At 35.6% G+C, this 230,686-nt stretch carries 196 protein-coding genes, 1 tRNA gene, 1 other RNA gene and 8 pseudogenes (2 of these 206 running past the window's edge); 114 read left to right on the top strand and 92 right to left on the bottom strand.

Translation table 11 applies throughout. From position 1 onward, the window contains the following. The 3 genes from xseA to IPK91_01970 form a co-directional block, all read left to right on the top strand. Positions 1-970: the 3' portion of an exodeoxyribonuclease VII large subunit gene (gene xseA, locus IPK91_01980; GenBank protein MBK8296061.1), read on the top strand. The gene continues 278 nt to the left of window position 1, outside the view; the window shows 970 of its 1,248 coding nt (coding positions 279-1,248); its start codon lies off the left edge, out of view; the stop codon is at positions 968-970. Then, positions 952-1,137, top strand: a complete 186-nt coding sequence (gene xseB, locus IPK91_01975; GenBank protein ID MBK8296060.1) for an exodeoxyribonuclease VII small subunit — start codon at positions 952-954, stop codon at positions 1,135-1,137. Before xseA ends, xseB begins: the two co-directional genes overlap by 19 nt. A gap of 80 nt (positions 1,138-1,217) precedes the next feature. Continuing rightward, positions 1,218-1,823 (top strand): hypothetical protein, encoded by a 606-nt coding sequence (locus tag IPK91_01970; GenBank protein MBK8296059.1) that lies wholly within the window; start codon positions 1,218-1,220, stop codon positions 1,821-1,823. 50 nt (positions 1,824-1,873) lie between these two features. On the opposite strand, the gene IPK91_01965 is transcribed toward IPK91_01970, so the two are convergent. Then, positions 1,874-3,349, bottom strand: coding sequence for an LptF/LptG family permease (locus IPK91_01965; GenBank protein ID MBK8296058.1), 1,476 nt, complete (start codon positions 3,347-3,349; stop codon positions 1,874-1,876). A gap of 23 nt (positions 3,350-3,372) precedes the next feature. Next, a complete protein-coding gene (locus IPK91_01960; protein MBK8296057.1) occupies positions 3,373-3,738 on the bottom strand; it encodes a hypothetical protein in 366 nt (121 codons plus the stop codon). A gap of 60 nt (positions 3,739-3,798) precedes the next feature. Between IPK91_01960 and IPK91_01955 the strand changes: the two genes are divergently transcribed. Further along, positions 3,799-4,719 (top strand): methionyl-tRNA formyltransferase, encoded by a 921-nt coding sequence (locus tag IPK91_01955; protein MBK8296056.1) that lies wholly within the window; start codon positions 3,799-3,801, stop codon positions 4,717-4,719. Here IPK91_01955 and IPK91_01950 read toward each other — a convergent pair. Then, on the bottom strand, positions 4,703-6,412 hold the full coding sequence (locus IPK91_01950) for an ABC transporter ATP-binding protein (GenBank protein ID MBK8296055.1): 1,710 nt from the start codon (positions 6,410-6,412) through the stop codon (positions 4,703-4,705). The genes IPK91_01955 and IPK91_01950 overlap by 17 nt on opposite strands. Before the next feature lie 93 nt (positions 6,413-6,505). On the opposite strand from IPK91_01950, the gene IPK91_01945 reads away from it, so the two are divergent. Continuing rightward, entirely contained in the window at positions 6,506-8,773 is a 2,268-nt protein-coding gene (locus tag IPK91_01945; protein ID MBK8296054.1) for a hypothetical protein, read from the top strand. Beyond that, complete coding sequence (locus IPK91_01940; protein ID MBK8296053.1) at positions 8,758-9,591, top strand: hypothetical protein; 834 nt, start codon at positions 8,758-8,760, stop codon at positions 9,589-9,591. The genes IPK91_01945 and IPK91_01940 overlap by 16 nt, the downstream gene beginning before the upstream one ends. Positions 9,592-9,712: 121 nt before the next feature. Here the strand turns inward: IPK91_01940 and IPK91_01935 are convergent, their stop codons facing one another. From IPK91_01935 to IPK91_01895, 9 genes are all read right to left on the bottom strand, one after another. Further along, positions 9,713-11,062: a hypothetical protein gene (locus tag IPK91_01935; protein MBK8296052.1), complete on the bottom strand. Its 1,350-nt coding sequence runs from the start codon at positions 11,060-11,062 to the stop codon at positions 9,713-9,715. Positions 11,063-11,185: 123 nt separating this feature from the next. Then, positions 11,186-12,607: a DUF5106 domain-containing protein gene (locus tag IPK91_01930; protein ID MBK8296051.1), complete on the bottom strand. Its 1,422-nt coding sequence runs from the start codon at positions 12,605-12,607 to the stop codon at positions 11,186-11,188. A 60-nt stretch (positions 12,608-12,667) separates the two neighbouring features. After that, complete coding sequence (locus IPK91_01925) at positions 12,668-13,843, bottom strand: glycosyltransferase (GenBank protein MBK8296050.1); 1,176 nt, start codon at positions 13,841-13,843, stop codon at positions 12,668-12,670. 13 nt (positions 13,844-13,856) lie between these two features. Continuing rightward, positions 13,857-14,795: an aspartate carbamoyltransferase catalytic subunit gene (locus tag IPK91_01920; GenBank protein ID MBK8296049.1), complete on the bottom strand. Its 939-nt coding sequence runs from the start codon at positions 14,793-14,795 to the stop codon at positions 13,857-13,859. Positions 14,796-14,805: 10 nt separating this feature from the next. Continuing rightward, the gene (gene pyrR, locus IPK91_01915) at positions 14,806-15,360 is read right to left on the bottom strand and encodes a bifunctional pyr operon transcriptional regulator/uracil phosphoribosyltransferase PyrR (protein MBK8296048.1); all 555 of its coding nucleotides are present in this window, start codon (positions 15,358-15,360) and stop codon (positions 14,806-14,808) included. 8 nt (positions 15,361-15,368) lie between these two features. Next, positions 15,369-17,039: a glutamine--tRNA ligase/YqeY domain fusion protein gene (locus tag IPK91_01910; protein ID MBK8296047.1), complete on the bottom strand. Its 1,671-nt coding sequence runs from the start codon at positions 17,037-17,039 to the stop codon at positions 15,369-15,371. Between the two features lie 9 nt (positions 17,040-17,048). Further along, positions 17,049-18,881, bottom strand: a complete 1,833-nt coding sequence (locus IPK91_01905) for an arginine--tRNA ligase (GenBank protein MBK8296046.1) — start codon at positions 18,879-18,881, stop codon at positions 17,049-17,051. A gap of 20 nt (positions 18,882-18,901) precedes the next feature. Beyond that, positions 18,902-19,441, bottom strand: coding sequence for an RsmD family RNA methyltransferase (locus tag IPK91_01900; protein MBK8296045.1), 540 nt, complete (start codon positions 19,439-19,441; stop codon positions 18,902-18,904). 5 nt (positions 19,442-19,446) lie between these two features. Continuing rightward, on the bottom strand, positions 19,447-19,983 hold the full coding sequence (locus IPK91_01895; GenBank protein MBK8296044.1) for a DUF3822 family protein: 537 nt from the start codon (positions 19,981-19,983) through the stop codon (positions 19,447-19,449). 93 nt (positions 19,984-20,076) lie between these two features. Between IPK91_01895 and tsaD the strand changes: the two genes are divergently transcribed. Beyond that, positions 20,077-21,081 (top strand): tRNA (adenosine(37)-N6)-threonylcarbamoyltransferase complex transferase subunit TsaD, encoded by a 1,005-nt coding sequence (gene tsaD, locus IPK91_01890; protein ID MBK8296043.1) that lies wholly within the window; start codon positions 20,077-20,079, stop codon positions 21,079-21,081. On the opposite strand, the gene IPK91_01885 is transcribed toward tsaD, so the two are convergent. The 6 genes from IPK91_01885 to folP all read right to left on the bottom strand — a co-directional run bounded on the left by IPK91_01885 (position 21,074) and on the right by folP (position 29,121). Beyond that, the gene (locus IPK91_01885) at positions 21,074-23,476 is read right to left on the bottom strand and encodes a Smr/MutS family protein (GenBank protein MBK8296042.1); all 2,403 of its coding nucleotides are present in this window, start codon (positions 23,474-23,476) and stop codon (positions 21,074-21,076) included. The genes tsaD and IPK91_01885 overlap by 8 nt on opposite strands. After that, positions 23,469-24,701 carry a translocation/assembly module TamB domain-containing protein gene (locus IPK91_01880; protein ID MBK8296041.1) on the bottom strand — a complete coding sequence of 411 codons (1,233 nt, stop codon included), beginning with the start codon at positions 24,699-24,701 and terminating at the stop codon, positions 23,469-23,471. The genes IPK91_01885 and IPK91_01880 overlap by 8 nt, the downstream gene beginning before the upstream one ends. A gap of 95 nt (positions 24,702-24,796) precedes the next feature. After that, positions 24,797-25,477: a hypothetical protein gene (locus tag IPK91_01875; GenBank protein MBK8296040.1), complete on the bottom strand. Its 681-nt coding sequence runs from the start codon at positions 25,475-25,477 to the stop codon at positions 24,797-24,799. 113 nt (positions 25,478-25,590) lie between these two features. Continuing rightward, complete coding sequence (locus IPK91_01870) at positions 25,591-27,171, bottom strand: hypothetical protein (GenBank protein ID MBK8296039.1); 1,581 nt, start codon at positions 27,169-27,171, stop codon at positions 25,591-25,593. After that, positions 27,146-28,243, bottom strand: coding sequence for a hypothetical protein (locus tag IPK91_01865; protein ID MBK8296038.1), 1,098 nt, complete (start codon positions 28,241-28,243; stop codon positions 27,146-27,148). Before IPK91_01865 ends, IPK91_01870 begins: the two co-directional genes overlap by 26 nt. A 14-nt stretch (positions 28,244-28,257) precedes the next feature. Further along, the gene (gene folP / locus IPK91_01860; GenBank protein ID MBK8296037.1) at positions 28,258-29,121 is read right to left on the bottom strand and encodes a dihydropteroate synthase; all 864 of its coding nucleotides are present in this window, start codon (positions 29,119-29,121) and stop codon (positions 28,258-28,260) included. A gap of 154 nt (positions 29,122-29,275) precedes the next feature. On the opposite strand from folP, the gene IPK91_01855 reads away from it, so the two are divergent. Together IPK91_01855 and IPK91_01850 are read left to right on the top strand one after the other, a co-directional pair. Continuing rightward, positions 29,276-30,250 (top strand): hypothetical protein, encoded by a 975-nt coding sequence (locus IPK91_01855; GenBank protein MBK8296036.1) that lies wholly within the window; start codon positions 29,276-29,278, stop codon positions 30,248-30,250. Continuing rightward, positions 30,184-30,570, top strand: a complete 387-nt coding sequence (locus IPK91_01850; GenBank protein ID MBK8296035.1) for a M23 family metallopeptidase — start codon at positions 30,184-30,186, stop codon at positions 30,568-30,570. Before IPK91_01855 ends, IPK91_01850 begins: the two co-directional genes overlap by 67 nt. Positions 30,571-30,577: 7 nt before the next feature. Here IPK91_01850 and IPK91_01845 read toward each other — a convergent pair whose 3' ends face one another. From IPK91_01845 to IPK91_01830, 4 genes and pseudogenes are all read right to left on the bottom strand, one after another. Further along, positions 30,578-31,420, bottom strand: coding sequence for a sensor histidine kinase (locus tag IPK91_01845; protein ID MBK8296034.1), 843 nt, complete (start codon positions 31,418-31,420; stop codon positions 30,578-30,580). Positions 31,421-31,631: 211 nt separating this feature from the next. Continuing rightward, positions 31,632-32,316: pseudogene (locus IPK91_01840) on the bottom strand (response regulator transcription factor). A gap of 54 nt (positions 32,317-32,370) precedes the next feature. Further along, positions 32,371-32,703 carry a hypothetical protein gene (locus IPK91_01835; protein ID MBK8296033.1) on the bottom strand — a complete coding sequence of 111 codons (333 nt, stop codon included), beginning with the start codon at positions 32,701-32,703 and terminating at the stop codon, positions 32,371-32,373. After that, complete coding sequence (locus IPK91_01830; protein MBK8296032.1) at positions 32,700-33,200, bottom strand: histidine phosphatase family protein; 501 nt, start codon at positions 33,198-33,200, stop codon at positions 32,700-32,702. The genes IPK91_01835 and IPK91_01830 overlap by 4 nt, the downstream gene beginning before the upstream one ends. A gap of 62 nt (positions 33,201-33,262) precedes the next feature. On the opposite strand from IPK91_01830, the gene IPK91_01825 reads away from it, so the two are divergent. The 4 genes from IPK91_01825 to IPK91_01810 are packed head-to-tail and all read left to right on the top strand — an operon-like array spanning position 33,263 to position 37,272. Further along, positions 33,263-34,921 (top strand): hypothetical protein, encoded by a 1,659-nt coding sequence (locus tag IPK91_01825; GenBank protein ID MBK8296031.1) that lies wholly within the window; start codon positions 33,263-33,265, stop codon positions 34,919-34,921. Between the two features lies 1 nt (position 34,922). Beyond that, the gene (locus IPK91_01820) at positions 34,923-36,212 is read left to right on the top strand and encodes a hypothetical protein (GenBank protein MBK8296030.1); all 1,290 of its coding nucleotides are present in this window, start codon (positions 34,923-34,925) and stop codon (positions 36,210-36,212) included. Next, positions 36,213-36,683: a 23S rRNA (pseudouridine(1915)-N(3))-methyltransferase RlmH gene (locus tag IPK91_01815; protein ID MBK8296029.1), complete on the top strand. Its 471-nt coding sequence runs from the start codon at positions 36,213-36,215 to the stop codon at positions 36,681-36,683. Further along, on the top strand, positions 36,676-37,272 hold the full coding sequence (locus tag IPK91_01810; GenBank protein MBK8296028.1) for a rhomboid family intramembrane serine protease: 597 nt from the start codon (positions 36,676-36,678) through the stop codon (positions 37,270-37,272). The genes IPK91_01815 and IPK91_01810 overlap by 8 nt, the downstream gene beginning before the upstream one ends. A gap of 25 nt (positions 37,273-37,297) precedes the next feature. On the opposite strand, the gene pruA is transcribed toward IPK91_01810, so the two are convergent. Next, positions 37,298-38,929, bottom strand: coding sequence for an L-glutamate gamma-semialdehyde dehydrogenase (gene pruA / locus IPK91_01805; protein ID MBK8296027.1), 1,632 nt, complete (start codon positions 38,927-38,929; stop codon positions 37,298-37,300). Continuing rightward, positions 38,930-39,406 (bottom strand): pantetheine-phosphate adenylyltransferase, encoded by a 477-nt coding sequence (coaD, locus tag IPK91_01800; GenBank protein MBK8296026.1) that lies wholly within the window; start codon positions 39,404-39,406, stop codon positions 38,930-38,932. A gap of 177 nt (positions 39,407-39,583) precedes the next feature. On the opposite strand from coaD, the gene lpdA reads away from it, so the two are divergent. After that, positions 39,584-40,981, top strand: coding sequence for a dihydrolipoyl dehydrogenase (gene lpdA / locus IPK91_01795; protein ID MBK8296025.1), 1,398 nt, complete (start codon positions 39,584-39,586; stop codon positions 40,979-40,981). Positions 40,982-41,046: 65 nt separating this feature from the next. Here the strand turns inward: lpdA and IPK91_01790 are convergent, their stop codons facing one another. Genes IPK91_01790 through IPK91_01780 form a run of 3 tightly spaced genes read right to left on the bottom strand, consistent with a single transcriptional unit; the run spans position 41,047 to position 42,860 of the window. Beyond that, positions 41,047-41,523, bottom strand: a complete 477-nt coding sequence (locus tag IPK91_01790) for a DUF962 domain-containing protein (GenBank protein ID MBK8296024.1) — start codon at positions 41,521-41,523, stop codon at positions 41,047-41,049. A 25-nt stretch (positions 41,524-41,548) separates the two neighbouring features. After that, on the bottom strand, positions 41,549-41,983 hold the full coding sequence (locus IPK91_01785; GenBank protein MBK8296023.1) for a GNAT family N-acetyltransferase: 435 nt from the start codon (positions 41,981-41,983) through the stop codon (positions 41,549-41,551). Positions 41,984-41,993: 10 nt separating this feature from the next. Then, entirely contained in the window at positions 41,994-42,860 is an 867-nt protein-coding gene (locus IPK91_01780; protein ID MBK8296022.1) for a hydroxymethylglutaryl-CoA lyase, read from the bottom strand. 340 nt (positions 42,861-43,200) lie between these two features. Between IPK91_01780 and IPK91_01775 the strand changes: the two genes are divergently transcribed. Next, a complete protein-coding gene (locus IPK91_01775) occupies positions 43,201-44,175 on the top strand; it encodes a hypothetical protein (protein MBK8296021.1) in 975 nt (324 codons plus the stop codon). Here IPK91_01775 and IPK91_01770 read toward each other — a convergent pair. Beyond that, positions 44,172-45,359: a DUF1343 domain-containing protein gene (locus IPK91_01770; GenBank protein ID MBK8296020.1), complete on the bottom strand. Its 1,188-nt coding sequence runs from the start codon at positions 45,357-45,359 to the stop codon at positions 44,172-44,174. The two genes, IPK91_01775 and IPK91_01770, sit on opposite strands and share 4 nt — an antisense overlap. A gap of 10 nt (positions 45,360-45,369) precedes the next feature. Between IPK91_01770 and IPK91_01765 the strand changes: the two genes are divergently transcribed. Beyond that, complete coding sequence (locus tag IPK91_01765) at positions 45,370-46,785, top strand: GIY-YIG nuclease family protein (GenBank protein ID MBK8296019.1); 1,416 nt, start codon at positions 45,370-45,372, stop codon at positions 46,783-46,785. On the opposite strand, the gene pyrF is transcribed toward IPK91_01765, so the two are convergent. Both pyrF and IPK91_01755 read right to left on the bottom strand, forming a co-directional pair. Beyond that, positions 46,767-47,585: an orotidine-5'-phosphate decarboxylase gene (gene pyrF / locus IPK91_01760; GenBank protein ID MBK8296018.1), complete on the bottom strand. Its 819-nt coding sequence runs from the start codon at positions 47,583-47,585 to the stop codon at positions 46,767-46,769. The genes IPK91_01765 and pyrF overlap by 19 nt on opposite strands. An 8-nt stretch (positions 47,586-47,593) precedes the next feature. After that, complete coding sequence (locus tag IPK91_01755) at positions 47,594-48,679, bottom strand: Mrp/NBP35 family ATP-binding protein (GenBank protein MBK8296017.1); 1,086 nt, start codon at positions 48,677-48,679, stop codon at positions 47,594-47,596. Between the two features lie 73 nt (positions 48,680-48,752). Between IPK91_01755 and IPK91_01750 the strand changes: the two genes are divergently transcribed. The 5 genes from IPK91_01750 (at position 48,753) to IPK91_01730 (ending at position 53,937) form a co-directional block, all read left to right on the top strand. After that, a complete protein-coding gene (locus IPK91_01750; GenBank protein ID MBK8296016.1) occupies positions 48,753-49,262 on the top strand; it encodes a hypothetical protein in 510 nt (169 codons plus the stop codon). A gap of 36 nt (positions 49,263-49,298) precedes the next feature. Further along, the gene (locus tag IPK91_01745; protein MBK8296015.1) at positions 49,299-50,762 is read left to right on the top strand and encodes a glycosyltransferase; all 1,464 of its coding nucleotides are present in this window, start codon (positions 49,299-49,301) and stop codon (positions 50,760-50,762) included. Continuing rightward, on the top strand, positions 50,762-51,493 hold the full coding sequence (locus tag IPK91_01740) for an RluA family pseudouridine synthase (GenBank protein MBK8296014.1): 732 nt from the start codon (positions 50,762-50,764) through the stop codon (positions 51,491-51,493). Before IPK91_01745 ends, IPK91_01740 begins: the two co-directional genes overlap by 1 nt. Positions 51,494-51,557: 64 nt before the next feature. Next, positions 51,558-52,208, top strand: a complete 651-nt coding sequence (locus tag IPK91_01735) for a response regulator transcription factor (protein MBK8296013.1) — start codon at positions 51,558-51,560, stop codon at positions 52,206-52,208. Positions 52,209-52,215: 7 nt separating this feature from the next. Continuing rightward, entirely contained in the window at positions 52,216-53,937 is a 1,722-nt protein-coding gene (locus IPK91_01730) for a sensor histidine kinase (GenBank protein MBK8296012.1), read from the top strand. Positions 53,938-54,385: 448 nt separating this feature from the next. Here IPK91_01730 and IPK91_01725 read toward each other — a convergent pair whose 3' ends face one another. From IPK91_01725 to folE, 4 genes are read right to left on the bottom strand one after another with little or no spacing between them, the layout of a single operon-like run. Further along, positions 54,386-56,275, bottom strand: coding sequence for an ABC-F family ATP-binding cassette domain-containing protein (locus IPK91_01725; GenBank protein ID MBK8296011.1), 1,890 nt, complete (start codon positions 56,273-56,275; stop codon positions 54,386-54,388). 9 nt (positions 56,276-56,284) lie between these two features. Next, positions 56,285-56,857: a YqgE/AlgH family protein gene (locus tag IPK91_01720; protein MBK8296010.1), complete on the bottom strand. Its 573-nt coding sequence runs from the start codon at positions 56,855-56,857 to the stop codon at positions 56,285-56,287. Then, positions 56,857-57,753, bottom strand: a complete 897-nt coding sequence (gene fabD / locus IPK91_01715) for an ACP S-malonyltransferase (GenBank protein MBK8296009.1) — start codon at positions 57,751-57,753, stop codon at positions 56,857-56,859. Before fabD ends, IPK91_01720 begins: the two co-directional genes overlap by 1 nt. Further along, positions 57,750-58,325, bottom strand: a complete 576-nt coding sequence (gene folE, locus IPK91_01710; GenBank protein MBK8296008.1) for a GTP cyclohydrolase I FolE — start codon at positions 58,323-58,325, stop codon at positions 57,750-57,752. Before folE ends, fabD begins: the two co-directional genes overlap by 4 nt. Positions 58,326-58,470: 145 nt before the next feature. On the opposite strand from folE, the gene IPK91_01705 reads away from it, so the two are divergent. Both IPK91_01705 and IPK91_01700 read left to right on the top strand, forming a co-directional pair. After that, on the top strand, positions 58,471-59,547 hold the full coding sequence (locus IPK91_01705; protein ID MBK8296007.1) for a histidine kinase: 1,077 nt from the start codon (positions 58,471-58,473) through the stop codon (positions 59,545-59,547). Beyond that, positions 59,522-60,241, top strand: a complete 720-nt coding sequence (locus IPK91_01700; GenBank protein MBK8296006.1) for a response regulator transcription factor — start codon at positions 59,522-59,524, stop codon at positions 60,239-60,241. The genes IPK91_01705 and IPK91_01700 overlap by 26 nt, the downstream gene beginning before the upstream one ends. A gap of 101 nt (positions 60,242-60,342) precedes the next feature. Here IPK91_01700 and IPK91_01695 read toward each other — a convergent pair whose 3' ends face one another. Next, positions 60,343-62,856 (bottom strand): T9SS type A sorting domain-containing protein, encoded by a 2,514-nt coding sequence (locus IPK91_01695; protein MBK8296005.1) that lies wholly within the window; start codon positions 62,854-62,856, stop codon positions 60,343-60,345. 307 nt (positions 62,857-63,163) lie between these two features. Between IPK91_01695 and IPK91_01690 the strand changes: the two genes are divergently transcribed. Both IPK91_01690 and IPK91_01685 read left to right on the top strand, forming a co-directional pair. Further along, a complete protein-coding gene (locus IPK91_01690) occupies positions 63,164-63,649 on the top strand; it encodes a hypothetical protein (protein ID MBK8296004.1) in 486 nt (161 codons plus the stop codon). A gap of 110 nt (positions 63,650-63,759) precedes the next feature. Next, positions 63,760-64,593 carry a hypothetical protein gene (locus tag IPK91_01685; protein ID MBK8296003.1) on the top strand — a complete coding sequence of 278 codons (834 nt, stop codon included), beginning with the start codon at positions 63,760-63,762 and terminating at the stop codon, positions 64,591-64,593. A gap of 52 nt (positions 64,594-64,645) precedes the next feature. Here IPK91_01685 and IPK91_01680 read toward each other — a convergent pair whose 3' ends face one another. Beyond that, positions 64,646-64,942 carry a hypothetical protein gene (locus IPK91_01680; GenBank protein ID MBK8296002.1) on the bottom strand — a complete coding sequence of 99 codons (297 nt, stop codon included), beginning with the start codon at positions 64,940-64,942 and terminating at the stop codon, positions 64,646-64,648. A 157-nt stretch (positions 64,943-65,099) separates the two neighbouring features. Next, entirely contained in the window at positions 65,100-66,407 is a 1,308-nt protein-coding gene (locus IPK91_01675; GenBank protein MBK8296001.1) for a deoxyribodipyrimidine photo-lyase, read from the bottom strand. Positions 66,408-66,513: 106 nt separating this feature from the next. Here IPK91_01675 and IPK91_01670 point away from each other — a divergent pair, with 106 nt between their 5' ends. Further along, a complete protein-coding gene (locus tag IPK91_01670) occupies positions 66,514-66,984 on the top strand; it encodes a hypothetical protein (protein MBK8296000.1) in 471 nt (156 codons plus the stop codon). Positions 66,985-66,989: 5 nt separating this feature from the next. Continuing rightward, complete coding sequence (locus tag IPK91_01665) at positions 66,990-67,412, top strand: hypothetical protein (GenBank protein ID MBK8295999.1); 423 nt, start codon at positions 66,990-66,992, stop codon at positions 67,410-67,412. 24 nt (positions 67,413-67,436) lie between these two features. On the opposite strand, the gene IPK91_01660 is transcribed toward IPK91_01665, so the two are convergent. The 3 genes from IPK91_01660 to IPK91_01650 are packed head-to-tail and all read right to left on the bottom strand — an operon-like array spanning position 67,437 to position 70,032. Next, on the bottom strand, positions 67,437-67,940 hold the full coding sequence (locus IPK91_01660) for a hypothetical protein (GenBank protein ID MBK8295998.1): 504 nt from the start codon (positions 67,938-67,940) through the stop codon (positions 67,437-67,439). Beyond that, positions 67,937-68,713, bottom strand: coding sequence for a (Fe-S)-binding protein (locus tag IPK91_01655; protein MBK8295997.1), 777 nt, complete (start codon positions 68,711-68,713; stop codon positions 67,937-67,939). Before IPK91_01655 ends, IPK91_01660 begins: the two co-directional genes overlap by 4 nt. Before the next feature lie 5 nt (positions 68,714-68,718). After that, on the bottom strand, positions 68,719-70,032 hold the full coding sequence (locus tag IPK91_01650; protein ID MBK8295996.1) for a (Fe-S)-binding protein: 1,314 nt from the start codon (positions 70,030-70,032) through the stop codon (positions 68,719-68,721). A 59-nt stretch (positions 70,033-70,091) separates the two neighbouring features. Here IPK91_01650 and IPK91_01645 point away from each other — a divergent pair, with 59 nt between their 5' ends. Continuing rightward, entirely contained in the window at positions 70,092-70,586 is a 495-nt protein-coding gene (locus tag IPK91_01645) for a phosphoribosyltransferase (protein MBK8295995.1), read from the top strand. Here IPK91_01645 and IPK91_01640 read toward each other — a convergent pair. The 5 genes and pseudogenes from IPK91_01640 to IPK91_01620 all read right to left on the bottom strand — a co-directional run bounded on the left by IPK91_01640 (position 70,583) and on the right by IPK91_01620 (position 78,264). Then, complete coding sequence (locus IPK91_01640) at positions 70,583-71,344, bottom strand: patatin-like phospholipase family protein (protein MBK8295994.1); 762 nt, start codon at positions 71,342-71,344, stop codon at positions 70,583-70,585. The two genes, IPK91_01645 and IPK91_01640, sit on opposite strands and share 4 nt — an antisense overlap. 3 nt (positions 71,345-71,347) lie before the next feature. Then, positions 71,348-73,027 carry a lamin tail domain-containing protein gene (locus IPK91_01635; GenBank protein MBK8295993.1) on the bottom strand — a complete coding sequence of 560 codons (1,680 nt, stop codon included), beginning with the start codon at positions 73,025-73,027 and terminating at the stop codon, positions 71,348-71,350. A 118-nt stretch (positions 73,028-73,145) separates the two neighbouring features. Beyond that, positions 73,146-76,397: a TonB-dependent receptor gene (locus tag IPK91_01630; GenBank protein ID MBK8295992.1), complete on the bottom strand. Its 3,252-nt coding sequence runs from the start codon at positions 76,395-76,397 to the stop codon at positions 73,146-73,148. A gap of 125 nt (positions 76,398-76,522) precedes the next feature. Beyond that, positions 76,523-77,449: an amidinotransferase gene (locus IPK91_01625; protein ID MBK8295991.1), complete on the bottom strand. Its 927-nt coding sequence runs from the start codon at positions 77,447-77,449 to the stop codon at positions 76,523-76,525. Between the two features lie 8 nt (positions 77,450-77,457). Further along, a pseudogene (locus tag IPK91_01620) lies at positions 77,458-78,264 on the bottom strand (queuosine precursor transporter). Between the two features lie 55 nt (positions 78,265-78,319). On the opposite strand from IPK91_01620, the gene hscA reads away from it, so the two are divergent. The 3 genes from hscA to IPK91_01605 are packed head-to-tail and all read left to right on the top strand — an operon-like array spanning position 78,320 to position 82,647. Further along, the gene (hscA, locus tag IPK91_01615; protein MBK8295990.1) at positions 78,320-80,170 is read left to right on the top strand and encodes a Fe-S protein assembly chaperone HscA; all 1,851 of its coding nucleotides are present in this window, start codon (positions 78,320-78,322) and stop codon (positions 80,168-80,170) included. 3 nt (positions 80,171-80,173) lie between these two features. After that, positions 80,174-80,527 (top strand): translation initiation factor, encoded by a 354-nt coding sequence (locus IPK91_01610; protein MBK8295989.1) that lies wholly within the window; start codon positions 80,174-80,176, stop codon positions 80,525-80,527. An 8-nt stretch (positions 80,528-80,535) separates the two neighbouring features. After that, the gene (locus IPK91_01605) at positions 80,536-82,647 is read left to right on the top strand and encodes a hypothetical protein (protein MBK8295988.1); all 2,112 of its coding nucleotides are present in this window, start codon (positions 80,536-80,538) and stop codon (positions 82,645-82,647) included. 414 nt (positions 82,648-83,061) lie between these two features. Here IPK91_01605 and prmC read toward each other — a convergent pair whose 3' ends face one another. Next, complete coding sequence (gene prmC, locus IPK91_01600) at positions 83,062-83,901, bottom strand: peptide chain release factor N(5)-glutamine methyltransferase (GenBank protein MBK8295987.1); 840 nt, start codon at positions 83,899-83,901, stop codon at positions 83,062-83,064. 24 nt (positions 83,902-83,925) lie between these two features. On the opposite strand from prmC, the gene IPK91_01595 reads away from it, so the two are divergent. Continuing rightward, complete coding sequence (locus IPK91_01595; GenBank protein ID MBK8295986.1) at positions 83,926-86,478, top strand: hypothetical protein; 2,553 nt, start codon at positions 83,926-83,928, stop codon at positions 86,476-86,478. A 54-nt stretch (positions 86,479-86,532) separates the two neighbouring features. Then, positions 86,533-86,976, top strand: a complete 444-nt coding sequence (locus tag IPK91_01590) for a cytidine deaminase (GenBank protein MBK8295985.1) — start codon at positions 86,533-86,535, stop codon at positions 86,974-86,976. On the opposite strand, the gene kdsB is transcribed toward IPK91_01590, so the two are convergent. Beyond that, positions 86,973-87,722, bottom strand: a complete 750-nt coding sequence (gene kdsB, locus IPK91_01585; protein ID MBK8295984.1) for a 3-deoxy-manno-octulosonate cytidylyltransferase — start codon at positions 87,720-87,722, stop codon at positions 86,973-86,975. The two genes, IPK91_01590 and kdsB, sit on opposite strands and share 4 nt — an antisense overlap. A 67-nt stretch (positions 87,723-87,789) precedes the next feature. Between kdsB and IPK91_01580 the strand changes: the two genes are divergently transcribed. Together IPK91_01580 and IPK91_01575 are read left to right on the top strand one after the other, a co-directional pair. Continuing rightward, entirely contained in the window at positions 87,790-88,590 is an 801-nt protein-coding gene (locus IPK91_01580) for a LysM peptidoglycan-binding domain-containing protein (protein ID MBK8295983.1), read from the top strand. 32 nt (positions 88,591-88,622) lie between these two features. Next, the gene (locus IPK91_01575; protein ID MBK8295982.1) at positions 88,623-89,981 is read left to right on the top strand and encodes a pyridoxal-phosphate dependent enzyme; all 1,359 of its coding nucleotides are present in this window, start codon (positions 88,623-88,625) and stop codon (positions 89,979-89,981) included. Here the strand turns inward: IPK91_01575 and IPK91_01570 are convergent. Then, positions 89,965-90,693, bottom strand: a complete 729-nt coding sequence (locus IPK91_01570) for a C40 family peptidase (GenBank protein ID MBK8295981.1) — start codon at positions 90,691-90,693, stop codon at positions 89,965-89,967. The two genes, IPK91_01575 and IPK91_01570, sit on opposite strands and share 17 nt — an antisense overlap. A 61-nt stretch (positions 90,694-90,754) precedes the next feature. On the opposite strand from IPK91_01570, the gene IPK91_01565 reads away from it, so the two are divergent. Beyond that, positions 90,755-91,807, top strand: coding sequence for a PorP/SprF family type IX secretion system membrane protein (locus tag IPK91_01565; GenBank protein MBK8295980.1), 1,053 nt, complete (start codon positions 90,755-90,757; stop codon positions 91,805-91,807). Positions 91,808-91,900: 93 nt separating this feature from the next. On the opposite strand, the gene ribB is transcribed toward IPK91_01565, so the two are convergent. Genes ribB through IPK91_01545 form a run of 4 tightly spaced genes read right to left on the bottom strand, consistent with a single transcriptional unit; the run spans position 91,901 to position 95,442 of the window. Continuing rightward, on the bottom strand, positions 91,901-93,001 hold the full coding sequence (ribB, locus tag IPK91_01560) for a 3,4-dihydroxy-2-butanone-4-phosphate synthase (protein ID MBK8295979.1): 1,101 nt from the start codon (positions 92,999-93,001) through the stop codon (positions 91,901-91,903). Beyond that, positions 92,998-94,209, bottom strand: coding sequence for a glycosyltransferase (locus tag IPK91_01555; protein MBK8295978.1), 1,212 nt, complete (start codon positions 94,207-94,209; stop codon positions 92,998-93,000). Before IPK91_01555 ends, ribB begins: the two co-directional genes overlap by 4 nt. A gap of 14 nt (positions 94,210-94,223) precedes the next feature. Further along, positions 94,224-94,604, bottom strand: coding sequence for a glycosyltransferase (locus tag IPK91_01550; protein ID MBK8295977.1), 381 nt, complete (start codon positions 94,602-94,604; stop codon positions 94,224-94,226). After that, complete coding sequence (locus tag IPK91_01545) at positions 94,570-95,442, bottom strand: glycosyl transferase family 1 (protein ID MBK8295976.1); 873 nt, start codon at positions 95,440-95,442, stop codon at positions 94,570-94,572. Before IPK91_01545 ends, IPK91_01550 begins: the two co-directional genes overlap by 35 nt. A gap of 180 nt (positions 95,443-95,622) precedes the next feature. On the opposite strand from IPK91_01545, the gene IPK91_01540 reads away from it, so the two are divergent. The 3 genes from IPK91_01540 (at position 95,623) to IPK91_01530 (ending at position 97,376) form a co-directional block, all read left to right on the top strand. Continuing rightward, positions 95,623-96,276, top strand: a complete 654-nt coding sequence (locus IPK91_01540) for an ABC transporter ATP-binding protein (GenBank protein MBK8295975.1) — start codon at positions 95,623-95,625, stop codon at positions 96,274-96,276. Between the two features lie 61 nt (positions 96,277-96,337). Continuing rightward, positions 96,338-96,973 (top strand): SCO family protein, encoded by a 636-nt coding sequence (locus tag IPK91_01535; GenBank protein MBK8295974.1) that lies wholly within the window; start codon positions 96,338-96,340, stop codon positions 96,971-96,973. Beyond that, positions 96,960-97,376, top strand: coding sequence for a cytochrome c (locus IPK91_01530; GenBank protein ID MBK8295973.1), 417 nt, complete (start codon positions 96,960-96,962; stop codon positions 97,374-97,376). Before IPK91_01535 ends, IPK91_01530 begins: the two co-directional genes overlap by 14 nt. A 16-nt stretch (positions 97,377-97,392) precedes the next feature. On the opposite strand, the gene IPK91_01525 is transcribed toward IPK91_01530, so the two are convergent. Then, on the bottom strand, positions 97,393-99,627 hold the full coding sequence (locus IPK91_01525; protein ID MBK8295972.1) for a carboxypeptidase-like regulatory domain-containing protein: 2,235 nt from the start codon (positions 99,625-99,627) through the stop codon (positions 97,393-97,395). 126 nt (positions 99,628-99,753) lie between these two features. Between IPK91_01525 and IPK91_01520 the strand changes: the two are divergent. From IPK91_01520 to IPK91_01455, 14 genes and pseudogenes are all read left to right on the top strand, one after another. Beyond that, a pseudogene (locus IPK91_01520) lies at positions 99,754-100,861 on the top strand (hypothetical protein). Continuing rightward, positions 100,845-102,314: an AAA family ATPase gene (locus IPK91_01515; protein ID MBK8295971.1), complete on the top strand. Its 1,470-nt coding sequence runs from the start codon at positions 100,845-100,847 to the stop codon at positions 102,312-102,314. The pseudogene IPK91_01520 and the gene IPK91_01515 overlap by 17 nt, the downstream one beginning before the upstream one ends. A 131-nt stretch (positions 102,315-102,445) precedes the next feature. Next, positions 102,446-104,011, top strand: a complete 1,566-nt coding sequence (locus IPK91_01510) for a S26 family signal peptidase (GenBank protein ID MBK8295970.1) — start codon at positions 102,446-102,448, stop codon at positions 104,009-104,011. Further along, positions 104,012-104,899: a hypothetical protein gene (locus tag IPK91_01505; GenBank protein MBK8295969.1), complete on the top strand. Its 888-nt coding sequence runs from the start codon at positions 104,012-104,014 to the stop codon at positions 104,897-104,899. It abuts the gene before it with no gap. Further along, positions 104,896-105,681, top strand: coding sequence for an ABC transporter substrate-binding protein (locus tag IPK91_01500; protein MBK8295968.1), 786 nt, complete (start codon positions 104,896-104,898; stop codon positions 105,679-105,681). The genes IPK91_01505 and IPK91_01500 overlap by 4 nt, the downstream gene beginning before the upstream one ends. Further along, positions 105,681-106,241, top strand: coding sequence for a hypothetical protein (locus IPK91_01495; protein ID MBK8295967.1), 561 nt, complete (start codon positions 105,681-105,683; stop codon positions 106,239-106,241). Before IPK91_01500 ends, IPK91_01495 begins: the two co-directional genes overlap by 1 nt. Positions 106,242-106,409: 168 nt before the next feature. After that, entirely contained in the window at positions 106,410-107,270 is an 861-nt protein-coding gene (locus IPK91_01490) for a S8 family peptidase (protein MBK8295966.1), read from the top strand. A 51-nt stretch (positions 107,271-107,321) separates the two neighbouring features. Further along, positions 107,322-107,395: transfer RNA gene (locus tag IPK91_01485), tRNA-Arg, on the top strand. Between the two features lie 29 nt (positions 107,396-107,424). Beyond that, complete coding sequence (gene rpmB / locus IPK91_01480) at positions 107,425-107,661, top strand: 50S ribosomal protein L28 (GenBank protein MBK8295965.1); 237 nt, start codon at positions 107,425-107,427, stop codon at positions 107,659-107,661. Positions 107,662-107,663: 2 nt separating this feature from the next. Next, complete coding sequence (gene rpmG / locus IPK91_01475) at positions 107,664-107,852, top strand: 50S ribosomal protein L33 (protein ID MBK8295964.1); 189 nt, start codon at positions 107,664-107,666, stop codon at positions 107,850-107,852. A 2-nt stretch (positions 107,853-107,854) separates the two neighbouring features. After that, positions 107,855-108,031, top strand: coding sequence for a DUF4295 domain-containing protein (locus tag IPK91_01470; protein MBK8295963.1), 177 nt, complete (start codon positions 107,855-107,857; stop codon positions 108,029-108,031). Positions 108,032-108,100: 69 nt separating this feature from the next. Then, a pseudogene (gene ftsY, locus IPK91_01465) lies at positions 108,101-109,055 on the top strand (signal recognition particle-docking protein FtsY). A 76-nt stretch (positions 109,056-109,131) separates the two neighbouring features. Next, positions 109,132-109,743 carry a hypothetical protein gene (locus tag IPK91_01460; GenBank protein MBK8295962.1) on the top strand — a complete coding sequence of 204 codons (612 nt, stop codon included), beginning with the start codon at positions 109,132-109,134 and terminating at the stop codon, positions 109,741-109,743. Positions 109,744-109,851: 108 nt separating this feature from the next. Continuing rightward, positions 109,852-111,555: a T9SS type A sorting domain-containing protein gene (locus IPK91_01455; protein MBK8295961.1), complete on the top strand. Its 1,704-nt coding sequence runs from the start codon at positions 109,852-109,854 to the stop codon at positions 111,553-111,555. A 120-nt stretch (positions 111,556-111,675) separates the two neighbouring features. Here IPK91_01455 and lepA read toward each other — a convergent pair whose 3' ends face one another. Beyond that, positions 111,676-113,469, bottom strand: coding sequence for an elongation factor 4 (gene lepA, locus IPK91_01450; protein MBK8295960.1), 1,794 nt, complete (start codon positions 113,467-113,469; stop codon positions 111,676-111,678). A gap of 213 nt (positions 113,470-113,682) precedes the next feature. On the opposite strand from lepA, the gene IPK91_01445 reads away from it, so the two are divergent. Further along, complete coding sequence (locus tag IPK91_01445; GenBank protein ID MBK8295959.1) at positions 113,683-114,465, top strand: hypothetical protein; 783 nt, start codon at positions 113,683-113,685, stop codon at positions 114,463-114,465. A gap of 33 nt (positions 114,466-114,498) precedes the next feature. Next, positions 114,499-115,533, top strand: a complete 1,035-nt coding sequence (locus tag IPK91_01440; GenBank protein ID MBK8295958.1) for a threonine aldolase — start codon at positions 114,499-114,501, stop codon at positions 115,531-115,533. Positions 115,534-115,660: 127 nt separating this feature from the next. On the opposite strand, the gene IPK91_01435 is transcribed toward IPK91_01440, so the two are convergent. Genes IPK91_01435 through IPK91_01425 form a run of 3 tightly spaced genes read right to left on the bottom strand, consistent with a single transcriptional unit; the run spans position 115,661 to position 117,959 of the window. Beyond that, positions 115,661-116,251: a bifunctional nuclease family protein gene (locus IPK91_01435; protein ID MBK8295957.1), complete on the bottom strand. Its 591-nt coding sequence runs from the start codon at positions 116,249-116,251 to the stop codon at positions 115,661-115,663. A 3-nt stretch (positions 116,252-116,254) separates the two neighbouring features. Then, complete coding sequence (locus IPK91_01430; protein MBK8295956.1) at positions 116,255-117,205, bottom strand: electron transfer flavoprotein subunit alpha/FixB family protein; 951 nt, start codon at positions 117,203-117,205, stop codon at positions 116,255-116,257. A gap of 13 nt (positions 117,206-117,218) precedes the next feature. Further along, positions 117,219-117,959 (bottom strand): electron transfer flavoprotein subunit beta/FixA family protein, encoded by a 741-nt coding sequence (locus IPK91_01425; protein MBK8295955.1) that lies wholly within the window; start codon positions 117,957-117,959, stop codon positions 117,219-117,221. A gap of 59 nt (positions 117,960-118,018) precedes the next feature. Between IPK91_01425 and IPK91_01420 the strand changes: the two genes are divergently transcribed. After that, positions 118,019-118,351 carry a tetratricopeptide repeat protein gene (locus IPK91_01420; protein ID MBK8295954.1) on the top strand — a complete coding sequence of 111 codons (333 nt, stop codon included), beginning with the start codon at positions 118,019-118,021 and terminating at the stop codon, positions 118,349-118,351. Here IPK91_01420 and dapF read toward each other — a convergent pair. Continuing rightward, complete coding sequence (gene dapF, locus IPK91_01415) at positions 118,343-119,125, bottom strand: diaminopimelate epimerase (GenBank protein ID MBK8295953.1); 783 nt, start codon at positions 119,123-119,125, stop codon at positions 118,343-118,345. The two genes, IPK91_01420 and dapF, sit on opposite strands and share 9 nt — an antisense overlap. 80 nt (positions 119,126-119,205) lie before the next feature. On the opposite strand from dapF, the gene IPK91_01410 reads away from it, so the two are divergent. The 3 genes and pseudogenes from IPK91_01410 (at position 119,206) to IPK91_01400 (ending at position 122,769) form a co-directional block, all read left to right on the top strand. Beyond that, on the top strand, positions 119,206-120,657 hold the full coding sequence (locus IPK91_01410) for a Do family serine endopeptidase (GenBank protein MBK8295952.1): 1,452 nt from the start codon (positions 119,206-119,208) through the stop codon (positions 120,655-120,657). A 60-nt stretch (positions 120,658-120,717) separates the two neighbouring features. Continuing rightward, a pseudogene (locus IPK91_01405) lies at positions 120,718-122,341 on the top strand (acyl-CoA carboxylase subunit beta). Continuing rightward, on the top strand, positions 122,341-122,769 hold the full coding sequence (locus IPK91_01400) for a hypothetical protein (protein ID MBK8295951.1): 429 nt from the start codon (positions 122,341-122,343) through the stop codon (positions 122,767-122,769). The pseudogene IPK91_01405 and the gene IPK91_01400 overlap by 1 nt, the downstream one beginning before the upstream one ends. Here the strand turns inward: IPK91_01400 and bshB1 are convergent. The 3 genes from bshB1 to IPK91_01385 all read right to left on the bottom strand — a co-directional run bounded on the left by bshB1 (position 122,766) and on the right by IPK91_01385 (position 125,965). Continuing rightward, a complete protein-coding gene (bshB1, locus tag IPK91_01395; GenBank protein ID MBK8295950.1) occupies positions 122,766-123,500 on the bottom strand; it encodes a bacillithiol biosynthesis deacetylase BshB1 in 735 nt (244 codons plus the stop codon). The genes IPK91_01400 and bshB1 overlap by 4 nt on opposite strands. A 36-nt stretch (positions 123,501-123,536) precedes the next feature. Beyond that, complete coding sequence (locus IPK91_01390) at positions 123,537-124,583, bottom strand: ketoacyl-ACP synthase III (GenBank protein MBK8295949.1); 1,047 nt, start codon at positions 124,581-124,583, stop codon at positions 123,537-123,539. A 101-nt stretch (positions 124,584-124,684) separates the two neighbouring features. Then, positions 124,685-125,965, bottom strand: coding sequence for an asparagine synthetase B (locus IPK91_01385; GenBank protein MBK8295948.1), 1,281 nt, complete (start codon positions 125,963-125,965; stop codon positions 124,685-124,687). Between the two features lie 361 nt (positions 125,966-126,326). On the opposite strand from IPK91_01385, the gene IPK91_01380 reads away from it, so the two are divergent. The 4 genes from IPK91_01380 to IPK91_01365 all read left to right on the top strand — a co-directional run bounded on the left by IPK91_01380 (position 126,327) and on the right by IPK91_01365 (position 131,088). Then, positions 126,327-127,691 carry a hypothetical protein gene (locus IPK91_01380; GenBank protein MBK8295947.1) on the top strand — a complete coding sequence of 455 codons (1,365 nt, stop codon included), beginning with the start codon at positions 126,327-126,329 and terminating at the stop codon, positions 127,689-127,691. Positions 127,692-127,851: 160 nt separating this feature from the next. Next, on the top strand, positions 127,852-128,196 hold the full coding sequence (locus tag IPK91_01375) for a hypothetical protein (protein ID MBK8295946.1): 345 nt from the start codon (positions 127,852-127,854) through the stop codon (positions 128,194-128,196). A 46-nt stretch (positions 128,197-128,242) separates the two neighbouring features. Beyond that, complete coding sequence (locus IPK91_01370) at positions 128,243-130,195, top strand: ComEC/Rec2 family competence protein (GenBank protein MBK8295945.1); 1,953 nt, start codon at positions 128,243-128,245, stop codon at positions 130,193-130,195. Next, positions 130,192-131,088 carry a helix-hairpin-helix domain-containing protein gene (locus IPK91_01365; GenBank protein MBK8295944.1) on the top strand — a complete coding sequence of 299 codons (897 nt, stop codon included), beginning with the start codon at positions 130,192-130,194 and terminating at the stop codon, positions 131,086-131,088. The genes IPK91_01370 and IPK91_01365 overlap by 4 nt, the downstream gene beginning before the upstream one ends. Positions 131,089-131,257: 169 nt before the next feature. Here the strand turns inward: IPK91_01365 and fbp are convergent, their stop codons facing one another. Then, the gene (gene fbp / locus IPK91_01360) at positions 131,258-132,238 is read right to left on the bottom strand and encodes a class 1 fructose-bisphosphatase (protein MBK8295943.1); all 981 of its coding nucleotides are present in this window, start codon (positions 132,236-132,238) and stop codon (positions 131,258-131,260) included. 84 nt (positions 132,239-132,322) lie between these two features. Between fbp and IPK91_01355 the strand changes: the two genes are divergently transcribed. Beyond that, positions 132,323-134,098 (top strand): ABC transporter ATP-binding protein, encoded by a 1,776-nt coding sequence (locus IPK91_01355; protein MBK8295942.1) that lies wholly within the window; start codon positions 132,323-132,325, stop codon positions 134,096-134,098. 33 nt (positions 134,099-134,131) lie between these two features. Further along, the gene (locus tag IPK91_01350; protein MBK8295941.1) at positions 134,132-134,479 is read left to right on the top strand and encodes a DUF3276 family protein; all 348 of its coding nucleotides are present in this window, start codon (positions 134,132-134,134) and stop codon (positions 134,477-134,479) included. Here IPK91_01350 and IPK91_01345 read toward each other — a convergent pair whose 3' ends face one another. From IPK91_01345 to IPK91_01330, 4 genes and pseudogenes are all read right to left on the bottom strand, one after another. Further along, positions 134,480-134,701 (bottom strand): DUF2905 domain-containing protein, encoded by a 222-nt coding sequence (locus IPK91_01345; GenBank protein MBK8295940.1) that lies wholly within the window; start codon positions 134,699-134,701, stop codon positions 134,480-134,482. A gap of 6 nt (positions 134,702-134,707) precedes the next feature. Continuing rightward, a pseudogene (locus tag IPK91_01340) lies at positions 134,708-135,602 on the bottom strand (nucleotidyltransferase). A 121-nt stretch (positions 135,603-135,723) separates the two neighbouring features. Continuing rightward, positions 135,724-137,277 (bottom strand): DUF1501 domain-containing protein, encoded by a 1,554-nt coding sequence (locus IPK91_01335; protein MBK8295939.1) that lies wholly within the window; start codon positions 137,275-137,277, stop codon positions 135,724-135,726. A gap of 15 nt (positions 137,278-137,292) precedes the next feature. Continuing rightward, on the bottom strand, positions 137,293-138,981 hold the full coding sequence (locus tag IPK91_01330) for a DUF1800 domain-containing protein (protein ID MBK8295938.1): 1,689 nt from the start codon (positions 138,979-138,981) through the stop codon (positions 137,293-137,295). Positions 138,982-139,155: 174 nt separating this feature from the next. Between IPK91_01330 and IPK91_01325 the strand changes: the two genes are divergently transcribed. The 3 genes from IPK91_01325 to IPK91_01315 are packed head-to-tail and all read left to right on the top strand — an operon-like array spanning position 139,156 to position 141,399. Further along, complete coding sequence (locus IPK91_01325; protein MBK8295937.1) at positions 139,156-140,160, top strand: NAD(P)/FAD-dependent oxidoreductase; 1,005 nt, start codon at positions 139,156-139,158, stop codon at positions 140,158-140,160. Positions 140,161-140,193: 33 nt separating this feature from the next. Continuing rightward, positions 140,194-140,511, top strand: coding sequence for a 2Fe-2S iron-sulfur cluster binding domain-containing protein (locus IPK91_01320; GenBank protein MBK8295936.1), 318 nt, complete (start codon positions 140,194-140,196; stop codon positions 140,509-140,511). Continuing rightward, positions 140,512-141,399, top strand: a complete 888-nt coding sequence (locus IPK91_01315; GenBank protein MBK8295935.1) for an EamA family transporter — start codon at positions 140,512-140,514, stop codon at positions 141,397-141,399. An 11-nt stretch (positions 141,400-141,410) separates the two neighbouring features. Here IPK91_01315 and IPK91_01310 read toward each other — a convergent pair whose 3' ends face one another. Further along, entirely contained in the window at positions 141,411-142,244 is an 834-nt protein-coding gene (locus IPK91_01310) for a mechanosensitive ion channel family protein (GenBank protein MBK8295934.1), read from the bottom strand. Positions 142,245-142,405: 161 nt separating this feature from the next. On the opposite strand from IPK91_01310, the gene IPK91_01305 reads away from it, so the two are divergent. Then, on the top strand, positions 142,406-143,785 hold the full coding sequence (locus IPK91_01305; protein MBK8295933.1) for an inorganic phosphate transporter: 1,380 nt from the start codon (positions 142,406-142,408) through the stop codon (positions 143,783-143,785). Here IPK91_01305 and IPK91_01300 read toward each other — a convergent pair. From IPK91_01300 to IPK91_01290, 3 genes are all read right to left on the bottom strand, one after another. Continuing rightward, on the bottom strand, positions 143,778-145,718 hold the full coding sequence (locus IPK91_01300; GenBank protein ID MBK8295932.1) for an OmpA family protein: 1,941 nt from the start codon (positions 145,716-145,718) through the stop codon (positions 143,778-143,780). The two genes, IPK91_01305 and IPK91_01300, sit on opposite strands and share 8 nt — an antisense overlap. A gap of 365 nt (positions 145,719-146,083) precedes the next feature. Beyond that, the gene (gene secDF, locus IPK91_01295) at positions 146,084-149,170 is read right to left on the bottom strand and encodes a protein translocase subunit SecDF (protein ID MBK8295931.1); all 3,087 of its coding nucleotides are present in this window, start codon (positions 149,168-149,170) and stop codon (positions 146,084-146,086) included. A gap of 143 nt (positions 149,171-149,313) precedes the next feature. Further along, a complete protein-coding gene (locus IPK91_01290) occupies positions 149,314-151,611 on the bottom strand; it encodes a TonB-dependent receptor (GenBank protein MBK8295930.1) in 2,298 nt (765 codons plus the stop codon). A 40-nt stretch (positions 151,612-151,651) separates the two neighbouring features. Here IPK91_01290 and IPK91_01285 point away from each other — a divergent pair, with 40 nt between their 5' ends. Beyond that, entirely contained in the window at positions 151,652-152,425 is a 774-nt protein-coding gene (locus tag IPK91_01285; protein MBK8295929.1) for a T9SS type A sorting domain-containing protein, read from the top strand. A gap of 153 nt (positions 152,426-152,578) precedes the next feature. Here IPK91_01285 and IPK91_01280 read toward each other — a convergent pair whose 3' ends face one another. Further along, the gene (locus IPK91_01280; GenBank protein ID MBK8295928.1) at positions 152,579-153,064 is read right to left on the bottom strand and encodes a hypothetical protein; all 486 of its coding nucleotides are present in this window, start codon (positions 153,062-153,064) and stop codon (positions 152,579-152,581) included. 172 nt (positions 153,065-153,236) lie between these two features. On the opposite strand from IPK91_01280, the gene mutS reads away from it, so the two are divergent. Next, on the top strand, positions 153,237-155,813 hold the full coding sequence (gene mutS / locus IPK91_01275; GenBank protein MBK8295927.1) for a DNA mismatch repair protein MutS: 2,577 nt from the start codon (positions 153,237-153,239) through the stop codon (positions 155,811-155,813). Positions 155,814-155,846: 33 nt separating this feature from the next. On the opposite strand, the gene IPK91_01270 is transcribed toward mutS, so the two are convergent. The 3 genes from IPK91_01270 to IPK91_01260 form a co-directional block, all read right to left on the bottom strand. Continuing rightward, positions 155,847-158,747: a T9SS type A sorting domain-containing protein gene (locus tag IPK91_01270; protein MBK8295926.1), complete on the bottom strand. Its 2,901-nt coding sequence runs from the start codon at positions 158,745-158,747 to the stop codon at positions 155,847-155,849. Between the two features lie 320 nt (positions 158,748-159,067). Then, a complete protein-coding gene (gene ffh / locus IPK91_01265) occupies positions 159,068-160,405 on the bottom strand; it encodes a signal recognition particle protein (protein ID MBK8295925.1) in 1,338 nt (445 codons plus the stop codon). A 125-nt stretch (positions 160,406-160,530) separates the two neighbouring features. Further along, on the bottom strand, positions 160,531-161,274 hold the full coding sequence (locus IPK91_01260) for an ATP-binding cassette domain-containing protein (GenBank protein ID MBK8295924.1): 744 nt from the start codon (positions 161,272-161,274) through the stop codon (positions 160,531-160,533). A 55-nt stretch (positions 161,275-161,329) separates the two neighbouring features. On the opposite strand from IPK91_01260, the gene IPK91_01255 reads away from it, so the two are divergent. Genes IPK91_01255 through IPK91_01230 form a run of 6 tightly spaced genes read left to right on the top strand, consistent with a single transcriptional unit; the run spans position 161,330 to position 166,130 of the window. Further along, a complete protein-coding gene (locus tag IPK91_01255) occupies positions 161,330-161,728 on the top strand; it encodes a cytochrome c maturation protein CcmE (GenBank protein MBK8295923.1) in 399 nt (132 codons plus the stop codon). Further along, on the top strand, positions 161,725-162,288 hold the full coding sequence (locus tag IPK91_01250) for a hypothetical protein (GenBank protein ID MBK8295922.1): 564 nt from the start codon (positions 161,725-161,727) through the stop codon (positions 162,286-162,288). The genes IPK91_01255 and IPK91_01250 overlap by 4 nt, the downstream gene beginning before the upstream one ends. A gap of 23 nt (positions 162,289-162,311) precedes the next feature. Continuing rightward, entirely contained in the window at positions 162,312-164,549 is a 2,238-nt protein-coding gene (gene ccsA, locus IPK91_01245; protein ID MBK8295921.1) for a cytochrome c biogenesis protein CcsA, read from the top strand. Then, a complete protein-coding gene (locus IPK91_01240) occupies positions 164,539-165,348 on the top strand; it encodes a DUF2520 domain-containing protein (GenBank protein MBK8295920.1) in 810 nt (269 codons plus the stop codon). The genes ccsA and IPK91_01240 overlap by 11 nt, the downstream gene beginning before the upstream one ends. Further along, positions 165,317-165,562 (top strand): hypothetical protein, encoded by a 246-nt coding sequence (locus IPK91_01235; GenBank protein MBK8295919.1) that lies wholly within the window; start codon positions 165,317-165,319, stop codon positions 165,560-165,562. The genes IPK91_01240 and IPK91_01235 overlap by 32 nt, the downstream gene beginning before the upstream one ends. Continuing rightward, positions 165,549-166,130 carry a hypothetical protein gene (locus tag IPK91_01230; protein ID MBK8295918.1) on the top strand — a complete coding sequence of 194 codons (582 nt, stop codon included), beginning with the start codon at positions 165,549-165,551 and terminating at the stop codon, positions 166,128-166,130. The genes IPK91_01235 and IPK91_01230 overlap by 14 nt, the downstream gene beginning before the upstream one ends. A 94-nt stretch (positions 166,131-166,224) precedes the next feature. Here IPK91_01230 and IPK91_01225 read toward each other — a convergent pair whose 3' ends face one another. From IPK91_01225 to IPK91_01210, 4 genes and pseudogenes are all read right to left on the bottom strand, one after another. Then, positions 166,225-169,086 carry a T9SS type A sorting domain-containing protein gene (locus IPK91_01225; protein MBK8295917.1) on the bottom strand — a complete coding sequence of 954 codons (2,862 nt, stop codon included), beginning with the start codon at positions 169,084-169,086 and terminating at the stop codon, positions 166,225-166,227. Positions 169,087-169,103: 17 nt separating this feature from the next. After that, positions 169,104-169,634 (bottom strand): hypothetical protein, encoded by a 531-nt coding sequence (locus IPK91_01220; protein ID MBK8295916.1) that lies wholly within the window; start codon positions 169,632-169,634, stop codon positions 169,104-169,106. A 273-nt stretch (positions 169,635-169,907) separates the two neighbouring features. Then, positions 169,908-170,628 (bottom strand): annotated as a pseudogene (locus tag IPK91_01215) (DUF3307 domain-containing protein). Further along, entirely contained in the window at positions 170,625-171,224 is a 600-nt protein-coding gene (locus IPK91_01210; GenBank protein ID MBK8295915.1) for a transcriptional regulator, read from the bottom strand. The pseudogene IPK91_01215 and the gene IPK91_01210 overlap by 4 nt, the downstream one beginning before the upstream one ends. Before the next feature lie 262 nt (positions 171,225-171,486). Between IPK91_01210 and IPK91_01205 the strand changes: the two genes are divergently transcribed. Next, on the top strand, positions 171,487-171,867 hold the full coding sequence (locus IPK91_01205) for a hypothetical protein (GenBank protein MBK8295914.1): 381 nt from the start codon (positions 171,487-171,489) through the stop codon (positions 171,865-171,867). A gap of 149 nt (positions 171,868-172,016) precedes the next feature. After that, on the top strand, positions 172,017-173,585 hold the full coding sequence (locus IPK91_01200; protein MBK8295913.1) for a T9SS type A sorting domain-containing protein: 1,569 nt from the start codon (positions 172,017-172,019) through the stop codon (positions 173,583-173,585). Between the two features lie 192 nt (positions 173,586-173,777). On the opposite strand, the gene ssrA is transcribed toward IPK91_01200, so the two are convergent. The 6 genes from ssrA to rpsO form a co-directional block, all read right to left on the bottom strand. Then, positions 173,778-174,146: a transfer-messenger RNA gene (ssrA, locus tag IPK91_01195) on the bottom strand. Between the two features lie 94 nt (positions 174,147-174,240). Next, positions 174,241-175,188: a phosphoribosylaminoimidazolesuccinocarboxamide synthase gene (locus tag IPK91_01190; protein MBK8295912.1), complete on the bottom strand. Its 948-nt coding sequence runs from the start codon at positions 175,186-175,188 to the stop codon at positions 174,241-174,243. Between the two features lie 30 nt (positions 175,189-175,218). Further along, positions 175,219-175,641: a hypothetical protein gene (locus tag IPK91_01185; GenBank protein ID MBK8295911.1), complete on the bottom strand. Its 423-nt coding sequence runs from the start codon at positions 175,639-175,641 to the stop codon at positions 175,219-175,221. A gap of 71 nt (positions 175,642-175,712) precedes the next feature. After that, positions 175,713-176,579: an RNA polymerase sigma factor RpoD/SigA gene (locus IPK91_01180; GenBank protein MBK8295910.1), complete on the bottom strand. Its 867-nt coding sequence runs from the start codon at positions 176,577-176,579 to the stop codon at positions 175,713-175,715. Positions 176,580-177,055: 476 nt separating this feature from the next. Then, positions 177,056-179,197 (bottom strand): polyribonucleotide nucleotidyltransferase, encoded by a 2,142-nt coding sequence (gene pnp / locus IPK91_01175; GenBank protein ID MBK8295909.1) that lies wholly within the window; start codon positions 179,195-179,197, stop codon positions 177,056-177,058. Between the two features lie 103 nt (positions 179,198-179,300). Then, positions 179,301-179,576 carry a 30S ribosomal protein S15 gene (gene rpsO, locus IPK91_01170; GenBank protein ID MBK8295908.1) on the bottom strand — a complete coding sequence of 92 codons (276 nt, stop codon included), beginning with the start codon at positions 179,574-179,576 and terminating at the stop codon, positions 179,301-179,303. A gap of 1,015 nt (positions 179,577-180,591) precedes the next feature. On the opposite strand from rpsO, the gene IPK91_01165 reads away from it, so the two are divergent. The 6 genes and pseudogenes from IPK91_01165 to IPK91_01140 all read left to right on the top strand — a co-directional run bounded on the left by IPK91_01165 (position 180,592) and on the right by IPK91_01140 (position 187,722). Then, positions 180,592-180,990 (top strand): hypothetical protein, encoded by a 399-nt coding sequence (locus tag IPK91_01165; GenBank protein MBK8295907.1) that lies wholly within the window; start codon positions 180,592-180,594, stop codon positions 180,988-180,990. 72 nt (positions 180,991-181,062) lie between these two features. Next, a complete protein-coding gene (locus IPK91_01160) occupies positions 181,063-181,473 on the top strand; it encodes a hypothetical protein (GenBank protein MBK8295906.1) in 411 nt (136 codons plus the stop codon). 86 nt (positions 181,474-181,559) lie between these two features. After that, a pseudogene (locus tag IPK91_01155) lies at positions 181,560-182,665 on the top strand (DUF2911 domain-containing protein). 479 nt (positions 182,666-183,144) lie between these two features. Then, positions 183,145-184,083 carry a hypothetical protein gene (locus IPK91_01150; protein ID MBK8295905.1) on the top strand — a complete coding sequence of 313 codons (939 nt, stop codon included), beginning with the start codon at positions 183,145-183,147 and terminating at the stop codon, positions 184,081-184,083. Positions 184,084-184,192: 109 nt separating this feature from the next. Then, the gene (locus IPK91_01145) at positions 184,193-185,077 is read left to right on the top strand and encodes a hypothetical protein (protein MBK8295904.1); all 885 of its coding nucleotides are present in this window, start codon (positions 184,193-184,195) and stop codon (positions 185,075-185,077) included. A 200-nt stretch (positions 185,078-185,277) separates the two neighbouring features. Next, positions 185,278-187,722 (top strand): TonB-dependent receptor, encoded by a 2,445-nt coding sequence (locus IPK91_01140; protein ID MBK8295903.1) that lies wholly within the window; start codon positions 185,278-185,280, stop codon positions 187,720-187,722. Positions 187,723-187,937: 215 nt separating this feature from the next. Here IPK91_01140 and IPK91_01135 read toward each other — a convergent pair whose 3' ends face one another. The 4 genes from IPK91_01135 to smc all read right to left on the bottom strand — a co-directional run bounded on the left by IPK91_01135 (position 187,938) and on the right by smc (position 195,917). Further along, complete coding sequence (locus IPK91_01135; protein ID MBK8295902.1) at positions 187,938-189,614, bottom strand: T9SS type A sorting domain-containing protein; 1,677 nt, start codon at positions 189,612-189,614, stop codon at positions 187,938-187,940. A 195-nt stretch (positions 189,615-189,809) separates the two neighbouring features. After that, complete coding sequence (gene mazG / locus IPK91_01130) at positions 189,810-190,574, bottom strand: nucleoside triphosphate pyrophosphohydrolase (GenBank protein ID MBK8295901.1); 765 nt, start codon at positions 190,572-190,574, stop codon at positions 189,810-189,812. Positions 190,575-191,408: 834 nt separating this feature from the next. Beyond that, on the bottom strand, positions 191,409-192,002 hold the full coding sequence (ribA, locus tag IPK91_01125) for a GTP cyclohydrolase II (protein MBK8295900.1): 594 nt from the start codon (positions 192,000-192,002) through the stop codon (positions 191,409-191,411). A gap of 360 nt (positions 192,003-192,362) precedes the next feature. Beyond that, complete coding sequence (gene smc, locus IPK91_01120; protein ID MBK8295899.1) at positions 192,363-195,917, bottom strand: chromosome segregation protein SMC; 3,555 nt, start codon at positions 195,915-195,917, stop codon at positions 192,363-192,365. Between the two features lie 532 nt (positions 195,918-196,449). On the opposite strand from smc, the gene IPK91_01115 reads away from it, so the two are divergent. Next, a complete protein-coding gene (locus tag IPK91_01115) occupies positions 196,450-196,803 on the top strand; it encodes a four helix bundle protein (GenBank protein ID MBK8295898.1) in 354 nt (117 codons plus the stop codon). Between the two features lie 114 nt (positions 196,804-196,917). On the opposite strand, the gene IPK91_01110 is transcribed toward IPK91_01115, so the two are convergent. After that, positions 196,918-198,258: an MATE family efflux transporter gene (locus IPK91_01110; protein ID MBK8295897.1), complete on the bottom strand. Its 1,341-nt coding sequence runs from the start codon at positions 198,256-198,258 to the stop codon at positions 196,918-196,920. Between the two features lie 11 nt (positions 198,259-198,269). Between IPK91_01110 and IPK91_01105 the strand changes: the two genes are divergently transcribed. From IPK91_01105 to IPK91_01070, 8 genes are all read left to right on the top strand, one after another. Continuing rightward, on the top strand, positions 198,270-198,653 hold the full coding sequence (locus IPK91_01105) for a hypothetical protein (protein ID MBK8295896.1): 384 nt from the start codon (positions 198,270-198,272) through the stop codon (positions 198,651-198,653). Positions 198,654-199,846: 1,193 nt separating this feature from the next. Then, positions 199,847-200,338, top strand: a complete 492-nt coding sequence (locus tag IPK91_01100) for a UpxY family transcription antiterminator (protein MBK8295895.1) — start codon at positions 199,847-199,849, stop codon at positions 200,336-200,338. A 147-nt stretch (positions 200,339-200,485) separates the two neighbouring features. Beyond that, positions 200,486-200,764 carry a C10 family peptidase gene (locus IPK91_01095; GenBank protein MBK8295894.1) on the top strand — a complete coding sequence of 93 codons (279 nt, stop codon included), beginning with the start codon at positions 200,486-200,488 and terminating at the stop codon, positions 200,762-200,764. A gap of 2 nt (positions 200,765-200,766) precedes the next feature. Beyond that, complete coding sequence (locus IPK91_01090) at positions 200,767-201,261, top strand: hypothetical protein (GenBank protein ID MBK8295893.1); 495 nt, start codon at positions 200,767-200,769, stop codon at positions 201,259-201,261. 133 nt (positions 201,262-201,394) lie between these two features. After that, entirely contained in the window at positions 201,395-202,276 is an 882-nt protein-coding gene (locus IPK91_01085) for a nucleotidyltransferase (GenBank protein ID MBK8295892.1), read from the top strand. Then, on the top strand, positions 202,254-202,823 hold the full coding sequence (locus IPK91_01080; protein ID MBK8295891.1) for an SLATT domain-containing protein: 570 nt from the start codon (positions 202,254-202,256) through the stop codon (positions 202,821-202,823). Before IPK91_01085 ends, IPK91_01080 begins: the two co-directional genes overlap by 23 nt. A 163-nt stretch (positions 202,824-202,986) precedes the next feature. Continuing rightward, the gene (locus tag IPK91_01075; protein MBK8295890.1) at positions 202,987-203,721 is read left to right on the top strand and encodes a hypothetical protein; all 735 of its coding nucleotides are present in this window, start codon (positions 202,987-202,989) and stop codon (positions 203,719-203,721) included. Between the two features lie 33 nt (positions 203,722-203,754). Continuing rightward, a complete protein-coding gene (locus IPK91_01070) occupies positions 203,755-204,837 on the top strand; it encodes a hypothetical protein (GenBank protein ID MBK8295889.1) in 1,083 nt (360 codons plus the stop codon). Between the two features lie 120 nt (positions 204,838-204,957). On the opposite strand, the gene ltrA is transcribed toward IPK91_01070, so the two are convergent. Then, on the bottom strand, positions 204,958-206,229 hold the full coding sequence (gene ltrA / locus IPK91_01065) for a group II intron reverse transcriptase/maturase (protein ID MBK8295888.1): 1,272 nt from the start codon (positions 206,227-206,229) through the stop codon (positions 204,958-204,960). A 633-nt stretch (positions 206,230-206,862) separates the two neighbouring features. Between ltrA and IPK91_01060 the strand changes: the two genes are divergently transcribed. The 5 genes from IPK91_01060 to IPK91_01040 all read left to right on the top strand — a co-directional run bounded on the left by IPK91_01060 (position 206,863) and on the right by IPK91_01040 (position 214,124). Further along, a complete protein-coding gene (locus IPK91_01060) occupies positions 206,863-207,465 on the top strand; it encodes a hypothetical protein (GenBank protein ID MBK8295887.1) in 603 nt (200 codons plus the stop codon). A gap of 386 nt (positions 207,466-207,851) precedes the next feature. Beyond that, complete coding sequence (locus IPK91_01055) at positions 207,852-211,202, top strand: T9SS type A sorting domain-containing protein (GenBank protein ID MBK8295886.1); 3,351 nt, start codon at positions 207,852-207,854, stop codon at positions 211,200-211,202. Positions 211,203-211,389: 187 nt separating this feature from the next. Continuing rightward, positions 211,390-211,620 carry a hypothetical protein gene (locus IPK91_01050; protein MBK8295885.1) on the top strand — a complete coding sequence of 77 codons (231 nt, stop codon included), beginning with the start codon at positions 211,390-211,392 and terminating at the stop codon, positions 211,618-211,620. After that, the gene (locus IPK91_01045; GenBank protein MBK8295884.1) at positions 211,605-211,913 is read left to right on the top strand and encodes a type II toxin-antitoxin system RelE/ParE family toxin; all 309 of its coding nucleotides are present in this window, start codon (positions 211,605-211,607) and stop codon (positions 211,911-211,913) included. Before IPK91_01050 ends, IPK91_01045 begins: the two co-directional genes overlap by 16 nt. 1,218 nt (positions 211,914-213,131) lie before the next feature. Further along, a complete protein-coding gene (locus IPK91_01040) occupies positions 213,132-214,124 on the top strand; it encodes a fibrobacter succinogenes major paralogous domain-containing protein (GenBank protein MBK8295883.1) in 993 nt (330 codons plus the stop codon). A gap of 166 nt (positions 214,125-214,290) precedes the next feature. Here the strand turns inward: IPK91_01040 and IPK91_01035 are convergent, their stop codons facing one another. Continuing rightward, complete coding sequence (locus IPK91_01035; protein ID MBK8295882.1) at positions 214,291-214,716, bottom strand: helix-turn-helix transcriptional regulator; 426 nt, start codon at positions 214,714-214,716, stop codon at positions 214,291-214,293. Positions 214,717-214,799: 83 nt separating this feature from the next. Between IPK91_01035 and IPK91_01030 the strand changes: the two genes are divergently transcribed. The 8 genes from IPK91_01030 (at position 214,800) to IPK91_00995 (ending at position 219,526) form a co-directional block, all read left to right on the top strand. After that, positions 214,800-215,246, top strand: a complete 447-nt coding sequence (locus IPK91_01030; protein ID MBK8295881.1) for an SRPBCC family protein — start codon at positions 214,800-214,802, stop codon at positions 215,244-215,246. Positions 215,247-215,269: 23 nt separating this feature from the next. After that, positions 215,270-215,638, top strand: coding sequence for a VOC family protein (locus tag IPK91_01025; GenBank protein MBK8295880.1), 369 nt, complete (start codon positions 215,270-215,272; stop codon positions 215,636-215,638). 160 nt (positions 215,639-215,798) lie between these two features. After that, on the top strand, positions 215,799-216,071 hold the full coding sequence (locus IPK91_01020) for a hypothetical protein (protein ID MBK8295879.1): 273 nt from the start codon (positions 215,799-215,801) through the stop codon (positions 216,069-216,071). A 161-nt stretch (positions 216,072-216,232) separates the two neighbouring features. Continuing rightward, positions 216,233-217,039, top strand: a complete 807-nt coding sequence (locus IPK91_01015) for an alpha/beta hydrolase (GenBank protein ID MBK8295878.1) — start codon at positions 216,233-216,235, stop codon at positions 217,037-217,039. A 4-nt stretch (positions 217,040-217,043) separates the two neighbouring features. Next, positions 217,044-217,607 carry a dihydrofolate reductase family protein gene (locus IPK91_01010; GenBank protein MBK8295877.1) on the top strand — a complete coding sequence of 188 codons (564 nt, stop codon included), beginning with the start codon at positions 217,044-217,046 and terminating at the stop codon, positions 217,605-217,607. A 196-nt stretch (positions 217,608-217,803) separates the two neighbouring features. After that, positions 217,804-218,466, top strand: a complete 663-nt coding sequence (locus IPK91_01005) for a peroxiredoxin (protein ID MBK8295876.1) — start codon at positions 217,804-217,806, stop codon at positions 218,464-218,466. Between the two features lie 136 nt (positions 218,467-218,602). Then, positions 218,603-219,082: a tail fiber protein gene (locus IPK91_01000; protein ID MBK8295875.1), complete on the top strand. Its 480-nt coding sequence runs from the start codon at positions 218,603-218,605 to the stop codon at positions 219,080-219,082. Between the two features lie 204 nt (positions 219,083-219,286). Continuing rightward, a complete protein-coding gene (locus IPK91_00995) occupies positions 219,287-219,526 on the top strand; it encodes an AbrB/MazE/SpoVT family DNA-binding domain-containing protein (GenBank protein MBK8295874.1) in 240 nt (79 codons plus the stop codon). A gap of 164 nt (positions 219,527-219,690) precedes the next feature. Here IPK91_00995 and katG read toward each other — a convergent pair whose 3' ends face one another. Continuing rightward, positions 219,691-221,889, bottom strand: a complete 2,199-nt coding sequence (gene katG, locus IPK91_00990) for a catalase/peroxidase HPI (GenBank protein ID MBK8295873.1) — start codon at positions 221,887-221,889, stop codon at positions 219,691-219,693. Positions 221,890-222,404: 515 nt separating this feature from the next. Between katG and IPK91_00985 the strand changes: the two genes are divergently transcribed. The 7 genes from IPK91_00985 to IPK91_00955 form a co-directional block, all read left to right on the top strand. After that, positions 222,405-223,424, top strand: coding sequence for a DUF3667 domain-containing protein (locus IPK91_00985; GenBank protein MBK8295872.1), 1,020 nt, complete (start codon positions 222,405-222,407; stop codon positions 223,422-223,424). Between the two features lie 182 nt (positions 223,425-223,606). Next, a complete protein-coding gene (locus IPK91_00980; GenBank protein MBK8295871.1) occupies positions 223,607-223,825 on the top strand; it encodes a hypothetical protein in 219 nt (72 codons plus the stop codon). A gap of 320 nt (positions 223,826-224,145) precedes the next feature. After that, entirely contained in the window at positions 224,146-224,640 is a 495-nt protein-coding gene (locus IPK91_00975) for a winged helix DNA-binding protein (protein ID MBK8295870.1), read from the top strand. A 121-nt stretch (positions 224,641-224,761) separates the two neighbouring features. Continuing rightward, positions 224,762-225,832 (top strand): efflux RND transporter periplasmic adaptor subunit, encoded by a 1,071-nt coding sequence (locus IPK91_00970; GenBank protein ID MBK8295869.1) that lies wholly within the window; start codon positions 224,762-224,764, stop codon positions 225,830-225,832. Between the two features lie 6 nt (positions 225,833-225,838). Next, a complete protein-coding gene (locus tag IPK91_00965) occupies positions 225,839-228,922 on the top strand; it encodes an efflux RND transporter permease subunit (protein MBK8295868.1) in 3,084 nt (1,027 codons plus the stop codon). A 41-nt stretch (positions 228,923-228,963) separates the two neighbouring features. Then, on the top strand, positions 228,964-230,271 hold the full coding sequence (locus IPK91_00960; GenBank protein MBK8295867.1) for a TolC family protein: 1,308 nt from the start codon (positions 228,964-228,966) through the stop codon (positions 230,269-230,271). Between the two features lie 222 nt (positions 230,272-230,493). Then, on the top strand, positions 230,494-230,686 hold the 5' portion of the coding sequence (locus IPK91_00955; protein MBK8295866.1) for a hypothetical protein. Its footprint extends 170 nt past the window's final position; the window shows 193 of its 363 coding nt (coding positions 1-193); it begins with the start codon at positions 230,494-230,496; its stop codon lies off the right edge, out of view.

Raw genomic sequence — 230,686 nt, 5'->3', positions numbered from 1 at the left:
CATCGATTATAACGCACGTTATGGATTAAAACTGGTTGTTCAGGATCTGGATGGAACTTACACATTAGGCAAAATAATACAAGGCAAAATTAAAATAATCGAACGGTTAAAATCAGAACTTCTTTGGCAAAAAAACAAAAACAGCTTATTGCCTTGTGCAATTAAATATATTTCTATTATTACAAGCTCAGACAGTGCGGGATGTAAAGACTTTTTAAATCATTTAATTCAAAATCACTTTGGCTTTACTTTTAAAATAAAGAAATACGAAGCAGCCATGCAGGGGGCCCATACAGTCAATCAAATTTGCAATGCATTTGAGTTAATCAAGAAGGATAATAAATTTAAAACGGATCTCGTAGTAATAATTCGTGGAGGTGGCTCAAAGCACGACTTATTGGAATTTGATGATTATTTTATCTCAAAAGCTATTTCTGATTGTCCCTACCCTGTTTTTACGGGTATTGGTCATTTTATTGATGAATCATTAGCAGATCTTTCAGCTTATTCTGCCTTAAAAACTCCAACAGCCGTTGCTGATGAAATTATTCACATCAATCAACAGTTTGAAATGGGTCTTATTTCAACGTACCAGGAAATTTGCAATTTTGCTCTTGCAAAAAAGAATAGTTATAAAGCATCATTAGTATCCATTGAGGCCAATTTAATTAGCATGACTCGCAGAATTTTATTTGACCATCAAAGCAGGGGGAATGAACTTCGTCACAACATTGAATTGAGTAAAAACAAACTACTCAATAAATATCACATGCTGCTTGTTGAAATTCAGGGATGTTTGGATTCAAATGATCCTGATAAAATATTAAGCAAAGGATATAGTTTAGTTTATAAAAATGGAAAGTTAGTCCAAACTATAGAAAACTTATACGCCGAAGATTTGGTTGAAACTAAATTAATTAATGGTACTTTTAAAAGTAGAATCACAGATATATGGCCACAAAAAAGTTAAATTATAACGATGCCATGGAGCAATTACAGGCTCTCTATACCCAACTTAAGGAAGATAAAATTCCTCTTGAAAACTTACCTGAGGAAATACGCAGGGCAAGAGGACTTCTGCAATACTGTCAAGAATTGCTAAGGTCTATAGAGCAGGAAATCGAGCCTAAAGAATAATTTTTTTATTGCACTGATAACCTTTTCTGAAATGTGCAATCCTTTCATATAATTTATTATTCACCCTAAAATTAATTAACATGAAAACGATTTCATTTATTGGCTTATTGCTATTGGCAGTTTCTTGTCAAAAAGAGGCACTTCAAATTCCGGATACTGTAAGAGTAGTAACCGCAGCGATCCCTGAAAATTTGAAACAAGCAGTTGTTCCTTGTAATTCCAAAATTGAATGCAAGGAGGTAATAGCAGCTAAATTAAGCGAACTTCAAAAGGAAGCTGACAGAATTTGTAGCGCTGTTACTGGAGAAGTGTATTGCTGCTCCAAAGGGATTAAAATTGGATATTCCCTATTTGTAAACCCAAAATCCAGCGCTTGTTTTGAAGAAAACTTGCTTGAAGCAGATGCCCCAAGAACTGTAGACAAACGTTTGAACTTTAATATTAAAATTCAAAAGTATGGTTGTTTCGCTGGTGGAATTACATTGATCCCGATCGTATTGGATGAAGATTTGAAGGGCAAAAAATCCGGCTATGTATTTAGATGGAATTTAGATGACCAACCATTAATTGATGGTCAGAGAGTCGAATGTTCTTATAATATGAGGTATACCTTATATGTTACCAGAATCTCTGATTTAAAAACCCTCGCATTTCAAGGATTTGTAATTGATCCGATAGATAAATAAAACAAATTACCTGTCTTTTACAAGGCCATTGGTTGATCCGATGGCCTTTTTTATTTTGTTTTGGAGCTCCAGATAAGCTTGGTTAAGCGACGACTTAAAAGTTTAATATCTTCCCATGCATTGCGATCACGCATTGCAGACCAGGTAATAAAAATTCCTGGAATTGTGAGAATAATACAAGGCAACCATGCGGCCCATACTGTTGGGATTTTTAAACCTTCGGTCAATCGCTTACAAAATGTATTAAGCAGAATGTAAGCGGCAAAAACCAGTATACAAATTATAAACGGATAGCCATAGCCCCCTTTTCTAACAATGGCACCTAAAGGTGCTCCAACAAATATGAATAAAAGGCACACTACTGCCAGTGAGTACTTAATAAAAAGTTCATATTCAAATTTTGCTTTTTGTACTTTAATTTGACGAGTCTCCTTAACAAAAGTATTTCTCCTTTCAAGATTGATTTCAACATTTTGAATAATTTTTGTTGACAAAGGTTTAAAAAGATCTGTTCCTTTGGTTTCATAATCCCAGATCAAACTGTCAAGTAAGGCAAGATTTTGCTTGGAGTAAAAATGTGTGAACGGACTAGTTTTAGTAATGGTATCCCCTTTGTTATTTAAGATTCGATCCAATGACAAGGTGGTAAGTAAATCATGACTTTTTCGATTGAGTGTGCGACCAATACTGTCAATTTCTTGCCTTAATTGCTGACTATTCTTCATTCGTTTATCGTTCTTAAACAAATCTTCATCTGTTCGATCCAATTGGAATTCACTCAAATCAAAAACCTTGACCAATTCATTAAATGAAGTTCGAATGTAGGGAAGTTCCGATCCAGAAGAATTGCGTCTGCCAGGATCTTGGTAAACAGTCCCATTCTGCAAAGCCATTACCATAAATTTATCCTCATCCGTTACATACATCTTGCCAGTTGCAGCAGAAATTGTTGTTTTTTCCCCGGAATTTTCAAATTTACTGTGATCGTAAATCAAAATATCGGAAATATCATTTCCATTTGAACTTTTGTGCCCGATTCGAATGGTATAACCATAAAAGTCTTCATTAAACACAGCCTCATCCAATCCCAAGGTTGGTTTTTGGCGCTTAAGATCATGCAAACGGCTTAGGTATTTAAGATTCGATCTTGGGATAATATAATCAGAACAAATCCATGAAAAGAGTGCTACAAATAATGCCATGAGCATTACAGGCAGCATAATGCGAAACAATGAAATTCCAGCTGACTTCATACTGGAGAGTTCATATTGCTCACCTAAATTTCCAAATAAAAAAACACCTGCCATCAAGACACCAATAGGTAAAGCCAATGGGGTTAATGAAAAACTTAAATAAAATAGAAATTCCAAAATAACTAAAATACCAGCTCCTTTACCCAGGATATCATCAATATAAAGCCAAAAAACTTGCATGACCAAAACGAATAAGGCCATAAAGAACGATATGAAAAAAGGCGGTATAAAGCCTTTTATCAACATAAGATCTATTTTCTTAATGGCTATCATAGTAAATCAAGAAGCATAAATTGCTATAAACACTTAATAAAGTAAGGCTGCTTTAAACGTAAAAGTTCGTCAGTCAGTACAATTTGGCTTGTATCACCGGCATTAAACGTATCAACTACCACAGAATAATATTCTGATTGAGGAAAATTATACTTGAATGCTTTATTAAATCCTTTATTTTTTATCATTTTAAGCTGATTATCAGCATTTTGTGGTATCAGAAAACTACCCGCTATGATAAAACAACGATTTGAATCTTTACAAAACGAAGCATTCGTCAATTTGGGGTTAAAATCTAATAGTGTCTTGTTATAAGTATGCCAAAATCGACTAAAATTGAATTGCAATAGCAACACAGTTCCAAATCCAAAACAAAGGAGTCGATTCATGAATGCAAATCTATTTCAATATGGGGATTTCGGGTTTATTTTGCAGTGAAAAGGATCAACATGCGCGTACTATTTATGGGAACTCCGGAGTTTGCAATTCCATCATTAGATGCGATACATCGCGAACACACTCTAGTTGCCGTCATTACTTCCCCTGATAAACCTGCTGGCAGAGGCCATCAGTTGCAGGTTTCCGCAGTTAAAACCTATTGCCAAGATCATAAAATACCTCTTTTACAACCAAAAAACCTCAAATCTGAAAAATTTCTAAATCGGGTCAAAGCTCTTGATCCTGATATTAATGTGATTGTTGCGTTTCGGATGTTGCCAATTGCACTCATTAACTTACCAAAATTTGGATCTTTGAATTTACATGCTTCCCTACTACCGAAATACAGAGGTGCAGCACCAATTCAACGCGCGATCATGGCTGGAGAAACAAAAACGGGTTTAACCGTTTTTAGGTTAGCGCATGAAATTGATACCGGGGATCTCGTCAATTCCTTGGAAGTAGCAATCGGTTCAGATGAGACAGGAGGCGAATTGCATGATAGATTGGCTCAAGCAGGTGCACCTCTTTTGATTAAAAGTTTACAAGAAATAGAATCTAATACAGCTAATTATAAAACTCAGAATGATGAACTAGTCAGCGCTGCTCCAAAAATATTCAAAGATGATTGCAGAATTGACTGGACAAAATCAACCGTGGTTGTTTACAATTTAATTCGTGCACTTATACCCTATCCTTGTGCATGGTTTGTGGACAAGGGAAAGACGTATAAAATTCACAAAGCATCAAAAATAAATCAAACTCATACCTTGATTCCTGGAGAATGGCTTATAGATACGGATTCCTTAAAAATTGCATGTTCTGATGGCTATATAGAAATATTTGAAATTCAGGCTGAAGGCAAGCGTAAAGTCACAGCCAGAGAATTTATAAACGGATTACAAAACCGTGACATTAGAAAACTGGAATAGCATCAATTAATTCCTGGGTATATTCATGTTTTGGGTGATTAATAACCTGTTCGCAATTCCCATATTCAACAATTTTACCGGAATTCATAACTGCGATACGATCGGCAATAAATCTAACAACTGCCATATCATGTGTAATAAACAACATCGTCAATTTAAATTCATCCCGCAAATCTTTTAATAGATTTAGAATTTGAGCCTGAACTGAAACATCTAAAGCCGATACGGGCTCATCGCAAACCAGGAATTTAGGTTCGAGTGCCAATGCCCTTGCAATACAGATCCGTTGTCTTTGACCTCCGGAAAATTGATGCGGATACCGGTTGTATTGATCTTCCTGCAGGCCTACTTTTACTAAAAGCTCATGTACACGTTCGATTGCAATGCGTCTGTTTGGGAAAAGATTGTGAACTAAAATTGGCTCAAGTATAGCATCGCCTATTGATTGTTTTGGGTCTAAAGCAGAATAAGGATCCTGAAAGATTAATTGCATATCCTTTCGTAGCAATTTCCATTGTTGCTTGTTTAAATTATTAATTTGTCTACTTCTATATTTAATTATTCCCTCTGAAACAGGCGCTAAATTTAAAATTGCTTTCCCAACAGATGATTTTCCACTTCCGGATTCCCCGACTAAACCCAATACTTCACCTTCATAAATTGTAAAATTCACATCATTAACAGCATGAAATTCATGTTTATTATATCCTAAAAAGCCAGATTTTAATGGGTACTTAACATGTACATGCTCCAATTGAATCAACTTATCTTGGTGAAATAGTTTTGTCAAATCGTCTTCAATTTGTTCTTTAGAAATTGGTAAAAAAAGTGAATCTTGATTATCTGGTAATTTGTATTCTCTAATAGACTCTTTGGTCAACAATCTATTTAGTCTTTTATTTAATGGTGGCCGGGCTTTAATTAAGGCTCTTGTATAGTCTTGTTGAGGATCGCTAAAAACAGAATCAACGGGACCCCGTTCAATAATTTGGCCCTTATACATAACCAAAACATCATTACACAATTTCTTTATTACATTTAAATCATGACTAATAAATAAAATGGATATTTTTAATTCACTGTTCAGTTGTTTTAACAGTTCGATAATATGCTTTTGCAAGCTTACATCCAGCGCGGTGGTTGGCTCGTCTGCAATGATTAATTTTGGACTGCAACTAATAGCAAGTGCTATTAAAACTCTTTGGAGCTGTCCTCCTGATAATTGAAATGGATAGGATTTATAGATTCGATCTAAGTCTTTCAAACCGACCAAATCAAAACAATGCATCACCCGATCTCTAATTTCAGCTGCATTTCCCATTTTGTGAGCCCTAAGACCTTCGGAAACTTGAAACCCACAACTTAACAAGGGATTGAGAGACGACATGGGCTCTTGGAAGACCATGCCAATTTTACGTCCTCTGAAAGATCGAATATCCCTTTCATTTAACTTGGCTAAATCGGTGATTTGTCCATTTTCTTGAAATAAAATCTCACCGGAACTAAATTGAGCTGAAGGATCAAGTAATTTTAAAATGGAAAGTGCTGTCAATGTCTTGCCGGAACCAGATTCCCCTACAATACCTAATATGGAGTTTTCTGGAATTTCAAAGTTAACAGAATCAAGGGTTTTGGAATAACCGCTTGCACTATTAAATCCCAGAGTTACATTTTTTACTTCTAATAAATTCACTTCACAAATAAAGCAATAAAGTCGAACTATTTGTTTACATTGTAGATACTAATTTTGCATAAATTAGGTTGATACATAAAACATACACATTCTATGAGAAAATTATTAAAAGTAGGCCTTTTTGTCATTTTAGGTCTTTTGGTGTTAGCATTTACAATACCTATATTTTATAAATCCACAATCATGGAGGCTATTAAAACGCAAGCAAGTAGCTCCATAAACGGCAAATTTGAATTCAAGGATGCCAGCATTTCCTTGTTCCGTGACTTCCCTAATTTAGCCATATCCATTGAAAAACCTCAATGTTTGGCATACGTAAACCAGGATACCTCCCTGCTATTCAATGGAACTGAAATTATAATTAGCCTAAGCCTTTGGAAATTACTTAGGGATCGTCAAAATACCGTAATCAAATCATTCGGCTTAATAAAGCCCATCATTAATTTCATACAATTTGACAGTTTACACAATAATGCCCAGATATTAAAAACAGACTCAAATGCAGAAACAGTCAACTCGAATACATCTCTTGAAATTAGTTATTATTACATAAAGGAAGGAGAACTAAATTATACTGATAAATTTAGCAATACATCCAGCAAGATCAATAATTTAAATCATTCTGGAAACATTGTTCAAACGAATGATATTCTGAATCTTATTTCTAACACACAAATTCAATCAATAAGCTACTATTCAAATGGAATTCCGGTAATTGAAAATTTATCACTAGACTCTAAATTAAATTTAAATTATTCTGAACAAAATTCAAAATACGTAATTAAGGAATCTGTTTTCAATTTAAATAATTTAAAACTTCTTTGCAATGGAGATATTCAATTGTTAAAAGATTCAACCATCATGAATCTTGCGATTGAATCACCAGGAAATGAGTTTAAAGATTTGTTTTCAATTTTACCAAATGCATTTACAAAAGATTACAAATCGGTTGAATCAAGTGGAACTTTTATGTTTAAAGTTGAATTAAATGGAATTTATTCTGCTTTAAATAAATTTTATCCTAATTGGGATTTACAATGTTCAATTGAAAAAGGAGCACTTAAGTACCCACAAAAGCAATTAAAAATTCAAGATGTAGCTCTGGAAATCAAATCAGGTAATTCAGATATTTCTGGTAAAGATGCTTACCTGAACATCAATTCTTTTAAAATGAATCTTAATAATCAATTATTAAATGGTTCATTACAGCTTACAGATATTTTTCAAAATTCCACAGTGGCTGGTACACTTAAAGGCATACTCAATCTTGCCGATTTAAGCGCGTTTTATCCAATGGCAGCTGGTACTGAATTATCAGGAGTAATTAAACCTGATCTGGAATTTAATTTTAATCAAAAAACTATTGAAAACAGTCAATATTCCGATGTAAAATTACAGGGAAGTGTTTTATGTGACTTGATAAAATACAAAACAAAAGATTTACCTGAAATAAAAGTCGATCAGGCAGCTATCAAAATTTCTCCTGAACTTATCGTGATAAATGAGCTAAATAGTTCATTTGGAAAAAGCGATTTAAAAGCCAATATCATATGGCAGGAGCCTTTGAAATATTTTACACCTGAATCAAGCATCAAACTTAAAATTGTCAGCAAAAGCAATCTGGTAGATTTAACAGAGTGGATTTCAGAAGCCACTCCGCAACAAAATAAACCCAATGACGCTGCTTTAACTGCAAATGATCTGGAAGGTGTACAGGTATCCTTTGAATCAACTATTGCAAAATTAGTTTATCCTGAATATAAAATTACTGCGGTAAAAGGTTCAGGTGAATTAATTGGCGATCAATTGATACTTCACAATTTTTCAGCTGAAATTAATTATAACCAAATTCAAGGCAAAGGGTCTTTTACTAATTTGGCTGCATACATGTTTCAAGACAAGGTATTGAATGGAAAAATGCAGCTAAATGCAAATGTCTTTGATGCAGATCTATTTCTTAAAATAGACACAAGCATCCAAGCAACTTCACCTGCATCTACAGAGGCCTTTCAAATCCCACCAGAATTTAATTTTGATATTGGATTTAATGCGAACCAATTTATATACAGACCTCTTAAAATGAATGCTTTACAAGGACAAATGCAAGTAGTGAATTCTGAAATACTATTCCAAAATTTAAATTCTAATGCCATGGGAGGGAAAATGTTTTTAAACGGATTGTATAGTACAAAAGAACCCAATAACCCTACTTTTAATTTCAAATACGACTTATCGAAAGTTCAGTTTTCCAATACTTTTAATTCGATATTAAGCATAAGAAAGATAGCTCCTATAATGCAATACATTCAAGGATTTTTTAATAGCAACATCATTTTCCAGGAAGTTTGGATAAATCACTAAATCCAATTTATGAAAGTATCAATATAGAAGGATTTGTTGAAACGCTGGAAGGCTCAATAAAAGGATTTAAGCCATTAGATCAACTGGCTTCCAAATTAAATATTTCATCATTGAAGAATCTTGATTTAAAAAACACAAAGAATTGGCTGACCGTTAAAAACGGATTCGTAACAATAAAGGATTTTAATAAAAAAATTGATGATATTGGCATTACAATAGGCGGCAATCATAAAATCAGTGGAGAAATGGATTACAATTTTCTATTTAACATTCCAAAGAATAAAATCGATGGCATAACAAAAGCAATTAAACTTGATAAAAGTTTGGACAAACTGTCTGGAACTCTTTCAAAATATGGAATAAATGGTTTAAATAGTAAATCCTTAAACATAGCAGTGGCTATGAAAGGAAGCTTAACAAATCCCCAATTTAACTTAAAGTGGGTCAATGAAAAGGGGGAAGAGCAAAATGAATCTACAATTGGCAATGACTTGAAAAATGCAATTAAAGACAGTTTAACAAATCGGGCTGAACAAGAAATTGACAAATTAAAGGACAAGGCAGCTTCTGAACTTAATAAGTATGAGGACAGTCTCCGAAAAAAAGCCAATGAAAAAGCAGATTCATACAAAGATGAAATCTTGGAAAAGGCAGGCAAACAAGCTACAAAATCTATTGATTCCAATATCCTAAATAAAGCTAAAGATATATTGAAAAATCCTTTGGATAGTATTAAAAAACCAGGTGATAAAGTAGACGTAGATGATATTAAAAATAAAATGAAAGAATGGAATCCATTTAAAAAAGAAAAGAAGTAACTCATTGCTAAGTTACTTCTTTTCTTTTATCTAAGGTTTTAAATTTATTTACCAGCTTGTAGTTTAATCCTTTAGTAATTTACAAAATTAACTGATAATTCAAATCATTAAAAATAGTTCTTTAATATTGTAATTTAAGACTGAGTACATTTTGAGAAAGATCAAAACCCATTTGGAAACCGATGTCAATACTTGTTCGAAAATAGGCCGCAGAGAATAAATCAACATAAGCTGCTTCTTTTGCCATAATATTAAATGACTCAAAATAACGTTTACTCTCACGTAAATTTGCCCTTGATGATTGTGTGTAATCCATGAAAGAAGTTCTGTAGCCAAAGTAATTTCCAAATAACTCTGAACAAGCACTGTAAACAAGTGCATTCTCAGAAACAAAATCAGGAACAGGGTTACATGAATAATCTGGTATAAAATATCTGTTTATATTTTGTTTAATATAACTAGAAGGTCTTAATAAATTATAGGTGTACTTTGTTTTCCAACTCAATATATATCCATCATAAATCGTTATTGCCATTCTTACATAAAGTTCCAACGTTTGGTCTAAGCGCAAGCCTTTATCTTCACATAACTGTAACATCAATAACAAATTATGATTTAAAGCAGTAGCTTCATGATCTTTAGCCTGATTCCAATACTCATAATGCTCTCTTTGTGAAGCTGACAAATTATTGGTCATGTTATATACCTCCACCGCTTCTGAATACATGATCGAAGATTGAGACGTATTGTATAATAATAAGCGAGATGGCAAAATACCTACTACGTTCTCCACTAAAGCAGGAGTTGTTTCACCCCAATAGGGCAACAATAATTTAGCTGAATAATCTGGAGGAGTAGGAATCCAACAACCTTCCTTGGAAGGCAATGAAAACACTGGATAATTATTTAAGTGAGCATCCGAACGACCATCCAAAAGTGAATAATCCCGAATTTTCCAACCAATTTCATTGCCTAGTTCTTTAGAGTTGCGAATAATTTCTTCGTTTAACTCATTGGATGCAATTTTAACATATTTATCTCTTAACTGTGTAATTCGTTCTAAATTCTGAGTACCGGAGGCCTTAAATAGCTCGGTTGCTACAATAGCAAGTGCATGATTCGAAACAATCATCCAATTATAGTTCTTTGATTGATCTGCAACTGGTAATGTGGTTTGAAAATTTGCCAATCGAACTTGTAACGTTTGATAATTTCTTAAACCGGGCAATAAAGCTTCATACATAGTCAAAGCCATATAATAATGAGCTCTGCTTGAAATCAAGTCATTAAATCCATTACAAGCATTGCTTAGATCAATTGACAAACTCGTCCAATCCTGGACTAAAGTCGGATCCGCATTGTTAATAAAAGGATTATTAGTAATCTGGGTGGATTCTTTTTGACATGAAGTCATTAAGAAAAAGGCAATTAAACAAATCATGCCTTTCAGCGAGGTTCTTATAAAGGTCATACTCAATGGTTTTACAAAATACATGATAACAACGTTATCAGTCACAAATATATTATAATTATTTATAATATATAAAAGACAGTAATAAATTTTAAACCATTTGTACCAATCTAATCGTTTGTTTTATTCGTTCTCTTTGATAGTCAACAACTTATCCATTATATCACTAAGTTGTTCAGCCCCTATTTTTTTTGTCAAAATTTTCTTGTTTTTATCAAGAATGTAAATTTGGGGGGTGGTTTTTAGGTCGTAAATAACTTTAAATCTTGACAAATGTAAGGGATCTGTAGCATTTATCCAACTTCCCATATTCATACTTTCAACACTTTCCCAACAAGTTTTCTCATCCTGGCCTGTCTTAGTACAAACTGCTAAAATTTCTACTCCCTTGGTTTTGAACTTGTTATAAAAATCAACAATGTAATGCATTGATTTTTTACAATGTCCGCAATCTGGTGCCCAGAATAATAACACAAGATATGGCGATTTTATTTCATGCATCCGAATTGGACTTGAATCTTTCGTAAATACTCTAATATCCGGAGCAATTCGGTCTATTAGTAATGGTTTTAAAGATTTGGCATCATTAACCATTTTAGCCAGATTTTCTTTATCCATCCAACTGGCCTTTCCATTTGCATAAAAATTCTCTACTAAGTAAACATAAACACCATCCATGCCCACATACTTAGAATTTGCATATGAATTTAAGTAATGGGATAACAAAAATTTCAAATTTTCTGAATTTGCAACGCAACTATTTAATATATAGTCAAGTGCTGCACTGATTGAATCAGGGTGTTGAACAGTTAATTTCTCAATATAACGATCAATTTTTTGGAAATATAAAGGAATCCGTACCCCTCGATCATCTTTAAAATCAAAATGATCAAAATAGTGGGATTTGTAATAATTAAATATAGCTATATCCCTTTTTTCCGCTGGCAACTTACTAAAATCTGGTATTTCAACATCTAAACTCGAACGAATAATTAAACTTAATAAACTTGTTGGTTGCTTTGAGAGTATATCTTGCTGATACACTTTGACTTCTAAATCAAATTGATTTAACTTGGTTTCAAATTGTTTTATTTTAAAAGAATCTTTTTCAAGCTTAAGCTGCTTTGAAAAAGAATCCGCAAGAATTCGTCTGCTAGAAATAAAATCAACATATTTTTCAAATTCTTCATTTAATTTAGAAGATTTAAATTCTAAATGCTCCGTAAGGTTATTCAATTGAGTATGAATACTAAACGATTGTTTGCCGCCATCAATTAAAAACTGAAAGAAATCATGGGTTGGCAAGACTACAATCAAATACATTCCCGCCTCAAGAACAGAATCTCCTTTAAATACAAATCCTTCTTTTGTCCGAAAAGCAGTGTCTCTGATATACTGTTTGTCGCCAAAATGATAACCAAGTAAAAGTGTATCATTTGTATAACCTGAAATATCTACTCTGATTTTATAACCTTCAGCAAAGGATCCAGTCATTGAAACGACCCAAACGATCCAAGCAATTATGCAACGAAAATTAACCATCATAATCGAATTTTAAACAAAATTAATGCAGGTTAAAGTACTTCAAACTATAATAACATTACTTTAACCACAATGACTCAAGGATTCATAGCAATTCATAATCTTTTCTCCAATTGCTCGGTCACTAAACTTGGAAATAGCATCAACAGAAATATTCTTAGTCGAATACCTGTGCCTGCTTACGTAAAACTCCTCAAGTGTCTTTTTTAATTTAACCTTGTCATTAACAGGGATTAAAATACCATTTTCAGGAGAAATGACTTCTGCAATCCCCCCTACTTCCGTACTGATTACCGGAGTCCCACAGCATAATGACTCAGCTATGACACAAGGCATATTTTCTTTATTGCTAAATAAAACAAAAACATCCGCTGCCTGATAACAACGAGCCAAATCAACTGGATCCAATTTTCCCAATAAACGGACATAAGGCTCCAATTTGTTTTGAGTTATAAAATCCTGAATCAATTGCTTGTCTTGTCCATAACCAACCAAATCAAGTACAATTGGAAAAACTTGCTGTTTAAACGTCAACATCACCTCTAGAATTCCTGTAATATTTTTATGTTCATTTTTAAACTCTGAAACATGAAGGCATTTCAATTCTAAAGTGGGCTTTTTGGGTTTATCAAAATAAATGAACGTATCCACATTATTGTAAACAACTAAATAATTTGAATTAATCAAGCCATACCGCATCATTCCATTTTTTAAATTATCTGAAACTGCAATTATAGCATCTGCCTTCCTAACAATATACCTCCTGATTAGATTCTTAAAATCATTTTTTAACCTCGTGTGAGTATCTGTAAACTGGGTGCTGTGCTCTGTTATAACATATGGAATCGAATAAACAAACTTATAATAGAGTGCTACTAAAGCGGGTCTAAGCAAAACATGAACATGGATTGCATAGGGTTTTCCAAATTCATGAAATAGTTGCCTGCAATATTTAAGCATTAAATAATAGTAAACAAATAATTTAATAATTTTATCTATACTATTAATTCCTAAGTACCTTTTTTTATAATAGATTAAATGGATTTCATTTGAATCTTGCGTCTTAACATTAGAATAATAACATGAACCAGGAATGACTCTGGATGTGCTCCTAAGATAAATGATCTTAGCGCTATGTTTATATGAAGAACATTGAATATGGCGAAGAACAAAGACACCTTCCAGATTATCATCCTCATTTGGAAACCATTTTGGTAAATGCAAGATATAGGAAGCCATTACAAGAATCGTATCAACTAGATATTCTATGTCCGGCCAAATGATAAAGCACAGCCATTCGGATTGCTACTCCATTTTCAACTTGATCTAATATTATTGAATATTCTGAATCTGCAGCATCTGAATTTAACTCGACACCTCGATTAATTGGTCCCGGATGCATTAATACAATTTTTTTTGATAATAAATCCAACTCCTTCTTTGACACCCCAAAAAATTGGCTGTATTCTCTTGCAGAAGGAAAATATTGTAATTCCATTCGTTCTGTTTGAATCCTTAAAACATTTGCAACATCACACCAATTTAAAATCTTCTGAAGATTAAATTCAACTTCTACACCTAATGCTTCTATGTATTTTGGAATTAAAGTTGGCGGGCCACAAACTTTAACTTTTGCTCCCAATTTTTTTAAGCAAAGAATATTAGACAAGGCTACTCTACTGTGAAGAATATCGCCAATTAATGCAACTTTTACATTATTAATGGTGCCTAAAGCTTCTTGAATTGAAAATGCATCCAGCAACGCTTGAGTTGGGTGCTCGTGTGTTCCATCTCCAGCATTTACTATAGTAGCGGGAACTTTTTCTGATAAAAATTTGGCAGCGCCAACTGCTGCATGTCGTAACACAATAATATCAACTTTCATTGCAAGGATATTCTGAACCGTATCCAATAAACTCTCCCCTTTTGAAACCGAAGAGCCGCTTGCAGAAAAATTAATAACATCCGCTGAAAGTCTTTTTTCAGCTAACTCAAAAGACATTCTGGTTCTTGTTGAATTCTCAAAAAATAAATTAGCGATCGTAATGTCCCTTAAGGAAGGCACCTTTTTAATCGGTCTTTGTAAAACTTCTTTAAACTGCTTGCCAGTTTCCAATAACAATTTGATATCAGAAACTGAAAGATCTCTGATTCCAATTAGATGCCTTGTGCTTATTTTTTGATCAGTCATTTATAAAATATTATTCACGTTCTTCTTCATAAAACAAAACGCGATCCGTGCCTTTTTCTTCAGCCCAATCAACTTTTACATATGAATTATCCAATGCATCTACCCGGATTCCATAATAATCTGCCTGGATAGGAACTTGCCTGTTAAAATGTCTGTCGATCAATACAAGTAATTCTGTCTTAATGGGCCTTCCATAATTTTGAATTTCTTGCAATGCTGCCTGAATGGTTCTACCTGTATATAAAACATCATCCACTAATATTACACGTTTTGATTCGACCAAAAAATTAATTTCAGTGGGATAAGATGGTTGCAACTTGAAATTTGTTTTAAAATCATCCCTTGAAAATGTAATATCAATTTTACCAAATTCCAATGAATTTAATGGATTGAGTGCTTTTAATTTATTATAAAGTCGCGCAGCCAACAAAGCTCCTTTATGTTGAATGCCAATTAAACAGCTGTTTGAAAAGCCATCATGTTGTTCGATCAATTGATAACAAAGCCTGTCAAGAGCAATATTCATTGCTTCTTCAGAAAGTATAACTTTGGCTCTTTTGCTCATATAAAAATCTATTTATCCTGAGATTTCTGCCAGGAATCCTTTAAATTGACAGTACGATTAAATACTAAATGTTCAGAATTTGAAGTGATATCTGTTGTAAAATAAGCCTTTCGAATAAATTGAAAATAATCGCCCACCTTGGATGTTTTCAAAAATGGCTCTACCTTAACATCTGTCAGCTTAATTAAAGAAACTTGATTAATGAATGTTTTAAAATCTTCTTCATGATCATCCGGATCCGCCACTGTAAACAAACGATCGTACAATCGCAATTCAGCACCGATCGCATGGGTATCCTCTACCCAATGAATCGTTGATTTTGGCTTTAAACCTGATTGATCCTGACCACTTTTACTATTATGAAAATACGTACAATGCAATTCAATGATGTTTCCATTGGCATCCTTTAAAATATCTTCACATTTGATAATATAAGCTCCTTTTAACCGAACCATACCGTTCTTCGTTAGGCGAAAAAACTTGTCAACAGGATTTTCCATAAAATCCTCTTGCTCAATATATAGTACTTTTCCAAATGGAACCAGCCTTTTACCTGAGCTTGGATCTTCAGGATTATTCTCTATTTCTAAAAATTCAATCTGCTCTTCATAATTTGTCAGAACTACACGCAATGGTTCAAAGATAGCCATAACACGGGTAGCTCTCTTATTTAAATCTTCTCGAACAGCAAATTCCAATAATGCCAAATCTATTACATTATCCCTCCTAGCGATTCCAACTAAATTTGTGAAATGACGAATCGATTCGGGGGTGTAGCCCCGTCTTCTCATTCCACTAAGTGTAGGCATCCTAGGATCATCCCAACCATCAACATAATTTTCTCGTACTAATTGAAGTAATTTGCGTTTACTCATTACCGTATAACTCAAATTCAATCTTGCAAACTCAATTTGCTGAGAAGGAAATATTCCTAAATTTTCAATAAACCAATTATACAATGGTCTATGATTTTCAAACTCAAGTGTACAAATGGAATGCGTGATCCCTTCAATTGAATCTGACTGGCCATGCGCAAAATCATACATTGGATATATGCACCATTCTGAACCTGTTCGGTGGTGTGGCTTGTAAAGAATTCGATATAAAATTGGATCCCGCATATGCATATTTGAAGAACTCATATCAATTTTCGCTCTGAGTACCTTCTCCCCTTCCAGAAATTTACCATCTCGCATTTGGGTAAATAATTCGAGATTATCTTCAATCGTACGATTTCTATATGGACTATCTACTCCAACTTCAGATGAGCCTTTTTTATGTTTTGCAATATCATCAGCACTTAAATCGTCTACATAGGCTTTTCCCTTCTTAATTAATTGAATTGCAAATTGATACAATTGCTCAAAATAATCACTGGCATAAAATTCCCGATCTTCCCAACTAAATCCAAGCCATTGAATGTCTTGTTTAATAGAATCAACATATTCCGTGTCTTCAGTAACAGGATTCGTATCGTCGAATCTTAAATTAGTTTTTCCTTTGTATTTCAGTGCCAAACCAAAATTAAGACAAATGGATTTGGCATGACCAATATGCAGATAGCCATTTGGCTCCGGAGGAAATCTAGTATGAACTCTTCCTCCATGTTTGCCATTTCGGATATCTTCCTCTATTAATTCCTCGATAAAATTCAATGATTTATTTACGCCTTCATCCATAATTTCAATTTACATTCTTTCTGGCAGATTGATTCCAAGACAACTCATCCCGTGCAAAATAAACTTTGCCACATTCTCACTAATCATCAATCTAAAATTTTTTAATTCTGTAGTTTCTGCATTTAAAATCCTATAATCATGATAATATTTATGAAAATCTTTAGCCAATTGGTATAAATAATTTGAAAGTTGGGCTGGATCAAATGATTCAGCTGATTCAAATAATGTTTTATTATAACTATTCATTGAACGGATTAAGTTTTTTTCCGCACGTTCAATTTTAATTGGCTTTGGTGTATCATCATCGCATGTTGACTTTCGTAATATAGATTTTATTCTAACATAGGCATTCACAATATATGGACCCGTATGACCTTGCATGTCTACAGATTCTTTAGGGTCGAAAATCATACGTTTCTTATATGAAACTTTTAAAATAAAATATTTCAAGGCCGCTAATGCAATATCGGTACAAATTTTACTTCGTTGCTCCGGCAACAGGGATGCAATTTCACCTCGCTCTTCTGCCATGGTTGTGGCCTCAATAATAACTTCCTCAATTAAGTCATCAGCATCAACCACAGTTCCTTCTCTGGACTTCATTTTACCAGTGGGTAAGTCGACCATACCATATGAACAATGGTACAAACTACCTGCATAGGGTTCTTTTAACTTCTTTACAGTTTCAAAAAGAACTTTAAAATGATAGTCTTGCTCATCAGCCACAATATAAATATACTTATCTGAATGATGCCTTTCATAACGTTGCCGAATGGTTCCAAGATCCTGTGTAATATATACGGAAGTTCCATCACTTCTAAGAACAAGTTTGTTATCCAACCCAACATCTTCCAAATTCACCCAAACAGATTGATCCGGTAATTGATAAAAAACACCTTGACTCAACCCATACTCAACGATATCTTTTCCTAGCAAATAGGTGTTTGATTCATAATATATAAAATCAAAAGAAACATTTAATTTATTGAACGTTTCATTAAATCCTTTATAAACCCAATCATTCATTTTTTTCCAAAGCGAACGTGTTTCCTCATCATGATGTTCCCATTTCAAAAGCATATCCCGAACTTCTTTACCCAACTCACTGTAATTGTTAAAGTAGTCATTTTTATACCTTTTAAAAAAATCGACTAGAGATTCTTCTTTTTTTAAATTTGATGAAATAACTGCTTGGGCTTCAATAGATGCTTGCCATTTCAGATATTCATCATTTAACTTTCTGTCAAACAAAACATAGTAATCTCCAACAAAATGATCTGATTTAATTCCTGTAGAATCCGGGGTATCATTGTTTGAATATTTTTTCCAAGCAAGCATACTTTTGCATATTGCAACACCACGATCATTCACAACCTGTGTAGTTTCAACCTGATGTCCAATGGCTTTTAAAATGTTTGTCAAGGACCATCCAAGTAAAATGTTTCTAATGTGACCTAAGTGAAGAGGTTTGTTTGTATTTGGAGAACAATATTCTACTAAATATTTTTGAGGCACCGGTGTTTTATTTACCAATTCCTCTTGACGCAATCGATAAATTCGAGAATTTTCAGCAATCCAGAATGAATCGTCTAATGAAAAATTGAAAAAGCCCTTTATAATTGAAAAAGACGAAATAGAATGATTTTCCAATAAATAATTACCAATTTTAAAGCCAATTTCATCAGGCTTCATGCCAAGTTTCTTTGCCCATGGAAATAATACAAAGGTAAAATCCGCATCAAACTCTGAAGAACAATTTAAAATAGCGAATTCCGACTTGTCTCCACTATAATTAAGAACAGTAGTAAATGCATGTTGAAAAAGGGCCGAAAGCATATCCATTCAAACCCCAAATTTACAAATTAAAAGCGAAAAAAGCTGAAAAATGTTTGCCCATAATTTCGAACTTGCCAAAAATGGGAATGTTTCGTAAAATCATGTTGTGGATTATGCTCTAATACGAAAAAACCATCCGGCATAACAATATTGACGTCCACAATTAAATCCGGTATCTTTGACAGCGTTGGCAATGGGTATGGCGGTCCAGCAAATACATAATTAAATTGCTTATTACATGATTTAACAAAATGCAAATAATCAGCATTTACAAATTCAATAAATTGAATAATTTGGAATGATGCGGCTGTCTTTTTGACAAACTCCATACAAGGCTTGTGTAAATCAACATAACATGCATTCGTACACCCTCTTGAAATCATTTCATACGTATGCGCACCAGTTCCTCCAAATAAGTCTAACATCCTGGTATTTTCAAAATCTAGTAGATTCGTTAATATATTAAACAAAGCTTCTCGGGAAATATCGGTAGTTGGCCTGGTAGGCCAGTTTTTTGCAGGAGGATTAAACACTCTGCCTTTGAGAAAACCACCAGAAATCCGCATAGGAATTACGAATTAAAAAAACTAAATCCTTGAATCGTTTTTACATTGCTAAAATAAATACGCAATAATCTACTAATTTGAGATTCACCTGTCACTTTACCATATAACTGGATGTTTTGATTTTCATTTTCAAGCCCAATTGATTGAATTATTTGCAATATGTGATATAATAAATCTTCAGGGGTATCAAACTTTATTATATTTACAAATACAGGGTCTGCAATTTGCATGATATAAATAAATGAAACATTATTCCAAATATAAATATTAATACCATTGTGACTGTTAAATTGATTGGAGAATTCTGAAATATGATTTAGTTTCAAGTTCTGATTGCTAATAACTGCTACAATTTTTTCAGGAATACAAAACTGATACTTTAAATAATTTGCAGTATCCGCATGACTTAATACCGTTTCATTTGGATATACTGGAAACAGGGATTCGATTTTTAAATTTAAATGTTCAGATGCAATATGAAATTTAGAAGTCATTGAAATGGCTCGACCTGAGTCTATAAAATAAGGATAATTTGAGTTCATATTAAAGAATTCTTTCAAGAATAAACCAATGAATTAAAATTTCTAATGCAAGGATATTAATTTTACCTGACTTTTTAATGTTATTAACAAACAATGTCAAAAATCATTATTCTAGCAATAGAATCCTCCTGTGATGATACTTCGGTATCCGTTATCATTGATGGAGAAATTAAATCAAACTTAATTAGTTCTCAATGGATCCATATGCAATATGGCGGTGTCGTTCCAGAAGCCGCTTCGCGTCAACATGTTGAAACCATCGTTTCCTTGTGTGACCAGGCTTTGAAAGGAGCTGCTATATCCTTGCAAAGTCTCAGTGCAATCGCTATTACCAGGGGTCCGGGTTTGATGGGATCGCTTTTAGTCGGAATTAGTTTTGCCAAATCTTTAAGTCTTTGCCTTAATATTCCTTTAATTGAAGTAAATCATTTACATGCCCACGTTTTGTCATTATTTATTGATCAAAAGCCAATACTCCCACTCGTATGCTTGACCGTTTCAGGCGGACATACCCAATTGCTTTTAGTTTCTGAAAATTTTAAAATTGAGTTACTTGGTCAAACTTTGGATGATGCTGCTGGTGAAGCAATTGATAAAACTGGAAAATTATTAGGCTTGGGATATCCTGCTGGCCCAGAAATGGATAAATTGGCTTTAACGGGTCTACCAAAATTTAAATTCCCAATTGCAAAAGTAAATGACTTTAATTTCAGTTTTAGCGGATTAAAAACGAGTGTTTTATATTTTCTAAGAGATAAACTAGACTCAAACAAAGAATTTATAAATGAAAATCTACCTGATTTATGTGCTTCAATTCAAGATAATATCGTAAAAAGTCTTTTAAATAAATTAGAAACAGCAGCAATTGCGCAAAATGCGATCTCAATAGGAATTGCAGGCGGCGTTTCAGCCAATTCTCAATTGAGAAAGGAAATTTCACAATTATGCGAGAAATACAATTGGAATTGTTGCATTCCGAAAATGAGCTATTGCACGGACAATGCTGCGATGATAGCAATCGCAGGCTACCATAAATATTTAAATGCAGAATTTAGCGATGATCATTTTTTACCTTTAGCTCGATATCCTATTATTTAAACACAACGATAGTAACTCCTGCACCTCCACTATCCTCCTCCGGCTGGTAAAATGAGTTGATAAATTTCAATTTTTTTAGTTGCTTATGTATTGCGGATTTTAAAACCCCAGATCCCTTTCCATGAAGAATTTTAGCATCTTTTAAACTTGATAATAATGCTTGATCCAAATAGTTCTCCAATGCTTGAATGGCATGCTCTACCTTCTGACCTCTTAAATCAATGGTACCAGGCAAACTTGCATTCTTGTCAATCAACTGATAATTTACTTTGGGCTTATTGTCAACAAGGAGGCTCTGTTTTTCTAAAATCAACTCCTCTTTATTCAGTTCAATTGTAAAGAACTCTGTATAAACTTTTGCTTTTTTTTCAGAAATTTCCTGAACGACTCCAGAAAGTCCTTGCTTTAATAAAATAACCTTGTCTCCTGGTTTAATTAATGCAGACCCATAGTCTGACTTAACCATATGATAATAATCGTGCTCAGCTTGATTCCATTCACCAGCCAATTTTTTTTCTTTACTTTTAGTTCGTTCCAATTGATTTTTCGCTTCAACATAATCCATCTTTTCCTTTATCTCATTTAATATGGTATGATTCTCTTTCCTTAATTCTAGATTTTTTTGATATTCAATCTGTTTACTGTCCATCTTTAATTTCAAGCGTTTTAACTCATGTTGCTTCTGCATGGCTTCATAGGCTTTAATTAATTTATTCAAAGTGTCTATTTTCGCTTTATAATCTGCCACTGTTTTTTCAAGTTGAATCTTTTCCATTTCCATTTTAGCTAAAAGATCCTCCATTTTCACTAAATCAGAACCTACAATCTCTTTTGCATAATTTATAATCTTCTTAGGAAATTGCATTTTTCTGGCAATGTCTAAAGCATACGAACTTCCCGGCTTTCCAATTTGCAATTTATATAAAGGAATCATTTTGACTTCATCATAAAGCATTGAACCGTTCTGAATGCCCTTATTTGTATGCGCAAATGATTTTAAATTTGAATAATGGGTTGTGATTACTCCAAATACTTTTAAATTTATCAGCTCCTTTAAGACAGACTCAGCAATTGCGCCACCAATTTTAGGCTCAGTTCCGCTTCCCAATTCATCCATTAATACTAAAGACGAATCATCTGCTTCTAAAACCAATTTTTTCATGTAACGTAATTTAGCAGAATAGGTACTTAAACCTTCATCCAATGATTGCCAATCACCAATATCAACCCATATTTTATCAAATAGACAAAAACTAGATTTTTTTGAAACCGGAATTAAAAATCCTTTTTGCAACATGAGTTGTAATAATCCAATTGTTTTTAAAACGATTGTCTTGCCTCCAGCATTCGGACCTGAGATTAAAAGGATTTTGTGTTGCTCATCTAACAAAATATCCATTGGAATTGGCTTGGAATCTTGTTGCTGAAACTTGTGAAGCAATAAGGGATGAAAGCCAGAAATAAGATGAAGTAATTTATTGCTATTTAGAGATGGCTTAATGCCATTGATGCTGTTTGCATAATGGGCTTTAGCCAGGAGGATATCCATTGCTAAAACCTTATCATAAGCAATTTCAAAAAATTCAAGATAAGGCCTAATAGCAGCACAAAGAATGGACAGAATTTTATTAATTTCGCGCTGTTCTTTAAATGAAAGATCAATTAGTTTATTGTTTAACTCAAAACAAACTTGGGGTTCAATAAAAACGGTCTTTCCACTATCAGATTCCCCCAGTACCAATCCGCTTATTTTCCGTTTATGCTCAGCAAGTACTCTTAATACAAATCTCCCATCACGGATGGATTCTTCTCCTTCCGCTAAATACAACTTTGCTCTATATATTTCAAGTTCTTTTTTAAATGCTGAATAAATTGATCGATTTAACTTTAGACGTTCATTTCGTATAGATTGCAATTCTTCAGATGCATCGTCACGTAACTGATAATTTTCATCAAAAATTCGTTTAATTGAAATAAGAGGTTTCGTTAAGTCAGGAAATCCCTCAATAAAGGCAACTAGGTTTTTAAATACAAGAAAGGTCGGAACTGAAGCTTTCTGCTTCACCTCTTGATTATTAATAATTACCTTAACCAATCGAAGTATTGAATCAACCGAAATCTCAATACCCGGAATTTTCAATCTAGTTAAATCATCTTGTATGGATTGAAAATTTACCAAATTCAAAGCATGCATTTTAATTGCTTGCGCTAATTCATCTAAGACATCCAACTCCAGATGAATGCTATCTGAAAACGGCTCGTAAATTAAATCTTGCAATGCGGTCTTAGCTTGATCAGAAACAGCATAATCTGCTGTCAATTGGATAACTTTGTCAAACTCAAGTAAAAATTGAGATTTAACAAAAACTGAACTGGCCAAGTATCTTTTATTCAATGCTATTCTTATTTCTGGTTTTTGCCTTCGAATTTAATTCTTTTTTAAAATCAAAAAATGAATCGAATTCCTTTCTATAGCTTATTCCTGTTCCTATTTTATGTTTCAATCCTTCAATTGATTCATCTCCCCGATAATAAATACGCAGCTTTAATCCAGGAACCGGGGTGTTCCACTCAATAATGCTCTCTGGATTAAAATAAGAATTTCCATATATGGAAGAACTGGAGGATTTGTAATTTCCTCCTAGGGTCACAATCCATTGGTCATTCCAGAGTCTGTGTTTTAAACTAAATACGACTTCACCTTCATTAAATTTGGAGCTTCCTGGTATGGTGTTATCAAAGTCATATCCAATATTAAAATCAACACCAGAAATAAAATTAACATCATCAAATGCATTGCTTAATAAGCTCGTGACAAAAAGTGAAAATTGATTAGACAACATTTCACTCATTGTATTAATTGTAGTAGTGCTTAAATTTGAACCAATTTCAGTTGGATCAAATGAATTTAAAAACGTACGAAGGACCAATAAGCCAAAAACCTGTTGATTAAGTTGATCCTGATTTGTACGTAAATAACGAATTTTATTATCAGCAAAATTCTTCAATTGCCCGGTCAAGTCAGGCATATCAATATCAAACCGAATGTCAGGTAGCAACAGAGAACCTGTTAGCAACATTTTCAATTTAACCTCTGTTCTGCGTTTTGCCTCTTCAATCAACCGTTGATCAGCAGCCAAATACTCTTGAATAAGAATATACGGCGATGTTGAAAGGCCTTCATATACCGCTTCAAGCTGAATGGTTGCATTTAATGGATCTCCTGTCCAATTTATAGTTCCGCCTCTTGCAATTGCAAAAGGCTTATTCACAAAATTATAAAGGGTAAACAAATACTCACCCTGTTCCACCTCATACAAACCACTAACCGTAAACAATCCTGTTCTAAGGCTTTTAATGGATAAATTTCCTCGTCCGGTACCTCTTAATATATCACCGGCCAATTCATCAAAAATTATTGAAATGTCTGCATCCTCCGTAATGGTTAATTGCATATTCATATTTAACCCAATGATTGATGGCACAATCGGCTTAATTACTGAATCAACTTGGACAGTTCTTGAAGAAAATTTTACAAACTTAGATTCTGTTGCTACTTGTTCGTACGTAACTGGAATATTAAACTTAGTGCCCTTAAGACTGGTGACTTTTACATCCATATCCATTGCGCTAAAAGGTCCGAAAAAATTGACATCAATCTTTCCAATTCCATAGCCATAATAAAAGAGATTCTCACCTTTTTTAGTACCAAATATTAAGGCTTAGCCGAGACCAATTTAACATTTGCTGCGAAAGTTTTAAAATGATTATGAGTAAGTTTTCCGTCAAGCTTGATTGGATTTCTAAACTTATCCATAATCTCTAGGTTTTCAAATAAAATTTCATTTTCCTTAAATACAATAGGTTGATTTTCAAACAGCACTGGTACACCTAAATAATTTATAAAAGTGCTCCCTTGAACTGCTTTCAAGTTACCAATTAAAGATAAATTTCCATTGACTCCATAAAATTTAAGTCTTCCATTGGCTACACCCGTAGTTTTTGAAATCGAACTTATGAAATTTTCCAGAAACTTAAAAGGAAATGCTTTGACATCCAAATCGATACTAAAGTCATATGGCTTATATTGATAATTAGTTTTGACAATGGGTATATTTATGGATCCTTTTCCACTAATTACATGCTCCTGGAAAACATTTTCAACTTGAATGTCCCATGGCTTCATGATATCATATGCATTGAAACTCAAATTAAATGGACCAAAATTATCTTTATTGAAATGAAGTTGAAAAAAATTAAATCTACCAGTAATCTCTTTAATATTCCTAATATCAGGAATTTCAATATTAGCGGAAAACAACCCAGAAAAAGAAATCGTCTTGTTTCTAATAAATTGGTTTACAAATGCAATATCAAATCCATCTGACTTTAACATAAGTCCTTTTAAATCTATATCCCGGATACTTAAATAATGCAAAGAATCGCTTAACTCAAAATTACTAACTTGAAGACCTTTCCTGGATTTTTGAATTATATTTGTTTCATCAATTATCCAACGAGAATTATTAAAAAAAGATCCTTATTTAATACCTGTAAAGCAAATCGATCCTGACTATAATTAATGTTTGAATTAATATTTGCTAAAACTTTAGTATTCAGTGTATCAAAAAGTAAAAATGAAATTTTACCCGTAGAATCAAATAAATTGCCGACACATTTAAAATTGCCAGTCCGTCTTATTCCATTAAAATTAATATAATCAGAGGTAATCACGGTGCTCAAATTCTTTTGTGAGCCAATTACCAAACTAAACTTATCAAATTTAAGCGATTTGTATTTAAGATCAAAGCGGTTTGAATGCAGTTCAAAATCCCTGGTATTGCTGTTTACAGAAAAATCAAAGTCAGAAAAATCCATTTCAAAAGGCAATTTTATAATTTTAGACAAACTTCTGGAGTCCTTGATGTATAGACTCCCTGACCCAACCAACGAAGGGTATTGTGATTTCCCCTTCATGTGAAGCAAACTATCTAAAATTGGATATTTTGATACTATTAAACTTTTTAAATCCCCTATGACCTTTGCCAGTTGAAATTTACCTTCAAATTGAAAATCGGCAAAATCTGAAAATAGCTCAATTCTATTTTTACCAGCTTGATCCGTTGAATTAAATGTAAAATTCCTTAAATACAACTTGTCGCCATTGATACTAATATTAGAATTTGTTATATTTAGATTACCCGATAAATTTTTATTCTTCGCAAGTCTAACATTCATTTTTACTTTACCTGAATAGGATGTCTCATCATCAAGTAAATTCAGTGCATGAAGGTTCAGTTTTTTGATATCACCTTCTATGCTAATGTCATCAATATCTTCAAATCTAGTAAAACTACCTGTCATATCAACATCGGCATTTTCATCTTTCATTTTTATTGATCCTTGCAACATCGATTTTTTAAAAAATCCAGTTACTGCAATCCCTGTATAGTGATAATCGCGATACACAAATTCATTTAGTTTGCCATCAATGTTGGCAGACAAATTATTTGCTGACAATCCTTTGCCATCAATAATTTTTATATCCGAATTTAAAATGCCAAACTCTTTCTTTTGCAACAAAACGCCTAAATCCAAATTTGAAGTACTAATGCCTCCGCTATATATCGCTTCATGATTTTGGCTTGATGAAAAATTTACTTTAATGTCAGATCGAATGACACCAAGATCCGTGTTAAATGAACCGTATGCCACAAAATCATTTAAATACCCGTCAAATTGACCATTCATTTTAATGCGTCCAAATCGATCATAAGATGCAGGTATGTTATAGCGCTCAAACAATTGCCTCAAAAAGGGTGCTGTTGTTAGTAGTTGATCTATTTTTAAATTTAGAACTAATTTGTCCCTTATAAATAAATTACGAGACCCTACGTTCCCAGTAAAATTAAACTGGTTTGAATAATTAAAGTTAATATTTGATCCTTTCAGGTTATTGAGTTTGCCAAATAGCTTTCCTGTCAAACTAAATGAAGTTCCATTTTTTAAATTAAATTTTTGCAACAAATGATATTTAGGAAACAATTTATCAAAATCCAATAGATCAAATTGGCCTTCTACTAAATTCATTTGAATTAATGTGTTTTTTAAAATCAAGTTTATGCCCTGAATTTGAATAATCTAAAGAACTATTCATTTGAAACCTTAAGGAACTCAATAAAGTTTCAAACAAAAAATCATCAATAAGTAATTGATCATCTTTTAAATTGAAATTCCGAATTGCAGCATTTTTAATGGCAAAATCATCTGAACTTTTTAAATTCAGATTCAAGAACTCAATATGATCCAATTGCTCACCATGAAATATATTTTTAGAAGTGAGATTTAAATTTGAAAACTTTAAGCCTTTTTCACTTGTATATAAAGAATCTTTTAAATTTAAAACACCATTATTTATGTTTAAAAATCTCAAATAAACACTTGGGTTAATTTTACAACTATCAAATGCAGATATATGATTCTCTATTTGTTTATCTTGTACAGGATGAAATTTATCATAAGTGACAATAGGATTATCCAGCAATAATTTCCTAATACTAAAATACTGAATATTATAATTAAGCGAATCTACAAGCAAGTCCAATTTGGTAAAGGACATATAAAGTGATTGCTTCGAATCCAGATAGCTGGCTTTGGTGTTTTTTAGTATTAAATGGTTTATATTAAATTGAAATGGGTCTTTAGCCTTTGAATCTGAATTCCTAAACTTAGAAATAAAAAGATTTAAATTTGAATTCGACTCTCCTTCATATACCTTTAATTTCAGCACAACTGAATCGCACTCGATATCATCTACAAACAACTTTCTTGAAAATACAGACCGCAAACTCTTTAACAAACCAATATGAACATCTCTAGCATAAAACAGGGTGTCTTTATGGTGATCTCTAATAAGAAAAGCACCTTTAAATCCATTAAAAGGGTCTAAATAGAATGAATTAATTTCAAGATCCTGGTTATACGATTTTTTTAGAAAATCAACCAACCAATTGCGCGACCAATCTTGAACGAATTCTGCTCTAAGTAAGAGAATGAACATAAAAATAAACATCAAAACAATTCCTAAAAATTTCAATAGGTATTCCAGTGCCTTTACAGATATGTTTTGCAATGCTTTACTATGTGCGACTGGCGTACTCATTAATAGTTCAGAACTTAGGATTGTTGATTATCAAAATAATTGGGATCCTGTATTGCATAAAATACATTGAGCATTTGGGTAGTCTCCTTGACGTCATGGACCCTAAGTATAGTACAAGAATTTAAAAGAGCATAAAAAGCTGCAACGATGCTCCCGATTAATGCATCTGATGCAGAAGAATTGGTTATTTTCCAAATCATACTTTTCCGCGAAACGCCAATTAACAAAGGTTTTTCTAATATTTTAAACAAATAAATAGTTCGTAAGAGTTCATAATTATCCTGAAGTTTTTTTGAAAATCCGAAACCTGGATCTATGATTAGTTTATGAAGTCCCATCGTTTTAAAGAAACAAATTTTTTGTTGGAAGTATTTCAGTACATCATCAACGACATTTAGGTAAGTCGTGTTATCTACATGCTGCATATTTTCAGGAATGCCTTTCATATGCATCGCAATATAGATTGCATGAGATTTGGACATCACCAAGGGTAAGTCTGGGTCAAATGCACCTCCACTTATATCATTGATGAGGTCAGCCCCAATATCTAAACATCTTTGAGCGACTGAAGCCCTCATGGTATCAATCGAGATCGGCAAATCAGGAAAAGCAGCCCTGATTTTTTGTAAAACAGGTATAATTAATTGAATTTCAGCTTCTTCCAAGGGTATTTTTGCCCCGGGCCTACTTGAAAAAGCTCCTATATCTAAAATGTCCATCCCATCCTCAATTTTAGATTCTACCATTTTTAAAGCCTGCATATCTGAATGAGCTATGCTGTCGGGATAAAAGCTTCCAGGATCCAAATTAAGAATCCCCATTACCAGTGGCTTTGCATTTGCTGTGAAAATCTGATCTAAATCCTTCCTATGAGTCATACGGGTCTAAATCCTATGAAAATGAATGAAGAAATAAAGGTAAAGTGAAAATAATTATTTGTATGAAATTGTTTATCAATCGTTTATAAAATTTTAAAGTTTCATTAAAATGTTTAATTTTGCAGTCTATTTCAATATTTAGTTAAGCTTGCACATGAAAATCCAGAAGGCATTCTTTGCCCTTGCTCAAATAATTACCCTTGTATTGCTGTTAGTTGCAAATAGCTTTATTTTGGATTTTATAATGAATATTGAAAATGGGTATGAAAAATCTGCAAATCATTTTGATCTAAAAGAATGCCAAACTAGCCCATCCGGTTTAGTTTTTGGATTTGATCCCAAACATTTTTCAATAGAAACACGAAAAATGCCTTCTGGCAAATCCTTATCTGAGTTATTTAGGAATAATGACATCAATGGGCCTAAATCCGAAAAACTCATTAAAAACATTTCAGAGCTTATCGATTTAAGAAATCTTAGATCCGGAAATACCTATGGGTTCATAGCCTCAAATCCATGCATCGAACCGGATTATTTCATTTATGAAATTGATGCTTCGAAGTATTTAACATGTGAATTAAAAGGAGATCATTGCGTTAACCTCCAATACCGTAACTCCGAATTAAAACGAGAACATGCTTCCGGGATCATTGAATCTTCCCTCTGGAATGCCTTAGAAGGTCAAAATCTATCATTAGATTTAATTGATCAAATGGAAGACGCCTTGTCGTCCTCCGTTGACTTTCACCATGTACAAAGAGGAAATACCTTCAAATTAATATACAATCGCCTATATATCGAAGGAAAACCAACACAATCCGGCGATTTATTAGCAGCATATTTCGAAACAGATTATGGAGAGCATTTTTCTATTTCGTTCAAACCAAACAACAAAAAAGGTTTTTACAATCTAAAAGGGAGCCCAATGGTAAGTCGATTTTTACAAGCACCCGTTCGGTTCTCCAGAATAAGTTCAGGCTTTAATATGCGCCGCTTTCATCCTGTGTTAAAATATTCAAGACCACATTTAGGTACTGATTATGCAGCTCCTATGGGACTCCAATTTTATCTGTTGGGGCCGGAGTCGTTGAAGCAGCATCTTATACTTCAGGTAATGGAAATTTTGTAAAAATAAGACACGATAACACGTATCAAACTCAATACTTGCATATGTCAAAATTTGCAAAAGGCATTCGCAAAGGAACTCCCGTTGGTCAAGGTCAGGTCATTGGATATGTTGGATCTACTGGATTGGCAAGTGGCCCCCATGTGTGTTTTAGATTTTGGAAAAATGGAGTTCAAGTCAATCACAGAAACTTACATTTTCCATCGCCAGATCCTCTACCAAAAAATCAGCTCGAGGAATACTTCAAACATCGTGACAACATAGTCCAGGAATTAAACTCAATACAATTTAGTACTGCTATAAATACGAATAAAAATTCTTAGAAAGAAGTTATTTGATTCTTTTTAAGGTAAATCCAAATGTAGTTCCGAATCCTTCCTTACTTCTCACATGTAGTTTTTGTCCATGTGCTTCTACAATATGCTTTACAATAGACAATCCTAATCCACTGCCACCTGCTTCTCTGGATCTACTCTTATCAACTCTATAAAAACGGTCAAAAACATGTTTAATATGTTCTTCTGGAATGCCAATTCCATTGTCACTTACTTCGATTAAAATTTCCTGATCAAGATCATACAAACTCAACTTAGTAAATCCACCTTCTTTCCCATATTTAATGGAGTTATTGATTAAATTTGTCAAAACGATATGCAGGTATTCTTTGGCAGCTTCTACATGATAATCCAGTTCTGTCCCTTTTTTAAATTTTAGCTTAATGTTTTTGGCTGCTGCCAATGAGGCATTCTCTTCAAATACTTCATCGATTAATTCTCTAATGTTTACTGCATCTAATTCAAGGGTCTCCTGCCCAGATTCTAATTTATAAACAATATTCAAATCATCTATGATTGATTGAAGTCGCTGGGAATTTTTATATGCTTTTTCAAGAAAATTTCTATTCACATTTGGATCTTCCAAGCCCCCATCCAACAAGGTCTGGAGATAGCCTTGAATATTAAATACAGGTGTTTTAAGTTCATGGGAAACATTTCCTATATACTCTTTTCTGTATTTTTCTAAGTGCGTCTGCTGATCCAACTCCATATTCTTTTTAATTATCCAAGATTCGACGTCTTGTTCAATTTGAGTAAACATAGAGGAATCAGATCCATTTGGCATTTGCTTGAATTCACCACCCAACTTGGAATCACTTATTAATTTATAAAGCAACTTAAGTCTTTTCGAAACGAGTGCCGTGATAAATAATTTTAGTGTAATATATGAGATCCCAAATAAGATCCAGAGATAAATAAATATATAAACTGCCTGGCTTGAAATAATGTTTAAGCCGATTAAAAGCAAATAAAACAGTACAAAAACTATAGAAATAATTAAACTAACTATTGCCGAAAATTTCCGAACAGATATGTTTTTTAAAAAGTCATATTTCAAATTTATACCCAACACCCTTAATAGTTTTGATAAAGGAATCATCTAACTTCTCCCTTAATTTGCGAACATGTACATCAATGGTTCGATCGCCAACAATTACTTCTTTACCCCAAATACGATCTAATATCTCATCTCTTTTAAATACTTTCCCAGGATAAGAAGCCAACAAATATAGAAGTAAAAATTCTTTTTTTGCAAACTCCAACCTAATTCCATTAAATAGTACTTCCATTTTTAATGGATTTATACTCAAATTGTCGAAACTGATTATTTGGTCTTCTTCAATGGCCAGGGGATTTAATTTTCTTCTTATGATTGCCTTAATTCGACTAAATAACACTTTTGTTTTAACCGGTTTCTGTATAAAATCATCTCCACCCTGATCCAAAGCTTCAATTTGGGTTTCATCGTCCGTTCGTGCAGTTAAAAAAATAATAGATATGGTAGCCCAATCTGGATGCTTTCTGATTTCCTCGCATGTACGTATTCCATCCATTACGGGCATCATAATATCTAATAATATTAAATCCGGAACTTGTTTTTTTATAGATTCTAAAGCCAACGCCCCATTGGCAGCTGTTTGAACATCGTACCCTTCCTTAATCAAATTATATGAAAGAAAACTCAAGGATGTCCGGCTCGTCATCAACTAATAAAATTTTATACTTAATCATGTTGTTAAAACACTCAAAATGTAAGGATGGATTTAAGTCAATATTAAGAAATTATTAATTATTTTTCGCAGAATCCTTTACAAGCTGGATAATTTGCTTTTCAAGTAGTTCCTGCTCACTAATATTCTTCTTATAGAATTGTTGAATTTGATTAAAATTATCTATACTTAAATTCCTTGTACGTAAGATGTCAATAACTTTTAGAGCCATTATACTGTCCTTTATTGGCCCAGGAAGTTCACTAAACTGAGCATCAACCAGATAAATTTCAGCCATTAAACTTGCAAATTCATTTTTATTGAATTTTAACTCAGATTCTGGAGATTTTTCAGAACACGAAATCATAACACAAACTAAAAATACACTAAACCTTTTAAGAAGCATCATGAATTCAAAATTAACTTTGGAATATAAATGTCTTTAATTTCAAAATCCTTGAAAGATATGGCATGACTAAGCGGTTGATTTACTTCTGTACAAACCACACAACAAGTAGGCACCAACCCTGTATATGGGTTTTTAAACTGGCTTGCCAATTCCTCCAACGTAGGGTTATGACCAAATAGTAAGATTGAGTTCAAGTTGGCCGGAATTTTATTCAAACAATGTATGTAGTCTATTGCAGAACCAAAATACAGCTTTTCATTTTGCACAATTTCCGAATCTTCAAGCCCGATCGTTTTAGCAAAATAGGAGGCTGTTGCCAGTGCCCTTTCAGCTGGACTAGAAATCAAGATTACCTTACCTAAATTTCCAGCATTTGCAAGATAAGCTGCCATTTTTGGAGCTGTTTCTAAACCACGGGCATTCAAAGGCCTTTCTATGTCTGAAAGATTGGCATTATTCCAAGAAGATTTAGCGTGTCGAATAAAATAAACATTCATACTAAAGTATCTCTAATATTGGCCCAAATCTACTAACTTTGCTGGTTAAGTACTAATTCATCGTGCATTCAAGCCGTCATCCATTAAATTTTGAACACATTGACTACGAAATTCGAGAGAAGGACTTAGTTTATTTTAAAAACAGCATCGATCAAGGATGTATTAGAAAAGCAAATCAAACCGGTAAATCTCGCTGGAATTATTTAATTAAATTTGAATCCAATCTGGTAGAATTAGAAATCTACTACAATTCTAAAAATATTCGCTCTTTCCAATGTGGATGTGGCGCTAAGTCCCCCGGAAAATATTGCAAACATGCATTAATTGCTTCAATTTGGCATTTTCAGAATATTCATTTAAATGTTACACCCACCTCTGTTAATTTTAAAAATAAATCGCAATCTTTTAGTTCATTCAGCAAAGAAGATCTCAGTTATGTATTAACTGCTCTTTGTCAAAATAATAACAATAACAAACAATGGGTTCACTTCATTCTAACAGGCCGCACCATTACGGAAAAGCCCTATTTAAAATACACCCAACTGCTATTGGAAATCAATCACTTTCTAGAAGCTTCCAGCAAAAATCCTGCAACCAGGATGAAAAACAAATTAGAAGTTCTTGAAGAACTATATCAAATTTCATTTTATCATTACAATCATTCAAATATTGAAGAAGCTACAGAATCACTCTTAGCAGGTATCCATTTTATACATAGTACGGCAGATTATACTATTTTTAAAAATTTCACGAAACTCATCCAGATGAATGATAAGTTTCATACTGCCTTTATACAATTTTGTCAATTAATTGTTGCACCCATTGCTTTAAGTAAAATACATAAACTGACCTATGAATGCGCAACTTCGAAAGATTATCTGGTTTTAACTAGAAATTCAAATCTCTTTGAGCGTTTGTTATTAAAGAAATCTTTTCAACAGCAATTTAACAAAGAGGGATTTGAGCATTTATTGCAAAAAATATATTTTAATATTCCCGATGATTTCAAATACAATATCTTAGATTACTTATATCAAGTTAATTCAGAACAACTAATTCAATTTTTACTGAAGCATGAAATTCAATCAAATTTTTATACCAGTCTTAATTGGCTAAATTCTAGGAAAGTTAGTTTGCCATCAATTTATTTAATTAATTACTATAAAAATATTTATGCGATTGCTGCCCCTGATTTAAAAAAATACATCGGACATCTTTATTTAAATTTATTAAACACGAATGATCAAAATGCACTTGATGTTTTTCTGTTATTATTTTATCAAGATAGCAAAGATCCTACCTTTCTTAAATTATACTTCAATGGAAATCACTCTTTAGAAACTTATATTGAAGCAAAAGAGTTTTTACAAAAATCACAAAGTACTAATTTGTTGCCTGAAAAAACATTATTGGATTTAAGTTATTTTAGTCAGCAATACACAATATTCTTTCATGAACTTCGCACAACAACTGATTTACATTTATTAGAAAAATATGATTTGGATTTACCAGATGAATTAGCTGTAGAATACATCAAAATATACATCTCTTTTTATGAGAAATATTTAAATGAGCATGCTGGATATCAAGCAAATCAAAAACTTGAATTCAGCCTAAGAAGGATAAGAAATAATTTTAGCAAATCACACTATCTTGAATTTTTAAACACAATTAAAAAATTATTTCCTGATAGAAAATTAATAAAGCAACTTTTAAATTAATATGAAATACCTTACTTTATTGCTGGGATTTCTTTATTTATCCTGCGAACATTCAAAGCCGATTCCAACGATTCCAGAATGGACTAAGAACAGTACCATTTATGAAATTATGCCACGGCAATATTCAGAAACCAAAAACCTCAAAGGGATCACGATGGAATTAGACAGAATTAAAAGTTTTTTCTTTAACACACTTGTTATATTACCCCTGTTTGAACGCGACGAAGCTGGAAATGCATACAATCCAGTGAGTCCATTTGCATTAAAGTCATTTAATCAAATTGATCCAAATTTTGGACAAGAAAAGGAATTGGAAGAACTTATAGATTCCGTTCATTCAAAAGGATTGAAAATTCTTATGGAATGGAATCTTTCTGTAACGGGTCCAAATCACCCTTGGAGATTAGAAAATCCGGAATACTACAAATCCGATACAAAAATTATTGACAAAAGATACAATCAAGATTATATTAAATTAAATTTAGAAAACAAATCGCTTCAATCAAAATTATACAAATCTTATAAGGATTTTTTTAAGAAATTTGAATTTGATGGCGTTGTCTTATACGATTGCAATTTATATCCTTCAGATTTTTTAAATAAAATTCAAACTGCGGTGAATCGAAAGGATGGGTTTGCCCTTATGGAACATAGCTCCACCATTACCAATGGATTTCATTTTCACAGCAATTCAGGTTTATACCAAAGATTTCAAAAAATTGACTCCGAGGGTTCAAATATCGATGACTTAAACATTGTTGTTGACAGTTGCAGTAACATTCCCTTACTAAATTATGTGCAAGACAACTTAATAAACGAGCGACATGGTTCAGATGTAAATGCCTTTTACAATACCTACAAGTATTTCCATACACTTACATTTTTTCTTCCCGGCATCCAATGGATATTAAATGGGCAAGAAGGCCCGCAATTTGAACGGATTAGTATTTTTTCAAGTCATCCATTTTCCAGGCAGTATAAATTCAATAATGATTTCTTTAGAAGCATGGCCATGCAAAAATTTAAAAATCCAGCACTTTGGAATCTTGATACAACAAATTTGCCAGTTCGGATTTCCAATTCAAAGGAGGTATTAGCCCTTGAAAGAAAATCCGGAAATTATGGCATTGTGATGCTCTTTAATTTAACAAATAAAGTTGTTCAATTTCAAATCGATAGAGATTATTCAAATTATTACGAAATCTTTAATAAAGTTCCTTTAAATTTTATTAAAAACACAGATTTACAATTAGGACCGTATCAATCCCTATTGTTTTCAAACGTTTTATAAATGGAATTAGAAGTTTGGTGGATTGGAAAAACAACTGACAGTTATCTACATCAAGGGCTCTCCATTTATTTAAAAAAGATTGGTCACTATGCCAATGTAAATACAAGAGAGTTCAAGGAAGCAAAAGGCTTAAAAAACATCCAATCAATAAAACAATTTGAAACACCGGCATTAATTAAAGCGATTCAAACACCTGGAATTTTACCAATATTGTTGGATGAAGGCGGAACGCAATATTCATCTTTAGAATTTGCTAACTGGTTATCAAAAAATGCACATACATCAAACAGAAAATTGTGTTTCATTATTGGAGGCGCCTATGGTTTTTCAGAAGAGATTAAGAACCATGTTCCGACTAAAATTGCGCTTTCCGAAATGACATTCACGCATCAAATGATTCGATTAATATTTTTAGAGCAATTATATAGAGCGTTCACAATAATAAATAAAATCCCATATCATAATGAATAGTCTCCCACCTTTAATGACCTATGGATTAATATTATCTATACTTGTGATATCAAGTATAGGATTTTCTAAATCAAATATCATTCAGGACTATAGCCATTTTCCATATTTGGAAAAAAGGAATCGGCAGTTTTACCGTTGGTTGAGTTGTGGTTTTCTTCATGCAAATTGGTTGCATCTTGGCTTAAATTTATTTGTACTTTATCAATTTGGCAGTACAATTGAACATGTCTATAAAGCACAATTTGGATTTTATGTCGGTGGATTCCTGTTTATTTTAATTTATTTTATAATTTTGATAGCAGGATGCATTCCAACCTATTTTCATCATTTAAACAATACGCGTTATTCAAGCATTGGGGCTTCTGGAGCCATATCAGGAATTCTATTTATCTATGTGCTTTATTATCCGTTTCAATTATTGTATCTTTTTGGAATGGTGCCTATCCCAGCAATTTTATTTGCCTCATTGTACCTAATTTATTCATGGTGGGCATCTAAAAACCCCAACGATCACATAGACCATTATGCACATTTTTATGGCTCAATAATAGGCTTATTCTTAGGACTCCTGGTAAAATATATTTTGTAGAATAATTTGTATCCTACAGTATTTATTAAGCTTCATCCATAAATGGATATTCAAATTGTACAGGAGGAATAAAATTTTCCTTTATCGTGCGAGGTGAAACCCAACGTAATAAATTTAAATGAGAACCAGCCTTATCGTTTGTTCCCGAACCTCTGGCCCCACCAAAAGGTTGCTGACCCACAACAGCCCCAGTTGGTTTATCATTAATATAAAAATTGCCGGCGGAATTTCTTAAAGCATGGGCAGCATGGATCGTAGCATATCGATCCTTACAAAACAAAGCCCCAGTCAATGCATAGGGTGATGTGCTATCAACTGTTTTTAATATTTCATTGAATTTTAAATCTTCGTATACATAAACAGTTAAAACGGGTCCAAATAGTTCGTCACACATGGTACTGTAATGTGGATTGGTCGTTTTAATAATCGTGGGTTGAATAAAATATCCCTTGGATTTGTCAGAATGCCCTCCAAAAATAATCTCAGCTTCAGGATCCTTTTTTGCTGCTACTAGATACGATGTAATTTTGTCAAATGCTTTCTCATCAATAACTGCATTGATAAAATTAGTAAAATCATACGGATCCCCCATTTTTATTGATTTCAACATGCTTAGACAATGATTACTAACCTCCTGCCATAAGCTATTCGGAATATAAGCACGAGAGGCTGCACTGCATTTTTGACCTTGAAACTCAAATGCTCCCCGAATCATTGCCACTGCTAGTTGCAGAGGATCGGCTGAAGGATGTGCCAGGATAAAATCTTTACCCCCTGTCTCCCCTACTAAACGAGGAAAAGAATGATACGTATCTAAATTCTGTGCAACTTTATTCCAAATTGATTTAAAAACTTGTGTTGACCCTGTAAAATGAATTCCTGCAAATTCCCGATGATTAAAAATCACTTCCCCTGCAACGGATCCTTCCACAAATACTAAATTGATAACACCCGCAGGCAATCCAGCTTCAATCAATATATCCATTATCAGTGAAGCAGAATAAATTTGGGTTTCCGCAGGTTTCCAAACGACTACATTGCCCATAAGTGCTGGTGCACATGGCAAATTCCCTGCAATCGATGTAAAATTAAATGGCGTTAATGCAAATACGAATCCTTCCAATGGACGGTATTGCATTTGATTCCAAATGCCTGGAGCAGATTCAGGTTGCTGAGAATAAATCTCCGTCATAAAACGCACGTTAAAACGTAAAAAGTCGCAAAACTCACAAACCGCATCAATTTCAGCTTGAAATATATTTTTGGATTGACCCAACATCGTCATGGCATTCATTCGAGCCCTGTACTTTCCTGAAATTAAATCGGCCGCTTTTAAAAAAATGGATGCCCGATCAGCCCAAGGCATGGCTTCCCAATTTTCTTTAGCATCAAGAGCAGCTATTATTGCTTGTTGCACATGACTGGTATTGCCTTTATGATAATGAGCAATTTTATGACCTATATTATGAGGCTGAAAAATATCTTTTTGAACATCACTGGTTACTTTTTTACCATTTATGGTCATCCCTATATCCAATACATTGGATTGCAATTCGTCGAGGGCACTTTTTACTTCCAATTTTTCTTTAGAACCTGACCGATAATTTAAAACAGGTTCATTTGAAACCATTGGAATATTTACTATTAAATTTGACATTTACTGGGTTTTAAAAGTTAATACATTTATTATATCAGGAACAAAAGCTTTTACATCCGCTTTTCCTAAAATTAATTCTCTTACAATGGTACTGCTCACATGTGATAATTCTGGTTTTGCAATAAAAAAAACAGTCTCAATTTTATTTACTAATGTGTGATTAATTTGAGAAATGGTTTTTTCGTAATCAAAATCCGATGCATTTCGTATCCCTCTAACCAAATAGTTTGCATTGATCGCTTCACAAAATAAAGCGGTAAGTCCATTATAACTTGTAACGGTTACTTTTGATTCATTTTCAAATAATAATTCAATCCACTGCAACCGTTGCTCTAATGAAAACAAGGTTTTCTTTTGGGAGTTTTCACCGATAGCAATTACAATTTTATCAAACAAAGGCAAGGCCCGAAGAACGACATCCTGATGTCCTTTTGTAATTGGATCAAAAGATCCCGGGAAAACAGCTATTTTGTTCATCCTATCTTGATTTTGTGCAAAGATAGGACGCCTTCATCCAGATATTGAAGCTTCGGAATCGAATTCCATTCAAGATTCAAGCTTTTAATCAATATTTCTCAAATAAGCTATTAAAACCTGCTACATACCAATTAATTACAATAATAATCAATAATTTCGCCCTAAATTAATAGATGTATGAAGTTTGACATTATCGTAATTGGTTCCGGTCCGGGAGGCTATGTTGCAGCCATCAGAGCAGCTCAACTTGGCAAACAGGTAGCAATTGTTGAACGTGAATCCTTAGGAGGAATTTGCTTAAATTGGGGCTGCATTCCTACAAAAGCCTTATTAAAAAGCGCCCAAGTTTTTGAATATATAAAACATGCATCAGATTATGGCATTCAGGTAAATGAAGCCAAAGCTGATTTTAGTAATATTGTTAAAAGAAGCAGAAATGTAGCCGATGGCATGAGTAAAGGCATCCAATTTTTAATGAAAAAAAATAAAATTCAAGTATTAATGGGTACTGCCAAACTTCTTAAAGATAAAAAAATAGAAGTTACAGATGGCTCCGGAAAGAAAGATTTATTTACAGCAGATCACATCATCATTGCAACGGGTGGTCGCGCAAAGGCATTGCCTAATTTACCCATAGATGGCAAACACATAATTGATTATAGAAAAGCAATGTCATTAGATGCTCTTCCTAAGAAAATGGTTGTTGTTGGTGCCGGTGCAATCGGTGTTGAATTTGCCTATTTTTATAATGCATTAGGTACTCAGGTAACTATTGTAGAATTTATGGAACAAGGTTTGGTTCCAAGGGAAGATGCCGATATTTCAAAAGAATTAACCAAGATTTTCAAAAAAGCGGGCATTCAAACTTTAGCGAATACCAGTGTAGAAAAAGTTGAAAAAACAAAGGAGGGCTTAATCGTTATTACAAAAGACCGAAAGGATTCAAAGGAAACCAAAATTGAATGCGATATCGTTTTATCAGCTGCTGGTGTAACTGCAAATATTGAAAATCTAGGTTTGGAAGATCTGGGTGTCCTCATTGAAAAAGGCCTTATTAAGGTGGATGCTCATTACAAAACAAATATTCCAGGAATTTATGCCATAGGTGATGTAACTCCGGGTCAAGCATTGGCTCATGTTGCCAGTGCAGAAGGGATCATCTGTGTCGAGGCAATAGCTGGTCACAATCCGGAAGCCATTGACTATAACAATATCCCAGGTTGTACCTATTGCAGTCCGGAAATTGCTTCCGTTGGATATACCGAACAATCCGCAAAAGATGCAGGATTTGAAATTCTGGTTGGAAAATTTCCGTTTTCTGCATCTGGAAAAGCCAGTGCTGCAGGAGCAAAAGAGGGTTTTGTAAAAGTCATTTTTGATAAAAAATATGGCGAATTTTTAGGAGCACACATGATTGGCATGAATGTTACTGAAATGATTGCTGAGATTGTAGTTGCCAGAAAATTAGAAACTACCGGTCATGAAATTATTAAATCGATACATCCTCACCCTACAATGTCAGAAGCCATTATGGAAGCTGCAGCAGCAGCCTATGGTGAAGTAATCCATTTATAATGCACGGAATGCCTGAAAAGAAATACATTCGATCCTACATAAAATCGAACCTTTACGTCGAATAATTAATACGGGATTCCCAGTTTTCTATAAATAAAATGCAATAACCAGGCAGGACCAATTAGTAAAAATTGCACATCCTTTAAAAATGAAGGCTTCTTGCCCTCTATTTTATGTCCAATAAATTGACCAATCCAGGCTAAAGTAAATAGTATCACTAAGGTCCATAAAGAACTGCATGCATTAAGCTGACAATAGGCCATGAGCTCCCAATTTGCATAAAGCAATAGATAACTAAGTACCAGAAAGCCTGCAAACATTCCAATCGACAATCTGATATAATAAATTAAGCTCAGAAACAAAACAAGCCCAGCCCAATTTAAATAAAAATTTGCAGGAATAAACTGTGGAATTGGAATATGCATCAATAAGCCTACTAAACTAAAAAGTATTGCCGGAATACAAATCCAATGAATTCGTTTATTAAGCTTATTTTGATGACTTTCACCGTAAGTATTTAACAGTTGATCAAATGTTTGCATGGTTTAAAAATTAAACTTTGATAATTTAATTAATATTTTTTTGCATATGTCGATGTAAAATATTGACTTCAATAAATGCTTCTCCAACCGTTTCGTAATGTTGTTTTAAATAAAAAGGAACCGCAACATCTCTAGCATGCAAAATGATTTTGGTAAATCCTTTTGACTTTGCCCAATTTTCAGCTTCTTTAACTACAAATTGACCAATTCCACTATTTTGGAGCGCTGTTTCTACTGCCACTTGTCGCATCTGCAGACAATTTACGGAATCTAATTTGAAAGATAAACAAGCCAGTAAATTCCCATCCTCAGAAAAGGCTCCAAAATGAAATTCTTCTGATTCTGATTCCAGTTGCTCCTCAGTAAATTCAAGGTTTAATGGAATCCTTAAAACTGCAGTCCGTAGTGCAATTGCAGCATCGTATTCTGGACTCATATACAATATTGGCAAAAAATGCATGTGTGTTAAATTAATGATACGTATCGAATATTTTCTTTGCGGTGATCATAGAATCTGAAAAATTATCTAAATTTATATGATTGATAAGTCCACGGCTTTTAAAATATGAAATTAAATGCTCCGTTGGCATGTTTCCTGTTAAATCATCTTTAGCCATTGGACAGCCACCGTATCCATAAATGGCGCCATCAAATCGATAACATCCAGATTCGAACGCTGCTATTAACTTTTCTTCCCACAATTCAGGTACTGTATGAAAATGCGCACCAAATTCTATTTGCGGATAAACTGGTATTAAATGGCTAAACAAATAGCGGATCGATTCCGGTTCGGCTACACCTATTGTGTCTGACAATGCTACAGTATTAATTCCTAATTTATATAAAGCATCAACCCAATGCAAAACAATTTCAGCATTCCAGGGATCTCCATACGGATTTCCGAAAGCCATTGATATATATATAAGCATTTGTTTTCCACTTTTTGAACACAATTCCTGAATTTGCTTAATTCGTTCAACAGAATCCGGTATACTCGAATTTGTATTGCGAATTTGGAATGTTTCTGAAACAGAAAATGGATAACCAACAAATCGTATTTGAGGGTATAAAATGGCTTCTTCAGCTCCTCGTTTGTTGGCAACTATTGCTATGAGTTTTGTATTAGAGTCTTCTAAATTTAAATGCTCAACAACTTGATGTGTATCCTGCATCTGAGGAATTGCCTTAACCGAAACAAAACTTCCAAAATCCAATGCATCAAACCCGGTATCGATTAATTGTTGGAGGTATTTAATTTTAAGATCTGTTGGCACAAAGTCATGTAACCCTTGCATTGCATCACGTGGACATTCAATTAATTTTATAGAGTGACTCATTTGCCTGTATCTTTACAGTTCAACTCGAATGCTGTATTCAACAGCCCAAAAATACTATGGAAATCAGAAAAAGAAGCGTACTCCTTGTTTTAGGATTCTTGATGTTTGTTATCGGGATGCTATCCTTAATCCTGAGTATGGTCGGAGTTAGCCTTAGTTTTATGCTTCCTATTGATAATTTAGGCATCCTTTGGGCAACCAGCTTTAAATTATGTATGGTTGTATTTGGCTTAGTACTTTTCTACATTTTAATAACAAATAGGTAAAATTGTAATATTTTAACCTAACATTAGTACTAAATTAGTTGAATTTTACGTCCTTTACATACTAATTTGTCAAGATGAGCCAAATTTATTATTACGACGCCCATAAAATAGAATCTGGTCACAGAAGAACCGGAATACTAATATCCGCCATAATTCACGCCCTGTTATTATTAATTTTCTTTTTAAGGATTTTAGATTTTTCAAAAGAGCCAGAGCAAGAAATTGGAGTTGAAATCCTTTTACCCAGCCAAATTGTAATGGAAGAACCTCCGATAGCCACTGGAGGTGGATCTAGTCCCGGGCCAGAATCGGAGGAAGCCCAACAAGGCGGATCAAAAGGAAGTGAAGCAAAACCTGCCTTAGAAGAAATGGAAAAGCAAATCGACCGAGCTGAACCACAAAAAACAATCCCAGTTCCTACGACACCAGCTCCTAAACCCGTATTGGTTGAAGCAGAGCCTCAAGTCGTAAAGGTGGATCCTCCAAAAGTTGAAACACATACCCCTACAACACGTCCAAGTCCTGAAGTTATAAAACCTCCAGTCGAAACCAAACCAGCACCTTCAACCGGTGGGGCTCATGGAACATCCGGTAATGCCTCAACAGGTGACGATGATAATCCGGGAAGTGGTGGTACTGGCACAGGAACTGGAACAGGAACAGGTGCTGGACCTGCAAATTCAGGCTCAGGAGCAGGCGGAGGTGGTGGCACAGGTTCTGGAACAGGTACCGGCTCCGGAGATGGTGTAGGTGTTGACTTTGATGAAACGGGTCCGCTTAAGCGAAAACCAATTTGGAGACCCGATTTAAAAGATCTTGCTAGAGTCAATGCACAAATTGTTGTGTTTAATATGTGTATAAATCGGGAAGGTTTAGTTACTTATATAAAATACAATCCAAAGTTGTCAAAAACAAAAGATATGAAGTTTATTTTGGAAGCACAACGAAAAATGCAACAATATAAATTTCAGGTAGATCAAAAAGCACCGAAAAAAGAATGCGGAACCTATACCTTTAATGCTGCCGGCATGATACAAAGATTAAATTAAAAGTCTTCGTACAATAGGTATTTCTTTCTTTTTACCATAAACTTTTTAATACCAGCTTGCCAGGTTTTTCTAATTTCTGCTTCGGTATAACCGGCTATTAAATTTATCCGAAGATTAGCAGTTCCTGCAAGTTTATCAAAAAATAAATTCTTTAAAAAGAAGCTGTCTTTATTGGGTATTTTTTGGAATGCATCTATAAGATACTTTAACTGAATTTTCTTTGATTTTCTTAAATCCATTAAATTAAGCGTGCGTAAATCAAGTCCAAAGCACATTTGATTTTTCCATGGCGGATTCATGGCTTCCGTGCGGGAGATTGGAGTAAAACTAAATGGATATTTATTAAAAAAAAGTGGATGACCATAAATAAGAAACGGCCAATCAGTCCCTCTACCTACACTTAAGCTCGTTCCCTCAAAAAAACAAAGAGAAGGATACAACAATACAGCTAATTGATTCTTTAAATTAGGTGAAGGATTGATAGGTAATTCATAAAATGACTTGTGAGTATAATTTATACAAGGAATAACTTTTAATTGAAGCTTGTTTCCAGATTTTATCCAACCTTCTCCTTTAATCATCTTTGCAAGTTCACCTATAGTCATTCCATAAACAATTGGAATGGGGTCAACACCGATAAAACTTTTACAACAACTATCTAATACAGGGCCGTCAACAAAATAACCATTCGGATTGGGTCTATCCAAAACTATAAGAGGAATTCCGTTTTCAGCACACGCTTCCATAACATAATGCAAGGTGCTTATATACGTAAAAAAACGGACCCCAACATCTTGAATATCAAATAGTATGCAATCCACATCCTTAAGATCTTCGGTACTGGGTTTAGATTTTTTTCCATAAATAGAAACTATAGGCAATCCCGTTTTGAAGTCTATTTGATTTTCAATTGTTCCCCCAGCCTCTATTTCTCCTCGAAATCCATGCTCTGGGGCAAATATTTTAACAATTTGAATCTCTTTATCTAACAAGGTATCCACTAAATGGATTTGGTCCAACTTCGAACTATGGTTTACTACTAACCCAACTCGCTTCCCATTCAATAAATTCAAATAGGAATCCATACGAAAGGCTCCGGGTAAAATTATTTTTGGCTTTGAATACACCAGTTCTGCAAAAGCATTTAATTTTGATTGCGTTAAATAACTTAATACTAAAAACAAGAGAACAAATTTGACACGTCCTCGTTTTGCAATAATCGATATAGAAACTACTGGTGGCATAGCTAAGCGTGACAAAATTACAGAAATTGCTATAATCGTATACCAGGATGATAAAATAATTGATCGATATGAAAGTCTCATCAATCCTGAACGATCCATTCCATTTGAAATTACCCGTATTACCGGAATCACAAATGAAATGGTCGAAAACGCTCCAAAATTTTACGAAATCGCTAAAGAAATATTAATTAAAACGGAAGATTGCATTTTTGTTGCCCATAATGTATTTTTTGATTACAGTTTTATCAAAGAAGAATTTCATCAGTTAGGCTATACATTTTCAAGAAAAAAATTGTGCACTGTCCAACTCAGTAGAAGGTATTTTAAAGGCTTGCGATCTTATAGTCTTGGATCATTAATTACTCACTTTAAAATTGAAGTCAAAAACAGACACCGTGCAATGGATGATACATTAGCTACGCTGGATGTGTTTTGCAGGATTATGAAATGTAGCAATAATCTTGATTCCACCTACAATCCAATTGCTACTTTATTAAGTGAAACAAAAATACCCTCTACCCTAAATAAAAATGATATTGAAAATCTTCCAGAATTTCCTGGAGTGTATCGCATGAAAAACATACAATTTGAGGCGATCTATATTGGGAAAAGCAAAAATATTAAGGAACGTGTTTATCAGCATTTTAATGATACAAGTACCAAAACATTAAAAATGTTAACCGGGGTTCATGCAATTGATTTTACTTTAACCGGGAGTGAACTGTTAGCCTCTTTACTTGAAATTAAAGAAATTAAAGAATTTCAACCTGAAATCAATAGAGCGCTTAGGAAAAAATCTCATGCATATCTCATGACCGTAAGAAGAACTCCTGACAAATTTCCAGTTTTTTCAATTAAAGAACCGGAATGGCTCGATCAGCTAGATGAAGTAATTTACCATTATCCCAGCAAATTATCAGCCAAACAACATCTCGATTTAATTCTGTTTAACCATCAACTTTGCACAAAGATAAATTCACAGAACGCTGAAGGAAAACCATGTAACGGATTTCAAATTGGACAATGCCACGGAGCTTGTGTCGGAAAGGAAAATCTACAAGAATATATTGACCGTTTTAATAAAGCATGCGACGAAGTAAATAAAATTTTTAAGCATGATTTTATTTTACTCACGGAGGGTCCACACTATGATGAATTTGGGGTAGTGCTTGTTGAAGATGGCTTCTGCAGTTTTACAGGTTACCTAAACAAAAATGAAGGGTATAGCGATATTAATTTATTAAAAGAATCTCTTCGGCCTTATCCTGGAAATATTGAATCCAACCGAATTATTGAATTTTATCTTTCCAAAGATAAGCGTATAAAAAAAATTCTACTTTCAAAAAATCAGGATTCAATAAAATAATTGTAAGATTCCCTTTGAAAATTAATAGCAGCAGCTAATACTTCTGTTTTAAAATCCAAATTTTCACTTGGATAGCAAATTTTTCGAGAAATTGTAATTAACAATCCACCCGTAGCATTTCGACCTGTTTTTATTGTATCCTTCAAAACGCCTCCTTGCTCTCCCACTCCAGGTACCAGCAAGAAATGGTCTGGACAAATCTTGCGAATCCTGGTAAATTCCTTAGGATGGGTTGCACCACAGACAAACATTATATTTTTTGAGGCCTCGAGTTGCACAAATTTTTCAATAACTCTTTCAAATAATAAAATACCTTTTGAATCTTCCATAAATTCAAAATCAGCACTTCCTGGATTTGAAGTCAACGCAAGAATAATGCTGTATTTATCTTTGAAATCAAGAAAAGGTTGTAATGAATCCACACCCATATATGGGTGCAAAGTCAAAGCATCTACATTAACTTTATTGAAATAATAATTCGCATACTGCTTTGAAGTATTTCCAATATCAGCCCGTTTAGAATCCGCTATTATGAAACAATCTGGAGGGATCATTTTAATTAGCTTCTCAAACTGTATCCAGCCGTCAACTCCCAAAGCTTCAAAAAAAGCTATATTTATTTTAAAGGCGATTGCTTTTGTATGAGTTAACTCCACAATGTCCTTACAAAAATTATAATAAGGCTCATCTAGATTTTTATAAACAGCTGGCAATTTTGATATATCCGGATCCAAACCTACACATAAAAGACTCCTTTTGAGTTGGATTTGATCAAATAGAAATTCAGAAGATTTAAACATGGTACGTATTAATTTGCCTGGACTACCTGACTCGGAGCATAAATTAAATTCCGAATATCTATTTTTTCCTTCAATTTCAAAATGATCGTTTTAAACAATTCTGAATAATAAGAATCCAATTGAAATGCTTGTCCAATGTCAAAAGATTGACGCATTCCTTGTTTTATTGGAATTTGCCCTAAAAGACTGGAATGTGTTTTTTCTGCAAGCCTTTGGCCGGCTCCTTCTCCAAATATAAAATACTTTTTACCTGGCATGTCATCGGGTTCAAACCAAGACATATTTTCAATAACACCTAAAATTGGAACTTTTATTTGATCCAAAGTAAACATATTAGCCGCTTTAACGGCATCGATATAGGCTATTTCCTGTGGAGTCGTTACCATTACGACACCCGTAAGCGGAATTGTTTGTACAAGTGTAAGCTGTACATCCCCTGTCCCCGGTGGTAAATCAATAATTAAATAATCCAATTCTGGCCAAAGGGTATCAAAGAAAAATTGTTTGATAATAGCCGCTAAACGCGGTCCTCTTAATACAACAGCCTGTTCAGGATCAATAATATTGCCTAAAGAAATAATAGAAATTCCATTTACATCTATAGGTTGCATCTTATGCTTTCCGTCAGATTCAAGCACTTTTGGCTTAAGATCACGGATTCCAAACATGGTTGGAATTGAGGGTCCATATAAATCGGCATCCAACAAACCGACTTTATAGCCTGCAGTTTTAAGAGCAATTGCCAAAAATGCGGAAATACTGGATTTTCCTACCCCTCCTTTTCCAGATCCAACAGCAATAAAATTGGAAATATTTGGAAAATTGGTATTAGGAGCATCCGTCATAGGCAACTGATTCACAAAATGAGCATGCAGTTCAAGATCAGGAAAGAACTTGCCTAAAACCTCATGAATTTCGGCATATAAGCTGTCTTTATGTTTATAACTGGCTGAAGGAAGATAAATCTTAAAATGAAATTGGCCATTTTCCAATCGAATGTCTCTAATCATCCGAAGCTGAACAATACTTCTGCCAGAATCTGGCTCGATAACAACTTGTAATTTTTCAACAATTTCCTGAACTAACTGATTCATATTTAGCACAAAAATAATTCGAATTATACCGGAATGGTCTATTAAAATTAATAAATTTGCAAATCTGTTTTTTATGCGCATCATTTATTATGGGCAAGACCCTTTACCTGCTTTCAAAAATCCTGTATTAACAGTTGGTACCTTTGACGGACTCCATTTAGCGCATAAAAAAATAATAACACAACTTTGTCAATCTGCATCCTTATTAAATGGGGAAAGCATTCTGATTTCATTTTACCCGCACCCGAGAACCGTATTAGATCCAGGTGATCTGCCCGTCGCCTTATTAAACACATTGGAAGAGAAAATTCAACTTCTAAATGGAACGGCTTTGGATTATTTGGTTCTAGTAGATTTTGATTATTCGTTTGCACAAATGTTGCCCGAAGATTATATTGAAAACTTTCTTTTAAAAAATTTTACACCTAAAAAGATTATTGCAGGTTACGATCATCGTTTTGGAAAAGACGGTAAAGGAGATTGTCAACTATTACGTAGCTATGCAGCTAATCATTATTTTGAATTTGATGAAATAAAAGCGCAATACGTTCAGGAATCGAAAGTAAGTTCCACAAAAAATTAGGAATTTAATTCAAGACAAAAAATTCATCAGGCCAATTTGTACTTAGGCTACCCATATCAATTAGAAGGCAAAGTGATATCCGGTGATAAATTAGGACGAAAACTTGGCTACCCAACAGCTAATTTAGAGTTTACAGATTCGTCTAAATTAATTCCACCAAATGGAATTTACGCAGCAAAAGTGCAAGTTGATGGGATACTTTATGATGGGATGCTCTACATTGGCACTAGCGAAACACTTAAAGAATCTGCAAATTCAACGGTTGAAGTTCATTTATTTGAATTTAATAAAGAAATTTATGGCAATTCGATCTGTGTTAAACTGATTGATTTTATTAGAAATGATCAAAAATTTGAAAATTTTGATCAATTAAAACTTCAAATTCAGTCAGATGAACTCGCCACAAAAAAAGCGCTGCTTAGAAATGAATTACATACGGTTCCTTACAGAAATCCAATATTTGCAATTGTAATTCTGAATTTTAATGGTTACCATTTTTTAAAAGAATATTTACCATCCATAGTAAAACACAATACCAGGAACATCCCTTTATATATTATCGATAATAATTCAACAGACGCAAGTTGTGTTTTTTTAGAACACCATTTTCCTGAAATAAAAATCATTAAACTTAAAAAGAACTATGGCTTTGCATCTGGATACAATAAAGGACTTGCTCAAATTGATGCAGATTACTTTATTCTCCTAAACTCGGATGTTATAGTTAAAGATGATTGGATCAGTCCATTAATTTCTGAAATGGAAAGGGATTCAAGCATTCTGATTGCACAGCCAAAAATTTTATCATTGACTGAACCAGAAAAATTTGAATATGCTGGAGCTGCAGGAGGCTATATTGATTTTTTAGGGTATCCATTTTGCAAAGGAAGAATTATTGATTATCTTGAAACTGATACCAATCAATACCAGGAGCTTTCTGAAATATTTTGGGCAAGTGGGGCTGCAATGGTCATTAAATCGGTTGTATTTAAAGCCATGGGAGGCTTTGATGGAGATTATTTTGCCCATCAGGAAGAAATTGACTTGTGCTGGCGGGTAAAACGTTTAGGCGGAAAAATAATTTATGTGCCAAATTCTGTAGTTTATCATTTAGGCGGAGGAACGTTGGATTACGACAATCCAAGAAAAACCTATTTGAATTTCAGAAATAACTTATTTACTATTTTCAAAAACTCGGATTACCTTCAATTACTTTATATTCTACCAATTCGATTTGTATTGGATATGCTAATTGCGATCAGTTATTTACTAAAAGGTAAGTTTAAAATATTTTACAAAATCATACAGGCATATATTGTTGTTATTATTAATACCTTGTATTTAATTCAAAAGAAACAATTTTTGGACAAGCAAATAAGAAATCTAGCGTATGATAAATTTAATCAAAAAGGTATTTTGAAAGCAAGCGTTTTTGTCCAATTCTATTTTTCTGGGAATAAAGAATTTTCAATTATCCCAAAACATTACTTTAAAAATTGATGGCAGCTGCAAATTGTGACATTCTATTTGAAAATGAACATTTGTTAGTTGTCAATAAGCCTTCTGGTTTATTAACAATTCCCGACCGGTATGATCCCAATAAGCCCAATTTATTGAACCTATTGAATGCAAGTCACGACGAAATTTTTATTGTACATCGAATTGATAAAGAAACGAGTGGATTGGTTTTGTTTGCAAAAAACGCGGAAAGTCATCGCTTATTATCATTGCTTTTTGAAAATCATGAAATCCAAAAACGCTATATAAGTTTTACCGAAAACTGCCCTAATCCTGAATCTGGTATCATAAATTTACCCATTGCTCATTCTGTATTTGAAACCGGTAAAATGACGATTCATAAAAATGGAAAACCTTCAATTACATATTATAAAATCCTTGAGTCCTTTAGAAATTTTTGCATGCTTGAGCTGGAGCCTAAAACAGGCAGAACACATCAAATAAGGGTTCATCTAGCTGCCATTTCCTGCCCAATTCTTTGTGATCCACTTTATAGCCAAAGAAGTGAACTATTTATAAAAGACATAAAAAGTCGAGCTAAAATAGCTGATTTTGAACAAGAAAGGCCTCTATTAAGTAGGACTGCACTTCATGCTAATTCACTGGAATTCAGTCTATACGGTCAATTATATCATTTTGAATGCCCTTTGCCAAAAGACTTAAAAGCCTTATTAAATCAATTAAGAAAATGGCAATCTACTCGGAAATTGTAAAAATCTTAAGTAGCTTTGTTTTCCATTTTCAATCATTCCCTCTATTTTTAATCAAAATATTACAATGCACAAAGTTGCCATTGCAGATGACCATGCCATGTTTGTGGATGGCATTGAATCTATATTGAGAGACGAAGAGACCATTAAAGTTGTTGACAGATGCTTTGATGGCAAATCCGTATTTCCAATGTTATCGAAGCAACAAATTGATGTCCTTTTACTTGATATTAACCTTCCAGATATGAGTGGCATTGAAGTTGCAAAGAAAATTAACGCTGATTTTCCCGATGTTAAAATTATCGCTGTTTCGATGTACAATGAAGAGAGTATTGTGTCTGAGATGTTAAACAACGGTGCTCAGGGCTATATTCTTAAAAATACGGGTCGGGCTGAACTGGTCCAGGCTATAGAAACTGTTGCTGCCGGACAAACCTATTTTAGTAAAGATGTAACGGAAACCATTATGGGCGCATTATTAAAAAAACCGACCCATAAGAAAACCAGTACATTTTTAATACCTGAAATTTCAAAACGCGAACTAGAGGTTTTAGCCTTAATCGTGAAGGAATATACCACTCCTGAAATCGCAGAAAAATTATTTATAAGCTTGAAAACTGTTGAATCTCATAGAAGTAGCCTGGTTTCTAAATTAAATGTTAGAAACTCAGCTGGATTGGTACGGGCTGCTCTTGAGTTAAAGTTGGTTGAAAAATAAAATACAATTGAAAAGCATTCTACTGATCCTTTATTTGATGGCTTTGAGTTCAAAAGAAATCACAGCCCAGGACAGCTTAGCCATTCAACAAGATTCTTTTCAAATTTCATTACTTGAACCGGACAATCTCGAAACTGAGATTGAATCAGATATATCTGGACACCGTTACCAGGAAGCGGTTAGCAGTATTTTAAATGCAATTGAGTATTATAAGCAGGAAAACAATCTTGAGAAAGTTTACTATTATCGCTTCCTGCTAGCACGTATTTACCAAATCCTGGGATTCTTTCAAAAAGCGATTAATAGCCTTGAATATTGCCATGTCTATTTTAAACAAGAAGGTCGTGACCTTGACTTGGTGCGAAGTCAACATGCACTTGCTTACGCCTATAAAAAAATGGGCAATACAGATATGGCTTTTTATTTTTTAGGACAATGCGAAAACAAAAAGGCGGATAGCTACAATGAGTTTTGTAAAAATGAACATGGATTAGTAGATGCATATCTATTTTTAAACCGATTGGGATCCCCTGCTTCTCTTAATAATGTATTTAAATATGCTAAATCGATAGGTAACATAGACTTACAAATTAAGGCTTTGGAGGTTTTAGGTGAATATTTTTATATCAATGCCAATTTTAAAAAATCTGAAATTATTTTTAAAAAAGCCTTAGCACTTGTCAAACCCATCAAATATTTTGATTATTGTAAAGAATTTTCCTTTCGTCTTTATGAGTGCAATCACAATGCAGGAGACTTTAAACAATCCTCTGAATACTTGTTAAGCTTTGTAAAATATAACGATACACTTAATGAAATTAAAAATTCGGAATCGCTTTCAAAACTGATTGGGAAGTACGAACAAAAGGAGTTTCAAACAGAAAAAATAGATCTTGAAAAAAGCAAACGACTATTTGAATTAAAAAGTCGTCGTTCGAATTTTACTTTATATAGTTTATTATTTAGCATTGCAGCAATTTTATTAGCCGGTTTTTTTGTGATTTTATTTTATCAACAAAAACTAGAAACCAGCAATATCATTCATGATCAAAGTGCTCAAATTAACAATCAAAAAATTAAGGAGCTGGAAAATAACATGCAGCTCCAGTCGATGCAGTCCATGATTGATGGTCAGGAGTCGGAACGTGAACGCATCGCACAGGATTTACATGACAGCTTAGGCGGTTTGCTCTCAACCATAAAACTTCGTTTTGATAAATTGGTCCATGAGCAAAAAATTACTGGCCAGGAATCCTATACAAAACTGTACGATTTAATTGATACTGCTTGTGATGAAGTACGAAATATCAGCAACGACCTTAAACCAGGCTCCCTTGAAAAACTTGGTTTAATTGAAGCCATCCGAGATTTATTAAATCGATATATACACGAACACGGTCCCAATATTATCTTCCAATATTTCGGTTTTGAAAAGCCGGGAACAATCGATTCCAATATCGCATTAAATATTTACCGGGTTATACAAGAATTGGTCAATAATTCGATCAAACATGCCGATTGTAAAGAGATCTTTGTCCAGTTATCTAAATCCTCCTATGAAATGACGATTTCCGTTGAAGACGACGGAAAAGGGTTTGACGCAGAAACCGTAAAACGGGGAATGGGCCTGGAAAACATCCGAAGTCGCATAAATTACTTAAAAGGCGAGTTTAACATAGAATCGTCTGATAATCAAGGAACTCTGTTTTTAGTTCAAATTCCTATTTAAAAATCAAGCTTAGCGGAATCAGGGTTTACCCTGACTCCAATCAGGGTAAACCCTGATTTTTAAAAATCAGGGTTTACCCTGATGTGCAGCTTATATAATTACTAGACCTTTGTATCATCCAGTTCATTAAAACGTTAATGAATACGGAAGCTTGATTTGAATATTGAAAAATGGAATCCAGTTGAGCAGGACTACCGATCTTACAAATCTTAGGTTTGGTTATATTTGTAAACATGGGACTTTCAGGGATGGTTTAACAAAATCCTTTCTTCGCGCTTCGAACTAATTTCTAAATAATACTTTGAAATTAAAAATATGTAGCGGTGGTCCTCCTCTGGATTATTTAGAGTGTCTCTTTTAATTGTTAAGTAATATAGTTTTGATTTAGAAGTATCTGACTAGTACACCAAAGGCTTTAAGGCATAGGCTTTAAGGCCTTTTTTTATTTCTATCCCAATAAACTAGATACGTTTTCCCAGGAGTCCATACACTCCTTTAATTTTAATTTTTCTCTATCATACTCCTCCATAAGCTTGGCAGCTCCAGCAGATAGATAAAATTCAGGATCTTCCATTTTCTTTTGCATTTCCAATAAACTGGCTTCAAATTTTTCGATATCGCGCTCTAAATTTTGGATTTTTCGTTGTGCTTTCTTTCGTTCATTGTAATCCAGCTCCACTACAGCATTCGATTTATTTTCTCCTTGTTTTACCGGCAAATCATAAACTGTATTCTCTTCAGTTTTCTCTAAATAATAATCAATATCCCCTTCAAATACTGTAATTCCTTTATTTTCAAAAAGAATCGTTTTATCTGCTAACTCTTTTAAAAAATCACGGTCGTGGGAAACGATCAATACTGTACCATCATAATTTTTTAAAGCATCCTTCAACTTTTCTTTGGACGCTAAATCTAAATGGTGTGTAGGTTCATCAAGAATTAATAAATTGTGTTCATTCACAATGAGCTTAGCCAATCGAATTCTTGCTTTCTCCCCTCCCGATAAAACAGCAATTTTTTTCTCAGCTTCCTCTCCTGCAAACCCTAAACCTCCTAGAATTTTTCGAACCTGGGTCCGCATTTCAGGAATTGAATAGTTTTCAACTGTTTCAAGTGCGGTCTCCATTCTGTTTAGGGTGTCTTCTGATTCTTGCGCGTAATAACCAATCTTCACGTTGTGACCAAACTCAATGGTACCCCCCGAAGATTCAAGATCACCAACAATCATTTTAACTAAAGTAGTTTTACCATTTCCATTTGCTCCAATTAAACTGATTTTATGTCCTCGTTCAAGAAAATAATTAATCTGCTTTAAAACTTCTTTGTCTCCAAAGGATTTACTAAGATCTTTAACTTCTAAAACCTTATTGCCACTTTTCTGTGAGCTCTTAAAACGCAATTTGATACTTCCTATTTCTTCTTCAGGCAGTTCCTTTTTATCCATTCTGTTTAATTCAGTAATCAGCGACTGTGCAAATGAGGCTTTGCTCGCTTTGTATCTGAATTTTTCGATCAACATTTCTTTTTGCTGAATTATTTTCTGCTGCGCCTTGTATTCATTTAACTCAATTTGTTTACGTTCGGCACGATATAATTTATAGCTTGAATAATTGCCTTTATAATCATAAATTTTACCTCGATCGATTTCAATGATCCGATTGGCGAGACGATCCATAAAACTCAAATCATGCGAAATGATAATTACTGTACCTTCATATTCTTTTAAGTATTTTTCCAGCCATCTGATAGAAACAATATCCAGGTGATTGTTAGGCTCATCCAGCAATAATAAATCTGGCTTTGACAGAAGCAATTTTGCCAATTCGATACGCATTCGCCACCCACCACTAAACATACTGATTTTACGTTCAAAATCAGCAGCTGTAAAACCAAGTCCTATTAATACTTTTTCAATTTTGCCATCCAGTTTATCAACGTCTAAATGTTCTAAACGTACCCGAATTTCTTCCATCCGATGAATCATGTCCATTAAATCATCGGTATCAGTTTGAGCGTGACTAATTTTGTATTCAAGCTGATCGTATTCCTCTTTTAGGGTAGATATATCTGCAAATGAACTTTTTACTTCATCAAACAATGCTAAGCCCCGATCGGGTGGGAGTTCCTGCTTAAGAATGCCTATACTAACATTTCCAATATATTCTATACTGCCGCCATCAGGCATCAATTCCTTCAACATTAATTTAAACAACGTTGATTTACCGGTACCATTCCGTCCACAAACGGCAAGCTTTTCACCAGCTGAAAGGGTAAAAGAAATTTGATCAAATAAAACTCTTTCCCCAAAAAATAAACTTACATTTTGAAATCGGACCACTTGTTACATTTAATTCATTAATTCATCACCTTCCAATCGACCAATGGCGCTAAAATGATAGCCCATTTGATCCAATATTTCTTTCCAGAGTTGTTCTGGATTTGATTTATACAAATAATTTGGGTCCATATCAGACACGATCCATGCTGGATCTTTCATTTCTTCTTCCAATTGCCCGGCTGACCACCCACTATATCCAATATAAAATCGAATGCTTACTGTTGTAATTAATTTACATTCAATTAAAATTTTTAACTTATCATAATCTCCACTCCAATAAATACCGGGACATATTTCTAGTGAATTGTCAAGAATGTTTCCTGCGGTATGTATAAAATACATACTGTTATTGTCAACAGGTCCACCGTAAAAAACGTCTGCTTCAAATTCTCCAAAATCTTCAGTTAGTTCATTTAATTTTAAACCTGTTTTTCGATTGAGAATAAAACCAACAGTTCCCTCATCTTTATCATGGTCAGCTAGCAAAACTACGGATCGCTTGAAATGGGGATCCAACATAAAGGGTTCTGCAATTAACAGTTTACCAGTTTCAACAGACCGGGATTCAATTCGATGATTCATTACAAACTGCTGATAGGTAATTCCCGATTGATTCGTTTTAAAAATCCACTCAACACCGTGCCATTGCCACCAACCTCATAAAAATTTTGGATCCCATCTGCTATCATGTGATTCATGGTTTGAGTCCAACGAACCGGTGAGGTTAATTGAAGAATTAGATTTTTCTTGATTTTATCTGATTCCAGATACGGAAGTGCATCAACATTCTGATAAATCGGTACGTGCGCATCATTAAAATGCAATTTTTCAATGGCTTCTGCTAATTCAACACGAGCCGGTTCCATTAACGGACTGTGAAAAGCTCCACCAACTGCTAATAGAATAAACCGCTTCGCACCCGCTTCAATCATATTTTTTTCAATAGCCGAAATGCCTGCAATACTTCCAGAAATGACCAATTGGCCCGGACAATTATAATTTGCAGCAACGACAATGTGTTCAGACATTGCTTTGCAAATTTCTTCTATTTTTGAATCCTCTACTCCGACAATAGCAGCCATGGTACCCGGATTGGTTTCACAGGCTTTCTGCATGGCAAATGCACGCAATTGTACCAACTCCAAAGCTGTTTTAAAATCAATCACCTTTGCGGCTACCAGGGCAGAAAATTCTCCTAAAGAATGGCCCGCAACTGCTTTGAATGGTATATGCTCTCCCAGAACAATGGCCTTAATTACTGAATGTAAAAAAACAGACGGCTGTGTAATTTTTGTCTCCTTAAGTTCTTCTTCCGTTCCTTCAAACATTACATCGGTAATTTTATATCCCAGAATGCTGTTTGCTTCATCAAATAATTTCCGCGCAGCTTTATGTGTCTCATAAAGATCTTTTCCCATGCCTTGAAACTGACTGGCTTGTCCCGGAAAAATAAATGCAGTTTTTGTTTCTAAACTCATATAGATTTTGAATGAATCAAGTTTAAAAATTCACTTCGCGTTTCAACATTTCTAAAGATCCCTGTAAACGCAGAAGTGGTTGTAATGGAATTCTGTTTTTGAACTCCACGCATCATCATACACATGTGACGAGCTTCAATTACGATAGCCGCACCAATAGGTTTCATTGTTTTTTGAATACAGTCTAAAATCTCATGTGTAAGGCGTTCCTGCACCTGCAATCTTCGGGAAAAAATATCTACCACTCTGGGCAATTTACTCAATCCTACGATGCAATCCCCTGGAATGTAGGCAATGTGTGCTTTACCAAAAAAAGGCAACAAATGGTGTTCACACAAACTATACAGTTCAATGTCTTTAACAAGGACCATTTCACTGTAGTTTTCTTTAAATAAGGCTGATTTTAAAGCCGCTTCAGCATCCTGGCTATACCCTTGGGTAAAGAATTCCATGGCTTTGGCAGCACGCTCAGGAGTTTTAGCAAGCCCTTCCCTGTTAGCGTCTTCGCCAATTGCTTCCAAAATTGCTTTGTAATGCTCTTTTAAACTATGATTTTTTAAGTCTGTCACGATTCAATAAATAATAATTCCTAAACGGTTATAAATCCTATAAGTTTTGATAAATCCGATTTAAACACCGTTTTATCCTTTATTCTCTGGTTAAAATCGAAAATTATCAATTCAATTTCTAAATACAGCTACTTTTAGCTTGATTTTTATGAATTTTTACTCAAAAATCTATCAGGAGTCCGGTTTTTCAAAATACTGGACCCAAACCATCTTTTGGTTGGTGTTTTACGCCTTAAATTTTTATTTCAGCCCGGATGAAATACCGCTTACCAAGGCCTTACTTTGGTCTGCAGGGAATACATTAATCTTTTTGATTGCCGTAACCATAAATCTTAAAATTTTGCTTCCAAAGTTTATGTTGAGACAATCAATTTTTAGCTATTTGGCATTATTAATTGGTATTTCTCTACTATTAACTCCTTTTATCACACTTTTTAATGTCTGGATCCGGAATGATTATGCCACCCATAATCACAACCCCTTAGTTCAAGCACATTTTCATTTTATAAATCTTGTGATTGTAACCGCATTATCTTCATTGGTACGAATTCCATTGGAATGGCTTAAAATTCAAAGTGAAAAAAATGAGCTCGTCGCTAAAAATATGGAAACGGAATTGCAATCACTTAAAAATCAAATCAATCCGCATTTCTTATTTAATACCTTAAACAATTTATACGCACTGACACTTAAAAAATCTGATTTAGCACCTCAGATCGTTTTGAAACTTTCAGACATGATGCGATATATGTTGTATGAATGCAATGAATCTGAAGTTTACCTGGAAAAAGAATTTCAATACATTGAAAATTACATTGAAATTGAAAAAATAAGACACATTTCAGATAATCAGATTTCATTACATTTTGATCAAGAACTCTATACGAAAAAACTTGCTCCCCTTCTATTAATTCCTTTTGTCGAAAACAGCTTTAAACATGGACTACAAGCCAGCTTGGAAAAGTCATACATAGACATTCAGGCAAAATTAATAAATGGCTCTATCGTATTTAAAGTCACAAATTCCAAACCGCTGCCAACACCGGGACTCAGCTTGTCCGGTAAAACGGGTGGTGTTGGTTTGGCCAATGTAAAAAAACGTCTGGAATTGATTTATCCAGATCGATTTAACTTACAGATTGATGATCAAGCCGATTATTTTTCTGTAACACTTAAAGTAAAATTAAATGAAATACCATATGATAAAGACCTTGATCGTAGATGACGAACCCCTTGCAGTAGAAATACTTGAAACGTATGTCAATCAGATCCCACAATTGGAATTAATTGGCAAATGCTACAATGCTTTAGACGCGAACCGAATATTAAACCAACAAACTATAGACCTGTTACTGGTTGATGTACAAATGCCTCAAATGAATGGCATCGAGCTTATTAAAAGTTTGTTACATCCTCCTAAATTTATTTTTACAACCGCCTATCCTGAATTTGCAGTCGAAGGATTCGAACTCAATGCAGTTGATTATTTACTAAAACCGATTGATTTTAATCGCTTTCTAAAGGCCATCAATAAAATTCCTCAACTCAATAATCCTGAAGAAAAACCAGATTCAAAACCGTACGATAAACAAGATTTCATCTTTGTAAAATCTGATAAAAAACTCATAAAATTAAATTATGATGACATCCTGTATTTTGAAGGATTAAAAGACTATGTGATCATTTATACGGATCAAACGAGAATCATCACCTTGCAAACCATGAAATCACTGGAAGAAAAATTACCCGACCACAGCTTCATCCGGGTTCACCGGTCTTATATTGTCAATATCCATAAAATAGATGCAATTCATTCAAACGATGTGGACATTTATGTAAAAGGACAAGTAAAAGAAATACCAATAGGCAGCAATTATTCTGACAATGTAAATCGCATGATAAATCTTAAGAAGATTTAATTCCTGATGTTAAATGCTTACCACCTAAAATAAACAAGCCCCTTACGGGGCTTATTTATTCTAACAATTTTAGATTAAAACTGGTTATATAAAAACAGGGATTATCTGATAATTTCGATCTTTTTAGTGATCGGTCCTAAATTGGTTTCAACCTTCAGCAAATATAAGCCATTTTGCAATTCCTGTAAATCTAAAAGCTGATGTTTTTTATCAACAAGCTGAATATTTTTTAACATAGTTCCGTCCAGTGAAAAAACAGTTACAGATTTTAATTCATTGCTGCCATTTAAATGCATATTTAAATAATCAGTTGCCGGATTTGGATAGACTACCAAATCATTTGGATTAAGAACATGCTGGTTTGTATTTTTTGTGATATCCAGATATGCAATATGATCATCTAATTTCACATAATTACCATCTGAATTGAGCACTAATATATTGGAAATGTAAAATGGGATGTGGTAAATGTCATGATCTTTACGGAAGCCATTCAAATCATCTTCAACTATAAATGAAAGTACCTCAACACCTCCGCGACCGCTTACTTTTTTACCGTTTGAGCGAACAAAACCACTTTCGAGGCGTCCGTTCCAGGGTTTTTTGTACATGTGCATCAAGGCACTGTTTAAAGTGGCCCATCCCTGTTCGTAAAAATCAACCCGTAAACTGGCTTCATCGACCACGTCTACATTATAGTCTAAATCATACGAGTAGCCTCCTAAATTGATTACCGGATTGGATGCATCGCCTAACTGGACTTCAAAAAATGCCCGTTGACCGATTTGCACACCCGGATTGAGTAACTTAAGTTTAAATGGAAAATCACCTCGATCGTAAATGGGTTTTGCTACCAGAGAATGTTGCTTTTTATAAAAACCGGAAATGCTAACGGTATCTGAACAGTTTACCAGTCCATTGCCATCGGTATCTGCGTGCTTGTAATTAACGTCAGAAGATGGCATCAAACCATTCCAATCTGAGGACTGAATGGCTCTAAATTCTGTTGGAGCACCAGTAGGTCTGGTACTACCGTTCATACCCAGGTGATAGCCAACTTGAAGAAAATCCTTCATGCTGACTTCCCCATCCAAATTCACATCGCCGGGCCAAACGCAATCTCCAGCACATTGGTACTCGCATTTATTTCGCTCCCCCTGATATATGTCTTTTATTTCTATAGCACACTGAACTTCAACGCATTGATTTGTATTTGGAATGCAATAGCTGAGTTGGATGTTGTCGTTGCCTGCGTAATTGCGAGGAGGAAAATAGATCAATAAATTATAACCCGAAACCGTATCTCTACAAGTAGTTGTCGGACTGATGGTATATTCCAAAGCTACCGTATCATAGCCGGGATAATATTTTACAAAAGTTGAATCTTGTGGACTGATTTTAAAGTTATAGGCATCAATAGGGATGGAATAACTAAAAACCAAGGGCACATTCTTGAAGGTATTAAAATGGTAATCCGTACGAGTATCCGGTTGCCAGTTACCAACAAATAACTTGACTTCGCCGTACTCACACAAACCCTGTGGACACACTTTGTAAATAAATGTTTGTACGCCCTCATAGCCTGGTTCGGGAGTGTATTTAAAATCGCCTTTTGTATTTAATGAATCTAAAGTACCTCTGGAAGGCCGCTGAGAGATTAAAAATGGATAATCATCTGTAATATCATTAAGAGCTACATTGAATGTAACAGCGGTATCTTTTGGAGTAAAAACAACGTCATCAACGGTAATCTTGCTGGGCGTTTTGAGGTTATAGACCTCCATAATCACGGTGCGGTGCAAATTAGCCTTTGTTAAAACGAAGGTATCGTTGCCCACAAAACTTGAATAGGGTTTATATGAAACTACTTGAGCATTAACGATATCTAGTGTGCCTTTTTTAGGCTGAGTAGTTATAGAAAAACCAGGTAGCGGAAAAGAAACTAATTTAAGTGTTGCTTTTGGAGTACCCAACAACAAGGTGTCACTGTTTAAATTATTAGTATCAACAACGGTAACTACAATGCTGCTTTCATTGCAGGTATTAAAGGTATCACAGACTGTATAACTGATATAGCCAACTCCAACGGAATCTGTTATGGGTTTAAAACGAATGGTAAATGGGTCCGGTCTGGAAGCAATCAATCGGCTGGATGCTGTGATTGCAGTTATTCTCAAATAATCAGTTGCTGGTGAACCAATCGAACTGATGTCATTCGCCAATGGATACACATCCTGATTGCCATCATTTTTATAAGCAACATACGCATCAGATACTAAGTCTATGGTTGAATTGCTTACGATAAACACAAAACTCAAATACTTAATCCGGCCATAGTAATCCTTATATTTGGTAACTGCTGTATCCCGACCTATAAAGCCTGTATAGGCTTCATACTTAACTTCCGGGTCACTTTTGGTGCCCAATAAAGAAATTAAACCATGTTTGGTGGAATCCTGAACAACCCGGTCTTTTTGGTAGGTATTGGGAAGGTAACTTACAGAGCTGTTTCTTAGTAGTTTAAACACTAAATAAGGCCCATCAACCTCTTGCGCTTTTATTGCAAAAGACAATAAAAACAAAATCAGAATTGTGTAAGTCCTGTTTTTTGTCATAATAACCAGTATCACAAAAGTAAACCATTATCCGATATTTCAAAGCATTATATACAAATTATTTTTATTCGTATATGATTTAATTTCAATATGATCTATATGCTATTATATATCAAATGATTATAAATTCTATTTATATATTATATATTGTATGGAATTAATAAAATTTAATCCTAGTAATTGCGCTCAAAATTTATATATTAAAACAAGGCATAAAGCAAGTGCGTTGCCTATAAATTCATCATAAATTGCTTAATTATTAGTCAAGAATTTGTATTATTTTAGTCCTTCATTTTTAATCAACACTATGAATGATTCTAAATTTTATAGATTTCTTAAAACACTCAATAACAAAGAGTTACGCAAATTTAGAAAATACCTTGAATCCCCATATTTTAACACCAACCAAACGTTACTGGCACTCTATTCAGTTTTTGAAACTCATTTATTGGATGAAAAAAGTAGTCCCTTGCAAAAAGAAATCGTTTGGGACTTAATCTTCCCAAATGAATCGTTTGATTATGATCGACTACGTAAACTCTTACACCTACTGATGGTACTCGGAGAAGATTTCCTTGCCCAATTGGCCTACGATGACAATTCAGCGCATCGGGTCCATTATCTCTTGCAAATGCTGCATCGCAAAGAAATGGATGAATTCATACACAGCACCATTCAATCCGGTTTAACTATTTTAAAAAAGAAAACAACCGAAATGGCACGTACTACTACGATCTCTATTCCATTGAAAAATACAAGTATATTTTGGAAAACATTGAATCGGCTCGGGTAAAAAAACTAAATATTCAAAAATTAAATATATCAGAAATAGATGGCCATCTAAATCATTTTTACTTTTCAGAAAAGTTAAAATATTATTGTTTGTTATTGAGTTGGAGCAAAATGACTAAAATCGATTTAAATGTAATTTTAATTCCAGAAATTGTTAGAGAAATTAAAAATAGTAATTTTATAAATATTCCTGCAATAGCAATTTATTATCAAATATTTCTAACATATATCGAACCTGCTGACGAAACCCATTTTTTTAATCTTAGAGATCTAATTAAAAATCATCTACATTTATTTCCACCTGAAGAAGCAAGAGATATTATGAATTCTGCAATAAATTACACAATTCAAAAACAAAATCAGGGTCAATTAAAATACAGCAAAGAAAATTTTGAATTATGGAAACAAGGGTTAGAAAATCAATCAGTTTTAATAAATGGAGAACTATCGCCTTGGGCCTTTAAAAATATCATCACTCTTGCCTTAAGATTAAATGAATTTAATTGGACTGAAGACTTTATCAATTCATTTAAAACAAAGATCAATAAAGAATATCGCGAAAATGCAATTAACTACAATCTCGCCTCTTTATATTTTTATAAAAATGAATACAATAAGGCTATTCCATTGCTCCAACAAGTTCAATTTGATGAGGTGACTTATGGTTTAGGAGCAAAATCCTTACTTTTAGCATGTTACTATGAATTAGATGAATATGATGCCTTACAATCATTTTATGATAGCTTTAAGTTATTTGTTAATAGAAACAAAAGCATTACCGAAGAAAGAAAAATCAGCTACTTACAATTAATTAAATTAACAAAAAAACTAACAGAAAACAATGATAATAAACTTAAATTAACTCAACTTAAAAAAGAAATTCTTGAGTCGCAAGCAACCAGCAAATCCTGGCTACTTGAAAAAGTTGATGAACTTTTAAATTAATATCCATATAAAAAGAGTCTCCGGAAAAAATCCAGAGACTCCTTCCGGTTGCTTAAAATCCACTTATATCGTCCTCTACAATAAATTGCAGTGTACGATCTGGAAATGAAATGGTGAGCTCCGTGCAAAGATCACCACACCCGTTAAAAACTGCAGTTCCAGAAATGTTGTTCATGCCTTGTTGAACCTGGACAACATTTGGAGATTGCAAGCTTACCGCAGATAAGCTTACTCCATAGGAACTTGCTACATAAGCAATCACCTGGTTTGTACCAGACAACCATGTAGCAGCTGTCAACACCAAACTAACCAGTAAGATGCTGACGAAAGTCAAACTAAACTTTCTCATAAAACAAAAATTAAAAAAATAAAAAATAGGGTTTACCTAAATAAAGGAGTTTTTCTTGCACGCAAAAAACTCATAGCAGCTTGACTTGAAAAGAATATATAATAACAACGGTAATTAATATTTAAAAGTTTCAGAAATTAATAAAAATATTAAAATTTTATTTTTCTGAAACTACACTAAATTTAGAAAGACACTTTGTTCTGGCATCCTGATGATTTACTATTGGAGGAAGGTATTTTTGCTTTGTAAATTCCGGAACCCATTTTTTAATAAATTTAAAATCCGGATCAAATCGCTGTTGTTGTAGTTCGGGATTAAAGATTCGAAAATAAGGCGCAGCATCGGTGCCACAACCTGCAGCCCATTGCCAGCCTCCGTTGTTACTGGCCAGATCAAAGTCCAGTAATTTTTCTGCAAAGTAGGTCTCTCCCCAACGCCAGTCGATCAGCAAATGTTTTACTAAAAAACTCGCTGTAATCATTCTCAAACGATTGTGCATAAATCCGGTTTGATTGAGTTGTCGCATTCCGGCATCTACCATAGGATATCCGGTTTTGCCTTCACACCAGGCTTTAAATAACTGCTCATTGTTTTCCCATTCAATGCGGTTGTATGCCGGTTTAAAACAAGAAAATTCTACATAGGGAAATGCCTGTAAGATCATAGAATAAAAATCTCTCCAGAGTAATTCACTGAAATAGATCGGACTTAATGCATACGCTGCTTTTGCTTTTTGCCTAATACTGATTGTACCAAATCTAAAATGAATGCCAAGTTGGGATGTAGCATTTTCATATGGAAAATCGCGTTTCTCGGCATAGTTATTAATTAAGGATTGCTTCGTCTGCTGATCCGGAAATTGGATTGTTGTTGGTGTAAAACCGATTTCTCCAAATGAAAGCATTGGATTTGGTGCACAGGTCCAAAAACCAGAAGGATCGTTGCAATCATGCGGTGTAAATAGCTTGTCAGGACCCACTAACTCAATCTGCTTGAGTATTTTATTTTTATATGCAGTAAAAACGGTATAGGGGCTCCCATCTTCTTTAAGGCATTCGTCTTTTTCAAATAGCACCTGGTCTTTGTAACTAAAACATTGCACATTTTTACTTTGTGCTAATTCATGTATGCGTGCATCGCGTTGCAATGCATAAGATTCATAGTCTCTGTTATAGAATAATTGTTTGATGGGATAGGCTTCAAACAGGATATTCCATATATGATCCGGCGTTCCATAAAATACCAAAAGATCGGAACCCAATGCCTGTAATTCCTGCTTTAAAGACTTGATTTGCTTGTATATAAACGATACACGGGCATCTGATGTATTACTCAATTTTGATAAAATAGTCTCATCAAATATGAAAATGGGAATTACAGGAAAACCACTGTTTAGAGCTTTAGAAAGGCCATGATTGTCCTGTAACCGCAAATCCCTGCGAAACCAAAATGCCGCATAATTCATTTATGTTCAACACGTTCCGGCAAATTTCGTTCAAAATAAATGTTAATCATTCTGACGACCTACAAGCAATGATAGCAACTGATTACCTTTGTATTAAAGCGCAGATATGAAGTTTCTTTATTATATGATTCCGGTAGTCCTTTTAGGGTTTTTTGCCTGCAAGTCAAATCAGAAATTTGATGCAGAGAAAATCGGCAAGCTAGAAGCTGATTTTAATTCAAGCCCTACGGATACCACCTATGATAAATTGATTACTGCCTATCTTGAAATCATGCAGGAGCATAAAGACGAACCCGCATTGATTGAAGATTTACTTTCTAAATGTTCGGCAGCCAGCATCAAAATGAACAATTGCCGTCAGACCGTAATCTTTCTAAACAATCTGATTAAAAATCATTATGCACGCAAAGACACTCCAGACAATATTGTAAAAATGATTGAGTGCCTTAGAAACATAGGCAAGAATGAAGCAGCCGATATTCTGACGCTCTGTTTTGGACAAGCTTTTCCGGGAGATAACCGAAAAGTAGAGCTTGAAGCCAAACTGCAAAACAACAAACTCCTGAAGAATATTTAGTCGATTTGGCTAAATCCATTTTCCCTGATACGCTTAATACCTATGACAAAGAAAAAGCATTTAATTACGTAGATGCTTGCGAAGCCTATGCCCTAGTTTTGCCAAACAGCGACAAGTCACCTGAGTTTTTATTTAGTGCTGCTCAAACTTCTAAATTATTGACCACGTATGACAAATGCTTAAGTTTATTTGACTGGATTGTTGAGAAATACCCGAAACATGCCAAAGCTGAAAACGCTTGTTTTATGAAGGGTTTTCTATTCGACAATGATTTAAAAGACACCGCCACTGCACGTAAATTTTACCTTGAATTCATCACAAAATATCCAAAAAGTGAATTTGTGGATGATGCCCAAATGTTGATTCAAAATCTTGGTAAATCTGAAGAACAGATTTTAGATGAACTTCAAAAAAAGAATGCGAAATAATTCAAAACGACCAATTTGTTTTGTCTATTCCGTAAGAATTAATTTTGGTTGAATAAATTTTGCCTGCCAGGAATCTTTTAAGGGTTTTAGCCAGCTTTTTTGAAAACTTAATTTATCACTTACCAGATTATCAAAAAACAAGGTATCCTGATTTATTTCTAATGGAATTTCCTGGTTTTGCAATGCCATACGACTGATCGTTTTGACTTCGCTGTCTTTTAAATAATAAAATAGGTTTCTATTAAAAAAATCGAGTTGATATTCTGCTCCCAGGTTTTGTATAAATCGGACGGAAGAATCGATGCTGCAACCTCCGGGTTGATTTACTTGCTGATCAACAATCAATACGAGAAAATAAGCGTGCAACAAGCCCCCTGTAGCGCGTAAAGCTTTTTGATGGCTAATCCAATCTTGGGAAAACAGATATATTTTATTGTTTAATTCCCAAATTAAAGATTCCGGGATTTTTCGATCCGATCCATAGACCCAAACACGTGAATAGTCAGGAAATGAGATTAAGTCCATCATTGTTGCTTTTGATTTTGGAGTATAAGTTCTGCAAGATCGTAAACCATTACTTGATCCTGTGCATTTTTTTCTTTAATACCATCCTGAAGCATGGTGATGCAAAACGGACAATTGGCTACGACAACGTGCGAATTGGTATTGATAACTTCTTCAGCCCGTTCGGTATTTATCCGTTTAACTCCATGTTCTTCTTCTTTAAACATTTGAGCACCTCCTGCCCCGCAGCAAAGACCATTTTGCTTTGCCCGTTTCATTTCTACCAACTCGTGTTTCAACGAATTGATTATAGATCTTGGAGCCTGATAGACACCATTAATCCTTCCTAAATAACAAGAATCGTGGTAGGTAATTTTTTGACCTTCCTGTTCTTGTATCACAATTCTATTTTCTTTAATTAACAAATCTAAAAACTCTGAATAATGGATCACATCAAATTTGCCTCCCAAAGCGGGGTATTCATTTTTTAAAGTATTAAAACAATGTGGGCACGTGCACACAATCTTTTGAATACCATAATTTGTTAGCGTCTCAATATTTTGTTGCGCGAGCATTTGGAACAACAATTCATTTCCTGCTCTTCGGGCTGGGTCCCCTGTACATTTTTCTTCTTCTCCCAAAATGGCATAGGACTGACCGATATTATTTAGGATTTCACAAAATGCCCGTGTAATTTTTTGAGCCCTGGCATCATAATTTCCCGCACAACCAACCCAAAATAGAATTTCCGGTTTTTTACCTTCTGCATGCAATTCGCTAAGTATTGGTATTTTCATTTCACTCAATTTGTTATCCAGTTTGTACGGTTTTCAGATAGTGCCCAAACTGCTTGATTGTTTTCTAAACTATTAAACATAGGAAGCCACTCAGAAGGTCCCCCACTGTTCATTAATATATCATAACGGCGCAATTCCAATATGGGTTTCAAAGGATTTATAAGAACAGGACAAGCCTCCACACAGGCATTGCAAGTCGTGCATGCATACAATTCTTCCTTTGATATTTTATCGTAAAGAGAAAGGCCATCTGTAATCTCAATTGTTGTCCCATCCTCCATTCTTTTAAATGCTTTGGTCTGAACAAGTTCCTCAGCCCGATCTCGAATATCCATCACAATTTTTCGTGGACTCAATTTTTTACCGGTCATGTTTGCCGGACAAACGGCTGTACAACGCCCACATTCTGTGCATGAAAAAGCTTGCAATAAAATTTGTTGAGATAATTCATTGACATCTTGCGCCCCAAAATGATTCGGTGCTTCCATGGATGGATCATTTTCCAATCCGAGCATCCCCTTGACTTCATTTTGGATATATGGGATGTTTTGAATTTCACCTCTGGGATTTAAATCAGCATAATAGCTTGATGGGAATGCAAGAAAAATGTGTAAATGTTTGGAATAGGGCAAATAGGCAATAAAACCAAGAACAACCAGATAATGCGTCCACCAAAAGAAACGCTCCGTAAAGATGATCCAGTCCGCTGATAAACCACTAAAAAGAGGCATGGTAGTGGAAGCAGAAAGAAAAAATGTTCCGGTGGAATGGTAAGATTCTGGTTTTAGTTGTTGCAAATATTGATCAGCGCCATTCATCATAAAAATACTTAGAACGAGTATAATTTCACCTAGTAAAATAATGTTGGCATCAGCAAAAGGCCAGCCTTTCAGCTCAGGTTTATGAAAACGGCTAATTTTCAGGATATTTCTTCGTATCAAAAATACCGCTGTTGCAATTAAGGCTAAGAGCGATAAGATTTCGATGGTATTTATGGCTACCGGGTATAAAAATCCAATTTTATTGGCAAACAAGCGATGTTTTCCAAACAAGCCATCCGTAAAAATTTCAAGAAATTCAACTTGGGTTAATAAAAACGCCGTATAAATAAAAAAATGAAAGATACCTGATACAGGTTTTGTAAACATTTTACGCTGTCCCAAAGCAAATAAGAGCATATTTTTAAATCTAACCAGCGCAGATCCTTCAGGCCAATTGGGTTTCCCTAGCAGAATGGCCTGATATACCTGGGCATATCGTTTCCACGAAAACCGCAGAATTGCAGTTGTAATAAGAATAAAGACAATGCTGTGAATCATTTCAAAATAATAGATCTTTGAACAAAAATTAGGGATTTTTACCTTTTAATCAAATCAGTATGATAATTCTAAATCAGGAACAAATTAAACAAAAAATCAAACGAATGGCCATAGAAATTTATGAACGGCATTCTGATGAAAAGAAATTATTCCTGGCTGGTATCAATACCAAAGGGTATGAAATAGCCAAACTCTTGAGCTTGCAAATCAGTGAGTTATCTCCAATTCAATGCGAATTACTTCATATACACCTTAACCCGGCCCAGCCTACCGAGCACCCGATCAGCCTAAACGTTGATTCCTCGTTGCTTCGAAACAAATCTGTTATAATTACGGACGATGTTGCAAACACAGGGAGGACCCTGTTTTATTCTTTTAAAACGATCATGGATATCGTCCCAAAGAAATTGGAAGTAGCGGTATTGATCGAACGTACTCATAAAGGGTTTCCGATCCATGTAGATTTTGTAGGAATGAAATTGGCTACTACCTTGAAAGATAATATTGAAGTGGCACTGGATTCTGCCAATGATTGGAAGGTTAGCCTAAATTAAAGGGAATTAAATTTTGCTTCAAGTGCTTCTCTCGCTGCTTGGTATCCTAATTTATACAAATCTTCGGCTGTGTTTAAGTCAAATTTAGAATATTGACTTATTTTGGGAGACTCAATCAAAATATCGCAATACCCCATTTGTAATTTTGAATTATTTTGAACTGATAATTCAAGCACTCTGGTCAATAGTTTAAAGCTGTTATTAATTTCATCTGCTTTGACGATTTGGACAGGCATTAAACTCACTCCAATTAATATATCACAGTGATCACGAATTACTGATGCTGGAAAATTCATCAATATGCCACCATCAAGGTACAGTTCATTTTCTATTTCAACGGGTTTAAATAGAAGCGGTACGCTACAAGATGCGAGAACTGGTTTTATCACAGAACCTTCTTCGAAAATTTTAAGCTTACCAGCAATTAAATTTGTGGCGATAACTTTTACAGGAATTGACAGACTTTCAAATGTATCGTTGTATAGGTTTTGTGTTAAAATTTGCTCTAAATAATTTAAATCCATTAACCCTTTATTTGGCAATGCCGGACGCAGAAAATTAAACCATTTTGTTTTAATCGATAAATTAAGTAAGGTCTCAGGGGAAACGCCACCAGAGAATAGGACGCCAACCAAAGCGCCCGCACTGCATCCCGATATAATAGCTAATTCAATGCCGGCTTCTTTAATAAATTGGAGGGCACCAATATGATAAATCCCCCTCGCTCCACCGCCGGAGAGGCAAAGGCCAATCCGCATGTATTATAATTTTATAAAACGAATACGCGAAGTTTTTTCACCAGCTATACTCATAAAATAAACTCCCGGAGAAAGATCTAGTTTTAATGGATTCTGAATTTTTAAATTTTGTATCAATTTACCCTGAGCATTGTAAATAGAAGCTTCATTTCCTAAAAGAGCATTCTTATTAAAATAAATTAAATTCTCCACTGGATTAGGATAAATCTTTACGGATTCGTTGTCTAGATTATTTGCGTCAACAATTAATTTAATATCAGCTAAATATCTGGGTTGAATTTGATAGCCTTCAAGAAAAGGATTGATTGCGTCAAATTGGGAACCCAATCCGGTTAAATCAAATTTGCCGACCGGAGCTGAAGTCCCATGGATGTTAACATCATTGTCTATGCGCATATCAAAGGTATTTGTACCATCGGTAACTTTTACTGTAAAACCTAGCGGATTATTTGACCAGGTACCTGGATCAACTAATTCCATTTTTTTCATTTGGATTAACTGCGATTCAGTTGATTCATTTAAATAATTTACAACTGTGGGTTGAAAAAGTGAATTTCCAACTGATAGTTTTGTGATGCTATCCGGTATCATTTGAATAAGACCATTAAATTGGCTTATAAGACCCTTAATACGAATCAAATCCCCTTCTGTAACGGTGTAAGCTAAATTTCCAGAACTTAAAAAAACCGCAATCCCATCATTGAATTGGTCAATCAAAGTAAATTGCAAACCAATTGGACGCAAGTTAACTCCATAAACAACCCCTTCCAAACTGTATCTTCTATTTAGACTATCTGCTAAGCCATTAAAATCAGTAGAACTTATTATTCCAATTGGCAATGAGGGATAAAGGTCATCCTTAATTTTAACTTTAACGGTACCTTTCATTCCATTTGATGCATGTACATCACATTGATAATTATAAATGCCTGGTTGATTAAACTTATAAATGTATGACCATAAAGCAGTAGAAGGCAATCCGTTTCCAAAAGATTCAGGGTTTGCAGTAAATACCGATTTACTTCCATTTATATTATGGTGTCCACCTTTATTGAGCCATTCCACTTTTTCACCAACAAATATTTCTATAGTATCCGGATCAAATTTAAAATCAGATGCATTGATTGTGTAATCTGCACAAGAAACACTATTTACAGCATTAGGACTTGCAAACAGAAATTTGCCATTAATCTCAACTCCAACAGCATTTTTTGAAGCACCCCAATAGTTTTCTAGATTATTATCTATGTTGGCACGGCACAATTCCAAGCTGGCTCCATTGCCATTTGCATTTGTATTCCATGAACCAAAATAATGAACACTATCTACAGGATTTTGATTTGCATCCAGTAAAGTAATTACTTCATCCGTATTCCTTAGGCCCCCACTGGTCCATTCAAGGGCAGGGAATCCAAAAACAGAATCAAATTTTAAGGAATTTACACAAATAATAAAATATGCATTTGGAGCCATTGTGGTGTCAGGAAAAGTTATGACAACTGCATCTTTGATAGAATAATCCTTTAGATTTACAGCCTGGTTTCCAGCATTATAAAATTCTATATATTCTAAATTATCCGTCCCGCTTTCAGGGGGGTTAAACATGATTTCGTTAATTACGATCTGACTATTTGCCAGCGTTAACATACTTATTAAGGACAGTACCAGCATGATCCGTTTCATACTTCTATTTTTTACAAATATAAATGAATTTAAGCTTAATAAAAAGACAAAAGGCAGGTTTTAACTAAAACCTGCCTTTTGTCTTTTACAATGAACTCTATAAGGAGCTCTGATTGTGTTAATTGAATATATACCGAATTCCTAGTTGGATTTGATATACATCGGCCAAACTTGCTCTTTTAACAATTAATTTTTCCGGATACTTTCCATTTACTTTAGTGAATGTGTAATATGGAATATTGGCTGCATCCCTACTTTCAAACTTCAAAGGGGAAGACGAAATCAGTTGATCCCCAACTCCTAATGAAGGATCAATTAAATTCAAGAAATTTTGGATGTCTGCCCGAATCTGGATTCTATTCTTGTTTTGTCCAACAGTCAACCCAAATTCCTGAATGAATGATAAATCCACAGTGGTTAGAAAAGGTAAAATACCTCCATTGCGCTCATAATATTTTCCTTTGTACTTAGACAATTCTTCATTATTGTTAACAAATTTCATAAATGCATCCCGTTGCTCTTGTTCTGTCGCAGCGTCTTTAAAGTGAATTTCACTTCCTTCATTTGGAACATACATCAAGTCATTAGCTGATTGTCCATCGTTATTTAAATCACCCGCAGTCACTAAATTAAAGCGAGATTGGTTGCTCGATTGCATAAATATTGAAATCTGAGAAGAAATAGACTTCAAGTATGATTTTTTATAAGACAATGCAGCAATAAAACGGTGTCTTTGATCAAAATCGGAATAGGCTAAATTAGGCAAATTATTGCCATTTACGGTAACTTGATCACGCCAGGAACTAAATGCAATAGAGCCTGCAGTCATAATGTCTTTTGCCTCTGAAAAATTATAGGCTGCCATTGCATAAAGCCCATTTTTAAATTGTCTTTCTAATTTAGGGCATAAGCTATAAGCAAACCCTTCAGAAGTATTTTTCAGCAATATGGCATCAGATACATTTGCATACAATCTGTTTGAATTTCCACCTGGAAATAGAGGTCTGCTGTCAGCACCACTTAAATTCACTTTTGGCTCTACCTGATTTGCATTTACATAAGTCACATTGTTAATCGTTTTACTGTAAATTGCTTCCACGCTGGCAACAAAATCCCAAGGCAATGAATAATCAACAGCCAGGTTGAACCGAGCTAATTGTGGCAATTTGAAATTCTTATCTGTAACCGCTAAATTAAAATTAGGTGCAGCTGATGGGTTGTCAGGAACGTATTTATCCACTTCATCTGAAAAAGGATATTTATTTGTATTGTTAGAATTAATTGAGTTTTTAGTCACTCCATTATTTCCTATTTGATTTGAAATCCACACAAAAGGAACACGTCCTGTAAACACGCCAATACCTCCCCTAAATTGCAACTTCCTATTCCCCATTACATCGTAATTAAAGCCCATTCTTGGAGAGAATAACGTTCTTGATTTAGGCAAAACATTCGTTTCAAATTGAATTATTTCTCCATCAGCGTCTTTAAAATTATAAGTAGCTGCTAATTGATTTCGGTATGCTGATCCAGAATAATAATGAGGTCTGTCTAAACGAAATCCAAAAGTTACGTTCAACCGGTCATTTAAAGATGAAACATTATCCTGGAAATAAATACCTGGCTGTTTAATGGTAATTTTATCAATTGGTAGTTGCCCCCCTGGCAAAATTGAAAAGCCCAACTCATAATTTGGCAAAGTCACTGTTTCGCCATTTGCTGATTTGTAAAAATCATTCAAACTTGCAAACGTATATTTTCCATACCAGGTGGGAGTAAATGTATTCTCAAAATCAAATGATTCAAAATTAAATCCTGCTGTAACCGTGTGGCCATTCAAATACCAGGTAATATTGTCTTGAATTTGTATGGTATTTGCATCTAACCTGTTATTGGGTGTAAATGGTTCATACCCAAACGAAGTATAGGTGATATTTCCTTCACGGATATCTACCAATGGAAATACAGAGCCCGGACTCTCTCTAAAATCCCGATTTGCAGTAAATCCAATTTGAACCTGATTGGATGCTTTTGAACCAAACAAGGTATTTAATTCTATAATACCTGAATGAATATCATTATTAATAATATAATTGGTATTTTTAAAATTCAAATTGTTTAAATTTCCATTTCTGAATCCCGCTGCACCAGAACCACTTGCCAATACATCACGATACGATCTTAAATAATTGTATCTAAAACTTAACTTATTGGATTTATTGATATTATAATCTATTTTTCCCAATAACTTGTTGCTATATGTTTGCAATGCATACCCATCATAAACTCCTGGATCGTAGTTGTACTTATCGATCAGGAATTGACGCAGACTATCCATCGTTGTTGATTTTACTCTTGTAATAGAGCCTCCAACGGATTCACCCGGCCTTTGTGCGCGGTACTGCAATGGATCTTCTCTACGTTCTCCTTCGGCATTAACAAAAAAGAACAATTTGTTTTTAACGATTGCACCACCTAAACTGGCACCAAACTGTTTGACATCAAAATCTAATACCGTTACATTAAATGTGTCTGCTTTATTTCCTACAAAATTTTGATTTCTTAAATTGTAATAGGCTGTTCCAGAAAATTTATTGGAACCAGATTTTGTAACAGCATTTACGCCTGCTCCAGTAAAACCAGACAGACGCACATCATAAGCTCCTAAATTCACTTGTACTTCTTCGATGGCGTCCAAACCGACTGGAGTTGCATTGGATTGCCCTCCCGGAGTTGATGCTAAACCAAAACTATTGTTAAAAATCGAACCATCCAGACTTAAATTATTGAAACGGCTGTCATTCCCTAAAAATGAGGTACCAGGTGCAGTAGTTGTTGAAACGGAAGAAACCCGACTTTGAGGAGTTAATCGAATGAAATCATTTAAATTTCTTCCTAAAGATGGCAATGCCTCCAAGGCTTCTCTTTTAATATTAGTAGCAGCTCCTGTTCGCTCTGAATTTAAAATGTCGTTGGTTTTAGCAGTGACCAAAACTTCACCTAAAACAACGGCTTCTTCTATCAATTGAGCATTGTATCTAAGATTCTGGCCTAATGAAAGAAAAACACCTTCTTCTTCCAGGTTTTTATATCCGACATAGGTGATCGTTATTTTATAAGGACCTCCAACTCTTAAACTCGGAATGTTATAACGCCCATCTTCTCGCGTATAAACGCCATAAATTGAACCAGAGGGAAGATGTGTAACTTGAACACTTGCCGCTATTAAAGGCTCGCCTTTAGCATCTGTGACCGTTCCTAAAATCTGAGCATTTGTTGTGCCCTGTGCAAACATAGAATTTGTACAGAGAAGCTTCACTGTTAAAATGCACAAAACAATGAATACAGACTTTGTTGTACTTCGTTTCATAATTAGTGGTTTAGAATAAAGGATTAAATTCAAGCAAAGTTAAAATTCTAATCCTACACCTATATTATTTTATTATAAAATAATAATTTATATGTTACCGCCCTGTTAATCAACTAAATATGGCCTTATATGTGTACTGGAAGGAAATTTTCAGCTATCATACAGCGTGCACTCCCTCCTCCTACTGTTTCTATAATATCCAATGGAATTACTACTAATTCTGCAGATTTTTCAAAACGAACACGTTGGTTTCGAGTTAATGAATTATAGGCGCTTTCAGAACAAACTAAAAGTGGAGAACCCTTATGGTTTTTTAATAGCAACATGTTTCCAGCAAATTGATTCATCTGACTAAAGCTAATTTCAACCAATTCCTTATCAGTTTGAGAAAATGATTCCAGTAACTTTTGTTGCTGCGACTCGGGGATAGATTCCATGCAACAGATAACAAAGTCTGAACCCATAGCCATCATTACATTGGTGTGGTAAATTTCATTCTTTTGGGCATCTACTGCATTAAATAAAACAGTTTGATATCCACTTAATAAGGCAAATTTATGAAGGACCCTCGGATCGGTTCTTGGACTCAAACACGCATAGGCTATTTTATGAATTCTATCCAATATCAAACTACCGGTACCTTCCAAATACTGTTCCTGTTCTTCAAATAATTCCAGACTGTAGCGTTTTGTTACAAGATACTTCTCAGTTAATTTTTCAACAATATCTTCCCTGCGCTCCTGTCTACGAATTAAAGCTTGCATTGGATACGTATAAATAGTCCCATTTTCTTCAGTTGATATCCAATTATTAGGAAAAACGGAATCAGGCAATATGGTATCCGGTAGATCTTCAAATACATCGACATCCACCCCTTTTGTTGTCAAGGTGTTTACCATGTTATCAAATTCAAGAAGCGCTTTATCACGGATTTCTTCAGCGTTTAATATCGAAATATTTTTTTGAAATTTATTACTGGCTTCAGTTTCAAGATTAAATCCAAAATGCTTCGGACGAACCATGAAAATGCGATTTGTTAGTTGTTGTTTCATAGATAAATTTATAATTTCATAGCATCTTCCTTCAATTCATTGCTTAAGTCATCTCCAAGATAGCGATGTATTATTGAATGAATCAAATAAATTACAGGAGTTAAGCCAATGGCCATACAAACTTTATAAATATAATTGACGGTACCAATTGCTAAAACCAGTGATATTGGCCAATTGGCTCCAAAATAAAACGCAATAAACAGAACAATATAACTGTCAAAAAATTAAGAAATTAAAGTAGATCCAGTTGCGCGTAACCAAATACTTTTGTTTCCAGTTAGTAATTTAATTTTATGGAATATCAATGCATCCAAAATCTGACCGATGATACATGCTACAATTGAAGCTACAATAATTTTTAACCCTTGCCCAAAAACGAGCGAAAATGCAGTGTTGTAATTGGAAACCTCACTCGAAAGCTGTTCTTTCTTTTGAGGATCGGTAATAAAATCTAAATGTGAACTTGGCCAAAAATCAGCCGGCACTAAGTTTATAGCTAAATAAACAAATAGAAACGCATACCCAATCATAAAAATAGCTAACCAACTCAGCCTAATTACCCCACGTCTCCCAAAATACTCATTTATTATGTCAGTCATAATAAATACTACTGGCCAAATTAATACGCCTGCAGTCAACTGAAATGATAAATCTTTGTGCCCAAAGAAGTTAAAAGAACTTAATGGAAGATTTAGAGACTTTTCCAGTGAAAATATCTTAACACCAATAAATTCAGCTATTAGGGCATTTGTAATAAATATTGCCGAAAGAATAATAAAAAGTCTGGTAGCCTTATTTTTATGCTGGTTTTTCATGCAAGCCTAAACAATCCTGTAATTAATAGGTTTAATTGCCAGAATCGCCTTATAAATGTCTAAAATTTCTATTGATTTTAAAACCGGAAAATTAAAAAGCAATACAGATCTTGTAGTTGGCATAGATTTAGGCACAACGAACAGCTTGATTGCTTGCACTTTGGAGGGTCGGCCGACCATTATTCCAATTGGTGATAAAGCTAAAAAAAGCATGCCTTCCGCAGTTTGGTTTAATAAGGAGGGCACCGCCTTTATAGGTGATGAAGCCTTAACCAGGATGCATGAAGCACCTATGAACATGATTTACTCATTTAAACGATTTATGGGCAAATCATACCAGGATTTAATAAACACGCATTCCAAACTTTCCTATTCTGTACAACAAGAACCCGATACCAATGAGATTGTTATACCAGTAGCTTCACAGGCAATAACCGCAATTGCCTTGTCTTCATTCATTTTAAAAGAATTAAAATTAAACGCAGAAAACTATTTAAAATGCACCATTTCTAAAGTAGTTATTACCGTTCCTGCTTATTTTAATGACCATCAAAGACAAGCTACCCGGGAAGCCGGTAAATTAGCTGGACTGGATGTTTTGAGAATCATAAACGAACCGACTGCTGCTGCCATGGCGTATGGCTTGGGAATAGACCCAAACCAAACAAAACATATCATGGTATACGATTTAGGAGGCGGCACCTTTGATGTTTCAATTTTAAGAATAGAAAATGGCGTGTTTGATATCTTATCAACCCATGGTGACAATATGTTAGGAGGTGATGACATTGATCAGGAAATTGTACGCTATTGGGAAACACTGTATAAAATTGATTCCAGTCCGGAAAACAAGGCCGCTCTACGAACCGTTGCTGAACAAGCAAAAATATTTTTACTAGATCATAATTTATTTAAACAAACCTGGCTTGGGATTGAACTAAGCTTAACCACAGAAAATTTAGAACAATTGTCTTCGAATTGGATAAATAAAACCATAAAATCTTGCCAATTGGCATTAAAAGACAGTGGTCTAAGTTCACAGGAAATTGATGAAATTATTTTAGTTGGCGGTTCGTCAAGATTGTCTTTGGTAAAACGAAAATTATTTGAACATTTTAACAGACCTATCAATGATTTTTTAAATCCGGAAGAAGTGGTAGCATTAGGTGCTGCCATTCAAGCTGAAATTTTACAAGGCAACCGAAACGACTGGTTGCTTTTAGATGTGAATCCTTTGTCTCTTGGGATTGAAACATTGGGTGGTCTTATGGACACAATCATTCCAAGAAATTCGAAAATCCCAGTTCAACTTGCTCGAAATTATACGACTTCTGTGGATGGTCAAAAAAACCTCAAAATCACAATTTATCAGGGTGAGCGAGATTTAGTCCAGGACAACATTAAATTGGGAACGTTTATTTTAAATAATATCCCACCAATGCCGGCAGGTCTTCCGAAAATTGAAATTAAATTTAATTTAAATGCTGATGGAATATTAAGTGTAAGCGCAAAAGAAATCAGAAGTGGTATTGAACAACAAATTGAAATTCGCTCCTCTTTGAAACTTTCCGATGACGAAATTCAACAACGACTTAAAGATTCCATAACCAATGCTGAATCAGATGCAAATAACAAAGCAAAATTAGACAGTATAAATGAATTGAATTATCTCATATTGAACACGAAACGGTTCATTAATCAAAACAAAACGATTTTAGATTCTGATGAATTGGAATTAATGAATTTTCAACTAAATAACTTAATTCAAGTGTTGGCAACTGATTCTAAAAAAGAAATTGATCAATGCATTAACACTTTTAACACGATTACAGCTCCAATTGCTCATAAAATCATGGACATTCAAATTAAAAATTCTTTAAGTGGGAGTTCTGTAAACAAGATCTAGTATATGCAGAAAAAAACATTGAACTCATTACAGGATTTAAGCTTGGCGTATTCAACCAATAAAGAAGGGCCTCCTATACAAGAAGATGAAACTCCGGATCTTGTAAATAAAAATTTGCAAAAAGTTCGCGTTGAACGCTATTCAAAACTTAAAGCCGGAAAATCAGTCTGTAGAATATTTGGCTTGGAAGAAACCGATGAAACACTCGAAAAACTTTGCAAACAAATTAAGCAAAAATGCGGTGTTGGAGGAAGTGTCAAAGAACATGAAATCATCATACAAGGGGATCAGGTTGAGAAAGTTATAAATATATTAATAGCGTTGGGCTATAAAAACACAAAACGAAGTGGAGGATAAAATTATTTATGGCTAAACTACACACTACAATTATTTTAATTGGAATTGTTTTATCATTTTCATGTGCTCACCATTCTTCGAAAGATCAGAACCATGAAATTGAAGTTAATGAAGAAGCTTTTGAATATTTTCAATTCAGAAGTTTGGTAGAAGATTTTCCTTACAGTCACACAAATGATGGCACTTTTTACAGAACCTATCAATTATCTAAAAAATCAAATTCACACAATACATTTCGAAACTTATCGCAATGGAACTCTATTGGGCCATCAAATATTGCAGGTAGAAGTTTGTGCATTGCAATAAATCCATTGGATACAAATGAATTGTGGATGGGAAGTGCAGGCTCGGGATTGTGGAGATCCAGCACGGGTGGGATCGGCAATACTGCCTGGACCTACGTTCCAACAAATTTTCCAGTGAGTTCAGTGTCGAGTATCGCGATCCAATCAAATCAACCCAGTACAATTTATATTGGCACTGGCGAAGTGTACAATTACAATGGAACTGATGGCGGTCTGCAAACACGCACGTTAAGAGGCTCAAAGGGTATTGGCATTTTAAAGAGTCAAGACCATGGATTGACCTGGAACTTGGTACTCGATTGGAGTTCAAATAACAATACCGCCGTATGGAAAATATTAATTAATCCAACAAATCCAAATGTTGTATTTGCTGCAACAACCCAAGGTGTTTACAGATCAGTTGATGGCGGTCTTAACTGGAAAATAAACTTGGATATTCCTATGGCTTTAGATTTATTAATGGATGGAGAAGATCCTAAAATAATATATGCAGCTATTGGAGGAATAAATAGTCCAGAATATGGTATTTATAAAACAAGCAATAGCGGATTAAACTGGAAGAAAATCCAATCACCCAATGACAGCTTTTATGAAGGTCGTATTATGCTTGCATCTTACAAAAAGAATCCTAAAAAAGTATATGCAGCTTTTTCTGATGCCTTTAAAAGTGTTGGAATGCTCCGCACTACCGATCGATTTGATTCAATAAAATATTACACACCAATTAAAGATGTCACTTCGTATCAAGGTTGGTATGCCAAATGTTTGCACATCAAAGATGACGATTCATCCCAACTCATTATGGGAGGTGTTGATTTATATATTGACACTACTGGAACTGGGAATCAATTGTTTAATCTCATTTTAAGGAGAATAAAAATTCATGCCGACATGCATGATATAATCAGCAATCCATTTGACGCAAATAAAATTTATATAGCAACGGATGGTGGCTTATACCGTTCAAATAATTTTGCAAACAGTTTCTTTCCATGCAACGGGGGGTATCTAAGTTCCCAGTTTTATACCGGAAGTTTAGCAAAAAATGGAATTCATTTGTTAGCAGGTTTACAGGACAACAGGTCAGCCATCTATTCAGGAGTTAATCAATGGAGGGTAACGAATTTAGGTGACGGCACATACAATGCATTTGATCCGGTTCAGGATTCTCTGATATACTGTTCATCCCAGTATCAAAACTTATACAAAAGCACGGACTTTGGAAACCAATGGGAAGAACTGATCCCTCCAAATCAAGAGGCAGGTTTTGTTTCTCCTTTTATTCTTTGCAAATCCGATCCAAATCGAATTTATTCAGGTGGCAATGTGCTACTTATGTCTGCCAATCGTGGGACATCCTGGGATACTACGTTTTTTTCCAATAAAAATGAAAAGATTACAGCTATTGCTGATAACCCAAATCGATCTAAAGAGGTGTTTATTGCAACCGTCATTGAACCTTCTAAAATAACTAAACTATATTATAGCCAGGATGCAGGCAAACATCTGCTTTTAATTGATAATTCGATCCCTGAACGAATGATCCGTGATATAATTATTGACCCAAATGAAGAAAATAGACTCTACATCTGTTTAGGCTCATACGGCCGGCCCGGTATCATGGTCAGCACCAATTATGGATTGGATTGGAATTTCCTTGACAACAATTATTTGCCAGATGTTCCTATCCATTGTTTAATCATAGATCCCAATGATTCAAATATCCTTTACGCTGGAACGGATTTGGGTTTGTTTTTAGCACAGATCAAGGAAGCAATTGGAAATCCTATAATACGCATCCATTTGATCTTGTAGCCGTTTATGATTTGCTTTTCAACAATTTAAAAAGAGAACTTGTAATTTTTACCCACAGTCATGGCGCATTCACTGTTGATGCGATTGACAAAAATACAGTCAAGGTTTCACATCAAAAAAAGAAGACCATCCAATGCCTAGTCATAAATAGAAAATTGTACTTACTTGGAGTTGAATCCATTCCCACAAACTTAATGATCCTATCTAGTTCTGGTCAGAATTTCTTCCTAAACAATTCAAACAATGCTTTCGATGTCGAATTGCTTCCCCCTGGAATTTATTATTTGATTTCACATGATTTTGGTGTTTTGAAATTTATTCTAATTTAGAAAGAATAAAATCTTTTTTATATTCGTATTTTTCATTTCAAATTATTAATTTCAAATAATTTGTTTATTAAATTATTGGTAATAATTACAACTTTCGTATTCGCATCATCCTGTTTAACGATTCTAAATCCTTTTTAATTTCAATATCCTTAAATGATGCGTTTAAAAATATTTGCTCTATGGCTTCCCATTGCAATGCATTCAATTCTAAATAGATCCAGGTTGGTTCAGCTGCATTCTTTTGCACAAATTCAGCAATCCACTTATAAAATATAAGTGGATCGTCCCCTTTAGGGAAAAGGGCGACATTGGGTTCATACAATAAAACATGCGCATCCATCTGGTCCATTTCAAGTTTTGAAATGTAGGGTGGATTCGAAACAATAAGATTACAAAAAACAGGCACCTTGTCTTCATCTTCAAACAAATCAGCCTGAATGAATGAAATCTTTAAATTTAACTTGTCAGCATTAGTGCTTGCAATTTCCAGTGCCTTTTCTGATACATCCAAGGCAAATAAATTCCAATTAGGTCTAAACTTTTTTAAAGCCAATGCAATGCATCCTGATCCAGTTCCAATATCGAGTACATTAAAAAGTGCTGCATTAGGATGATCATCAAGTATCCATTGAACTAGACCTTCTGTTTCGGGTCTTGGGATAAGTACATCCGGAGTAACCAGTAAATCCAATCCCATAAAGTCAGCACTAGTTAAAACATACTGAATAGGAACCTTCTCAAGCAAATTGGCTATCAAATTTTTGTATGCCGGAGCTTCTAAAAAATGTTCTAAGCTCGAGTACTTACCTCTGGATTTATTCTGTATATCATACCATACATAGTTAGTTATATTATTGATTTCATGCGCATTATATATATTATTTAATGCTACATATAGCACTTGGCATAATTTTTGTTTATCCAATTATATATTATTAAAATATTTAATATGAACTCGAAAGCTCTTATTCAACTTCTCACAAGGAATCTATTCACGCAACGCGGTGCTAGTATACATTTCTTGATTATTCCTGTAATATTAATAAGTTTTAGCATAGCTCCCCTATCAATTCATTCACAAAATAATAAGGATCCCTTTAATATTGAGCAAATAGCAGCATTTCAAAAACCCCAACAAGTAATGCTAATTTCTGAAAAGGAATTGCCAATTGGACAATTACAAAAAGGCCAACATGCATTCAATTTAAAAACTAATTCTATTAGTAAGTTAAGAAACAATTACCATGAGTTAATTTCATCAGAAATTCCTGATGGAAACGGTAAAGCACACAAATTTATATATACAGAATATAACTTTTTTTCTCCAGAATTTGAAATAAATCTTCTAAAAGAGAATCAAATTATAAAGTTAAACAATGTAGACCGGGGATTGCATCTTAAAGGCATCCAAAAAAACAATTCAAATTCAATTTCTAGCTTAAGTATATTTGAAAACGAACTTTATGGGAGTGCTTATAATTCAGATGGATTAAAAATAAACATTACCCCTACGCGATCTTCTGAATATCAATCGGCACTATGTTTAATTACAGATGAAAACTTAGTGGATTTTAGCAATTTAAAATTTGAATGCAATACAGACGATTTCAGACATTATATAGGCAGTGAGCTATCTGTTAGTAGTCGATTGAATGATAATTGCAAATCCGTACTAATTTCAATCGATGTAGATTATGCACTCTATTTAAAATTTAAAGGGAATGTCCAAAACATTTCAAATTATGTAACGGGTCTATTTAATAATGTGCATACGCTTTATAAAAAAGAAGCCATTTCTATTGCCCTTAGCCAAATAAATATTCATGCTAACGAAGATCGATTCACTCACAGAACTGCCAGCGAAGATTTAGAAAGTTTTAGAACGAGATATCCTAATACAAAAAAGATCATTAAACTATTGCTTTCTGGATATGAAAAAGATAAAATTGCAAGTCTGGGAGGTATTTCTTATATTAATACGCTTTGCACACCTTCCTATTCATACGCATTTGTAAATGTAAATGGTACATTTGAAAATTACAGCATATACAGTTGGGATATTTTTGCCACTACGCACGAACTTGGACACATAATGGGTTCAAGGCACACGCATGCTTGTGTTTGGGGGCCAAAAAATAACGCCGCATTAGACAATTGCGCTAAAGTTGAAGGAAGTTGCGGCAATCCTGGGATACCAAAAAAAGGAACGATTATGAGTTATTGCTTCCAAACCGGTATGCCCGGAATTGATTTTTTATTAGGTTTTGGGACAGAACCGGGTAATTTAATAAGATCTAAAATAGCCAGTTCCAAATGCTTAAGTTCATATACTCCTGGCACAAAAACAATAACAAAACCCAACAGTAAAATAGAAGCCAATGTTGAATGTTTTGATGGAATTTATACGCATTACTATTTTGACAACAACACCATTGATCCAACGGATGATGTGTTAATTCTATCAATAAATAAAAAATCAAACGACATTGGCAATCTAACAGATGGCAGTCTTAAAATTGCATTAAACACAACCAAAGACTATTCTGAGTACAAATTAACACCTATAACTGCCTTGTATGTCAATCCTTTGACTAGTTGGAATGTTTTAAATAAATATTGGACCATTGAATCAAATAAAATTCCTAAAAATTCTCTTTCCCTTGTTTACTATTTTGGAGTAAATGATATCAATGCATTTTCTACCAGTAAACTTGCAACTGGAATAAATGATTTAAACGTGTATATGCTTTCAAATAGCACCAACCCATCTCCTTCTAGTAATCATGCAGGTGCGACAAAGGATGCCGCTGTATTGATTGGATCAGCTACTAAGATGCCGGGAGGCTTTACTTATTCAAAAATTGATTCGACGCTGTATTCAATTGAAATCAATAGCAGTTTCCTTGGAAGCAGTGGAATTGGTGTAAACGTTAAATTAATAGATGCCGTAAATTTTACCCAATTAAACGCTGCTTATAGTGGTGGCTATAATACGACTTCTTTTACGGCCTCTGGCGAAAATAATATTGTCCGTTATGTAATCGAAAGAAGTTCAGATCAAATTCATTTTGATTCAATTGGCATGCTTACTTATAAAACACCATCAAGTACAAATAATGCCTATAAGCATTCCAGACTTGGATCCGAAGAAAAGGAGTTTATCTACCGAATTCGTGCAGTTACAAAAACAAATCAATGGACGTATTCAGCACAATTTTCACAAAATAATCCATACGATGGAACCAGCGGTTTGTCAGCCTACCCAAATCCAGTCAAAACCGGAACACTATATATTGATTATACAAACAAGGCGGCAGCGCAGTCTGTAACCATAACAATCAATGATATCTATGGCCGCGTTCTTAAAAATTACAAAACAGAAATATTAAGTGGAAAAAATACCCTAAATATTTCAACTACAGAACTGCCGGAAGGCTTAAATTATCTTAACTTAAGCACCAAAACAGAAAATTTAAAAGTCAGTTTTAGTGTTCGAAAATAACTAATGGAGATCCGCAGTATTGAATTTAACTATGCTTTTGTTTCAAGGGGGTCAATGCTTGATTCACCTCAGAAAGAACTATTAGATGCTGCTTTGAATGCTTCGGTTAATGCCTACGCACCATACAGCCAATTTTATGTTGGAGCAGCCATCCTTTTAGAAAATCATAAAATCATTTCAGGTACAAATCAAGAAAACGCATCCTATCCTTGTGGGATTTGCGCCGAAAGAGCTTTATTATATCATTATGGGAATTTGCAACCAAAATTAAAAATTATTAAAATGGCTGTTACTGTTGCAAACAAAAACTTAAAAAATCTATCCCCAATTGCTCCTTGTGGACTTTGCAGACAAGTAATGTGCGAATTCGAACAAAACAACGGATCCCCAATCGAATTAATACTTGGACATCCCGAACATGAAAGCATCATCATTCCTGAAATTAACAAGCTACTTCCGTTTGTTTTCAATTCAGACTATTTATTCAAGCCTGTTTAAAGTCTATTTTCCTTGGCATAATTTATAGCATCCAAATAATCTCGTTCAGTATCAATACCAATACCATGGGCATCTACCAGTCCAACTTGAATATGGTATCCATGTTGCAACCATCTTAATTGTTCTAATTTCTCAAACCCTTCGAGAGCTGTTGGTTTAGATTTGGCTAATTTTAACAAAACTTCATGCTTGAAGGCATAAATCCCTATGTGTTTCAACCATTCAAAATTTGGTGATTCAGTATTCTTTTCTCTTAAATAAGGAATGCTGGCTCTGCTAAAGTAAAGAGCCTGATTCGTCAAACTGGTTACTATTTTAACTACATTGGGATTATCAATTCCTTCAGAATTCTGTATTCGAACTGCTAAGGTGGCAATATCTGTCTGATTAAAACGGATGGAATCACACAAAATCTCAATGTGCTTTGGATTTATAAAGGGCTCATCCCCTTGTAAGTTTATAATAAATTTTGTATCCGAAAGGGTCTCTGCAAGTTCAGCAATACGATCTGTCCCACTTTCATGCTTGAGTTTGCTCAAAAAACATTCCGCTCCAAATTCAGTGGCATGATCAAATATCAATTCGCTATCCGTAGCAATGAATACCTTATCTAAAACTGAGCATTGCAAAGCACTTTCATAAACCCTTTGTAAAATCGATTTGCCTTCTAATTTTAACAATAATTTCCCTGGCAGACGGGATGAATCAAATCGCGCTGGTATTATTGCTACCATTTCAAGACCCATAAAATAAAATTAAAATAAACATATTAAATAATTTAATAATATATTTGTAGTTAGTACTTAAAACATTATGTTAAATAAAACCCTTATATTCAATCTGTTATGTCTTCTGACGCTTAATCTTTATGGGCAAATTACTCATGAACTAGAAGATTTTAGTCAAATCCAAATAGAAGAAAACCAAGATCAAATTCTATATTTTAATCACAAGGTTACTAAAAAGGAATCTCTTTACAGAATTTCACGAATCTATAATATTTCTACCAATGCACTTTATAGCTTTAACCAGTTTCAACCGGATGATCTATTGAAAGAAAACAGTCTATTAAAAATTCCATTTGATCCGACTAAACTAATAGTTGACAAAAAAGCGAATTCGTTTCCAATTTATTACAAAGTCCAGGCTAAAGAAAATTTATATGGCTTAAGTAAGCGGAAATTAAAAATTGATAAAAAGATTCTTAAGAAATTAAATCCTCAAATAGAAACTTCATTTCAAGAAGGCATGCAAATTTTAGTAGGATATTTTCCTCTTGAAACCGTTCACGAAAACGAATCTGAAACAGCTGAAATAAATGCGATTATAGCTAAACCAAGTGAACAAGTTTTTACAAAGGAATCACGAGGCGTAGCAATTAGCGAATCGGTTGTCCTTGGAGATGGGCGCTTATTTGCTTTACACAATGAAGCAAAGATTGAATCGATGATAGAAATTATTAATCCAATCCAAAACAGAAAAGTTCTTGCTAAAGTGATTGGTAGAATTCCACCCATTTACGAAAAAGATGTTAAAGTTTTGGTATCAGCTGAAGTAAGCAGACAATTAGCTGTGATTGGAAAAAGATTTTTTGTCAACATTCGATACCGCTGAGAGAATCCTTTAGCTTTGCAGAAATTTTAGTTATGCACTATTTTAACAATATTCTTGAAACCATCGGAAAAACCCCATTAATAAAACTTAACAAAGTCGTTGATGATATCCAGGCCCTTGTATTAGCGAAAGTCGAAACTTTTAATCCAGGCCATTCTATTAAAGACCGCATGGCTGTTAAAATGGTTGAAGACGCTGTAAAATCTGGTAAAATTAAACCAGGTGGCACGATCATTGAATGTACCAGCGGCAACACGGGTATGGGACTTGCTTTAACAGCTTGTGTTAAAGGCTACAAATGCATTTTCACCACCTCTGACAAGCAATCTAAAGAAAAAATTGATTTATTGAAAGCACTAGGTGCAGAAGTCATCGTTTGCCCTACCAATGTGGAACCTTCAGATCCAAGGTCCTATTATTCAGTAGCCGAAAAGCTAAGCAAAGAAATTCCCAATTCGTTTTGGTGCAATCAATACGATAATTTATCTAACACTACGGCACATTATGAAAGTACGGGTCCTGAAATATGGGAACAAACCGATGGCAAAATCACTCATTTGGTTGTTGGAGTTGGAACAGGTGGAACCATTTCAGGTACTGCAAAATATTTGAAAGAGAAGAATCCGGCTATAAAAGTTTGGGGTATCGATACGTATGGGTCTGTATTTAAAAAATATAAGGAAACTGGAATCTTTGATGAAAAAGAAATTTATCCATATATAACGGAAGGGATCGGCGAAGACATTCTTCCTAAAAATGTAGATTTTGATTTAATTGATTTGTTCGAAAAAGTTAGTGATAAAGACGGGGCCATTTTAGCAAGAAGGTTGGCCAGAGAAGAAGGCATATTGCTGGGATATTCATCAGGTTCAGCAATGGCGGGACTTTTGCAACTTAAAGACAAACTCAAGAAAGATGATGTAGTTGTTATTATTTTTCATGATCATGGAAGTCGTTACATTGGTAAAATTTACAATGATGAGTGGATGCGCCAAAGAGGATTTCTTCAAACAGAATTGTTGGTTTCAGATTTGATTAAACAAAAAACTGATAAAAGCTTTTACAGTGTTTCTGCAAATGAAAGTATTCGGAATGTGCTTACAATGATGAAAACACATGATATTTCTCAACTTCCTCTAATGGAAAACGACCAGATCATTGGTACAATTTCCGAAAGTACGGTATTGAATTTTATTATAGAAAACCCTTTAAATAATCCGGAAAAACAAGCCCGGTCCATCATGTCAGACCCCATGCCGAAGGTCTCCTTACAGACTCCTTTAAGCACTTTAAACAAATATTTTTCAGAAAAAATTCCCGGAGTAATTACTCAAGATCAGCTTGGTAATTTTCATGTATTGACAAAATATGATATCATCCGGGCCCTATAATTTTTTTAGCGAAGGCGAATTTATGTGTATATCGCTTTAGCGTTTCGTTATAAATACCTCTTTCGTCATATCGATCCTGCCTAACAAAACCAGAGGCGTGAATTGCTGTCTCTTTATCCATTGCAATCGCAACATGTATAATTCGACCTTGGCTGTTTTCGTAAAATAAAAGATCTCCCTGTTCTTGCTGACCAAAAAACAGATCCAAGCCTTGTTGACATTGCAAATCCGCGTCTCGGGGTAAATTAATCCCAATGAATCGATAAACTAATTGACTTAATCCAGAACAATCTATGCCAAAACCGGTTCTCCCTCCCCACAAATAAGGGGCCCCTTCCAATTGCTCAGTAACGCAATTTATAGCTTCTGCTATTTCTAAAACTTCAGAAGATTGACCAGAAGAAATCCTAATATTATCATCGACAAGCGAACCAATTGGGATTTTAAACTGATGATTTTGTGTCCTATGTACGGTAGCTAAAAAACTAGTAATAATTTTAGGTTTAATCAAAGCCTCGGAATCTATAAAAGTATCCATGCGATTTTCCATCCAACCTTCATACCCATCTGAATTCGACTTAATAAAAAACCAATCTTCCTGTTGCTGGACTACCGAAAAACATTCCCCAAATAACAACTGACTAATTAATTCAGACTTATGAGAAGGTTCTTTTCGAATATTGACCAACGGAATGGCAATTTTTCTTAACATTTTGGATCTGTAATGGTACTAAAATTAATACTATCTTGCAACTTGATTTAATTTTAAGCAAATGCTAAAATATTCATTTTTTCTGTTTTTCTCTCTATGTGCAGAGTTAATAAATTGTCAGGAAGTAAATTTTTCTCAATTCAATACCATTGCGCCCTATTACAATCCGGCTTTTACCTCTGCGTTTACTGGAAATTACCGGGTTAGTGTACTTCACAGAAATCAATGGATTGGCTTTAGTGACCAGCCCATTTCCAGCTTTTGCATTTTAGGTGATATTAAATTTGATTTTGGCATTCAAAATTTTAAATCAGATTATTTTGGAGCTTCGGTCTATTTTATAACAGACCGCGCACAACAATTTGATTGGAACAACAATGAAGTTTCAATATTACTTGCATACCATAAACTACTTGATAAGTCAAATTCACAATATATTTCGTTAGGCATCGGGGTAGGAATTACACAACGCTCCATAAACTATGACAATTTATATTTTGAAGATCAATTTGATGGTTTAAATAAATACAATGGCAGCACTTCTGAACTTTTACCACCAAATATTTTTTCCAAACCAAGTATAAAAATTGGTTTGCAGCATCAAGTTCGTTTAAAATCAAAATTTAAACTTCAATCTGGACTTGCTATTCATCATATTTTCCGACCAGATGTTTCCTTTTATAAAGATTTTGATAATATCGATTATACAGGAAGCAATTCCTTGAAATCAGACATTAAAATTACAGGAATTGTAAATGCAAATTATAAAATAAATAATTTCACAGATTTAATTCCAAAACTATTGATCAGCAATCAAGGTCCTCATTTTTTAACAAATTTAGGCATGAGTATTCGCAGATCGTTTTACAATTTAAATCAAACGGCCATACATGCCGGTATGAATACAAGACTTATAAAAAATCTTGGTGGCATTATCCCAGCTGACTTAGGGTTTTTATTAGGTTTTGAAATTAAAAGCTTTATCATTGGCATGCATTATGATTTTGGAATCCGTGATGTAGCAAAATATGCTTCGCCTACACACAGCATTGAAGTAAGCTTAAGCCTAATAGGGAATTATGACAACGAGGGATTTATTTGTCCAACATTTTAAAGTTCATTCGCTGTAGATTAATTTTTCACTAAGAATCAGTCTTAACACTATTGAAAATACGATCCTTATTGACGAACTTTCATTTAAATAATCCTAAAACGATTTATAACCTGTAATTTCAAGACCATAAGCTTGAAGAGCAACCGTTTTTCGAGGTGTATTAGAGATGATTTGCATTTTCCGAACTCCTAAATCATTAAGAATTTGGGCTCCAATTCCAATTTCACGTTGTTGTTGTTCATTTCTGTGTAGATCTTGTATGTTGGCAGGATCCAATTTAATAAATGGTTGCCAGGATTGGTCTTTGCTGGTTAGAAGCAGGATTACGCCAAATTCTGCCTGAGAAATTGCTTTGAAACTTCTTGATAAACTAGCGTTTTCAGTATCCACAAACAAATCCATGAGTTCTGAAAAAACATCGGCATGTTGCACCCTCACCAAAGCTATTTTTTCTGGATCACCCTGACCTTTAACTAAAGCCACATGAACGTCTCCGGAATTTGTTTGTCTGTATTGTATAAGCTTCATCGTTTGCCCATGAATGATTCGATCCATAACTTTTTCAACAGTTACCAATCGTTCGCTTCGCAATCGATATTCTACCAAATCATTGATGGAAATAATTTTAAGTTGTAATTTTTCAGCCTTCACAATCAAATCTGGCAAACGAGCCATTGATCCATCTTCATTTAAAATCTCAACCAAAGCACCTGCAGGCGTCATTCCAGCTAATTTGGCTAAATCAACAACTGCCTCCGTATGCCCTGTTCTCTGCAATACACCACCAGATTTTGCCCTTAAAGGAAAAATATGGCCGGGTCTTGCAAAATCTGAATCAACAAATTTTACATCTGCCAAGGCTTTTATTGTCAATGCCCTGTCAAATGCAGAAATACCTGTTGAACATCCATAGCCTATCAAATCCACTGAAACGGTGAAAGCTGTTTCATGAAGTGAGGTGTTATTTCGCACCATTAAGGGTAAATTCAAAGAATCTGCTCGCTTTTCATCTAATGGGGCACAAATCAATCCACGTCCTTCCGTTGCCATGAAATTTACAATTTCTGGACTTATGGTTTCTGCGGCACAAATAAAGTCTCCCTCATTTTCTCGGTCCTCATTATCAACCACAATGATAATTTTTCCATTTTTAAAGTCTTGGATTGCTTCTTCAATTGTATTAAACCGAATCATGATATATTACTTCTTTTTGGTGGTTGCCAGGTTACTAATTGTTTGCCTGAAACATAGATAATAAACCCATTTAAAAGTGCAAGGTTCATATAAAAAAAATATCTGATAGCCCGAAACGGTCTTAAATGGATCCCTAAATATTGCAATACAAAGTCCAAAACTGGAATTCCAAAAATGAGCGCAACTAATGAGAGGTTGATATACCCGAATTGATTGGAGCCTAATAACCATAATCCTAAAGATGAGAATAACATTCCAAGAAAAAGAAAAGGGCCAATCCACCTTAGGAATTTATGTGAAAAAAATGCGTAAGCTAGACGCAATGGTTTCTTATAAAGTCTGTCCCAAAAAATGGCTAGATTTTGAAAATTGCCAATTGAAATTCTCGATTTTCGTTTAAATTCCTCATGCATTTGGTTTGGAATTCCTTCTATACAGCTAGCATTCGGATTAAGTAGACTAATTCCATTTTTAATCATTGCCATCATTGTAATATAAAAATCATCCACAATTAAATGATTAGGAATTTTTTGGAGGTAACTTGAGCGTATTGTAAAACACCCTCCAAATGCACCCATCATGCAACCAAGTACTCTTCCTTCCAGGAATTTTAATTTAGTTTCTAAAGACATGTATTGGCCTTCTGCAAGAGAAATGCCATCACTTCTTAGATTTTTTTGGATTATACGTGAATCAACAACAGCAACCGCAGGGTTAATAAATTCAGAAACCAAAATAGCAATGGTTTCTGAATTCAGAATAACATTCGCATCTGTAAACAAAATAATATGATTATCAGATTGCGGGGTAACCTTATAAGCCTCTTCTATTAAGTCATTAATCACATTCGTTTTACCGCGCCTCGAGTTAAATGAGAAAAAATAAATATTATGGTATTTAATTTTTAGGGCCTTAATGAGCTCATTTGATCCATCATCTGATGCATCAGAACCTATAAAAAGTTTTATTTTATCAATTGGATATTCTGAATTTAACACCGAATGTACTTTCCTTTCTATTATATCCGCTTCATTATAAACAGAAGTAATGCAGGAAACAACAGGAAGATCTTTAGCTTCTGTTGCCAAAGCAGATTTTTGAGGGCGAATAAATATATTAGCGACAACTAAACTAATTGGGTAAATAATATAACTATGCAGTATTAAAATACAGGATAGTGCAAATAAAAGTTCAAGAAAAAAAGACATTTTATAGATAATTCCTACAGTAGGCTGTGCGAATGTAATGCCTTTTTGTATGCATGGATCAATTTTCCTGCTAATTTAGAATTTTCAAAATTTTCCATAACAAAATTCCGGGCATTTTCACCTATTAGTCTCAGGCTATCGTAACGATTCTTACATTGACTTATACTTTCAACAAAATCATCCACACTATTCGCAATAAAAACTTGGTCTTTATGCTTGGCGCTAATGCCTTCCAAACCTATAGAGCTTGAGATCACTATGCGTCCTAAAGTCATTGCTTCCAGAATTTTTACCCGAATACCTGAACCTGCAAAAACGGGTACAACCAATATTGGGTATCGGTTTAGAAATTCGGTTGAATCACGAACTTCCCCATGAAAAAATGTTTTTTTGATTTATATCTGAAATATCTTTTGGAGCATTCCGACCCGCAATATGAAATTGCAAATCCGGAAATTTATTCATTAGTACTGGCCAAACTTCTTGAACAAACCAACGCACCGCTTCAATATTGGGCATCCAATCAAGAGATCCGATAAAGGAAAGCATCATGGGTCTATTAAAAGCACTGTAATCAATTTGATTTTCTAAAACTTCAAAACCAACCGGTGAGGCCAAACATCCATTTTTATAACCCAAAGATTTAAACTGTACTAAATCCCTATCTGTAATTGCCACCAAAAAATCATAATCATTTAAAGATTTGATTTCAAAATTTCTCAATTTCTTACTTAAATAGTTAAGATAAAGCTTTTTAGGAAGTGAAGGCACTTGCATGGCAATACGCTGCCAGATCTCATGCTCAATATTATGGGCACGTAAGACTACCATTGCTTTTGAATACTTCTTAATAATACTAAGAAATGGAGCTAAATACAAAGTCTCCAACTGAATGATATCATACGTCTCCTCTTGAAGTAATTGCTCTAATTTTATCGAAAATTCAGCAGAAATAAATCGGGTGATATGATAGGATTCCTCAGAAAAAATATTTTTAAATGCTTCAGTCCATCTAATTTTATTATCTACGTTTACTGTTTCAATCCGAGCATAATAAGCCAATTCCTTTGGCAATCCTTTTGTGAGATCTACCCGATGCTTAGATGTATTCATGGCCAACAGACTCATTTCACAACCACTGTTGTGCAAGGCTTTACTCATTTGCAAAATAGCAATGGACTCACCATCTTTGGGTGGAAAAGGAAATTTCTTGCTTAATTGTAGAATTCTCATCCCGAATTAGAAATGATTACTTAACCTGTGAAATTAGTACCTGCAAAATTAAATTCTTTATTGAACATTAATTCAAATTCCAATATTAAACTGATTAGTAATACTTTTTATTTCGTAAAACCATGAATTACATTTGCATATACAAATTTATTTTTAAATACAATTCAACTATATTCATAAATGATTGAATGCAAGGGCATTAAGAAATTTTATCAACAACTGGAAGTCTTAAAAGGGATTGATCTATCAGTAAAAACGGGTGAATTTATCAGTATTATTGGTGCATCAGGTGCAGGAAAAAGTACTTTACTTCATATTATCGGCAGTCTAGATCAAGCAGATGAAGGCACAATACAAATTGACGGTACTGCTCTTAATTCTTTAAAATTAAAGGCACTTGCACAATTCAGGAACAAACACATTGGCTTTATTTTTCAGTTTCATCATCTCTTGCCAGAATTCTCAGCACTTGAAAATGTATGCTTGCCTGGATTAATTGCCGGACGAAAAGAAAATGAACTTAAGATTCAAGCAACTGACCTACTTCATAAATTGGCAATGGAAAATCGTATGGACCATAAACCAGGTCAGTTATCTGGAGGTGAACAACAACGAGTTGCCTTGGCACGTGCATTGATCAATAATCCAAAAATACTCTTGGCAGATGAACCTACAGGCAACTTGGATGAACAAAATGCAAAACAAGTTCTTAATATGATTATGAATTTAAAATCAGAAAATAACATGACTGTTATACTTGTAACCCATGATACCCAAATTGCTTTAAATGCTGATCGCACCTTAACGATGCGGGATGGAAGGGTTGTAAATTAAAAATTACGAATTACGAATTACGAATTAGTAAATAATACTATTTAATAAAAACACGATCTGTATGTACACTCAATTTCATAAACTTTTGAATCAATCCACGTGGATAGTTACGTTGACTCTTTCTTTTTTACTAAGCTCATGCAAAAACGATAAGCTTCCTATATTGGGCTTACGAACTTTCGAGAACAATGATACAATCTATGCAAAAACACCTGATTTTGCACTTGAGAACCAATTTGGCCAACTTATAACTAAAGATTCCTTAAAAGAGAAATTACATATTGCTAATTTCTTTTTCACTTCATGCCCAACAATTTGCCCTAAAACGATTCGAAGCATGATGCGAATCGCTGATCACTTTAAAGGAAATAAGCAGCTTGTTTTTATTAATTTCAGTATCGATTTTAGAAAAGATTCTGTACCAAAACTTAACAGTTATTACGATAAATTAAATCATCCTTTAGATCAATTTCATTTATTACACATCCCCACCAAAGAAAAAATCAAGGAAATTTCAGAAAAATATATGAGTATTGCCGCAGAAGATCCTGACGCTCCAGGTGGTTTTGATCACAGTGGCTGGATCCTCCTCGCTGATTCAAAATTTCACTTAAGGTCCTATTGTTTAGGCACTGATGACAAAGACGTAGATCGTTTTATAAAAGATATACAAACTCTTTTGGATGAATCTAAATAAACTTTTTTTTGGTGCTATACTGCTCTTGGTTTTTGGATGCAATTATTCTACTGAAACTTATAAAGAAGGAAAAATACTTTTTACAACACAATGCGCCGGTTGTCATGGGGATCAATTTGAGGGGCTTGGCAATTTATATCCTTCACTTAAAGATGCTGCCTATATCAAAACTCAACGAACTCATTTAGCTTGCTGGATTCATCAAGGAATAGGAACACCTGCCGGACAGTTTAACTTAAGGCATTCAGATTTACCTATGCCACCAATTCCAAAGTTAAGTGCGGTTGAACTAACAAATATTTTAAATTACCTGAATTCTCAAATCTGGAAAATGAACGCATTTACAATTCAGGAAATCGAAACTCAACTTAAGACTTGCCCTGAAATAAGAAAAATTCAATAGATTTTTAAACAATCATTTAAAAATGAAATGCGGCTACCAATGATGGCAACACCGGCAATTGATTGACGCGCCTGTTTTCAATAACGTTAAAATAAAAAATATTTTTTCTATCATAAGCATTGGTAACCGCGGCTGTGATTTCCCAATAAATATTTTTACTGATTATTATTTTCCGCTTTAAAGAAAAATCCAATCTATGATAATACGGAAGTCTGCCTGAATTGATTTTATCTGAATAAATCACACCTATTGGGGCATTCTCAATACCAAAAACCGTTTCAAGTCCTTTTGGAATTTTATTATCTTCAATAAATCCCTGGATCTTGGTAAATGCAAAGCCTGAACCTAAATTCCATCTTAACCCTGCCTGCCATACATTTTTATGTCCAAATTGATAATCTAAAACCAAATTTGCATTGTGCCTTCTATCAAATAATGCTGGAAATTCTTGCTTACCATCATTTCTATTGACATAGCCTAACGAGTAACCCAACCAAACACTCCAATTTACCCAATTTGATTTTACAAGTATGTCTAAACCATATGCATCACCAGTTTCAATAGCATAACTGGATTCTTCAACAGTCCTTTTATTTCGATTTAACTGGTAAAGTTTATCAAAATTTTTATAATAAGTTTCTACATTGACATCTGTATTCTCATTCAAATCCAATTCAAATCCAAAAACTGCATGGCTTGCTTTGATAAGATCAGGACTTGTGATAAATCCAACAAATAAATTCACAATATCTCGTTCACTTACCGAACTCATTAAGTTTTGAGTGTAAATGCCTCCTGCAGCCTTTATTCTAAAATCATTTCCAACATTGTATTTTAATCCAAGTCGTGGTTCGACGGAAGTCTTTTTTAAAGATGCATAATATTGAAATCTCAAACTTGGATCAATAACCCATTTTCTAAATGCCTTTCTATATTTAAAATAACCTGCCAATTCCGTATTATAGTCTTTTTGACTTACCGGGATTTTCAGAAAATTAGTAAAATTAAAATCTGTACTAAATGCATCAAATTCAATTCCATATTTAAATTCTGAATTCCTAGCAAAATATGTGAAGTCAATATTAGATTGAACACCTTTGATTTCACTTGATCTTGGCTCAGAATTTATTTCGTTTAATTTAATAAAATATTTTGAATATGCTACGTTTCCACCTACAATCACACTGGAGTTGGCTGGAATCAATTTAAAATTGGTTCCTCCTCCTGATGCATTCCAATCCAAATCAGCCAATCCAGCATATTCAACCTGATCGTTAAAATTAAATCCAAAAAAATTTAGAAAATTTCCATTGCTTCCAATAGTAGATATCTTTCCATAAAAATCTGTAAACTTAAATGGCAGACTGTTGGTCGAAGTATCAAATGCATATTTGTAGAGTGTTTTAGAGGTTTGGTCAATAAAAGAGGATTTAGCAGTTAACAAAAAGGACGTACTACCACTTTTTCCCTCTTTAAATTTTGAAATAGGTCCCTCAATTAATGCTTTTGCAAGAAATGGACTGGCAGAAGCAATGCCTGAAAGTCGGGTCTTGTTGCCTTCTCTGGTCTTCATATCTACAATAGCCGAAACCCTCCCTCCATATTCTGCTGGAAATCCACCGGTCAAAACATCAACAGAACGTATCACTTCCGTTTCAAAAACAGAAAAAATGCCAATGGAATGAAACGGGTTATAAACCGTCATCCCATCTATTAATATTCTGTTCTGAACCGGGGATCCTCCTCGTATATAAATTTGCCCTCCCTGATCTCCTGTACTGATTACACCCGGAATAATTTGTAAATATTGGGCTATATCTGCTTCACCACCTGTTGAAGGCAATGCTTTAATTTCTTTAGGCGTTACTGTTAACGTTGAAATTTTTACTTCAGTGCGCGCTTGTTGCTTTTTGCCAGATACACTGACCTCTCCTAATAAAGTACTAGATTCACTCATTACCAATTGTTTATTGATAATTTGGTTTCCTCTAACCGATATCACAACTTTTACGGTGTCAAAGCCAATATAACTCGCTACCAAGGTGTAATCTCCCTTTGCCACCGAAGAAATATTAAAAAACCCAAGATTATCCGTAATCGCACCGTAGGAAGTCCCTTCTAAATACACAGAGGTGAAAGCCAATGGCTCTCCGGTTATTTTGTTGTACACATTTCCCCGAATATCAGACTTTTGAGAAAAGGAAATTGAACTACAAAATAGAATACATAGTAATAGCAAACAAAACCTCATTAAATCTAAATTTAGTCTGCAAAAGTACAATTTCAATTTCTTTAATTAATGAATTTAACGAAAGCGGGTAAACGATCTTCTGTTTCTGCTTGTTAGACTTCCATGACATTTGATAAAATACCCAAAATTCAAGGTATTCAGTTTTTTTATGACCCTGGCTATTTGTCAAATAAAAGCTTGTATGATAGGCTTTTAGAGATTTTTAGAGCACTTTTTATTGCAAGTTCAGGACAGGTGGATGCGCTTTTTGAGTGGATGAATGAGCTTGATAAACGTTTCAATATTTTTGAACCAAACTACGGTTTGCCTGATTTTATTGAAGAATTAAAGCGAAATGGGTATTTGAAAGAAGGAATCGACCCAGAAATTCAATACAGTCCTACCAAGAAACTGGAGCTAGATTTAAGAAAAAATGCTTTTGAATCTATTTTTGGCAAACTCCGTAAAGGGCTTACGGGAAAACACAAATTAAAAAAATCGGGCACAGGAGAAGAAGCATCCGATTCTTTAAAACCATTTGAGTATGGAGATCTGTTCCAAAACCTACAAGCTTTTGAATCTGTTAAAAATGCCTTCATAAATCATGGTTCAAAATCATTTAGAATTGAAGAATCGGATTTGATCTCTAAAGAATCCATCCATGAGTCTCAATGCAGCACCGTCTTAATGATCGATATTTCGCATTCAATGATTTTATATGGAGAAGATCGAATCAGTCCAGCTAAAAAAGTAGCGCTTGCTTTGGCCGAAATGATTCACCGATATTATCCAAAAGACAAATTAGATTTTGTAGTTTTTGGTGATGAAGCTTGGCAAATCGAATTGAAAGATATTCCTTATCTTGAAGTGGGTCCCTATCACACAAACACAGTAGCCGGATTAAATCTGGCATTGGAGCTGCTTAACAAGAGAAAATCATCCAACAAACATATCATGATGATAACTGATGGAAAGCCGAGTTGCATTAAACGCGGAAAAGAGCTTTACAAAAACTCTTTTTGGATTGGATCGATTTATAGTTTCCAGAACCTTAGCGGTTGCCCGTAAATGCAGAAAACAAAAAATAGATTTAACAACCTTCATGGTTGCTTCGGATCCTTATCTGGTTGAGTTTGTCGAGCAATTTTCTAAAGAAGCCAATGGCAAGGCAATGTATACAAACCTCGATGGATTAGGAGAACATATTTTAATAAATTATGAAAACAACAAACGAAAAAATGGCAGTAAAAGATAAAGCGAGCACTCTAAAAGAATTAAAAGCAAGTAAATATACCTATCGAAGCATTCGAGAAGAACTTCGTCAAAATTTAATATCAAAAATTCGCACTAAAACGAGTCTGTTTAACGGCATTTACGGGTATGACCAGACTGTTATCCCGGATGTTGAACGCGCTGTTTTAAGTGGACACAATATTCTGTTTCTGGGATTACGGGGCCAAGCTAAAACCAAGATGGCACGTCAACTAATTCAATTGCTTGATGAATATATACCAATTATTAAAGGAAGCGAAATCAATGACAATCCGATTAATCCTATTAGCAAATACGGAAAGGAAATGATTGCAATTCATGGAGATGATTGTCCAATAGATTGGATTCACAGAAGCCAACGATATGTTGAAAAATTGGCAACCCCGGATGTTAGCATTTCTGATCTGATTGGTGACATAGATCCAATAAAAGCTGCTCAGAAAAACATTGCTTATGATGATGAATATGCAATTCACTTTGGCTTAATTCCCCGTTCGCACCAATCAATCTTTGTGATTAACGAATTGCCAGATTTACAAGCAAGAATTCAAGTTGCCCTGTTCAATATTTTAGAGGAACGTGACTTGCAAATTCGAGGATTTAAATTTAAACTTCCACTGGATGTGTTTTTTATATTTACTGCAAATCCCGAAGATTACACCCAACGCGGAACAATAATTACCCCATTGAAAGACCGGATAGAAAGCCAAATCCTTACGCACTATCCAGAAGATATTGAAACAGCATTGCAGATAAGCCAGCAAGAAGCTCACATTCCAGAAAATATAAGAAAGAGTATTTATATCCCTAAATTAATGTTGCAGATTTTGGAACAAATTGCATTCACAGCTAGAGATAGTGAAATGGTTGATGAAAAAAGCGGCGTTTCTGCTCGTCTAAGTATTTCTGCTTTGGAATTGCTATACAGTACCATTGAAAGAAGGATGTTGATGAATAATGAACTCAAGGGATCTGCCCGCATCGCAGATTTACTTGCGATTGTTCCAGCCATAACAGGCAAAATGGAATTAGTCTATGAGGGCGAACAAATTGGAGCATATGAAGTGGCCCTTGCCATGATCAATGATTCAATTCTTGAACAATGCCAGCCATTATTTCCTAAAATCATTAACACAGGAAAACAGAAGACCATTAATCCCTATCAAACGATTTGTGATTGGTTTACCAAGGGCAATACTGTGAGTTTAGGCACAAACGATTCTGAATTAAAATTCAAAGAAAGCCTATCTCAAATACCTGAACTACAGGATTTTTTTAAAGTCAAGGATAAAAATGACATTTTATTTCTAAAAGAATGTATGCTTCACATTATTGCAGCATCCAATATTATCCAGAAAGAGTGGCAAGATCAACGGATTGTTTACAAGGATCAATTGGCTAGTATGCTGAATGATCTGGATTTAAGTACCAACTAAGCTGGACGATTAAATTTGCCTTTATTTCTATAGCTTGGGATGTCTGGTCGTTTAATGCTTTCAATCCCTGTTATTTCATTTATCTTTGTGATCGAATTAAAACTATTTAGAAATCCATTTAATATTTTCGAGTGAGTATACTTATTTTCTTATTGATAAGCTATGTTTTATTGTGCTTCAGCCTGAGTATTCTGTTTAAAAAAGTATCCATTGATGCATCAAAAGCCTGGATACCGGGTATCAATTTTGCAGAATGGTGTAAACTCATTGGTCGATCTCCACGCCATGCCTGGTGGCTACTTTTCCCGATTGTCAATTTTTTCATTTTTGCGGCCATGTGTGTAGACATGGTAAAATCTTTTGGAAAAATGAGTTTCTGGGATTCAGCTTTAGCGGTTGTTTATGCACTATTGGCTTTTTGGTTAATTGGCACAAATAAGTCAATAAAATTTATCGAACCAGCTTTTGCAAAAGAAAAAGAATTTTTAGATGAGATGCACGAAGCCCAAAAAAGGAAAGATTGGGCACGTGTACAGAGAATAAGAAATACTAATAAATATGCTCGAGGAGCAATTCGGGAATGGGTTGAATCAATAATTTTTGCAGTATTTGCCGCAGCATTTATTCGGATGTTTTTCATAGAGGCCTATGTGATTCCAACTCCTTCTATGGAAGGCACACTTAAAGTTGGTGACTTTCTATTTGTAAGCAAGGTACATTATGGCATACGGACACCAATGACCGTTGCGATGATTCCCTTGTTGCACAATCGAATTCCTAAATTAGATGTGGAGTCTTATTTTACCAAACCATCCCTTCCCTATTTTAGATTGCCTGCATTGACATCTGTAAAAAGAAATGACCCCTTCGTTTTTAACTGGCCGGTTGGCGACAGCGTTTATGTTACACCGAACAGAAGCTGGACGGATTTTCAAGTTAAAACACAAGCAGATGCTGCAAGAGAATGCAAAGGCTTGCCTTTAATTGTAAGACCACTCGATAAAAAAGACCACTACATTAAACGATGCGTTGCAATTCCAGGTGATAGCTTACAAATTATCGACCGGCAATTATACATAAATGGTAAAATGGCAGAAAATCCTGAGCATATGCAATATATGTATGAAGTCAGTTCGACTACCAGTAATCTAAGCATTAAAAAGCTAGAAAGCTGGGGTGTAAATACCAAGGATCCTTATTTTAAATATGGCATTATGTTTTTAGATGAAGCTCAATTAGCTAAAATCAAAGCAATGGGGCCCGATGTAACGGCAACACCCTATGAGAATCCTGACAAACGTTGCTTTCCATATGATGTAACCAATTTTCCAAATTGGAGTTTTAATGATTATGGCCCTATTTGGATTCCAAAAAAAGATGTAAAGATTCCAATAAGCCTTGAAAACCTTGCACTATATCATCGAATTATAAATGTCTATGAAAACAACAAGTTAGAGGTTCGGGATCAAAAAATTTATATCAATGGACAACAAACCGATACATACACATTTAAACAAGATTATTATTGGGCTATGGGAGATAACCGACATAATTCAGAAGATTCCAGAGCATGGGGATTTGTTCCGTTTGACCACGTCGTAGGAAAACCTTTATTTATATGGTTTAGTTTGAAAAATGGCAACTTCTCAGATGGAATAAACTGGAACCGAATCTTCACTTCTACAAATAAGATGTAAATGTATTTTAAGCACAATTTGATCCTGGGTATTTTGACTTTTGGAAATTCCCTTTTTTCTCAATTGCCTGGTTCATCTTTGTATTTATTGGATATTAAAAATCCATTGGATTCCAATTGGATTATAACTAAAATAAATTATTTGAGTGCTTTGAATCCTACCGGATACAATAATCAACCTTATTTTATTGACAACAATCATTTACTTGCCTGTATTCGAAAGCCAGAAAATAACAATACCGAAATTTATAAATTTGATTTATTAAATAAAACAGCTACTAACATTACCAATTCGGCTTCTAGTGAATATTCGCCAAGAGTCTATCCTGAAAATTCAGAAGAAATTAGCTGTGTTAAGGTTCCTGAAAATGATTCTACAATTCAAAATCTTGTAATATTAAACGCAAGCAATGGAAAGCAAGTTAAATTTATAACTAAAGATCATTCAAAAATTGGGTACTACAGGTATTTAAAAAACAAAACCTGGGTTTGTTATTTAGTACAAGAACCTCATGTCCTGAGTATTTACTCCGAACTAGATCGAACCCGGAAAATATTTGCATCATCCATAGGACGGTGTTTTGAAGTCGTAAATTTAAATGAAATATACTTTGTTCACAAAATAACTGAAGACCATTGGGTTTTAAAATCTTATAACATAGACACTGAAAAATCTAAAACAATTGCAAAGATGCCTCCAGGGGTTGAAGATTTTGTAATTAATAGTAATCAACAACTAATTTGTGCAAATAAAAGCAGTATCCTTCGCTTAAATGAATCAGGAACCTGGAGCATTCTAACAGATTTAAAGACTCTTAATATAACAAACATTGGGAGGATTGCCTTATTTGGAAACAGACTTGTGTTGGTTAACAGGAATGCTTCATGATATTTTATCAAGGAACAATCAATTTAAATTTATTTTCAAAACCTAAAAACAACATTGTAAGTTTAGTGCCATCTATTAGCTGGTATCTCTATGAACTCATTGATTCAAATTCAGTTGTTGGGATCAGTAAATTTTGTGAAATCCCAGATACCGTAAAATCAATTCCAAATCGAGTTGGAGGTACAAAAAACCCATGGCTTCAACGCATTAGACAAATTAAACCAGATTTAATCGTTGCAAATCGTGAAGAAAACACCAAAGAAGCCATAGAGGATTTAGCTAAAGAGTTTGATATATACCTAACCGATGTAAATGACCTCTCTTCTATGTATCAAATGATGCAGGAACTAGGAATTCTTTGCAACCAAGTTGCTATCGCGGATAATTGGATTTTTAAAATATCTGAGGCATATAAAAAATATATCATTGACGCACAAAATGAAAAACCCTTAAGAATCGTTTATTTGATTTGGAAAGATCCCTACATGGCTGCTGGCAAGAATACGTTTATAAATTCCTTTCTTAATGACACTGGATTTATAAATTGTTTCGGCCACTTGGATCGATATCCAATTGTTAGTATTGAAATGATTCAGCAAGTAAATCCAGATCTCATTTTCCTTTCATCAGAACCTTACCCTTTTAGTAACAAGCATTTTGATGAGTTTAGAAAGGCATCCTGTGTTTTGGTTGATGGAAAAATGTTTTCCTGGTATGGCTCATTTCTATATAAAAGTTTTGCCTATCTTAAAGCCTTGAAAGGCACATTAAATAGCATCTAATGAAAACAATGGTAATTACCCTACTATCTATTTATTGGTTAAATGGTCAAAACTTAATGGTTCCTCACCAGTATACTGTTAGTTTTAAATCGGATCACTCCAATCAAGGTTTTGGACAAAATTTAACCAGTCATTCCCCATTAAAATCTGTTATATATCTTAATGAATTTTATACAGTCGCAAGCCTTGAATTTAATGAAACGATGACCCGGACTGAAGAATTAAATTGGCTAAACAAACAAGAAAATATTCAACAATTTCAAGCTGTTTATAAAATGAATTCCAGAGGTTGCAATCCAAATGATTCCGCATATCTCGCCCAATACAATATGGAGAAAATGAAATTTGATGAAATCTGGTGTTATAAATCAAATGGCATTTCTGCTACTGGTGATACCTTGGTTGTTGCAGCAATTGATAATGGATTTAGTTATTGGTTAAATGATATTTTACCCAATGTATTTATCAATCGGTTAGAAATACCAGACAATGGCTTGGACGATGATTTTAATGGTTATCGGGACGACTATTATGGGCTCAATGCCCAAAGATCATCTTAAGGAGACAACCACAGTCCGGATAATCATGGAACTGAAGTTATATCTGTAATTGGGGCCAAAGGCAATAATACATTAGGAATCACGGGGACCAATCAAAATATTAAGATCTTGCTTTGTTCTGCTGACAATTCAAATGAATTGGTTAAATGTTACCATTATTTTGTTAAAATGAAACGGGACTATTTGAATTCAGGTGGCAAAAAAGGTGCTTTTATCGTCAGCAGCAATTTGTCAGCTGGTTTCAACGGGACATTTCCAATGGATCTACCCATTGTATGTCAAGCATACGACAGCCTTGGGAGTGTTGGTATTTTAAATTCAGTGGCAACAGTCAATAGTAACGACGATATTGGAATAACCGGCGACATCCCCGGCTTATGCCCTAGTGAATATATGATTTGTGTGACGAATACCGACCGGTATGACAGAAAAGTCACGGAATCTGGTTACAATCAAACCCATGTGGACCTTGGGGCCTGCGGCGAAAGCATCCCGATGGTTGGAATATCAGGTTTAATTACCGAAGAATCGGGAACCTCTTTTGCAAGCCCACATGTGGCTGGACTCATTTCCTTGCTTTATCAGTTTTGCTCGAAAATAAATATCCTAAACAAAACAGACCCTGCTTTGGCAGCCAAAGCGATGAAAGAAATTGTGTTATCCTGTGGAGATGAGCTTAGTACATTAAAAAACATCACGGCAACTGGTAAACGAATTAATGCCTTGACCGCATTGCAATACCTCAACAACTATTGCAGTGATTCAACCATAAAATTAGATATCTTATTGATTTTAAACAACTTAACAACTGGAAACATTCTGATTAAATTTAATCCGAGTCAATTTGGAACCTATCACTTACAACTTTATGATAATTTAGGCCGCATACTGGATGATTGGGATATTAATTTTGTACCTGATAATTATAACACATTTCAGACAGATATAAGCGCTTATGCTCCTGGCGTTTATCATCTTAGAGTGGATGGAAAGGGCCAAAAATGGGTAAAAAGCCTAATAAAAATTTAATAACTTTTATTTTCGTAAAAAATGCCTAATTTTGCCCTCTGTTTTTTGAAAGGCTCCGTAGCTCAATTGAATAGAGCACCTGACTACGGATCAGGAGGTTTAAGGTTTGAATCCTTACGGAGTCACAATTAGCAATTAAAAGAATAAAGGAAATATGTCTAAGGTATGTGATTTAACAGGTACAAAACCCATGTATGGGAATAATGTATCCCACTCCAACCGGAAGTCCCGCAGACGGTTTAACCCAAATCTTCAGCGCAAATCATTTTTTGTGCCTGAAACCAATGAATGGGTTCAATTAAAAGTTACTGCAAAGGCATTGCGGACCATCGATAAATTAGGTTTGTATGCTTACATGAAAAAACTGGCTAAAAAAGTTCAAAATAATTAATCATGGCAAAGAGAGCAAAAGGCAATAGACAGCAGATTATATTGGAATGCACCGAGCATAAAACAAGTGGATTGCCGGGTACTTCCAGATATATTACTCAAAAAAACCGCAAGAACACACCGGATAGACTTGAATTAAAAAAGTTTAATCCTATTTTAAAAAAATATACTGTTCATAAAGAAATTAAATAAGCATGGCTAAAGTATCTAAAAACGCGCGGGTTGCCCAGCGGGCAGCAAATGCAGGTTCCGGAAGAGATCATGTGAAAGTGATTAAATCCATTAAAGATCCAGTTACAGGTAAATACACCTATAAAGAATTAATCGTTCATAAAGATAAAGTGAAGGATTTTTTCGAACAATCGAAATAATTAGTGTCTAATCTAAATTTATATAAAGAAGCTCTACACCAGGGCTTCTTTTTTATTTAATATTACTACATGGGGTTTTTTGATAAATTTTTTAGCAAAGAAGTTGAACAGGATCTTACGAAAGGCATCCATAAAACCCGTGAAGGTTTTTTTTGGTAAAATAACTAAAGCCATTGCAGGCAAGAGTCATATTGATGATGACTTTCTCGATGAACTCGAACAAATACTTATAAGTTCAGATGTGGGATTAGATACCACCATTAAAATAATTGAAAGAATTCAAAAGCGAGTTAAAACCGACAAATATGTTGGGGTTGCTCAGTTAAATGAATTATTAAAAGATGAAATCGGAATTCTCTTAACAGAAAATAAAACAAGCGATCTCGATGATTTTCAAAGTGGACCTGAGCATCCATATATTATATTAGTAGTGGGTGTAAATGGTGTTGGAAAAACCACTACGATCGGAAAATTAGCTTATCAATTTAAAAAGCAAGGTAAATCTGTGATGATTGCAGCTGGAGATACTTTTCGGGCAGCTGCAGAAAACCAATTGAACATTTGGGCTGACCGGGTCGGTTGTTCTTTCTTTTCAAAAGGCATGGGAGCCGATCCCTCAGCCGTTGCATATGAAGCCACTCAGAAAGCGCTAATTGATAAAACAGATGTAGTAATTATTGATACCGCAGGACGATTGCATACAAAAATTAATTTAATGCATGAACTGTCTAAAATAACCCGATCCATTAGCAAGTCATTGCCAGGCGCTCCACATGAAGTGCTCCTGGTTTTGGATGCAACGACGGGACAAAATGCAATCGAGCAATGTCGTCATTTCACAAATACTGCCCAGGTAAGTGGATTGGTTTTGACAAAACTTGATGGTACGGCTAAGGGTGGCGTTGCTCTTGGAATTACAGATCAATTTAAAATTCCTATCAAATACATTGGCGTTGGAGAGCAAATCGATCAATTGCAGGTTTTTAATATTAAAGCTTTTGTAAATCTTCTCTTTTCACATTGAATTCGATATTAGTTAAAATTTTTAAATACTGCATTTCGCATTGTATTATTGTTCTGATTTTTTAACAATTACGTTTATGAAATTTCGAAATCGCTTATTCTATATCCCATTTATATTTGGCTGCCTGATATTGTTTCTTTCTAATTCTAGCAACCCACCTGATAGAAATACAGGAGCTCCTTTTGATGGATTATGCAGCAATTGCCATGGTGGTGGTTCATTTGATGGAGATATTGTCATCACAGGCTTTCCAAGTACTATATTACCAAATACTACCTATGGGATTACCTATACAGTAAATGCCACAATGGGCTCCCCTGCAATTGGTGGCTTTCAAATTGTAGCCGTAAATGAATCCAATGTTAATTCAGGTGATCTTGCACAGGTTAATTCCGAAACCGGCACCTCAACATCAAATGGAAGAGAGTATCTTGATCATAGAGGCGCTAAAGCATTTTCTGGAAATTCTGTATCGTGGAATTTTAATTGGACCTCCCCAAATGGTCCAAATGGAACGGTTATAACCTTATATTATGCCGCAAATTTAGCAAACGGAACAGGTGGAACTGGCGGTGACAATATCATTTTTGCTTCAAAATCCGGTACCATGATGGGTGGTGGAAATCCACTTTCGGTTAGTATTACCGGTAAGAAAAATATATCCTGCTTTGGTGGCATGGATGGTTAAGCAACTGCAACTGCAGCCGGTGATTCAACTCCATATAGTTATGCATGGTCAAATGGCGAAACCACAAACCAATTATCAAATGTTGGTTTTGGGAGCTATAGAATCACTGTGACGGACAATGTTGGGGCAACGGCATCTACTTCAGTAGCATTAACACAACCAAGTCAACTCAATCACGTCGTGCAAATAACCCGAAACGTAAGTTGTCCTGGTGGCCGCGACGGTGCGGTAACAACCAGTGTAAGTGGTGGCGTGCAACCTTATACCATTGTTTATTCCTCTGGCAGTCCGAATGGATTAAGAGCCGGTCAATATACGGTTACTGTAATGGACAATAACACATGCAGCTCCAGCAGTACGTTTACCATTACTGAACCAGATACATTTACGGTAGCCACACCTGTATTCATAAATCCAACGTGCCCATTAGATTCCAATGGGGCAATTAAAATACTAGTAAGCGGAGGAAATCCTCCCTATAAATATAAATGGAATACAAATGATACCGGAACCAATTTAACCAAATTAAAAACGGGCATTTATAAACTTACCATTACGGATACTAAAAATTGCAATACTTTAAAAAGTTATGAATTAAAATCAATTGATAGCATCGCACCTCAACTAATAACTAAAGATGGGACGATCTATCTTAACCAAGAGCAAGGCATTGCAATCCCAAATAGCAGCAATTTTATTGAAACCCTTACAGATAACTGTGATGCCAATCCAATTGCCATTCTTTTTATTGACACATTGCGTTGCAATCAGTTAGGTAAAAGCGCATACATTATGCAGGCCATGGATCAAAGTGGCAATATAATAAAAGACACTTTTTTTATCACAGTATCAGATACCTTTAAACCGATCATCAATAAATGGCCTGATACTTTATTTTACAGTTGCAATATAACCGTGCCAACAATTAGTGCATCAGATAATTGTTCGATACTTGAATTTAAAAAACTGAGTGGCCCCGAACCAGGTACTTTATTTCCAATTGGAGAAACCATTTTGAAATATCAGGCTATTGACAATTCAGGCAATAAAACAATTGACAGCTTTATAGTTCGCGTACAAAATCCAATTGAAATCCGTTTAGACACCAGTTACTTTAGTCTATGCAGTGGAGATACCCTGTATCAATACATTCATATCAGCAATAAAAACGGAGGTCCTTATTCATTAATTTACAAGTCGGATACCTTAAACTTATTTCGAGATACCAGTTTAATATATACCATAACAAATGACCCTGAATTCAGAATCAATGCTTTTGAAATCAGCTCCTGTACTCAAACTTATAAAGACACTATAATTTATCCGGGACGGCTCGTTCAGTTGGATTCAATTCAAATTTTTGATGAATCAGCATTAAACGCCCGCGATGGAAAATTGAAACCATTTTTTAATGCAATCGATTCATTTATTGTTTATGACGCAAATACACTTGAGCGAATTAATAATACAGGTACAGACTTAGCGGCGGGATTCTATTTAATTAAAGCATTCCGAAATAATTGCGTCTTTGAATATGGGCCTTATTCCATTAAATTAATTACAAAAACAAACCATGCTACTCCATTAAATGTAGCAGTCTACCCTATTCCATTTTCAAACTTATTGCATATTTCATGCAATGTAAACGAGCAATCAAATTATCAAATATTAAACTTAAGTGGAAGGATTATCGCTCAAGGACTGCTTGATCAAGAACTTTCAATAGAAACCAGCGAATTACAATCTGGAATTTATCTATTGAAGATTGGAAATGCATACGATCAAAAAGTAATTAAAATTATTAAACATTAAGAGATTTAAATACTATTAAGGTAAAACCTCAATTTTTATAATCCATGTTTAATACCCCGCGAGAGGCCTATTAAATAGGTATAAAAACAGATTATAAAGGATCTTTGAAGGATCTTGAATTTATTCATCAAGCTTTAGTACATCTAAAAATGCTTTTTGAGGCACATCAATGCTTCCGATTTGTCGCATCTTTTTCTTGCCTTCCTTTTGTTTTTCAAGCAATTTTCGTTTACGGCTGATGTCCCCACCATAACACTTGGCGGTTACATCTTTTCGCATGGCTGAAATTGTTTCACGAGCAATAATTTTTCCACCAATAGCAGCTTGTATTGCAATTACGAATTGGTGTTTAGGTAAAATTTCTTTTAATTTCGAACACATTCTTCGGCCTACTGATTCTGCTTTGGATCGGTGTACCAGTGCTGTCAAAGCATCTACATTGTCCCCATTCAATTTGATGTCCAATTTAACCAAATCCGATTTGCGATAATCGATCGGATGGTAATCAAATGAAGCATAGCCTTTGGTCATAGATTTAAGGCGATCATAAAAGTCAAATACAATTTCAGCAAGTGGCATTTCAAACATAAGCTCTACCCGATAGGTAGTCAGGTAATGTTGCTTTGTAAGGATGCCTCGCTTGTCCATACACAATTTGATAATTGGCCCGATATAATCAGGCATTGTAATTATTTGTGCCTGGATATAGGGTTCCTCCACATATTCCAGATAATTGGGTTCTGGAAGATCATTTGGTGTGTTGATGATCAACAATTCCTGTTTGGTCGTAAGGGCTTTATAAGATACGTTTGGAACCGTTGTGATTACTTCTTGATTAAACTCGCGAGACAGCCTTTCTTGAATAATTTCAAGATGCAACATGCCTAAAAAACCGCATCTGAATCCAAAGCCTAAGGCAATTGAAGTTTCTGGCTCATACACCAATGAAGAGTCATTGAGTCTTAATTTTTCTAAACTATCTCTTAAATCTTCAAAATATTCATTTTCAACTGGGTAAATACCAGCAAATACCATTGGCTTTACCTCTTCAAAACCTTTTATACTTTCAGTGCATGGGTTTGATGCTTTCGTTAAGGTATCTCCTACTTTTACCTCTTTAACATCTTTAATACCTGTAATAATATATCCAACATCCCCACATCCAATTTCTTTTTTTGCAAAGAGCGTCATGCGTAGAATCCCAACTTCTTCTGCCTCATACTCGCCTCCTGTATTAAAAAATTTCACCCGGTCTCCTTTTTTCAAAGTGCCATTTATAATACGATAATAGATTATAATTCCCCGAAAAGAATTAAAAACAGAATCAAAAATTAAAGCTTGGAGTGGACCCTCTGGATTTCCTTTGGGTGCTGGAATTCGATTGACGATCGCGTGCATAATATCTGGAACACCTTGCCCCGTTTTGCCACTTGCCAAAACAATATCCTCTTTTGAACAACCAATTAAATCAATTACCTGATCACTCACCTGATCCACCATGGCACTTTCCATATCAATTTTATTCAAAATGGGAATAATTTCCAGGTTATGCTCTATGGCCAGATATAAATTTGAGATGGTCTGTGCCTGAATTCCTTGAGTAGCATCGATTAATAACAAAGCACCTTCACAAGCTGCAATCGACCTGGAAACCTCATATGAAAAATCTACGTGCCCGGGGGTATCAATCAAATTAAATACATAGCGTTTGCCATCGGTATGCTCATAGTCTAGTTGAATCGCGTGTGCCTTGATGGTTATCCCGCGCTCACGCTCCAAATCCATGTCATCCAAGGCTTGATTTTGCATATCCCGCGCTGAGATCGTTTTGGTAAATTCCAACAATCGATCCGATAAAGTACTCTTGCCATGATCAATATGGGCAATGACACAAAAATTTCTTATTAGCTCCATAATTCAAAAATCAGCGCGAAATTAGCGCTATCAGGCCTCCTTTTCAGATTTTAGTTTAAGATTATCAAAGGATTAATATTTAAGAGTCTTTTAAGCTAGAATTCTCAAAAAACACTGGAAATTTAATAATAAATCCTGATTTTTAGGCCTTTAAGCAGCATTTATGCAAACAAGACGTTATCAATGTATAACCTGCATATCATTAAACTAATTATGAGGGTACTCGTTTCTTTACTGATTTTAAGCTTTTTGATCTCCTGTTCGAAACCGGAAGAGAATTTTATTAAAATTCCGTCTGAGTTTAGCGTTTCTATTGTTGAGCAAATTCAAGCTAACGAAAACCGGCATTTATATTTAGAAATAGCCTCTCTTACAAGTACTTATTGCCAAGATGATACCCTAGTTTATAATGAGACACTGGATAGCTTTAGCTTGAATATAGAAATTCTGGATACCTACAAAGCAAACAGCTGTTATGAGAGAAAGTACTTACTCAGTTCATTAATTCCACTTCCCATCTTTTCAGATAGTCTGGATGTTACTGTTTCTTTAGGTTCTGCATCTGTAATTAAGTGCAGAGTTTATATTTTGGATAAACACTATCAAATAGTAATTTTAGGAGGGACCGGTTTAAACAATACCTATCAACAAACATTTAAAATTCCAACTAATTTAATTTGGGGATACGCATACCCTAAATCCAAAGAGCCCACTTCTGAAAGCTTAATGAATAGTTTTAAAAAAGAAGTTGAATTCGATTGCTTAACGCATAGACTTGACCCTGGTTTTTATTCTTATTTTACTATTACTGATAATAACTTGATACTCTTTAAAACCGATCCAGGAATTGTTGGCAATTATTTAAAATTCTATTATTTTCATTCTAAAACCAATGACGAATTGGATTTACTTTTCAGTGATCTTGCAGAAAAATATAATAATTTGGTAGGTTACAAAATTAATCTCGGAAGCGGAAAAGAATACCACGCATACTAAAACACATTAGCTTAGGATTGTTACTTTTACCGGATGGAATCAATCCGAAGAATCAATTTAATAAGTGATACCGTTACCTTACCCTCTAAAGGTATGTTGGAATCAATGATGAATGCAAAATTAGGGGATGATGTTTTTCAAGAGGATCCAACGGTCATACAATTGGAAAAAAAACTTGCATCCATGTTTGCACAAGAAGCAGGTTTGTTTTGTCCATCAGGAACTATGGCCAATCAAATAGCCATTAAATCTCATACCCAACCACTCGATGAGATGATTTGTGAAATCAATAGCCATGTATTCCAATACGAAGTTTCCGGATATGCTTTTCACAGTGGGATTGCTGTAAATCCAATAGTAACTGAATCCGGTAATCTAACTCCTGAATTGATTTCACAGGCAATAAAACCCTCAAAAGACTGGCTGCCTAATACCTCATTGGTTGTTTTAGAAAATACTGGCAATCGGACTGGAGGAACCTTGTATTCGCTCTCGGAAATGATTAAATTATCCGATTGTTGTAAATTAAACAATCTAAAACTGCATTTAGATGGTGCACGTATCTTTAATGCAATCATTGAAGGTGGCTATTCAAGTGAAGAAATCGGCCCTTTATTTGATTCTGTTTCCATTTGCCTTTCTAAAGGACTTGGTGCTCCAGTAGGCACAGTACTTTTAGGTAATCAATCGTGGATTCAAAAATGCAGAAAAGTACGTAAAGTTATGGGTGGAGGCATGCGACAATCTGGAATTTTGGCTGCAGCGGGTTTGTACGCATTGGAACACAATGTAAGTCGATTAAAAACAGATCATATTCATGCCAAACAAATCGAATCTTGTTTATTAAACCTGACTTACGTTACTAAAGTTAAACCTGTTTACACCAACATCATCATATTTGATTTGATACCAACGATGACTCCCGATGATTTTATAAATCAACTTAATCAATACGGAATCAATGCAAGTGCATTTGGAAAACACTCCATTCGATTTGTTACTCATTTGGATATTAATGAATCCATGATACGTGAAGTTATCGATGTATTGAATACTAAAATTAAATAATGGAATGATTTGATATTACTTACAGTACCGAATGATCTATTATAAAGCCAAATTCAATTCGCAGCGAATCAAAATGCTTGATAGGATTTTAGGGACAAAAGCAAAGGTTCAAATAATTGAGATAAACTTACTTGCGCTTATTTAATTCATCCCTGATGTGGGCTGCTTTTTCATAATTCTCTTCTTCCAATACCTTGCTAAGCATTTTATTTAATTCCTCGGTACTGTAACTGCTAAACAATTTTTGAGGTTTATCTTTTTTTGACACAGGCTTTTGAGCTTCTTCTTCTGATTCTTCTAAAACCACCCCTGCAGAATCCATGATAAATTCATAGGTATAAATTGGACAACTAAAACGAACGGCAAGCGCCAATGCATCAGATGTTCTTGAATCAATTTTAATGATTTCACCTTCTTTTTCACAAATCAATTGGGAGAAAAAGATTCCATCTAATAAATTATTAATTAAAATTTCTTTGACTTCAATCCCAAATGAAGAAAGTGCATTTTTAAATAGATCGTGCGTCAAGGGCCTGTTTGGAGTCATTCGCTCTAATACTACTGCAATAGCTTGAGCTTCATAGCCTCCAATCACAATTGGCAATCGCCTGTTTCCCTCCGTTTCACCTAAAACCACCGCATAATTTTGCGACTGCGTAACACTATGGGAAAGAGCTATAATTTCTAATTCAATCAGTTTATGATCCTGGCTAGACATTTTTTAGTTCATTTTGCTTTTGCGCAAAGCTTCATTTAATTTTGGTAATATTTCAAACAAATCACCACAAACTCCATAATCAGCCGCTTTAAAAAAAGGGGCTTCCGGATCTTTGTTGATGACGAATATTTTCTTTGAATTATTTACACCTGCCAAATGCTGTATCGCTCCTGATATCCCAAGAGCAATATAAACATTAGGCCGAATAGCAACACCAGTTTGCCCAACATGTTCATGATGCGGTCTCCATCCAGCATCTGCAACAGGTCGTGAGCACGCTGTAGTAGCATGTAATAAATCAGCCAGCTCCTCAACCATTGTCCAATTTGCAGGATCTTTCATACCCCGTCCTGCAGACACAACAATTTCTGCCTCTGTAAGGGGTGTTTTTCCTTGAATTAATTTACGATCCAGCAATTTTGTTTTAGGCTCAGGGATTTGCAGATTTATTGCAACAAATTCTATCTGTTTGTCTTCTGATTTATGGATTCCAAATCCATTTGGCATCAACGCAATGATTCCTTGTTCCTTGTTGAATTTATACCAAGCTGATGCCTTCCCTGAAAAAACACTTTTTTGAAACAGCAAGCTCCCATCCTGTGATTTAAAATTAACTGCATTGCTCACTAATCCCGTTTTTAGCTTTACAGATAAGCCGCCTGAAATCGATTTGCCAAGACTGTTATTGCTAATTACAAGATATTTTCCTTCTATCTGGTTATAGACTTGATCGATTACTGAAATCCATTGACTTCCATCCATATAATCTGCTTGCTCAAAACGAACAAGTTTGTCTAAACCTAAATAGGCAAGTTCGTTTACATTAATGGTCCTGCCCAATAATCCACAAACTTTTAATCCGGTGACCTGGGCGATTTTTGAAGCAAATCCTGCTGCTTCAATTGCAGATTTTTTCAACCTGCCATTTTGTTCTTCTAATAGTACTAAAATCATATCAATTTTATTGTCAAATGATTTTCAATTCATTTTTAAATACGGCGACCATTTCATCAATGTGCGTTGGATCGATCATTCTTACCCCTGACTTTGTTGGAGGTAATTCGAAACTAACTAATTCGGTTAGTTGTTCACTTTGAATTGGTGAAATTACTTCCAGTGGTTTTTTCTTTGCATCAATAATCCCTTTCATATTTGGAATGCGTTGTTCAGCCAAGCCTTTTGCAGCAGATAACACAAAAGGGGTTTTTACATTCAATACCACAATACCCCCTTCAACTTCGCAGGATGCATTCACAGAATCCTGCTCAAATTCCAGATGATTACAATAAGATAAATAAGGTAGCTCTAAATATTGAGCAATGCGACTTCCAACTTCTGAACTGTTATGATCAATGGTTTCTTTGCCACAAAAAATTAGGTCATAAGTATTTTTCTTAGCAAATTCTGAAATTTGAATTGCAATTTCATCTGAATTAGATGGTTCCATATCCACGCGGAATGCAGCATCTGCACCAATTGCCAATGCCTTACGAATCAGAATATCTGAAGCCGCATTGCCAACATGAATCACATCAACCTGTCCAGAAAACTTTTCTTTCAACTCAAGTGCACGTACCAATGCATACCATTCATCATAGGGATTTAGTATATATTGAATACCTTCATCCAAATATCGTTTGCCATCCTGGCTAAAACTTATTTTTGATGTTGTATCTGGAGTTTTACTGATACAAACCAATAGTTTCATATTTGTCTTAATTTTAATGCAAAGATATATATTTTGGCTTCAACCTGTAAAGCTTGATTATGAGTATGTTAAATCGAAAAGTACGCATTTTAACCATGTTGGAATCAGATCCTGAGAATGATTTCTTGCTTTTTGCATTGGCTAAAGAACTGGAAAATGAAAAATTAACTGAAGAAGCAATTAATACCTATCGACAACTCATAAGAATTCATCCAAAATATATAGGAACTTATTATCATTTGGCTAAAATCCTTCAATTTAATTTAAATACGGAAGAAGCGATTTTGGTATTAAAGAATGGCATTGATCAGGCAAAAGCCCTAAAAGATCTTCATGCATTGGCTGAAATGCAAAATCTGTTAAATGATATAGAAATGGAAGACTTAATGTAATCTGTAGAAACCACTGAATACCTTATTGGCTGGACCAGATAACCAAATATTTGTTGCGTTGAGCCCTACGATATCCATTTGTACTTCCAATGGACCTCCTTTTGACTCAATACCAAGCTTAAAAGGGCCGTTTGAATTTGCTTTTAGTGCAACATAATAAGCAGAAGCAGTAACTCCTGTACCACAAGCTAAAGTTTCTGATTCAACACCTCGTTCGTAGGTAGCAATACGTAAAACCTCCCCTACAATCTCAATAAAATTAACATTAACTCCTTCTGGATCAAACTTTTTGCGAAGGGCCCTGCCCTGTTCATTTACATCAAAATCCCATGGATTAATTACTTCCCGTATTAGATGTGGCGAACCACTTTGGATCAACTTTCCTTCTGGAGTGGTTTCAAATTCATTGATATCCTTCATTTTAACTGAAACCAATTGATCTTTAACATAACTTTCATGCATGCCATCAAAAGCTGCAAAACTAAAATTATTCTTTCCTTGTTTAGATTGCATATAGCGAACAGAAGCTCTACTTCCGTTGCCGCAAAAGCTGGAAGGGTTCCCATCGCTGTTAAAATAGTTCATTTTAAAATCCATGCCAGGCTCCGAACACAATGCAATTAATCCATCTGCACCGATACCAAAATGTCGGTCACACATCTTTTTAATCAGATTGGTATCGTTTAAATCGATCCATTCAAATTCAAAAAAATCAAGGATAATAAAATCATTGCCGGTAGCTTCGTATTTTTCAAAAGGAATCGTACGTTTCATGAGACAAGATTAATGATAATTTATATTAAGGCATACTTTTTGTAACTAATTATATATTAAATATTTAAATAATATAATAAATGAATTCCATCAGAACACAAAGCTCAATAATTTTTATATGCTTGGCAGTCAGCATTTTAAGTAGTTATCTGACCTTTAAATTTCTTATTCCACGTATCGAAAACTCAAATGAAGTTAAATTGATACATGAGGTCAATGACGATCCAAACGATCATTCGGCACTGATTAAATCAAGTCCAATCCGGTTTTTAAATACCCCTGGAACCAATTTTGTATTTGCTGCATCAAAAAGTACCCCGTCCGTTGTATTTATAGAATCCATGATTGATAGCAAAGAAGGTATTTTTTCTATGCCTAATAAAGAATTGTCAACGGGTTCTGGTGTTATCATATCTCCTGATGGATACATCATCACAAATAACCATGTGGTTGAAAATGCTGAAAAGATTCAAGTACTTTTAAATGACAACAGGGAATATGAAGCTAAATTAATTGGAACGGATCCAACGACAGACATCGCCTTAATAAAAATTGAAGATTCCAGTTTACCCTATATTGAATTTGGTAATTCTGATTCAAGTGAAATTGGCGAATGGGTTTTAGCGGTTGGCAACCCATTTAGACTTCAATCCACTGTAACGGCTGGAATAATTTCTGCTAAAGCACGGAATATCAATATATTAAACAATCAACAATACCGAATTGAGTCTTTTATTCAAACCGATGCGGCTGTGAATCCAGGCAATAGTGGCGGTGCTTTAGTAAATACAAATGGAGATTTGATTGGAATTAATACGGCTATCATGAGTCAAACGGGTCGTTACGAAGGATATTCATTTTCAATCCCGTCTAATCTCGTTAAAAAGGTGTTTTCAGATCTTAAGGAATTTGGGACCGTCCAAAGAGGTTTACTCGGTGTAGTTATTGAAGAAGTTAATAATGAACGTGCAAAATTATATGGATTGACCCATGTTGGGGGCGTATTTATAAGCAATACCACTCGTGATGGTGCAGCAGATATTGCTGGATTAAAACCTGAGGATATTATACTTGAATTAAATAACCGTACCATTAAGTCTGTACCTGAATTGCAAGAAATTATCGGTCGGTTGAGACCTGGTTCGAAAATTCAAATAAAGTATTGGCGCAATAATCAAACAAATACAGTCGAAGCAATTCTTAAAAATCAGGTTAATACAACTGAAATGTTGAGCACCAGAAGAGATCCTCTTCTACTAGATTTAGGCTTTGAAGTTCGGGATCTGAGTGCCGAAGAGAAAACAAATTTAAAGCAATCAGGAGTTAAAGTGTTGAGCATTTATCAGGGCAGCATTATTGAAAATACCAACATGGCTCCAGGATATATCATTACCACGGTAAATGGTAAAAAAGTTCGCTCTGTAGATGAATTGATACAAACCATTCAATCAGCAGATATAAATATTCTTCTGGAAGGATTTTACGAAAAATACAGAGGTAAATTTCCATACCGCTTTAATAAAAAACAATAGCGCTTATCTTGCGGAATATTCTATAATTCAATTTTCAATTTAGGGATGAATCAAAATCAGATAGATCTGAACTTTAATCAGAATGAAGATCAAGCTAAGCTCGAACTTTCAAAAATCCAAAAGCTTTTGGAGAAAATTGAAGATGGCGGTGGAAAGAAAAAACTAGAAGCTCAAAGAGCTGATGGAAAATTAACTGCCAGAGAACGAATAGCCTATTTACTGGATCCAAAAAGTCCTTGTTTTGAAATTGGTGCATTTGCAGGTTTTGAAATGTATGAAGAGTATGGAGGTTGCCCGGCTGGTGGAGTTATTGTAATGATCGGGTATATAAAAGGCAAGCTTTGCATCATTGTTGCAAATGATGCGACTGTTAAAGCTGGGGCGTGGTTTCCAATTACTGGAAAAAAGAATTTAAGAGCTCAGGAAATTGCATTAGAAAATCATATTCCCATTATTTACTTGGTTGATAGCGCAGGGGTATTTTTACCAATGCAGGATGAAATATTTCCAGACAAAGAACATTTTGGTAGAATATTTAGAAATAATGCAATCTTATCCGCTAAAGGAATTCCTCAAATTGCAGCGGTTATGGGGAGCTGTGTTGCAGGTGGTGCTTATTTGCCTATCATGTCTGATGAAGCATTAATAGTTGAAAAAAGCGGCAGTATCTTTCTAGCAGGACCCTATTTGGTAAAAGCAGCCATTGGCGAAGAGGTTGATCAGGAAACATTGGGTGGCGCATCGACCCATTGTGAAGTTTCCGGAGTCACTGATTACAAAGTAAAAGACGACAAAACCTGTTTAGACACCATACGAAATCTCGTTGATAAGATTAATCTAAAACAAAATGAAACGTATGATTTTATCGAACCCGTTGCTCCTAAGTATAACCCAAACGACTTATTAGGCATTTATCCTTCAGCCAATCAAAAGCCTTATTCAATGTCCCGCATTCTGGAATGTATTGTGGATGAATCAACTTTGTTATATTACAAGGAGGAATATGGCAAAACGATCCTTTGTGCTTATGCGCGAATTGGAGGTTATGCTGTTGGAATTGTTGCAAATGATCGAAGAATAGTTAAATCTGCAAAAGGTGAAATGCAAATGGGTGGAGTAATCTACTCAGATTCCGCAGATAAAGCCAGCAGATTCATTTTAAATTGCAATCAAAAAGAATTCCATTACTATTTTTCATGATGTAACTGGATTTATGGTTGGCACCCGATCAGAACATGGAGGAATTATAAAAGATGGTGCTAAAATGGTCAATGCAGTTGCTAATTCTACTGTACCTAAACTAAGCATTGTAATAGGAAATTCATATGGCGCAGGAAATTATGCAATGTGTGGAAAAGCCTATGATCCCAGATTTATTTTAGCTTGGCCTTCAGCCAAAATCGCAGTTATGGGAGGTGCTCAAGCAGCTAAGGTGCTGACCCAAATTCAACTGAGTGCATTAAAGGCGAAGGGACAAATCCCAGACGCTGCAGAGGAAAAGCGATTATTTGATCAAACAAACGAGAAATACCAAAAACAAACCATGGCGACCTATGCCGCAGCACGACTTTGGGTTGATGCGATTATAGATCCTGTAAAAACCAGAGATTGGATCATTATGGGAATTGAAGCATCCAAATTTAGTAGTATTGAACCATTTAAAACCGGAGTAATTCAAACCTAATGAACGAGAAATATAAAAATCTTTTTAAAAAACTTGGGCTTGCTGGCTTTCTGTTTTTCTTAATAAAAGGAATTCTATGGCTTGTTTTTGGCACAGCTTTGTTTAAATGGTTAAAGGGCTGTGTTATTACTGGTGCTTTATTAAGTTCCCCTTTATGTATTTACAGTCAACAAGCTAAACTTGACAGTTTGTTTTGTGTATTCAAGAATCCATCAACTCAAAAGGAGAAGACCTTATTTAATTATAAAAATCAAAACTGCAAACGGGCTTTTTTTTGCAAATTGGAAGATCACTATTTACTGAATCACAAATTACCAATGTCCTTTCGTTTAGGCTCCGCACAATATACGAATGCAATGGAGTATCCAAATCAGTGGCGATTAGTAGATCCTGCAATTAAATCTGCAAGGAATACTCTAAATGATTAATTTAGTAAATCTTTTACTTGAAACGGCCCAGTGGTGTTAAAGCCCTCAGCATATTCCACATGGATGCTTCTTCCATAAATTTTTGCTTTTGCCTTTAACAGTTCGAAAAAATCTTGTCCTGAAATTGGCGAATCTAATTCTTTTGAATTGGGATCATAAAATTGAGATCCAAAGCATTTTATCAACGCTATTTTTTGATCCAAAAATTCAGTGATATCAAATGCGATGTCGGCATTTAATTGATGATCCTGAATGTAATGATATAAATTATTCGGACGCCATCGATTTTGTGCGGCCCCATTTATATCAAATGTTTCAATTTTTTGTAAACCAGAATAAAATAATGCATCCGCGATTAATTTGGCGGCTCGGCCATGATCTGGATGTCGATCTGAAAGTGCATTGGCAAATACAATTTTAGGCTTTGCAGCTCGAACTACCCGTATGATTTTTTCAATTTCCTGATAATTCCACATAAAAAATCCATCCGGTAAATCCAATTGGATTCTAAATTTAGCCCCCAACAATGTAGCGGCTTTCATCGCTTCTTCTGTTCGTAATGTCGGGTTCCCTCTGGTTCCCAATTCGCCTAATGTCAAATCAAGCAAGCCTACAGTATACCCTTTTGAAATATGCCCCAACAAGGTACCACTGCAACTGAGCTCTACATCATCTGGATGTACACCAATTGCAAGAATATCAACAACTTGAATCGTATTTAAAGATAACATGTTAATAGATAATGGTTAATGTTTATTTAGGAATGATTACCATCTTAAAAGTACACTTCCCCAGGTAAATCCGCTTCCAAATGCAGCCATACAAATTAAATCACCTTCTTTGATTTTACCCGCCTCCCAAGCTTCTCCTAATGCTATAGGAATGGTTGCTGCAGTGGTATTTCCATATTTCTGAATGTTATTCCACACTTGATCATTTCTTAAATTTAATTTCTGCTGAATAAACTGACTAATTCGTAAATTAGCCTGGTGGGGAATTAATAAATCAATATCCTCAGCTTGAAGCCCTGCTTTATTAAGTGCTTCAAGAATTACTTCCTGAAATTTAACTACTGCGGTTTTAAATACTAAAGGTCCATTCATTGTCGGAAAGATCATTTGCTCATTCCACATTTTTTCAGTTAAAAAAATACCTCCGTAATTTTGATCTGTGTATCCAAATGCTTCTTTTCCAAGATGATATCCCCCATGGCAACCGGGATTAATAAAAGCTAATTCTTCTGCGTAGGTCCCATCAGAATGTAAGACGGTATTTAATATTCCTTCCGATTCAGTTGGCTGAACTACTACTGCGCCTGCACCATCCCCAAAAATAACTGTAACATTTCTACCGCGTGAACTAAAATCCAATCCCATAGAATGCATTTCTGCTCCAACCAGTAAAATATTTTTGTATTGGCCTGATTTAATAAATTGATCTGCAATTGAAAGTCCGTAAATAAATCCACTGCATTGATTTCGAATATCCAAAGCAGGTGCTTCTAAAGAAGTTATTTTTAATTCACGTTGTAATAGGACGCCGCAACCTGGAAAAAAATAGTCCGGACTTAATGTGGCAAATATTATAAAGTCAACTTCTTCTTTAGTTATACCTGCCCGCTGGATTGCTATTTCCGCAGCTCGGGCTCCCATGGTGGTTGTGGTCTCCGCGTGTGCTTTTCCATATCGGCGTTCCTGAATTCCAGTGCGTTCTTGAATCCAAGCATCAGAAGTATCCATTAATAGTTCTAAATCAGCGTTCTTTACTACTGTTTCAGGTACATAATATCCTACCCCTGCAATTTTTGATCTCATTTGTTCCAATTATAACGTATTAAAATAAAAAATTAAGCTAAAGGTATTAAGAAACAATTTGGACTTGAACTTTTTCAGGCTATTAATATTATAATCGGAACTTATGTTTTGCGCTCTTTCTTTTTAGCTGCAGGAAACAATACATTATTAAGAATCAGGCGATATCCTGGTGAGTTGGGGTGTAAATTTAAATCCGTAGGCGGATCTCCAACCTGATGTTGGTAATCTTCCGGATCATGGCCTGCATAAAATGTCCAGGTTCCGTATCCATACGTCCCATGTATATACCGCACTTCATCTACGGATTTTGTCTCCCCAAGCACCAATACATCTGATTTTATTAAACCCCGTTTAAAACTGGTCGTTTGACCCATAAAACCTTTGACCGTCCTGGTATGATTTTGAGTTAACATGGTAGGTACCGGGTCCCATTTTGCTGAAAAATCAAATAATTCAAAATAATCGTTTTCTGGATTTAACTTGCGGTCATACGTGTTATCAATTGTAGAAAATTCGTATTCCAATGGGTTATCTTTCAAACTATAGTTTTTGAAAGCCAATGTTTTTGTATAATCAAGTAAAGCATTTGCATTGCCATTTATAGGATCGCCGTCATAATAAACTGCACAGATGTCAATACCCTCTGCTGAAAGTGCAATATCATACGAATCTGTTGCTGAGCACATTGCAAAAGTAAAGCCTCCACCGCCAATGTATTCCTTAATTTTTTTTGCAACTTCCAATTTACATTGAGAGACTTTTGAAAATCCAAGTGATTTACTGAGCTCCTCAGCTTTTTTCTGATTTTCAATATACCAAGGTTGGGTATGGTACCCTGAATAAAAACGTCCATATTGACCTGTAAAATCCTCGTGATGTAAATGCAACCAATCATATTTAGGCAACATTCCAGATAAAATTTCACGGTCGTAAATTTTTTCAAAAGGGATTTCAGCATAGGTTAGTGCCAGTGTGACCGCATCATCCCAGGGTTGAATTCGCTCTCCTTTATTGTTGAATTCCGGGGTATAAACAGCAATTTTAGGAGCCTTTTCAAGTTTCATAAGCTCTTGATTTACTTCAGGATTTCCAATTTCTGATTTAATTCTGTCAAATTCATTGTCAGAAATAATTTCAAAGCTCACTCCACGGGTTTTACACTCCTTTTCTAAAGTTTTCAAATTAAGGAATGCAAAACTTCCACCTCGGTAATTAAGCAACCAATATGCTTCAACATTTTGATCAATTACCCAATAAGTAATCCCGTAAGCCTTCAAATGATTGGCTTGCTTTAGGTCCATAGGAACTAAAATATAAGAAGAAATCGCAGTAAAATTGAATAGCAGGATACCGACTGCCGTATATAATAATTTGTTCATCATACTTTTAGTAAACAACAAATATATTTAATTGAATGATTTTTAAACGCTTAACGAATCAACATATTGGTTAATAAATGGTTATTTTATGCGATTAGAAATCAATTTATTGATATTTGCATTAATATACATCCGTAATGGGTCAATTTAGTTTTCAATATCCTGTGTGGTCAATCGGTTTGTGCCTTTTACTTGCTTTTTTAGCAGGCTTGCTAATGTATTATAAAAGCCCACAATTAGCTGACAGAAGTTATAGTCAAAATTGGCCTTGAGCATCTTGCGGATGTCTGCAGTGTTCTTAATCTTAATATTATTGCTAAATCCCTTATATAAATACTATAAAAAAGTATACAAAAAGCCTATTTTGATCATTGCTCAGGATGTAAGTGAATCCATCGTTTCAAAAGGGAGTAATTCCATTCAAGAGTTTCAAATTGAAAGAGATCAATTAGAAACCAATCTCAAAGATAAATTCGAAGTATTTCATTTGGAATTTGACATGGTCTGCCGAGAGCAAAAAACTGATCAATATTCCGGTAAATTAACAAACTTAAATACTGCATTAGACTATGTCACTAATTCTTATGACCTTCAAAAAATCAGAGGAATTATTCTTGCTTCTGATGGAATTCAGAATTCAGGAAAGAGTCCAATTTACAATAGTATCTTGAATCAGCTCCCAGTTTATCCGATATTATTAGGAGATACTACACCTGAAAAAGACTTATGGATTGGGAATTTGTTTTTTAATGAGATCGTTTATGCCGGTGATAAATTTGCGATAGAAACAGATTTACAAGCCTGGAATTTGGTAAATGAAAAAAGCTCTCTTAAATTAAGTAAATTCCAAGATGGAAAATGGAACTTGTTAAATAACGAATTGATCACAATTGCACAATCAGGGTATTTTAATACAAAGCAATTTATTGTACAAACAGATAATCCAGGATTAAACAAATATAAAATTTCAATTGATCCCATTAAAGGAGAAGCATCGACCCGAAACAATACACGTGAATTTTATGTAGATGTCTTGGATTCAAAAAAGAAAATATTAATATTATCATACGCACCTCATCCAGATCTATCTGCAATTAAGGAAGCTGTTACTGAGAATAAAAACTATGATTTAGTAATCAAAAATATTGCTGACAATTTGCCAGTTTTTAATGATTTCAGCTTAATCGTATTTCATCAGTTACCAGGCCCCGGAGGTATTGGAAAAAATCAAATAGAATCTGCCAAAAAATTACAAATTCCATCCTTGTTTATCCTTGGTCCTCTAACTGATATCAATCAATTTAATAATTCACAGGATATTGTTTCAATTAGTGGAACAAATAAAACAACTTCGGAAGCGACACCTATTATCAAACCTAGTTTCAATCAATTTATATTAAGTGATCAAAGTCTTGATTATATAAATAAACTACCTCCATTAAATGCACCTTTTGGGAACTATAATTTGGATCCAAACGCATCCACTTTGTTTTATCAGAAGATTGGAACAATTGAAACAAATTACCCTTTGGTGGTTTTGTCAGATAAAAGCGCTTACAGATCGTCCTATATATTGGGTGAAGGTATTTGGAAATGGAAATTAAATGAATATTTAAATACAAATCATTTCAATTTTTTTACTGAACTCATATCGAAAACTGTTCAATTTACATCTACAAAGCAAGATCATAGGGAAATTCCGAATAAGCCAGTCGAAACGGATTTTTAATGAAGGTGAAAATATTACATTCTTTGGAGAGCTGTATAACGATAACAATGAAAGAATCAATCAACCTGATGTTGATTTAACAATAGCAAATAGCGATGGCCTTAAATTCAACTATAATTTTTCCCGGGTTGATAATTACTATTCATTAGACATTGGATCTTTGGCTGCGGGAGAATATAATTATCAAGCGCATACTGAATGTAATCGCAAACAACTAACCGCTAACGGCAAATTTTCCATTCAGGAGCAAAATATAGAAACCGCCAATCGGGTAGCCGATTTTAATCTATTGCGATCTTTGGCATCTAAATCTGGAGGAAAGCCCTATGTACCTTCAGAATTGAATTCTTTACAAAATGAATTGCTTGGAGATGAAAAATCCAGATCAATCTTGGTACAAAACCTTGAGATCAATCCCTTAATTGACCAAAAATGGCTTTTCTTTATCATAGGATTTTGCCTGCTACTTGAATGGTTCTTAAGAAGATTTTGGGGATCCTACTAAAAAAATTTAAATTTTTTTATAGTTTTGCCATGCACCTTAAAACACTATGCTGGCGTATACCCTTGCCCGGCCTTTTATTTATTTGTTTTTGGGACTATGCCTTAGCATAGCAGCCACTAACTTATACTATTCCTTGTATTATGAAAATACACAGGCAAATAGCTTGGTTTCTATACTCTTCGCATCAATTCTTCTAATTGTCCTTCTGAAAAAGAAGAAATCAATAGCCTTGGTTACAATTGCAATCTTTCTCTTTTGTTTAAATGAATACGTTCACCTCAATCAAGTGCATGATTTAGGACCTTCTTCCAATTCCCACAAGTTTCAAAAGATCGAATTTAAAATTACCAGCGATAATTTTATAAATAAAAAACACAGTTGCATAGCAATTGCAAATATCAATAACAAAGACGTACAATGCAAAATAAGCTTCCAGGATCGTTCGATTAATTATCCGCTTCAATATGGTGATATGATATCAGGAAGTATATGCCTCACTAAAATTAATGGTTCCAGTTCCAGAACTTTTAATACATACCCTGATTATTTACTAAATAAACACATATATTATGAGGGCTTTATGTCAAAGATAGATCACTTCCAAAGTGCATCGAATAATTCGCTTTACAAAATGACCCAATATTTAGCTACTCAAATTAAAAACATTCTAATTCAAACATGCAGCAAACCAGAGAATGCCAACTTATTAGTTTCATTAATACTAGGTGATAAAACCGATTTAAATAAAGATACTAAACAGGCCTTTCTTTCAACTGGAACAGCTCATATATTAGCTGTATCTGGCTTGCATTTAGGACTTGTTTATTATCTTCTAAGCTTAGTCTGCAAACCAATACGCAAATTAAAAAACAAGAACTCAAAACTTATGGAATCAATCTTGATTCTTACCGGAATATGGGCATTTGCCTTGATTACTGGTTTGGGTTCATCCATTTTAAGAGCAGCAGTTATGTTTAGTTTTATTCAGGCTTCAAACTGTCTGAAACGAAAAAATGATTCGGTCAACACCTTATTTGCATGTGGATTCTTTATGGCAGCATACAACCCGTGCATTCTATCTGATATAGGTTTTCAACTTTCATTTTCTGCTGTTTTAAGTATCATTTGGTTCAATCCATACTTTAAAAGGATTTGGCTTCCTAAAGCAAAATTACTGTTACCGATTCGAGATTTATTTTCCATTTCCTGTTCTGTACAGGTATTGGTCTCACCAATTAGCATCTTCTATTTTCAACAATTTCCTTTGTACTTCCTTATCTCGAATTTAATCTGGATTCCACTTTCTTTTTTACTCATGATACTTGGCTCAATACAAGTATTTCTATTTGCATTTTCTCAAAAGTTCGCAAGCCTTATAGGAATCTTTTCAGAAGAACTCATTCAATTTGGAGTAGGCTGTTTGAAATGCATTCAAAAAGCGCCTTATTCTATTCTCGACAACATTTGGATAAACGATGTCCAAGCCATACTTATCCTTTGCTCATTTATATTTTTAAAATTTTATTTTATTACTCAAAACTCAAGTATGCTTATAAAAAGCCTTGTATTTGCAGTTTCGGTATGCCTAAGTACTTACTACACTGAATACACTATTTCAAAAAGTCGTGAATTAGTATTATATAAATACAACAATGCATTCCAAATGGAATTGCGTGAAGGGCATCATACAATCGGAAGTTCTCCAAATTCCAATACGCTCTCAAAATACCGATCCTTAAATAAAATCAATCACACGGATTCCATTACACTCAGCGAACTAATTGCCCTAACAAGTAAAATTCAGGAGGAAGTAAGTATCCATCCTATAAAATGCTCAATGAAGCTGTATTGTCTCAAACAAAAAGGCACTACTAAAATTCTTCATTTAAATAATCTTACCGAAGCTAATGCTAAATGCATACAAGGGGAGGATTACAAAATATCAACCTATTTAAACATGAGTCAAAACAATCCAATAATCATTAAACTTCAAAAATGACAAAATCAAGCTTTGATAAGCTTACTTTAAGTAAAAATGAGCGACTTGGCTTATATTTCTTACTATTACTATTTGTAGGTTTTATTATTTTACCCTATAAATTTTCACAACCTGAAACTTTAAGTTCTAATTTATATAGCCCTATAAACAATTCAACAATTCTATCAGATTCGAATTTTGAAATAGCAAATGAAATACATGACACCTTAGCGACACCTAAAATCATTAAATCCGAAGACAAAACCACAGTAAAACTTAATGCATTTGATCCAAACGAGCTTGATGAAAAAACCGCAATTCAATTAGGGATATCGCCATTGGTTTATAAAAGAATCCAAAACTATTTAAACACAGGTGCTCGTTTTAAAAAACCTGAGCAATTTGGCAAAATATATGGACTTTCAATGGAAAAATACAACATGCTGCTCCCGTATATTAAAATACAAAACGAAAAACAAATCCAGACAAAATCTAAATCCATCCTACCGGTATCACTAAATAGAATTGAAATAAATGAATGCACCGCTTCTGAGCTTTTACCCCTTCCTGGAATCGGAGAAGGACTTTCAGCTCGAATTATTAAATACCGGGATTTGCTGGGAGGCTTCCACAAAACGGATCAGCTAAAAGAAGTTTATGGGATAACAGATTCATTATACTTGATTATCAAAGATTACATTCTTTTAAACAAGCAAATTTTAAAACTTAATCTATCAAAAATGAATTTTACAGAAATGCAAAAACATCCATACATAGGGCACAAAATGGCAAAATTAATTTCAGCTTATGTGAAATTACATCCACAAGCATCCAATCAGGAAATACTCAGCAATTTACCTTCAACAAGCAATGAAATAAATAAAAATCTTCTTGCCTATTTAGATCCTAACTAAAGAAAATCCTGTTTTAACTAAAGGCAAATTTACAACATTTAATATAGCTGTATTACAAATGCAAAATCAACGTTTTAAACATTACAAGCAATGCTTGAAAAATTTTTAAAGTTTCTTAAAATGCAAACTCGCTAAATGCAATTGTTTCACAAAAATCAAACAAAAGAATTTACAAATATTTTCTAACAGATTCCACATTTTGATTTGAACCTATGATAATGGAGGACCTTTGATGCAAATCCACGATATCTATTTCCATTATTCGTGTTCCATTTTCATTAATACTTGTACCACCTGCTTGTTCTATTACAAAACTCAAGGGGCTGCATTCATACAGCATTCGAAGTTTTCCTTCAGGATTTTTTATTGTATTCGGATAAAGAAAAACACCGCCTAAGCAAATCGTTCTATGAACATCTGCTACCATAGAACCAATGTAACGCTGGATCATACTTTTGTCAGCGCAATCGTCCAAATAGCGTTGAATTCCTGTACTAAATTGTTTATAATACCCCTGATTAATGGAATAGTTATTTCCAGCAGCAGGAATTTTCATAATGGGATGACTTAAACAAAATTCGCCGATACCTCGATCATAAGTGAAACCATTTACACCATGTCCGGTAGTATAAACCAACATGGTTGATGTTCCATACAGAACATAACCTGCAGCAACTTGATTTACCCCTTTTTGCAAAAAATCACTTAATTGTAATTCTTCATTTTCATGACTGATTCTTTGGTATATTCCAAAAATTGTTCCGACGCTAATATTAACATCAATATTAGAAGAACCATCCAAAGGATCGATTACAACCACATACTTATTGTTTTTGTTAGCCATGCCACTAAATGGAACAAAAGAATCCAATTCTTCAGAAGCGACACCCGCGCAAAGTCCGGAATTTTTCAAGTATTCTATCATCAAATCATTCGCATAAATATCCAATTTCTGAACGGTATCTCCGGAACTATTCACGTTGCCATCTACACCGAGAATATCCATTAATCCGGCTTTATTTACAATTCGATTTACAATTTTAGCAGCAATTCCTATATGCCTTAGTAAACCTGAAAACTCGCCAGATGCCTGATCTTGTTGAAATTGATTTTCAACTATAAACTCGTCCAATGTTATTCTGCGTCCCATCTCTAATTTTGGGCACAATATAGTTAAAATTTAAGGATGGAATTCCTACAAAGAGGCTTAGCTTTGCGATGAAAACCTTAATTATTGAAACATCTATTTACATTAAATCGCTATTTTAATAAATACAAGAAAAAGCTTTTATTAGGGATTCTTTTTGTAATTCTTTCAAACATTTTCAGAGTCTTGCAACCTCAAGCCATTCGGGAAGCGCTTGACCGGATATTAGATTTTATTCAAAGCGACAAGGGCCAAATGCAAAAAGAGCAACTTTATTCTGAATTGATGAAATTTGGATTTTACATATTTGGCTTTGCTTTGTTAATGGGACTCTTTATGTACATGATGCGGCAAACTATTATTGTAATGTCTCGATTAATTGAATACGATTTAAGAAAAGACATCTTTCAACATTATTTAAAATTGGATACTGCCTTTTATCAACGAAACAAAACCGGTGACCTGATGTCCAGGATAACAGAAGATGTGAATAAAGTCCGTATGTACCTGGGGCCAGCCATGCTTTATGGAATCAACCTGATTAGTTTGGTACTGATTGTCATCATTACAATGTTCAAGGTTAATTTCATGCTTTCATTATATACTTTATTGCCTCTTCCATTTCTTTCATTTATAATTTATTGGGTTAGCAACAAGATCAATAAAAAAAGTGAAAAAATACAGCAGCAATTAGCTCGGTTAACTACTGTAAGCCAGGAATCTTTTAGTGGTATCCGGATAATTAAATCCTATGGCATGGAAGCCAATTGGAAACGGGATTTAGGTGAAAATGCAAAACAATACAAAGATTTATACCTTGGCTTATCCCGAATCGATGCCCTTTTTTTTCCATCGATGCTTTTATTAATTGGATTAAGTACATTAATCACCATATTTGTAGGTGGCCTAAATGTTTATAACGGTACAGTTACTCCGGGAAACATCGCAGAGTTTGTAATCTACGTCAATATGCTAACCTGGCCTGTTTCAGCACTTGGTTGGTGTGTTTCTATCATTCAACAAGCAGAAGCATCCCAAAAACGAATCAACGATTTTTTACAAACGGAAACAGAAATTGAATCAAATGGACCTAAAAAACTGCTAAGTCCTTCATTTGAAATTGAATTTGACAACATTAATTTTCAATATCCAGGGTCAAAAATTAAGGCTTTAACAAATTTCTCAGTCACAATTCCGGAAGGGTCTCGTGTTGCGATCGTTGGGAAAACGGCGTCTGGAAAAACAACCCTTGCAGAATTACTCCTGCGCTTGTATGATCCCAGCTCAGGTACTATTAAACTAGGCGGCCAAAATTTAAAAAACATCCAAGTTGAATTGTTACGAAAGCAAATTGCCTATGTCCCACAGGATGTGTTTTTGTTTTCTGAAAGCATTGAAGACAATATAGCTTTTGGAATAGAATCTCCAGAACCTCTACTAGTTAAGCAAGCTGCCACGTATGCCTCAGTGTCAACAGAAATTGAAGAATTTCCAGAAGGCTATACCAGTATATTAGGAGAGCGGGGAGTCAATGTTTCAGGAGGGCAAAAACAGCGCATTAGTCTGGCAAGGGCTTTTATCAAAGATTCACCCATCATTGTATTAGATGACTGCTTGTCTGCCGTAGACTCCCAAACAGAACAACGCATTATGGAAAGCTTTGACACCTATCTTTTCGGGAAGACATTGATTTTGATTACACAAAGATTAAAGCAAACCGCCCATATGGATAAAATCCTGGTTTTGGACAATGGGAAATTGGTTCAAAGTGGAAATTTTGAAACATTAGTTAAAGAAAAAGGCCTTTTTTCACAACTTTATGAGATTGAAATAAAAGCTGAAAACAATATTCAAGAAAAATAACATATATTTACATAGCATTAAAATTCTTGTCCCGTGGAAAATGAAAAGCATATCGAGAATATTTTTTCAAAAAAACTAAGGGCCGGTAAGCGCAGGACCTATTTTTTTGATATCCGAAAAACAAAATCCGATGATTTTTTTATATCCATAACGGAAAGCACCCGGAAATTTACTGGCGAGGGCTATGAGCGCCATAAGATTTTTGTCTATAAAGAAGACTTTAATCGTTTTGTTGAAAATCTTCAGGAGGTGATTAACGAGATCAAAACCAATTACTTACCAGATTTTGATTACGATGCATTTGCCAAAAGAGATGAAGAATGGGAGCAACAAAACCCCGAAGGTTCGAAAAATCAAAACGACGATAATATTGCCTGGTAGTTATTGCTTTAAATAGCGTACTATATAATAGATCGCATTCAACAGCACGCTTATCAGAAGTAAACTTATTATCGGAAAATAAATTCTATAGTTAGATCCCACCCATTTAATATCACCAGGTAAATTTCCAAACCAAGAAATGTATTGTCTAAAATAAGTATAAGAAATACCAATAATCAATATAACTGATCCCAATATGATTATTTGTTTTCCAATTTCCATGTTAGATTACAATTTTTCAGGATAGATTCCTGCTTGAATCATATCATTAAATGCTTTCTCTACCATTGGTTTATCTTCTTTGTAAGTAACGCCAATCCAGCTTGAACTGGAATGCAATACATGCACCTCCGTTTTGTGAGTGTCTATCAAATCCTGGATTAATTCCGGTATGTAAAATTCTGCTCCAGAATTAGCCAGATTCTTTTGTAGAAAATTACAAAAAAATGAATTTGCCCAAACAAAATAATTTGCTTGAAAGCCCCACATATTCATTGACACAGGTGTATCTGGATTCAAAAAATGCTTGTGATCATTATGCTCAAAATATATTTCAGGTTGCTTATATATATTTTTACACTCAAGAATACTAATCAATTTATTCTCTTCACTTATTTTGCAAATCCCTCGGTTTACGGCTCCATGATCTGATAAGGTATTTATTAATGGATAAGCAACAACCGCATAATTTTTAGAACCACTTGAGAGAAAAATCATACAGCAATTGCATGGCATTCCTACCATAAAAATCATCAGCGTTAATTACACCAAACGGCCCATTAATTGCATCTTTGGCAACCCAAACCGCATGACCCGTTCCCCAAGGTTTTACACGATCGGGTGGACATATAAATGATTCAGGCAAATGATCCAGTTCCTGATTTACAAATACAAGTTCGGCCCTACCAGCCCAATGGGTATTGACTCGATCAATAAACTCTTTAGCGAAACTATTACGAATCACAAAAACTATTTTTTCAAATCCGACTTTCAGCGCATCATAAATTGAATAATCAATAATCGTTTCTCCAGATGGACCAAATCCATCCATTTGCTTCAAGCCTCCATAACGACTCCCCATACCAGCTGCTAAAATTAATAATACTGGCTTTTGATTTTCCATACTTATTATTTAAATGCAATATTACTACTGGAAATGCTTAAATGCAAATTCACTAGTTGAAGCAATAAAAAAGCCCACATGTTTATTCACCATGCGGGCTAAAAAAAATAATTTCAATTACTTACAGCTTAATTAATGCTTTTGTTTTTTGAGCACTTTCAGAAGCTATACGTACATAATAATTTCCGCTTGACAAATCTTTTAGATTAAGATCTAGCTCATGTTTTCCACTACTCATTCTGCCAGAATGCAAGACTTGGATTTCAGAACCAATAGAATTAAATACAGTTATTCTGATAAACTCATCTTTACATTCAAAACTAATTTTAGAAGATTCTTGTGCAGGATTTGGATACGCTTCAAAATTTAAAGAAAAATCACGATCATAATCCTGAACGGAAGTTGGGGAGCAGCCTTCAATTACAGGTAACTTTTGGAATTCCTGGAATAGTAACTGACTCACAACCGATGGCGCTACCTGAAACCAATCAATCAATATAGAAGCATAAATCGACCTGAAATCATATTGCATAGCAACTCCTTCATCATTGGTAACATTCGCATTGATCGTTGGATTATTACCGAGTATCCCCGGATTTACACAACTGCCGAATAAAAACATAGGTGCAGCTGAACCATGATCAGTCCCTGTTGAATCATTGGCTTTAATTCTTCTTCCAAATTCAGAAAAAGTCATTCCTAATACGCGTTTACTATTCCCAGATTGGTCAATTGCGGCTTGAAATCCTGCAATCGCATCAGATAATTGCTTCAATAAATCAGCATGGGTTCCTACTTCATGATCATCCGGATCACATTGATTTGCATGGGTATCAAAGGTGCCTATACTTACTACATACACTTTTGTTTTCATGCCCCCTTTAATTAATTGAGCCACAATATTCAATTGATCTAGCAATCTGTTGCCAGTTGTAGCAATGGTTCCACCAGCCGCGTTATATGCATCTTTAATTACATCCGTATAATCGTTGGTTTGCTTTAATGTGTCAATTAAATATTTCAGTTCATTCCCATAATTGGTTGTTGGGATTGTGGCAGGAAAAGCTGGCTCGTTTAGAGGAGCTAGTGTAGCAGGATCATTAATCGCCAAGCTAAAATTGGCAACCGAACCTTGACACGTTTGACTCACGAGCGATCCTACAGTTATTGCCAAAGGATCAGGATTGTCTGTATTTGGATAACCGGTTGGGTAGCTGAGGTGATTTTCCATATAATATCTGCCTAACCAACCTGTCGTTTCGACGCGTTCTGCACTTGAACCAGATGTCCATATATCCGTTGATCTGAAGTGCGAACGGTTTTGATTAGGATACCCTACTGATTGAATCAATTTTAGTTTACTGGCATCATATAAAGACTTTAAACCTGTCATCGATGGATGCAATCCAAGATCTGTGCGAAGTTTAATCGCCAAACTTTCTTTAATCATTATTTTATTACGAACCTTATCGAGATTCGAATATTGGTCCAAAGGCAGCACCATGTTTAAACCGTCATTACCACCGGTCAATTGAATCAGCACCAACACTTTATCATTTTCAGGACTAACAAAATCCAAAAATGAATTTCTGGCCACCGCACTTACAGGTATCCCATTGATTAACATCGGCACCGATGCCAGGGAACTAACTTGCAAAAATTTTCTTCTTTTCATTGTATTGAATTTTAATTAGCTTAAATAATATTCAGGCATCGTTAATAAATTGGAGATTAGCAATTTAAGTCTATTCTCTACCGCAGCTTTCTTTTGAGCATCATTTGGTGAAGCAACAAAAGCGTCCCAATTTGTTTTCCATTGAGCTTCTGTCATATTACCCAGTAGTTTGGACTTTAAATAATCCAACTGATTTTGGAAAATTGGCTTAGGCAGTAAATGAGCAACAATGTCATTTATTAAACGCGTTGCATCTCCAGGAGCTGAAAAATCACTTACATAATTTGTCAATTCCAAACCAAATAATTTTTGTGCTATATTCCTAACTTTAATTGTTTTGGTTGCAAGTCCTGTGGTTAATGCTGTACGCAAAGGTAAGGTTACGGAATTTACCCAAATTTCATGAAAACTTGGCTCCTGATAATAAGGTGTCCAACCTGCAACACTTGGAACATCGAAATAAACTTGTTGAAGTCCATTCGTGCTTCGGTACAAATGCAGATATAGATTATAAGTATCTTCAATTGAGCTAACCTGTGATGAATTAAATTTCATAGCCTTAAGGGTGTTGAAAACAAACTCATACGGAGGTCTTATCAAAGCTCCTAAAGATTCATCTGTATAAAAGTGTGAACTGGAAAGCAATTCTCTAACTACCGGAGCAATATCAAAATTATTTGCAACCAAAGTATCTGCCAAACCATCCACGATATCCGATTCAATGGCACTGCTTACTTTGTAATAAATAAAATAGCGGTATAGTTTGCGACTAATAAAGGTGGCCGCTTCTCGTTTTTGAAAAATCACGTCAATTACTTGCTTGTATTCATTTGCCCCTGCGTTAACAATTTTCGTGTTGTTAAAACGATGAGATAATGTTTTCGTAGATTTATCGTGGAGATTGGAATCAAAAACAGCTAACGGTTGATAGGTAGTATTTCTGCGGTCCACAGGAACATACCAACCAGTCAATGCTTTTGCAACTTCCATCACATCCTGTTCTGTAAATGTAGTATAATCACCTGGGCCAGCTAGATCGCCTTTCCCTAAAGTAAATAACTCCATTAATTCTCTTGCATAGTTTTCATTAGGAGCCAAATTCGTATTTTGATTTCCATTTAGATAATACAACATGGCCTTATCTACAGTGATTTGTTTGGTGAGTTCTTTAAAGTTTTTCAGACAATTTGACCTTAATAATTGAATGTAGTCAAAACTCATACGAGGGTCAAAAATCTCAGAAACTACAAAATGATTGTGCCAGAATAATGTCATTTTCTCAGTAATAGAAACTTCTTCTTTGTAAATCTGCTCCATCATCCAGGCAAATAGTGAATTTTCCTTAAAAGCCACATTTCCCTGAACGCTGGGATTTAATGGAGTCTTAACCCAAGGCTGTCCTTTTATAACATTTGGATCTATAGGGTTATCGCTATATATGACTGGGTCCATTGGTAATTGCACCGGAGTAAACAATTTATCCAGAGTCTTATCCATGCCATCACGTACAGCGTCTAAAATTTGTTGGTGTGTTGGCCCAAACATGGCTCTCCTGAGTAAATGGGCTGCTATCGCATAATTCCAAGTCCCGGAATAGGGAGTCAACCCGCCACCAAGAGGTAAAGCATCTTCCTGTTGGCGATTGCCCACTGTTGAAGCAGCTTCTACCCCCAGAAATTTTTTGAAAGTGGTCCTTCGATCCATAAGAAATTAATTTTATGTGTTTTTTAATTGGAGTGATATGAATTAAGACTTTTATTATATGAATTCGTTTAACAAAGATTAGAAAAAATTTAACTAAATTAATGGAACGCATCCGATTAGTCTCTACGATGTAATTAGGTAAAGGGTTGTTTTTCTTTAGCTTTGCGGTTCAAAATGGATATTAATACCGATATAATTATAGTTGGGGCTGGTCCTTGTGGGTTGTTTGCGGTTTTTGAAGCCGGTTTATTAAAAATGAGATGCCATCTCATTGACTATTTGCCTATTGCCGGCGGACAACTCTCAGAAATCTACCCAAAAAAGCCCATCTATGATATACCCGGTTATCCGGAAATCCTTGCGAGTGATTTAGTCACTAATTTATTAAAACAGATTGAACCCTTTAAACCTGGATTTACACTTGGTGAACGCGCCGAAACATTATTAAATCATGGACACGAAGGCTTTGAAATTGTAACGCATCTCGGAACACGAATTAAATCAAAAGTTATTGTTATTGCTGGTGGACTTGGTTGTTTTGAACCCAGAAAACCAGAATTAGAGCATTTAACTAAATTTGAAGATCATGGTGTTGATTATATTATTAAAGATCCAGAAAAATATCGAGGAAAACACATCGTGATTGCAGGTGGAGGGGATTCTGCTTTGGATTGGTGTATTTATTTAGCCGACATCGCAGCATCTATTCATTTAATCCATAGAAGATCAGAATTCCGCGCTGCACCAGAATCTGTTGAAAAATTAAAAAGACTCAGTGATTCAAATAAAATCAAGCTAATAGTAAATGCTGAACTCAATAGCCTGAAAGGAAATCAGAATTTGGAAGGAATCGTGGTAATGACTGAACAAGGCCCATTGGAAATTGAAACAGAATATTTAATTCCACTTTTTGGGCTGAGCCCGAAACTAGGACCCATTGCAGATTGGGGTCTTCAAATTTCAAAAAGTGCAATCGATGTAAACACATTGGATTATAGCACCAACATTCCTGGAATTTATGCAATCGGGGATATCAATAATTATCCTGGAAAATTAAAATTAATCCTTTGTGGCTTTCATGAGGCAACATTAACGATGCAATCTGCATACAAGATTCTTAATGAAGGAAAGAAACCCAGTTTTAAATACACAACAGTAACAGGAATAAACAATTTATGATACATTCCATTAATGATATATAAATTGAATTCAATGGAATGGCTTACCGTATATATTCGAGATAAAAATCAGATAGATCATGCAATTCAGATCCCAAACGAGGCTTCCTATAGCCTTATGGAATTGCTAAAAGCATCTGAACTACCAATCCTTGGTACCTGTGGAGGCATGGCTTTATGTGCTTCATGTCATATATACGTGCACTCTGAAAATATCTTGCCTGGAATGAAAGATGCTGAAGAATTATTGCTTGACAGTTTAGTAAACAGCCAAACAAATAGTCGTTTATCCTGCCAAATTCCGGTTGGAGATTATTTGGATCAACTGATAATAGAAATAGCAGATCAATAAATGTTTAAACAATATGAAAATAGACGTGCAATTGCAGCATTAATCGCAGTTTGTATTATTTGGGGAACCACCTATCTCATCAATAAACTTGGCGTGAGCAGCATGCCACCGCTTTTTTTTACTTCCATAAGACAATTGACTGCTGCCATTCTGTTATTAATGTATTTGTTTCTTATTAAGAAGTTAGCTTGGCCCGATCGATCATTTATTAAACTTCAATTGGTTTTAGCATTATTATTAATCAGTGGTGGAAATGGTTTGGGTATATATGGCTTGCAATATATTGATAGCGGCATTTCTGCAATTCTTGCTACATTTTCACCTATACTCATAGCTTTTTTATTATCCATCCTTCAAAAAGATCATCATATTTCAAAATGGACCTGGCTGGGATTGGGTTTAGGCTGCTTCGGAATCCTGATTATTTGTTTACAAAAAATCGGAATGCATCCAGGGAAAGCTTCTATCGTTGGAATAGGATTTACCATGCTATCAATTATTACCTGGGCATTTGGATCTGTTTATAGTAAAATAAAGAAGCACCATTACAATCCCTTTTTGTCTGCTGGATTTCAAATGTTATTTGGTGGAATCCCTGTTTTAATTATTTCTTTATTTACCGAAAAACCTTGGAATTTCCAAATTGAAACGTATCATATTTTGATTTGGGCTTATGCCATTGTTTTAGGTTCATTGGTTGCCTATTCTTGCTTTATTTACAGCCTAAATCATTTACCGGTAACGCTGGTCAGCATCCATACGTATATTAATCCTATAATCGCTATTTTATTAGGCGCTTTGTTGCTTGGTGAAATAATTAACTTTTGGATTCTGATTGGTGCAATTGTTACTCTTACCGGGGTATACCTTGTAACGAAGCACAGTTAATTGTATTTAATTTATTCCGAAGATTCAATAAATTCTCCTTTTTGAATTAATGTGTGAATTTCATTGAGGATCGTAGCCTTAATCTCCTGTTCAATTAGGGGATCCACTTTGATTAATGCAAACTGCAATTTATACCTAATGTCATCTTTACCAATGTTTGCGATTTTAAAATTTGCAGAATATTTTTCATAATTGGGAATAAATCTTTCAAGTACAGATACGATCTGCTTTTCTAATTCCAATTTACTGATTTTTATTTTATGGGATAAAGTAAAATCCAAATTGTACTTTCTAATTTCCTTCTGAGTAAAATTTACCAGATCACTAAAATATGCCTTCGTATTTGAAATATAAATAATATCGTCATCATCATTTTGCAATACAATTTTGTGAATATTAATATCAATTACTTTTCCCTTTTGATCTCCAATTCTCACATAATCGCCAATTGCGAGATCACGCGAGAAACTTATATTGAAACCACAAATAATATCCGTCACCAGTTCTTTAGATATAATCGCAATTGCAGCAGCGACAATACTAAGTGAAGTGAGTAGCTCCTCGGGTTTTAATCCAAAGAAGCCAAGTATCATGACCACGACCCCTATACCAGATAAGATATAATAGATATTTTGAAGTCCGATAATGACATTATCCGAATATTTATGCCCAAATTTCTTGCGTTTACGATAGATAAATTGGCTTAACCTGATTCCCAGATTGATGGACGTCCAGAAAATCAAAAAACTAAATAGCGGATATAATAAATTAGAATTATCAACAAAAGATTGTAAAAAATCGGATCCTAAGCCATAGCGCAAAGCGATCAGAATGATTAAAATCACTAGTTTTATTATAAATTTAAAAATATTCATATCCGGTGCTGCTAATTATTAATAAAAAGTCAAACTGCGCATTTCAATTCCGCCAAACCGTGTAAATTTACGAATCCCAAAGCCTAAAATTAATTGGAGTGTTTGAAATAAATATTGATTTGCAAGGCACTATGGCAATTATTTGTGTGCTTTGCATTATTACTGTGTGTGTTTTTGAGTTTGTCAATGGCTTTCATGACACTGCAAATGCCGTTGCAACCGTGATATACACCAAAAGCCTAAAACCAATACCTGCTGTAATCTGGTCAGGTATCTGGAATTTCTTAGGCGTTATTTGCAGTTCCTACATCTTTGGAATGGCCGTAGCCGGCAAAATAGCGGCACTGATTCCCTTAGAATCTGTGCTTACTCGTGATTTCTCTGAGGCCATCGCTATGATTGTATCGGCATTAATTGGTGCAATTATCTGGAATGTAGGTACTTGGTACTTTGGCATACCTTGTTCAAGTTCACATACGATGATCGGTTCCTTATTGGGAGTAGGAATTGTTTTTTCATTATTACCTGGAAGTGGAGACAAAGTGGGTGTAAATTGGGGCGAAGCGTATAAAATCATGAATTCCCTCTTGATTTCACCTCTTTTTGGGTTTTCAATGGCAATTGTGTTGATGTTTATGCTAAAATCCTTTGTAAAGGATAAAACCATCTTTAAAGAACCAGAAAACGACCAAGCTCCCCCACTTTGGTTAAGGGCTATCCTTATTGGAACCTGTACATTGGTTAGTTTTTTTCATGGTAGCAATGATGGTCAAAAAGGGGTTGGGCTGATGCTCATAGTGCTTATGGCATTTATGCCCATGCAATACGCATTGGCACCGGATTTTAATAAAGATGAGTTTGCTCATACTTTAAAATTGATGAAAGAATCCTTAAATCGAGAATCTACATTAAACTATGAAATGGAACGTACTCTTTGTGCCAGTGCAGACAAATTGGAACATTTTGAGAAATACATTGAAAGTTTAAATGTCAAACAAGGCCGCCAGCTGATGATTGCCCGCAAACAAATGAGTGTACTTTCAAAGGAGCTTAAAGTAATCGTGTCAGAACCCAATTTAATTACTGAAAAATCTAATCAACGAATCTTAAAAGATGGAATTCATAAATTGAATAAATACACTACTTATGTCCCGGCATGGACCATTTTATTGATTTCTATTTCTTTGGGGATTGGCACTATGATTGGTTGGAAACGAATTGTTGTAACAATTGGTGAAAAAATTGGTAAACGGCACATGACATTTGCTGAAGGGGCTTCGGCTGAACTCGTAGCCTCAAGTACCATAGGACTAGCATCCGGTTTGGGACTACCCGTATCGACTACGCATGTGCTCTCATCAGGTGTTGCGGGTGCAATGGTTGCATCTAAAGGAATAAAGAATCTTCAAAAAGGCACAGTTAAAAACATCGTGTTGGCTTGGATCCTTACTTTACCGGCTACCATTCTATTAAGCGGTGGCTTGTATCTGTTGATTCGTCATTTTATCTGATCAGCGTAAAAGTTGTGCGCCTGTTTTTTTGATGATCATCTTCTGAACAGGAATCACAAGAACAATTAATAGCCGGATCGTTTTCTCCATACCCTGTATGAAATAATCGATTGGAATCAATACCCTTTGCTATTAACCATTGCATTGCAGCATGCGCTCTTTTTTCGGACAATTCAAGGTTGTATTTTTCATCGCCTCGGCAATCTGTATGAGAACCCAAACGAATCCGTATCAACGGATTTGTATTTAACAAACCTCTTAATTTTTCCAATGAAGCCACAGCATCTTGTCTTATATACCATTTATCAAAATCATAGTACAATTCAGGAATTACAAATTCTTCGTCATAACGAATCGGGATTAATTCTACAACTAGTGTTAATATAAACAAACTGTCTGCAGTCAATTCAGGTTGCGCTGGCGTGGTGAACGAAAATTCATTATTCAAATAATTCTTCTTACTTGCCAAGAATGTGTATGAATCGCCTGGAAGCAGCTTGAGTGTAATCCGTGAATTTGATTTTGAATTGACAGAATTCTTAGAAATTTTTTCTATTAAATCGACTGAATCCACCGGAATTTGCTTTGGCGATTTATATGATTCTGCTGTCACAAATTGAATATTCGCCTGTACATCCCATTTAAACTTTTTAGGACCTTGGATACTTGGAATCTGCGAGCGTTTTCTTAATTCTACTGAATAAATTTCATCTTGACGATTGAAATTTCTGTTTGAGCTCAACAGTGCTTTTTGAAAAACAGTATCATTCGCCACGAAGCTTTTGTCAATAAAAAATCCAAAATCATCTGCTTCCGAATTAATATCTGGTTTCAAATTGATGGGTGGAGTCCATTTTGAATCCGAAATTTTAAATGTTTTAAATACGTCCAAGCCGCCTAATCCAGGATGCCCATTGCTGCTAAAATAAAGTGTGTCATTGTACCAAACAGGAAATTTTTCATCATATGCTGAATTGATTGGTTCTCCTAAATTCTCCGGAACAGTCCAACCCTCATTTCCTAAATAACTTAAATACAAATCATACTGCCCTATACCTCCCGGTGCATTTGAACTAAAAACTAAAATTGAATCCGATTTGTATAATGCAGGATGATAAACATTTGAATTGTCAAATCCTAAATCTAATCGTTCCGGCTCGCCCCAACTTCCATTAATATACTCAGATTCATAAATTTTACAATAGTCTTCGGGCTGATCATTTGCATCACATCTTGTAAAGTAAATTTTATTTCCTGTAGAATTAAAACAAAATGAACCTTCATTTGACTGGCTGTTGATCGGTTCCGGCAACGATACGACCAAACCGTTTTGAAATAAATATATATCCGAAAAGCTTCTTCCTGTCCAGCCAAACTTAGAATTATCATGTCTTGTCTCAGAAAGTCTATCAGATACAAAATATAGTTTTGAACTGTCAACAGAAAGTGCTGAATAATCAGACGCCTTATCGTTAACAGCAGTAAAATTGGTCAATTTATAATAGAAATCTGTTCTTTGTTTAATCCACTCCAAATTTAGCTTACAAATTTGAATATCCTTTTTATACTCCATGCCACCTTTTAGCTCTTGCATTAATTCCTGATAAGCTAAAATAGCAGCTTCATAATCTCCTGTGTTTTTCAAAGCGATTGCATATTCCTCCAATGCTTTCAAACCATAATTCCAATCATAAGCCTTTTTGAACCATCCAAGCGATTGGTCGTAATCACTCAAATATTTATAACTCTGGCCTAATTTAAATGCTTTGAATGCTTTTTCCTTTGGACTTGAAACTTGATCGATTTCATTCTTATAAAAACCAATAGCATTTGCATACTGTTTGCTTTGAAAGGCCTGATCCCCTGTTTTGATTTTAATTTGGTAGCTGCAAGCTGCCAATAGCAAGGTCAACAGAATTCCAAACTTATTCATCCAGATAATAACGCTTTAATCGTTTCAAAGTTATACAGATATTCTTAAAAATTACTAATTCAGAAAACTCATATGAAACGCTCCTCGTTAACTAAATGCAAGATTTATTCGTGTTTATTTGAACAGGGTATGACAACTTACTGTTCGCCCATTTTATCCATCCATTCTAATTGATTAAATACAATCGATGAAATTCAGCTTTCAATAGCTATTTTAAGCTCATATGTATATTTTCCATCAACTCTCAACTGATTCATACAGATCAAATTCTTAAAAAAGAAGCAATAAAGCAAAGGATATTTCATTTATAAAAAAAAGCGCCATTTAGTAATTAACTAAATGGCGCTTTATATCTAATATTAAATTTAAACCTTAGCTACTTGTTTCGTCAGCTTACTGGTTTCTTTTTTAATTGTATATTTTAAATTTTTTGTAAAGTCAATAACAATAGGCATGGCAACACATATCGAAGAATATGTACCAATAATAATACCTATAATCATGGCGAAACAAAATCCTTTTGTACTTGAACCCCCAAAGAAAAACAACAATATAATTGTCAACATGGTAGCCAAGGATGTATTAATGGTACGCGACAACGTTGTGTTAATGGCAGCATTCACCAATTCCTTGTCTGACTTATCACTGTCCATTTTCAAAAATTCCCGGATCCTGTCGAATACAATAACAGTATCGTTCATTGAATAACCAATTATTGTCAATACCGCTGCAATCAAAGTTTGGTCAACTTCCATTGCAAATGGCAATCGGCCATGAAATAACGAAAAGGCTCCCAAAACCACAACGGTATCGTGAAATAAAGCGACAATAGAGCCCAGACTGTATTGCCATTTATAAAACCTAAACAGGATGTATATAAATATTACTAAAAGCGATAATAAAATAGCTTTATAAGCACTTGCCTTTATATCATCTGCGATGATGGGTCCTACTTTACTAAAAGAAGTGATATGAGTACTAGAATTTTCGTTTTTAACAAAATCCTCATACTTTACATCTTCTCCAGTTGCTTCATTGATCCCTTCGAGTAATTTATGATTTACTCGATCCACCACATCTTCACCCGTTTCATTGATTAAATAAGATGTTGTTATGTTATAAGTATTTTTAGAATCCACACTTTTTACAACTGGATTTCCCTCAAGGCTTTTGGTTAAAGAGTTTCTTAGTTTTTCTACATCAATATTTTTATCAAAAGAAACATTATAAGAATAACCACCTTTAAACTCGACACCTAATTCAAAACCTCTTGTAAAGAATGAAATGAAACTAATTATGATCAAAGTTAGAGAGAAGATGTAGTTGTACTTTCTATGTCCAACCCAATCCACATTAATGTGTTTAAACGCAGTCTCCGTTATTTTACTTGAAAAACTCAAAGCTTTTCCTTTATTGATAGTCCACCAATCAATTATAAGTCTGGACACCAACACTGAAGTAAATAATGAAAAGATAATACCGATGATCAACACGATTGCAAATCCTTTAATTGGACCCAGACCGTAGATAAATAAAACGATACAGGTCAACAAAGAAGTGACGTGAGAATCTATGATTGCAGAATATGAATGATAAAAACCTTTTTTAATGGCCTCTAAGTAGGTTCGGCCAGCTGCCATTTCTTCTTTTATACGCTCATAGATAATTACGTTTGCATCCACCGCAATACCCATGGTTAAAACCAAACCAGCAATTCCCGGTAAGGTTAAAACAGTTCCAAATGATGCCAGGGTTGCTAATATAAACAATACGTTTAAAAACATTGCAACAATGGAAACAAATCCACCGCCCGTATAATAAACCACCATAAAAGTCAGGACGAGAAAAAACCCACCCAAAATCGACCACAATGATTTTACAATATTTTCTTTTCCTAAGGAAGGACCGACCAAAGACTCCTGAACGATTTTAGTTTTTGCAGGCAATTTTCCTACTTGCAAAATATTAGCTAAATCTTTTGCTTCGTCGATGGTAAAACTTCCTGAAATCTGAGAATTACCTCCAAGAATTGGTTCACGAACACTTGGGCAGGATACGACTTCATCATCTAATAAAATGGCAATTTCTCTTTTATTATCATTGGCAGCTCTCGTAGTCATATCTCCCCAAATCTTTGACCCCTTATTGTCCATTGCCAAACTTACCACGACCTCACCGGTTACGTTATCCGGATTGGCTGAAGCTCTGGCAATATGCTCACCATCTAAAGGAGCAGCAGATGCCCCCGGACGTTTTTTGATAGCATAAACTGCATAGGTAGTAGAAGTGGTATTATCCGTGGTGTTTTTTATTGGCTTATGATCCAACCTAAATTCCATATCTGATGGTAAAAAGGGTTGAACTTCTTGCTTATTTACCAATTCTAAAAATCGACTTCTATTTGATTTTTCAACAGTTCCAATGATAGAATAAGCGCCAGCTGCACCTCCTGAAGGTGTGAAAATACTGAGCAATGGACCCTTTTCAGATAATGGATCCACCGCGCGGATTGTATCTGTACCCACTAAGGTTGAATCCAAACGATTCCCTAAAGAATCACGTGTGTATTCGTATTTATCCTTTAAAGTATATTCATCTTTAATTACAGTTGAAGTATCCCCTTTTGCAAGGGCTTTCAGTTTTTTATCTACATTAATAATGGCTTCATATACACCTGGATCAATGTTTCTATAAACTTCCCAAAACTCCAATTTTGCACTTGCCTGGAGGTATTTTCTGGCACGTTCAGGATTATCGATGCCAGGTAATTCAACAACAATCATATCTCTGGCTTTATCCAAAGAAACGTTGGGCTGAGTAACTCCTAATTTATCAATCCGGTCTTTAAGACGTTTAAAAGTTAAATCAACGGTTTCGTCGGCAATTTGGCGAAGAATTCGGGCCACATCAATATCCGAAGATTCAAAGTTGATCCTATCTTTCATGGTAGAACTGCGGGAAAATAGAACAGCTAGTTTCTTTCCACCTGATTCCTTTTGGTATTCCTGAACAAAAAGGGTAATAAAATCCGTTTGGCTCGTTTTCATACGCTCCCCAGCGTTGTGAATTGCTGTTTTAAAAGCGGGATCCGGATTGTTATTGGATAAGGATATCAACAATTCACTTAAATCAATTTGAAGTATGGAGCTCATGCCCCCTTTCAAATCAAGACCCAAAGCCAGTTGCTGCTTTTTTAAATCGGAATACGTATATTCCTTAATAAGTGGAATCCTGAAAATCTTCTCACTTGAAAGTGAATCCAGGTATTTAATCCGATTTGCCTTTATAGCAGTTTGTTTGGCGAGATCATCCGTAATTGAAGCACTTTGTTCTTCAGCATACTGCTCCGCATCCCGCTCTACCCTGTTTGTTGGCAGGTAATAAACAAATTGCAAAACACAAACAAATATGATGGCGAATAAAAGCCACTTCACAATTCCTTTCTCAGACATATGTAAAAATTCTTAAATTTTTGGAAAACGTCGCAAATATAGTGCTTCCAAGCGAATTGAGATTGATTTTCAGGATTTTCCTAAGGTTTATTTTAAAGCTTATTATTATTATGTACTTAATTTATAAGATCTTATATAAATTTTTAAAACGTATATGTTCCACGGAGGGTTAAATTTCTAGGGGCATTCAGAATTCCAGGTCTGATACTGTAGTCTTCATTGAACAAATTATCCACATTTATCTGGAAGTCCAAATGTGCAAAATGGTACCCCATTCTAAAGTCATAAACCCGATATCCATGGTTGTGGGTTGTTCGATAATCCTTTATCCCTTTAATAAATACATTCAATTCAAACAACCAATCAACGGCATGCATATGGGATGCATAATTAAATGCCATGCCCATATAAAAGGACTTATAGTCCACTTGGAGATCCGATCGAAAGAGATGCTTAGACCTATATTTAAGGATATTTTCATCGGAAGATGAATTGGCTGCATTTTGTTTGGCCCTGGATGCCGTATCCCGTCCATTTATAGGCAATTGTTTGCCTGCCAGATCAAATTCTAAATACTTTGGATTGATGAAGGTATATCCTCCTCCAAAAGTAAGCTTTGTCTCACCCATTTGCATTCTAGCCAATAATTCTAACTCAAACCCTCTGATATCTGTATCCCCAATATTTCTGGATTGAAATTGCAATTGGTTATTCAAAACAAATTCCATCATGTCATAATAGCGCGATTGGAATATTGAAAAATCAATCAATCCTTCCAAATTTTCAAATTTTAGCAATTGCTTCATTCCAAGCTCAAAGCTTGAGCCTCGTTCTGAATGCAGATTTGGATTTGGGACAATGCTTAATCCTCCTGCTTTTGTGCTTATAAATTTTTCGGCAATCGTTGGGAATCGGTATCCTTGACCGTAAGATCCCCGCAAATAAGTTGCTTTAAATACCCTGTAGTTGATACCAAATCGAAACAAGGTAGTGTCTTCCGTGACTTTTGGATCAATAGATACCCCTGATAGCGATTCAGGTCCATTAATTTGATATGACTCATATCGAAGGCCTCCACTTAAAATGAGCCGACTAAAAAGACTTTTTTCAATCTGACCAAAGAAAGCTAGATTTCTGTGTGTAAATCGAGTATCGCTATAAAGCTCTGCAATGGTCCAGGATTGGGTGTACAGCGTACCGGCTAAACATTGTAATCCAAGCTTTTTAAACGATTTTCCGATTTGGTATTCTGTGTAAATATTGTTGCTTTTATTTTCCTGGTTATTATCTGCACCATTAAAAACATGATAAAATCTGGTTTTAAGTTTATGCTGGAAGCCATTTTTGCTTTCATAATTTACAGAAGGATCTATCGTAAATCTTATTTTGTTACTCGAACTGGAGGATCCCGGAGCTCCTTCAAAATAGCCATTGTCTTTCCAGTAGAAAAAACTTGAACTTTCACCTTGATTGTAATTTAAACCTAAATTGAGGGTAAAACGATCATGAATTCGTTTACGTACTAATAAATGGATCCGTCCATTTTTAGAATTATGATCTTTATTATAACCTGTTTTACTTGTAAAACTCATACTGGCAGACAAATCAGCCCAGCTATATCTTTTACGATGTACAAAATTTACGATTCCTTCATAAGGAATTGCCACCACACTGTCTTTACCCCACCATTGCTTTCCGCTTGATGGATTTAAATAGACTTTTGGAATAAATGAAATGCTTGTAAAGGGGTCCGAGCCAGGAAAATTGGTTCTAAAATGAATAATCCCATTCATTGCGGAGCTCCCGTAAAGGGATGAGGAGGCACCTTTTAAAATTTCAATTTGCCCTAAATTTTCCAATGGCAGATCATCCCAGTTGGGATACCCTGCATCGGGATTTAAAACAGGCAAGTCATCCAACAATAACAAAACCCTGCTTCCAGCCCCATAAGAATACCCAGATCCTCCTCTAATATTTGCCTGACCGTCAATGATCTGAACACCCGGCACCCGGTCTAACAATTGCGCACAACTGTTTGTGCTTAAGCGATCTGACAAGGATGCTTTGATCACGTTAATAGAAACCGGTGATTCTTCTATAGGTTTCTCGAATCGGGAAGATGTGATCACGGTTGTATTAAGCAGATACGATTCCGGCTCCAATTCAATAATCAGATCGCTTGGTTCTGTAAGCGACAGTATAAATTCTTTATAACCAACCATTTTAACTAATACGGTACGGATACTATCAGGCAACTCAATTTCAAATTTTCCAAATTCGTCAGTAAATACTGCCAACTTGCTTGTGGCAACGGTTACCCCCTGCAATTCTGCTCCATTTCTAATATCTACAATTTTTCCTGTATACGTGTGTGATTGTGCAGACAAAAAGTTTAACAACAGGAAACCAATGAATCCGGAATAAAGTATTTTCTTTGTCATTTAAAATTCTTAACTTGCATTAAAATATACCTCGTCAAATATGAAGCATTTTTACCTGATCATCTTGAATTTCTTTATCGTATGCTCCGTACAATCGCAAAATTGTTTACCTGACTCGATTTATAGAGATTCTTCTGCAGGAGTTTATCCTAAACCTGTAAGTCCGACAAATCCCAATGGAGGCATCACCAAAAAAGCGTGCATCAATAAACCCTATGAATTTGTATTTACCGTAGTGGTGCCGGATACAGTACTTGTTCCAGCATTTCCATCTCCAATTGCGCTTGAAAAAGTAGCCATTGATACAGTAAACGCAATAACAGGATTGCCTAAAGGAATTAGTTATGCATGCAATCCTCCCAATTGTGTTTTTAATAAAAATACCTCAGGTTGTTTGGTTTTACGAGGAACTGCAACAACAGATAATATACCGGGAGATTTTAAACCCATAATTAAAATGACATTAACGATTAATTTGGGCATCCCTTTTCCATATGTAACCGAATATCCCGGACCTGCTTTTCCAGGTGAGTATATTTTAACGCTTGTCTCCGAACAAGACTGCGCTTCAGCAAGCCATCAGGAAGATTTGATTATAAATTATTGGTTCCCAAATCCAACCAGTGGGCAATTAACAAATAAATCCAATTCCATTGAACAAATTAAAGTAATGGATACTCAGGGACGTATCATTCAATTCAATAATAATTCAAAGAATACAATTGATTTGAACACGATAAGCAATGGCGGATTATTTTATATTCAGTGGATCGACGGTTCAAAATTACTAACACAGCAAATTGTAATTAAATAATTAGGTAATATCCAATTTGCTTTTGATTTTTTTCAAACTATAAATCTAGTTTGATTAGCTTATAATTACTTTCAAAAAAGCGTTTGACTTTGGCGATGACCAGGTAATAAGAATTAATTTTTGGATAACTTATTAAACGCTCAGTTTAATTGCCTATTCCTCTTCGTCAAGTTCTTCATAGAATATTGGATCAATCATAGGCAAGCCAATAAACATGCTTTCTTCTTTACTTACAGACATCATCCTTAAAATGCCTCCTGAAGCTCTTGCAATTTGTTCAGCATATGCTATAAAAGATGAATACAATTGACTGGCTGTACGCATATTTAATTTGATGAAAATATCATTGATTGCCACTAATTTTTTAGAAATTTCGCGACTTCTTGAATCTGCATCCTTAGGAAGCGATCTTAAGAATTTATCAAACAACTCACTATATTGTGAATCCACATCTTTATAGTAAGGTTTTAAATCAAAATGATTGCTATAGCTCCTTATTCTTACAATTTTTTCAGCCCATGCTTTTTCATTCAGGTCGATATCATTATCTGCCCCAGCAATTAAAATGGCAATAAGTGGAATGGCTTCAATAAGAGTTTGGTACTCCTCGTCTTTTAGAGCTCTAAATGCTGAAATCATAACATCAGTTTTTGATAAATCGGTACAAAACGTATTACAAATCTAAAACGAAATTTGAAGCCATGTAATTTTTTTTAATTAGTTTCTGGCTTCTTGTCGTATAAAGATACACGTTATATTTGTGGCAAATCACAAATTGAAAGGAGAAGCACTCTTATTTGAAATCAATACTATGACTCCATTGATGGAGCAGTATTACACGATGAAGGCAAAGCATCCAGATGCGATCCTTTTATATCGAGTGGGCGACTTTTATGAAACATTTGGCGAAGACGCGATTACAACATCCAAAGTCCTGGGGATCGTTCTAACCAAAAGAAACAATGGAGGATCTGATATTGAGCTGGCCGGTTTTCCTTACCATTCCTTGGATGCATATCTTCCTAAATTGGTTCGAGCTGGGTATCGGGTTGCCATCTGCGAGCAATTAGAAAAGCCTAGTAAAGGAAAAAAAATAGTCAAAAGAGGAATCACCGATGTAATAACTCCAGGTATTACCTATGATGATAAATTACTCGACCACAGAAAAAATAATTTTCTTGCAGCTTTATATATTGATGTCAATGGAATTGGCATTTCACTAGCGGATGTTTCAACTGGAGAGTTCTATTTATCCCAGGGACCTTTAGAATATATACAAAAGCTTCTGGAAAGCTTTCAGCCTTCTGAAATTATTCTAGCAAGATCAAAAACAGGGTTTTTTGATACAAATTTTAATGAGCATTACTATACCTATCCATTAGAAGATTGGATATTTCAACTAGATTTTTCAAGAGAAAAACTATTAAGGCATTTTAATGTAAGCAGCCTAAAAGGCTTTGGAGTCGATGAATATCTTTCGGGTCAAATAGCTGCAGGAGCAATCATTTATTATCTTGAATTGACCGAAACTAAAAACCCAAATCATTTATCACACATAAGTCGTTTGGCCAGCGACGAATTTGTATGGATGGATCGGTTTACCATAAAAAACCTTGAACTGATTGATCCACTTCATCCGGAGGGAAAGAGCTTATTAAATATATTGGATCATAGCCTCACTCCTATGGGCTCCAGATTGATGAGAAAGTGGATCGTAATGCCCTTATTGCAAATAGAGCGAATTGAAAGAAGGCATCAAATGGTTGATTCGTTTTTAAAAGCAGTCGATTTAGAAGATGAGTTGTTTCAAACTTTAAATCATTTTGGTGATTTAGAAAGATTGGTTTCAAAAATTCCACTTAGGCGAATTAATCCCAGAGAAATTAATCATATATTAAAAAGTCTGTTAAAACTTTTGCCACTTCGTGCTATTTTGCAACAACATGAAAGTACAGGCTTGCAATTACTTGCTGAAAAGATTCAAGAATGTGCCAGCCTGGCACAACTTATTTCCGTACAATTGCACCCAGATGCACCCAATCAAATAAATAAAGGAGGTATTTTTATTGAAGGTTTTTCTAAAGAGCTGGATGAATTAAAATACATTTTACATCATAGCAAAGATTTACTTTTAGAAATTCAGAAAAAAGAAATCCTCAATACCGGCATTACCAATTTAAAAATAGGTTACAACTCGGTATTTGGTTATTTTCTGGAAGTTACAAATAAATTTAAAAACCAAGGGCTCGTACCAGATCATTGGGTTCGCAAGCAAACCATGTCCACAGGGGAGCGCTATGTCACAGATGAATTAAAAAAACTTGAAGTAAAGATTCTTGGTGCTGAAGAACGGATTATTCAATTAGAGGAAGAATTATTTGAAAAATTAGTGGACCAGTTGCAGGAGTATTTAATTCCATTACAACAAAACGCATATGTTATTGCTGAAGTGGATGTCTTGTTTTCATTTGCCAGAACTGCGAAAGCAAATGCATATTGCAAACCACAGGTAGATGACAGTCAAATTATAGATATTAAGGATGGCCGGCATCCGGTCATTGAAAAGCAAATGACAAGCGGTGAAAGTTACATTCCAAATGATATTTACCTGGATTCAGATCAACAACAAATTCTGATGATAACCGGTCCCAACATGTCAGGAAAGTCTGCCATCTTGCGCCAAACAGCTTTAATTGCTCTTATGGCTCAAATTGGTTCCTTTGTTCCTGCGCGTGAAGTTACTTTGGGATATATCGATCGAGTTTTTACACGGGTAGGTGCTAGTGACAATATTTCTTCCGGAGAATCCACCTTTATGGTAGAAATGAATGAAACCTCTTCCATTTTAAATAATTTGTCAAACCGATCGCTCATCTTACTGGATGAAATTGGCAGAGGCACCAGTACGTATGATGGCATTTCATTGGCCTGGGCAATAGCAGAGTATTTGCATGAAATTCCAGAACGAAAGGCTAAAACCTTGTTTGCCACACATTATCATGAATTAAATGAATTGAGTGCTTATTTACCAAGAATTAAAAATTTTCATGTTGCCACTCAAGAGTTAAATAAAAAAGTAATTTTTCTTCGAAAATTAATGCCAGGTGGCAGTGAACACTCATTTGGAATTCATGTGGCTCAAATGGCCGGTATGCCGCAAGCAGTTTTACAACGTGCTGAAGAAATTCTCAGCGACCTGGAAGAAAAACGTGGCAATCAGGAACATGTAGTGATTTCAGAAAACACACGAAAGTCAAGCATTCAAATTCAAGAAACTCCTACAAATTCGCACAAAGAATTAGTTGATATATTAAAATCACTTGACATACAAACCATGACACCCATCGATTGTATGATGAAATTGATTGAATTAAAAAAGAAGCTCTAACAAATAAAAGGAGCTCAATAAAATAGCAAATAGTTACCTGATTACAAGTTTTATCGTTTGCGCAATATCTTCTGATGATAAAGTAATAAAATAGATGCCACTAGCAAACTGGTTTGCATCCAATTCAAAAATTGCCTTCGAGTTATTTTGACGATTAAGCCAAACTTGTGTACCGTAACTGTTTATCATCCGAAGTTGATAAGGTGTTGATTGTGTAAGTGAAACATGGATTGCAAATACTTCCGACACTGGGTTTGGTTCAATTTTAAACAGCTTGATTAATTGATTCTCAATATTTGCTGTAACCTCTTTAATTTCAAATGGCCCGAATGTTTTAACGCATTGGTTTGCATCTGTAACACTGCAAGAATATTCACCTACTGCTAAGTTTTGCAAAGGATTTGTGTCTTGACCATTTGACCACTTGTAGGTATATTGAGGTACTCCTCCTTCTAGTTTCAACTCAATAGAACCCGTATTGAGTCCTGCAACACTTGGAATAATGGTGAGATCTTTAAGTGTAATTGCCTGAGGCTCTTTTATTAAAAATCCTTTCGTGATTTTTGTTCCTTGTGCATCGGTCACTTCTACCGAATAATTTCCAGCTTGTAGTTGAAATAAATCCTTAGTCTGCATGGTGTTGTTCCATAAATAGCGATAAGGAGGAACCCCACCCTGTATATTTATTTTAATACTGCCATCTGTTCCTTCAAAGCAACTAACATGTTGAATTTCATAGGATGCTAAACTAAGGGGAGCAGATATTCCTATTAATAATTTAGCGCATTTAATATTTTGGCCGCAATCATTAGTTACCGTCAAACAAACTTCAAATTCACCTTCCTTAGCAAATACATGCTGTGGATTTTGAATTATACTTGTAGTTCCATCTCCAAAATTCCAATTCCAGGAAGTAGGCAAGCCATTCGACTGATCATTAAATTGTAATTTTAATCCATCGATGCTTTGATCAAAAAGAGCTATTGGTTCTGTTTGTTGGTAAACTAAAACCGTTGCATCACTTTCGCATAAATTTTTAATATTCTTTACATTTAAGTGATAGTCTCCTCCTTTATCTACGACAGGATACAGTGTTTGTGCCCCTGATTTTATATTTCCAGTTACAGACTGCCATTGATAAATGAAATTTCCACCTTGTGAGGATTGTGATGCATCGATAATGACTTCAGTATTGATACAACTAACATCTTTTTCAGCCTGAGCAGCTGCAATCGGTTTTTCCTGATCCACTTTGATTTCAATGGTATCTTTAGAAACACACAAATTAATGGTATCTTTTACGATGAAAATATAATTTCCGGTGTCACTTACCAGAATCTTCGAACCTTCCTTATAAAATAAGGTATCGTAAACTTTTTTCCAACTGAATTTAGTTTGTGAATCTTTGCTACTGCCTTTCGCTTCATAGACTTTCATAACACAATTCAGGCTCGTATCGCGATCCAATACTACATTCGGATAAATCCGTTTGTCTAAAACCTGGGTTGAATCAACATCCAAACAACCGTTTGAAGCATCTGTGATTTTTAAAAGATAGGTTCCAGGTTTACTTATTTCTGGCGTAACACTTTCTTGTCCGCTAAAAATTTTACCATTGCGTGTAGTCCATAAAGTAATTAAATTGGCACCTTGACTGGATTGAGAGCCATCAAGGCTAATGACATCATTTAAACAATCGTAATTTTTATCAGGTCCAGCATTTACAATTGGTTTATGGGTGACCCCAACAAAAGATCTGGAAGTTTCAAAACAACCATTATTATCAGTAACTGTAACGGTATAATATTGATCTCCTTCCAAATCAGCAAAGTAATTGCTTCCTTGATTTCCCAAGCCTATATCAAACAGATAGGGCGGAACTCCACCGGAGGCTTTACATGAAATAAATCCATTGCCACTGTCGCAGGTTTCTAAACCCGCAACGGAGCTTAAGGTAACATCGGTTGGTTGTGTCAAAGTATACGTTTTTACTCTGGTACAAGCTGCATTATCTGTAACGGTAACGGTATATGAACCTGCTTTAAGACTTAAAGGGTTGTCGGTTCGATCTCCATTCGACCAATTATAGGTATATGGAGGAGTACCGTAATCTACCAGTATCGCAATGTTGCCAGTGGGTTCGTTAAAGCATTTAACGTGAGTTAGAGTAGCATTGGTTATATCGACTCTTTTTGATGGACCGTTTACCACATAGGGTCCTTTCTCAATGTAATATCCATTTAAATCTGAAATCGTAACCGAGTAAGTCCCTCCCGGAATATTCGTTAAATCTTTAGTAGTCGCTCCATTGCTCCATTTATAAGAGATGGTGCCAAAACCATTCGTAACTGTAGTAACCACTTTCCCATTATCCCCGCATGTTGAATTTGTTACAACAGCACTTGCTGTCATTTTAAAACTTTTAGTAATCCAATTTGCATATTCATTATAAGTCCGGGTTTTAATTAACCAGGCCCGTTTATCTGGAGATATTACATAAAGGGTAGGATAATAAGCAATAGCATAATCATTATTTACCCCAGGACCATTATTTAATGAAAGATCTGCAATTGGATATGGCGTACCACTTACCCAGTTTCCTTGAGTACCGCCAACACAGCCACTGGGACCGTATAAGCAATTGGTATTGGTTCCCCAATCTGATTCCAGGAAAACCACTGTTGTTTCATTACTTAAATTATTGTAAACCGATTCCAGTACTCCGCTTTGATGAAAACTCCAGCAGGGTCCACACCAGGTCGCTGAAAAATCGAGGCATGCTGCTTTATTAGACCCCATCATTGCATACAAACTATACGAATTTCCATTAATATCCTGTACTGTAAAATCAGGAGCCGTGCTTCCTTCCTGCAATTGCGCTTTTAAAGTAAACGAAACACAAAACAAGAGACCAAATACGAGGAGCTTTTGCATACACGAAATTTTAGTAAAGTTAGTGAAATTGTTGAAAGTTGGTATGGATAGTTGGTAGTTGAGAGTTGAGGGTGGGAGTTTTTCTGAGTATATAAAATATTTTGTATTAAGCTGTTTGCGTCCTTTCCTCAATCTCAATTCATTTGTTTACAGCTTTATTGTGATGGTCGTTTGACGTAGGCTAAGCCTACGCCTAGCATGCCTTCTTTTTGAATTTTCTAAAATTATTTGTGATTTATTTATTCTGCTCCTACGCTGGATGTAGGCTTAGCTATTGAGAATTTGCCTTTTAATATCTTTTAGATTTTATTTTAATTTCGCTACCGCTTCATATTCCGCATTTGGTTCATCATATTCCCCATTCCCTGGCCTTTTGAGAACATAAACATCATTTTTCGCATTTCCTCAAATTGCTTGATGAAGGCATTTACTTCGTGGATGGTTTTACCACTACCTGCAGCTATCCGATTTTTTCGTGACATGTTTAACAATTCGGGATTGGCTCGCTCTTGTGGGGTCATAGACTGAATAATGGCTTCTACTTTTCCAAACGCTTTGTCATCAATGTTGACATCCTTTAACATTTTGCCAGCACCGGGTATCATTCCAAGGAGACTTTTTAAATCTCCCATTTTTTTAATCTGTTGAAGTTGAATCACGAAGTCATTAAAATCAAATTTATTTTGTTTGATTTTCTTTTCAATTTTTTTTGCTTCGGTTTCATCAAACTGTTCCTGCGCTTTTTCAACCAAGCTAACAATATCCCCCATTCCCAAAATCCGTTGGGCCATCCTTTCGGGATAAAACACATCGAGGGTTTCCATCTTTTCCCCCATAGAAACAAACTTGATGGGTTTGCCTATGGTATATTTAATTGAAAGTGCCGCACCCCCACGCGTATCGCCATCCATTTTTGTTAACACGACCCCATCGTATTGGATGCGGTTATGAAATGCCTGAGCCGTATTTACGGCATCCTGCCCCGTCATTGAGTCCACTACAAATAAAGTCTCTGATGGTTGAATGCTTTGTTTAATGCGTTCGATTTCATCCATCATTTCTTCATCGACGGAGGTTCGACCTGCAGTGTCCACAATCACAATATCAATCTTGTGATTGCGTGCATATTCAATCGCATTTTTAGCAATTAGAACCGGATCCTTCTGTTCAAGATCTTTAAATATTTCAACGCCAACCTGTTCGGCTAAAACAGTCAATTGATCGATAGCTGCCGGGCGATACACATCACAGGCTGTCAAAAGGATTTTCTTGTTTTTCTTTGATTTTAAAAACAAGGCCAATTTTCCAGAAAATGTGGTTTTACCAGATCCTTGAAGACCTGCTATCAAAACAACTGCCGGATTCCCATTTAAATTCAAACCCGCAGCCTGACCTCCCATAAGTTCTACCAGCTCATCCATCACAATTTTAACCATCAATTCACCTGGTTTTACCGCATTTAGTACATTTTTTGTACCCAGTGCCTGATCCTTAATTTTATCCGTAAAATCTTTGGCAATCCGGTAATTCACATCAGCTTCCACCAATGCCCTTCGAATTTCTTTGATGAATTCTGCAATATTTAACTCCGTTAATCTGGCCTCCCCTTTGATGGTTTTTAGGGCCGATTCCAATCGTTCATTTAAACTTTCAAACATGGCGCAAAGATAATCCAATAGCGGATTAGCTCAATAGCTGTTTGGCTTTATTGCCTACCGAGAAGTGAGAATCATGGTGCTTTAGAATCCGAAGCCACTAAACATTGGGTCCTTTGATTTTAACTCTAAATCAGAATTCCGTTCTCGATTTTAATAGACTTGCAATTTGTAATTTCCTGAGACCAGGTTTTAATCGCGCTGGATAGAATCGTCAATCGGTCTGATTCACGGGCGTTTTGAATGAATTGAATGACAGTTTTTCGACTGGTATCATCCAGATAATCAAGACTTTGATCTAAAAATACCAATTTAGGTTTATGGATTAATGCTCTCGCAATGGCAATAACATGTTGCTCACCTTGTGAAAGCATCGCCAGCGGGGTTTTAATCTTTTCAGACATTCCAAGTGCTTCAAGTATCCAAAGCACCTGACCGTCAAAATCAAAATCCTGGACGCGGTCGGTTGCATGTAAAGCCATTAGTAAATTGGCTCGAACCGTTTTCTCAGGTATCAATTGAAGGTTTTGACGCGCATATCCAATTTTTCGCCTTAAGGACGCAAGATCTTCTTTGCTTAAGGGATTAAGGGAAAAATCGAGTACGTTGAGCTGTCCGCTTAATTTCATTGGCATTCCATAAAATGCATTCAATAGTGAAGTCTTCCCAGCTCCATTTGGACCCGAAAATTCAATCCATTCTTGTTCGTCGACTGTCCAGTTTAAGCCAGTAATTAAATCCTTTTGCGGGTAGGAAATACTGAGATTAATGGCTTGAATTATGTGTTTTGGCATGGCGTTATAAACCGCAAAAGTACAAGCCGATTCCGAACTAAGATGCACTAATCTGGTTGTTACATAGAAGAATATCATTAAAGCAACGTTAAGAAGCCTTGATAATATCGTATTCCGCTTAAATTTGCATTCAATGAAAAAATCATTTCTATTTACATTAAGCCTGATTGCAGTAGCTATCGTGTTATTGATATCCGTATCCAAAGATTTTTCCACCTACGCCAGCTTTAGTAAAGCAGCAAAAAGTGGAGATCAGGTCAAATTGGTAGGCACCCTTGCAAAAGACCAGGAGATTTATTACCAGCCTGAGAAAGATGCAAATTATTTTAGCTTTTATCTCACAGATAAAGATGGCGAGACAAAAAAAGTGATCCTCAATGCTCCCAAGCCACAGGATTTTGAATTATCTGAACAAGTTGTATTAACCGGGAGCATGAAAGACGATGTTTTTATTGCAAAATCCATGTTGCTTAAATGTCCTTCAAAATATAAAGACGAAGAAATTTATATTAAGTCCACTACTGCCCTATGAAGTCCATCCAATATGTTGGTGAACATTTGTGGATTCATTACACAGGCCATTTTTTAGTTTGCCTTGCTTTTTTCTCTGCCCTCTTTGCAGTTACCGCATTTATTCTAAATCGAAAACAATTTTCTGAAAGTTGGAAGAAGGCATTGCGTTGGCTCTTTTTGTTGCACATCGTGTGTATATTTTCGATCATCGGGCTCATCTTTTTTATGATGGGACAACATTATTACGAATACAATTATGTCTGGGCCCATGTTTCTGATGAACTTCCGAATCGTTATATTCTATCAGCTTTTTGGGAAGGACAGGAAGGAAGTTTTTTACTTTGGATGTTTTGGAATTGCATTTTAGGTTTGTTCTTTTTTAATTTTAAATCACGTTTTGATCACAGTGTCTTATCAATCATTCTGGCTGTCAATGTGATTTTAACCAGCATGCTTCTAGGTATTTATATTGGTGAAAGTCGCATCGGCAGCAGTCCATTTGCACTTCTCAGGCATATCATGGATATTCCACTTTTCAATAATGCCGAATACACCCAACTTATAAAGGCAATGGCTTAAATCCCTTGCTTCAAAATTATTGGATGATCATTCATCCTCCTACGTTGTTTCTTGGGTTTGCCTCAACCATTATCCCATTTGCATATGCTCTTAGCGGGATTATGCAAAAAGATTTTACAAATTGGCTAAAACCTGTTTTGCCCTGGGCACTTTTTTCTGGTTTTATTTTGGGAACAGGAATTTTAATGGGCGGTGCCTGGGCATACGAAGCATTGAGTTTCGGTGGCTATTGGGCCTGGGATCCTGTTGAAAATATGTCATTGGTGCCCTGGATCGTTTTAGTTGCAGGAATTCACACCAATTTGGTAGCAAAATCTACCGGTTTTTCTGTAGGCGCTACTATGAGCTTGTATTTTTTGTCTTTTATCCTCGTTGTGTATTCTTCTTTTTTAACACGAAGCGGAATATTAGGCGACAGTTCGGCTCATGCTTTTACCCAAATGGGATTGGAATGGCAATTAGTAATTTTTTGTTCTATCGTCAGTATAATTCCATTGGCTTACTTTATTTCTCGCTATAAACTCATTCCTCAAAAAGAAAGCGAAGAACAATTTCATTCCCGTGAATTTTGGATGTTTATTGGAAGTTTGGTTCTATTATTTAGCGCATTGCTTATAAGTTTTACGACTTCCATTCCAGTTTATAATAAAATTTTAGATCAATTTGGAAAATTACTAAATATTTCAATGGAATCCTGGCACAGAAGCCCTCCACTTGAACCCATTACACATCACAACCAATACCAACTTTGGATTGGTGTTTTAGTTGCTGTTCTTTCTTCAGTTTCTATCTATTTGCGCTATTTAGGGGATCGAAGTTTAAAATTAGGTAAACCCTTTTTGATTCGAGTTTCCTTGAGTCTTGTGATCGCTTTTATCCTTAGTTGGATCAGTTTGTATTCGTTTGAAAAATTACACTGGAGTCATTTAGTTTTATTAGTAGCTGCTTGGTTTGCAATCTGCAGTTCTGCCCTGTATTTAATTCACAGCATCCGATTTAATCCAATGCAATCTGCATTGGTTTGTTCTCATGGTGGATTTGGGATTTTATTGCTTGGCGTTTTATTTACAGGTATTAATAAACGCATAATTTCAACAAATGAATTTGCGCAACGGGATCTTTTAGAAAATTGGTCTGAAGATGATATTTCAAAACACCTAACCTTAATCAAAAACGAAAAAATGTTTATGAACGGGTATTGGGTAAATTATTCTTCCGATACCTTTATAAATAAGAGCAGAATTTACGAACTGGATTTCTGGAAAGAAGATTCGTTGAACAATAAAACAGAAGCGTTCAAATTACATCCTGAGGTTCAGTACGATAATAAATTGACAAAAGTAGCTGCTGCCAACCCCTCTACAAAACATTACTTAAATCGCGATGTATTTTCATTGATCGCACAAATTCCGCAGACACAAACGGATGTAGAAGCTGCAAAACAAGCAGAAGACAGCTTAAAATATGAATTGTATTTTTGCAAATTAAAGGATACGATCTATACAAAGAATCATTTTATTATATTGGATAGTATTCTCAATGATTTTTCAGCCAAGGATTTTGAATTCAAATCAGGAGACCAAAAAATACAATTTCAGCTAAAAATCAAAAACCTGGAAGACAAGGAATCCAAAACCGCCAGTCCTGGAATTTTGTTTAGACAAAATCTGGTTTATAAATTTCCATTTCAATTGGATGAGTATCGGGTTCGTATTCAAATTCCAGATACGGTTTACGAATTAGTAAATCCTAAATGGGAGGATATTAAATTTGAAAAACTCAGTTTAAAAAAGGGCCAACAAGCACCAATCGGCGAAGGCAAATTTCTAAAGCTGAATACGATCAGCAGAGACATAGATCCTGAAATCTATGTACCAAAAGATGATGAGATCGCAGTTTCTGCTGAAATTGAATTTCATGATGGAACGAATCAGGTATTATTGAAGCCTATTTACTTGATAAAAGGAAATCAGATTGTATCGATGCCGGTCAGTGCCATTCATCCTGGAATCACGCTTCGCTTTTCAAAAATAAATCCACAGACAGAGGAAATGGGGTTTGAATATTCCATTCATCCAAATCTGAACACGCTTAAATTGCCTATTTTGGTGGCTGAAAATGCAGCGCGCAATGATTTTATTGTAATTCAGGTTATTGAATTTCCATGGATCAATCTGGTATGGTTTGGAAGCATCTTGATGCTTTCAGGTATGCTCTTAGCATCCTATACAAAACGTAAAAACAAGCGCGATGCCCTTTGAAATTGTATTGATCGGATCGGGCAATTTGGCAACTGCACTTGGAAAGAAGCTCAAAATTAGCGGCCACAAAATCGCGCAAGTTTATTCCAGAGATTTTGAACGCGCTAAACTATTAGCAGATCTTTTACAAACTCAAGCAATTAATCAAATTGATCAGATAAACTGCAATGCTCAGATTTATTTAATCTGCATTAAAGATGACGCGATTGAAACGCTTAGTAAATCGTTGTCAACTAAACTGGATAAAAAAGCCATCGTTGCCCATAGTTCAGGAGTCAACAGTCCGGATCTGATTGATGCCTATTTTATTAATCGGAGTTTATTTTACCCTCTTCAAACATTCAGTAAATTTAAAGAATTGGATTGGACTCACATTCCAATTTTTATTGAAGGAAGCCCGGACGCTATAAACATGCTCCGCACGCTTGCTCAATCACTAAGCAGCCATTTATTGGAAATGAATGATCAAATCCGTACACATTTGCATTTAGCTTCTGTGTTTGCCAATAATTTTTCAAACTACAATCTACTTGCGGCTAAAAAAATCCTTGATAACGCTCAAGTTCCTTTTGAAGTATTACACAGCTTAATGCTTGAAACGGTAGACAAAGCGTTCCGTTTAGATCCAATAAACGCGCAAACCGGTCCTGCAAAACGAGGGGATGTCCAAACCATTGAAAAGCACATTCGTTTATTGGTTTCAGAATTTCCTGAATACCGGTCCTTGTATAAAAAATATTCACAAATTATAGAACAAACCTTTAAGCATGAGAATTCTGGGACAGATTCCACATCCTGAATTATTGATCACCGTATTTAAATCGGGAAATAAATTAATTATCAAATTTGAAATTGGCCCCTTTGAACAAACCTATAAGTTTTTAGAAACCGATAAATTATCCAATTTTGAAGATGCGGTCAAACTTGTTACTGAAACCTGGATTCAAGATGTTTATCAATTATTTAATTCAATGAATGCAACTTATAAAATTCGTTCCCATGAAATCAGCTAATTCATTTAATTATAGATTTCTTATTCTTTGCATGGTCTTTTTAAGTCTGAGTACGTGCACAATCGACCCTGTTAATCCAGATCAATTTAAAGGACCCAGTGAAATTCGCATCAGTATTCTATCTGGAAAGTTCACAGGAAGGAATTTTGATTTAATCAGTGAAAACCATACGGATGACCATCAATTTCTTTTATCTAAGGAAATTAACAAAGTGCTCATCCAACCCATTCAGGAAGACATGGGAATGAATTTAGAAACAAACAGTTTTATCAATTGGGCCTGGAAAGGTGATACTGTTACCGGCACATTCTTAAGTGTTTTTGCAAACGATCCAAATGTTGCAAAATCAGGTGACCTGCAGTTAATCTATACGAATGGTGATGAATTTATAACAGCCATCCCAAGAGACATTCAAATTGCCATTACCAATTACAGTCAACCAAGTGGCTCCATAGAAGGTAATTTCTTTTTTACTAATTATTTAGATTATCGGTATAATGGAAACGCTGGCAGAGAAAGCGTCCGATTTGAAATCAGTTTTAAACTGCTTCGTGGTCCGAATATTTAAATTTTTATGTTTAAACAACTCTCCAAATCCTGATCCAATAAACTCCTAAATATGTTTACTCGTATAAGACTTACTTAGAAAATGTTAAAATATATTACAATTTAACAAATTTTATCTGTTGTTTATTTTCTTTGAAGTGGAATTCCAAGAAATACAAACCAGATTTCAAATTTTCAATATTTACAATATGTTGTTCATTCAACTGATCTATCATAACTGGCTTCCCAAATAGATTAAATATACTATACTGACCTCCTGCTAAATCATTAGGCCCCATTAGTCGCAAGTATTTATCAACAGGATTGGGTGCAAGATAAATTTTATTTTGCCCTATTTCCTCAGCAAGCGTCGTCCCCAAAGTTTTAAACTTAACTAAAGGAGACCAATTTGCTATGTTGTTCTCATCGCAAATTGCTACTATTTGGAATTCATATTCTGTATTTGATACCAAAAGACTTAAATCTATAGAATTTTCTAAATAGATCAATTTTTTAGTCCATATGGTATCCCCTTGTTTTCGGAACCTTACCAAATGTGCTTCGGCATTTGAATTCCAATGCAATTCAGCAGAATTTTTTGTAATATTCTTAACAGATATATCTGACAATAAAATAGTATAACAATAAGGTAAAGTAGAAAATAATTTAACATTTGAAAAATCACTCATCTCCCCATTGATACAACTATGCCTCATTTGGATCGCATAATCAGATCCTTCTTTTAATTCAACCAAAGTATGCAATGGATTTGAAGAGGTATCAAGATAGCTCCAGACTGAATCCAACAATGCCCTGTATCGGAATTGATAGTTTAAACTGAGATTAAAAGAATATACTTGTGCGTGATCTGTCCCAATCCGTGCCATGGCAAAATTATCCGTACTTGGTGCCTGGCACTTAACTATAGGTTGAGTTTTAAAATATCGGGACTGTGAGTAGGATCCAAAACCGGCATTGCAATTAAGCCTTACTTGAAACTCATATACTGTATTAGTAATTAAATTATTTACAAGAATCCTGTTTGAAGCTTCCACATTGGTTTCTATCCAACTCGCTGAACTAGAATCTTTGTATCTAAATTGAAACTGATTTGCATCATTTTCATAACAAAGAAGTAATGCTGAATTTGTTCCTATAAATAGAGGATATAATTGAGATACAAATGGAACAAAACAACCGGATGAAATTGAAAAAACATTCGCAAGCGTTCTGAATCGCAAGGTATCAGACCACTCGCTTAAGGTATTGCCACATTTAACTCTTGCCTGATATAAATACCTGGTATCCGGAGTCAATCCATTGATATCAAAATAAGCTACATTTAATTCTCCTGAAGTTATCCAATTTACTCCATCTAAATATCTAAAATAATAGGCATCTACATTTGTCCTGTAATTATTAAGTCTTGCACTGGAACTCATGATATTACTTGCACCAACATTCAATCTGCCCGGTCTCGAACAAGGCTCAGCCAAGATTTCATCTGTAATCATAAACTCACTGGCTGACCATGCTGAAAAGACATTATTGCAAATACTTTGAACCTGGAATTCATATTCGGAATCATCCAGTAAGTTCATTGCAGTAAATTGCCTTGATGTTAGATTTGGTGATTGGGTCCATAATCCAGCGCCACTAAGCCGATATCTAAAACTGTATTCATCTGATTTAGAATTATTTGCATGAACTGTAATTTGATTGGTGCTCACATTAGAGAAATGTGAAATGGTGCCATCACAAGTTGTTCTAAAATATTGTATCGCGCACCATTCACTGTATTCGGCCGGATTTTCATTGCACTTGCTCCTGCATCTGAATTCATAGTCTGTATTTGCAACGAGACTATCTATCAAAGTAGTACTTACTCTGCTGCTGCTTTTCTTCCAGTTTGAATTTCCTTGTTTTCGATATTGCCAATCCACACCAGACTGAATATTTCCAAGATATATAAAATTTGCACTTGTATTATTTATATCATCGACTTCAATTTCATTTAATTCAGGTGTAGCACAACTCAAAGTAGTAAAAGTAACCGCATCGGTATAATTTGAATAATCCGGATTGCAATATATTTTTAAACGTACTTCATATTCTTCACCCTGTTCTAGCATGTCCAATGGATACTCATTTGATGTCTGCAAACTTGTTGTTATGATTCTCCTTCCATCAGATACGCGTTTCACTTCCCATACATAGCCTTCGCGTTCGGTTTGGATACATCGCAACAAAGCTGTGCTATAAGCTACATTTAATATTTCAATTACTTCAGAGCTTGGCTCACAATTGCGCTCAGTAACAAAGGTTTTCTTATCCGACCACCTGCTATTGAAATTTGCAACGCACAGATGTTGAACTTCAAATTCATATTCCGTATTAGGATCAAGACTCGAAATTGTAAACGAATTCGTAAGTGATTCTCTTTCATTCCAGTTTGTATTTCCTGTTTTTCTATATCGAAATTTATGACTTTCTACAACACCACCCTGATGGTCCCCTCTGCAATAAAGCGTGGCATCATGATTTGTAATGTCCTTCGAACCATAATCAGAAATTGGTGTTATGCAATCTACAGGTACTGTATATTCAATTATATTAGACCAATCAGTCCAGTACGACCATTGTCCGCAAGCTACTTTACATTGTATTTCATAGGTATCTCCAGGATTGATTCCATCAGGAATAGTAAATTCAGACCGGTTGATTTCACTTGAAGTCTCCCATTGTCCATTTGGCTTTTTACGATACTTAAATTCAAACAATGTTGCAGGCTTTGCACATACAATTTGGATTCGGCTATCCATTTGTCTTAGGTTAAAACTCAATTCATTATTTCTTGGCTTATAGCATTCTGTTTTTACAGTAACAGTTGGTGAAAAATTTGACCATGATTGGTCGTCACAACGAATTCTCTGTTTAAATTGATAGTTGTAATTTTCAGATAAATCTGCAAATACCACTTGCCCATTTTGATAATTTACCTTTCTAAAAAAGTCCTGCCTTCATCATCACTCAACCAACCTTCATCCGCATAATCATCTTCGATGATTATCGTATTTCCATCCACTTGCTCTAAATCATTGGTCCTGTCAGGTGCGCATGGCATTCTAAAATTCTTATTAACCCAATTCCCTGTGCCTTCTACATCACAATCAAGCCTGGCTTGCATTTCATACAAACTGCCATCTGGTGGCAATTCAAATTGAATCAAACAATCGTAAGTGTATTCAATCACAGGCCAATTACTAACCAACCGACCCACTGCACTTCTATTTGTCCAATTGGACGTACCATCCTTACGATAACGTATATCTGTCATTCTTGGACGCAATACACTGTAACGGTGTCTTTCTACAGACACATTTACCCCAAAAGAAGCACCCCAATCAAATCCAGTTTCAATATTACTTGTTTGTAAATTATTGCAAGATTGACTTTTTAATTCATCCAAAGCCAATAAAAAAAACGAGGCTAAGCATAGAAGTATTTTATTGTAAAATGATGCCATAATTAATGATTTAATTCGTGAAACACTGGATAAATTATTTGGTTTAGAGTCAATTTAAATTCCAAATATACAAATTTGGAATTAATAGCAAAAGAATTGCGAAATATTTAATTAGAGTTTATTGTTGAAAATTGCGTTCTAGATTCAAATTCCAATGCACGTTACTTTAATAAAGTCAAACTAAAAATAAACTCGATAAGAGATTTACGTACTAAAATAGTTAGCACCAAGAATAGATGGCGCCTTGAAGTTTATTATTGTATTAAGAATTAATCAACTGATACTTTTTAAAAAGTAGAGGTACAATAAACTAAACACCAAAGCTAAGCCTATGCTCAAAAGAGTCCCTATCAATATATACTCTGTCAACTTCCTGTCTTTAGACCTCGATAAATCATTAAACCGCAGCACTGATTTTGCAGCAATCAACAATCCGATGGATGCCCATTGATTTAAAATGATAAAACCAAAAATCAGGAGTCTTTCTAAAATTCCAATATATTTTCCTGCATTTTTTAAACTGTCTGATTCGTTTTCTTCATCCATTTTCCAGGCGCTGATCAATACTTTCATAATAATTGCAGACACATAGCTAACACACACAACAGCAACCAAAAACAAGATGGTTTGGGGAATTAAATATCCATGTCGCTGAAAATTCAATGGGCACATACATGGAAGCGACACAAACAAGTACGGAAACATGAGCCATTTGGTCCAGAAAAAAATTGAGGCGATTATCTATTTTGGATTGCAAATGCAATTTTAATAAATCAATGAGTCCATGTGAAATAACAATAATTGCAATGCCAAGCCAATAATCCCTATCAAATTGCAGAATTGTCAAAAGCAACAAAAGATGCACCATCAGATGCCAGTATAAAAAAACGGAACGCTGCTTTTTAGCCATTTTATCTACTACCCATTTTTCAGGCTGGAATACAAAATCACCCAGTAAATGCGCTAAAAGAATTTTCAGAAACAATTCGATCATAGCTTTTGTATTTGTTGTTGAAAATACTGTTCCATTCGTAAGACCTCTTCATAACCACCGCGTGTCAATGCTTCACTGATTGAACTTTGAGATTTCTTTAGTAATTGAGCAAGTTCCATTTGATTTTTATCTGGATGTTCAAGGGCTGCTTGAATGGCTTGCGCAACAATCACACTCCAGGAATTCATAGTAAGAAGTCCAAGGGCCAACATCAGATTAAAGCAGTCGTTAAATGCTTCATCTTCTGTAGAAATACTCAAAGATTGTTTTTTCAAAGCATCAAAACAACTGCCGGATCTTGTAAAAGCATCGCCGGAGGATTCAGTAATTTTAGCTGTCATATAGTTTACGGTCCCAATTCCAATGGCAATCCTGACATCCAATTTGGGAATTTGTTTTAACCCCGCCTTGATGATTAGTGCAGCATGAAGTGCCTCCTTGGCTGGTAGCAGCATTTGGAAGCTATCGCCCCGATAAATTTCCCAATCTGACGGCTCCTTACCAAATAATTGGAGGGAACGCTTAAGCAGGTGCATCCAGAAAGCAGCGTCTCCTTTTTGTGAATTAATAACATCCCCTGTAAGTACTGCAAGCATTTTGGAACTCTCCATCCTCAAATATCGGATAAATACCCGATATAACAAAATATCGTTTGAAAAGCCGATAATACACAGTATAGTTTAAATAGCCAATACATAGCTTCTCAAGCAGTTACTGTATGCAGACTTACACGAGCCCATTACCCCTAAAGAACCATTGAAAAAATGGCCCTTTCGGCGGATTGACTCGCAGTGAATCGGCTCGCAACTTTGCATTGCCTTTAAAAATATTATTTCCTAATTCCTAAACAAAAAAAATATGAAAAATCTAATTGCAATTTGTTCCTCCCTCCTATTCCTCTTGTGTTCATGTAAAAAAGAAGCTCCTCAAAACTGGGGTCCCCGTCTAGATGCAATTGAAAAAGCCCTCACCATTAAAGATGCACAAATTGCTGGATTGAGTGAATTGGCCTATATCCAGGCATTGGATACAGTAGCCTTGCAGAATGATTCATTTAATTTAGCCTCCATAACATTTGCAGCATTTCAAATTCCGCAACCTGCATCGTGTCGATCCAATTGTGGAAAACAATTAAACCGACATCTAACGATTTGCCAACACGTAGCTCCACAAAACTACACCTGGTGCATACAACAAGCCATTCGCAATTATACAACATGCATTGGCCGATGTCGTTAATTGTATAAATATAAAAATAAAAAAGCCCTTATCATTCTAATGATGAGGGCTTTTTCATTTGTGTCAATGACAGCTACACAATAAATATCGTTCTAGCTCAATATTCACAAAATCTATTTCTGCTCGTTTAAATACTAAACGAAGTTCGTATGCTACAGTTGCTAAATGTTTCAATCCTAATTTTACTTTTCCATCCTTTAAGTCAAAGTCAAACCATAGAATACCTTGATATTAACGACATTAAAGCTTCAGTAAGTGCTGATGGCCGACTCTTTAGAAATGGATTTGAAATCCCTAAAGGCAGTAAGCGAAATACCATACGTGAAGCCAATTTATGGTTGGGTGCATATGACGTTCAACACGACTTAAAGATAGCGGCCAACACAATTCGAAATCAGAGCGATTTCTTTTATGGCCCTGCAGCAATCGATTACAATGACAGTAGCTATATTAAAAGATACAATCGAACATGGAAAATTAATCAAACAGAAATAAACAACCATGTAAGAAATTTTATGACTCCGGGATATCAAATACCAAATTCAATAAAAGATTGGCCGGGCAATGGGAACACTGCAAATGGAGAAGCACAATTATTAGCCCCCTTTGAAGATTTAAATAAAAACAAAATCTATGAACCTGAGAAAGGAGATTATCCTATTATCTGTGGTGATCAAGCCATTTATTATATCATCAACGATGCAAAATCAATACACACTAATAGCAATGGGTACCCCTTGGATGCTGAAATTCATGGAATGGTTTACGCTTTTAAAAACTCATCCGATACAACTTTAAATCAAACCGTGTTTGTTAAATTTAATCTTTACAATAGGTCAAAATCAGAATATTTTGATTTTTTTATAGGGTTATTTACCGATTATAAAATTGGAAGTTCCCTTGATGATTATATCGGTTTTGATGTAAATAAAAACTTAGCATATTCTTACAATTCATCCGACACCGATTTGGTTTATGGTGTAAATCCACCAGTGCAAGGATGCACACTTTTAAATTATCCTGTACATTCTTTTATGTACTATAATTCAAATCAAGGCAACTTCCCAGCTGCTACCGGCACACCTACAACCGCCATAGAATATTACAGAATGTTGAATTCAAGTTGGCGCGATGGATATCATCTAACCAGAGGAGGAAATGGCTACGATCCTCCAAGAAGTGATTATACAAATTATGCTTTTACAGGCAATCCTTATGATACCGGCTGGACTCAATTAGGGATTTCACCTATGAATTCAGAACATAGTATTGTTATTATAAAACTTGATCGTATAAATAACTCTGAAATTGTTAGTCCAAATTTTGCTTTTACATATGCAAGAGATTTTACAGGAAATCATTTAAGTGCCATTAAACTTTTAAAAGAGTACTCGTCGAAAATATCTTTGTTTTACAATCACAATTTGTTTAATTGTTTCAATGGTTGGGTAAAAACAAATCAACTTGATGAGAAAGTACAATTTTCCATTGAACCAAATCCATTTCTTAATTCAATTTCAATCAAAAGCCCTGATTTACCATTGGATCAAATTATAAAAATTCAAGTGATCAATACATTGGGTGAAATCGTTTGGACAAAAGACCGTTTTGATAAAGATCAAAACATCATCGAACTTAGCAAGCTGAAATCAGGAATTTATTATCTCAATTTATTTTGGCCACATTCACACTCAAGCAAAGTAATTGTAAAAATATAAGCATATACTTTCGATAAATTAGTCAGAATTTACCAGACAAAGGATCTCAAATTAATGCTATTGCATATTGATCTCAAAAAATTGTCGATACTCAAGAAGGCTAATGCGCCTGCAATTCGTCCCGCGAGTACGCGGGATGTACGCTACGCTCCCATAATTCGTAATTCTTAATTTTTAATTCTTAATTGAATTTGGTGGAGCTGGCGGGATTCGAACCCGCGTCCAGAGAAAGAATCATTTAACTTTCTACATGTTTAGTTTTCTATTTACTTGTCAGATTTGGTGGAGCTTAGAAAACGAGCTTACCAAACCTTATTCCCTCTTTCTCGATGATTAAGCGGGACTATTAAGCATCCAGCCTGATGTTTTATGATGTGTCATGCGGAATTTATCAGACATCCACTCCGGGACACAGATGCATATTAACTACTAGAATTAAGCTGCAACAGCAAAAGAAGTATTGCCATTTAAAAGTCGATACCCGTTTTTTACGTAGCGTGCTATCATCCTACGACATGCTTACTAAACCATTACATTTCCTGTCGATTCCAATACAACCCCAATATGATGTGTGCTTGTATAGCTGTGTAAGGAAATCAATTTACATTTAAATTGTAATGAGAAAACGATATCAGGAGTTTGAAAGTTCCAGAAACTACAAATATTTTGAAAGATTGGATGCAATCCGTTGTCTGACAGGGATCTCGGAGTCTGATTTTATAAAGGGTTTTCCTGTTATCCGTTCGTATAAATCGATGTAACGTTCAGATATGGTCCAAACAAATAAATCGGGCATTTCCGGCATCAACTGACCATCTTTCCCTTGAAATCCATGTGCCATCAACCATTCACGGACAAATTCTTTGGAAAGTTGTGTAGGTGACGTATTGTTGTTGAAATGTTCCAGATAATTTGCTCGTTCAAAATACCTCGAACTGTCGGGCGTATGAATTTCATCCATTAAAATCAAATTCCCATCAAAGAGTCCAAATTCATATTTAGTATCTACGAGTATAAGTCCTTGCTTTGCGGCAATTGAAGTCCCACGCTCAAATAATCGAAATGCAAGCCTTGCCATGTCCTCCCAAAGGGCTTTGCTTACAATTCCCCTTTTGATAAGTGCATCAGCAGAAATATCTTCATCGTGTCCTTCGCTGGCTTTTGTAGTGGGTGTTAGCATGGGGCTTGTGAATTTTTGATTTTCACGCATTCCTTCCTCCAATTGAACGCCACATAAAACCCGTTCGCCAGATGCGTAGGTACGCCAGGCATGTCCGGTTAAATATCCCCGAACAACCATTTCGATGGGAATTCCCTGACATTTTTTTCCGACGGAAACATTGGGATCCGGACATTCTTCGAGCCAAACCGGACAAATATCTTTAACGGCCTCTAGAAAATGAGCTGCAATTTGATTTAAAACTTGTCCTTTCCAGGGAATCGGTCTTGGCAAAATATGGTCGAAGGCTGAAATCCGGTCGGTGGTAATTATGATTAATTTTTCACCAATATCATAGACATCCCGCACTTTTCCGCGGTAAACCTGTTGTTGATTTTTAAAATGAAAATCTGTACCTGAAAGGGCGATGTGTTCGGGCAACATAAACTAGTATAAATTTGGAAGCGGCATCGTTCAGATATTCCGAATCGTATTGCGATCCAACAAAATGTCTTTTAATTCCTTTAAGAAACTATATTCGTGGGGCAGTAATTTTTTAAAGGCTTCTTTTACCGCAACATAAGAACCCTGCATTTCTGGCAATTTGGTATAGAGTACGTCTTTGACCATGTGCAAATCCTGGACAAGCAAATGTCTGACTTTAGGCAGGTCATGCCAATCGGCTTCAATTGCCAATGCCCTCATTCCGTTTTCTTCAGGCCCTTCCAATTCAATAGCCTGGTATTTTTGAATCTGGAGTTCAAATTGATCTAAAAACACTTTCCCGTCAAATAAGATGTTGTTGGTGACTTCGTCTTTTGAATTCATCATCAGGACTTCAAGTCCCTTTTCATGGAACCGATAAACAATCAGGCGAAATTGATTTCTAACTGTCATGGCACTAAGATAAAACCGTTTATTGAAACCTGAAAAGAAAACGCAATTGCACGTTATTTGTTTTAAATCACTTAGTTATTTAGCGGTTTCATATTATAGCGCTTAAACAATCGTTTCAGTCTCTTAAATGCGTGATCGCGTACCTGGCGCATACGCTCTACTGAAATGCCAAAGGATTCGGCAACTTCATCCAATCCTTTGGGCATGGTGCCTTCTAATCCATACAGTAAGGTGATGACTTCACGCTCTCTGGGTGACAACTGAATCAATGCAAATTTTAATTCTTCTTTCATTGAATCTTTCATCAAGCCCATATCAGGTGCTGCAATGGAATCGTCGCCGATGGTGTCAATGAATTCAAAGCTGCCTTCCTGACCATCTACCGGAGAGTCTAAAGAGATGGTTTTATTATTGGATTGTAGAATGTTGTAAACGTCTTCTGGTTTCATACCAAACAACTCTGAAATTTCCTCTGGGCTTGGTTCTCTTTCAAATTGTTGTAAAAAAGATTGATATGCGGTATTGATTTGTTTTTGACTGTGAAATTTGTTGTAAGGCAAGCGAATCATTCTTGAATTCTCAATGATGGCTGTTAAAATGGATTGTCGAATCCACCAGACTGCAAACGTTATAAATTTAAAGCCTCGGGTTTCATCAAATCGCTTTGCAGCTTTTAATAAACCGACATTGCCTTCATTGATCAAATCGTTTAATGTGAGTCCGTTGTTTTGATATTGTTTGGCAACACTTACTACAAATCTCAAATTTGCTTGTACCAATTTATCTAAAGCATCTTGATCACCTGATTTAATCCGTTTGGCTAACTCAACTTCTTCCTCTGGGGCAATGGTATCAATTCTTGCAATGTCTGCCAGATAGCGTTCGAGCGCAATGCTCTCCCTGTTGGTAATTTTTTGTGAAATTTTTAATTGCCGCATCTGACTGAAAAAAATCAAACAAACTTACGGAATAATTTGGGTTCAAGCGTTGAAGCCGGACAAATCGCATGGGTTCAAGAGGTTGAACGCTGAAAAATCAAATGGGTTCAAGGAGATGAACGCCGACGAATCAAATGGGTTCAAGTAGATGAACTCTGACAAATCAAATGGGTTCAAAGTAGATGAACTCTGACAAATCAAATGGGTTCAAAGTAGATGAACTCTGACAAATCAAATGGGTTCAAAGTAGATGAACTCTGACAAATCAAATGGGTTCAAAGTAGATGAACTCTGACAAATCAAATGGGTTCAAAGTAGATGAACTCTGACAAATCAAATGGATTCAAAGTAGATGAACTCTGACAAATCAAATGGGTTCAAAGTAGATGAACTCTGACAAATCAAATGGATTCAAAGTAGATGAACTCTGACAAATCAAATGGGTTCAAAGTATTGAACCCCAAACAAAGCGAAGCTTAAAAAGAGGAGCTTCCGTCTTTTGGCATGATTGCTTTTCTGGATAAGCGCAGTTTACCAGTCTTAGGATCCACTCCAATCAGTTTTACTTTGACATGATCTCCGACTTTAAATACATCTTCTACGTTGTCGATGCGGCTGTGAGACATTTCGCTGACATGCAACAAACCGGATTTATTTCTGAAGTCAACAAATACTCCGAATGGAAAGATCGATGCAACGGTTGCATCGTATACATCTCCTATCTGAGGTGAAAAGGTAATTTTTTCAATCATGGCAATGGCTTGATCCATTCCTTCTTTATTGGTTCCGGCTACGTTTATAATTCCTTTATCGCCTACTTCCTCGATATTAATTTTAGTACCGGTTTTGGCTTGCATTTCCTGGATAATTTTTCCACCAGGTCCAATCACTGCACCGATAAAGCTCTTCTCTATGATGATTTCAATAATCCGTGGAGCATGCGGTTTCAAATCCGGATTTGGTACTGAAATCGTCTCTGCCATTTTATCTAAAATATGAATACGACCTTGTTTCGCCTGGTTCAATGCTTCTTCCAGTAATTCATAAGAAAGGCCATCAATTTTCATATCCATTTGAGTACCACAAATTCCCTGAGCCGTTCCGGTTACTTTAAAATCCATATCGCCCAAGGCGTCTTCATCACCCAGGATGTCGGTAAGGATAGACGTTTTTCCCCCTTCAGAAATCAAACCCATAGCAATCCCTGAAATTGGTTTTTTTACAGGAACCCCTGCATCCATTAAAGCCAGAGAAGCTGCACACACAGTGGCCATGGAAGACGAACCATTTGATTCGAGGATATCAGAAACAATCCGTGTGGTATATGCGAATGTATCTGGCATGATTTTACGCAAAGAGCGCGCCGCTAAATTTGCGTGACCAACTTCTCTACGTCCCGGACCGCGTGATGGTCTTGCTTCCCCAACTGAAAATGCAGGAAAATTATAATGAAGGATAAACTTTTCGTTGTAAAGATTGAATGCATTGTCAATCAGCATTTCATCGTCTTTGGTTCCCAGCGTTACCGATGTTAAAGACTGGGTTTCTCCCCGATTGAAAATTGCAGATCCGTGAGCAGCTGGCAAATATTCAATTTCTGTCCAAATCGGTCGAACCTCGTCTTTGGCCCTACCATCCAAACGTTTGCCTGAATCGAGTACCATGTGACGGATGGTATGTTTCTTTAATTTATCGAAATAGCCTGCAATTTTCCGTTTGTTCTCAGTAGTATATTCTTCCCCTTTGGTTGCGGTCAACATTTCTACACAAGACTTAAGGATGGCATCGAACCCATCTTTACGTGCATGCTTTTCCAAAGCGGATTCTGCAATTGTTTTTATTTGAGTTGCTGCATTGGTTTGCAAGAAATCTGTTAATTCCTGATCTTCTTCAACTACTGGGATTTCTCTTTTTTTAGCAATGGATTCCCCTAGCATATCTGCCAGCGTCAACTGGGCGCGACATTGAACCTTTATGGCTTCATGTGCTACTTTAATTGCTTCGATCAATTCATGTTCCTGACACTCATTGGCTTCCCCTTCAACCATCATGAGGTTTTTTAATGTGGCTGCTACAATGATATCGAGAGTGGCACGTGACAATTCCGTACGATTTGGATTAACTACATACTTGCCATCAATTTTAGCAACCCGAACTTCTGAAATTGGACCTTCCCAAGGAATATCCGAACAAGATAAAGCGGTTGAAGCTGCCAAGCCAGCCAATGCATCGGGCATGGTTTCAGCATCTCCTGAAATCAAGTTTATAATAATCTGAGTTTCTGTAAGATAGGTATCAGCAAACAAAGGACGAATTGCACGATCTACCAATCGGGAAATCAACACTTCATAATCTGAAAGTTTGGATTCTCTTCTAAAGAAATTCCCGGGAATTTTACCAGCGGCTGCAAATTTTTCCTGATAATCAACGGAAAGTGGGAAGAAATCCTGCCCTTCTTTAGCTTCCTTATTAGAAACTACAGAAGCAAACAGCATCGTATTGCCCAATTTGACGACGGCCGAGCCATGCGCCTGGGTGCCTAATTTTCCGGTTTCTAGGATGACCTCACGCCCATCGGGAAGTTGAAATGAGGTAGAGAAAGGCGTTTTTAAACCCATAAAATAAAATCTTAATATGTTAATCAATATGGGGCTACTCTTTAGTCCCCTGGTACTCTAAATAAACTGGCTGATCCGTTGAAGCAGAAAATCCTGGTTCGTTTTATTTTCTCAGACCTAATTGGTCAAGTACTGTTTTGTAACGAACTAAATCTTTACTGTGTAAATAGTTAAGTAACTGTTTCCGTTTTCCTACCAAATGGAGTAAAGCCCTTCTGCAAGAGTGATCTTTTTTATTGGTTTGAAGATGGTCGGAAAGTCCTTTGATTCTAGCAGTGAAAAGTGCTATTTGAGACTCTGTTTTACCGGTGTTTTTATCAGAACCACCAAACTGTTGAAAGATGCCTGCTTTAGCCTCTTTAGTTAAGAAAGAACCCATTTTAATTGTATTAAAAGTTACCAAATGTGATCACTAAGATCAGTTTTAGCGCCGCAAATATAGGATAAATGTTTGAACTAGGGAAATAAATGTGGGAAAAGGGCTGGAGGGCTGTTAGACTGTTAGACTGTTAGACTGTTAGACTGTTGGACTGTTGGACTGTTGGACTGTTGGACTGTTGGACTGTTGGACTGTTGGACTGTTGGACTGTTGGACTGTTGGACTGTTGGACTGTTAGACTGTTAGACTGTTAGGGAGGAGGGTTATTGGTATGTTGAGCATTTTTGAATTTTTGACTACTGACTCCTAACTGCTGACTACTGATTTTGGGGCTGGAGGGCTGGAGGACTATTAGACTGCTAGACTGTTGGACTGTTAGGGAAGAGGGTTATTGGTATGTTGAGCATTTTTGAATTTTTGACTACTGACTCCTAACTGCTGACTACTGATTTTGGGGCTGGAGGGCTGGAGGACTATTAGACTGCTAGACTGTTGGACTGTTAGGGAAGAGGGTTATTGGTATGTTGAGCATTTTTGAATTTTTGACTACTGACTCCTAATTGCTGACTACTGATTTTGGGGGCTGGAGGACTGGACGACTGGAGGACTGGACGACTGGACGACTGGAGGACTGGAGGACTGGAGGACTGGAGGACTGGACGACTGGAGGACTGGAGGACTGGACGACTGGAGGACTGGAGGACTGGACGACTGGACGACTGGAGGACTGGAGGACTGGAGGACTGGACGACTGGAGGAGAGGACTGGTAGAAAGTAGGAAAGGACGACAGCCGAAACAGGGCGTTTTTAGATAAAAATACTCCATTTTCTATAAAATCGCTCTCCTACGGGGTAAATCCGGTGATCAGGAGTGAAAAAAAGCTGTTTAGTTGATAAGCTATTAAGCTGATAAGCTGATGAGTTTAAGTATTCTTTTTCCTTCTCTCCTCTTTTCCTTTTTTTTCTTCGATATTCTGAATTATTTGTACTTTTATTAATTGAATCCATACAATAAATGGGCAAATTGATCTTTTTTGGTTTGATGTTGTGCATGGTGGCATGCCATAAGGAACCTGTAAAAGATTGCTTTTCAGAAATTCCGGCATTGAGCATTTACGGTGAATGGAATGCGGAACTTATAAACAGTCAATCAACGAAAGGCACTCTGAGTTTTTCAGCTTTCGGAACTTTTACAAGTAATCCTGCAGATTTAATTATTCCGAATAAATTTTTTGGTGCTTTTTTAAGCAGCCAGAAATTTAGTATTGATTCTACAGGAATTCGATTTAGCGGGATTACCAGCGACCAGAAAAAACAAATAAACAGTGATTATCTTTTTAGCAGTTATAAATGTGATTATATCGAATTAAAAAGCCTGGATCATGCAGATACTAAACTAATTCTCACCAGATAAGCCAGTCGCAGTGCATGATTAAATTCACATAAACTCCTATTAAAAAATTTTATTTAAATTATACAAATCAAAATGAAAAATCAATTCTTCCATTTGGCATTCTTTGTGTTAACCATTGCTATTCTGTCTGCTTGTTCGGATGATGAGGATAATTGTACACCAACGGCAGTGCCCACAAATATTATTGGTACATGGAATATCCAGATCAAAGGTTTAGGCATTAGTGAATCCGGTTCCGGTACGTTCAATGCAGATGGTACCTTTTCATCCGTTCCTGAAGATTTGATCATTGAAGGAGAATTAAACGGCAAAGCCCTTCCCATAAAAAAATATACGGCTGACAGTGCAAGCGTTACTTTTCGTGCAGTTGCCATTGATAACTCCGCTTCAATCGGATCAGATTTTGATGTTAAATCAAATGCTTGTAATAAAATTGTTTTTGATGTATTTGGTGGACTGGCAACGATGACATTTTCAAGATAGCCCTTAGCTCCTACCCGAAAAAACAATTTAACTTAAAAACATGTTAATCTACGAATATATTCGTAGGTTTGTGGAAACATGTACCTATGAAAAAAATATACCTGCTATTCTGCTTGTTTGTTGTAACACAGCTTAATGCTCAAATCCCACTTACAACCGTTCCGGATGGTGGAAACAAAAAAGCCAGTGTTTCGGAATGGATCGGCTTGACGGAAGTTCGCATTGATTACAGTCGTCCGGGTGTTAAAGGACGTGAAGGAAAGATTTGGGGTGATTTGGTACATTATGGATTGGGTGATTTAGGCTTTGGAAATACCAAGCAAGCTCCCTGGCGTGCAGGTGCCAATGAAAATACTACAATCAGTTTTTCGAATGATGTAAAAATAAATGGACAGAATTTGGTAGCTGGCAAGTATGGTTTTTTCATCATTTACGACAGCATTTTTTGTACTTTAATCTTCTCTAAAAATAACAGTTCGTGGGGTGCATTCTATTACGAACCAAGCGAAGACGCTTTGCGTATAAAAGTAAAACCTAGCAAACTGGATCAAAGCATTGAATGGTTGCAGTTTAATTTTATAAATCAAACATCCAATACTGCTACCGTCTCATTAGAATGGGAGAAATTACAAATTGCTTTTACCGTCGAAGCAGATTATATCAGAGATCAACTGAATTCATTTCGCAAAGAGTTGCGCAGTGAGCGGGTTTTATTTGGCAGGCATGGAATCAAGCTGCCCAATGGTGTGTACAAAATAATGTCAATTTGGACCAGGCTTTGGTTTGGGCAGACACAGCCACCAGTGCTACGTTCGGCGGACAAAACAGTTTTCAAGCCTGGACTACCAAATCACAAATCCTTCAAAAACTAAATAGAAGCGATGAAGCATTCTCCACCATGCAAAAAATTCTACCAACCGCCGGTATTTTTGAAGTCCACCAATATGCTCGACAATTAATTGGACTGAAATTATATAAACAGGCATTGGATGTTTTTAAAATGAATTATGAAAAACATCCCAATACGTTTACGACTCTCGTTGGTATGACTCGTGGACTTTCAGCCACCGGGGAGTATGATAAAGCATTGACCTATGCTAGGCAAGCTTTAGAATTGGCACCGGATCCAGCCAATAAAATCAATGTAGAGGGAATGATTAAGAAGTTGAAAGATAGGAAGGATGTGAATTAGGAGGAATTGAGGCTGGAGGCTAGAGGCTAGAGGCTAGAGGCTGGAGGCTGGAGGCTAGAGGCTAGGAGGCTAGAGGCTAGGAGGCTAGAGGCTGGAGGCTAAAGGCTAGAGGCTAAAGGCTAGAGGCTAAAGGCTGGAGGCTGGAGGCTAGAGGCTGGAGGCTAGAGGCTGGAGGCTGGAGGCTAGAGGCTGGAGGCTAGAGGCTAGAGGCTGGAGGCTAGAGGCTGGAGGCTAGAGGCTAGAGGCTGGAGGCTAGAGGCTGGAGGCTAGAGGCTAGAGGCTGGAGGCTAGAGGAATTCTGCAATCCTGCAATCTTGCAATGTTGCGATCATGGATTGGCTGGGTGGTTAACTTCCTTTTTTCAAATTATACTTACTTTAAAGGCAATTTATATTTAGCTAATACCATTTGCTAGATCCTGTATTTATTGACGAAACAAGACTGGTTTTATATATTTGTAGGACCAATACCTTCCTTGTATGAGATGGCAGATAATTTTGAGTTGCCTCCTGTTACTCGTTTCATTCCCTTTATTTGGGCAGTTGGATTCTGCTGCAAAAGTTGATGTTATTAAAAGCCTGTCTTTATTTCGTTCAGAATTATTAAAAGACACCAACAATGTGATTGCTTATGGAGTGGTTGTGCATGAAAATGCCAAATTGAATTGGGATAGTTTGAATTATCGTCATACCATTTACGTAAATGATGATTTGTCATACAACTTTCCAGAATACAATCGACGGAGTCTTGCAAATCGCTATGGAAATAATAGCATACTCACCCAAATGAATATTGATGTTCAAAAAATTTATTATGACAACCGGTATTTAGCCAGCGCTAATTATTATGGATTGGTTGAAAATGCGTATCCATTTAATATTAAAAAAAAGCTGGATTTGTTTGATGAATTGGAATTTTATAAGATTCAAGCTGGAGATACAATTCTTGATTATTACTCAGGGTTTTATTGTTTTGCTCCAATGCTATGTAGCATTTATCCCAATTTACTTATTCACCTATTTGTTCCATTTTTTGAAAGTGAAGAATATAAAGAAAAATACTTTATACGATCTTTTAATAGTTTTAAAGATAGTTCACGCACAGAATTTACTTCGACCCATTTAAAGAAGAATAAAACACCTTCATTACAATACAATAAACTTTTTCTTAATTCCCCAATTGGATATTATGACTCTCCGATTAAGATATTAAAACAAGCACGTAAATTAGTTCGTTCGAATGGCAACTTGTTTTTTGCGCAGTACGCCATTTGGATGCATAATCAATATGCCCCACCCTATAGGTATTCTACCAATAAACTCAATAGAATATTAAGTAAATCCGGTTTAAAAATTGTTGAGACATTGACTCTTGAGTCAAAGACAATCTATAAATGTGAAAAAATAGATTCCAAATAAAAATTATATTAATTACTTTTTAAATTTGAAACGATACATTTTCTTTTAGATGCGCTGCTTAAAAACAATTGGGATTTACTTTCTTTTAGCTTGCCCATTATACAGACAAATGGACTCAGTACAACAAATCAATATGGTGCGAGGTCTAGCTGAATTCAGAAAAGAATTGTTGGCAGACTCAAATAATGCAATCGCATTTGGAGTTTTGTCAGTTGAAGCTAATCGATTTTCTGAATCAACAAACTCCAGTATTATTTTCAACTATATGTGGCCTGATTTGTATTTTATGGACTGGGATGAAAAATATCCATATCAGTACTCTAGCTATTTTCAAAATACAAATATTTTTTCTAAGAACAATGTAAATGTTGACCAAATCAACAATGATAACCATTATTTGAGATCAGCCATAAACTATGGATTTTACGAAAGAACCTATCCATTTAAAATCAGAAAAAACAAAGAAATTGAATTAGAAATTGATTTATTTAATATCCAAAAAAATTACCAAATACTAGATTACGGTCCGGGACTGATGTGCCTGGCACCCATTTTATGCAGCATTTATGATAGCATTACGGTTTATCAGTCCTTAACTGCAAAAGATCTTGAAAATGTTTATAGTAAATATTTTATTACCAAATTTAATAGCTTTAGGAATGGCTCTCATATTGAGTTTAATAAAATTTCACATTATACCGTACCAGTATTTAATGATTTATATGATTTGGTAATTTTTAATTATCCCTTTCAAGAGAATAATAATTTAGAGACTGTGTTTAAAGCAACCAGAAAAGCTTTAAAACCTAATGGCTATATGTTTATCATGAAAATGCATGATTGCAATAAATTTACAAATCCAAAAATGCATACGATTTCAACTAAGCAATTACTAAAAGCACTAAATAAATCAGGTTTTATAATAGAAAAGCGACTGGACTTAAATTGCAAGTACGTATATAAATGTAAAATCTCCGACGAAATAAAAAATTAATTACGAGCTTGTATTTTTAAATAGAATTCGAGCTTGAATCAAAGTCCAATTATCCTGGTATTTTAATATCAAATCATTGAACCTTTATATGAATCTCTAAAAACCCTTTAAGTATTAAATATTTGTTAATGTACGAAAGACTTCGTATATATCAAAGTATTTATTAACTTTAGGCCTGTTAATACTCAAAATATCTTCTGATGAACCCTTTATTTAAATCTCTAATTTATTGCTTTCTGGGCTTGTTTAGCTTTGCCAGTTTCTCTCAAACTGCTGTAATTACCGGCATCTTGAAAGATGAGCAGGGCGCTGCATTGATCTATGCCAACATCGGCTTGTTTCATTCGGCAGACAGCAGCCTGGCTAAAGCTTCAAATAGCAATGAAGCGGGTCATTTTGAATTTAAGGACCTCGCAAATGGTTCGTATTATTTAAAATCGACTTATGTGGGCATGGAAGATTTTCAACACGGTGGCATCAGCCTTCAAAACAATGCTTCCTTGGATTTGGGAGTCCTGAAAATGACTACCGCGTCCATCAATCTAAAAGAAACCACCGTGAGCGCCAAACGGAGCATTCTGGAAGTTAAACCGGATCGATTGGTGTTTAATGTGGAAGGCACCATCAATAGCATCGGATCAGACGCATTAAGTCTTTTGCGAAAGGCCCCCAGCGTGACGGTTGATAATAATGACAACATCAGTTTATTGGGTCGTTCGGGTGTGTTGGTTTATCTGGATGGTAAACGAGTCCCAATGAGTGGCCAGGATTTGAGCAATTATTTGCAAAACTTACCAGCCGAACAAATAGATCGCATTGACATCATCACCAATCCTGGAGCAAAATATGAAGCGCAGGGCAATGCTGGCATCATAGACATTCGGTTAAAAAAAGACAGCAATCTGGGGACCAATGGCACCGTAAATGCTTCATACATTCAAGGAAAATATCCAAAATACAGTGCTTCTGGTACTGGCAATTACAGAAATAAAAACTTGAATCTTTTTGGTACACTGGGAGCCGGTCAATGGGTCGGATTCAACATTATGAAATTCCAAAGTTTTCAAAATGGATTGTATCTCGAAGAATACAATGAATCCCGTCCGAATCGTAAAAATTATAACTACCGTTTGGGCACGGATTATTTTTTGACTAAAAATCAAACCATCGGGGTCTTAATCAACGGTTTTTACAATGATGGCAAAAACTGGGGCACCAATGAAGTCACCATTGGCTCTGAAAATACACCCGAATTGGTCGACAGCATATTAATTGCAAAAACGGTTTCAAAAAATCCCCGAAACAATCAAAGCTTCAATTTAAATTACCGTTTTGATGACAAGAAAAACAAGAGTTTGAATTTCGATTTGGATTATGCATTTTACAATAATACCAACAAACGGGATCAGGTAAATACGTATTCCAGTGGAGAAGATCGCGATAAATTATCCGAACATTTCAATTACTTCAATACGCCTTCTGAAATTGATATCCTCACATTAAAACTGGATTATGAACACGCTGCATTTAAAGGCAAATTGGGTTATGGCGCTAAATTAAGCCGGGTCGTAACAGACAATACCTATCAGGTGTATGATGGTAAAAAGGATATCGGTACCATCAATCCATATCGTTCTAATCGTTTTAATTACGATGAAAATGTTTATGCAGCTTACGTCAGTTACAACCGCTTGTTGGGCAAACAATGGTCTATGAATATGGGATTGCGTGCAGAACAAACAGAAGCTACCGGAGATTTAATCGCCCTGCTTCCCGAATTGCAAGAACCTCCTGTGATTCTAAATTACTTAAGCTGGTTTCCAAGTGCCGGATTAAATTATAAAATGTCTCCTCAAAATAGTCTGGGTTTAAATTACAGCCGACGGATCAATCGTCCGGATTACAATGTATTGAATCCATTTAACAATCAATTGAGTCAGTTGTCTTATGAAAAAGGAAATCCGTACTTATCTCCTGAAATTGTAAATAATCTGGAATTAAATTATACACTGGCCTATCGCTTTAATTTTAAATTGGGATACTCCTTAACAACCGATCAAATCACACGATTGATTGGACCGGATGATGTGGACCCCCGCGCGAGTTTTATTAATTGGGATAATTTAGCAACTCAAAAAATTTGGAGCTTTAATGCAAGCTTACCTTTTCAAATAACAAAAATATGGGAAGCCTATTTCAATTTGAGTGGATCGCATTTGGACAACCAGGCAGATTATGGAAATGGTGCAGTGGTCGATTTGCAAGCATATACCTATTCCATTTTTCAACAACATAGCTTCAGCCTACCCTATGGTTTAAAAGCAGAAGTTTCTGGATATTATTCAGGTCCCGGCATCTGGGGAGGAGTATTTGTATATGAAAGCAGTTGGAATTTAGATGCAGGTATTCAGAAAAAATTCATCCAGGATAAACTCAATCTTAAATTATCATTCAGCGATATATTCTATGAATCTGGATGGGAAGGCGTCTCCGTTTTCGATGGACTCGAATCCTTTGGAAATGGTCGCTGGGACAGTCGCCGCATCAATGTAAATATGAGTTATCGCTTTGGAAATGATAAAGTAAAAAGTCGCAAACGGACTGTTGGCTCAGAGGATGAGGCGGGAAGAGTTGGAGGAGAATAGAATCAATTACGAATTACGGATTACGAATTACGAATTGGGAATTGCGAATTACGGATTACGAATTACGGATTACGAATTGGGAATTGCGAATTACGGATTACGAATTACGGATTACGAATTACGGATTACGGATTACGAATTACGGATTACGAATTACGGATTACGAATTACGGATTACGGATTACGAATTGGGAATTGCGAAATTAATTTTTGAATTATTTTACAACAAATTTATTGCTTGCTAACAGGACTCCGTGTTGGTTTTGAATTTGCAAACTGTAGATGCCGGAAGGAAATGTTGTTAGCATTTGATTCATATTTATTTTATTGTTGCCGTTTGAAGCTTCTCTTGTAATAGTGGATAATTTGTTTCCAAAACTGTTATAGATTATAATTTTTATTTGTTGATTTTCTGAACTGTTAAATTGAATTGTGCTATTGGCTGTTATCGGATTTGGGTAGATGTATAAGGAGTTTTTACTGCTTACTTCATTGGTATTTGTTGTGATGGTATCTGGTTTGATGTAACTGTAATAAACATCTTGTTCGCCGTTGAAGGTGGCGGCCCATGCGAGGTGTGCTCCATCATTATCCGAAATCATGTGCAAGTAATCCCCTATTTTATTTTGGTTTGGATATCCGATCTGAGGATCAAATGAATCGGATAGTTTTTGATCGGGAGTCCAATGCTGTCCGGCATCGTTTGAATAAGAATAATACAAGCTAGACAAATACGTGCCGGGATGATCTCGTGTATCAAGCCAAATGACATCAATGCGTCCATTGGGAGCGACACTCATTGTGCCAAACCATTGATAATTTAAATTCGTTTGGTCTTTATTGATTGCAATGGGTGCGGACCAGGTTTCACCACGGTCTTCACTTTTGCTAAACATGATATCGGCATAGTCACCAATGTCTTGCCTGAAAACGGTGCTCAGAAGATATAAATTACCGCGGCTGCTTTTCAACGAATGGTCACTGGCTATCCAAACTTGTCCTAATAAGCCTCCAGGATTTGGTTCGTAATAGCTAGGCAAATAACCCAATAAATCAACCACATTGCTTAAATCCCATTCCACATCAAGTCCCGGAACTTTGGCATTCACAGAACGATTGATATAAAATTGGCCAAATCGCGAACCTGCTGCGTAAAGTGATCCATCCGGTGCTACGGTCACTGTTCCTCTGGTTAAATACGTTGGTATTACGCTGCAATTTTCAAAACTATTTGCTTTATCTGTAGATCGTGTAAAATTATAATCTGTACAACTCGAGTAATCGTGATTCCAATAAACATAAAGATTCCCATCTGAAGTCTGATTTGTATTGTCTACAGTCATCCATTGTTTATCTCCTCCGTAAGCATAAGTTCTATTGACCCATTTATCCAGGTTATTTGTTTTGTAAACATCACAGGTAAAATTTCCTGCCAATGCATTGTAATAAAAATTTCCACGATTGTCGGCACATAAAACGGGATCGGATCTAAATACACCTGCATCCAGCGGCATCAACTTTTTCCAAGTCATTCCATTGTCTTCACTCACTCCGATTCCTGCCTGGCGGAAATTACTCAATACATTGTCAAACTGCCTCCAACCCATGGCCATTCTGTTGGGATTCTTTGGATCGATTGCTATGCTGGGCTCATTGGCTGCATCGCTTAGGATGTTTCTTCCATTGGCATCGACGTTTACTTGTCGAGTTGTAATTTGAGGAGACGCGTAATAATAAGCCGGGCTGGTTTTTTTTTCGCTTTCCAACATGGGCATATAGGCATCTTGCTTGGTCTCATGATATTCCTGTTCCGGTTTATCCTGTGCAAATAAACCGATGCTTACAAAAATGCAGATTGTGATTGCGAATGACTTTATACGTGTGTTTTTCAATGTGCTTGTGTTGAATGGATTGAAAACTTGGAACCAAATGTATGTAAAAAATTAAAAATTAAGAATTAAGAATTGTATGAGCAATTTTACTTAAATAAATACGAATTGATTCACGAATACAATTCATCTCGCTGATACTTAAGCTTTCCGCTACGCTCCCATAATTCTTAATTCTTAATTTTTAATTCTTAATTCTTAATAAGTTCTGGTTTTCGCTTCATTCCACAACACATCCATTTCTTCTAAACTCATTTCTTCTAATGGTTTGCCGGCATGTTGTTCGATATATTGAAATCGGTTTTTAAATTTTTGGTTTACTTTTTCCAATGCCGTTTCAGGATCCAATTTTAAAAATCTAGCGTAATTGATCAGGGCAAAAAATACATCGCCTAATTCCAATTCGATTTCTTCAATAGCTGCTTGTGAATCCACTGCAACTTTTAATTCGCCCATTTCTTCTTCAACTTTATCCCAAACCTGGTCAATGTGTTTCCATTCAAAACCGACCTGGCGGGTTTTGTCTTGCATGCGCAATGCTTTTACCATAGCCGGCAAGGAGTTTGGTACGCCTTCCAGTAAACTCTTTTTTCCTTCTTGTCGTTTTAATTTTTCCCAATTCTGTTTTACCTCTTCTTCATTTTCAACTTTTACATCTCCGTAAATATGTGGGTGGCGGTGAATGAGTTTTTCGGAAATGGTTTCAATTACTTCTTGTAAGGTGAAGGCTTGTTTTTCGGTTCCAATTTTTGAATAAAACAAAATATGCAAGAGCAGGTCTCCCAATTCTTCTTTGATGCCTTTGTAATCTTCCTGAATAATTGCATCTGCTAGTTCGTAGGTTTCTTCAATGGTGAGCGAACGGAGGGTATGAATGGTTTGTTTTTTATCCCAGGGACATTGTTCCCGAAGGTCGTCCATGATGTTCACCAATTTTAGAAATGCGTTTGCGAGTTCGGACATGCTTGGATTTAGTTCACAAAATAAGACAATTTATGAGGTGGAAGGCTAAAGGCTAAAGGCTAGAGGCTAGAGGCTAGAGGTTGGAGAATGCTGCAATCTTGAAATGGTTCAATGCTGCAATTGGGCTAGAGGAAATCGATTCAGACTAAAGGCTAAAGGCTAGAGGTTGGAGGGGAGGAAGGCCAGAGGATAGAGGTTGGATAGGAGGAAGGCTAAAGGCTAAAGGCTGAAGGCTAGAGCTTGGCGGTTGGATTAATGATTTCCATCCTCCTCTAGCCTTTTCCCGGTAGCATACAAACAATAATATATTATCGCCCCAGAGGGGCGAAATCTTTATAACGCTACAAATCAAATAATTTAGCGCCGTAGGTGCGATACTTAATTATGCTATTAAAGCAAAGTAATTAGTGAACATCGATTCAGTCTACAGACTAAAGGCTAGAGGTTGGAGAATGCTGCAATCTTGAAATGGTCCAATGCTGCAATTGGGCCATTAATTTGAACTAAAAAAATCCAATAAATTTTAATTGTAAAGGAGACATGCATATGTTGAACCTATGTAGGAATGATACATGCTTAATAGAAAAATCTTATTTAAATTAAATCATGTCACTCCATATAGGCTAAGCCTATATGATGTTCACGTTTTATTTTGGCTTAACTTGGTTTCATCTTCGATTGAACTAAAGGTCTAGCTGATTTGACTCCTGACTACTAATTGCTAACTACTGATTTGGGCTAGAGGCTAGAGGCTAGAGGCTAGAGGCGGGAGGCTAGAGGCTTATTTACTTCCTAGCTTATTAGCTTATTAGCTTAACAGCTTTTTTGACTCCTTCACGGAAATAAATGCCCCATTTTTTCGCGTTTGGTATCCAGATAGGCTTTATTGAACTCATTGGGCAAGGCCAATAATGGAATACGATCTTTCACGTGGATGCCTACTTTTTCAAGGGCATTGACTTTTGCCGGATTGTTGGTGAGCAATCGGATTTTTGTAAGATTAAAACTGCGAAGAATTTCTATGGCTTCATCATAATTCCGTAGGTCGGGACCAAAACCCAGGGCTTCATTGGCTTCGACGGTGTCCATTCCCAAATCTTGTTTTTGGTAGGCTTCGATTTTATGATGGAGGCCGATCCCGCGGCCTTCTTGTCTAAGGTAAATGATCAATCCGCCTTCATCCGCAATCAGTTGCATGGATTTATGGAGTTGATAGCCACAATCACAACGAAGGGAACCAAATACATCGCCAGTTAAACATTCAGAGTGAATTCGAATTAAGGGTGTTTGAAATTTTTCAGGATCGCCGGAAATTAATACGAGCGCCGGCGCATATGGATTTTCCTTATTTGGAAAACTACGGATATCAAAAGGTCCGCCGATAGTCGGCAAAAAAGCTTCTGTTGATTGACTCATCAATACATTCATTGTTAAACCTCAGACTCAAAACAACGGTCCTTGGGTGAATGTTGAGAAGAGTTTTGGTTATAAGGCAAGAATTAAATCCTCCTAAAGCCGGATCCTTTTCGTTGCCAAAGCATTATCGCCGTACTCATAATTAATACGGCTGTAGTGATACAGACAATAAACATTTAAAAATCCTTTGGTTTGACGTAAGCTTGATTCGAGGCACAATATCTGAAAATAGATCTTGCAAAATCAAGTTTCTGAACCAGATTCTTATATATTTTTTGTCAATATGTGTTATAAATTGGCTTGCACCGAATCAAAGGCAATCCTATCGGGGGATTCTCCCCTTTTATTAAAGCTTTATAAATTTGCTTTTATTTAATTTGCCATTTCTTCTAATTCGATTTCATGGCTGTATTTCCTGAAATCCACGGCTGTCACTGATGAAACTCCCTGGTCTTCCATATAAACTCCATACAATACATCGACATCGGCCATGGTCAATTTATTATGGGTAATTATGATGAATTGGGATTCTTTCGAAAACTTCCGAATGATGTGGTTGAATTTCTCAATGTTGATGTCATCCAATGGCGCATCCACCTCATCAAAAATACAGAATGGGGCCGGTTTAAGAAGATACAATGAAAACAAGAGCGCAATGGCTGTAAGCGTTTTCTCTCCCCCACTCAACTGGGAAATTGATTTAGGTCGTTTTCCTTTCGGCTTGGCGATGATGTCGATGTCGCATTCGAGCGGATCGTTTTCATCTACTAACACCAGATCGCAGTCGTCGTCATCGGTAAACAGACTTCTAAATACCACCTGAAAATGCACACGCACCTGGTTAAAGGCTTGCATAAATCCTTGAGTAGCCGTCTCTTCAATTTCTTTGATGGTTTCCAACAAACTATCCTGCGCTTTTAAAATATCATCGCGCTGCTCCGTGATCTTATCCAACCTGGCTTTCATTTCTTCATAAGCCTCCAATGCCAGCGGATTTACTTCTCCGTAATTATCGATCCTGGTTTTGTAATACTGTGATTTTGAAATCAGTGCTTCTAAATCCAAGCCTTCGTCTTCTTCACTTGCAACAAACTCATCCAGTTTTGCCATAAATTCCAACTCGGCTTTTTCGTAAGCAGATTGAATCCGGAATTTGAATTCTGCTTTTTGATCTTTGATCCCGTTAATAGCAGATTGCAACTCGTGAATGGAACGCTGGTGCTGTTTGGCTTTCGCCTCATCTTCTGAAATCCGGTTGCGGGCTTCGTAGTAATCGCGCTCCAGTGTCGTCAAATTAGAATCCATATTTTTTCTGAATTCCAGAACTTCAAGCAACTCGCTTTCGTATTGTGCCAGTGAAGATTCCAGTTCGCTAAGCGATTCAATCAACTCGGTTTGTTTTAATTCGTCGTTGATGGTTTGCGTCTGTAGTTCTTCACTTTGTTTGTTTTTATAATCCAGGTCTTTGTTGATATTCTCAAATCGATTTTGCCATTTAAGCAATTCCAATTTAGCCTGGTTGTAAATTCCTGTAATTTCTGAAAGTTCGATGGAGACCCGATTGTACACTTCATCCGAACTGTGCAGCGATTGAACCAGTTGTTGTTGTTTGTTTTTTAATTCTACAATGCGAGCTTCTTTGTTGTGCAATTCCTGAGAAATGTTTGCCGCTTGTTCCTTATTGGCTGCAATTCTGCGCTCTAAATCAGCTTTCAAATCCAGATAATGACTGAGGTGTGTTTGGATCTGGGCAAGCTGTTGCAATTCTTCAGATTCTTTCTTGCGCAGTTGCTCAAGTTCTTTCTGGCGATTGTTTAATTCAAAGGTTCGAATTTTATTTTTTAATTCCGCAAGTTCTTTTTCATTTAGAATGGCCTGTGATTCCAGTTCTTTGATTTCGGCCTCCAGTTTTTCTAAATTTTTCTTGCGCCCCAATTTCTTTCCTTCAAACAAACCTACCGAACCACCGGTAATGATTTTATTGGCTTTCAGAATCGAACCGCTTACAGATATGACTGAGACATCATCCGGAAAATGAATGACGTCTTCCAGGTGGTTGTCATTCTCCAAAATATAAACATCCTTTAATAAATCATGAACCAACGGTTTGTACATGTCGGTCACTTCCATTATAGATAGCGCCGGAATGCAACCCGGAATGCTGCGTTCAGATGTTTTGCTGTCTCTGAATTTATCGAGAATAAAAAAGTTGGCTTTGCCTTTTGAATTATTAAACAACAAGCGGATGGCTTTCACTGCATCATCTTCCGTATTGGCTACATAATAATTTAAGTAGTTTTCGAGATACAACTCGATGGCTGAACGGTATTTTTCCGGTGTGTAAATGATGTCAGACAATACCGGTACATCCTTGCGCCAATTTTGATTTAAGAACTTAATGGATTCCGGAAAGCCTTCCATTTTCTCTACCATGCTCTTTAGCAAATCAAATTCATTTTGCTTGGCATCGCGTTGGCGGTGAATGGTAGAAACTTTTTGTGTACACGCTTCCAATTCTATCTGAACTTGTTCTAATCCCAACAAACGATTTTCTTCGGCAACTTTGACCTGATCTATTTCTGAAAGAACGTCTTTCAATTTTACAGAGAGTTCTTTGTGTTGATTTTCTTTATTCTGGTGTTCGTTAAACTTCGAATCTATTTCCTCTTCGCAACGCTTAGAATCTGCATGCAAGTTTTCGATCCGGTTGTGTTGAATGGCTAATTCTTTTTCAAGTTCGTAGATAGCCGTTTCATTTTCCTGCTTGTCCAGTTGAAACTGATCCACTCCGGATTTCAATAAATTAAATTCAGCTTGTTTGCTGTTAAAAATTTCTTCATGATTAACTACTGCCTGATCGGCTTCCAGCAAACCCAATTCCACTTGAGATTGTTCGCTTTGAATTGCAGCGACATCCAATTTCAATTGATCTAAACGGCCAACAGCCTGACTTAGATTTTGACGGATGGTTTCCAGCTGGGTCGATTGAAATTGTTTTTTCTGTTGGCTAATCTGAATATTGCTTTCCAAGTGACGAATGGTATCCAGGACCTCGTTCACTTTCTTTTGAAACTCGGACAAGTTTTTTTCCTGATCCAGTTGTGCTTTTTTCTGTGCTTCAATGCTTGCTTCGATGGCATTGAGACTCACCTCTTCGTCCTGCAATTTTAAAATTTCTTCCTGGATGGAGGTTTCAAGAACTTCCAGTTTTTCTTTCAAGGTTTTTACCGAAAGAAACTGTGCGAGCAATCCGGCCGATTTGTATTTTTCTTTGAGTTCGTTGAATTTACGCGTTCGTTTAGCTTGTTTTTCAAGTTCGACCAGGTTGGTATTGATCTCAAAAAGTAAGTCTTCAATCCGTGCCAGATCCTCTTTGGTAGATTTCAGTTTGTTGAGGGTTTCGCGTTTGCGCGCTTTGTATTTTGAAATACCTGCAGCTTGTTCAAACATTTTACGACGGGCGCTTTCTTTATTGGAAAGCAGATCTTCCACCATGTTTAATGCGATGATGGCATAGGAGTCTGAACCAATTCCCGTATCCAAAAACAGACCGGTAATGTCTTTTAGACGGCAGGTCACTCCGTTAAGTCGATATTCGCTATCGCCACTGCGGTAGAGCAAACGAGCGATTTCGATGTTTTGATACTCTGTAGGAAGGAGGTTACGCGTATTCTCAAAATTCAGCGAAACCGAAGCCAAAGGTGCTTCTTTCCGCTTTTTGGTTCCATTAAAAATAACATCCGACATCTGCTCCAGACGCAGTTCACGGCCTTTCTGTTCGCCCAATACCCAACGGATGGCATCCACGATATTGGATTTGCCTGAACCATTGGGACCTACGATCCCCGTAACGGATTCATTGAAGTGAATGACCGTCTCATCAGCAAAACTTTTAAACCCTTTTATGGTGAGGTTTTTCAATCTCATGCCGCAAAAATATAGATTAATTTAATATAAATAATTTCTATATGTGAGGCGGGTGTCATTGCAATTGCCTGAATTTCAGTTACATATAATTATTTGTACTATTTTGGACAGCCACTATCAAGGGGTTATGAATATGTAAAAAAAATGTGATAAATTTTGGGGGGGGAAGAGGCGGGAGGCTAGAGGCTAGAGGCTAGAGGCGGGAGGCGGGAGGCTAGAGGCGGGAGGCTAGAGGCTAGAGGCTAGAGGCTGTAGGCTAGAGGCTTGAGGCTAGAGGCTAAAGGCTAGAGACTAGAGGCTAAAGGCTAGAGGCTAAAGGCTAGAGGCTAGAGGCTAGAGGCTAGAGGCTAAAGGCTAGAGGCTAGAGGCTAGAGGCGGGAGGCTAAAGGCTAGAGGCTAGAGGCGGGAGGCTAAAGGCTAGAGGCGGGAGGCTAGAGGCTAGAGGTGGGAGGCGGGAGGATTGGATTTTTTTCAAAATTTATAGTTTTTTATTAAGTTTGATCGCTTTTTAATAACCCTAAAAAAATTAACTATGAGAGAACCTAACCGTTTGTTAGCATTTAGAATTGCTGATGAATTAGTATTGGATGTTTACCACTTTACTCAAACTTTTCCGAAGGATGAAATTTATGGTTTGACTTCACAAATAAGAAGGGCAATTATTTCAGTTCCTTCAAATATTGTTGAGGGATGCTCGAGAATTAGTCAAAAAGAATATTGTCGTTTTTTAGAAATTGCTTACGGTTCTTTAAGAGAATCACATTATCAATGCAATTTAGCTGTAAGGCTTGAATATAAATCTGAAACGGAATTCAATATCTTAGATAGTAAATTCATTGAAGCAGAGAAAATTTTAGGTTCTTTGGTTGTGAAAATGAAAATTTAATAAAAGCTGTAAAGCTAATAAGCTGTAAAGCTTAAGTATGCCCCTTAAAACAATCAACCTCTAGCCTCTAGCCTCTAGCCTCTGGCCTACAGCCTCTAGCCTTCTCCCCTCCCCTCAAATTTTCAAAAAATTCCAATGCCCCGAGGTAATAACCCTATAAGATAAAAATCCCTGGATCAGCCAGTAGGCTATTTCGGCAGACCAAGCCAGTGCGAGTCCGTTGACGGGATCTTTGACTGCAAAAAAGGCGATGGTCAGATAGGTTGCGCAGGCGATTGCCTGGATGGTGAGCCCTTTGAGGGTCTCTCCGGTCCCGCTGACGCCGTTGCAGTACATGGTGGTGATGCTGTAAACCAATAGGATGCACAATAAGATTCGAAAATAAGGTACTGCATCCTGTATTAAAGAAATATCGTGATGGCCCAATAACGGCGCCATGAAGGTCAAAGGAAATAAGAGAAACGGAATGGAAATAGCCGCAGTAGTTGCAAAGGCCACCATGGAAGAATGGAATACCAATTTGAGAACCCTTTGATGTCGTTTTTTGCCAATGGTATTGCTAACCAGCGTATTGATTCCGGTGGAATAACCCCAGCAAGGAATGGCCAATACCAGGTAGGCAATTCGCAATAAATTGGAAATAGCCAATTGCCGCTCCCCTAGTTTTTCAATGAAGGAGAAAAACAAAAACCACGAACCAATAGCCAATAAAGATTGAAGCAATATGGTAAAGCTGATGGAGTTGATGGTTTTGATCCAGGAAAATTCGAAATGCGGGATTTTCCAGAGTTGGAATTTGTGGAGTTCCTTATCAAAAATCATGTAAGTCAGAAAAACCACAAAAGCTACGATCTCAGAGATCGCGCTCGCTAATCCAGCCCCGGCGATGCCCATTTCCGGAAAACCATGTTTGCCAAATACCAACAAATAACCCAGGACGATATTGAGACTGCACAATATTACCGTATCGATCAAGATAAATTTAGGCCGTTTGATGCCAATGTACAGTGAAACGAGTGCCAATCCGACGTATGCAAAAATGAGTCCGATAATGCGTTGATCCAGGAATAAGATAGATTTATTGAGTATGACTTCAGATTGCACAAACACCGAAAGTATGGGTCTTGCAGCAAAGTACAGCAAACTAAAAACGATGACCCCAAGGAGAAGTTCGTAAATGAGGATGGCATAAAAGTACTTGCGGACAAAGTCGTAATTCTTCTCCCCAAACTTACGTGCTATTAATATCTGCCCCCCTTTACTAAAACCAAAAGCAATAGCAGCCACGACCAAATAAAAAACGGAAACAAATCCTGCAGCGGCAAAATCGTGTACATCGTAATAATAGAGAAAAAGGCTATCGGTCAATGCGATGATATTTTGGGCAGCGCTTCCGATCATCATCGGTAAGGAAAGCCGGAATACATGCTTTACATTAAACCAAAACTCGTGCACGAATTGAATATTTGCGGCAAGATAGGGAAAAAGAGGAGAGGAAATGCTACAATGGTTTAATGCTGCAATGGTACAATCCTGCAATGCTACAATGGGACAATCCTGCAATGCTACAATCTTGCAATGCTACAATGGTACAATCCTGCAATCCTGCAATGCTACAATCTTGCAATGCTACAATGGGACAATCCTGCAATCCTGCAATGCTACAATCTTACAATGCTACAATGGGACAATCCTGCAATCCTGCAATGCTACAATCTTGCAATGCTACAATGGGACAATCCTGCAATCCTGCAATGCTACAATCTTGCAATGCTACAATGGGACAATCCTGCAATCCTGCAATGCTACAATCTTGCAATGCTACAATCGGACAATGGTGCAGATCATAGAATTAATTAATGGAGACATTTCAATTCCTCCCAAACTCGGGGTTAAAACCCTGAGTTTGGGAGGAATGCAAAATTTTCCATTCTTGAAATAATTTTATTGATAATAAAACATTTTGATTGCAAGATTGGAACATTGTAGCATTGTAGCATTAAATTTCCTCACCATGCGATTATTTTATAAGACTGGTGGTTTATGCCAGCCAATATCCAAAATGCCAACCTGGAAGTTTTAATGAAGAAATTCAATAACATTGGCTGCTGGTAGTTTGGTTTAGGAGGTGTCATAAAAATAGATAAAGAATAGATGGAGAATAGATAAAGAATAGATAAAGAAGGGATAAAGAAGGGATATAGAAGGGATATAGAAGGGATATAGTTACTGAGACGTTACTACCAGGTTACTTGTAAGTTGATAGAAGCATTCCTTCCTTTGTCAGAATCAGGATTTTAGGGTTGAGGAGATTTTTATAAATATTTTGGGATTATGGAGATTTGATATGTCAATAAAAATTTTACCGAAGGAGTCCCTGCAGAGGTATGAATGAAGTTTAAATGACACATAATTTATCTGTTCTTGATTGCTTGTAGGTGGTATTTTGCCTCCTATAGCCCCAGAGGGGCGACATCTATACAACACCCCATGTCAAAAAATTTAGCGCCGTAGGTGCGGAACTAAAATATGCTGTTAAAACATGGTATTTTGTGAACACCGAATAGATACTCCGTAGATACTCCCTAGATACCCCTTAGATACTTGCTTGAAATAGTATCAATTTTCGACAAGTACACGGGAATCGACGCGTATCAAGCAATGTTTAAGCAATTAAGGGGAGAAAAAGTCTGTGATTTTACAAGAAATCCTGGCTTAACATCTTCTTCATTGTGGACCTCCTGCCTTCAGCCTCTAGCCTCTAGCCCAAATCAGTAGTCAGCAATTAGTAGTTAATAGTCAAAATTTCTGTTAAGCTATTAAGATTTAGCCACCTCTGGCCTCTAGCCTAAACCCCTCTAGCCTTTAGCCTTCCTCCCTAGCCTCTAGCCCAAATCAGTAGTCAGCAATTAGTAGTCAGGAGTCAAAAACCTCTGGCCTCTAGCCTCTGGCCTCTAGCCTAATCCCCCATCCAACAAATTTTTTCCAAAATATTAAATTGAAATTCTAAAAATTACTAACTTGCCTATTCAACCAACCGACTATGCCCACCTGGAGCGTTTTATACATCCAAAGCAGGTATGAATTTAAAGTCGAGCAGCAATTACAGAAGCTCGGCATCCGGCATTTTTTGCCTAAGATTCAGGTGCGTAAGAATTGGTCGGACCGGGTTAAAAAAATGTTGGTTCCAGCCTTTCCGAGTTATTTGTTTGTTTGCATAGAGCCCAAAGACCGCAATGCCGTGTTTCAAGTAAAAGGGGTATTGCATTATGTGCGGCATGACCAAAAAGATGCCCAGTTAAAAGAAGAAGACATCAACTTACTTCGAGCCAGTGAATCCCAACTCATCCCATCGTCTTTTCAACCTCTACAAAAACTTAAAGGACAATTAATAAAAATCCGCTCCGGAATTCTTGCCGGCCGCAGCGGTTTGTTAGTAGATTTTTTAGGCAAGAAAACGGTGCAGCTAAAATTAGAACAAATCTCTCTGGGCTTTCTTATAGAAATGCCTCTGGAGGATTTGCAGATTGCCTGAGTTGCAGAAATTACCTAAAATATAATTCAACCATTTCTATTGATTTTGTGGGTGGTTGCGGCGAAGCCGTATTTATTTGGAATGAATTTAGGTTATTCTTAAATACATATAAAAAATATTAAGCTTCGCTTAGCCAGGCAACTGGTTGTGGCTAAACGAAGGTTTTATAGACCAGCAATCCTTGATGGCTGCAATAACAGAACTAATAGGTTTTTATGCTGGATTTACACCTATTCAAGCTGCCATGCATGGGTTTGTGATGGGTATATGCGTACTTGGAATGCTTGTTACAATGGTCAGGTTTGGTATCACATGAACTGGGGATGGGATGGATTTTATGATGGATGGTATAACTTCAACCAATGGAATCCTGGCTCAAGAAATTATCAATATTGTCAGGGATTACTTCACAATATTAATCCTTGAATATGAAAATCTATAATTTATTTTTATTTATCTTACCCTTTATTTCGGGTTGCGATAATAATGACTGTAAGTTTGGACCTTACCAAATTCCTTATGCATTAAATTTTATAATCTTAAAGAATGGAATAACGATAGATACTATGGAGCTAAATTCTTTAAAAATAAGTTACTTTGATAATAATCAAAAGAAATATTTAAAAGAATTTAGGCGCGGAAAGAATAACGGCGATTATAAAGCATATGATATAGGGGTTATTGAAGTTGTTGACATGGGTATTATTAGTGGAGACTCTAAAATAAAAACCTTTTATGTTGAGTACTCAAATTATAAACCTGATACAATTTTTGCAGATTACAATAGTCTAAATCAAGAGCAAGCTTGTAATCACAAATGTTTTTGTTACTACCCATTAGAGCTGTTATTATTCAATGACCAGATTCCTAAGATAGATACAAATATAAAAGTTGAAAGTGTATATCTATTTGAGAAAAATTGATACCGATGATAACACTGTGCTGAACGACAATGTAGGGTGAAAGACATAACATGACGTTAATTCACCCTGCACTGCGTCAGCACTAAACCGTTATGAGTAATGCTACTAGACCGACCAACAAAAAAATTACGACATGAGTGAAGCACAGTATTTTAAAGAATTTTGCGACAACCTAATTATTGTGCCAGACAAACGTTCGACCATTTCAACAAGGTATAAAGCAATTACAAATAGACTAAATACTGACTTTTGGAACGACCCAAGTGAAACATTATTTAGCAGATATGTTGGTTCGTATGGTAGAAATACATCAATAAAGAATGAAAGCGATATTGATATGATTTTTGTATTACCTGCACACATGAAATCCACATATGACAACTACTCATACAATGGTCAATCAGCGTTACTACAAGCTGTAAGTAAATCAATTCAAAAAACATATAGTACTTCTACAGTTGGTGCTAACGGACAAGTTGTATCTGTAATTTTTACAGATGGTGTAAACTTTGAAGTTGTTCCAGCCTTTGAAAATTCCGACAAATCATATACTTTTCCCGATGCAAATGGTGGGGGTTCATGGAGAAAAACAGACCCACATCCAGAAATAAATAAAATAAGCGAAGAAGACCCGAAACTAAATTACAACTTGAAAAGACTGTGTAAAATGACAAGAGCGTGGAAAGGATTTTGTTCTGTGCCAATGGGAGGACTTCTTATAGACACTTTAGCTTATAATTTCTTGAAAAATTGGCCTCATAGAAATGAAAGCTATTTATATTATGACCTAATGGTAAGAGACTTTTTTGAATATCTTAAAAATCAAAATGAGACGCAGGCATATTGGTATGCATTAGGAAGCAATCAACTAATTTACAGGAAAGGTAATTTTGAATATAAAGCTAAATTAGCATATAATAAAGCGATTGAAGCAATACAACTTCAAAAGGACAATAAAGAATGGAGTTCAAAACAAAAATGGAGAGAAATATATGGATACGAATTCCCATCATAATGGATTTGAGCTATTGGAAGCTCAACTAAGAGAAAACTATGGAAAAATAGTTTACTCACATAAAACACAAGAGAAGTGTGCAGACATATTAAACGATAGAAATAATTGTATAAAAAACCTGCAAATATTACTTTCGGGACTTATAACAACTGGACTATTAGTTCGTGTTTTTAAAGGTGAAGAGTGGGCTTTAATAGTTAGTACAATTTTATCAGCAATTCAGTTTGCAATGACAAGTTATCTAAAAGAATATAACTTGGGCGAGACAATTCAAAAACACTCAACAGCAGCATTAGAATTGTTAGAAATAAGAGAAAAGTATTTGTCTTTGTTAACAGACCTTAAAGCAAGGTTGGTTAGCCTTGACGACATAATTAAAAAAAGAGATGAATTACAAGACGAACTATCAAAAACATATAAAGGCTCACCAAGGACATTTAGCAAAGCGTATATGACAGCACAAAAGGCATTGCAAATCAACGAAGAATTGACATTTAGTGACGAAGAAATTGATAACTTTTTACCAACGCCATTACGAAAGAAATAAGCACTACACATAACAGCACATTTGCAATAGGCGGGGTTTCGTGCTCCGCAGACAGTTTAGTGGTAGCCGAAAGTTTTGTGCTCCGCATAAAGTTCAGTGGTAAAAATCCCGCCCATCGCAAATCTGCAAAACGTTACTTGCAATTAATTATTAAATAGTTCATATGGGTGTAATTCAACCAAGCTCTCAAGGGAAGTCATATTCAATGTGGAAAATATTATTGAATTTTAGTCTAGTTTCAATGGGAAAAGAATTAGATGAAGATACAGACCCTGGATTTAGGGCAGCAATCATAATTTCATGTTGGATATCGATTGAATCAATACTTAGAGAATGTCTTTTTGAATTGATACAGACCTCGTATAATGAAATACCAATTCCTCCTGAGTTTAAATATAAAAAAAGTATAATTAGGACATTTAGGAATTTCTTCAAAAATAAGAATGCAATATCAATGGAGAAATTCAACAAAGAACTAGAACTTAAAGAAATGTATGTGAATAAAATTAAATCTTCTTCTTGGTATGAATTATTAAAAACAAGCAACACTTTGCAGAGAAATATAGAAAATGCAATCAATAGCTGGGAATTTCTTGTGAACTTATATAGATTGCGTAATGGGTTGACCCATGGTCAATCTATAAAAATAATGAAGAGCAACGTTAGCTTTCTAAAGGATGAAATATCAGATGGCTATATCAGAAGTATAAATTATTTAAATGGAAAAGGCATAATTAATAAAGCAATAATAATAAAAAACCAAGATATCAAAGATTTATTAAATGAGCAATTATCAGATTTTGTAATTAATAATACAGCGGTAGCAATAGATGATATTACAAGTAAATTTGCGAATACATATATTACTAAACAATGGAAAGACATGAGAAATATTTAACTGCAAGTAACATGCGCAAAATGAAGAAATTTTATGGATAACATTGCATTCAAATGTACTTATAATAACGGAGGAAATTACCTAACTATAGGTTATAATGGAACTTGCACTGAAGACATTATTAAATTTAACATAGAAGCTAAACGAGTTTGGTGTAGCAATCTTAAATGCTCTTGTAGAGTTTATTATGATAATGGATTTCAAGGTAATAAACCAGAATTCCCTTGTATGGAAAGTAAGCTTAACAGGGATCAATGCTTTGGCGGTGGTACATTTCATAGTGGCAAACGAAATGGGAAGATTATCAAAATTAGAGGAACAGGTAAAGGCAAAATTGCGTTTCTTACAACTAAATTCCCAAGGGAGAAAGAAATAGAAAGAAGAATAATTGGCATTTTCGTTATTGATATTATTACGGATGATAGTAATCTAATAAAAGCTAATAAGGATTATTTTATTATGATTCCTTCTGAAGATGTAAATAATTTATATTTCTGGGATTATTATTCAATCAGTAATAATAAAGCTGACTGGGGTTCAGGCTTATTTCGTTATTTAGATGATAATACAACTATAGCAATATTGTCGGATTTAGCGACTTCAGTAAAAGATCAAGATACTCAGAGTAAAATAATTGATATTTTAAAATATGCTTTTGGCAAAGCACCAGATATTAAACCAATCAGAAATGGACCTCATTCCAATTTAACAGGAGACCGATTAAAGAAAGTGTTGCTGTTAAATAAGTATGGCAGAGGTGGAGAGGGGCAGAATCATAAAGAACTAAAGAACTACATAGCAAACAATGCAAATTTATTAGGAATTAGTAATATTAAAAAAATTAATATTGAACACGTGTTTCCATCGTATGATATTGTCGATATTTTAATTGAAACTGAAGATGTAGATTATACCATAGAGATTGAAACAAATGTTGTATTACCTGGATGCCACCAGGCAATTAAATATAGAGCATTACGATGTTCTGAAAAGGGGTTAAGTCTATCATCTCAATTGGTAAAATCAATTGTTGTAGCTTGGGAATTTACACAGAAGGAAATTCTTTTTTGTGAAAAATATAACATTGGATATTTTAAATATAAGTTAGAAAAATAAAAAGCGCCTAATCGAGTAGACGGCCCTGCCAGATTACTCTAACAGGGTGCGCCTCTCACACCACCGTATCCCGCAAAACGGGACAAGCTGTTCGGGTCGCGAATACGGCGGTTCGTAAAATCATAGATTGATCATTAGGTATTGATCTGATAATGAAATGTAACCTCGTTGTTTTAAGCGCTGGATTGTGATGGTGGTTTTAAGAATTGGACTTTGTGCTATTGCCCATCCTCCCATTCTTGATCGACTCCATGCATATGCATCTGAATTGTCAACACCGAGTTGGATTAGATTCTTTCTTTTCCTTTCCGGTTTCTTCCAATCATGCCATATACAGTAGCGAAGTCGATTACGCAACCATCCATCTAATTCACGGAGTTTTCCAATGATACTTGCTCCTCGAAAATAAGTGAGCCAGCCTCGTTGGATTTCTTTGATCTTGTTGATTCGTTCTGTCAACTTAATCGGCTTAGTCTTGCGTGTAATATCTTTCAGCTTTTGCTTAAGCTTTGTCCATGCTTTGTCACATACTGCTAATTGATATTTGTTTGTATCGCCTTTTATGTATGTCGGCACAAATCGAAATCCGAGTATTGAAAATTGTACTGGTTTACGCAGTCCACTTTTCTCTCGGTTGACTGGTAAGTGCAATTTGATTTTCAAAAATAGATAAATCGCATTCCCTACTTTCTTCGCTTCCGTTTTTGTTTTTACATAAATGCTAAAGTCATCAGCATATCTAACAAATGAATGTCCTCTTTTTATCAATTCTTTATCCATTTCATGAAGTACGATGTTTGATAAAAGAGGACTGATTGGACTTCCTTGCGGTACTCCTTTCTTTCGTTTTGTTAGTTTGCCTTTAACGTCGATAGGTACTCTTAACCATTTTCGTATTAAGCGCATTACTATCGGGCATTTGACTTTCTGATAAATCAAATTTAACAATAGGCAATGATCTACTTCGTCAAAGAAATTCTTTAGGTCGATGTCAATTATATGACATTTACCATCATGAATATATTCCAATGATTTCGCAACGGCTTGCCTTGCGCTCTTGTTTGGTCGAAATCCATAACTTGTGTCTGCGAATTCTTTGTCGAATTGATACATGATACTTTGTGATACTGCTTGCTGAATCACTCTGTCCACAACGGTTGGTATTCCCAAAAGTCTGGTCTTTCCACCTCCTTTAGGAATTTCTTTCCCTCTTATGATTGTCGGTAAGTATTTTTCTTCTTTGATCTCTTGCATTAACCGTGCCTTATTCCTGCGCATGTATTCAGTGAGCTCACTGATTTTCATGCCATCTATTCCAGCACTGCCTTTGTTAGATATTACTTGTTGTAATGCCCTTTCAAGATTTCTTGGATGCAATACTTGTTCAATAATCTTTGGTTTTCATTTCATCAATACTAATTCTCTTTCTTGTTTCTTCTAATACTGGCTATGGTTTCCCATTCCATGTAAAATCTGAAACAACTTTACGTTCAGTCCTTCATCCTGTGAGACTTCCCGAATATGGGTTTAGCATTTCTGGCTCGTTGCTTGGATTACTATGACTTCTGCTGACTTCTCTGGTATATCATCTAATGATTCCAGAGATCTCCCTCGGTAAGGCAAACATCTTTCGATCAATTCCCGCTGCATCTACTCATGATAATCTTCATGGGGCGTTTGCATGATGTGTTGCATAACCCTTTATCATAAGCCTCATATACAGTTCCTGTTCGTCGGTACCAATCTTTGCAGTCCTGCTTACTTCAGTTCATGAATCACTTCATACAACCTTGCAGCTTGCTAATACTTCCGATCGTTACTCGGCGTATAAGAGATTTTCACTCTCTAGATTTAAACTGTTTACTTTTAAACAGTAAATTTGCCATTCAAGGCGCACACATAAGATTAAAGATATTTTAAAAAGAAGGGCTTTGTTCGGTAATCAAACAGTGGTGCTTCTAATCCCTTCTTTTTAAAACTTCTTTAATCCCTTCTTCGTTATACTCGACTAAAACAAAATCAATTATGGAGTATTTAGAAATCGAAGCAATTGGGCAATTGCTAGCAACTTATCGAGAAGACTTAACTTACATTTCAAATTTTCACAAATACAAAAAAGGAAAAATAAGCAGATCCGAGTTCTGTAAAAAAGATCTAGGAATGTTTTATAAATTTCTTATCGATTTCCGGATAACTAGAAATTTCGTTAAAGGCAATACTCCTAAACTTCTTGATGTAACAATCAATTGGGTAAGTGGAAAATTCCCCGATGACGTAGATAAATTCGCTTTAGAGTTGAATAAAAAGGGATTAACACGCGGTAATACCGCTACTGTTCTTTCTTCAAAAGTCTTAATGCTAAATAACCCCTGGGTAATATTACCTATTGATAAATGGGCTAGAATTGCCGTTCAGCATAAACAAAATGTGTATAATGGATATTTAGATAAAATAGATAATTTTAAAAGAGAGCATAATGATAGTATAAATCAAAGCATTAAAAGTGTTGCAAAGCATTTGGGAATAATAGAAAATACATTTCACAATGACTTAACTAATTTTGAACAATTGAGAAAAAATAGATTCACTGATAAACTATTATGGACTCAAGGCCAGCAACCAGAATAGCCGCGCATAATCGAGTAGACAACCCTGTCAGATCACTCTAACAAGGCGCGCCTCTCAAACCACCGTATCCCGCAAAACGGGACAAGCTGTTCGGATCGCGAATACGGCGGTTCGTAAAATTATAGATTGATCATTTGGTATTGATCTAATAATGAAATGTAGCCTCGTTGTTTTAAGCGCTGGATTTTGATGGTGGTTTTAAGAATTTGACTTTGTGCAATTGCCCATCCTCTCATTCTGCTGCCCAACCGTTCCGGTTCATTCACTTCGATGTCCGTTAGAATATCTGTCTTAACCCCCTAAAAGCCTGGAATAATAATTTATTAATTATCTTTATAAACAAACACCATCAAAATGTAAATTCCTTCCCCTTAAAAATAAATCATATGAAAACCCTCTTTTCAATCCTTAGTAGTTTATTTTTTATCACATGCATTTCCTGGGAAACCAATGCGCAAAATACGGTCTTAGAGGCTCCGGCTGATGTGGTGGTTTCGCGGGAGTTTCAATTTAGTTTTTCAGCGTTACATGACCTCTCGAATAAAACGTTTGGACAACTGGTGGATACCCTAGCAGAACGAACCCAAATTCAAACCCTCGATCTAGTTTGTGCCAATTTTTGTAAGATGCTACCATGCATTGGTTATGAAGGATTTGTTTCGAACAATCCAGTTCCGAAGCCTGTTTCAAACATTGCATGTGATTATTTCAATCAATTTTATGATACCGCCCAATCTGATAAAAAATACGTATTGGATTGGGGTTTGGATGGCTATTATTTGAATGCCGGTAATAAGGTACCTTCCATCTCTATCGTTGACAAGCGGGTTTTAACCCAGGATAAGAAAGCCAGTTATGGATCTATCTTGAGAATTTTTAAACTCATCGGCACAAACAATGAAGTGTTGTTGGATACACAAAGCATTTGGGTGGTGGATTGTAATTACAATCCTGCTATCACCAGAGCCTTGTCTTGCTTTGATGATATCCGGGTTTATTTAGATCCTATGTGTTGCACAAACATATCATCCGACCTCATTCTGTCTGGATCCGGTCCTTATGATTGTTGGGATCATTACAAAGTAGAAGCCAGATCCTGGATAACTAATACGGTCATTGATAGAGATACTTTAAAACCTGGAGTCCAATTAAAAACAGCAGACCTCGGAAAAGATTTTAAGTTTACAGTTTTCGATCCGATCACCGGAAATTCCTGTTGGGGTCGTGGCCAGGTGTACGATACCATAGCACCTACGATACTTTTTCCTGATACCGTTAAGGTAGGCACAGAAGCGTGGATCTGTAGAGGACGCTGGCAAGTTCCACGACCTGGTATTCAAGGATGTGATACCAATTTTACCTATAAAATTAGAAGTTTAGATGGAGATGTTATCGGAAATGAATCGACCGGTTATGTCATTACGAATCTCGCCCTTGGCTTTCAAACTGCAGATATCATTATTACCGATGCCTTTGGCAATGTTGCAAGAAAAACAGTCGTTTTAAAAGTTGAAGATACAACTCCGGCTACTGCAGTATGTGTCCAACGCACCGCTGTCTCAATTACAGGGAACCAAATCCCTGGAGGAAATTCGACCAAATTGTTTGCTGAGTCCTTAGATGAAGGAAGTTTTGATAACTGTCAACAAAAAGTTTGGTTTAAGGCAATCAGAATGGATGAATTACTTGGCACTACCAGCGGCAGCAATTCTAACAATACACTCATCTGCAATGGTCTAAATGGTGATGATGATGCTGCGCTTGCAGATAATCAAGTTTACTTTGACGATTTTACCAGATTTTGTTGCGCAGATGTTGGACGTACCATAAAAGTTGTACTCAGAGTGTTTGATATAGATCCTGGTACAGGTCCTATAGCACCCGTTACTATGCGAACTCCGGGCAGCAGGTTCTATGGAAGATACAACGATTGCCTGTCTGAAGTTTTAGTACAAGATAAAAGTGTTCCAAAGGTGGTTGCTCCACCTGATATGGTTGTGAGCTGTGCCTATCCTTTAGATTATACTAAACTATTAGACCCAAATGACACTAGTTTTGGAAGAATTTTAAACGATACTTCCAGCAGACAAAAAGTAATTACCCGAGACAAAGTATGTCCTCAATTTTGTGCAAAAAATTTGAAAACGGGCTATCCGGGTTACGTAAGCAGTACTCAAATTCCGCCACCAGCACCCAATAAAGCCTGTAATTATTTTTCTGCCTTTTTTGATTCAACACAAGTTGAACGTTTGTACGAATTGGAATGGGGTTTAGATGGCTATGCTGTCAATGCTTGCGGAAACGCCAATCCTTATATAACGATTAATGATTTGCGGGAATGTGGTCAAGGTAAAATTGAACGCATCATTGGTTCTGGTAGCTACAGAGCCATTCAAACGATTTGGGTGGTCGATTGTGATCCATTTTATATTGATAGTTTGCATTGCAATGATTCAACGTATTCGGATGTAATTTGGCCTAATGGGATTTGCAATCAATCTGAACTAATTTTTGACGGAAGTTACCGCGATCTAAGTCCGGATGTAAAAGAACTGGGTAAACCAATCATTGTAAATAATGCAGATGACAATTGTGCATTAATTTCCATACAATATGTTGATTCTATTATTCACATCCAAGCAGATACTACTATAAAAGTATTTAGAAAATGGATCATAACGGATTGGTGCCAATATGATTCCTTGATTGATCCAAATTTTGGGAGGTGGACTGCCACTCAAACCATCGTGGCCAATGGATGTGATGGACCTGAAATTAATCCCATGAAAGACACTTGCGGCATTGCAAAAATTGATTCCAAATTTAATTTCTGTGTTGGCCACATCAACTTAGCCGCAGATGTACAGGATATTTGTACTGAGCCTGTTCAACTAATTTGGTCTTATAAAATAGACCTTAACAACGATGGAAATGGTATTTATGGTGGGTTTGATTTTCAAGTTGGGCCCCTGTCTAAACTACAAAATCAAAATGGAGACACTGCTAAATTTAGTAACAACCCTTTTGCGGATAATAGGAAACTCCCATTTTCTGCAAGCGGAAGTTATCCGATTGGTACGCATAAAATCCTTTGGACTTTGACTGATAAATTTGGAAACACAAGCACTAAAGCATTTGTGTTTACTATTACTGATTGCCTAAAACCCAATGCCAGATGCTTAACCGGTGTGATCACCGTGCCATTGCCACATACAGGTTGTATAACGATTTGGGCAAAAGATTTGGATCAGCAATCGAGTGATAATTGCACAACTCCAGATGATTTAAAGTTTTACTTCGATGGAGACCCCACTAAAACAAGCATTACCATTTGCTGCAAGGACTTTGAAATGGCCAAAGCACATGATGAACTTCTTGTAAATGTGGAAATGTGGGTGGAGGACGAAGGTAGAAATACCGATACGTGCAGAAGACTTATAACCATCCAAGACAATCAGGATATTTGTCCAAATGTAGTGGCGAATGAAGATTTAAATACTGAAAATGAATTGTTCGTTTCTCCGAATCCCAATAATGGAACATTATTTATTAATTCAATAAAATCCATTGATCAAATTAATGTTATAAATTTTACGGGTACCGTTTATTCAAGTTATAAAATGGATGATCACCACGCACTAACCATCCGAGATTTACCCAGTGGATTGTATTTTATAGAATCGATCAGAGATGGGAAAAAATTAAAATCTAAAAAAGTTATTGTGTTTAATGAATAAGTAGAATTGAATTATTATGATTTCAAATTAAATCTTCAAAATATTTAAGAATTAGCGGTAAATCAAGTTCATTAAAATCACAAGACTTTACCATTAAAGATTTTATTAAAATTACGATGGAATAAATTTAATAAACGGAACCAATTTATTAGTGAAACTGTTACATTTACGGTATAATTAAATTATTATGTCTACTTTAGAATTAAGAGAAAAAGTATTTAAAAAGTTAGAATTTGTGGAGGATTATGTGCTCGAAGAGGTATTAAGCTTACTTGAATTTGAAACAAATGAAGGCTTGTATAAGTTGTCTGAAGCCCAAAAATCAAAAATAGATGAAGCACACAAACAAATCAAAGCTGGCAATTCTTTAACAGACGATGAAGTCAATAAAGAGATTGATGAATGGCTAAGCAAATAATCTGGTCAATTGGCGCGAAGGAAGAAAAGAAGCAAATTTTAAAATATTGGTTAAATAGAAACAAGTCAACCGATTATCCCAAGAAACTCAATATTCTTTTAAAATTAGCAGTTAGTTCTCTCGCTGAAATATCAATGCCGAGAAAAAAAACTGATTATGGCAATGCATATGTAAAAATTGTGAAGGATTACCTTATTCTATTTGAAGAAGATGATACTACGATTTACATATTAAGTATTTGGGACACTAGACAAGACCCGTCTAAACTAAGAATCAAATTAGAACAAAAATGACGGCGCTAAAATTGAATTTGCATAAAAGTCTTTAGATCCATGGTTTGCTCTTCGATTTATAATTTGGTATCCCCTTGCATAATTTGCTAGACTGCAAGGCACCGCGCAAATTGCTCCGTTCTTTTGCATTCGCCCAAAAGAACCAAAAGGCTTGTTCGAAATGAAGGCGCTCTAGCCATGCACTGGCTTCAGCTCAAATTTTTCTCACGCTTTTGGTTTTTGGATGAAATTAAACTGAATGTCCATTTATAGAAAACTTAGTTAAATTTGGTTGAGAAAAATTTTCGCCACGCGCTGCATTTCGAACGCAAATAAAAAATGCTTTCAATAATCAATTAAATTCAGTGCTTAAAGCATTCAACACTATTCATGCATGGATATTTTCCCCCTCTAGCATTTCGCCTATTCCCTTCTTCTCCTTTAAACGAAGCTCAAAATTAATATTCTCTTATAGCCCCAGAGGGGCGAAATCTTTATAACGCAACATATCCAAAAATTTAGCGCCGTAGGTGCGGAACTAAAATATGCGATATAACACATTATAAAATGAACATCGATACAAATTCATGGCTTGCTCTTCGATTTATAATTTGGTAACCCCTTGCATAAATTGCTAGACTGCAAGGCACCGCGCAAACCGAATCAGTTGTTAGAAGTCAGAAATCAGTAGTCAATTTTAAAAATTAGACGATATTGAATTTAATCCAGCAATCAAACCTCTGGCCTTTAGCCTCTAGCCTTCAGCCTTCCCTTATTCTGCTCTGAAAAATTTTCGCCACGCGCTGCATTTCGAACGCAAATAAAAACTGCTTTCAATAATCAATTAAATTCAGTGATAATAATGGTCAAGCATTTTTTGGCATAGACAATCTTCCCCTTCAGCCTCTAGCCTTCAGCCTTCCCATATTCTGCTCTGAATAAATTTCGCCGCGCGCTGCATTTCGAAAGGATGAATTAAATCTTCCTAACAACTAACTCCTATCAACTATCACCTAAAATCCATTAACATTTAATAATTTTTTCTGAACTTCTGATAATCATTTAATACTTTTGGTACATTGCTTATATTTAGCTTGCTAGTTTGCAATCTGAATACGAATTTTAAAGCTGGGAGACTGTTAATTGCTTTTATTTATAGGAACAAGGCATGCAATATTCACACAATTAATCGCACATATTATGTATTAAATCATTTGTTTTTAAATAAAATTATTAAAAATGAACTCTTCTTACTCAAATCAAAAAAATGCTCTTGAATTGCTACTTAAGCTAAATCTTCAATTTTGCTCTTTCTTACAATTCAGCAAGAATGTATCCTTGATCTTTAGCTTGATTTTTGGGGTGTCGCAACTCAAAGGACAGGATTGTACCGGAACACCTAACCCCGGAGCGACTACCAGCACCGTTCCTTCGCCAATAGCACCGGGTTTCGGATTTACCCTTGGAATTGCAAATGCACAAGCAGGTGCAGGAATTACTTACCAATGGCGAACATCAACAGACGGCACAAACTATTCAAACATTATCGGTGCAACAAATTCTACTTACGCGGTTCCTGATGGAATTTTTTCTAAGACCTATTATCGCTGTTATTTACAATGTACAAAAACAAATACACAAGCATGGTCTACCCCTTTACAGATGAATGTTCAAACACAAACAACGATCGGTAGCCAGATTTGGATGTCTAAAAACCTGGGTGCAACAACATTCCGCAATGGTGACCCAATTCCTCAAGCCAAAACAGAAGTAGAATGGAATACAGCTTGTCAAAACCAACAACCAGCTTGGTGTTATTACAACAACGATGGAGCAAACGGCACAAAAAATGGCAAATTGTACAATTGGTATGCCGTTAAAGATGCAAGAGGTCTTGCACCAGCTGGATGGCACATTCCTTCCGATGCAGAATGGACCACGCTTACAAATACACTTGGAACGGGTTATGCAAGTGGCAAAATGAAAAGTGCCAACGGTTGGTTCCGCAGTGGAAATGGAAACAATTCAAGCGGGTTCTCCGGTTATCCAGGTGGCAACCGTGAATACACCGGAGCCTTTACATTATTTGGGGAATATGGAATTTGGTGGAGCGGCACAGAAAGTTCTCCAGGCTATATATGGAATCGCAAATTGTACTATAACTACACGCTGGTTTATAGATTAAAAAGCTTATCAAACGAGGGATTGTCTGTTCGCTGTGTGAAAGATTAGGATTTGTGGCAGGAAGAGGCGGGAAGCTGGAGGCTAGAGGCTGATTGCTTGATTGTTTAAGGAGAAAACTTTAGCTTAATAGCTTATCAAATCAGCTTAAGCTATTAAGCTGAAAAGCCTAAAATAATGGTCAGTAATTAGAAGGCAATAAATGTTTGATTCTAGCCTATTCCCCCTTAGCCTTCCTCTCTAATAAATGATTTGTAATTTCACCAAACATCTTTTCACGATTCTTTTTAATTTGACGAACAAATTTTTTATCAACGGCTGAGTTCTGATCGTATTTGGCAGACCACAAAATAATTTCTGTTAAAACTGGCAACAGATCAATTCCCTTTTTACTCAGTTTGTATATTTTTTTAGAATTATGCTGCTCATCAATGGTTCGGGTGACGATCCCACACGATTCCAGTAAAGCCAACCTGTCTGCAAGTATGTTGGTTGCAATTTTTTCCTCCATCACTAAAAACTCGCCGTAGTAATTCTTCTCTTTAAACATTAAATCCCTGATAATTAATAAAGTCCACCTGTCGCCAAAGATTTCCAGAGCGAAATTTATAGGGCAGTCTGATTTGCGTTTTTGTACAAGCACGATACAAAGATACTTAACTACTTGCAATTTACAAGTAGTTAATTATCTTTGCAGGCGTTTAAACATTTAAATCCAAAAACAAAATGGCTACGCTGCACAATGAAATCCTGGTAAATGCGCCTCTCGACAAGGTTTGGACGCTGCTTACGGACCTGGAACGATTAGAACAATACGATCCAACTGTTAAAAAGTCCAGCCTGATTTCCAGAGAAAAAACAGGCCTCGGTGCAAAAAGAAAGGTAGAGATGGGAGATGGTAAAAATTGGTTTGAGGAACATATTACTGAATTCAAACCACATGAAGCACTAAGTTTTCAATTGACCGACTGCTCGTTTCCAATTTCAAGACTTAGCCACCGTTATAGCTTCGAAGTAAACGGCAACCAAACCAAAGTAAAACAAGTGATGGACTATTCCGTTAAATTTGGATTATTCGGAAAATTACTCGACTTGCTTATGATCCGCAAGCAATCAGACAAGGGGATTAAAAAATTCTTCCTGGGTCTCAAGTCTTATATTGAATCCCATTAATTATCAATTCAAATTTAATACACATGATAAATTCAATTAACTGGTTTGAAATTCCAGTAAAAAATTTCGAAAGGGCTAAAGTATTTTACGCAGCACTTCTGGGTGCAGAAATTCAAGAAATGCCCCACCCTGCTTATAAATATGGAATACTGCCTGGCGACATGCAAAATGGGGTAACAGGAGGCATTGTGGAAGGAGAAGGTTTTGAACCTTCAATGAACGGTGCTTTAATTTATCTTAACGGTGGCGAGGACTTAAGTGTTCCGCTTTCCAAAGTTGAGGCTGCTGGTGGAAAAATTCTATTAGCTAAAACTTCCATCGGCCCAAATGGCTTTATGGCACATATTGTCGATACCGAAGGAAATAAAATAGCCCTGCATTCCATGAACTAAATTACACCTTAGAAGGCGGCTGATAAATCGGTCGCCATATTTTTTGTCTTAGCTACATTATTAAAATTTGCCAATCGAACTGTTGGCAATTTGAATCAATAGACCAATTGAATAAGATTTGGCTTTAGATTTGCATTAGGGTAAAATCAAATTAATAGGCATGAATATGATAATGGTTTTCATAACACTTTCGGACCAAGGAATCGAAACAATAAAATCCAATCCAGACTTACCAAAAAAAGAAATGGAATTTGTCAATCAATGGAAGCTTGAAGGTATCTTGGAAAGTTTCTTTATTTCAGTGACAAAAAAAGATGCTGTTCTGCTATTTAAAAATACAGATGAGGCCCAAACTATATCATTGATAGAATCCTTGCCGTATTTCCCCTATATGGCTAAAATTGAATATCAGCATTTGAATAAGCAGTTTTAAGATGAATCTTTATCTAAAGAGTGACGATATAGCTTCTTTAAATCAATGATTTTAGTTTATACTTTTATAAACTTAATAGCTTTTAGCAAATCCAATTCCACAGTTTATTTCATTAAGATTAAGTCTAAGCAGCAATAGCTAATTTAATAATCACCCTATCGATGGAGCCAACTAATCCCAGCAACCCGACGCATGAGAGCGGCTATTCAAAAGTCAACGCTCTAAATATGTATTATGAAATTCATGGGCAAGGAAAACCATTGGTTCTGATACACGGAGGTGGTTCTACCATTGAAACTAATTTTGAAAAAATAATTCCACTTCTTTCAAAAAACAGAAAAGTAATTGCTCTTGAATTGCAAGCGCACGGTCGAACCAACGACCGAAATGCAGACCTTTCATTTGAACAAGATGCTGACGATGTTGCTACACTGCTCCACAACTTAAACATTAGGAAAGCAGCTATTTTAGGGTTTAGCAATGGTGGAACTACCACTTTACAAATTGCGATCCGCCACCCCGAACTTGTAGATAAAATTATTTTAGCATCTGCACTTGCAAAACGAAATGGTGTCCCGGATTGGTTTTGGGGTTTTATGGAACACGCGAGTTTGGAGAATATGCCGGAAGCATTGAAAGATGGATATAACAAAGTTGCAGCTGATCCGAATGGCTTACTAATCATGCACGACCGGGATGCAAAAAGAATGGTAAATTTCAAAGACATTCCGGATGAGCTAATTAAATCCATTACAGCCCCCACGCTGATTATAATCGGCGACAAAGATGTTATTACTCCTGAACATGCCCTGGAAGTGCATAGACTCCTTGCTGACTCTGAATTGGCCATCCTCCCTGGTGGACATGGAACCTATATCGGTGAAGTAACTACGATAGATTCTGACTTCAATGAACGAGATCTTGCGGTTCCGATTATAGAAAAATTCCTTAACAAAAATAAAAAGTAAACACATGGGTAAACTGATTGCAACCATGAATATGACCCTCGATGGTTATTGCGACCACACAGCAATGATGGCAGATGATGAAATTCATCAACATTACGCTGAGTTGTTACGTGATGCGGGAGCACTTTTGTATGGAAGGATCACGTATCAACTTATGGAAAGTTATTGGCCCTCTGTTGTAAATAATCCTACTGGCAACAATGCAATGGACCTATTTGCTGTAGAAATGGATCGAGCTTCAAAAATTGTTTTTTCACGATCATTGCAACAAGTAGCTTGGAAAAATTCAAGCTTGAAAAACGAAATCAATCGAGAAGAAATTTTAGATCTCAAGCATCAAACAGCAAAAAATAGTTATGCTGGCAGTCCAAGTTTAATAGTAGCGCTTGCGAATATGGGATTGGTTGACGAATTCCAAATTGCTGTACATCCAATTATTGCAGGATCGGGATTGTCCTTATTTAAAAACATCCAGCATAGCATTCCTTTAAAACTTTATAAAACAAAATCATTTAGCTGCGGTGCAATTATTCTGTATTATGAGTCGCAACTGGTTGAGACTTCCTGATTGCATAATTCAAACGAGCCTCTTAAAAACAAAACAGGGATATTGATTTTAATAGATGGATAGTCCGGAAACAAGGCACATGCTATGCATTCCTTAACATGCTTTTTATGCCATCGAGAAATTAGCATATCAAAAATCAAATTTATTTATATTTACGACACAAACAACCTATCTATCACAATTTAAAAACAAACACATGTCATTACGCATAAACGAAACCGCACCCGATTTTAAAGCTGATACCACCCAGGGCAGTATTCAATTTCATGAATGGTTGGGCGACAGTTGGGGAATCCTATTCTCCCATCCAAAAGATTTTACACCGGTATGCACTACCGAACTGGGATATATGGCTAAACTCGGACCGGAATTTGCAAAGCGCAATTGCAAGATTATCGGATTGAGTGTTGACCCAGTTGAAAGTCATTTGAAATGGGAAAAAGACATTGAAGAAACCCAAGGTTGCGCGGTAAATTATCCAATGATTGGAGATCCTCAACTTACTATAGCAAAATTATTTGACATGCTACCTGCAGAAGAACCTGGAACATCTGAAGGAAGAACGGCCGCTACTAATCAAACCGTGCGTTCTGTGTTTGTAATAGGCCCGGACAAGAAAATTAAATTGATGTTGACCTACCCAATGACTACAGGTCGCAATTTTGATGAAATCTTGCGCGTGATTGATTCCATGCAACTTACCAGCAAACACAAAGTAGCTACACCGGTAAATTGGAAAGATGGCGAGGATGTAATTATAGTCACTTCAGTTTCTGATGAAGAAGCCAAACTAAAATATCCCGAAGGATGGAAAACCATCAAACCGTATTTGCGGATTGTACCGCAGCCGGATAAATAAGTTTGCAAGGCTGTTAGACTGTTAGCTTTTTAGCTTATCAGCTTGTTAGCTTTTTAGCTTGTTAGACTTTTAGAATATTGGGAATTTTTGATGCAATTTATTAAAAAACTGAAACCAATTAATTACCTAGCATTCTATGATTAACAAAAACATCGCGTCTGATGAACCCATCGTGTTATTTGCAGGTAATTTTGAACCTTACAATTGGGCTTTTTGCAAAGGACAACTCTTGCCCATTCGTCAGTTTCCGGATTTGTACACAAACTTAGGTTCAGTTTCTGCTGATGAAGATAAAACCTTGTTTGCTGTTCCAGATTTAAGGGAAGAAGAAAAAAGATACGGAGGTGTTCGTTTTATTATATCGCTATCCGGCTTTCTGGATAATTTAAATTTTCTTGGAATTATAATACCATATTCTGGAGATAAATTGCCGATTGGTTGGGAATTTTGTGAAGGCCAGTTGCTTAATATAAACAATCAAGCTTTATTCGCATTGATCGGCACACTTTATGGTGGCGATGGCAATACGACCTTCGCATTGCCCGATTTAAAATCAGCCGCTGTTAATACTCGATTTATTATATCCACAAAAGGACCATTTCCGTCGAGAGCGTAGCATTAAATTCAATATGGATTATTTTTGCTCTAAATACAAAGGAGCATCCAAATGCAAGAATATCTTCAAAAGTTAAAATTCATAATTGTAATGTTCTACATTGATTAATAATATTTTATAGTTTACAGAAAAGGAAAATTGACAATAATTATTAGAAAAGCCAAATATGTAATTACAATGTAATAAATTTTAAAATTAGTAAATATGAAAATCAAAGTGATCCAATTAGGCAATTCTAAAGGAATTCGATTAAGTAAGAAGATTCTTGAAAAATATAAAATTAATGATGTCGCAAATATTCGACTAGAGCATGATTGTATTGTCATCGAACCTGTCAAAAAGTTAAGGACTAACTGGAATGAGGCCTTTAGATTGATGAGAAAACTAGAAGATGATGAATTATTAATACCGGATGCATTTAAGGAAGAAACATCTTGGACATGAAAATAATTCAATACGATATTGCTATTATAAATTTATATAAATATTAATACTCAAAAATAGTTGGGTAAAACCTTTGTTTGGACACCCAAGAAAAATAGAATCATCAGGTCTGTTCAACTAAAAACATAATCGTTTCTGTTAGACAGACCTGTCGACTCGAAAAATTAGATCAAATCAAATCGATCTAAATTCATCACTTTCGTCCATGCTGCAATAAAATCGTTTACAAACTTCTCTTGTGCATCATCGCAAGCATATACTTCTGCAAGAGCACGTAATTCTGAATTAGAACCAAAGATCAAATCAACCCGGGTTCCGGTCCATTTAATTTGTCCGCTGGTGCGATCTCTTCCTTCAAATAATTCTTGTGTCGGACTGATGGCCTTCCAAATTGTACTCAGGTCAAGTAAATTTCTAAAGTAGTCATTGGTGAGTGCTTCCGGACGGTTGGTAAACACCCCGTGTTTGGAATGATCGTAATTGGTTTTGAGAACGCGCATCCCTCCAATAAGCACAGTCATTTCGGGTACTGACAAGTTAAGCAATTGGGCGCGGTCCACTAAAAGTTCTTCGGCTGCTGCACGGTAAGCTGTTTTAGCATAATTTCGGAATCCATCAGCCAGCGGTTCAAGTACTGCAAAGGAATCGATATCGGTTTGTTCCTGCATTGCATCGGTGCGTCCTGCTGTAAATGGTACTTTTACTTCGTGTCCTGCCTGGTGTGCAGCTTTTTCAACAGCCGCATTTCCTGCTAAAACGATCAAATCGGCCATTGAAAGCGTCTTCCCTGTGCTTTGTGCTTTATTGAATTCATTTTGAATTTTCTCCAGTACCTGAATTACTTTAGCTAATTGTTCTGGTTGATTGACTTCCCAATTCTTTTGCGGCAAGAGTCTGATCCGTGCGCCGTTTGCGCCTCCTCGTTTGTCTGATCCTCTAAATGTTGAGGCGGAAGCCCAGGCCGTTGAAACCAACTCGGAGATTGAGAGCCCCGATGCTAAAATCTTTTCTTTTAAAATGGCTTCATCATGATGATCAATGAGTGGATAGCTAACTGCAGGAACGGGATCTTGCCAAATGAGCGCTTCTTTTGGAACTTCCGGACCAAGGTAACGCGCTATAGGACCCATATCCCGGTGGGTCAATTTAAACCAGGCCCGTGCAAATGCATCTGCAAATGCATCCGGATTTTCGTGGAATCGTCTGGATATTTTTTCATAGGCAGGATCCATACGAAGTGAAAGATCGGTTGTCAACATGGTTGGAGCATGTCTTTTGGTCGAATCGTGGGCATCTGGCACCGAATCTGCACCCATCCCATGTTTTGGTTTCCATTGGTGTGCACCAGCCGGACTTTTAGTCAATTCCCACTCATAACCAAACAGGTTCCAAAAAAAGTTATTGCTCCATTTGGTTGGTGTGGTTGTCCAGGCACCTTCCAATCCACTGGTGATGGTATCTCCGCCCGAACCATTTCCAAAGCTGTTTCTCCATCCCAAACCTTGTTCTTCAATCGGAGCAGCGGCTGGTTCCGGACCGACGTATTGGCTCGGGTCGGCAGCACCGTGGGTTTTTCCGAAGGTGTGTCCGCCGGCAATCAATGCAACGGTTTCTTCATCGTTCATGGCCATCCGAGCAAAGGTTTCGCGAATATCTCGGGCGGCAGCAATTGGATCCGGATTTCCATTAGGACCTTCCGGGTTGACATAAATCAATCCCATTTGGACAGCTGCCAATGGATTTTCAAGCTCTCGCTCTCCAGAATATCTCTTATCATCTAACCACTTCCCTTCTGAACCCCAATAAATATCTTGTTCGGGTTCCCAAACATCTTCCCGGCCACCGCCAAAACCAAAGGTTTTAAATCCCATGGATTCAAGCGCACAATTACCAGCCAAAATCATCAAGTCTGCCCAGGAAATTTTCTTACCGTACTTCTGTTTTATAGACCATAACAGCAATCGGGCTTTATCGAGATTGGCATTGTCGGGCCAACTATTGAGTGGTGCAAAGCGCTGGGTGCCGGAACCCGCTCCCCCACGACCGTCAGAAATCCTGTAAGTACCTGCACTGTGCCAGGCCATCCGGATAAAGAAAGGTCCGTAATGCCCATAATCTGCTGGCCACCAGGACTGCGAGTTGGTCATTAATTCAAAAATATCTTTTTTAACAAGATTTAAATCCAGCGACTTAAATGCTTCCGCATAATTGAATTCAGCATCCATTGGATTGGATTGAGCTGCATGTTGCCGTAGAATATTCAGTTTTAACTGATTTGGCCACCAATCGCGGTTGCCAGGGCCATTGCCTGCACTTTGTTTAATTTTTCCCCCTGAAAAAGGGCATTTGCTTTCTTCGCTCATTTAGATGGTTCGTTTATTATTTGTTATAGAATTAATATTAAATCTTGAATACTTATGTCTTTCTCTTAGAATTTATTGCAATCCGTTACTCAAATTCCCTCATGAATTTTAAATGCAACTGCAAACATACATTCACTAAAATTGAAACGTTAAAATTGCCTATAAGTTTGAATAGTTTAGAAATTTGTTGTTAACTCTCTGTAAGATTGTTGTCAATGAAATTTTTTAATTGATTGATTTTCGTCAGCATTGGTTTCTTTGGTGATTTAATAAGAAAAAAACTAAATGCAAAAAGTTACAAAGGATAGAAATATCATTAATTTGCATAGCTGAAAGTTTGAAATATTATGATAATTTTAAACGACTGGAAGCACAGAAGCATAATGGGGGGCCTGTTTTCTCCTGGAAAATTATAAATTTGCAATGACCACATCACAATGCAGACTTTTCGTTTATTTATCCAAATCCAATTCTCAACGATTTTGAACACTAATTTTCCACCTGCCTAAATCATCATGAGTCGAAAAAAATTAAAACAACATGCATGTGCAAATTGCCTATTTGAATTTGCAGCTAAAGGCGAACACGTTAATTATTGTCCAAATTGTGGTCAGGAAAATCACAACCCAAGGTTCCCACTCATTCATTATGCATATGAGTTGCTGGAAACTTTAATCCATTTTGACACAAAATTCTGGTATTCCTTTAAAGTATTGTTAGTACGACCCGGGCAAATCTCTCTCGATTACATCAACAACATCCGAGGTCGTTATACGCCTCCTTTGCGACTCTTTATTTTTATCTCAATATTCGCCTTCCTGGTTATTGGTGTATTTGAGAAAAATCTTGCAAAATCAGGCTATTTCGGATCATACGCTGCGGAGGCAATCGAAAACAACTTAACCATAGGAGAAATCTTTGATCAATCCGCGGATAGCATACAGGATGTCATCTTAGTAGCCCCTTTTTCCTGGTTTATGAAAAATCCTGAAATCAGCAATTCCAATCTTAGGGAATTAAAAAAAACAGATTCTAATCGGCTGGCAGACTGGTTGACAAAATTTGGCTACAACAACAACCTCATTACCCGTTTTTTTGCAGCAAATAAAAAGCTCAGAATCAGTCGCAACATGACGGTTCCTGAAGTAGGTCTTATGGTTTCTAGCATATTCAAATGGCTTTTTTTAATAATGATTCCGATTAATGCCGGCATCCTGTTTGTCATGTTTTATAAAAAAGGACTGTTATATTATGATGCCATAATTTATTCTGTACACTTCGCTTGCTTTTTCTTGGTTATATATTCCATCATGCTTTCTGAAATAATGATCTTCTCGTCCATCAGTATTCTGTTTTTGAGAGTACTTTTACTGCTTAGTTTGATGATACTGGTTGTCTTTCTTTTTATTTCACTTAAAAAAGTATTTAAATTTAATTGGCCAACTACCGCATTCCGGATGTTGATTTCCTGTTTATTGTCTTTTACAGTATATCAGTTGGTACATTATTCAATTTCTTTGAATTCAGGAAGGTAATTTATCTGTGAGCATTCATTGATAAAATACATGCACTGCAGAATCCCAATCAGGCCACTAAAATTGTAAATTTCTAATAATTCATTGGACAGAATTTTAAATGCTTTTAAATTGGTAAATTGGTAAATTGAATCAAGATTTTAAAAATAAAGACCTATATTTACATAAATTAAAGCAACCAGATGAAATTATTTAATCGCATCAAAAGACCGACCATCCTGTTGATTGTTGCAGGTAGCATTTTTATGAGTTTTGATTTAATTACTCATTCTTACTTTGAAATCTCCAAAGATGTGTGCGAATTTTTAAAAGCTTTTGGCGCAAGTTTGGTTTGTGCTTCTTTATTTGTTCAATTAAAATTAGAAAAAAAAGACGCTGCTTCCGCAAAGAAAATGCCTTAGGAAATATTTTATATATTTCACAACCATTGAATTCTATTAAAAATAGCTGCTACTTAGAATTGATACCTTTTTAAATGTATCTGTAATTTGCTCAATAGCCAAAACGATATCTTTTACCATGGATTTAAGTGGCGGAAACCCTTAAAATATTTGATCCGGTTGAGTAAATGATTTGGACGTTCATGTGGTTTCAAACAGGTTTTAGAAATTTCGCAAAATGTATGTGCAAGCTGAAAGCAATTATCCTTACCCTCAAATGATTTAAACAAATTCTAGTTCTATTTAAACAGTTTACATTGTTAACTGTTTGCTATTGTAAGATGAATAGTACCTGCAACGAATGGCTGCCTTTGGGCACCACGCTGGCTCTGATTACTAAAAAGTACTTTGGTGTGCTTTCCCAATCCTTAAAACACCTGGAGTTGGATCGTAATTTTTCGGTATTGCTCTTATTAGACCACGAAAACAGGGCTGTATCGCAACAATACATTGCCGATTATTTTCTAATTGATAAAGTTCAAATGGTGCGGATCATGGACCACTTGAGTAAAGAAGGCATGATCAGTAAAAAACTCAACAGCAAGAACCGGAGAGCCCATTTGATTTCACTGACGCCAAAAGCACTTAAATTGATTCCAGAAATAAAAAAAGCCATCGTCCAAATTAATAAAAAAATGTTTTCAGAACTTAGTGAATCGAATAAACAGCTCCTTTTTGAATCGCTTTCTAAAATTTCAACGAAACTGGATGCTGAGGTGGGTGTGCCGATGATGATGCAATTGAAACCTGTTCAGAAAGCTAAATCAAAAGCATAAACTAAATTTTTAATTGCTTGAATCCACAGAATTCGTATTTTAAGAAATAAGAAAATAAAATTAAATTAAATCCAAAACGAAATTCCAATCATTGAATATTAAGAGATCCTAAACAAACTATATGAAAAGCCTTGTTTCAATTGCCCTGCTTATTGTCGCCTTAGTGCTGATTAAAATTTACTATTTCCCAGCGCCTAAGGATGATAAGAATTCACCTGCAACAAAACCAGGCGAACCCGCTGCTAAACCAATGCCACCAGCTGCAACGGTGAGCGTATTTGTGCTTCAACCGGAAACTTTGGATAATAATTTATTTGCGAGCGGCTCCCTGCTTGCAAATGAAACGGTTGAACTAAAACCTGAAATCTCCGGAAAAGTGATTGGGCTTTATATCAATGAAGGCGCTCCGGTCACCAAAGGAAAATTATTGGTAAAGCTCAATGATGCCGACATACAAGCACAATTAAAAAAAATAAATGCTGAAATCGTTTTGGCAGAAGAAAAGTTAGTTCGTTCAAAACAATTGGTTGACATCCAGGGACTGAGTCGTGAAGAATTTGACCAAGCTACTAATCAAGTACGTTCACTAAAAGCAGATGCGGATGTTTTGAAAGTGCAAATCAGTCGTACGAATATTACTGCGCCTTTTGATGGCATTTTAGGATTGCGAAGCATCAGTGTAGGCAGCTATATCACACCGCAACAAATTGTGACCAGTATCCAACAACTCAATCCTGTTAAAATCGATTTCTCGATTCCGGAACGTTACGCCGGTTTAATAAAAACAGGCAATGCCATTAATTTTAGTACAGAAGGTTCTGATAAAAAATATCGGGGAACGGTTTATGCGTTTGAACCAGGAATTGATGCCTCAACCCGCGCCCTTCGAATTCGGGCAAAAGCTGAAAATCCAGGGAATAAATTACTTCCTGGTTCGTTTGCAAAAATAGAATTGGTACTCAACAAAAAACAAGATGCCTTGATGGTGCCCAGTCAAGCGATTATACCGATTTTAAAAGGACAACAGGTTTTTGTATGCCGAAATAACAAAGCAGTAGCCGTTCCGGTTGAAGCCGGATTGCGTACCGAGACCAAAGTAGAAATTCTTTCAGGCCTTCAAGCTGGAGATAGTATCATCATAACAGGCATCATGGGCTTGCGTCCAGGAACTGATTTAAGAATCATTAAATAACATACCGTGAGTTTATCGACTACCAGCATTAACAGACCCGTACTCACGATTGTGATGAATCTGCTGATTATCCTTTTTGGGGTAATCGGCTTTAAGTATTTAGGCGTGCGGGAATATCCAAGCATAGACCCGCCGGTTATTACCGTGCGCACCAATTATTCCGGTGCCAATGCTGACATCATTGAAAGTCAAATCACAGAACCCCTTGAAAAAGGATTGAATGGCATCGCCGGAATTAAATCCATTTCATCCAGCAGCAACCAGGGATCCAGTGTGATCACCGTTGAATTTGATATCAGCATCAATATGGAAGCGGCGGCCAATGATGTGCGCGATAAAGTATCGCAATCGGTCAGACAACTTCCATTAGACATTGATGCATTGCCCACGGTGACAAAATCAGATGCCAATGCAGATGCAATCATTTCCATGACGTTTCAGAGTAAAAATCTGAGCCATCTGGAAGTTAGCGATTATGCAGAAAATGTAGTCGCCGAACGATTGCAAACCATTCCCGGAGTCAGCAACATTCAAATTTGGGGTCAGAAAAAATATGCCATGCGTATTTGGTTTGATCCTGCAAAACTTTCAGCAGCTGGTTTAACTCCCCTGGATGTAAAACAAGCATTGGATCGTGAAAATGTTGAATTGCCAAGTGGAAAAATTGCAGGTGACAATACCGAACTTACAATTAATACAAAAGGAAAATTAAGCAGTGAAGATGATTTTAATAATCTCATCATAAAAAATACAAATGGTACGATCGTAAGACTTCGTGATATTGGCAAAGCTAGCTTAGGTTCTGAAGCAGAAGAAACGGTCTTAAAAGAATCGGGGGTCCCTATGATAGGGCTTGCACTGGTGCCGCAACCCGGTGCGAATTATATAGATATCTCAAATGAATTTTACAAACGATTTGAACAACTAAAAAAAGAGTTGCCCAAAGACTTTTCGATTAATATAGCGCTTGACAATACCAAGTTTGTAAAAAAGGCAGTAAATGAAGTGGCCGAAACCTTGTTGATTGCTATCCTTTTGGTGATCTTAATCATATTCCTCTTTTTTCGGGATTGGATCGTAGCCTTTCGACCCTTGATTGATATTCCAGTATCCCTGATTGGCGCTTTTTTTATCATGTATATGATGGATTACTCCATCAATGTATTAACCTTATTGGCCATAGTATTAGCTACCGGATTGGTCGTTGACGATGGCATTGTCGTTACAGAAAATATTTTCAAAAAAATTGAAGACGGCATGTCGCCAATAGAAGCTGCAAAAAAGGGGTCTAATGAAATTTTATTTGCAGTACTTTCTACATCGGTCACGCTGGCTTCTGTTTTTTTACCCGTCATTTTTATGCAAGGTTTTGTTGGAAGACTGTTTCAGGAATTTGGCGTTGTGTTGGCTGGGTCCGTTTTAATATCGGCTTTTGTATCCTTGACATTGACTCCTATGTTAAATGCCAAATTGGTGCGCAAGTCGAATACAAAAAGTAAATTCTATCAATTAACAGAACCGTATTTTGAAAAACTCAATTCCGGGTATCAACATGCGTTGAATCAGTTTCTGTCATTTCGTTGGATGGCTTTTATTTTGATTGCAGTCTGCGGGTTTATGATTTGGTTTTTTGGTTCCGGATTAAAATCAGAACTTGCCCCGGTCGAAGACAGAAGTTGGATGCGAATTCTAATGAGCACCCCTGAAGGCGCAACCTTTGAATACACAGATGCCGTTGTGGATAAAATGACACAATTTATTCAGGATTCAATAAAGGAAAAAAGAGTGTGTTTAACAGTTACTGCACCAAATTTTGCAGGCACAGGTTCGCCTAATTCTGCATTTGTTCGATTGGCATTGAAAGATCCGGATGAACGCAAACGCAGTCAAAAAGAAATTGCACAATACATTATTCAAAAATCCTCCTTAATTCCTGAAGCTAAAATTTCGGTAGTTGAACAACAAACCATTTCAACCGGAGGATTTGGTGGATTGCCGATCCAATTTGTTTTACAAGCTCCCGACTTCGAACGCTTGAAAGAAAAACTTCCTGTCTTTATGGAAGAAGCTTCAAAAAATAAAACCTTCAAGGTGGTAGATGCCAATTTAAAATTCAACAAACCTGAATTGAACGTTTCAGTAAATCGGGACAAAGCGCGCGACCTGGGAGTATCTGTACAAGACATTGCACAAACCTTGCAATTGGCTTTTAGTCCGCAACGCCTGGCTTATTTTAATATGCTTGGCAAACAATATCAAGTCATCGGCCAATTTGAACGAGCATCCCGGGATAAACCGATTGATCTTAAATCAATTTATGTTCGAAACAACGTCGGACAACTTATCCAATTGGATAATATTGTTTCGACCAAAGAAAGCAGCAGTCCACCCCAGCTGTATCATTTTAACCGATACATGTCTGCAACGGTAAGTGCCCAATTAGCTCCAGGAAAAACAATTGGAGAAGGCATCGCCGCGATGGAGGAAATTGCAGCTAAAACATTGGACGATTCGTTTACTACGGCTTTAAGCGGAGCTTCCCGAGATTTTGCTGAGAGTTCATCGAGTCTGGCATTTGCTTTTGGCTTGGCTTTGTTGTTGGTATACCTTATTTTATCTGCACAGTTTGAAAGCTTTCGCGACCCACTCATTATTATGATAACCGTTCCATTGGCAATTGCCGGAGCGGTGTTTTCGCTTTGGTATTTTAATCAAACCTTGAATATATTTAGTCAAATTGGAATTATCATGTTAATCGGGCTGGTTACAAAAAACGGAATCCTGATCGTTGAATTTGCAAACAAACTTCAGGAAAAAGGAATGGCAAAATCAGAAGCAATCCTCCAGGCTTCTGTTGGTCGTTTACGTCCTATTTTAATGACCAGTCTTGCAACTTCTTTGGGTGCACTTCCCATTGCAATTTCTTTTGGTGCGGCATCTCAAAGCCGGATGGGAATGGGAATCGTAGTTATTGGAGGTTTGATGTTTTCATTGCTCTTGACTTTGTTTGTCATTCCTTCGATGTATAGTTACATCTCAAAGAAAAAACATTCCACAAAAACAGATCATGCAGAATTGTTGGTTCAGTAAATTATGATTGATCTCAATTTGAAACAGCTATTAAAAAGATTATGAAAAACGGCTTACAAACAATTTTATTGCTGATACTTATAAGTTGCAGTTTCACAGCGGGTGCACAAGTTCAACTCCGTTTGCAATCAGCCATCGATACGGCTTTGTTTAATAACCTTGGATTAATTATTCGTAAAAACGAAGCCCGCATCGCATCCAATAATTTAAGCAGAGCTCAAGCAGGTATGATTCCAAGTTTGGATCTGAATGCAGGTACCAATTACTCCAACAACAATCTCACGCAAGAATTTAATACAGGCTCCGAAATTAATAAAACGGGTGTAGCTACTAAATCAATCAATGGACAATTGGTATTGAATTGGGTCTTGTTTGACGGAACCAAAATGTTTGCAACTTATAAAAAACTTCAGACCCTAAAAGATATGGGCGAACTCAACGTGTTGTTGAATACGGAATCGCTTATTTCCAACGTGATTAATGCTTATGCTGAAATTGTAAAACAAAACATCTTATTAAAAAGTACCTTAAGCAATTTATCGCTCTATGAAGAACGGGTTAAATTAGCTGACACAAAATTGAAGATTGGAAAATCGGCCCGCTCTGAATTTTTACAGGCCTCTTTAGATCTGAATATTCAAAAAAATAATCTTGTAAAACAAAGCTCCCAATTAAAAATCGCCAAGTTAAATTTGAATACCTTAATGATGCGATCGCTGAACAGTGAATTTGAAGTAAGCGATAGTCTTCAGATTGATGAAACTATAAATTTAGAGCAAGCACTTGCAAAACTGGAATCTGGAAATATCCAGTTAAAACTATTGCAGTTATTGGAAAAACAACGGCAGCATGAAATTAAGGAACAGCAATCGTATGCCTATCCAAGAATCAATCTCAATGCAGGTTATAATTTTGTGAGCAGTTCGTCTACTCAGGGATTATTTTTAGTAAACCAAAGTCGGGGTCCCTTGGTAGGACTGACCCTGAACTGGAATTTATACAATGGAATCCAACGCAAGCAAGTGCAAAACAGCAAGCTTTTAAAAGAGAATGTGCGACTGGCTTATGTTGAAACGAAAATAAATTTGCAGTCAACTGTAATCAATGCCTGGCAGCGTTACCAGGATGCCATTTCATTGGCAAAATCAGAACAAGAAAATTTCAAACTGGCTGCTGAAAATCTAAACATCATGGCACAGCGATTTAAACTGGCTGAAGCTACCATTCTGGAATTGAAAGACGCTCAACAACTCAATGAAGCCGCTACCACCCGATTGGCCAACAGCTTATTTGATGCAAAGACCGCAGAAACAGAATTGCGAATGTTAATTGGAAATTTAGTACAATAACATTTCCCTGACAATACGATGCACTCCTGATTTTATTTCAGGAGCTCAATAGGTTTGAATTGGATTCTTCTTTACATTTGTCAATGACATGGGTACTGTTTTGGATGCATGCAGCAATCAGTCAAAATCCTTCAAAGGGTTAAATCATCTTCATGCCCAATGATCAAATTGAAAACTTAAACGATTTATTAAAAATTACTGAAAAATAAAATACATGATCTTATGACCCAATCAGGAAAATCGCTCTTTTACTTTGGAATTTATACCGCTACAGCAGGAATCCTCTTTCTTCTAATTCCTGAAACACTTATTAATATGATGCAATTGCCTGCGATACCAAATGGTTGGGCGCGGTTTTTAGGTCTGTTGGTGTTGGTGATCGGTTTATACGATCTGTTATGTGGCAAGTATGATA

It is taken from the genome of Saprospiraceae bacterium, from assembly GCA_016712145.1.
Classification (GTDB): domain Bacteria; phylum Bacteroidota; class Bacteroidia; order Chitinophagales; family Saprospiraceae; genus Vicinibacter.
The sequence above is the reverse complement of the archived record's forward strand: the minus strand, read 5'-3'. Positions and strand labels throughout refer to the sequence as shown.

Bases quoted from the DNA above. Each gene is read 5' to 3' on its own strand.
- xseB (MBK8296060.1), top strand. From the start codon at position 952: ATGGCCACAAAAAAGTTAAATTATAACGATGCCATGGAGCAATTACAG.
- IPK91_01970 (MBK8296059.1), top strand. From the start codon at position 1,218: ATGAAAACGATTTCATTTATTGGCTTATTGCTATTGGCAGTTTCTTGT.
- IPK91_01965 (MBK8296058.1), bottom strand. From the start codon at position 3,349: ATGATAGCCATTAAGAAAATAGATCTTATGTTGATAAAAGGCTTTATA.
- IPK91_01960 (MBK8296057.1), bottom strand. From the start codon at position 3,738: ATGAATCGACTCCTTTGTTTTGGATTTGGAACTGTGTTGCTATTGCAA.
- IPK91_01955 (MBK8296056.1), top strand. From the start codon at position 3,799: ATGCGCGTACTATTTATGGGAACTCCGGAGTTTGCAATTCCATCATTA.
- IPK91_01945 (MBK8296054.1), top strand. From the start codon at position 6,506: ATGAGAAAATTATTAAAAGTAGGCCTTTTTGTCATTTTAGGTCTTTTG.
- IPK91_01935 (MBK8296052.1), bottom strand. From the start codon at position 11,062: ATGACCTTTATAAGAACCTCGCTGAAAGGCATGATTTGTTTAATTGCC.
- IPK91_01930 (MBK8296051.1), bottom strand. From the start codon at position 12,607: ATGATGGTTAATTTTCGTTGCATAATTGCTTGGATCGTTTGGGTCGTT.
- IPK91_01925 (MBK8296050.1), bottom strand. From the start codon at position 13,843: ATGGCTTCCTATATCTTGCATTTACCAAAATGGTTTCCAAATGAGGAT.
- IPK91_01920 (MBK8296049.1), bottom strand. From the start codon at position 14,795: ATGACTGATCAAAAAATAAGCACAAGGCATCTAATTGGAATCAGAGAT.
- pyrR (MBK8296048.1), bottom strand. From the start codon at position 15,360: ATGAGCAAAAGAGCCAAAGTTATACTTTCTGAAGAAGCAATGAATATT.
- IPK91_01910 (MBK8296047.1), bottom strand. From the start codon at position 17,039: ATGGATGAAGGCGTAAATAAATCATTGAATTTTATCGAGGAATTAATA.
- IPK91_01905 (MBK8296046.1), bottom strand. From the start codon at position 18,881: ATGGATATGCTTTCGGCCCTTTTTCAACATGCATTTACTACTGTTCTT.
- IPK91_01900 (MBK8296045.1), bottom strand. From the start codon at position 19,441: ATGCGGATTTCTGGTGGTTTTCTCAAAGGCAGAGTGTTTAATCCTCCT.
- IPK91_01895 (MBK8296044.1), bottom strand. From the start codon at position 19,983: ATGAACTCAAATTATCCTTATTTTATAGACTCAGGTCGAGCCATTTCA.
- tsaD (MBK8296043.1), top strand. From the start codon at position 20,077: ATGTCAAAAATCATTATTCTAGCAATAGAATCCTCCTGTGATGATACT.
- IPK91_01880 (MBK8296041.1), bottom strand. From the start codon at position 24,701: ATGGATGTAAAAGTCACCAGTCTTAAGGGCACTAAGTTTAATATTCCA.
- IPK91_01875 (MBK8296040.1), bottom strand. From the start codon at position 25,477: ATGTTAAAGTCAGATGGATTTGATATTGCATTTGTAAACCAATTTATT.
- IPK91_01870 (MBK8296039.1), bottom strand. From the start codon at position 27,171: ATGAATTTAGTAGAAGGCCAATTTGATCTATTGGATTTTGATAAATTG.
- IPK91_01865 (MBK8296038.1), bottom strand. From the start codon at position 28,243: ATGAGTACGCCAGTCGCACATAGTAAAGCATTGCAAAACATATCTGTA.
- folP (MBK8296037.1), bottom strand. From the start codon at position 29,121: ATGACTCATAGGAAGGATTTAGATCAGATTTTCACAGCAAATGCAAAG.
- IPK91_01855 (MBK8296036.1), top strand. From the start codon at position 29,276: ATGAAAATCCAGAAGGCATTCTTTGCCCTTGCTCAAATAATTACCCTT.
- IPK91_01835 (MBK8296033.1), bottom strand. From the start codon at position 32,703: ATGATGCTTCTTAAAAGGTTTAGTGTATTTTTAGTTTGTGTTATGATT.
- IPK91_01830 (MBK8296032.1), bottom strand. From the start codon at position 33,200: ATGAATGTTTATTTTATTCGACACGCTAAATCTTCTTGGAATAATGCC.
- IPK91_01820 (MBK8296030.1), top strand. From the start codon at position 34,923: ATGAAATACCTTACTTTATTGCTGGGATTTCTTTATTTATCCTGCGAA.
- IPK91_01815 (MBK8296029.1), top strand. From the start codon at position 36,213: ATGGAATTAGAAGTTTGGTGGATTGGAAAAACAACTGACAGTTATCTA.
- IPK91_01810 (MBK8296028.1), top strand. From the start codon at position 36,676: ATGAATAGTCTCCCACCTTTAATGACCTATGGATTAATATTATCTATA.
- pruA (MBK8296027.1), bottom strand. From the start codon at position 38,929: ATGTCAAATTTAATAGTAAATATTCCAATGGTTTCAAATGAACCTGTT.
- coaD (MBK8296026.1), bottom strand. From the start codon at position 39,406: ATGAACAAAATAGCTGTTTTCCCGGGATCTTTTGATCCAATTACAAAA.
- lpdA (MBK8296025.1), top strand. From the start codon at position 39,584: ATGAAGTTTGACATTATCGTAATTGGTTCCGGTCCGGGAGGCTATGTT.
- IPK91_01790 (MBK8296024.1), bottom strand. From the start codon at position 41,523: ATGCAAACATTTGATCAACTGTTAAATACTTACGGTGAAAGTCATCAA.
- IPK91_01785 (MBK8296023.1), bottom strand. From the start codon at position 41,983: ATGCATTTTTTGCCAATATTGTATATGAGTCCAGAATACGATGCTGCA.
- IPK91_01780 (MBK8296022.1), bottom strand. From the start codon at position 42,860: ATGAGTCACTCTATAAAATTAATTGAATGTCCACGTGATGCAATGCAA.
- IPK91_01775 (MBK8296021.1), top strand. From the start codon at position 43,201: ATGAGCCAAATTTATTATTACGACGCCCATAAAATAGAATCTGGTCAC.
- pyrF (MBK8296018.1), bottom strand. From the start codon at position 47,585: ATGTTTAAATCTTCTGAATTTCTATTTGATCAAATCCAACTCAAAAGG.
- IPK91_01755 (MBK8296017.1), bottom strand. From the start codon at position 48,679: ATGAATCAGTTAGTTCAGGAAATTGTTGAAAAATTACAAGTTGTTATC.
- IPK91_01750 (MBK8296016.1), top strand. From the start codon at position 48,753: ATGCGCATCATTTATTATGGGCAAGACCCTTTACCTGCTTTCAAAAAT.
- IPK91_01740 (MBK8296014.1), top strand. From the start codon at position 50,762: ATGGCAGCTGCAAATTGTGACATTCTATTTGAAAATGAACATTTGTTA.
- IPK91_01735 (MBK8296013.1), top strand. From the start codon at position 51,558: ATGCACAAAGTTGCCATTGCAGATGACCATGCCATGTTTGTGGATGGC.
- IPK91_01720 (MBK8296010.1), bottom strand. From the start codon at position 56,857: ATGAATCATCGAATTGAATCCCGGTCTGTTGAAACTGGTAAACTGTTA.
- fabD (MBK8296009.1), bottom strand. From the start codon at position 57,753: ATGAGTTTAGAAACAAAAACTGCATTTATTTTTCCGGGACAAGCCAGT.
- IPK91_01705 (MBK8296007.1), top strand. From the start codon at position 58,471: ATGAATTTTTACTCAAAAATCTATCAGGAGTCCGGTTTTTCAAAATAC.
- IPK91_01700 (MBK8296006.1), top strand. From the start codon at position 59,522: ATGATAAAGACCTTGATCGTAGATGACGAACCCCTTGCAGTAGAAATA.
- IPK91_01695 (MBK8296005.1), bottom strand. From the start codon at position 62,856: ATGACAAAAAACAGGACTTACACAATTCTGATTTTGTTTTTATTGTCT.
- IPK91_01690 (MBK8296004.1), top strand. From the start codon at position 63,164: ATGAATGATTCTAAATTTTATAGATTTCTTAAAACACTCAATAACAAA.
- IPK91_01685 (MBK8296003.1), top strand. From the start codon at position 63,760: ATGACTAAAATCGATTTAAATGTAATTTTAATTCCAGAAATTGTTAGA.
- IPK91_01680 (MBK8296002.1), bottom strand. From the start codon at position 64,942: ATGAGAAAGTTTAGTTTGACTTTCGTCAGCATCTTACTGGTTAGTTTG.
- IPK91_01675 (MBK8296001.1), bottom strand. From the start codon at position 66,407: ATGAATTATGCGGCATTTTGGTTTCGCAGGGATTTGCGGTTACAGGAC.
- IPK91_01670 (MBK8296000.1), top strand. From the start codon at position 66,514: ATGAAGTTTCTTTATTATATGATTCCGGTAGTCCTTTTAGGGTTTTTT.
- IPK91_01660 (MBK8295998.1), bottom strand. From the start codon at position 67,940: ATGATGGACTTAATCTCATTTCCTGACTATTCACGTGTTTGGGTCTAT.
- IPK91_01655 (MBK8295997.1), bottom strand. From the start codon at position 68,713: ATGAAAATACCAATACTTAGCGAATTGCATGCAGAAGGTAAAAAACCG.
- IPK91_01650 (MBK8295996.1), bottom strand. From the start codon at position 70,032: ATGATTCACAGCATTGTCTTTATTCTTATTACAACTGCAATTCTGCGG.
- IPK91_01645 (MBK8295995.1), top strand. From the start codon at position 70,092: ATGATAATTCTAAATCAGGAACAAATTAAACAAAAAATCAAACGAATG.
- IPK91_01640 (MBK8295994.1), bottom strand. From the start codon at position 71,344: ATGCGGATTGGCCTTTGCCTCTCCGGCGGTGGAGCGAGGGGGATTTAT.
- IPK91_01635 (MBK8295993.1), bottom strand. From the start codon at position 73,027: ATGAAACGGATCATGCTGGTACTGTCCTTAATAAGTATGTTAACGCTG.
- IPK91_01630 (MBK8295992.1), bottom strand. From the start codon at position 76,397: ATGAAACGAAGTACAACAAAGTCTGTATTCATTGTTTTGTGCATTTTA.
- IPK91_01625 (MBK8295991.1), bottom strand. From the start codon at position 77,449: ATGAAACAACAACTAACAAATCGCATTTTCATGGTTCGTCCGAAGCAT.
- hscA (MBK8295990.1), top strand. From the start codon at position 78,320: ATGTCTAAAATTTCTATTGATTTTAAAACCGGAAAATTAAAAAGCAAT.
- IPK91_01610 (MBK8295989.1), top strand. From the start codon at position 80,174: ATGCAGAAAAAAACATTGAACTCATTACAGGATTTAAGCTTGGCGTAT.
- IPK91_01605 (MBK8295988.1), top strand. From the start codon at position 80,536: ATGGCTAAACTACACACTACAATTATTTTAATTGGAATTGTTTTATCA.
- IPK91_01595 (MBK8295986.1), top strand. From the start codon at position 83,926: ATGAACTCGAAAGCTCTTATTCAACTTCTCACAAGGAATCTATTCACG.
- IPK91_01590 (MBK8295985.1), top strand. From the start codon at position 86,533: ATGCTTGATTCACCTCAGAAAGAACTATTAGATGCTGCTTTGAATGCT.
- kdsB (MBK8295984.1), bottom strand. From the start codon at position 87,722: ATGGGTCTTGAAATGGTAGCAATAATACCAGCGCGATTTGATTCATCC.
- IPK91_01580 (MBK8295983.1), top strand. From the start codon at position 87,790: ATGTTAAATAAAACCCTTATATTCAATCTGTTATGTCTTCTGACGCTT.
- IPK91_01575 (MBK8295982.1), top strand. From the start codon at position 88,623: ATGCACTATTTTAACAATATTCTTGAAACCATCGGAAAAACCCCATTA.
- IPK91_01570 (MBK8295981.1), bottom strand. From the start codon at position 90,693: ATGTTAAGAAAAATTGCCATTCCGTTGGTCAATATTCGAAAAGAACCT.
- IPK91_01565 (MBK8295980.1), top strand. From the start codon at position 90,755: ATGCTAAAATATTCATTTTTTCTGTTTTTCTCTCTATGTGCAGAGTTA.
- ribB (MBK8295979.1), bottom strand. From the start codon at position 93,001: ATGATTCGGTTTAATACAATTGAAGAAGCAATCCAAGACTTTAAAAAT.
- IPK91_01555 (MBK8295978.1), bottom strand. From the start codon at position 94,209: ATGTCTTTTTTTCTTGAACTTTTATTTGCACTATCCTGTATTTTAATA.
- IPK91_01545 (MBK8295976.1), bottom strand. From the start codon at position 95,442: ATGAGAATTCTACAATTAAGCAAGAAATTTCCTTTTCCACCCAAAGAT.
- IPK91_01540 (MBK8295975.1), top strand. From the start codon at position 95,623: ATGATTGAATGCAAGGGCATTAAGAAATTTTATCAACAACTGGAAGTC.
- IPK91_01535 (MBK8295974.1), top strand. From the start codon at position 96,338: ATGTACACTCAATTTCATAAACTTTTGAATCAATCCACGTGGATAGTT.
- IPK91_01530 (MBK8295973.1), top strand. From the start codon at position 96,960: ATGAATCTAAATAAACTTTTTTTTGGTGCTATACTGCTCTTGGTTTTT.
- IPK91_01525 (MBK8295972.1), bottom strand. From the start codon at position 99,627: ATGAGGTTTTGTTTGCTATTACTATGTATTCTATTTTGTAGTTCAATT.
- IPK91_01515 (MBK8295971.1), top strand. From the start codon at position 100,845: ATGGCAGTAAAAGATAAAGCGAGCACTCTAAAAGAATTAAAAGCAAGT.
- IPK91_01505 (MBK8295969.1), top strand. From the start codon at position 104,012: ATGTATTTTAAGCACAATTTGATCCTGGGTATTTTGACTTTTGGAAAT.
- IPK91_01500 (MBK8295968.1), top strand. From the start codon at position 104,896: ATGATATTTTATCAAGGAACAATCAATTTAAATTTATTTTCAAAACCT.
- IPK91_01495 (MBK8295967.1), top strand. From the start codon at position 105,681: ATGAAAACAATGGTAATTACCCTACTATCTATTTATTGGTTAAATGGT.
- IPK91_01490 (MBK8295966.1), top strand. From the start codon at position 106,410: ATGAAACGGGACTATTTGAATTCAGGTGGCAAAAAAGGTGCTTTTATC.
- rpmB (MBK8295965.1), top strand. From the start codon at position 107,425: ATGTCTAAGGTATGTGATTTAACAGGTACAAAACCCATGTATGGGAAT.
- rpmG (MBK8295964.1), top strand. From the start codon at position 107,664: ATGGCAAAGAGAGCAAAAGGCAATAGACAGCAGATTATATTGGAATGC.
- IPK91_01470 (MBK8295963.1), top strand. From the start codon at position 107,855: ATGGCTAAAGTATCTAAAAACGCGCGGGTTGCCCAGCGGGCAGCAAAT.
- IPK91_01460 (MBK8295962.1), top strand. From the start codon at position 109,132: ATGAAATTTCGAAATCGCTTATTCTATATCCCATTTATATTTGGCTGC.
- lepA (MBK8295960.1), bottom strand. From the start codon at position 113,469: ATGGAGCTAATAAGAAATTTTTGTGTCATTGCCCATATTGATCATGGC.
- IPK91_01445 (MBK8295959.1), top strand. From the start codon at position 113,683: ATGAGGGTACTCGTTTCTTTACTGATTTTAAGCTTTTTGATCTCCTGT.
- IPK91_01440 (MBK8295958.1), top strand. From the start codon at position 114,499: ATGGAATCAATCCGAAGAATCAATTTAATAAGTGATACCGTTACCTTA.
- IPK91_01435 (MBK8295957.1), bottom strand. From the start codon at position 116,251: ATGTCTAGCCAGGATCATAAACTGATTGAATTAGAAATTATAGCTCTT.
- IPK91_01430 (MBK8295956.1), bottom strand. From the start codon at position 117,205: ATGATTTTAGTACTATTAGAAGAACAAAATGGCAGGTTGAAAAAATCT.
- IPK91_01425 (MBK8295955.1), bottom strand. From the start codon at position 117,959: ATGAAACTATTGGTTTGTATCAGTAAAACTCCAGATACAACATCAAAA.
- IPK91_01420 (MBK8295954.1), top strand. From the start codon at position 118,019: ATGAGTATGTTAAATCGAAAAGTACGCATTTTAACCATGTTGGAATCA.
- dapF (MBK8295953.1), bottom strand. From the start codon at position 119,125: ATGAAACGTACGATTCCTTTTGAAAAATACGAAGCTACCGGCAATGAT.
- IPK91_01410 (MBK8295952.1), top strand. From the start codon at position 119,206: ATGAATTCCATCAGAACACAAAGCTCAATAATTTTTATATGCTTGGCA.
- IPK91_01400 (MBK8295951.1), top strand. From the start codon at position 122,341: ATGAACGAGAAATATAAAAATCTTTTTAAAAAACTTGGGCTTGCTGGC.
- bshB1 (MBK8295950.1), bottom strand. From the start codon at position 123,500: ATGTTATCTTTAAATACGATTCAAGTTGTTGATATTCTTGCAATTGGT.
- IPK91_01390 (MBK8295949.1), bottom strand. From the start codon at position 124,583: ATGAGATCAAAAATTGCAGGGGTAGGATATTATGTACCTGAAACAGTA.
- IPK91_01385 (MBK8295948.1), bottom strand. From the start codon at position 125,965: ATGATGAACAAATTATTATATACGGCAGTCGGTATCCTGCTATTCAAT.
- IPK91_01370 (MBK8295945.1), top strand. From the start codon at position 128,243: ATGCTGGCGTATACCCTTGCCCGGCCTTTTATTTATTTGTTTTTGGGA.
- IPK91_01365 (MBK8295944.1), top strand. From the start codon at position 130,192: ATGACAAAATCAAGCTTTGATAAGCTTACTTTAAGTAAAAATGAGCGA.
- fbp (MBK8295943.1), bottom strand. From the start codon at position 132,238: ATGGGACGCAGAATAACATTGGACGAGTTTATAGTTGAAAATCAATTT.
- IPK91_01345 (MBK8295940.1), bottom strand. From the start codon at position 134,701: ATGGAAATTGGAAAACAAATAATCATATTGGGATCAGTTATATTGATT.
- IPK91_01335 (MBK8295939.1), bottom strand. From the start codon at position 137,277: ATGAAAAGAAGAAAATTTTTGCAAGTTAGTTCCCTGGCATCGGTGCCG.
- IPK91_01330 (MBK8295938.1), bottom strand. From the start codon at position 138,981: ATGGATCGAAGGACCACTTTCAAAAAATTTCTGGGGGTAGAAGCTGCT.
- IPK91_01325 (MBK8295937.1), top strand. From the start codon at position 139,156: ATGGATATTAATACCGATATAATTATAGTTGGGGCTGGTCCTTGTGGG.
- IPK91_01320 (MBK8295936.1), top strand. From the start codon at position 140,194: ATGGAATGGCTTACCGTATATATTCGAGATAAAAATCAGATAGATCAT.
- IPK91_01315 (MBK8295935.1), top strand. From the start codon at position 140,512: ATGTTTAAACAATATGAAAATAGACGTGCAATTGCAGCATTAATCGCA.
- IPK91_01305 (MBK8295933.1), top strand. From the start codon at position 142,406: ATGGCAATTATTTGTGTGCTTTGCATTATTACTGTGTGTGTTTTTGAG.
- IPK91_01300 (MBK8295932.1), bottom strand. From the start codon at position 145,718: ATGAATAAGTTTGGAATTCTGTTGACCTTGCTATTGGCAGCTTGCAGC.
- secDF (MBK8295931.1), bottom strand. From the start codon at position 149,170: ATGTCTGAGAAAGGAATTGTGAAGTGGCTTTTATTCGCCATCATATTT.
- IPK91_01290 (MBK8295930.1), bottom strand. From the start codon at position 151,611: ATGACAAAGAAAATACTTTATTCCGGATTCATTGGTTTCCTGTTGTTA.
- IPK91_01285 (MBK8295929.1), top strand. From the start codon at position 151,652: ATGAAGCATTTTTACCTGATCATCTTGAATTTCTTTATCGTATGCTCC.
- IPK91_01280 (MBK8295928.1), bottom strand. From the start codon at position 153,064: ATGATTTCAGCATTTAGAGCTCTAAAAGACGAGGAGTACCAAACTCTT.
- mutS (MBK8295927.1), top strand. From the start codon at position 153,237: ATGACTCCATTGATGGAGCAGTATTACACGATGAAGGCAAAGCATCCA.
- IPK91_01270 (MBK8295926.1), bottom strand. From the start codon at position 158,747: ATGCAAAAGCTCCTCGTATTTGGTCTCTTGTTTTGTGTTTCGTTTACT.
- ffh (MBK8295925.1), bottom strand. From the start codon at position 160,405: ATGTTTGAAAGTTTAAATGAACGATTGGAATCGGCCCTAAAAACCATC.
- IPK91_01260 (MBK8295924.1), bottom strand. From the start codon at position 161,274: ATGATATTCTTCTATGTAACAACCAGATTAGTGCATCTTAGTTCGGAA.
- IPK91_01255 (MBK8295923.1), top strand. From the start codon at position 161,330: ATGAAAAAATCATTTCTATTTACATTAAGCCTGATTGCAGTAGCTATC.
- IPK91_01250 (MBK8295922.1), top strand. From the start codon at position 161,725: ATGAAGTCCATCCAATATGTTGGTGAACATTTGTGGATTCATTACACA.
- ccsA (MBK8295921.1), top strand. From the start codon at position 162,312: ATGATCATTCATCCTCCTACGTTGTTTCTTGGGTTTGCCTCAACCATT.
- IPK91_01240 (MBK8295920.1), top strand. From the start codon at position 164,539: ATGCCCTTTGAAATTGTATTGATCGGATCGGGCAATTTGGCAACTGCA.
- IPK91_01235 (MBK8295919.1), top strand. From the start codon at position 165,317: ATGAGAATTCTGGGACAGATTCCACATCCTGAATTATTGATCACCGTA.
- IPK91_01230 (MBK8295918.1), top strand. From the start codon at position 165,549: ATGAAATCAGCTAATTCATTTAATTATAGATTTCTTATTCTTTGCATG.
- IPK91_01220 (MBK8295916.1), bottom strand. From the start codon at position 169,634: ATGGCATCATTTTACAATAAAATACTTCTATGCTTAGCCTCGTTTTTT.
- IPK91_01210 (MBK8295915.1), bottom strand. From the start codon at position 171,224: ATGCTTGCAGTACTTACAGGGGATGTTATTAATTCACAAAAAGGAGAC.
- IPK91_01205 (MBK8295914.1), top strand. From the start codon at position 171,487: ATGAAAAATCTAATTGCAATTTGTTCCTCCCTCCTATTCCTCTTGTGT.
- IPK91_01200 (MBK8295913.1), top strand. From the start codon at position 172,017: ATGCTACAGTTGCTAAATGTTTCAATCCTAATTTTACTTTTCCATCCT.
- IPK91_01190 (MBK8295912.1), bottom strand. From the start codon at position 175,188: ATGTTGCCCGAACACATCGCCCTTTCAGGTACAGATTTTCATTTTAAA.
- IPK91_01185 (MBK8295911.1), bottom strand. From the start codon at position 175,641: ATGACAGTTAGAAATCAATTTCGCCTGATTGTTTATCGGTTCCATGAA.
- IPK91_01180 (MBK8295910.1), bottom strand. From the start codon at position 176,579: ATGCGGCAATTAAAAATTTCACAAAAAATTACCAACAGGGAGAGCATT.
- pnp (MBK8295909.1), bottom strand. From the start codon at position 179,197: ATGGGTTTAAAAACGCCTTTCTCTACCTCATTTCAACTTCCCGATGGG.
- rpsO (MBK8295908.1), bottom strand. From the start codon at position 179,576: ATGGGTTCTTTCTTAACTAAAGAGGCTAAAGCAGGCATCTTTCAACAG.
- IPK91_01165 (MBK8295907.1), top strand. From the start codon at position 180,592: ATGGGCAAATTGATCTTTTTTGGTTTGATGTTGTGCATGGTGGCATGC.
- IPK91_01160 (MBK8295906.1), top strand. From the start codon at position 181,063: ATGAAAAATCAATTCTTCCATTTGGCATTCTTTGTGTTAACCATTGCT.
- IPK91_01150 (MBK8295905.1), top strand. From the start codon at position 183,145: ATGAGATGGCAGATAATTTTGAGTTGCCTCCTGTTACTCGTTTCATTC.
- IPK91_01145 (MBK8295904.1), top strand. From the start codon at position 184,193: ATGGACTCAGTACAACAAATCAATATGGTGCGAGGTCTAGCTGAATTC.
- IPK91_01140 (MBK8295903.1), top strand. From the start codon at position 185,278: ATGAACCCTTTATTTAAATCTCTAATTTATTGCTTTCTGGGCTTGTTT.
- mazG (MBK8295901.1), bottom strand. From the start codon at position 190,574: ATGTCCGAACTCGCAAACGCATTTCTAAAATTGGTGAACATCATGGAC.
- ribA (MBK8295900.1), bottom strand. From the start codon at position 192,002: ATGAATGTATTGATGAGTCAATCAACAGAAGCTTTTTTGCCGACTATC.
- smc (MBK8295899.1), bottom strand. From the start codon at position 195,917: ATGAGATTGAAAAACCTCACCATAAAAGGGTTTAAAAGTTTTGCTGAT.
- IPK91_01115 (MBK8295898.1), top strand. From the start codon at position 196,450: ATGAGAGAACCTAACCGTTTGTTAGCATTTAGAATTGCTGATGAATTA.
- IPK91_01100 (MBK8295895.1), top strand. From the start codon at position 199,847: ATGCCCACCTGGAGCGTTTTATACATCCAAAGCAGGTATGAATTTAAA.
- IPK91_01090 (MBK8295893.1), top strand. From the start codon at position 200,767: ATGAAAATCTATAATTTATTTTTATTTATCTTACCCTTTATTTCGGGT.
- IPK91_01085 (MBK8295892.1), top strand. From the start codon at position 201,395: ATGAGTGAAGCACAGTATTTTAAAGAATTTTGCGACAACCTAATTATT.
- IPK91_01080 (MBK8295891.1), top strand. From the start codon at position 202,254: ATGGATACGAATTCCCATCATAATGGATTTGAGCTATTGGAAGCTCAA.
- IPK91_01075 (MBK8295890.1), top strand. From the start codon at position 202,987: ATGGGTGTAATTCAACCAAGCTCTCAAGGGAAGTCATATTCAATGTGG.
- IPK91_01070 (MBK8295889.1), top strand. From the start codon at position 203,755: ATGGATAACATTGCATTCAAATGTACTTATAATAACGGAGGAAATTAC.
- IPK91_01060 (MBK8295887.1), top strand. From the start codon at position 206,863: ATGGAGTATTTAGAAATCGAAGCAATTGGGCAATTGCTAGCAACTTAT.
- IPK91_01055 (MBK8295886.1), top strand. From the start codon at position 207,852: ATGAAAACCCTCTTTTCAATCCTTAGTAGTTTATTTTTTATCACATGC.
- IPK91_01050 (MBK8295885.1), top strand. From the start codon at position 211,390: ATGTCTACTTTAGAATTAAGAGAAAAAGTATTTAAAAAGTTAGAATTT.
- IPK91_01045 (MBK8295884.1), top strand. From the start codon at position 211,605: ATGGCTAAGCAAATAATCTGGTCAATTGGCGCGAAGGAAGAAAAGAAG.
- IPK91_01040 (MBK8295883.1), top strand. From the start codon at position 213,132: ATGAACTCTTCTTACTCAAATCAAAAAAATGCTCTTGAATTGCTACTT.
- IPK91_01030 (MBK8295881.1), top strand. From the start codon at position 214,800: ATGGCTACGCTGCACAATGAAATCCTGGTAAATGCGCCTCTCGACAAG.
- IPK91_01025 (MBK8295880.1), top strand. From the start codon at position 215,270: ATGATAAATTCAATTAACTGGTTTGAAATTCCAGTAAAAAATTTCGAA.
- IPK91_01020 (MBK8295879.1), top strand. From the start codon at position 215,799: ATGAATATGATAATGGTTTTCATAACACTTTCGGACCAAGGAATCGAA.
- IPK91_01015 (MBK8295878.1), top strand. From the start codon at position 216,233: ATGGAGCCAACTAATCCCAGCAACCCGACGCATGAGAGCGGCTATTCA.
- IPK91_01010 (MBK8295877.1), top strand. From the start codon at position 217,044: ATGGGTAAACTGATTGCAACCATGAATATGACCCTCGATGGTTATTGC.
- IPK91_01005 (MBK8295876.1), top strand. From the start codon at position 217,804: ATGTCATTACGCATAAACGAAACCGCACCCGATTTTAAAGCTGATACC.
- IPK91_01000 (MBK8295875.1), top strand. From the start codon at position 218,603: ATGATTAACAAAAACATCGCGTCTGATGAACCCATCGTGTTATTTGCA.
- IPK91_00995 (MBK8295874.1), top strand. From the start codon at position 219,287: ATGAAAATCAAAGTGATCCAATTAGGCAATTCTAAAGGAATTCGATTA.
- katG (MBK8295873.1), bottom strand. From the start codon at position 221,889: ATGAGCGAAGAAAGCAAATGCCCTTTTTCAGGGGGAAAAATTAAACAA.
- IPK91_00985 (MBK8295872.1), top strand. From the start codon at position 222,405: ATGAGTCGAAAAAAATTAAAACAACATGCATGTGCAAATTGCCTATTT.
- IPK91_00980 (MBK8295871.1), top strand. From the start codon at position 223,607: ATGAAATTATTTAATCGCATCAAAAGACCGACCATCCTGTTGATTGTT.
- IPK91_00975 (MBK8295870.1), top strand. From the start codon at position 224,146: ATGAATAGTACCTGCAACGAATGGCTGCCTTTGGGCACCACGCTGGCT.
- IPK91_00970 (MBK8295869.1), top strand. From the start codon at position 224,762: ATGAAAAGCCTTGTTTCAATTGCCCTGCTTATTGTCGCCTTAGTGCTG.
- IPK91_00960 (MBK8295867.1), top strand. From the start codon at position 228,964: ATGAAAAACGGCTTACAAACAATTTTATTGCTGATACTTATAAGTTGC.